Annotated in this window: 138 protein-coding genes, 1 tRNA gene, 6 pseudogenes and 2 riboswitches; of the genes and pseudogenes, 79 read left to right on the top strand and 66 right to left on the bottom strand. The window is 72.2% G+C overall.

What is annotated here, in order from left to right; all coding sequences use genetic code 11:
- From AB0D49_RS32800 to AB0D49_RS32790, 3 genes are all read left to right on the top strand, one after another.
- Window positions 1-139: Fe-Mn family superoxide dismutase (locus AB0D49_RS32800; protein ID WP_362764699.1), on the top strand; the 139-nt coding region annotated here is incomplete at its 5' end.
- A gap of 274 nt (window positions 140-413) precedes the next feature.
- A complete protein-coding gene (locus AB0D49_RS32795) occupies window positions 414-1973 on the top strand; it encodes a CoA transferase (protein WP_362764669.1) in 1560 nt (519 codons plus the stop codon).
- Between the two features lie 111 nt (window positions 1974-2084).
- On the top strand, window positions 2085-2300 hold the full coding sequence (locus tag AB0D49_RS32790; RefSeq protein ID WP_362764666.1) for a heavy-metal-associated domain-containing protein: 216 nt from the start codon (window positions 2085-2087) through the stop codon (window positions 2298-2300).
- A 75-nt stretch (window positions 2301-2375) separates the two neighbouring features.
- On the opposite strand, the gene AB0D49_RS32785 is transcribed toward AB0D49_RS32790, so the two are convergent.
- Both AB0D49_RS32785 and AB0D49_RS32780 read right to left on the bottom strand, forming a co-directional pair.
- A complete protein-coding gene (locus AB0D49_RS32785; RefSeq protein WP_362764696.1) occupies window positions 2376-4034 on the bottom strand; it encodes a discoidin domain-containing protein in 1659 nt (552 codons plus the stop codon).
- 210 nt (window positions 4035-4244) lie between these two features.
- Window positions 4245-5684, bottom strand: coding sequence for a short-chain fatty acyl-CoA regulator family protein (locus AB0D49_RS32780; RefSeq protein WP_362764663.1), 1440 nt, complete (start codon window positions 5682-5684; stop codon window positions 4245-4247).
- A gap of 484 nt (window positions 5685-6168) precedes the next feature.
- On the opposite strand from AB0D49_RS32780, the gene aceA reads away from it, so the two are divergent.
- From aceA to AB0D49_RS32755, 5 genes and pseudogenes are all read left to right on the top strand, one after another.
- The gene (gene aceA, locus AB0D49_RS32775; protein ID WP_362764661.1) at window positions 6169-7455 is read left to right on the top strand and encodes an isocitrate lyase; all 1287 of its coding nucleotides are present in this window, start codon (window positions 6169-6171) and stop codon (window positions 7453-7455) included.
- 193 nt (window positions 7456-7648) lie between these two features.
- Window positions 7649-9241, top strand: coding sequence for a malate synthase A (gene aceB / locus AB0D49_RS32770; RefSeq protein ID WP_362764658.1), 1593 nt, complete (start codon window positions 7649-7651; stop codon window positions 9239-9241).
- Complete coding sequence (locus AB0D49_RS32765; protein WP_362764656.1) at window positions 9238-10122, top strand: 3-hydroxybutyryl-CoA dehydrogenase; 885 nt, start codon at window positions 9238-9240, stop codon at window positions 10120-10122. Before aceB ends, AB0D49_RS32765 begins: the two co-directional genes overlap by 4 nt.
- A gap of 254 nt (window positions 10123-10376) precedes the next feature.
- Window positions 10377-11359: pseudogene (locus AB0D49_RS32760) on the top strand (short-chain fatty acyl-CoA regulator family protein).
- Window positions 11356-11934, top strand: a complete 579-nt coding sequence (locus AB0D49_RS32755; protein ID WP_362764653.1) for a histidine phosphatase family protein — start codon at window positions 11356-11358, stop codon at window positions 11932-11934. The pseudogene AB0D49_RS32760 and the gene AB0D49_RS32755 overlap by 4 nt, the downstream one beginning before the upstream one ends.
- Before the next feature lie 13 nt (window positions 11935-11947).
- Here the strand turns inward: AB0D49_RS32755 and AB0D49_RS32750 are convergent, their stop codons facing one another.
- From AB0D49_RS32750 to AB0D49_RS32725, 6 genes and pseudogenes are all read right to left on the bottom strand, one after another.
- Complete coding sequence (locus tag AB0D49_RS32750) at window positions 11948-12706, bottom strand: CbtA family protein (protein WP_362764693.1); 759 nt, start codon at window positions 12704-12706, stop codon at window positions 11948-11950.
- A 34-nt stretch (window positions 12707-12740) separates the two neighbouring features.
- Window positions 12741-12962: a CbtB-domain containing protein gene (locus tag AB0D49_RS32745; protein WP_362764650.1), complete on the bottom strand. Its 222-nt coding sequence runs from the start codon at window positions 12960-12962 to the stop codon at window positions 12741-12743.
- A gap of 59 nt (window positions 12963-13021) precedes the next feature.
- Window positions 13022-13096: riboswitch (cobalamin riboswitch) on the bottom strand.
- Window positions 13097-13215: 119 nt separating this feature from the next.
- Window positions 13216-13365, bottom strand: a pseudogene (locus AB0D49_RS32740) (3-hydroxyisobutyrate dehydrogenase); the annotation flags it as partial.
- Window positions 13366-13410: 45 nt separating this feature from the next.
- A pseudogene (locus tag AB0D49_RS32735) lies at window positions 13411-13503 on the bottom strand (NAD(P)-binding domain-containing protein); the annotation flags it as partial.
- Entirely contained in the window at window positions 13500-14564 is a 1065-nt protein-coding gene (locus tag AB0D49_RS32730) for an enoyl-CoA hydratase/isomerase family protein (protein ID WP_362764648.1), read from the bottom strand. The gene AB0D49_RS32730 and the pseudogene AB0D49_RS32735, both read right to left, overlap by 4 nt.
- Window positions 14561-14749 (bottom strand): annotated as a pseudogene (locus AB0D49_RS32725) (acyl-CoA dehydrogenase family protein); the annotation flags it as partial. The pseudogene AB0D49_RS32725 and the gene AB0D49_RS32730, both read right to left, overlap by 4 nt.
- Before the next feature lie 192 nt (window positions 14750-14941).
- A riboswitch (cobalamin riboswitch) is annotated at window positions 14942-15128 on the bottom strand.
- Between the two features lie 46 nt (window positions 15129-15174).
- On the opposite strand from AB0D49_RS32725, the gene AB0D49_RS32720 reads away from it, so the two are divergent.
- Window positions 15175-16092 carry a cobalamin-binding protein gene (locus AB0D49_RS32720; protein WP_362764645.1) on the top strand — a complete coding sequence of 306 codons (918 nt, stop codon included), beginning with the start codon at window positions 15175-15177 and terminating at the stop codon, window positions 16090-16092.
- 55 nt (window positions 16093-16147) lie between these two features.
- Here the strand turns inward: AB0D49_RS32720 and AB0D49_RS32715 are convergent, their stop codons facing one another.
- Window positions 16148-18670, bottom strand: a complete 2523-nt coding sequence (locus tag AB0D49_RS32715; protein ID WP_362764642.1) for a hypothetical protein — start codon at window positions 18668-18670, stop codon at window positions 16148-16150.
- Window positions 18671-19012: 342 nt separating this feature from the next.
- Here AB0D49_RS32715 and AB0D49_RS32710 point away from each other — a divergent pair, with 342 nt between their 5' ends.
- The 4 genes from AB0D49_RS32710 to fxsT all read left to right on the top strand — a co-directional run bounded on the left by AB0D49_RS32710 (window position 19013) and on the right by fxsT (window position 27146).
- The gene (locus AB0D49_RS32710) at window positions 19013-19936 is read left to right on the top strand and encodes a trypsin-like peptidase domain-containing protein (protein WP_362764639.1); all 924 of its coding nucleotides are present in this window, start codon (window positions 19013-19015) and stop codon (window positions 19934-19936) included.
- A complete protein-coding gene (locus tag AB0D49_RS32705) occupies window positions 19929-21452 on the top strand; it encodes a hypothetical protein (protein WP_362764636.1) in 1524 nt (507 codons plus the stop codon). The genes AB0D49_RS32710 and AB0D49_RS32705 overlap by 8 nt, the downstream gene beginning before the upstream one ends.
- 127 nt (window positions 21453-21579) lie before the next feature.
- On the top strand, window positions 21580-22725 hold the full coding sequence (locus AB0D49_RS32700) for a MoxR family ATPase (RefSeq protein ID WP_362764634.1): 1146 nt from the start codon (window positions 21580-21582) through the stop codon (window positions 22723-22725).
- Window positions 22722-27146, top strand: a complete 4425-nt coding sequence (fxsT, locus tag AB0D49_RS32695; RefSeq protein ID WP_362764631.1) for an FxSxx-COOH system tetratricopeptide repeat protein — start codon at window positions 22722-22724, stop codon at window positions 27144-27146. The genes AB0D49_RS32700 and fxsT overlap by 4 nt, the downstream gene beginning before the upstream one ends.
- Here the strand turns inward: fxsT and AB0D49_RS32690 are convergent, their stop codons facing one another.
- From AB0D49_RS32690 to AB0D49_RS32670, 5 genes are all read right to left on the bottom strand, one after another.
- Entirely contained in the window at window positions 27147-29084 is a 1938-nt protein-coding gene (locus AB0D49_RS32690) for an HEXXH motif domain-containing protein (RefSeq protein WP_362764628.1), read from the bottom strand.
- A gap of 3 nt (window positions 29085-29087) precedes the next feature.
- The gene (locus tag AB0D49_RS32685) at window positions 29088-29300 is read right to left on the bottom strand and encodes a hypothetical protein (RefSeq protein WP_362764626.1); all 213 of its coding nucleotides are present in this window, start codon (window positions 29298-29300) and stop codon (window positions 29088-29090) included.
- A gap of 156 nt (window positions 29301-29456) precedes the next feature.
- Window positions 29457-31379, bottom strand: a complete 1923-nt coding sequence (locus tag AB0D49_RS32680; RefSeq protein WP_362764623.1) for an alkyl sulfatase dimerization domain-containing protein — start codon at window positions 31377-31379, stop codon at window positions 29457-29459.
- Between the two features lie 103 nt (window positions 31380-31482).
- Entirely contained in the window at window positions 31483-31743 is a 261-nt protein-coding gene (locus AB0D49_RS32675) for a hypothetical protein (RefSeq protein ID WP_362764620.1), read from the bottom strand.
- A gap of 199 nt (window positions 31744-31942) precedes the next feature.
- Entirely contained in the window at window positions 31943-32161 is a 219-nt protein-coding gene (locus AB0D49_RS32670) for a hypothetical protein (RefSeq protein ID WP_362764618.1), read from the bottom strand.
- Between the two features lie 110 nt (window positions 32162-32271).
- Here AB0D49_RS32670 and AB0D49_RS32665 point away from each other — a divergent pair, with 110 nt between their 5' ends.
- The 10 genes from AB0D49_RS32665 to AB0D49_RS32620 all read left to right on the top strand — a co-directional run bounded on the left by AB0D49_RS32665 (window position 32272) and on the right by AB0D49_RS32620 (window position 41700).
- Window positions 32272-33111, top strand: coding sequence for a helix-turn-helix transcriptional regulator (locus tag AB0D49_RS32665; protein ID WP_362764615.1), 840 nt, complete (start codon window positions 32272-32274; stop codon window positions 33109-33111).
- Complete coding sequence (locus AB0D49_RS32660) at window positions 33108-33317, top strand: DUF397 domain-containing protein (protein WP_362764613.1); 210 nt, start codon at window positions 33108-33110, stop codon at window positions 33315-33317. The genes AB0D49_RS32665 and AB0D49_RS32660 overlap by 4 nt, the downstream gene beginning before the upstream one ends.
- Window positions 33318-33354: 37 nt before the next feature.
- Window positions 33355-33597 (top strand): hypothetical protein, encoded by a 243-nt coding sequence (locus AB0D49_RS32655; RefSeq protein WP_362764610.1) that lies wholly within the window; start codon window positions 33355-33357, stop codon window positions 33595-33597.
- Window positions 33569-34093, top strand: coding sequence for a DUF6879 family protein (locus AB0D49_RS32650; protein WP_362764607.1), 525 nt, complete (start codon window positions 33569-33571; stop codon window positions 34091-34093). The genes AB0D49_RS32655 and AB0D49_RS32650 overlap by 29 nt, the downstream gene beginning before the upstream one ends.
- A 12-nt stretch (window positions 34094-34105) precedes the next feature.
- A complete protein-coding gene (locus tag AB0D49_RS32645) occupies window positions 34106-34957 on the top strand; it encodes a helix-turn-helix transcriptional regulator (protein ID WP_362764604.1) in 852 nt (283 codons plus the stop codon).
- A gap of 81 nt (window positions 34958-35038) precedes the next feature.
- On the top strand, window positions 35039-35338 hold the full coding sequence (gene tgmA, locus AB0D49_RS32640; protein ID WP_362764601.1) for a putative ATP-grasp-modified RiPP: 300 nt from the start codon (window positions 35039-35041) through the stop codon (window positions 35336-35338).
- Window positions 35338-36309, top strand: coding sequence for an ATP-grasp ribosomal peptide maturase (tgmB, locus tag AB0D49_RS32635; protein WP_362764598.1), 972 nt, complete (start codon window positions 35338-35340; stop codon window positions 36307-36309). Before tgmA (AB0D49_RS32640) ends, tgmB (AB0D49_RS32635) begins: the two co-directional genes overlap by 1 nt.
- Entirely contained in the window at window positions 36306-37490 is a 1185-nt protein-coding gene (gene tgmC, locus AB0D49_RS32630; RefSeq protein WP_362764595.1) for an ATP-grasp peptide maturase system methyltransferase, read from the top strand. The genes tgmB (AB0D49_RS32635) and tgmC overlap by 4 nt, the downstream gene beginning before the upstream one ends.
- A 249-nt stretch (window positions 37491-37739) precedes the next feature.
- Window positions 37740-38429: a DUF4232 domain-containing protein gene (locus tag AB0D49_RS32625; RefSeq protein WP_362764592.1), complete on the top strand. Its 690-nt coding sequence runs from the start codon at window positions 37740-37742 to the stop codon at window positions 38427-38429.
- A gap of 190 nt (window positions 38430-38619) precedes the next feature.
- A complete protein-coding gene (locus AB0D49_RS32620) occupies window positions 38620-41700 on the top strand; it encodes a DUF11 domain-containing protein (RefSeq protein WP_362764589.1) in 3081 nt (1026 codons plus the stop codon).
- A gap of 27 nt (window positions 41701-41727) precedes the next feature.
- Here the strand turns inward: AB0D49_RS32620 and AB0D49_RS32615 are convergent, their stop codons facing one another.
- Window positions 41728-42486: a L,D-transpeptidase gene (locus AB0D49_RS32615; protein WP_362764586.1), complete on the bottom strand. Its 759-nt coding sequence runs from the start codon at window positions 42484-42486 to the stop codon at window positions 41728-41730.
- A 131-nt stretch (window positions 42487-42617) separates the two neighbouring features.
- Window positions 42618-43625, bottom strand: a complete 1008-nt coding sequence (locus AB0D49_RS32610) for a ferric reductase-like transmembrane domain-containing protein (protein WP_362764583.1) — start codon at window positions 43623-43625, stop codon at window positions 42618-42620.
- 258 nt (window positions 43626-43883) lie between these two features.
- Between AB0D49_RS32610 and AB0D49_RS32605 the strand changes: the two genes are divergently transcribed.
- From AB0D49_RS32605 to AB0D49_RS32595, 3 genes are all read left to right on the top strand, one after another.
- Window positions 43884-44459 (top strand): snapalysin family zinc-dependent metalloprotease, encoded by a 576-nt coding sequence (locus AB0D49_RS32605; protein WP_362764580.1) that lies wholly within the window; start codon window positions 43884-43886, stop codon window positions 44457-44459.
- A gap of 258 nt (window positions 44460-44717) precedes the next feature.
- A complete protein-coding gene (locus AB0D49_RS32600) occupies window positions 44718-46070 on the top strand; it encodes a hemolysin family protein (protein WP_362764577.1) in 1353 nt (450 codons plus the stop codon).
- Window positions 46067-47086: a hemolysin family protein gene (locus tag AB0D49_RS32595; RefSeq protein ID WP_362764574.1), complete on the top strand. Its 1020-nt coding sequence runs from the start codon at window positions 46067-46069 to the stop codon at window positions 47084-47086. Before AB0D49_RS32600 ends, AB0D49_RS32595 begins: the two co-directional genes overlap by 4 nt.
- 19 nt (window positions 47087-47105) lie before the next feature.
- Here AB0D49_RS32595 and AB0D49_RS32590 read toward each other — a convergent pair whose 3' ends face one another.
- From AB0D49_RS32590 to AB0D49_RS32575, 4 genes are all read right to left on the bottom strand, one after another.
- Window positions 47106-48317: a lanthionine synthetase LanC family protein gene (locus tag AB0D49_RS32590; protein WP_362764572.1), complete on the bottom strand. Its 1212-nt coding sequence runs from the start codon at window positions 48315-48317 to the stop codon at window positions 47106-47108.
- A 157-nt stretch (window positions 48318-48474) separates the two neighbouring features.
- Complete coding sequence (locus AB0D49_RS32585) at window positions 48475-48618, bottom strand: hypothetical protein (protein WP_362764569.1); 144 nt, start codon at window positions 48616-48618, stop codon at window positions 48475-48477.
- A gap of 73 nt (window positions 48619-48691) precedes the next feature.
- Window positions 48692-51415 carry a lantibiotic dehydratase gene (locus AB0D49_RS32580; protein ID WP_362764566.1) on the bottom strand — a complete coding sequence of 908 codons (2724 nt, stop codon included), beginning with the start codon at window positions 51413-51415 and terminating at the stop codon, window positions 48692-48694.
- Window positions 51405-52553 (bottom strand): thiopeptide-type bacteriocin biosynthesis protein, encoded by a 1149-nt coding sequence (locus tag AB0D49_RS32575; protein ID WP_362764564.1) that lies wholly within the window; start codon window positions 52551-52553, stop codon window positions 51405-51407. The genes AB0D49_RS32580 and AB0D49_RS32575 overlap by 11 nt, the downstream gene beginning before the upstream one ends.
- Before the next feature lie 562 nt (window positions 52554-53115).
- Between AB0D49_RS32575 and AB0D49_RS32570 the strand changes: the two genes are divergently transcribed.
- From AB0D49_RS32570 to AB0D49_RS32560, 3 genes are all read left to right on the top strand, one after another.
- On the top strand, window positions 53116-53904 hold the full coding sequence (locus AB0D49_RS32570) for a DUF1775 domain-containing protein (RefSeq protein ID WP_362764561.1): 789 nt from the start codon (window positions 53116-53118) through the stop codon (window positions 53902-53904).
- An 83-nt stretch (window positions 53905-53987) separates the two neighbouring features.
- Window positions 53988-55280, top strand: a complete 1293-nt coding sequence (locus AB0D49_RS32565; RefSeq protein ID WP_362764558.1) for a threonine/serine exporter family protein — start codon at window positions 53988-53990, stop codon at window positions 55278-55280.
- Window positions 55281-55291: 11 nt separating this feature from the next.
- Window positions 55292-56212, top strand: coding sequence for a phosphorothioated DNA-binding restriction endonuclease (locus AB0D49_RS32560; RefSeq protein WP_362764555.1), 921 nt, complete (start codon window positions 55292-55294; stop codon window positions 56210-56212).
- Between the two features lie 148 nt (window positions 56213-56360).
- Here the strand turns inward: AB0D49_RS32560 and AB0D49_RS32555 are convergent, their stop codons facing one another.
- From AB0D49_RS32555 to AB0D49_RS32545, 3 genes are all read right to left on the bottom strand, one after another.
- Window positions 56361-56993 (bottom strand): HNH endonuclease family protein, encoded by a 633-nt coding sequence (locus AB0D49_RS32555; protein WP_362764691.1) that lies wholly within the window; start codon window positions 56991-56993, stop codon window positions 56361-56363.
- 117 nt (window positions 56994-57110) lie between these two features.
- On the bottom strand, window positions 57111-58538 hold the full coding sequence (locus AB0D49_RS32550; RefSeq protein WP_362764553.1) for a deoxyribodipyrimidine photo-lyase: 1428 nt from the start codon (window positions 58536-58538) through the stop codon (window positions 57111-57113).
- A gap of 57 nt (window positions 58539-58595) precedes the next feature.
- Window positions 58596-59042, bottom strand: a complete 447-nt coding sequence (locus tag AB0D49_RS32545) for a hypothetical protein (protein ID WP_362764551.1) — start codon at window positions 59040-59042, stop codon at window positions 58596-58598.
- Between the two features lie 232 nt (window positions 59043-59274).
- On the opposite strand from AB0D49_RS32545, the gene AB0D49_RS32540 reads away from it, so the two are divergent.
- Window positions 59275-59778, top strand: a complete 504-nt coding sequence (locus AB0D49_RS32540) for a hypothetical protein (protein WP_362764688.1) — start codon at window positions 59275-59277, stop codon at window positions 59776-59778.
- A gap of 19 nt (window positions 59779-59797) precedes the next feature.
- On the opposite strand, the gene AB0D49_RS32535 is transcribed toward AB0D49_RS32540, so the two are convergent.
- Together AB0D49_RS32535 and AB0D49_RS32530 are read right to left on the bottom strand one after the other, a co-directional pair.
- Complete coding sequence (locus tag AB0D49_RS32535; RefSeq protein ID WP_362764549.1) at window positions 59798-61177, bottom strand: hypothetical protein; 1380 nt, start codon at window positions 61175-61177, stop codon at window positions 59798-59800.
- Window positions 61178-61326: 149 nt separating this feature from the next.
- Window positions 61327-62703 (bottom strand): aminotransferase class I/II-fold pyridoxal phosphate-dependent enzyme, encoded by a 1377-nt coding sequence (locus AB0D49_RS32530; protein WP_362764547.1) that lies wholly within the window; start codon window positions 62701-62703, stop codon window positions 61327-61329.
- A 220-nt stretch (window positions 62704-62923) separates the two neighbouring features.
- Between AB0D49_RS32530 and AB0D49_RS32525 the strand changes: the two genes are divergently transcribed.
- Window positions 62924-63418, top strand: a complete 495-nt coding sequence (locus AB0D49_RS32525) for a MarR family transcriptional regulator (protein WP_362764545.1) — start codon at window positions 62924-62926, stop codon at window positions 63416-63418.
- 77 nt (window positions 63419-63495) lie between these two features.
- Here the strand turns inward: AB0D49_RS32525 and AB0D49_RS32520 are convergent, their stop codons facing one another.
- Window positions 63496-64113, bottom strand: coding sequence for a TetR/AcrR family transcriptional regulator (locus AB0D49_RS32520; RefSeq protein ID WP_362764542.1), 618 nt, complete (start codon window positions 64111-64113; stop codon window positions 63496-63498).
- 178 nt (window positions 64114-64291) lie between these two features.
- On the opposite strand from AB0D49_RS32520, the gene AB0D49_RS32515 reads away from it, so the two are divergent.
- The 5 genes from AB0D49_RS32515 to AB0D49_RS32495 all read left to right on the top strand — a co-directional run bounded on the left by AB0D49_RS32515 (window position 64292) and on the right by AB0D49_RS32495 (window position 68483).
- A complete protein-coding gene (locus tag AB0D49_RS32515; RefSeq protein WP_362764540.1) occupies window positions 64292-65191 on the top strand; it encodes an NAD(P)-dependent oxidoreductase in 900 nt (299 codons plus the stop codon).
- Between the two features lie 130 nt (window positions 65192-65321).
- Entirely contained in the window at window positions 65322-65978 is a 657-nt protein-coding gene (locus AB0D49_RS32510) for a tellurite resistance TerB family protein (RefSeq protein WP_362764537.1), read from the top strand.
- A 38-nt stretch (window positions 65979-66016) separates the two neighbouring features.
- Window positions 66017-66565 carry a cupin domain-containing protein gene (locus AB0D49_RS32505; RefSeq protein WP_362764535.1) on the top strand — a complete coding sequence of 183 codons (549 nt, stop codon included), beginning with the start codon at window positions 66017-66019 and terminating at the stop codon, window positions 66563-66565.
- Window positions 66562-67401 carry an SDR family NAD(P)-dependent oxidoreductase gene (locus AB0D49_RS32500; RefSeq protein WP_362764533.1) on the top strand — a complete coding sequence of 280 codons (840 nt, stop codon included), beginning with the start codon at window positions 66562-66564 and terminating at the stop codon, window positions 67399-67401. The genes AB0D49_RS32505 and AB0D49_RS32500 overlap by 4 nt, the downstream gene beginning before the upstream one ends.
- 299 nt (window positions 67402-67700) lie before the next feature.
- Complete coding sequence (locus AB0D49_RS32495; RefSeq protein ID WP_362764530.1) at window positions 67701-68483, top strand: hypothetical protein; 783 nt, start codon at window positions 67701-67703, stop codon at window positions 68481-68483.
- Here AB0D49_RS32495 and AB0D49_RS32490 read toward each other — a convergent pair.
- Both AB0D49_RS32490 and AB0D49_RS32485 read right to left on the bottom strand, forming a co-directional pair.
- Window positions 68472-69371: a Dyp-type peroxidase gene (locus tag AB0D49_RS32490; protein ID WP_362764527.1), complete on the bottom strand. Its 900-nt coding sequence runs from the start codon at window positions 69369-69371 to the stop codon at window positions 68472-68474. The genes AB0D49_RS32495 and AB0D49_RS32490 overlap by 12 nt on opposite strands.
- Window positions 69372-69693: 322 nt before the next feature.
- On the bottom strand, window positions 69694-70764 hold the full coding sequence (locus tag AB0D49_RS32485; protein ID WP_362764685.1) for an aldo/keto reductase: 1071 nt from the start codon (window positions 70762-70764) through the stop codon (window positions 69694-69696).
- Window positions 70765-70925: 161 nt separating this feature from the next.
- On the opposite strand from AB0D49_RS32485, the gene AB0D49_RS32480 reads away from it, so the two are divergent.
- A complete protein-coding gene (locus AB0D49_RS32480; protein ID WP_362764524.1) occupies window positions 70926-71210 on the top strand; it encodes an antibiotic biosynthesis monooxygenase family protein in 285 nt (94 codons plus the stop codon).
- Between the two features lie 368 nt (window positions 71211-71578).
- On the opposite strand, the gene AB0D49_RS32475 is transcribed toward AB0D49_RS32480, so the two are convergent.
- Complete coding sequence (locus AB0D49_RS32475; protein ID WP_362764682.1) at window positions 71579-73876, bottom strand: LuxR C-terminal-related transcriptional regulator; 2298 nt, start codon at window positions 73874-73876, stop codon at window positions 71579-71581.
- Window positions 73877-74153: 277 nt separating this feature from the next.
- Here AB0D49_RS32475 and AB0D49_RS32470 point away from each other — a divergent pair, with 277 nt between their 5' ends.
- The gene (locus AB0D49_RS32470; RefSeq protein WP_362764522.1) at window positions 74154-75824 is read left to right on the top strand and encodes a glycoside hydrolase family 13 protein; all 1671 of its coding nucleotides are present in this window, start codon (window positions 74154-74156) and stop codon (window positions 75822-75824) included.
- A gap of 5 nt (window positions 75825-75829) precedes the next feature.
- On the opposite strand, the gene AB0D49_RS32465 is transcribed toward AB0D49_RS32470, so the two are convergent.
- Window positions 75830-76987 (bottom strand): helix-turn-helix domain-containing protein, encoded by a 1158-nt coding sequence (locus AB0D49_RS32465; protein WP_362764519.1) that lies wholly within the window; start codon window positions 76985-76987, stop codon window positions 75830-75832.
- A gap of 565 nt (window positions 76988-77552) precedes the next feature.
- Window positions 77553-78719: a serine hydrolase domain-containing protein gene (locus tag AB0D49_RS32460; RefSeq protein ID WP_362764517.1), complete on the bottom strand. Its 1167-nt coding sequence runs from the start codon at window positions 78717-78719 to the stop codon at window positions 77553-77555.
- 205 nt (window positions 78720-78924) lie between these two features.
- On the opposite strand from AB0D49_RS32460, the gene AB0D49_RS32455 reads away from it, so the two are divergent.
- Both AB0D49_RS32455 and AB0D49_RS32450 read left to right on the top strand, forming a co-directional pair.
- On the top strand, window positions 78925-79920 hold the full coding sequence (locus tag AB0D49_RS32455; RefSeq protein WP_362764514.1) for a nucleoside hydrolase: 996 nt from the start codon (window positions 78925-78927) through the stop codon (window positions 79918-79920).
- A 125-nt stretch (window positions 79921-80045) separates the two neighbouring features.
- Complete coding sequence (locus AB0D49_RS32450) at window positions 80046-80858, top strand: hypothetical protein (RefSeq protein WP_362764512.1); 813 nt, start codon at window positions 80046-80048, stop codon at window positions 80856-80858.
- Between the two features lie 25 nt (window positions 80859-80883).
- Here AB0D49_RS32450 and AB0D49_RS32445 read toward each other — a convergent pair whose 3' ends face one another.
- Window positions 80884-82233 carry a helix-turn-helix transcriptional regulator gene (locus AB0D49_RS32445; protein ID WP_362764509.1) on the bottom strand — a complete coding sequence of 450 codons (1350 nt, stop codon included), beginning with the start codon at window positions 82231-82233 and terminating at the stop codon, window positions 80884-80886.
- 236 nt (window positions 82234-82469) lie between these two features.
- Between AB0D49_RS32445 and AB0D49_RS32440 the strand changes: the two genes are divergently transcribed.
- The gene (locus AB0D49_RS32440; protein ID WP_362764506.1) at window positions 82470-82634 is read left to right on the top strand and encodes a hypothetical protein; all 165 of its coding nucleotides are present in this window, start codon (window positions 82470-82472) and stop codon (window positions 82632-82634) included.
- Window positions 82635-82814: 180 nt separating this feature from the next.
- Here the strand turns inward: AB0D49_RS32440 and AB0D49_RS32435 are convergent, their stop codons facing one another.
- Both AB0D49_RS32435 and AB0D49_RS32430 read right to left on the bottom strand, forming a co-directional pair.
- A complete protein-coding gene (locus tag AB0D49_RS32435; protein WP_362764504.1) occupies window positions 82815-83969 on the bottom strand; it encodes a hypothetical protein in 1155 nt (384 codons plus the stop codon).
- 62 nt (window positions 83970-84031) lie between these two features.
- Window positions 84032-85261 carry a PP2C family protein-serine/threonine phosphatase gene (locus tag AB0D49_RS32430; protein ID WP_362764501.1) on the bottom strand — a complete coding sequence of 410 codons (1230 nt, stop codon included), beginning with the start codon at window positions 85259-85261 and terminating at the stop codon, window positions 84032-84034.
- Window positions 85262-85466: 205 nt separating this feature from the next.
- On the opposite strand from AB0D49_RS32430, the gene AB0D49_RS32425 reads away from it, so the two are divergent.
- Complete coding sequence (locus AB0D49_RS32425; protein WP_362764498.1) at window positions 85467-85904, top strand: hypothetical protein; 438 nt, start codon at window positions 85467-85469, stop codon at window positions 85902-85904.
- Window positions 85905-85995: 91 nt separating this feature from the next.
- Here AB0D49_RS32425 and AB0D49_RS32420 read toward each other — a convergent pair whose 3' ends face one another.
- A complete protein-coding gene (locus AB0D49_RS32420; RefSeq protein WP_362764495.1) occupies window positions 85996-86922 on the bottom strand; it encodes a hypothetical protein in 927 nt (308 codons plus the stop codon).
- Between the two features lie 170 nt (window positions 86923-87092).
- Between AB0D49_RS32420 and AB0D49_RS32415 the strand changes: the two genes are divergently transcribed.
- A complete protein-coding gene (locus AB0D49_RS32415) occupies window positions 87093-88136 on the top strand; it encodes a hypothetical protein (protein ID WP_362764492.1) in 1044 nt (347 codons plus the stop codon).
- Window positions 88137-88216: 80 nt separating this feature from the next.
- Entirely contained in the window at window positions 88217-88789 is a 573-nt protein-coding gene (locus AB0D49_RS32410) for a dihydrofolate reductase family protein (protein ID WP_362764489.1), read from the top strand.
- 18 nt (window positions 88790-88807) lie between these two features.
- Here AB0D49_RS32410 and AB0D49_RS32405 read toward each other — a convergent pair whose 3' ends face one another.
- The 5 genes from AB0D49_RS32405 to AB0D49_RS32385 are packed head-to-tail and all read right to left on the bottom strand — an operon-like array spanning window position 88808 to window position 91789.
- A complete protein-coding gene (locus AB0D49_RS32405) occupies window positions 88808-89920 on the bottom strand; it encodes a methyltransferase domain-containing protein (RefSeq protein ID WP_362764486.1) in 1113 nt (370 codons plus the stop codon).
- Window positions 89917-90894 carry an ATP-grasp ribosomal peptide maturase gene (tgmB, locus tag AB0D49_RS32400; RefSeq protein ID WP_362764483.1) on the bottom strand — a complete coding sequence of 326 codons (978 nt, stop codon included), beginning with the start codon at window positions 90892-90894 and terminating at the stop codon, window positions 89917-89919. Before tgmB (AB0D49_RS32400) ends, AB0D49_RS32405 begins: the two co-directional genes overlap by 4 nt.
- A complete protein-coding gene (gene tgmA / locus AB0D49_RS32395; RefSeq protein ID WP_362764480.1) occupies window positions 90891-91118 on the bottom strand; it encodes a putative ATP-grasp-modified RiPP in 228 nt (75 codons plus the stop codon). The genes tgmB (AB0D49_RS32400) and tgmA (AB0D49_RS32395) overlap by 4 nt, the downstream gene beginning before the upstream one ends.
- Window positions 91119-91163: 45 nt before the next feature.
- The gene (locus AB0D49_RS32390; protein ID WP_362764477.1) at window positions 91164-91382 is read right to left on the bottom strand and encodes a hypothetical protein; all 219 of its coding nucleotides are present in this window, start codon (window positions 91380-91382) and stop codon (window positions 91164-91166) included.
- Window positions 91379-91789, bottom strand: coding sequence for an ATP-binding protein (locus AB0D49_RS32385; protein WP_362764474.1), 411 nt, complete (start codon window positions 91787-91789; stop codon window positions 91379-91381). The genes AB0D49_RS32390 and AB0D49_RS32385 overlap by 4 nt, the downstream gene beginning before the upstream one ends.
- Before the next feature lie 181 nt (window positions 91790-91970).
- Here AB0D49_RS32385 and AB0D49_RS32380 point away from each other — a divergent pair, with 181 nt between their 5' ends.
- The 4 genes from AB0D49_RS32380 (at window position 91971) to AB0D49_RS32365 (ending at window position 96540) form a co-directional block, all read left to right on the top strand.
- On the top strand, window positions 91971-93251 hold the full coding sequence (locus tag AB0D49_RS32380; protein WP_362764471.1) for an XRE family transcriptional regulator: 1281 nt from the start codon (window positions 91971-91973) through the stop codon (window positions 93249-93251).
- The gene (locus AB0D49_RS32375) at window positions 93248-93796 is read left to right on the top strand and encodes a GNAT family N-acetyltransferase (RefSeq protein ID WP_362764468.1); all 549 of its coding nucleotides are present in this window, start codon (window positions 93248-93250) and stop codon (window positions 93794-93796) included. Before AB0D49_RS32380 ends, AB0D49_RS32375 begins: the two co-directional genes overlap by 4 nt.
- A 17-nt stretch (window positions 93797-93813) precedes the next feature.
- Window positions 93814-94503, top strand: coding sequence for a DUF5753 domain-containing protein (locus AB0D49_RS32370; RefSeq protein ID WP_362764465.1), 690 nt, complete (start codon window positions 93814-93816; stop codon window positions 94501-94503).
- A gap of 93 nt (window positions 94504-94596) precedes the next feature.
- Window positions 94597-96540, top strand: coding sequence for an FUSC family protein (locus AB0D49_RS32365; protein WP_362764462.1), 1944 nt, complete (start codon window positions 94597-94599; stop codon window positions 96538-96540).
- Between the two features lie 102 nt (window positions 96541-96642).
- On the opposite strand, the gene snpA is transcribed toward AB0D49_RS32365, so the two are convergent.
- Window positions 96643-97359, bottom strand: a complete 717-nt coding sequence (gene snpA / locus AB0D49_RS32360) for a snapalysin (RefSeq protein ID WP_362764459.1) — start codon at window positions 97357-97359, stop codon at window positions 96643-96645.
- Window positions 97360-97590: 231 nt separating this feature from the next.
- Here snpA and AB0D49_RS32355 point away from each other — a divergent pair, with 231 nt between their 5' ends.
- Window positions 97591-98661 (top strand): LysR family transcriptional regulator, encoded by a 1071-nt coding sequence (locus tag AB0D49_RS32355; RefSeq protein ID WP_362764457.1) that lies wholly within the window; start codon window positions 97591-97593, stop codon window positions 98659-98661.
- Here the strand turns inward: AB0D49_RS32355 and AB0D49_RS32350 are convergent.
- Window positions 98628-100697 (bottom strand): PhoX family protein, encoded by a 2070-nt coding sequence (locus AB0D49_RS32350; protein ID WP_362764455.1) that lies wholly within the window; start codon window positions 100695-100697, stop codon window positions 98628-98630. The genes AB0D49_RS32355 and AB0D49_RS32350 overlap by 34 nt on opposite strands.
- An 861-nt stretch (window positions 100698-101558) precedes the next feature.
- Between AB0D49_RS32350 and AB0D49_RS32345 the strand changes: the two genes are divergently transcribed.
- From AB0D49_RS32345 to AB0D49_RS32325, 5 genes are all read left to right on the top strand, one after another.
- Window positions 101559-103199 (top strand): VWA domain-containing protein, encoded by a 1641-nt coding sequence (locus AB0D49_RS32345; protein WP_362764452.1) that lies wholly within the window; start codon window positions 101559-101561, stop codon window positions 103197-103199.
- 163 nt (window positions 103200-103362) lie between these two features.
- Complete coding sequence (gene metG / locus AB0D49_RS32340) at window positions 103363-105087, top strand: methionine--tRNA ligase (RefSeq protein WP_362764449.1); 1725 nt, start codon at window positions 103363-103365, stop codon at window positions 105085-105087.
- A 70-nt stretch (window positions 105088-105157) separates the two neighbouring features.
- Complete coding sequence (locus tag AB0D49_RS32335; RefSeq protein ID WP_362764446.1) at window positions 105158-105523, top strand: PH domain-containing protein; 366 nt, start codon at window positions 105158-105160, stop codon at window positions 105521-105523.
- Window positions 105524-105658: 135 nt separating this feature from the next.
- The gene (locus tag AB0D49_RS32330; protein WP_362764443.1) at window positions 105659-105877 is read left to right on the top strand and encodes a type II toxin-antitoxin system VapB family antitoxin; all 219 of its coding nucleotides are present in this window, start codon (window positions 105659-105661) and stop codon (window positions 105875-105877) included.
- Window positions 105874-106281 (top strand): PIN domain-containing protein, encoded by a 408-nt coding sequence (locus tag AB0D49_RS32325; RefSeq protein WP_362764440.1) that lies wholly within the window; start codon window positions 105874-105876, stop codon window positions 106279-106281. Before AB0D49_RS32330 ends, AB0D49_RS32325 begins: the two co-directional genes overlap by 4 nt.
- Before the next feature lie 69 nt (window positions 106282-106350).
- Here the strand turns inward: AB0D49_RS32325 and aspS are convergent, their stop codons facing one another.
- Window positions 106351-108114 carry an aspartate--tRNA ligase gene (gene aspS / locus AB0D49_RS32320; RefSeq protein ID WP_362764438.1) on the bottom strand — a complete coding sequence of 588 codons (1764 nt, stop codon included), beginning with the start codon at window positions 108112-108114 and terminating at the stop codon, window positions 106351-106353.
- A gap of 290 nt (window positions 108115-108404) precedes the next feature.
- Here aspS and AB0D49_RS32315 point away from each other — a divergent pair, with 290 nt between their 5' ends.
- The gene (locus AB0D49_RS32315; RefSeq protein ID WP_362764435.1) at window positions 108405-110702 is read left to right on the top strand and encodes a SpoIIE family protein phosphatase; all 2298 of its coding nucleotides are present in this window, start codon (window positions 108405-108407) and stop codon (window positions 110700-110702) included.
- 555 nt (window positions 110703-111257) lie between these two features.
- On the opposite strand, the gene AB0D49_RS32310 is transcribed toward AB0D49_RS32315, so the two are convergent.
- The 4 genes from AB0D49_RS32310 to AB0D49_RS32295 form a co-directional block, all read right to left on the bottom strand.
- Complete coding sequence (locus AB0D49_RS32310) at window positions 111258-112307, bottom strand: AI-2E family transporter (RefSeq protein ID WP_362764433.1); 1050 nt, start codon at window positions 112305-112307, stop codon at window positions 111258-111260.
- A gap of 127 nt (window positions 112308-112434) precedes the next feature.
- A complete protein-coding gene (locus AB0D49_RS32305; RefSeq protein ID WP_362764430.1) occupies window positions 112435-113412 on the bottom strand; it encodes a pirin family protein in 978 nt (325 codons plus the stop codon).
- Window positions 113413-113595: 183 nt separating this feature from the next.
- Window positions 113596-115542, bottom strand: a complete 1947-nt coding sequence (locus tag AB0D49_RS32300) for an Ig-like domain repeat protein (RefSeq protein WP_362764427.1) — start codon at window positions 115540-115542, stop codon at window positions 113596-113598.
- Between the two features lie 377 nt (window positions 115543-115919).
- The gene (locus tag AB0D49_RS32295) at window positions 115920-116393 is read right to left on the bottom strand and encodes an SseB family protein (RefSeq protein ID WP_355748030.1); all 474 of its coding nucleotides are present in this window, start codon (window positions 116391-116393) and stop codon (window positions 115920-115922) included.
- A 258-nt stretch (window positions 116394-116651) separates the two neighbouring features.
- Between AB0D49_RS32295 and AB0D49_RS32290 the strand changes: the two genes are divergently transcribed.
- Window positions 116652-118478 carry an acyl-CoA dehydrogenase gene (locus tag AB0D49_RS32290; protein WP_362764424.1) on the top strand — a complete coding sequence of 609 codons (1827 nt, stop codon included), beginning with the start codon at window positions 116652-116654 and terminating at the stop codon, window positions 118476-118478.
- A 330-nt stretch (window positions 118479-118808) separates the two neighbouring features.
- Window positions 118809-120107: a M18 family aminopeptidase gene (locus tag AB0D49_RS32285; protein ID WP_362764422.1), complete on the top strand. Its 1299-nt coding sequence runs from the start codon at window positions 118809-118811 to the stop codon at window positions 120105-120107.
- A gap of 126 nt (window positions 120108-120233) precedes the next feature.
- Here the strand turns inward: AB0D49_RS32285 and AB0D49_RS32280 are convergent, their stop codons facing one another.
- Window positions 120234-122141, bottom strand: a complete 1908-nt coding sequence (locus tag AB0D49_RS32280; protein WP_362764419.1) for an NHL domain-containing thioredoxin family protein — start codon at window positions 122139-122141, stop codon at window positions 120234-120236.
- 132 nt (window positions 122142-122273) lie between these two features.
- Here AB0D49_RS32280 and AB0D49_RS32275 point away from each other — a divergent pair, with 132 nt between their 5' ends.
- Complete coding sequence (locus AB0D49_RS32275; protein WP_362764417.1) at window positions 122274-122768, top strand: LURP-one-related family protein; 495 nt, start codon at window positions 122274-122276, stop codon at window positions 122766-122768.
- A gap of 109 nt (window positions 122769-122877) precedes the next feature.
- On the opposite strand, the gene AB0D49_RS32270 is transcribed toward AB0D49_RS32275, so the two are convergent.
- Window positions 122878-123789, bottom strand: a complete 912-nt coding sequence (locus AB0D49_RS32270; RefSeq protein WP_362764414.1) for a carbon-nitrogen family hydrolase — start codon at window positions 123787-123789, stop codon at window positions 122878-122880.
- A gap of 215 nt (window positions 123790-124004) precedes the next feature.
- On the opposite strand from AB0D49_RS32270, the gene AB0D49_RS32265 reads away from it, so the two are divergent.
- Window positions 124005-124829 carry a maleylpyruvate isomerase family mycothiol-dependent enzyme gene (locus tag AB0D49_RS32265; protein WP_362764411.1) on the top strand — a complete coding sequence of 275 codons (825 nt, stop codon included), beginning with the start codon at window positions 124005-124007 and terminating at the stop codon, window positions 124827-124829.
- A gap of 72 nt (window positions 124830-124901) precedes the next feature.
- On the opposite strand, the gene AB0D49_RS32260 is transcribed toward AB0D49_RS32265, so the two are convergent.
- Complete coding sequence (locus AB0D49_RS32260; RefSeq protein ID WP_362764679.1) at window positions 124902-126182, bottom strand: MFS transporter; 1281 nt, start codon at window positions 126180-126182, stop codon at window positions 124902-124904.
- Window positions 126183-126424: 242 nt separating this feature from the next.
- The gene (locus AB0D49_RS32255) at window positions 126425-127063 is read right to left on the bottom strand and encodes a GntR family transcriptional regulator (protein WP_362764676.1); all 639 of its coding nucleotides are present in this window, start codon (window positions 127061-127063) and stop codon (window positions 126425-126427) included.
- A gap of 267 nt (window positions 127064-127330) precedes the next feature.
- Here AB0D49_RS32255 and AB0D49_RS32250 point away from each other — a divergent pair, with 267 nt between their 5' ends.
- The 9 genes from AB0D49_RS32250 to AB0D49_RS32210 all read left to right on the top strand — a co-directional run bounded on the left by AB0D49_RS32250 (window position 127331) and on the right by AB0D49_RS32210 (window position 134937).
- Window positions 127331-128227 (top strand): D-alanyl-D-alanine carboxypeptidase, encoded by an 897-nt coding sequence (locus AB0D49_RS32250; RefSeq protein WP_362764408.1) that lies wholly within the window; start codon window positions 127331-127333, stop codon window positions 128225-128227.
- Between the two features lie 152 nt (window positions 128228-128379).
- A tRNA-Ser gene (locus AB0D49_RS32245) sits at window positions 128380-128451 on the top strand.
- An 11-nt stretch (window positions 128452-128462) separates the two neighbouring features.
- Entirely contained in the window at window positions 128463-130796 is a 2334-nt protein-coding gene (locus AB0D49_RS32240) for a hypothetical protein (protein ID WP_362764405.1), read from the top strand.
- Between the two features lie 65 nt (window positions 130797-130861).
- On the top strand, window positions 130862-131272 hold the full coding sequence (locus AB0D49_RS32235; protein WP_362764402.1) for a WXG100 family type VII secretion target: 411 nt from the start codon (window positions 130862-130864) through the stop codon (window positions 131270-131272).
- A gap of 21 nt (window positions 131273-131293) precedes the next feature.
- Window positions 131294-131605: a WXG100 family type VII secretion target gene (locus AB0D49_RS32230; protein WP_362764399.1), complete on the top strand. Its 312-nt coding sequence runs from the start codon at window positions 131294-131296 to the stop codon at window positions 131603-131605.
- Window positions 131605-133344, top strand: coding sequence for an RNase A-like domain-containing protein (locus AB0D49_RS32225; RefSeq protein WP_362764396.1), 1740 nt, complete (start codon window positions 131605-131607; stop codon window positions 133342-133344). Before AB0D49_RS32230 ends, AB0D49_RS32225 begins: the two co-directional genes overlap by 1 nt.
- 14 nt (window positions 133345-133358) lie before the next feature.
- Window positions 133359-133919, top strand: a complete 561-nt coding sequence (locus AB0D49_RS32220) for a hypothetical protein (protein ID WP_362764393.1) — start codon at window positions 133359-133361, stop codon at window positions 133917-133919.
- Between the two features lie 17 nt (window positions 133920-133936).
- Entirely contained in the window at window positions 133937-134236 is a 300-nt protein-coding gene (locus tag AB0D49_RS32215; RefSeq protein ID WP_362764390.1) for an RNase A-like domain-containing protein, read from the top strand.
- An 11-nt stretch (window positions 134237-134247) separates the two neighbouring features.
- On the top strand, window positions 134248-134937 hold the full coding sequence (locus AB0D49_RS32210) for a contact-dependent growth inhibition system immunity protein (RefSeq protein ID WP_362764387.1): 690 nt from the start codon (window positions 134248-134250) through the stop codon (window positions 134935-134937).
- A gap of 136 nt (window positions 134938-135073) precedes the next feature.
- Here AB0D49_RS32210 and AB0D49_RS32205 read toward each other — a convergent pair whose 3' ends face one another.
- Genes AB0D49_RS32205 through pdhA (AB0D49_RS32195) form a run of 3 tightly spaced genes read right to left on the bottom strand, consistent with a single transcriptional unit; the run spans window position 135074 to window position 138648 of the window.
- Entirely contained in the window at window positions 135074-136480 is a 1407-nt protein-coding gene (locus tag AB0D49_RS32205) for a dihydrolipoamide acetyltransferase family protein (RefSeq protein ID WP_362764385.1), read from the bottom strand.
- A gap of 10 nt (window positions 136481-136490) precedes the next feature.
- Window positions 136491-137471, bottom strand: a complete 981-nt coding sequence (locus tag AB0D49_RS32200) for an alpha-ketoacid dehydrogenase subunit beta (protein WP_362764382.1) — start codon at window positions 137469-137471, stop codon at window positions 136491-136493.
- A gap of 1 nt (window position 137472) precedes the next feature.
- A complete protein-coding gene (gene pdhA, locus AB0D49_RS32195) occupies window positions 137473-138648 on the bottom strand; it encodes a pyruvate dehydrogenase (acetyl-transferring) E1 component subunit alpha (protein WP_362764379.1) in 1176 nt (391 codons plus the stop codon).
- A gap of 353 nt (window positions 138649-139001) precedes the next feature.
- Between pdhA (AB0D49_RS32195) and AB0D49_RS32190 the strand changes: the two genes are divergently transcribed.
- Window positions 139002-139661 (top strand): response regulator transcription factor, encoded by a 660-nt coding sequence (locus tag AB0D49_RS32190; protein WP_362764376.1) that lies wholly within the window; start codon window positions 139002-139004, stop codon window positions 139659-139661.
- 280 nt (window positions 139662-139941) lie between these two features.
- Entirely contained in the window at window positions 139942-140427 is a 486-nt protein-coding gene (locus tag AB0D49_RS32185) for a pyridoxamine 5'-phosphate oxidase family protein (RefSeq protein WP_362764373.1), read from the top strand.
- A gap of 28 nt (window positions 140428-140455) precedes the next feature.
- Here AB0D49_RS32185 and AB0D49_RS32180 read toward each other — a convergent pair whose 3' ends face one another.
- Window positions 140456-142012 carry a protein kinase gene (locus AB0D49_RS32180; RefSeq protein ID WP_362764673.1) on the bottom strand — a complete coding sequence of 519 codons (1557 nt, stop codon included), beginning with the start codon at window positions 142010-142012 and terminating at the stop codon, window positions 140456-140458.
- A 390-nt stretch (window positions 142013-142402) separates the two neighbouring features.
- Between AB0D49_RS32180 and AB0D49_RS32175 the strand changes: the two genes are divergently transcribed.
- Complete coding sequence (locus AB0D49_RS32175) at window positions 142403-144085, top strand: protein kinase (RefSeq protein WP_362764370.1); 1683 nt, start codon at window positions 142403-142405, stop codon at window positions 144083-144085.
- A gap of 507 nt (window positions 144086-144592) precedes the next feature.
- Here the strand turns inward: AB0D49_RS32175 and AB0D49_RS32170 are convergent.
- Complete coding sequence (locus AB0D49_RS32170) at window positions 144593-145129, bottom strand: bacterial proteasome activator family protein (protein WP_362764367.1); 537 nt, start codon at window positions 145127-145129, stop codon at window positions 144593-144595.
- A gap of 125 nt (window positions 145130-145254) precedes the next feature.
- On the opposite strand from AB0D49_RS32170, the gene AB0D49_RS32165 reads away from it, so the two are divergent.
- Window positions 145255-145824, top strand: coding sequence for a hypothetical protein (locus tag AB0D49_RS32165; protein WP_362764364.1), 570 nt, complete (start codon window positions 145255-145257; stop codon window positions 145822-145824).
- Here AB0D49_RS32165 and AB0D49_RS32160 read toward each other — a convergent pair.
- The gene (locus AB0D49_RS32160; protein WP_362764362.1) at window positions 145805-146794 is read right to left on the bottom strand and encodes an NAD(P)H-quinone oxidoreductase; all 990 of its coding nucleotides are present in this window, start codon (window positions 146792-146794) and stop codon (window positions 145805-145807) included. The genes AB0D49_RS32165 and AB0D49_RS32160 overlap by 20 nt on opposite strands.
- Before the next feature lie 324 nt (window positions 146795-147118).
- Between AB0D49_RS32160 and AB0D49_RS32155 the strand changes: the two genes are divergently transcribed.
- Window positions 147119-148141 carry an ATP-binding cassette domain-containing protein gene (locus AB0D49_RS32155; RefSeq protein ID WP_362764360.1) on the top strand — a complete coding sequence of 341 codons (1023 nt, stop codon included), beginning with the start codon at window positions 147119-147121 and terminating at the stop codon, window positions 148139-148141.
- Window positions 148138-148986 carry an ABC transporter permease gene (locus AB0D49_RS32150; protein WP_362764357.1) on the top strand — a complete coding sequence of 283 codons (849 nt, stop codon included), beginning with the start codon at window positions 148138-148140 and terminating at the stop codon, window positions 148984-148986. Before AB0D49_RS32155 ends, AB0D49_RS32150 begins: the two co-directional genes overlap by 4 nt.
- Before the next feature lie 17 nt (window positions 148987-149003).
- Here the strand turns inward: AB0D49_RS32150 and AB0D49_RS32145 are convergent.
- Window positions 149004-149690: pseudogene (locus AB0D49_RS32145) on the bottom strand (NAD(P)-binding protein); the annotation flags it as partial.
- 170 nt (window positions 149691-149860) lie between these two features.
- Here AB0D49_RS32145 and AB0D49_RS32140 point away from each other — a divergent pair.
- Window positions 149861-150973 (top strand): potassium channel family protein, encoded by a 1113-nt coding sequence (locus AB0D49_RS32140; RefSeq protein ID WP_362764354.1) that lies wholly within the window; start codon window positions 149861-149863, stop codon window positions 150971-150973.
- Window positions 150974-151022: 49 nt separating this feature from the next.
- Here the strand turns inward: AB0D49_RS32140 and AB0D49_RS32135 are convergent, their stop codons facing one another.
- From AB0D49_RS32135 to pdhA (AB0D49_RS32115), 5 genes are all read right to left on the bottom strand, one after another.
- Complete coding sequence (locus tag AB0D49_RS32135; protein ID WP_362764351.1) at window positions 151023-152438, bottom strand: molybdopterin molybdotransferase MoeA; 1416 nt, start codon at window positions 152436-152438, stop codon at window positions 151023-151025.
- Entirely contained in the window at window positions 152435-153331 is an 897-nt protein-coding gene (locus AB0D49_RS32130; protein WP_362764348.1) for an NTP transferase domain-containing protein, read from the bottom strand. The genes AB0D49_RS32135 and AB0D49_RS32130 overlap by 4 nt, the downstream gene beginning before the upstream one ends.
- 72 nt (window positions 153332-153403) lie before the next feature.
- Window positions 153404-154882, bottom strand: a complete 1479-nt coding sequence (locus AB0D49_RS32125) for a dihydrolipoamide acetyltransferase family protein (protein WP_362764345.1) — start codon at window positions 154880-154882, stop codon at window positions 153404-153406.
- Window positions 154882-155889, bottom strand: a complete 1008-nt coding sequence (locus AB0D49_RS32120) for an alpha-ketoacid dehydrogenase subunit beta (protein ID WP_362764342.1) — start codon at window positions 155887-155889, stop codon at window positions 154882-154884. Before AB0D49_RS32120 ends, AB0D49_RS32125 begins: the two co-directional genes overlap by 1 nt.
- Complete coding sequence (pdhA, locus tag AB0D49_RS32115) at window positions 155886-157028, bottom strand: pyruvate dehydrogenase (acetyl-transferring) E1 component subunit alpha (RefSeq protein ID WP_362764671.1); 1143 nt, start codon at window positions 157026-157028, stop codon at window positions 155886-155888. The genes AB0D49_RS32120 and pdhA (AB0D49_RS32115) overlap by 4 nt, the downstream gene beginning before the upstream one ends.
- A gap of 216 nt (window positions 157029-157244) precedes the next feature.
- Here pdhA (AB0D49_RS32115) and AB0D49_RS32110 point away from each other — a divergent pair, with 216 nt between their 5' ends.
- Entirely contained in the window at window positions 157245-157790 is a 546-nt protein-coding gene (locus AB0D49_RS32110) for an Lrp/AsnC family transcriptional regulator (RefSeq protein ID WP_362764339.1), read from the top strand.
- Window positions 157791-158158: 368 nt separating this feature from the next.
- Here AB0D49_RS32110 and AB0D49_RS32105 read toward each other — a convergent pair whose 3' ends face one another.
- From AB0D49_RS32105 to AB0D49_RS32095, 3 genes are all read right to left on the bottom strand, one after another.
- On the bottom strand, window positions 158159-160924 hold the full coding sequence (locus AB0D49_RS32105) for a tetratricopeptide repeat protein (RefSeq protein WP_362764336.1): 2766 nt from the start codon (window positions 160922-160924) through the stop codon (window positions 158159-158161).
- A 194-nt stretch (window positions 160925-161118) separates the two neighbouring features.
- The gene (locus AB0D49_RS32100; RefSeq protein ID WP_362764333.1) at window positions 161119-161436 is read right to left on the bottom strand and encodes a hypothetical protein; all 318 of its coding nucleotides are present in this window, start codon (window positions 161434-161436) and stop codon (window positions 161119-161121) included.
- Window positions 161437-161551: 115 nt separating this feature from the next.
- The gene (locus tag AB0D49_RS32095; protein WP_362764330.1) at window positions 161552-162304 is read right to left on the bottom strand and encodes a GntR family transcriptional regulator; all 753 of its coding nucleotides are present in this window, start codon (window positions 162302-162304) and stop codon (window positions 161552-161554) included.
- Window positions 162305-162592: 288 nt separating this feature from the next.
- On the opposite strand from AB0D49_RS32095, the gene AB0D49_RS32090 reads away from it, so the two are divergent.
- From AB0D49_RS32090 to AB0D49_RS32080, 3 genes and pseudogenes are all read left to right on the top strand, one after another.
- Window positions 162593-163798: a helix-turn-helix transcriptional regulator gene (locus AB0D49_RS32090; protein ID WP_362764327.1), complete on the top strand. Its 1206-nt coding sequence runs from the start codon at window positions 162593-162595 to the stop codon at window positions 163796-163798.
- 601 nt (window positions 163799-164399) lie between these two features.
- Window positions 164400-164633 (top strand): hypothetical protein, encoded by a 234-nt coding sequence (locus AB0D49_RS32085; protein WP_362764324.1) that lies wholly within the window; start codon window positions 164400-164402, stop codon window positions 164631-164633.
- A gap of 53 nt (window positions 164634-164686) precedes the next feature.
- A pseudogene (locus AB0D49_RS32080) lies at window positions 164687-164931 on the top strand (hypothetical protein); the annotation flags it as partial.

The raw sequence follows: 164931 nt of genomic DNA, 5'->3' as shown, positions 1-164931 counted from the left end.
GCACGCCTTCTACCTCCAGTACAAGAACCAGAAGGTCGACTTCATCGACGCCATGTGGGCCGTCGTCAACTGGCAGGACGTCGCCAAGCGCTACGCCGCCGCCAAGGAGCGGGGCGACAGTCTGTTGCTCGCGCCCTGAGCAGCGGGGGAGGGCAGGCGGAAGGCGGCGGGCTGGGGCGCTGAGGTCGCTGAGGTCGCTGAGGTCGCTGAGTCGGTCATCTGCCCGCCCCCCTCGCCCCCCCCTCGCGCCCCGCCCCCGTCGCCCTCCTCGCCCCCTGCCTCACTCCTCTCCCCACCCTTCGGGAACTCCCGCCCCCTCCGTTCCGACTGCCTTGTCGTGGAGCTGATCGGGCGCGACCCGCCCGGGTTCCCGCGCGCAAGGCGCGTCGATGAGGGGAGATGAGGGGAGAGACATGGCGGCACCACCGGTCACACCGGACGTCTCACACTCGGCTGTCCAGCCGCTCGACGGGCTGTGTCTCGACGTCTCGGGACCGCCGGGGCCGGGGGACGGGATCGTCATCCGGCATCTGCGACTGCTCGGCGCGACGGATTCGACCGGAACGACGGGGGACTCCACCAGCCCCACGGGTCCTATCAGCTCCACGGACTCCACAGACTCCACGGGCTACCCGGGCTACCCGGGCTCCACCGCCAGCCAACCCGCCCTAAAAACCTTCCGCCTCTCTCCCCCCGGTCCCCACCCCCGCACAGCCACCGCCCGCACCAGTTGGGGAACCATCGGCGTCGACGAGGCCACCGTCCAGGCCGTCACCGGTGTGATGGCCGTCCACCGTCGCCGCGACGGTACCCCGCACGGGCTCGGCGCCGACTTCACCGCCGCCGCGACCGGTGTCCTGACCGTGCAGGCGCTGCTCGCCGGGTACCTCGCGCGGGTCCGTGGCGCACCGGCAACCGACGCCACCGTCACCGCTGAGCGGGCCGCCCTGCTCGCCATCTCCCCCTACCTCGCGGCAGCCGGGGCCGACACACCCGAGACGTCGTCGTCCACGCTCTCCCCCGGCGGGCTCCCGTTCGCCTCCGCTGACGAGGGCCTCTTCGAACCGGAGGGAACAGGCCCCCAAGACGACCTCCCGCCCTGGACACTGACCCCCCTCACGCCGCCGGACTCCGAGCCGCCCGCCACCTACGCCGCCTACGCCCGTCTCTCCGCCGCGCGGATGGGTGCCCCCGCCCCCCTCGCCGGGCTGACCGTCCTGGAAGCGGGCCACGGCGTCCAGGTGTCCCTCGCCGCTCACCTGCTGGGGCTGCTCGGCGCCGAGGTCGTACGGGTCGAGCCCCCGGGCGGTGACCCCCTCCGCGGCGCGCCCCCCACCTGTACCGGTGTCTCGGCGCGCTGGCTGGCGCTCAACCGGGGCAAGACGGCCGTCGAGATCGATGTCGGGTCCGCGCCGGACCGGAACCGGCTCCGGGCCATGGCCGCGGAAGCGGACGTCTTCCTCCACGACTGGGTCCCGGGCAGCGCCGCAGCGCTCGGCCTCGGCCACGCGGACCTGGCGGCGGTCAACTCCGCCCTCGTCCATGCCCGTACGCCCCACGCCCCGATGGCGCCCCCGCTCGACATCCTCGGCGGACTCCTCGGCGCCGAGGCCGTCCTCGCCGGGCTGCTGCTGCGGCACCGCACCGGCACCGGGGTCCGCGTGGCGCCCTCCCCCCGCGCCGCCGCCGACCTGATCGCCACCGCCACGCGGGCCCGTGCACCGTCCGGATTCCGGCAACCGCTGCGCACCGCCGACGGCTGGATCGCCCTGCCCGACGACGAGACGGGGGCCGCCCCACCGCCCGGTGACCTGGTCAACCTCCCTACCGAGACAGCCCTGTGGCAGTTGTACGAGCGGGGCCTGTCCGCCGTACCGGTCGTCACCGATCTCGCCGGGCTCCTCGCCACGCCCCACATCCGGCGCGACCCGCACGGCGCCCCGATCGTCCCCGCGCCCTGGGTCTTCGTCTGATCGCCTGCCGTCTGCCCGTACGCCGGACGGGTGAACGGGGGAACCCCGTGCCCCGCGACGGCGACTGCTGGGGGGACAGGTTGGGTTGATCGGTCGTGTTCAGGAGTTGTCATGGAGCAGAAGCGGTACGGCGTCACCGGGATGAGTTGCGAGCACTGTGCCGCGGGGATCAGGACGGGGGTCGGTGCGGTGCCGGGGGTGCGTGAGGTGGTCGTGGATGTGGCTGCCAGGACTGTCGTCGTCCAGGGGGCGGGGGTTGATGACGGGTTGGTGCGGGACGCCGTCGTCGCGGCCGGGTTCGGGGTGTCGGAGGACGTGGGGGTGTAGGGGCGGCAACACGACCACGATCACCCTCGCGCGCCCCACACCCCGTACCCCGTCCTCCGTCCTCCGTCCCCGTACTCACGGGCCGTACACGCTCAGGCCCGACAGTTGTGCCGCGGGCCAACCCGTGTTCGCGGTCACGTGGACGCGGATGTGGCGGGTGGTCGGCGGGGGCGTGAGGGTGATCGTGGTCGTGTTGCCGGTGGACGGGTCGAAGGTGCGGCCCGTGGCGGGGGACAGGGTGGTGAAGTCCGTGCCGTTGGTGGAGCCCAGGATCGTGAGGGTCTGGGTGCGGGTGGCCCAGGCCGTGGCGGGTGGGAGGGTGAGGACCAGGCGGGCCACGCTCCGGTCGACGCCCAGGTCCACCTGGATCCACTGCGGGAAGGCGTTGTTGACGCTCTCCCAGTAGGTGGCGGGGTCGCCGTCCACGGCGTTGGCGGCGGCGTAGTTCTGGGTCTGGCCGCTCGCGGTGACCGGGCGGCGCAGGGCGAGGTCGCCGGTGGGCTGGGGGCCGGAGGGGTAGGGGACCGTGGGGCGGATCGCCGTCAGGGCCAGTTGGCCCTTGAGCATCCGGCCGCCGTCCGCCGTGAGGCGGAGGTAGTAGTCGGAGGAGCAGGGCGTGCCGTCCTCGTCCAGGGCGCGGATGCCCGAACCGGCCGGGATCTGTGCCGCCGTCTCCGCGGTCTTGGCGATCTGGTTGCCCTCGTTGAACTCGTCGAACATGGAGATGTAGAAGCCCTGCACGCCCAGACCGACGAGGTTGTAGAACTGCCGCCACATCAGGTCCCCGTGGCGGCGGTGGCCGGACTGGAGGTCGCCGGGGATGACACAGGGCTGGTAGTCGACGCCCCGGGCGGCGCAGTCGGCGAGATCGGGGCCGTTGAGGTCGCGCAGGAAGCGGTCCGCCCCGGCGATGTCGGAGATCCGGCCGACCATCCAGGGGGAGATCATGTCGAAGGCGCGGTAGACGTCCTGGAAGCCGGGGCGGGAGTCCTCGACGCCGTTGCGCCAGTGGGTGGGGACGCCGCCGATGACATAGCAGCCCTGGGCCTTGAACCAGTCCACGACGTCCTTGCAGGGCGCGGGGGCGAAGGGGCGGCCCGGGTCGCTGAAGCCGAAGCCCCAGATGCAGACGACCGGTTTGCCGTTCTGCCGGGCGTAGGCGGCGGACGCGGTGTGCGCCCGCATCTTGGTCGTCCAGTCCTCCTTGATCTGGGACTGCATCGCGGTCCAGTCGGTGACGTCGTACATGATGTAGAACTTCCGGCCGTACGCCTCCGCCGACTGCCGGACCTTCTGGGTCATGCCGTCGCGGGTGGGGCCCTCGGCGCCGAAGGGGTTGAAGCGCTGGAGGGCGGCGGTGTCGCAGCCGTGGTCGCGCATCCAGCGGAAGTGGGTGTCGACGGTCTGCTGGTCCCAGGAGGAGAAGAGGGCGGCGGGCTGGCCGTTGCCGAGGTTGGCGTAGGCGGTGGGGTAGGTGCGGGTCAGTTCGCGCGGGTCGGGCCAGGAGACCAGGGTGGTGTTGGTGGGGGACGGGGGCTGGGAGGCGTTCTGGCTCCAGTGCCACCAGCTGTTGATGGGGGCGCCGTCGCCGATACAGGCGAACCAGCCCTGGTAGCCGACGGTGATCTTGCCGACCACATCGCCGGGGGGTGAGGCCGCGTGGGCGGCGGGGGCGGTCAGGAGGCCGGTGGCGGAGGCCGCGGCGGTCGTGCCGAGGACGGCGGCGGACTTGATGACGGATCGTCGGGAGATGCGTCCGGTACTTCCGGTACTTCCGGTGTTCACGATGCTCACGGGTTCCTCGCATGGGGGGAATCGAGGTGCGGGCGAGCATCAACATAGGAACGGGACCGTGCATGGACAAGGCCGTTGCGTGCAATTTTTCGACAGTCGGTCACAAGTTACTGACAGTGCCCGGCTGTTGAGACCGTCTCGCCCGGTACGTCACCGGTCCCCCGGACCCTCCCCCGCCACCGGGAACGGTACGAACGTGCTGCTGTGCTGGTCGATCAGCAGGGCGCGGCCCAGCGGCGGGACCGCGCGCTGGGAGCACGCGGGGCGTTCGCAGACCCGGCAGCCCATGCCGATCGGGGTGGCCGCCGAGGAGGTGGTGAGGTCGAGGCCGTCGGAGTAGACGACCCGGTGGGCATGGCGGATCTCGCAGCCCAGGCCGATGGCGTACGTCCGGCCGGGCTCGCCCCAGCCGCCGCCGTGGCGGGTGACGGCCCGCGCGGTCCACAGATACCGCTGGCCGTCGGGCATCTCGGCCAGTTGGACATGGATACGGCCGGGGGACGAGAACGCCTCGTACACGTTCCACAGGGGGCAGGTGCCGCCCGCGCGGGAGAAGTGGAAGGCCGTCGCCGACTGCCGTTTGGAGAGGTTGCCCGCCCGGTCCACCCGGACGAAGGAGAAGGGGACGCCCCGCAGCCGGGGGCGTTGCAGTGTGCTCAGCCGGTGGCAGACGGTCTCGTAGCCGAGGCCGTAGTGGTCGGTGAGCCGCTCGATGTCGTACCGCGCCTCCTCGGCGGCCGTGTGGAACGCGGTGTACGGCAGTACCAGCGCGGCGGCGTAGTAGCGGGCGACGCCGATCCGGGCCAGGGCGTGTGCGGGCGAACCCGGTGGGAAGTCCTCGGCGGCGATGTCGCCGAGGTGCTCGCCATGCTCCAGGAGGGCCAGTTGGGTCGCCATCCGGAAGGCGCGCTGGCCGGGGCGGAGCCGGGGGGAGAGGTGCAGGGTGCGCTGTCCGTCGTCGTAGTGGTGGAGCCGGTCGCCGGGGGTGGCGGCGAGCCGGACGCCGTGCGCGCCCGCGAGCCGGGCGGTGAGCGCGCCGGTGATCTCGCCGGGGCGGATGCCGATCTCCCCGGCCAGCCGCTCGGCCGCGAGGTCGGTGGAGTGCAGGTAGTTCTGGCGGCGGTAGAAGAAGTCCCGGATCTCCTCGTGCGGGGAGGCGGCGGGCGGGCGCGGGTGCGGGGAGTCGCCGTGCTGGGCGGGGAGGCCGTCCGCCGTACCGGACACCAGGTCCTCCGACAGCCGCTGGTTGCGGCGGCCGAGGTCCAGCAGGACCCGGGCCACGCCGGGCAGCCGGCCGGCGAGTTCGGCGAGATCGCCGGGGGAGACCCGGTCCTCGGCGATCTCCCCGGCCAGCGCCTCGCGCAGATCGGCGACCAGGCGGGTGGTGTCCCGCTCGGAGAAGAAGCCCGGGTCGACCCCGAACGCCTCGGTCAGCCGCAGCAGCACCGGCACGGTGAGCGGACGGGAGTCGTGCTCCATCTGGTTGAGATAGCTGGCGGAGATGCCGAGGGTCCGGGCCAGTTCGGCCTGGCTCATCCGGCGCTCCTCGCGCAGCCGTCGCAGCCGCGCGCCCACATAGGTCTTGCTCACGGCCCGCTCCTCTCGACCGCCGCCGAAAGCCCTTCGGCGACCGCTCGTCAGCCCTCCCCCGCTCGCCCGGAGGGGTACGCGCGGTCCGGTCAGCCTAAGGGACCGACCCGCCCCCGAACCCTTCGCAAGATTGGCAAATCACGGTCCGAAGATTCACAGAAGTTGGCAATCATCCCTGCTTGATGGCACTGAGTGCCAGTGCCACAGTCGTAGTGCGGCCCGCCCGACCCGGCAGGCACAACCCGGAACCGGGGCACGATTTCTGCCCTGACGTCGGAGATCCCGGCGGTGTTGAGCCTGCTACGGCAGCACTGCTCAGCTTCCCCCACCAGGTGACGGCGGGCCGCACCCCCACCTCCTACCCACCCCGCACGACACGCGGTGCCATCCCGTACTCCCCGCACTCCCGGCCTTGGCACTCGCAACAAGCTGACAAGCCAACAAGCCAACAAGCTGACAAGCCACAGAGGAGACAGTGACCGTCATGGCAGCAGACGCACGGACCGAGGCCGCCCAGGAACTCGCCCACCGCTGGGCGACCGACCCCCGCTGGCAGGGCATCGAGCGGACCTACACCGCCGAGGACGTCGTCCGGCTCTCCGGCAGTGTCCGCGAGGAGCACACCCTCGCCCGGCGCGGCGCCGAACGGCTGTGGCGCCAGCTCCACGAGCTGGACTATGTGCACGCCCTCGGCGCGCTCACCGGCGGACAGGCCGTCCAGCAGGTCAAGGCCGGGCTCCAGGCCATCTATCTGTCCGGCTGGCAGGTCGCCGCCGACGCCAACCTGGCCGGGCAGACCTATCCCGACCAGAGCCTCTACCCGGCCAACTCCGTGCCCCAGGTGGTCCGGCGGATCAACAACGCGCTGCTGCGCGCCGACCAGATCGCCACGGCGGAGGGCTCCGGGGACGGTACGGACTGGCTGGCGCCGATCGTCGCGGACGCCGAGGCCGGGTTCGGCGGACCGCTCAACGCGTTCGAGCTGACCCGGGCGATGATCGCGGCCGGTGCCGCCGGTATCCACTACGAGGACCAGCTCGCCTCCGAGAAGAAGTGCGGGCACCTCGGCGGCAAGGTCCTGGTGCCCACCGCGCAGCACATCCGCACCCTCAACGCGGCCCGCCTCGCCGCCGATCTCTCGGACGTCCCGACGCTGATCGTGGCCCGTACCGACGCGCTCGCCGCGAACCTGCTGACCAGCGACGTCGATGAGCGCGACGCCGAGTTCACCACCGGGGAGCGGACGGCCGAGGGCTTCTACCGGGTGCGCAACGGCATGGCGCCGGTGATCGCCCGCGGGCTCGCCTACGCGCCGTACGCCGATCTGATCTGGGTGGAGACCGGGACGCCGGATCTCGCGCAGGCCCGGGAGTTCGCCGAGGCGCTGCACGCCGAGTACCCGGGGAAGATGCTCGCCTACAACTGCTCGCCGTCCTTCAACTGGAAGGCGGCGCTGGACGACGACCAGATCGCCAAGTTCCAGCGGGAGCTGGGGGCGCTCGGGTACCGGTTCCAGTTCATCACGCTGGCCGGGTTCCACTCCCTCAACCATGGGATGTTCGACCTGGCCCGGGGGTACGCCGAGCACGGTATGACCGCCTATGTCGACCTCCAGGAGCGGGAGTTCGCCGCGCAGGCGCAGGGCTTCACCGCCGTACGGCACCAGCGGGAGGTCGGCACCGGCTACTTCGACCTCGTCTCGACCGCCGTCAACCCGGCCTCCTCGACCACGGCGCTGTCCGGGTCCACGGAGGAGGAGCAGTTCCACTAGGGGCGCGCCGCGGCGCGGATGACGGGGGAGGTACGGCGGTGCCGTGCGCCGGGTGCCGGTCGCCGGTCGCCGGGCACCCGGCGCGGGCCGCCGTAGCGCCCACCGCTCCGAGCCGCCCCACTCCCGCATCCCCTCGCATCCCCCGTATCGCCCGTATCCCCCCGTCTGCCCGCCCGTCGAAGGAGTCCATGTCATGGCGACCGTTCTCGCCCCGCACCACGTCCGTGTCCTCGCCGCACCCGGGCACCGGCACGACGAGATCCTCACCCCGGACGCGCTCGGCTTCGTCGGGCAGCTCGCCGCCGCCTTCGGCCGACGCCGTCAGGAGCTGCTCAAGGAGCGGCGCCGGCAGGCGCTGCGGCTGGCGTCCGGCTCCCCGCTGGGCTTCCCCCTGGTCACCTCCGCCGTCCGCGCCGACCCGGAGTGGCGGGTCGCCCCGCCCGCGCCCGGCCTCACCGACCGACGGGTGGAGATCACCGGTCCACCCGATCGCCGGATGACGGTGAACGCGCTGAACTCGGGCGCCCAGGTGTGGATGGCGGACTTCGAGGACGCCACCGCACCGCTGTGGGACAACATCGTCGGCGGACAGCTGAACCTGCTCGACGCGATCGAGCGGCGGATCGACTTCACCACCCCGGAGGGCCGTGAGTACCGGCTCGGGGAGCGGCTCGCCACCCTCGTCGTCCGACCCCGCGGCTGGCATCTGGACGAGGCGCACCTGGAGTACGACGGGCGGCCCGTGCCCGCCGCGCTGGTGGACTTCGGGCTGTACTTCTTCCACTGCGCCCGGCGACAGATCGACGCCGGACACGGCCCGTACTTCTATCTCCCCAAGCTGGAGAACCGGTACGAGGCCCGGCTGTGGAACGACGTGTTCCTGCTCGCCCAGGATCTGCTGGGCATCCCGCGCGGGACGGTCCGGGCGACCGTGCTGATCGAGACGATCACCGCCGCGTTCGAGATGGAGGAGATCCTCTACGAGCTGCGCGAGCACAGCTCCGGGCTGAACGCCGGACGCTGGGACTACCTCTTCAGCCTGATCAAGACCTTCGGCCACCGTACCGACTTCCTGCTGCCCGACCGGGCGAAGGTCACCATGACCGCGCCCTTCCTGCGCGCCTACACCGAACTGCTGGTCCGCACCTGTCACCGGCGCGGCGCGCACGCCATCGGGGGCATGGCGGCCCAGGTGCCCGGCCGGGGCCCGGCCGCGGACGCGGCGGCGTTCGCCACGGTCCGGCTGGACAAGGAGCGGGAGGCCGAGGACGGCTTCGACGGGTCGTGGGTGGCGCATCCGGCGCTGGTGCCGCTGTGCCGGGCGGTCTTCGACGGGGTCCTCGGCGACCGGCCCCACCAGCTGGACCGGACCCGGGAGGACGTGGCGGTGACACCCGCCGAGCTGCTGTCGGTACGGCGGATCAGCGGGCCGCCCAGCGCGGAGGGGGTGCGCACCAATGTGTCCGTCGCGCTGCGGTACTTCGCGGCGTGGCTGCGCGGCCGGGGCGCGGTCGCGGTGGACGGGCTGATGGAGGACGCGGCGACGGCGGAGATCGCCCGGGTGCAGATCTGGCAGTGGCTGCGGCACCGGGTGGTCGCGCGGGAGACGGTCGCGCGGGTGCTGGACGAGGAGTGCGCGGCGCTCGGCGCGGACCTTCCCTGGGCCCCGGTGGACGACATCCGCGCGCTGTTCGAACGGACCGCGATGGGCGGCGAGCTGCCGCTGTTCTTCACACCGGACGCGTACGACCGGCACCTGGTGCGGTGGACGGAGGCGGCGGCGTGAGCGGCGTAAGGCATACCGCCGACATTCAGCGCGTCGGCATCGTAGGCGGTGGCCAGATGGGCGCCGGGATCGCCGAGGTCTGCGCCCGCGCCGGACTCGACACCGTCGTGTGCGAGGTCGACGCGGTCGCCGCGCGGGCCGCCCGGAACCGGGTCGCGGGCTCGCTGGAGCGGGCCGTGGAGCGCGGGAAGCTGACGCGGGACGCGGCGGACACGGCGCTCGCCCGGCTGGTCTTCACCGGCACGCTGGACGATCTGGCGGACCGCCAGCTCGTGGTCGAGGCGGTGGTGGAGAACCCGGACGCCAAGACGGAGGTGTTCGCCGCGCTGGACAAGATCGTGGCGGACCCGGAGGCCGTGCTCGCCACCAACACCTCCTCGCTGCCGGTGATGCTGCTGGGCCGGGCGACCGGGCGCGCGGACCGGGTGGTGGGCCTGCACTTCTTCCAGCCGGTGCCGGTGCTGCCGCTGGTGGAGGTGGTGACCTCGCTGCACACCTCGGCGGCGACCGCCGAGCGGGTCGCGGACTTCGCCGTCCGGACCCTCGGCAAGCGGGTGATCCGCTCCCAGGACCGGGCGGGGTTCGTGGTGAACGCGCTGCTGATCCCCTATCTGCTGGCGGCCGTCCGGATGGCCGAGTCCGGGTTCGCGACCGCCGCCGACATCGACACCGGGATGGAGCTGGGCTGCGCCCATCCGATGGGGCCGCTGCGGCTGGCCGATCTGATCGGCCTGGACACCGTCGCCGCCATCGCGGAGTCGCTCTACGAGGAGTTCCGTGAGCCGCTGTACGCGCCGCCACCGCTGCTCCAGCGGATGGTGCAGGCGGGGCTGCTGGGCCGCAAGAGCGGACGTGGCTTCCACCGCTACGACGGGTCCTGAAGCAGCGGCGGACCACTGCCGAAGGCCCCGCCCACCGCCCCGAACCGGCGGCTTCCGCCGGTCACGCGGCTGAGGTGCCCTACCGGCGGGGTGGGCGTCGGCGACGGCGAGTCGAGCCTGCCCGCCTCCCACCCCCGGACCACCGCTCCAATCTGCGGAATCCGTACAGCGCGGGGCTGCGAATCTGCGAATCCTGCGAAATTCGGCGGATGTTAGATTCGCAATATCCACGCAGGATTCCCGGGAGGTGCGCCATGGCCCGGCCGCCCACCGAGCACCAGATCTGCGCCCAAGCCAAACTGCGCAGACTCCGCCGCGAACACGGCATGAACCAGGTCGACATGGCCCGCGCCCTGGTCGCGCCGCACCGCCGCTACCGCGACACCGCCGAACAGGCCACCGCCCTCGGCGCCCCCGACGCCCTGCTCCCGCCGGGCGAACCGCCCGACGAGGTCCGAGACTTCTTCTCCGCCCACCACAACCACTTCGAGCCGCTGGACACCGAGGCCGAGCGGACCGCCGACGCCCTCGGACCGCCCCCCGGCCGCGCCGCCGACCCGCTCGCCGCACGCCACGGGGTACGGGTCGTACGGGCCGCGCCCGCCCGCGCCGCCGACGCCCGCCGCTACGACCCCGACACCGGGCTGCTGTTCCTCGCGCCCTGGCTCAGCGACGGCCAGCGCGCCACCCAACTCGCCCTGCTGGCCCAACTCGCCGACGGGGCCGGTGAACTCACCTCCGCCGCCTCCCCGCCGCCGGCCCGGATCGGCCTGGCGCGCCGCTGATGCCGTACACCACCTTCCATGGCGCCGCCGAGGATGTGCGGTACGACATCGAGTTGCTGTCGGCGCGGCTCGGGGTCGGCTTCGAGACCGGCTGCCATCGGCTGAGCACGCTCCAGCGCACCGGCCGATGGGGCGTGCCGTTCTCGTTCCCGCGGGTGGACCGGGCCGGGAACATCTCCAAGTGGCAGTCCGCGACCGACTTCCACTTCTCCCGGCTCGGCGGCACCTGCCCGCTGTGGACGGTGTACGGGGCGTTCTCCGCGCCCGGCCGGATACTGACCCAGGTCGCCGAGATGCCCGACGGCAAGCGGTACTTCTGGATCGCCCGGACCATCACCCGGGGCGGCTTCGGGCATCACCCCGCGCGCCGAGTCCGCCGTCGCCCTCGGCTCGCCGTCGACCCCGACCGACGCACCCACGTCCCCTACCCGGTGGAGAGCCGCACCCCATGACCAGCCCCGTCCTGCGCCTCCGTCTGATCACCCCGGCGACCGGCCCGGCCCTGCGCGAGGCCCGGTTCTACGACGGCCGCTCCGGGCTGGACGACAGCGCGCGGACCCGGGCGGAGACCGGACCCCGCCCACCGGACGGTCCGGCCGTCCGCTCCCCCGGCGCCCGCTGCCGGGAGACGGTGACCGCGCTCGGCCTGTCCGGCGCCGGGGAGGAACCCGCGCTCGCCGGGCTCGACTCGGGCCGCTGGCGCGGGCTGACCCTCGCCGAGGTGACCGCCACCGAACCGGAGGCGGTGGCGCGCTGGCTGGCCGACCCGGGCGCGGCACCGCACGGCGGGGAGCCGGTGGAGCACCTGTGCCTGCGGATCGGGGCGTGGCTGGACACGCTCGCCGCGTCCGGCGCGCGCGAGCTGACGGCGGTGGTCGAACCCGATGTCGTACGGGCCGTGGTGGTACGGGCCCTGGGGGCGCCCGCGTCGGCGTTCTGGCGGGTGGACGCGCCCCCGCTGACCCTGACCGAACTCACCGGCCGCCCCCACCGCTGGAACCTCCGCACGGGACGTCCGCTGGGGTGAGGGCGGCCCGCGGTCAGGGCACGGCCGGAGCCTGAGCCGCCGCAGCGGCCGGGGCGCCACGGGGTCGCAGGGCCCGGTGTGCCAACTCCCCGAAGAGCAGGCCGAAGCCGGTCCACAGGGTGGCCTGGATGGCCAGCGCGGCGAGCCGGAACCGCCACAGCACGGTGGCCGGGAAGTCCCCCGGCACTTCGTCGACGGCGGGCAGGAAGCCGTACGCCAGGCCGACGGCCAGGGCGAACGCGGCGACGGCCGTCACCGTCGCGTACCAGGTGCCGAGCCTCGGGGCGAGGCGGCGGCCCAGCAGGGTCGCCCCGATCGCCAGAAGCACGCTGAGCAGGATCATCAGGACGTAGAGGGTGGTGCGGCGGCCGATGGTGTCGGGGTCGCCGACGGCGGGCGGGTTGGCCGGGTACTTCAGGAACGGCACCACGTACACCGCGAGCAGCGCGCAGCCGGACAGCAGCAGCGCGCTGGCGCGGGGCGTGAAGCGGCCGATCCGGCCGAGGGCGAAGCAGTAGGCGAGCGCGGCGATCCCGCCGAACGCCACGCCGTAGAGCAGGACTCCGGTGGCGAGACCGGCGGTGGACTGGAGGGAGCGGGAGACGATCTCGACCTCGTGGTCATGGGCGGGGGCGTGCGCCTCCTCGAAGCCGATGGCCCGGTCGACACCGGGTTCGCCGAGGAGGTAGGCGACGACGAGGGCGAGCAGACCGGCGCCGAGCCCGGCCAGCATCCCCCGCACGAGCAGCGCGCGTACGGTGACGGAGTTCATCGCGGAGTTCATCAGGGGCTGTCCGTCCCGTCCGTCAGTGGCAGGGGAAGCCGAGCAGATGACGGGCGTCGTGCACCCACTCGTGCACCTCCTCGCCGGACACCACGGCGGTGGCGCCCTGCTCGGCGCCGACGAAGTACAGCAGGATCAGCATCAGGACGCCGAAGAAGACCGCCCAGGGGGCGAGCGCTCCGATCGGCAGCCTGTCGGGGAGTTCGGGGGTGGTGACCGTCGGCTGGGCGGTGTGCTGCGCCATGGCAGACCTCCTGGGGAGTTCGCGTCCCGTCTCGGTGGTGCACAGGACGACGGCCGCGGGTCTGGCTCACCCCGGACCGCACGACGACCCGGGGCACACAGTGGCGCGACCGCGCCGGGCTTGCACCGGCTTCCGCGAGACCGCCGTCGATACCGCGTCGACGGTACTCGGGGACGGGAATCCGGCCAATGCCCCGGCCGACCACGGAATCTCACCTATACCGAACGTTTACCCACGGCGAACCGGCTGACGGTCACCTGCTACCGCTCCGGTCCCGGATCGCGCGGACGATCCCGGAGAAGTCCTCACCCACGCCCGTCTGTTCGGCATACATGGCATACAACTCGGCTGCTCTGAGATCGAGTTGGGTGTCGACACCGCCCGCATGGGCCGCCGGGGCGGACGCGGCGGCCTCCAGACCGGGACCCGGCGTCACGGCCAGGTCGTAGCCGCGCACCCGGTGTCCGGCGGTGGCGAGGCTGGCGGCCATCGGGGCGCCCATGTGCCCCGGCCCGACGAAGGCGACCGTACGGGCGCTCACCAGGCCGCCTCCTCGGTGCCGCCGGACGCGGCGAGGCCCAGTTCGCGGGCGCCGAGGGGCTGGAAGTGGCGGGCCACCTCGGTGTCCGTGACCTCGGCCAGGGTCGCCGGGGACCAGCGTGGGGCGCGGTCCTTGTCGACGACCTGGGCGCGGATGCCCTCGACCAGGTCGGGGGCGGTGAGCGCGGCGAGCGAGACGCGGTACTCCTGGTCGAGGACCTGCTCCAGGGAGCCGAGCCGCCGGGCGCGGCGCAGCGCGGCGAGGGTGACCTTGAGCGCGGTGGGCGACCTGGTGAGCAGGGTCTCGGCGGTCTCCTTGGCGGCGGGGTCGCCGTGCGCGAAGAGGCGTTCCACGATCTCCTCCACGTCGGGGGCGCTGTAGCAGGCGTCGATCCAGGCCCGGTGGGCGGCGAGTTCCCCGGCGGGCGGCGGCTGCGCATGGCGGGCGAGGGCGTCCCGGACGGGCAGGTCGCCGAGGTCGGCGAGGAGGGCGGGCAGGGTCGCGGCGGGGACGTAGTGGTCGGCGAGGCCGGTGAGCAGGGCGTCCCCGGCGCCGATCGCGGCGCCGGTCAGGGCGAGGTGGGTGCCGAGTTCGCCGGGGGCGAGCCCGAGGAGGTGGGTGCCGCCGACGTCGGGCACGAAGCCGATGCCGGTCTCGGGCATCGCGACCCGGGAGCGCTCGGTGACGATCCGGACGCTGCCGTGCCCGGAGAGCCCGACCCCGCCGCCCATGACGATGCCGTCCATGACGGCGACGTACGGCTTGGGATAGCGGGCGATCCGGGCGTTGAGGTGGTACTCGTCGTACCAGAACGCGGCCGTGGCGGTGCCGTCGCCGTCCCGGGCGTCGGCGTGGATGGCGCGGATGTCGCCCCCGGCGCACAGCCCGCGCTCCCCGGCGCCGGTGAGCACGACGGTCTCGACGGCGGGGTCGGCCGCCCAGTCGGTGAGGGCCCGGTCGATGTCCCGGACCATGGCGTGGCTGAGCGCGTTGAGCGCCTCGGGCCGGTCCAGGACGACATGGGCGGCCCGCCCCCGGACGTGGAACTGGACCCCGCTCATCCGAACGCCTCCGTCAGTCCGCGGGCCACGATGACTCGCATGATCTCGTCGGTTCCTTCCAGGATCTGCTGGACCCGCGGGTCGCGCACGATCTTCTCGATGCCGTACTCGCTGAGGTAGCCGTAACCGCCGTGCGGTGGGAGCGCCCGGTCGGCGACCGTGTACCCGGTGTCGGTGGCGAACCGCAGGTACGGGGCGATGGGCGCATGGGTCGTCTGCTCTCCTCGGATGGGATCAGCGGCGTTCCGGGTCGAGGGGTCCGGGAAGGGCTGGAGACCGTCAGAGAGCGGTGAGGCGATCACGGCCAGGACTGCGAAGTCACTGGTGGGGCGGGGTGCACACCGGTGCCATGCGTGTCTGCTCCATCCTCGTGGACCACACGGAACGAAACCCCCGGCCGGTATCCTGACTCCCGGATCAGCGCGCGCCGCCCACCTTCCCGACGACTCTGCCCTCTCGTCAGTGGCGTGTCGCCCGACGGTGGACTCCCCGGTCACAGTGGCGGGACCGGGCCGGAGTCACACCGGCTTCCCCGCACCGCGGGCCATGCCCCCGACTATATAGTTGGACGTCCTACTAAATCCAGCGAGCCGCCCCCTAGGCTCCCGCCATGCGCATCGCCTCCCTGCTCCCCGCGGCCACCGACATCGTCGCGGAACTGGGCCTGGCCTCCCGCCTGGTCGGCCGTACGCACGAATGCGACTGGCCGCCCCAGGAGGTGGCACAGGTCCCCGTGGTGACCGGCGCTGACCTGGACCAGGACCGCCTGTCCAGCCGGGAGATCTCCGACGCGGTCGGCGGCGCGGCACACTCCGGCTCCTCCCTCTACACCCTGGACACCGAGGCCCTGGCGGCGGCCCGCCCCGACGTGGTCCTGACCCAGGACCTGTGCGCGGTCTGCGCGGTCTCCTACGAACGGGTCGGCACGGCGGTCCGCGCCCTGAACGCCGACACCCGCGTCCTGAGCCTCGAACCCCGGACCCTGGACGACGTCCTGGACTGCCTGGTCACGGTCGGCGACCTGCTCGGCGTACGGGACCGCGCGGAGCGCCGCCGGGCGGACCTGACGGCCCGTCTGTCCCGGGTCCGCGCGGCGACCGCACGGGGCCCCCGTCCCCGGGTCGCCGCGATCGAATGGCTCGACCCCCTCTGGCCGGCCGGCCACTGGGTCCCGGACCAGATCACGGCGGCGGGCGGCACACCCCTGCTCGCCTCCCCCGGCGACCACACCACCCCGACCACCTGGGAGGCCCTCCGCGCCGCCGCCCCGGACGTCCTCCTGCTCCTCCCCTGCGGCTTCCCCCCCGACCGCACCCTGCGCGAGACCCACCTCCTCACCACCCTCCCCGGCTGGCAGGACCTCCCCGCGGTCCGCGAGAACCGCGTCTGGGTCCTGGACGGCCCGGCGTACTACAACCGCCCCGGCCCACGGGTGGTCCGGGGGGCGGAGGTACTGGCGTGGGTGCTGAGGGGGGTACGGGCGGGGGCTCCGGTGACGACGGCCGAGGCCCGCCTGCTGCCCGCCTGACGGCACCGTCGCGGGGGACCGGACACCCGGCCTCAGCCCCCCGGGCGGACCTCGGTCAGCGGACGTCCACGTAGTCGCCGGGCGCGGTCGCGGTCGCCGTGGTGGAGGAACCGGCGAAGGAGTAGCGCCAGTAGCCGTCCGTCGCCGCCTTCACCGTGGTCCTCAGCTTTCCGGAGCGGTCGGTGGTGACCGTCTTCACCGTGGTGTAGGCGGACGCCCCCTTCTTCCGGAACTGGAGCTTCACCTTCTGGCCGGCGTAGCCGGGATAGCCGCCGCGCATCTCCCAGTCCGCGTGTTCCAGCAAGCCGGTGACGGTCAGCGTCTTGCCCTTGGCCACCGGCTCGGGACCCGCGTTGGCGTTCAGCATGGCGTCCCGCAGCACGGACACGGACTTGGCGGAGTGCAGATCGGCATGGCTCCTGCCGTCGGCGGAGCGCGCCCAGACGGCCGCCTTCCAGGTGCCGGCGAAGGAGTTGCGGCCTAGCTGTCCGCGCGGATAGAGGTAGGCGAACGGAGTCGTGCACCTCGACGTGGTCGCGTTCACCTTGGTGCAGGTCGCCGCGAACGCGCCGTGCAGAACGGCGACGGGGCTGGCGTACGAACCCCGGTAGAGATACAGGTCCCCGCTCGCGATCCCCGACGGGTCGGTGGCCGTGAACGTGGCGTTGAAGCTCTGGAGATGCTCGTGGGACAGCCGCACCGGCTTGTTCGCGTTGACAGTGACGTTCGAGATACGGGTCGAGCCCACCACCTCGTCGCCGTCCGGTGCCGGACCGGCGAACGCCCGGGTGATCGTGCGGGTCAGACTGCCGCCCTGGTCGTCGGCGGCGGTCACCCGCAGCGTGACGAACGAGGCCCCGGCGGGGACATGGACCGTGGCCGAACCGTCTGCGGCGACCGGTGACTCGGTCCAGGTCCGGCCGTCGTCCGTCGAGTGGGCGAGTCCGGTGACCCTGGTGTTCGCCTCCGCCGGGTCCGTGTCGCGGGTGGTCGCGCTCGCCAGGACCCGCACCGGACCGGCCGCCGCGCGTCCGTACGCGTCCAGCCCCGGAACGCTCAGCCTGGTGTCGATCAGCGGCAGGTCCTGGCCCCTGGTCTGCGCCGAGCGGAACGTCCACCGGCTGTGCACGGACGGGGACAGCCGGGCGGACGGCACCCGGCGCTCGACGGTCTGGTCGAGGGTGTACGTCGTCAGCGACCAGGGCAGGACGGACGAATTGACATAGTCGTACGCGTCGAGACCGGCGGCCTCCGCGTAGGTGACACCGGCGGCCGAGGTGAGCTTGTACGCGTAGGAGGCGCGGCGCTCGATCCCGGGGTTGCCGGACGCGTCGTCGAAGGCACCCGACTCGTGCAGCGTGATCCGGTCGCTGGCCATCCGGTAGGAGCCGGGGTGGGCCGGGGTCGTCGGCTGGAACGGGGCCGTGCCCAGGGTCTCGCCCGCGCTGGTGCCGGCCGCCGGTCGGCGGTTGGGGAGACTGAGGGTCAGACCGTCCTTGCCGTAGCTCAGCGACCGCCTCTGGGTGCGGTTCGGGAGGGCGTACTCGGTGACCGAGCCGCCGGCGGACACCGGGGCTCCGAGGTACGCGCCGCCCTCGGGGAAGTCCGGGGAGTTGAGCAGCGAGGCCGTCGTCCGTATGCCCGGGGCGCCGATCTTCGTGACGGTCTTGGCGAGGGCCGCGGTACGGACCGTCTTCACGGGGGAGGCGGGGACGGTGTTGTCGAAGCTGTGGGTGAGGTCGTAGACGTACGGGCTCGGCACACTGTCCGAGGAACCCTTCTTGACGAGCACCTCGTGCACCCGCAGGGAGACGCCGCTCACCGAGAACGGGGTCGCGTACACCTTGCGGTCACCGGAGCCGACGGAGCCAGCCGTGTCGCCGCCCGGGACTCTGATCCACGCGGACATGCTCTCCCGGGTGGCGGTGGTGTCGTCGACACGGATCGCGGTCTCCTTGGCCGCGCGCTCGTCGAAGGTGACCGTCTTGCCGGCCGAACCGACCGAGAAGGCGCGGCTGAGCAGATAGTCGGGCCGCTCCCACGCGCTGTGCATCATGACCGCGAAGTAGTCGCCCGGCGGCAGCTTCACCGTGGCCGAGGGCCCGTCCGTGTGGTGGTCGACCCGGACCGCCGTCCAGGTGCGGCGGTCCCAGAGGTGGAGGGTCTTCCAGTCGACGGACGCGTTGGTGATGGTCAGCTTGACCGGGTACGTCGCCGCGTTGGCAGCGCGCGTGGCCGTGGTCCGGGAGTCGGCCGGAAGCCCCACGGTCGCGGTGCGGGCGGGCCCGGACTCGCCGGTCTGCCGAACAGTCACCGCGCCGTCCACGGCGGCGAACGAGTAGCGTCCCGCGGTCCCGGTTCCCGACGTCACCAGTACGTCCCGGCCGTCGATCAACTGGACGCGCCCCCCGCCCCCGAGGCTCGCGCTCTGGCCACCGCGCTGCACCACCTCGCCCACGGGCGGGACCGGCTCGGTGGCCGTCGCCGCCGGCGCCAGCAGCATGGAGGCGGTCAACGCCGCCCCGCACAGCCCCACCATGGCGTGTCTTCGCCCCCGGCCCACCCGCGACACGGACATGCGTACCCCCCTCGGCTCGACCCCTGGAATCCCGCCCGGCACCTGCCTGACAGGCGATGATCGACTTACTGTAAGGGGTGTTCGGGGAATCGGCCCGGGTCGGTTTCCGTATCGCCTCCGGCAGCGCCGATGGCCGGTAATCGCCGCATCGCCACCGGGTGCGCGGCACTGCGCGAGGCGGCCGTCCCCGCCCCCCACCCCCGCCCCCTCTCGCCCGTACCCAACCGACCCCCTTCGCCTTACCCTGTTGACATCCGCAGGGGGCGGACGAGGGGGACACGGGTGGGGTTGCGGGAGGTCGGTACCTCCGTAGCGGAGGGTCCGGGTGCCTGGCGGGTGCGGGTGCGTGATCAGCGGGGGACGGGGGTCGCCGGGGCGGCCGTGATGCTGACCGGGCGTACGGCGCTCACCTGCGCGCATGTGGTGGAGACCGCGCTGGGGCTCGGCCCGTCGTACAGCGGTGGGACGCCGGGCGGAGTGGTGCGGGTTGATTTTCCGGGGGTCGGGGCGGGGCAGGTGGTGGCGGCGCGGGTGGTCGACGGGGGGTGGCTGCGGTCGCCGCCCGTCGGGGATCTCGCCGTGCTGCGGCTGGAGGAGGCCCCGCCGGACGGTGTGCGGGCCGCGCCGCTCGCGCGGTGCGGGGACGGAACCGGGGCGCGGGTACGGGTGTTCGGGCATCCAGCGGGGGTACCCGAAGGCTTGTGGGCCAGGGGAGAAGTGGTGGGCGCCGGTGGCACCCACCCCGGCTGGCGGCAGATCGACGGCGTCGACCTGGCCGGTGCCGCGGTGGAGCGGGGGTTCAGCGGTGCGGGGGTGTTCGATGTCGGGCGCGAGGCGGTCGTGGGGGTGCTCGCCACCGTGCTGGTGCCGGGCGGGCGCGCGGGGCGGGTCTCCTGGATGATTCCGCTGGACGTGCTGGACGGGACCGCCTTCGAGGTCCGCGGGCCCGCGGAGGGGGCGCGGGTTCTCCCGCCGCGGGTGCTGTGGGGGCTCGTGGACCGGCTGCTCGCGATGGACTCGGTGCGCGAGGACGCCGGGGCGCAGTTGCTCGGGATGCTGCCGGTGGCCATCGCCGGGGGCGTCGGGCGGCGCGGGTCGGCGCGGATGCAGCTCTTTGAGATCGTGCGGCGGTGCGGGGACTTCGCGGACGGGCCGGGGACGCTCGTGGAGGCCGTGCAGTGGATGGAAGGGAGCACCACCGCGGTGGACGACTTCGTGGCCGAGGCGCGCAGGACCTGGCCGGATCGGCTGGGTGACGATGGCTGACACCGTTCCGCCGCCCGACCCGCACACCACGGACCAGCTCGCGGACGCCCTGATGCAGGTGCGGGTCCTGGACGACCTGGAGGTCCGCCGGCTCTGTGTGCTGGACGCCCTGGACCGGCTCCGGCTGCGGCTGTCCATACCGGAGTTCGACGACAAGAAGATCCACGTCGTGGCGATGGTGCGCGCCTTCGGCACCGTCCCGAACGGCTGGCGGCGGCTCACCGAGGCCGTCCAGCATCTGGCCGACCACGATCTGCCGTCCCGGCACGCCGCCGCCCTCGCCCACCCCGTGGTGCCACCCGTCGTCGACGGCTCCGCGCTGCACGAACTGGAGCGGGCGCTCGCCGGGCTCGACCGGACGTCCGTGCCGGAGCTGCCCGCCGTCTACCACGCCGCCGCCGGTGAGCACTTCGGGCCGCTGCCCCCGGCCGTGCACACCGCCTGGGACGCCTACCGGCTGCTCACCCACACCAACCGGCCGCTGGACGGACCGCCCCGCACCGTGCGGTTCGTCCAGGAGCTGGCCGCGGTGATCCCCGCCGACCGCGGTGATCCGCTGCGCGCCTGGCTCGGCCGCCAGGTCCGGGCCACCGCCCCGAGCAGCGACGCCGCCCAGGCGGACCTGCACGCCTCCCGCTCCCGCGCGGGCGGTTGGCGCAAGGAGCCCCGCCACCCCGCCCATCTGCTCATCCGGATCGTGCCGTCCACCGCCACCCCGGACCGGGTCGACATCAGCTGCTGGGTCAACAGCGGCCCCGCCTGGGAGCCCCGCCGCCGGGAGGAGCGCTCGGTGCCCGCCGCCGAGATGCGGCTCCATGTGGCGACCCTGCTCGACCGCGAGGAGGCCCGGCTGCGCACCCACCGCGGCGGACTCGTCCTGGAGTTCATCCTGCCCCTCGCCCTGCTCAACGAGCCCGTCGAGGACTGGCCCCGGCACAGCGCCTTCGGCCCGGAGAAGGTGTGGGACAACGACCTGGGCGGCCCCCCGATCGGCGTCGGCCACCCCGTCGTCGTACGGAGTCTGGAGCGTATCGAGGCACTCCAGTTGCACCGGGTGTGGAACGAGCGCTGGGACGTGCTCACCGACGGCGGTGCGCAGGCCCGTGTGCACCAGTGCGCCCCGGGTGACGGAGCCCGGCGGGACTGGCTGTACGCGCGGCTCAGCGACCGCCCGGACGTCGTCCTGATGACCCTGGGGTCGCCGCCCGACGACCAGCACGGCCGCACCGAACTGCTGATCGGGCTCCAGGCCGGTCTTCCGCTGCTGGTGTGGAGCCGTTCCCCGGCCCCGGCCGGTACCCCGCCGCCGTTGGCCGAAGACGTACTGGAGGGCGCTCCGGGGGACGTTCTGGAGCAGCTGACGCGCTTGCGCTCCGCTCCCGGTACGGGGGACCATAACGGCGGGGGTCCCCGCCCCCGACTGGCCGTGCTGTGGGACGACCCGAACCGCCTGCCGGAAGTTCCGGACCCGATTGTTCAGAGCGACAGAGACGCCGCGGTACCCACTAGGGTGTGACCGACCTGAGGACCCGTCACGGCCCCGCCGTGACCGGCCGGCACGAGATCGACCGACCTCTGGACCGCCACCGGCCCGGACCGGTCGCCCGGTGAGCCCCGTGCGGGTTCCGGGAGAGGGAGTGGCTATGAGCGGCGACGTCCCGCAGCAGCGACCGGGCGGGTCCGGCGACCCGTCCGCGGTGCCCGGCGAGGCCCACGCGTGGTGGATCTACCGGGGAACGGCCGGGGACCAGCCCACCGCCCCGCTCGCCGACCTGCTCCCGCCCCCGCCGCCCTGGCGCGATTTCGACGGCGCCCCCGTCGTCCCCGGCCCCGCCCCGCGCGACGACGGTGACATCCGCCGCCGTCTCGGCGCCCCCGGCGCGGACGCCCGCCCCGCCTCCTACGACGAGCGGGACATGGTCAACGCGGCCCTCTTCCTGCGCCGCCCGCTGATCGTCACCGGCCCGCCCGGCATCGGCAAGTCCAGCCTCGCCCACCGGGTCAGCCGGGAACTCGGCCTCGGCCGTGTCCTGCGCTGGACGATCACCAGCAGGTCCACCCTCAAGGAGGGCCTGTACGCCTACGACGCCATCGGCCGGGTCCAGGAGGCCGCCGCCCGTGACGCCGCGCTCCCCCCGGACGCCCGCTTATCGGCCGGGGCACCCGAAGCGGACGGTGTCCGCCCTGACGGCGACGGCGTCCATCACATCGGCGACTACCTCCAACTCGGTCCGCTCGGCACCGCGTTGATCCCCCGCGACACCCCCCGGGTGCTGCTGATCGACGAGTTCGACAAGGCCGACACCGACCTCGCCAACGATCTTCTCGGGGTCTTCGAGGACGGCGAGTTCCGGATTCCCGAACTCTCCCGGCTCCGCTCCCGGCTGCCGGACGTCACCGTGCACACCGACGACCCGGACGACACCTACGCCGTCCACCACGGCCGGGTCCGCTGTCACGCCTTCCCCTTCGTGATCATCACCAGCAACGGCGAACGCTCCCTGCCGCCCGCCTTCCTGCGCCGCTGTCTCTCCCTGACGATGGCCCCGCCCGACGAGGAACAGCTCGCGGCGATGCTGGCCGCCCAGTTCACCGCCGGGGAAGGCGCCGAGCGCGTCGAGATGATCCGCGACTTCCTCACCCGCGCCCTCGCGGGCGGCACCCTGGCCGCCGACCAGCTGATGAACGCGGAGTTCCTGCGCACCTCCCCCGGCGGCCCCGACGAAGCCTCGTGGAACCGGCTGCTGCGCTCCCTGTGGCGCAGACTCGACGAAGTGGGCTCTGCATGACCTCCTCGCCCTTCCACCAGGGCGGGGCGGGTGACGGCAGCGCGCCGGGCGGCGCCCCGCCCGGACCGACGCACGCCGACCCGGCCGGACTGACGCTGATCGACGCGGGCGAGGTGCTGTGGCTGGCCGCCCAGCTCGAACTCCGGGAGCGGGTGGTACGGGAGGAGCGGGAGGAGCGGGCGGAACGGCAGTGGGCTGAGGGGACGGACGGGGCTGAGGGGGGCCAGGGGCCGGGCGCGGGTGCCGGGTCCCCGGCCGGGGACCGGTCCGCCGGACCGCCGCCGCCGGAACCGCCCGACGCCGATCTCCCCGACGTCCCCGACCTCCCCGACCTCCCCGCGGAGTTACAGCCGTCCGCCGCGCTGCTCGAAGCCCTCGCCTTCCCGACCGTCCCCGTCCTCCCCGCCGACCCCGGGACGGCCCCGTACGCCGAGCATCTCGGGCCGGACGGTGTCGGCGGGCCCGCGCTGGCCCGGTCCCGGATGATCGAGCACGCCCTGCGCCCGCTGCGCCGCAGGCTGCGCTCGCGCACGGAACATGTGCTGGACGAGGAGGCCACCGCCGAGTCCCGGGCGGAGCACGGCGTGTGGACGCCCCGGCTGCGGGCGGCCCGCGAGCGCTGGCTGACCGTGACGCTGGTGGTGGACAGCGGTGAGTCCATGTCCCTGTGGGCGCGCACGGCCGTCCGGTTCGCGGCGGTCCTCACCGGCTCCGGGGCCTTCCGTGACGTACGGGTGTGCTCCTGGCCGGACGGTGGGGCCGTCGTACCGGACTCCTCCGGGCGGCACATGGTGCTGGTGCTGACCGACATGTACGCGCCGCGCTGGCGGGACGGCGCCGCGCACCGGGAGCTGGCGCGCTGGGCGGCGCTGGCGCCGGTCGCCGTGGTCAGTGTCCTGCCGGAGTATCTGTGGTCGCGGCTGCCCGCCGTGCCCCACCGGACGCGGCTGCGCAGCCCCGGCCCGGCCGCGCCGAACCGGCGGTGGCGGCACGAGCCGGACGACCTCGCCGTGCTGGGCGCCCCGCAGGACGCGCACCGCCCCGGGGCGCTGCCCGTGCCGGTGCTGGAGCTGACGCCGGAGGCGCTCGGCGGCTGGGCGCGGTTCGTGCGGCACGCCCGGCCCGCGGAGTACGTGGCGCGGACGCTGTCGGTGTCGGCGGACGCCCCGGTGTCCGTACCGCCGTCCCGGCCGTCGCGGGCGCCGGTGTCGGCGGCCGACCGGGTGCGGCGGCTGCGGGCGCAGCTCAGCCCGGTCGCCTATCACCTGGCCCAGCTGGGCGCGGCCATCCCGCTGAACCTCACCGTGCTGCAACTGCTCCAGCGGCGGCTGCTGCCCGAGGCCCGGCCCTGGCACCTGGCCGAGCTGCTGCTCAGCGGGACGCTGGGGCCCGCCGAGGCGGCGCCGGACGCGCCGGACGTCCCGGTCCCGGCGCGGGTCGATCTGGACTTCGCGGCGGGGGTGCGCCAGGCGCTGCTGGCCGAGGGGACCCGGCGGGAGACCGCGCTGGCGATGCGGGTGGCGTTCGACCACCTGGGCGCGGTGATCCCGGGCGCCACCGGGGGCGCGCTGCGCCAGGTGCGGGACCTGGTCGCCGATCCGAGTCACGCGGGGCGGCTGCCGCTGGAGGGGCTGCGGGCCTGGCTGGCTCCGGCGCTGCCCGCGCTGACCGCCCTCGACGGCCGGCACACCGCGGCGGCGATGACGCTGGAGGGGCGGTTGGTGACCGAGGGGCGGACCGGGACGGGTGACACCACCGGGGACGACTCCGGCGAGCGGGAACTCGCCCCCGAGCCTGTCACGCACAGCACCGTCGGTGATACACAGGGTAGTCAGGGTAGTGAGAACGGTCTTCCGGATGCGGACGATGGAGGGAACGAGTCCATGAGTGGCGTGCAGCCCGCCCCTTTGAGGTCCAGGGGTGAGACGGCTCAGAAACCGCCGCCCGTCTGGGGCAACGTACCTCCGCGCAACCGCGCCTTCACCGGGCGGGAACAGCTGCTGGAGGATCTGCACCAGCGCCTCCAGGAGGGCACCACCGCCGTGCTGCCCGAGGCCCTCCAGGGCATGGGCGGGGTCGGCAAGTCCCAGCTGGCGGTGGAGTACGTGTACCGCCATATGAACGAGTACCAGGTCGTCTGGTGGATTCCGGCGGAGCAGTCGCAGCAGATCCGGCAGATGCTGGTGGAGCTGGCCCGGCGGCTCGGTCTCGATGTCGGCAGCGGCGAGGCCAACACGGCGGTGCCCGCCGTCATCGAGGCGCTGCGGCTCGGGGAGCCGTTCAAGAACTGGCTGCTGGTGTTCGACAACGCCGAGAACCCGGAGACCGTACGGGAGTTCTTCCCCACCAACGGGCCCGGACGGATCCTGGTGACCTCGCGCAACGCGCAGTGGACGACCGCCGCCCGACCGCTGGAGGTGGACGTCTTCGCCCGCGAGGAGAGCCGCCAGCTGCTCCAGATGCGCGCGCCGAGCCTGGACGACGCCACCGCCGACCAGCTCGCCGAGACCCTCGGCGACCTCCCCCTCGGGATCGAACAGGCCGCCGTGTGGCTCGCCGAGACCGGGATGCCCGCGGACGAATATCTGCGGCTGTTCGAGCAGCAGGCCGCCGAGCTGATGCTGAGCGACCCGCCGCCGGACTACCCGCTGTCGGTCGCCGCCGCCTGGAACGTCTCCCTGGAACGGCTGGACAAGCGGCACCGGGCCGCACTGCAACTCCTCCAGGTCTGCGCCTTCTTCGCCCCCGAGCCGATCTCCCGGCGGCTGCTGACCAACGTCCGGGACGCCCCGGTCCCGCCCGAGCTGGCCGCCGCCCTCGGCGACCCCATCCAGCTGGGCCGGGCCATCCGCGAGATCAACCGCTACGCCCTGGCCAGGATCAACCACAGCACCAACACCATCCAGCTGCACCGCCTGGTGCAGCGCGTGCTGATCAACCAGATGCCGGACGCGGTCAAGGACCGGATGCGCACCGGCGCCCACCGGCTGCTCGCCAAGGGCGACCCCGGCGCCCCCGCCGACCCGGGCCAGTGGCAGCAGTACGGCGAACTGCTGCCCCATGTGATCAGCAGCGACGCGGTGCGCTCCACCGACCCGTGGGTGCGGCAACTGGTCCTCAACGAGATCCAGTACATGTTCACCTGGGGCGACCACGAGGGCTCGCGCGACCTGGCGAAGGAGGCGTACGAGACCTGGCGGGCCACCGACGGGGAGAGCGCCGAGCCGGTGCTGATGGCGGCCAAGCTGTACAGCGACGCGCTGCGCATCCTGGGCCACTACCGGGTCTCCTACGAGCTGGACCTGCGCACCCGGGAGCTGATGGCGCAGACGCTGGGTCCCGAGCACGAGACGACGCTGGAGATCACCGGGATGCTCGCCTGGGACCTCAGGCTGCGCGGCGACTTCGGCCCGGCGTTCGAGCTGGACCGGGAGACCTTCGAGACCAGCCGCCGGCTGTTCGGCCCCAACGACCTGGCCACGCTGATCGTCGCGCACCGGGTGGCGCTGAGCCTGCGGCTGACCGGCGACTTCCGGCAGGCGCTGGAGCTGGACCAGGACACCCACCGCCGCAAGGTCGAGGAGCTGGGCGAGAACGCGCTGTCCACACTGGGCACCCTCGCGGGCGTCGCCACCGACCGCCTCGAGGGCGGCGAGTACATCGAGGCGCGCGACCAGCAGCAGGAGGTGGTCAGCCGGTACGAGTACAACTACGGCCCCACCAACCCGGCCACCATCGCCGGTTACCGCGGGCTGGCCGTGGCGGAGCGGCGGGCGGGCGGCCATGAACTGGCCCTGGAGCTGTCCACCAAGGCCCTGACGATGTCCCGGCAACGCTACGGCGACCACTACCCCCACACCCTGGCCACCCTGCTGGCGCACGCCGTCGACGTCCGCCACAGCGGCGATCTGGCCCGCGCGCTGGAACTGAGCGACCAGGGCTGCCGGGGGTACGCGCGGCTGTTCGGCGCCGACCATCCGCACACCCTGGGCGCCCAGGTCAACCACGCGGTCTGCCTGCGGCTGCTGGGCCGCGCCGAGGACGCCCGGCGGCTGAACGAGGAACTGCTCGCGGCCCTCGGCGACAAACTGGGCACGGACCATCCGAACACGCTGGCCTGTGCCACCAACCTGGCGGCGGACCTGTACGAGCTGGGCGAGGTGCGGGCGTCCGTGGAGCTGAGCACCCGGACGCTGGACCAGAGCCGGACCAGCATCGGCGAGGACCACCCGGCGAGTCTGGCGGCGGCCGTCAATCTGGGGCTCGGCCTGCGGCTGCTGGGCCGCGCCGACGAGGCCGACGCGCTGCGGGCGGACACCCTGGCCCGCTACGAACGGGTCCTGGGCGCCGATCACCCGGCGACGGTCGCGGCGGCGGACGACCGCCCGGCGAACTGCGACATCGACCCGATGCCGCTGTAGTCAGTCCTCCGTCTCCCCCGCCTCCCCCGCCTCGCCCGCCGGGAGGCGGGCGACCCAGTCCGCCGTGGCCACCGGGTCGGGCGGCGGACCGGAGGACGCGGCGACGAGCCGCCGCTGCACGGCCCGTACCAGCTCGGGCCGTTCCAGCAGAGCGCGGGCCGCCGCACCGCGCTCCCCGGACGCGCGCAGGGCGAGCCCGAGCCCGGCCCAGGCGGAGTGCGCGCCGGGACGGGCCGCGAGCAGCGCGGAGTAGGCGGCGACCGCCCGCTCCGGATCCCCGCTCAGCAGCTCCGTGTCGGCCGCGGCGACGGCCTCGGGACGTACGGGCGTGCCGTCGCCGCCGCGTGACCGGGCGGCGAGGGCGCCCGGTTCGGCCAGCAGCACCCGGCGCAGTTCGCTGCGCGCGACGGGGAAGCCGAAGCGCGGGTCGGGGCGCAGCCGGACGGCCACCGGGGGCAGTACGGCCGGGTCGGTGCCGTCGCGCCGGGCGTCGGCGAGCAGCCGCACCTGGCCGGGGTCGGGCCGCAGATGCCGGGCCCGCCAGACGGCCCGCAGGTCGGCGCTCTCGGCGTGGGCCAGGGCCGCTGCCCGCTCCGGCACCGGCTCGGCGGCCCAGGCGCGGGTCTGCTCGGCCATCCGCCGGACGAACCGGCGGCCGAGGTCGGTGAGCCCTCGGGTGGCGAGCATGGTCCGCAGCACCTCGTCGACGGCTCCCCGCCACACCGCGAACTCGAAGTGCGCGAGAGCGGCGGACGGCCCGTCGAGCGCCCGGCGTTCGACCCGCCAGAAGTCGGCGACGCCCGCGAAGGCGTAGGTGCCGTGCAGGACCCCGGAGAGGGGGCGGGGGTCGCTGCGCCAGGGCGTGTAGAGGGGCGGGCCGTCGTCGGCGCAGAGCGGGAGCTGATGCAGGAGCCCGTTGAGGACGGAGTGCCGGGCCTCGTGGACCAGGGTGGCGGTGAGTTCCCCGGCGTCCGGGGGCAGCGAGAGCAGGGCGCTGCCCACGGCCTCGTTGTAGGAGGCGCTGGCGGTACGGAAGCGGGGCATCGGCGGCAGCGGTACGAGCACCCGCAGGGCGTGGCCGACGAGTTGGGCGGCGTGGGGGTGGCGGGCCCGCAGGATCGCGCCGGACTCGGCCAGCCGGGCGTGCCAGCGCTCGGTCTCGGGGCCGGTGAGGGCGGGGGCGGGGGCGGGTCCGTCGCGGAAGTCGCCGTAGGGGTCGCCGTCCTCCAGGGTGAGGGGCGGGTCCTGGGGGGCGGGGCTCCAGGTGACGCGGTGGGCCGGGTGCCAGTGGCCGTCCCGGTGGCGGAGGTTGGCGGGGAGGTGGAGTGTGCGGTCGCCGAGGAGGAGATGGCTGGTGCCGTCGCCGCCGGGCCGCCGTACCCGCAGCACGGCGAGGGTGTCGGTGGTGTCCGGGATGTGGAGGCGACCGAGGGTGGGCAGGGAGACCGTGGCGCCGTAGAGGGGGAGGGAGAGGGTCGCCTCGGTGCCGGAGCGCAGGGCCGCGGCGGCGGCGAGACAGTGCAGATAGCCCAGTTCGATGGGGGCGTCCGGTCCGGTGCGGGTGCGCAGCCGCTCCAGGGTGCGGACCGCCCAGGTGCCGGTGCCGGGGTGTTCCAGCAGTTCGGCGATCACGTCCGGGCGGGTCCGCTCGACCCGCAGGAGCAGGTCCATGGCGGTGTCGGGGCGCAGCGGGTGGGGGGCGGCGGGGGGCTGGACGGCGGTGGGGGGCTGGACGGCGGTGGGGGGCTGGACGGCGGTGGGGGGCTGGAGGGCGTCGACCACCGCGCGGAGCATCAGCATCCGGCGTCCGCGTTCGACGTTCCAGAAGCGGCGGGCGGTGGCCGGGGTGAGCTGTCCGACGGCGAGTTGGTCGAGGTCGGACGCCGGTGTGCGGTATCTGCGGAAGACGGACCCGACACCGGGGGTCGGCTCGGTCATCCGCTAGACGGGCCCGCCGTCGCCGCCGCAGTCGACGGCCAGATACGGACTGTTGTTGCTGCCGCTGTCGTTCTGGATGGCGGGACTCTCCCCGAGCCGCGTCACGAGCGCCTGTACCGCCGCCACGAACACCGGGTCATGGAGGGTCATCACCTCGTGGAGCCCACATCGGCTGAGATCGACGAGGTCGGTCTCGAACTCCGTAGCAGAAGTCATCACGTCCCGCTGCCCCCATTTCGGTGTCGAGGCGGGTGCATCGCGTCCACTGGCCCGCTCTCAATACTGACCCTTCGCCTGCCGCACCGAAAGGGCACTCGGTGGCCACTTCGGCGTGAACCAGCCCGTGGGCGAGGGGAGTCGGGCCGAAGGGGGTCAGGGGGTGACGATGGCGAAGTCCGGGTCGGGGGCGTCGAGGTGACCGAGCAGGGTGGCGATCACACCGGGGTCGCCGGTGACCTGGACGCCGGGCCGGGAGGGCAGGTCGGCGGGGGCGACGGCCCCGGTCAGTACGGCGCGCAGCTCGGCCTCGGTGAGGGTGAACTCGGCGTCGGGGGTGCCGGTGGGGGCGGCGTCGGCGGGGTGGGCGACATGGACGAGGACACCGTTGCGCAGCCGGAGAGTGAGGGTGTCGCCGTCCGGATCGGCGTCGGTGAGATGCCAGCGGATGGTGAGGTCGGCGTCCTGGCTGCCGGGTCCGTCGACCCTGATGGCGAGCGAGTCGAAGAGCTGGCCGAGGGTGAGCGCGTCGAGCACATCGGTGGAGATGGTGGTGGGGGTGCCGACGGGGCCGTTGCGCAGTTCGTAGGCGCCCATGAGGTAGAAGTTGCGCCAGGGCCCGTTCTCGCTGCCGTAGCCGAGTTGTTCGAGGGCGTCGGCCTGGAGCTGACGGGCCTCGGTGTTGGTCGGGTCGGCGAAGACGAGGTGGTTGACCATCTGGGCGACCCAGCGGAAGTCGCCGTCGGCGTAGGAGCGGCGGGCGTGGGTGAGGACGGCTTCCGGCCCGCCCATGACATCGACGTAGCGGCGGGAGGCTTCGACGGGTGGGTGTTCCCACAGATGGGCCGGGTTCCCGTCGAACCAGCCCAGGTAGTACTGGTAGACGGCCTTGGTGTTGTGGCTGACGGAGCCGTAGTAGCCATGGGTGTGCCAGGCCCGTTCGAGGGCGCGGGGAAGCTGGACGCGCTCGGCGATCTCCAGCGGGGTCAGCCCCTGGTTGAGCAGCCGCAGCGTCTGGTCGTGCAGATAGGCGTAAAGGTCCCGCTGTTCGGAGAGATAGGTGACGACCCGCTCCTGCCCCCAGGTGGGCCAGTGGTGGGAGGCGAAGGCCACGTCGGTGGAGTCGCCGAAGAGGGAGACGGCCTCGGTGAGGTAGTGGGCCCAGACGCGGGGGTTGCGGACCTGGGCGCCGCGCAGGGTGAGCAGATTGTGCTGGTTGTGGGTGGCGTTCTCGGCCATGCACAGGGCGCGGTGGTCGGGGAAGTGGAGATTCAGTTCGGCGGGCGCCTCGGTGCCGGGGGTGAGCTGGAAGACCATGCGGATGCCGTCGATGGTCTCGGTCTGCCCGGTGTGGGTGATGTCCAGGGTCGGCGGGATCAGTCCGACGGTGCCGGTGGACAGGGTCTGCCCGAGCCCGGCGCCGATCCGGCCGCGTTCGCCGGTGGGGAGGGCGGCGCCGTACATATAGGCGGCGCGGCGGGTCATGGCCGTACCGGCGTAGACGTTCTCGCTGACGGCGTGACGGAGGAATCCGCGCGGGGCGAGGACGGGCACCCCGGCGGCGATGTCGTCCTCACTGACGACCCCGCGCACTCCCCCGAAATGATCGGCATGGCTGTGCGTGTAGAGCACGCCGGTGACAGGGCGGCTGTCCCCCCGGTGCGCGCGGTACAGGGCGAGTCCGGCGGCGGCGGTCTCGGCGCTGAGCAGCGGATCGATGACGAAGATGCCGCGCTCGCCCTCGACGATCGTCATGTTGGACAGATCGAACCCGCGGATCTGATAGATCCCGTCGGTCACCTCGAACAACCCATGGTCGGACACGAGCCGGCTCTGCCGCCAGAGACTGGGGTTGGCGGTGTCGGGACAGTCCCCGGCGAGAAACCCGTACGCGTCGAGGTCCCACACGGTCCGCCCGTCGGCGTCCCGCACGAGCGGCTCGTCGGCGGTCCCGAGAAAGCCCCGCCGTACGTCGTCCAGATCCCGTACGTCGTCGAAGGGGAACCGTCGCCGGGTCTCCGCGTTGGCCTGGGCGACGGAGGGCTCGGCGGGCCGGGGCGAGGCGGTGTCGTCGGGCATGGGCGGCTCTCCCTGCGGGTTCCGGGGCGGGTGGTTTCAGGGTGACCGGGGATGGGTCGGGGGTCGATCGGGTGGGGGCCGAACGGGTGAGGCGGGGGTCATGTCAGGGGGTGGGCACGTCGTAGACGACGCCGAGGGCGGCGAGGGCGTGGGCGTAGTGGCGTTCGCGTTGAGGCGGAGGCAGGTGGAGGACCCGTTCATCGCTGAAGATCGCCCGCACTTCCCGCGCGGAGGGCCCGTTCCAGCGGGCCGGGGGCGCGGGATCGGGGAGCGGGTGTACGGCGGCGAGGTACTCGGCGCTGTGACGGCCGGGGCGGCGGGGTGTGACGAGGGCGGCGAGGAGAGCCGCGAGGAGTCGGCGCACGGCGTTGTTCAGCTCCCTGGTCGTGGGCTCCGGTGGGCGCGGTTCTCGTGCAGCGAGCGGAGGGTGGCGGCGCGGTGGACTCCGTCCATGTCGCCACGTTCGGCCCTGGCGTGGAGGCGTTCCCGCAGGAGGCGGCACCAGGGGCACAGGGCGGGGTCGGGGGGCCCGGGTCGGGGGGCGGTGAGGGGGCTGGGACGGGTCATGCCCGTGCCTTGTTCCGGTCGGCGAGGGCGGGTGAGAGCTGTTCGGCGACGGTGGCGGCGCGGACGTGTTCGTGCGGTGGGTCCCATTCGACGCCGCCGTGGGGTGGGCGGAGGAAGTAGCGGCTGGGAGTGACGTCGGTGACCTGCCCGAGCTTGCCCCTGACGGTGTCGTAGGCGAGGGAGCCGAGGGGGAGGTGGGGGGTGGGGGTGGTCATGGGGGATCGATGTTCCTCTCTGTAGCGGTTTCGCTACCGGGAGAGACCAGGTTGGCCTACAGTCGGAACCGGTTCAACGTGGCGTAGCGGCAATATGAGTTGGGGTTCGCATGGTCAATCGCAAAGAGCTGGACCCGGAGAGCAGCCTGCAAGCGGCGTTCGGGGCGCGAGTCCGCAGCGTCCGCGAGTCACGGGGCTGGAGACAGGAGGACCTCGCGGCGGCGATGGGAGTGACCAGCGGGCATATCTCAGGCGTGGAAACCGCTCGCAAGATGCCGTCTTTACGCTTCGCGAAAGCTGCGGATGTGGCCTTCGGCCTGACCGGGACCGAGGCCACGTTTGAGCGGCAGTGGCGGGAGATGAGTTACGGGAGCTTGGTGGAGGGTTTCCCCGAGTACCTTGGGTTCGAGCGGCGCGCTGAAGAAGTTCGTCTCTTCGAGGTCGGCCTGATTCCAGGACCACTCCAGACGCGGGAATACGCGACCGCCATCGAGGCGGGGCATGTTCGACGAGGCTCCCTCACAGTCGAGCAGGCCGCCGAACGAGTCGGCTTTCTCATAGAGAGGCAGAACGGATTTGCCCGGGATCTGCCTCCTCTGGTCTTCGTCGTGTTGGACGAGAGCTGTATCCGGCGCACGATCGGCGGACCCGACGTCATGGACGGCCAGTTGGCGCATCTTCTGGACTTCGCAGATCAGCCGAACACGTCCTTGCAGATCGCGCCTTACACCATGGGGGAACAACGCCCCTTCAACAGGATGGTGAACCTGCTGACCCTGGCAGACAGGAGCGTGATCGCGTATCTCGAATCCCAGACGCAGGGATACCTGGAGCGCGAACTCACGTCTGTTCGACCGCTGGTGAGGTCCTACCATCAACTACAGACAGGGGCACTGTCACAGGCGGAGTCTGTGACCATGATCAATCAGGTACGAAAGGGCACCTCGTGACGACCGAACCACCCACCTGGATCAAGTCCTCCTACAGCGGCAGCGGCGGGTCATGTGTCGAATGGGCCCCCACCCACGCGTCCATGACTGGCACAGTCCCCGTCAGAGACTCCAAGAACCCGAACGGGCCCATACTCAACCTGCCCACCGACGCGTTCACCGCGTTCGTGACGGGCATCAAGGATGGGACGCTCAATCCCCTCTGAAACACGCGAGTCAACCCATAGGAAGGCTGGCAAAGCCATGGCGTTACGGTTCATCGCCAAGGACCCGAACACCAACGGGACGCAGTGCCCCACAGTCTGGGTGGACGACACAGCGCACGAGATCGTCGTCCAGGGCTGGCAGGCCGGGGACACTCTCCTGGCCCAGTGCCGGGAGACAGGCCCCATCCCGGAGTCGGAAGGGGTCGTACGGCTGCCCATCAGCATGGTGGCCGCGCTCAGGGAGGCATGTGATGTCGCAGACCGACTCGGCGTTCACTGATCTGCTCGCCAACACCCACCACTCGGCCGTCCACCTGGAGATGCGCGACTCCTACGGCATCGGGGAGGAGGCGGCCGAGTTCGAGCGGTGGCGGTCAGGATGGCGGCCCGACCCCGACCCCGCCACCTGGTGGAACGACTTCCACACCTGGGTCCGTGACGCCACCGCCCGGGGCGTGGTGTTCCGCCGGGCCCGGATCGTGTCGGAGCCGGTGAGCGAGTACATCCGCTACGAACACGCCTGCACCTTCCAGAACGTGGCGGCCGGGGAACTCGTCCGATGGCTCCCACGGCGCCACGCGTCGGACATCGCCCTCCCGGGCAACGACTACTGGCTCTTCGACGGCCGCCTGATCCTGTGGAACCACTTCACCGGCGACGGCGGTTCGGCCGGACCGGAGCTGGACGAACGTCCCGACGTGGCGAAGCTGTGCACCACCGCGTTCGACGCGGTGTGGGAGCGGGCCACACCACACGGGGACTACCAGATCCGATAGATCGATCAGCGCGTGCCCGCGTCCCCGTCCTCCAGCGCCCAGGCCGCCCGAAAGGCGGTTGCCGACCGGCTCCGTGAGATCCGGAGGGACGCGGGCCTGACCGGTCACGCCTTGGCCGAGCGAGCCGGCTGGCACAAGTCCAAGGTGTCGCGGCTCGAGAACGCCGTGACCGCACCCTCGGACGACGACATACGCCGGTGGTGCGCCGCGTGCCGGGCGGAGGAGCAGACGGCCGACCTGATCGCGGCATCCCGCTCGGCCGACAGCATGTACGTGGAATGGCGGCGCCTCCAGCGCACGGGCCTGCGCAGACTCCAGGAGTCCTACGGGGCCCTCTACGAGCGCACACGAGTGTTCCGGACCTACTGCGCCAACGTCGTCCCCGGCGTCCTCCAAACGCACGAGTACGCCACGGCCCTCCTGCGGTCCATCAGCCAGTTTCATGAGACACCGGACGACGTGGCGGACGCCGTGACCGCCCGGTTGGCCCGCTCGGAGCGCGTCGTACGCACGGGAGACCACCGGTTCGTACTGCTGCTGGAGGAGTCAGTGCTCCGGCACCGCGTGGGCGACGCACGGACGATGGCGGTCCAACTCGGCCATCTGCTGTCCGCCATGACGTTTCCGTCGGTCTCCCTGGGCGTGATCCCTTTCACCGCCGAGCGCCGGATGTGGATGATCGAGACCTTCACGGTCTACGACGACCGACAGGCGGAGGCGGAGTTGCTGACCGCCCGGGTGAACGTGACCTCGCCCACCGAAGTGCACCAGTATCTGAAAGCCTTCAGGGAGTTCTCCCACCTGGCGGTCTACGGTGCCGAGGCGCGAGCCCTGATCACCTCCGCCATCCACGCTCTGGAGTGATCCGTACGCCCCAGCGGAACCCCGTGGAACTTCGTGGAACTTCGTTGGATCGGCCCCCTCACCCTCTCTACCGTGCTGGTCATGGCAACTACGGAGCGAACCGCGACAGCGGCAGCCGGTGGCAATGCGCCAAAGGCATTACCGCCACACATCCCCTGGGGCATCAGCCGGATGCGGCCTTACCCCCGTATCCACCAGCCGGGCTACACCACCGCCGAACTCGACCACGTCACCCAGACCACCGTCTTCCGGGACAGCCGGGGCGATGTCGTGGAGATGGGCAAGCACGGAACCAGCAAGGGCACCGAGACCCAGCCTCAGTCCACCAACCTGGACAGCCGCAACGACACCGACCATGACCAGGACAGCGAGCAGGACTGATGCGTCACGCCGGACCGGTCGCGGTGATCACCGAAGTGGACGACATGACCGCCGACATGGTGATCACCGCACTGAACGAGCGCGGCGTCCCCGTCATACGGTTCGACCCCTCGGACATCGGTGACCGCCTCTCACTGTCCGCCCGGTTCGGCAGGGAGCCGGGGGCGGGGGCCGCTCCCACCGGACATCTCCGTACGCCCTCCAGAGACACCACCTTGGCGGGCGTACGGTCCTTGTACTGGCGACGCCCGACCTGGCCCCACTTCGAGCACCTGGATCCACCCGATGCCCGGTACGCCGTGGCCCAGGTCCGTCATGGGCTCGGCGGCACTTTGTACGCCCTGCCGAACGTTCGCTACGTGAATCACCCGCTGCGCAACCACACAGCCGAACACAAGCCCCTGCAACTTGCCGTCGCCGAACGCCTCGGCCTCACCGTGCCGCCCACTCTGATCTCCAACGACCCGGACGACGTGCGCGCGTTCATCAGGGAACACGGGCAGGTGATCCACAAGGCGCTGCGCTGGACCCCGTACCGACGTGGCGACGGCGTCGGACTGACCACCTGGACGGAACCGGTCACCGCCGACGAGGTGGACGAGTCCGTCACCGTGGTCCCGCACCTGTTCCAGGCCCGCGTGGACAAGGTCGCCGATCTGCGCGTGATCGTCGTCGGACCGACCGTGTTCGCCGTCCGTATCGACTCGGACCTGCTGGACTGGCGAGCTGATTACAGCGCCCTGGCCTACACGCCCGTGAGCCTGCCTTCCGGAGTGGAAAAGGCGCTGATCGCCCATCTGAACCACTTCGGCCTCGCCTCCGGCAGCTTCGATCTGGCCGTCACCCGTGATGGTGACCTCCACTGGTTGGAACTCAACCCCAACGGTCAATGGGGTTGGCTCGAAGACGAGACCGGACTGCCGATCGCCGCCGCCTTCGCCGACCTCCTGGCCCAAGGAGCCCCCACATGACCCCTCCCGACCCCGCCGCCCTCCGCCACGCCCTGGCCGATCGTCTCCAAGAGCGCGGCATCCTCAAGACCCCCGCCTGGCGGAAAGCCGTCGAATCCGTCCCCCGTGAGCTGTTTCTCCCCACCTTCTTCACCGACCGCCCCGGACCCGACGGCGTCACCCGGTACACCCCCGCCGACGCGGGCGAACGGCTCGCGCTCAGCTACCAGGACGAGACCTGGGTGACCCAGCTCGACGGCCACCTCACCGCAGACACCGCCGACGGGCCGACGACCGGCTTCCCCACCTCCTCGTCCACCATGCCCTCCACCGTCGTCGGAATGCTCGAATCCCTCGACGTCGAGGACGGGATGAACGTCCTGGAGATCGGCACCGGCACCGGCTACTCCACCGCTCTGCTGTGCCACCGCCTCGGCGAGGACAACGTCACCAGTGTGGAAGTGGACCCCGCCGTCGCGGTACGTGCCGACGCCGCCCTGGAGCGGGCCGGGTACTCGACCTGGACCGTCACCGGTGACGGACTCCTCGGCCATCCCCGCCGCGCGCCCTACGACCGCACCATCGCGACCTGCGCCCTCCGCCGCATCCCGTACACCTGGGTCCGGCAGACCAGGCCCGGCGGGATCGTTCTCGCCACCGTGGGGCCCAGCGCCTGGTCCTACGGCACCGGGCTCGCCAAGCTCACCGTCACCGGCGACGGCACCGCCGAGGGCCGGATCATCGGCCGGGCCTCCTTCATGCCCGCGCGCGCGGAGGCCGTCCTCCCGCTCTCGGGAGACCTCTCCGCCCGTGCCGCCTACGCCGACAGCGAGCGGCCGACCGCCCTCTCCCCCGACCTTCTGAACGACTGGATGCCCGCGTTCCTGGCCCAGCTCGCCGCCCCCGGTGCGCAGCTCCTGCGTGTCCTCGGCGGTGACAGTCAGGAGACGGTCCATCTCTTCGACACCGGACGGGAGTCGTTCGCCTCCCTCACCGCCGACGGGAGCACATGGCACGTCCGGCAAGGGGGCCCCACCGCGATCTGGGACGCCGTCGAGAACACCGTCATGGCCTGGCAGGACGCCGGTGAGCCCGACATCACCGCCGTGCACATGAAGGTCACCCGCCACGCGCACACCTACTGGATCGATGGTCGAGCCGGTCTGCGCTGGACGCATCCGCTCCCACCGCTCGGTGGCTGAGGAGCGACAGGTGCTGTACCCGGGCCGGATCGACCTCTCCTCCACAAACCCACAGGTCAAACCCCGGTCATCCGGTCGCCGTACCCACCCCGCCAACCCCCCGTGATCATGTCACCGCCCTGTGACAGCCCCGTCCGGGAACGGCGTCGGGTGGAGCCCTGCCCGGTTCAGCCCCCTCATAGTGATCGAACAAGCGTCGCGGAACCGACCGGTCCGCAGCTCAACCGCTCGACACTCAAGGGGAATTCCATGTTCGGCAACCGTTCTCGCAAGACCCTTCTCGCCTCCGCCGTCCTCGTCGGCAGCGCGCTGCTGATGACCGCCTGCCAGGGCACCGACAGCGGTACCGACGCCGCGCCCGCCGGGAACGCCGCCGCCGTCAAGGGCGGGTCCGGGGTCGACAACGGGAACGGGGAGCGCGTACCCGTCGACTCCCCCGACCAGGGGGAGGGCAATGGCGAGGACGCGCCTGGGTCCGGGGTCGACAACGGCAGTGGCGAGCGCGTGCCCGTCGACTCGCCCGACGACCAGGGGACCGTAGGGCAGGTCTGCGGGGCCAATGACATCGACTGGAGCACCCGCTCCGAGACCCAGGCCGGCGGCTATGAGCTGATCATCGCCAAGGCCAAGCCCGGCATCACCTGCTACCTCCCCGCCGACCTCCCGACCGTGTCCTTCGGGTCCGGCGGCACCATGGCCGGGCCCGCCGAGCAGTCCGCCGGGCCGGAGATCGAGCTGACCGGGGACGTCACCGCCTACGCCGGGCTCAACCCGAAGACCACCAACGACGACCACGGCACCGAATGGGACTCCCTCATCGTCAGTGTCGGCCAGGACGACCCGGAGCCCGTCTCCCTCCCCGTCGAGCCGCTCCTCGTCGACCAGCCCGTCGTCACCAGCTGGCACACCGACCCCGCCGACGCCGTCCCCTTCAGCTGAGCGGTCGGCGGCTCTGGGCCGGCCGGGTGAAGAAGAACCCCGCCCGCTGTGTCCCTCCTATATGACTTTCATCAGGTCGTTTCACTGTCCGTGACAACTGCCCTCCACCGACGACGGGCCAGGTGCCCAGGACCGCTGTCCCGTCCGACCGCGCCGACTCGCCCGTACCACGCGAGGAGACCGCAACCGCATGGACAGAAGAACCTGGCTGATGGCGATGGCCACCGCCACCGCCCTCGTCACCTCGACCGCCGCCCCGGCGCTGGCGCTCCCGTCGCCGACCGGTCATCGTGGACCGGTCGCCACCGCCCCCCAGGCCCGCGCCCCGTTCGGCTGTGCCGGTGACATCCTGCTGGCCGCCGGGGACACCGCGACCCAGCTCTACGAGGGGGAGACCGGACCCGGCGAGATCAGCTTCTCGGCGCTCGGCTCCGCGACCGAGCGCTACAACGGCATGGGGGTCAATCCGGACGACGAGTACCTCTACGCGATCGACCGCACCGACCGGAACCTGCTCCGCGTGGACGACACCGGCGCGGTCACCGACCTGGGCTCGGTCGGACTGCCCGCCCCGCTGAACTCCAACACCTACGCGTCGGGCGCCTTCGACGACGCCGGGAACTACTTCGTCGCGGGCGGCTACGACAACCGGCTCTACCGGGTCGACATCGCCGCCAAGACCTCGACCCTGATCACCCTCAGTGAGACCTTCAACGGGGTCATCGACTTCGCCTACAGCGGCGGCTACCTCTGGGGCGCCAACCGCAGCGGCTCCATCGTCCGGATCGACCCGGCCACCGGCACCGTCACCGCGTACCCGGACACCATCACCGTCGGCGACTACGGCGGCACCTTCACCTACGGCAACGGTGACCTCGGCTTCTTCTCCAACTCCGGCACCATCCGCCGGATCAGCCTCACCAATCCCGCGAACCCGACGTTCAGCGAACTCTCCTCCCAGACGGCCCCGGCGATGTCCGCCGCCGTGGACGCCAGCTCCTGCTTCCAGATGCCGGTGGACCTGGCCGTCGCCAAGACCGGTCCGGCCGAGGTGTCGGCGGGCGGGACCGTCTCGTACAGCATCAAGGTCACCAACAACGGGCCCAACGCCTCCTCCGGCTGGACCCTCACCGACACCGTCCCGGCCGGACTGACCAACGCGGCCACCACGACCGACGGGTGCGCCATCGCCGCCGGGAAACTCTCCTGCACGGGCGGCGCCCTCGCGGTCGACGCGAGTACGACGATCGCCCTGACCGGCAAGGCCGCGGCGGACGTCACCTCGATCGTGAACACCGCGACCGTGTTCGGCAACGACCCGGACCCCGACCCCGACAACAACGACTCCACGGTCACCACGACCGTCAAACCGTCCGTCGATCTCGCGGTGGTCAAGACCGGGCCGCCGGAGATCACGGCGGGCGGGGCCGTCTCGTACAGCATCAAGGTCACCAACAACGGGCCCTCCGACTCCACCGGCTGGACCCTCACCGACGCCATTCCGGCGGAGCTGCGGGACGCGGCCACCAGCACACCCGGGTGTTCCGTCACCGGCGGGAACCTGACCTGCACGGGCGGCGCCCTGCCCGCCGGGGCCAGCACCACCCTCACCCTCACCGGCATCGCCGCCTCCGACGCCGGCCGGATCACCAACACGGCGAAGGTGACCGGCAAGGAGCCCGACCCCGACCCGGACAACAACGAGTCCACCACCACGACCGCCACCGAGCGGCGCGTCGACCTCGCCGTGACGAAGACCGGTCCCGCGACGGTCGCGGCCGGCGGGGACATCACCTACACCCTCAAGGTCACCAACAACGGGCCCTCGGACGCGACCGGCTGGGGGCTCAACGACCCCGTGCCCGCCGGGCTCCAGAACGCCGCCACCAGCACACCTGAGTGCTCGATCACCGGTGGTGAACTGACCTGCATCAGCGGGCCGCTGGCCGTCGGGGCGAGCAAGACCATCACCCTCACCGGGACCGCCGCGCCGAACGCCACCAGCATCGCCAACACGGCGGTCGTCGAGGGCAACGACCCCGATCCCGACCCGGGCAACAACGAGGCGAAGACCACGACGGACATCACCTCCTCCGTCGACCTCGCCGTCACCAAGACCGGGCCCGCCACCGTCACCGCGGGCGGGGAGATCACCTACACCCTCAAGGTCACCAACAACGGGCCGTCCGACTCCACCGGCTGGACCCTGAGCGACCCGCTGCCGTCCGGTCTGCGGGCCGCGCGGACCACCACCGCCGGGTGCGCGGTCGCCGCCGGGACCCTGTCCTGCACGGGCGGCGCGCTCGCCGTCGGGGACAGTACGACCATCACCCTGACCAGCACCGCCGCACCGGACGCCCGCACCATCGACAACGCGGTCACGGTCGACGGCAACGAACCCGACCCCGACCCGGGCAACAACGAGGACGAGATCACGACCGACGTCACCCCGTCCGTCGATCTCGCCGTCACCAAGACCGGGCCCGCCACCGTCACCGCGGGCGGGGAGATCACGTACAGCCTCAAGGTCACCGACAACGGGCCGTCCGACTCCACCGGCTGGACCCTCACCGACCCCATCCCGGCCGGGCTCCAGAACGCGGCCACCAGCACGCCCGGGTGTTCCGTCACCGGCGGGAACCTGACCTGCACGGGTGGCGCGCTCGCCGTCGGGGACAGCGAGACCGTCACCCTCACCGGGACCGCCGCGACCAACGCCACCAGCATCACCAACACGGCGAAGGTGACCGGCAAGGACCCCGACCCCGAGCCCGGCAACAACGAGGACGAGACCACCACCACCGTCTCCGGGAAGCCCGGACTGACGATCGCCAAGAAGCAGGAAGGGCCCGCCAAGGTCAAGGCCGGAGCCGACGTCCGCTACACCATCACCGTCACCAACACCGGCACAACCGCCTACACCGAGGCCGACCCCGCGTCCTTCACCGACGACCTCACCCCGCTCCTCGACGACGGGCGCTACGCCGGTGACGCCAAGGCCACCCGGGGCACGGTCACCTACGACGCCCCCGAACTGACCTGGACCGGCGCCCTCCAGCCCGGCCAGAGCGCCATCATCACCTTCACCCTGAAGACCAACTACCGGACGTTCGGAGACCTCAAGCTCGACAACACCGTCGTCTCCGACACCCCCGGCACCAACTGCCCCGCCCGCACCACCGACCCCCGCGCCACCGACCCCCGCTGCACCACCCACGGCAAGGTCATCCCCAAGGACAAGGGCAAGGACTACGGCAACGGCAGGAAGTAGCAGGCATCGGGCGGGCGGCTGGCCGGTTCAGTCGCCCGTCCTCGCTCCCCAGACGTACACCGCGTCACCCAGCCGCAGCTTGCTCCACAGCGCCTTCGCGTCGTCGTAGCGCAGATTCACACAGCCGTGCGAGCCGGGGTCCTCGAAGATCGCGCGGTAGCTGGCGTGCAGGGCCTGGCCGCCGCTGAAGAACTGGGCGAACGGCATCGGCCCGTCGAACTGGGTCGACCAGAACTCCTTCTCCCGCATATAGATCTCGAACCAGCCGGTACGCGTCCCGTACCCGGGCATCCCGGTCCGCGCCGGAACCGGTTTGACGACGACCTTCCCGGCGTCCTCGACCCACAGGATCTGCCGGTTCTTGTCGACGCACACCACGATCCCGTCCCCGTCGGGGCAGCCCTTGATCCGGTCCCCCTCCGCGAGCGCCCGCTCCCACACCACGGCCCGGTAGGTGGCGAGACCCGCGAGGCCGTCCGCCGGATCGAACTCCAGCCGCTGCTGGAACCGGGCGATGGCCGCGCAGTCGGCGGCCGACTGACGGCCGTCCACCGGCAGCTTGAGATGCGCCTCCACCTCGCGCTGATAGGCACCGGTCGTGGTGGTGCAGGCCGTGTCCCGCGCCGACGGTATGGACTCCTCGCCGCCCTCCGAGTCGGCCGTCGCCGCCGGTACGGCGAGTACACCGCCGAGGAGCGCGGTGAGGAGGGTGACACAGGCGAACCGGCGCCACCCACGGGGCTCCGTCGTGACCGTCGTGACCGTCGTGTGCAGGGCGTCTCTCATGTCCATCCATCTCCTGCTTCCGCGCGCATGGGGGGGGTCGATGCCAGCCTCACCCGCGCGGCGCCCTGGCAAGCCGCCACGCCGGACACGCCACCCGTCCGGCCCTCCGGCATCACCCGCCCGCGCCGCCCCTACTCCGTCTCATGGGCGTGCGGGGACGTCGACACGGGTGCGGTGGGCCGCTCCCGGCCGCCGTCCCTTCCGGTGACGACGACGGCGACCAGGCCGATCACCACCGCCGCCGCGACGAGACGGCCGGTCGCGCGCAGGGTCCAGGCGGGCAGCCCGATCCCCGTCCGCAGCCGTTCCGAGCGGCGGGCCGGACGCAGGAGGCGGAGCAACAGGAGGGCGGCGATGGGGAGTTGGAGGAGCCAGAGGGTGGTGCGGGGCCAGGAGCCGTACCAGACGTTGGTGCCGTACAGGAGGGTGTGCCAGACGCTGAGGACATAGACGACGATCACGAAGCGGTGCAGTCGGCGCCAGGTGGTCGCGCCGATGCGGTGGCGGACGTAGAAGAGCAGGCCGAGGGGGATCGCCAGATACAGGGCGCCCTGGCCGATCGGGATGGCGGTGCGGCCGGTCCCCGAGTCGTACCAGCCGGGTACGAAGGAGTCCGCGAAGCCGGTCCACAGGCGGGCGGCCCAGCCGAGTTTCTCCTCGTAGCGGACCAGTTCGGCCGCGAACATCAGGGCGTGCGCCGCCATCAGGGCCATGGTGGTGAGGCTGGTCGTGCGGTGCCAGCGCTCCAGGGTCTGGTGGGAGACGGGGAGGCGGCCGGTGCCGGGGCCGGACAGGAGCAGACCGAACATCACCGTGCCCCACGCCCACAGCAGCCCCGACCAGCCGAACGCCTGACTGAGCAGATACATCCAGTACTCGCCCGGATCGCTCATGAACGGCATCACCGCGACCGTGTCCGACGTACCGGACTCCATCCGCGCCCAGAAGAACACGAACACCGCCGCCGTCACCACCAGCGCGGCGAACGCGTCCGGGATCGCCGCCCACAGATCCGACCGCAAGGTCACCCGGCGTTCGGGGGCGGGGCGTTCGGACGCGGGCTGTCCGGACCCGGGCTCTTCGGACGCCGGGGTACCGACCGTCGTACCGGACTCCCGCTGCGGTATCTCTGGCTCCATGCTGACGTCTCCTGCTCGGCGAACGAGGGGCGTGCCTCAGGAGTCGGACGGGAGGGGGGAGAAGTTCCCGTCGGTTGCGGGGATTTCCGGGTCCACACCCGGGACGCGATCGGGGCGTTGGTGGAGGCGGCCAAGGGGCAGTTGTGAGGGGTCCCGGGCGCCTCTATCATCCAACCCGAACGGTTCGAGTGTCATGGACACGCCGCACGATCAAGGTCACCCATCCCCCCACAGGTACACAGAGTGAGGAACCGGATCATGCTTCGACGTACGTTCACCGGCATCGCCGTCGGCGCGGTGCTCGCGGTCCCCGCGGTCGCGTTCAGCGCCGCGCCCGTCGCCGCCGCCCCGGCTGTCGCCGCCGCGGTCACGCTCACCTACGACGACAGCACCGCCGCGGAGTTCAAGCCGCAGGTCACCCAGGCCGTCGGCATCTGGAACACCTCCGTCAGCAATGTCCGGCTGGTCAAGGCCACCGCGGGCCAGCGGGTCAACATACGGATCACCGCGGACAACGACTGGCCCAGGGCGAACCTCGGCCCGGTCCGCCCCACCGGCACGGTCAACGTCTGGATCGGCCGCCAAGCCGTCACCCAGGGCTACAACGTCGTCCGGATCGTCGCCCATGAGCTGGGCCACAGCCTCGGGCTGCCGGACGTCAAGCCCGGCCCCTGCTCCTCCCTGATGTCCGGTTCGACGGGCGGCGTGAGCTGCAACAGCCTCACCCCGAACGCCAGTGAGGCGGCCCGCGTCCAGCAGAACTACGCGTCGGCCCTCGCCACGGCCGGCGTACGGCCGTCCGGGTCGGGGGTCGTCCTGCGGGACGCCGCCTGACCGACCCGACCACCGCCTCACCCCGCGTCCCCGTCCGGCGACGGGCGGGGACGGCTTCCGTGGGGAATCGGGCCGAGTGCCGGTGTCCCGCGCGGCCAGGGAACTCGACAGTGGCCAGAATCGTTTGCAGGATTCCCCAGCAAACCGAGGAGTGGCCGCCTTGTCCGGCAGACCGACGGACCCCCCGGGGCACAGTCCCCGACCATCCCGCCATCGATGGAGGAGCTACCCGTACGGCACCCGGCGGGGTGGTGTTCGATGAGTGCCGTCGAAGCGTGGCTGGGCCTGCTGGCCGTACTGGTGCTGACCGCCGGTACGGGCTACTTCGTGGCCCAGGAATTCGCCTATGTCTCCGCCGACCGGCTGGCCCTCGCCCGGGAGGCCGAGCGCGGCGACCGCCGGGCCGAGCGGGCGCTGACGGTACTGGGCCGGCTGTCGTTCATGCTGTCCGGCGCGCAGCTCGGCATCACGGTGACCGGGCTGGTCGTCGGCTTCATCGCCGAACCGTCCGTGTCCGCCCTGCTGAACCCGGTACTGACCGGGATCGGCGTGCCCGAGGGCGCGGTCGGCGGGATCTCCGTCGTGCTGGCCTTCGTCGGCGCGACCGTCGTCCAGATGGTGCTGGGCGAGCTGGCGCCGAAGAACCTCGCCATCGCCGTACCCGACCGGCTGGCGAAGTCCCTCGCCGGGTCCACGCTCGCGTATCTGAAGGTGGTCGGCCCGGTGATCCGGATCTTCGACGGGGCCGCCAACCGGCTGCTGCGGCGGATCGGCATCGAGCCGGTGGAGGAGCTGCACCACGGGGCGACCCTGGAGGAGCTGGGCCATCTGATCGGCGAGTCCCATGAGCGGGGCGAGCTGCCCGAGGACACCGCCGCGCTGCTGGACCACGCCCTGGAGTTCTCGGAGCGGACGCTGGACGAGGTGATGGTGCCGCGCGCGGACGCCGTCTTCGTCCGGGAGGAGGCCAGCGCGGCCGAGGCGATCAGCCTGATCGGCCGCCACGGGCACTCCAACTACCCGGTCCTCGGCGACCACCCCGACGACGTGGCCGGAGTGCTCGGGGTACGGGAGCTGATGGCGCTGCCCGCCGCCCGGCTGACCGGCACCACCGCCCGCGCCCTGGCCCGGCGTCCGCTGCTGCTGCCGGACACGCTGGCGCTGCCGGACGCGGTGGCCCGGATGCGGGAGCTGGACGACGAGTTCGCGGTCGTCCTGGACGAGCACGGCGGAGTAGCCGGGATCGTCACCTACGAGGACATCGCCGAGGAGCTGATCGGCGACATCGCCGACGAGTCCGACACCGTCACCGAACCCGCCGTCGCCGACTCCACCGGCGGCTGGCTGGTCGACGCCCGGCGCCGCCTGGACGAGATCGCCGAGGCCACCGGCGTGGAGCTGCCCGAGGAGGACGACTACGACACCGTCGCCGGACTGATCGTGGACCGGCTGGGCCGCTTCCCGGCGATCGGCGACCGCCTCACCGTGGATCTGCCCGGTGGGGACCGCGCGCGGATCGAGGTCCGCACCCTGGACCGGCACGTCCCGGCCAGGGTCCGCATCGAGACCGTCCCGCAACCGCCCGACACCGCCCCGAAGGACGCGTCATGAGCTTCCCGATGGCCCTCTTCGTGACCGTGCTGCTCCTGATCGGCAGCGGCTTCTTCGTGGCGGCCGAGTTCGCGCTGGTCGCGGCCCGCCGCCACCGGATCGAGAAGGCGGTCGCGCAAGGACAGCGCGGCGCCAGGGCCGCCCTCGCCGGGATGCGCGAGCTGTCGCTGATGCTGGCGGGCGCCCAGCTCGGCATCACCGTGTGCACCCTGGGCCTGGGCTCGGTGTCCAAGCCCGCGATCTCCCACGAGCTGGACCCGCTGCTGCACCGCCTCGGCCTGCCCAGCGCGCTCAGCTACGCCGTCGCCTTCGCCGTAGCGATGATCGTCGTGGTGTTCCTGCACATGGTGGTCGGCGAGATGGCCCCCAAGTCCTGGGCCATCGCCCACCCCGAGCGCTCCGCGATGCTGCTGTCCCCGCCGTTCCGGGCCGTGGTCCGGCTGGTCCGCCCGCTGATCCGGGTCCTCAACCGGATCAGCAACGCCCTGGTACGGCTGTGCCGGGTCACCCCGCGCGACGAACTGACCTCGGTCCACAACCGCGAACAGCTCACCCACCTGGTCACCGAGTCCGAACGGCTCGGCCTGATCAGCGGCACCGACTCGGACCTGCTCACCCGAACGCTCACCGAACCGGACACCCCGGTCAGCGCCCTGAGCATCCCCGCCGACCGGATCACCTCGGTCGGCGCCGACGCCGGTATCGACACCGTCCTGCGGGTCGCCGCCGACACCGACCGCACCCGGCTGCTGGTCCGCGACGGCACCGCCGTCCTCGGCTCGGTGCACGCCCGGGACGCCCTGGTCGCCCGCGCCCAGGGCCGCACGGCCGACGCCCGCGCGCTGGCCCGCCCGGTCCCCGTCCTCACCGGGACCACCACGGTCGCCGACGCCATCGAACTCCTGCGCACCCGCCGCGCCTCCCTGGGCGTCGTCCAGGACCCCACGGGCCGCCTCACGGGCCTGATCACCCTGGACGACCTGCTGGCGCGGTACTTGCAGCCGCAGGGGGTGTGAGGCCCACGCGTCAGAGAGATCAGCGCAGGCCCAGGCAGTGGGTCCAGGTCCGCCAGGGGGACGGGGAGGTGTCCGTCGCCGTGAGGAGGGCGCAGAGGACGCCGGGGGCGCCGCCCAGCAGGCCCATGTCCTGGGCGGCCAGGGCGGGGAGTTCGGAGAGGTGGGCGGTCAGGTAGGTGAGGAGGCGGGTGCGCAGGGACGGTGCCGACGGGTGGTGGGCGTGGCGGTCGAAGGCGTCCGCGACGGCGAGGACACCGGCCGCGCCGTGGCAGCAGGCCAGGCGGTCGGTGGCGGGGCCGCCGTAGAGGTGGAACGTCTCGTCGTAGTGGTCGCACAGGGTGGTGAAGGCGCCGCTCGCCCAGTCGGCGGTCGCCCGGTCGCCGGTGGCGTCCGCCGCGTCCCACAGGGCCCAGCAGACGCCGGGGGCGCCGTAGCACCACGCCTGGCGGGGGCGGGCGCCCGGGGTCGGGGGGCCGTCGAGGCCCGCGCCGTCCCAGCTCTGGATGGTCCGGGCGTCCGGGAAGGACTGGGCGGTCAGCCAACCGGTGAGATGGCGGATCGCGTGGGTGAGGGCGGGGGCGGGGGCGGGCGTGCGGCGGGCTGCCGCGGTGAGGGCGGTCAGCAGACCGGCCACTCCATGGCCCATGCCGGTGTTCACCCGGCCCTCCAGCCAGTCCAGTTCCGGGAAGCGGTCGTCCCGGGCCGCCCGCAGGCGACGCAGGTCCGGGTCGGAGCAGAGCAGGGCCAGGTGGTCCACCAGGGCGGCGGGGGGAGGGGCCGGGGACAGCAGCAGGGCGTGCAGGGTGCCCGCCGGGCCGACGATGAAGTCGTAGTCCGTGATGGTGACGTCGGTGGTGCGCAGGGGGCCCGGGGTCGACAGATGGGTGTGCAGGCGGTCGGCGACCCGGTCGAGGGCGGGGTGCAGCCGGGCGCCGAAGCGCAGGCCCGCGAGAGTGCCGGCGAGACCGCCGCTGAAGAGGCCGGGGTGGCCCGTGCCGCGTCCGGCCGTCCGCGCCCAGGAGGCGACCGCGGCGGCGGCGACGGCGGTGGTCGCCGGGTCGTCGGGGTCGGTGGCGGCGAGCAGCGCGGCGAGCGCCGGGACGCCCATGTCCGTGGTGTCCGGCGGTGGTGTGCCGGTGGTGTCCGGGTGCTCCCTGGCCCGGGTCCAGTCCCGTAGGACGGTGACGGCCAGGGCGGTGACATCGAGGGTCTCGGTCACGGATGGGGGCATCTGCCGGGGCTCTCCGGTGAGTTCGCGGGAGGTGTGGGGCGGGTGCGCCAGCGGCTGAAGTCGGTGGCGCACCCGCGGCTCAGCGGCTCAGTGAGTCCGTCAGTCAGTGAGTTCGTGGCTCATTGAGTGCGTGAGTCAGTGAGTTCGTGAGTCCGGGTCAGCAGACGCCGATGATGCTACAGACCACGATGGTGCAGATGCCGATCGTGTTCGGGGCGGCCTCGGCCAGCTCCGTGTCGGTGATCCGGGTCTCCAGGTCGGTGATGAGGTTGTCGAGGTCGTTGATGTCGATGGAAGGCATCGTGTTCTCCGTTCGGTTCGTGCAGGGTTTCTTGTGATGCCGACCCCGGGGGGATTCCGGGGGCGCTTGTGGGTCAGCCGCGCAGTGCGGCGGCTGCGGCGTCGACGAGGGCGTCGGCGGCGTCGGGGCGGCGGGGGGACCTGAGGAGCAGTTGGGCGGCGGTCGCGGGGGCACCGGGATGGGCGGTGTCCCGCAGCAGATGACCGTCGGGCGCCGGGAGCGCCTCCTCGACCAGCAGCGCGGCCCGGCCGTACTGGGCGCGCAGCCGGTCGAGGGTGCGCAGCGCGGGCAGCGCGGCGAAGTCCATCGGGGTCTGGGAGGCCGGCGGGCCCTCGGGAGGGTCCTGCGGGCGGACGAAGCCATGGCGGGGCAGACCGGTGCGGGCGCGCAGCGCGGCCAGGTAGATCATCTTGTCCCGGTCGTCGGCCTCGACGGGCCAGAGCCGCGCGTCCGGCACCCGGTACGTCGCCGGAGCCACCACGACCCGTCCGCCGCCCACCGTCAGCCGGGGCACCCGGGCCGCCCCGGGGAACGCCGCCGCCAGTCCGTCCAGCCGCAGCACACCGGCGGTACCGGGGTGACGGGCCGCCAGCAGCACCCGCAGCAGTTCGTCGTACGGCGGGACCGGCGTCCGGGTGGCGTGGTGCAGGGGCACGATCCGTTCCCCGTCCGCCTCGGCCACCACCCGGTCGCCCGCCCGGCGCAGCGTGATCCGGTCCAGCGGCAGATGCCGGGCACCGGTGGGCGCGGTGGAGCCGTGGTACGGCGCCGGGTCCGGGTCACCGGTCCACCAGGAGGTGAGCCGGGGACGGCGTACGGCGTTGGCGGCGCGCTCGGCCAGCGGCGGGACGAGGACCTCCACGAACCGGACCCCCGCCGCCCGTTCCACCGCGCCGAGGAAGGCGCGGTAGCGGGCGATGTTGTCGTAGCCGCCGGGGGTGAGGGCGTCCAAGGTGTCGGCGAACCGGGCGTCCAGGACCCCGGCCGGGGCCGCCGACTCCAGTACGGCGACGGGACCCTGACCGCCCGGCAGCGGACGGACCAGGCAGTCCAGCGGCCAGGGCGGCAGCGACTCCTGCGCCTTGGGGGCGCCGAGGCGGTCCAGCAGTGCGTCGTCGAGGTCGACGGACCCGGCGTCCAGCCGCCCGGCCAGATGGGCGAGGAGCTGCGCGTATCCGGAGTCCGGGGTACGGGCGGCGGGCCAGCCCGCGTAGAGGGAGGCGAGGCCGACCGCGGGGGCGGCCGTCTCCGGCCGGTCCGCGTCCGGCTCGTCCAAGGCCGTGAGGAACGCGCTGAGCGGCTGAGGCTCGGTGGTCAGGCCGGGCAGCGGGGCCCGGGGTCCGTCCGCCGGGTCCCTGCCGTCCGCCCGGCGCAGGGCGTCGATCCGGGCGACCGTGCGCAGCGCGTGGTGGACGGTGTCGGCCGCCTCGGCGGGGACGGTCAGCGGACGGCGGCCGGGGCCCTCCGCGCGCCGGTAGGAGTCGAGGAACCAGTCGGCGGGGACGGCCGCCGACCCGCCGGGCCAGGGGGTCGGGTGGGGCAGGCGGGGGCCGGGGGCGGTCCAGCCGCTGTGCGTCCGGCCGGGCGGGGCGCAGCTCTCCAGCACGCCCAGCCGGTGCAGATGGGCGAGGAAGTCGCGCAGCGCCCGTCTCGCGGTCGCGGCGCGTTCCCCGGTGGCCCCGCCGAGCAGTTCCGTCTCGATCTCACCGACGGGTCTCGGCCCGGCGGCGAGCCGCGCAAACAGCGCGTCCAGGGGGCGGGTACGGGCCAGCCTGACCCGGCGCAGAGTGCCCGGACGGTCCGGGTCCAGGACCCCGACGGTCAGGTGGGCGCCACCGTCCGGCGCGGTGGTGGCGAAGTGCAGGGGGGCCGGGACGATCAGGGTCGCGGGGTCGGCGGTGGCGAGGTCGAGGGCACGGAGCCGGGTGCGCAGGGTGTGGACGTTGGGGGAGACCTCGGCGGCGAGGTCGGTGAGACGGGCGTCCGGGGGGAGGAGCGGGCTCGGGCTTGAGGCGTCCGGTGTCTGTCCGTCGTCCACGCCGTACGGTACGGCCGCGAGCTGGCCCACCCAGTCCCGTGGGGTCGTCTTCGCCGCCGCCCTGGCCAGCGCCCGCCACAGGAACGTGCAGTTCTTGCGCAGTCGCGGACTCGACCAGTGCTCGCCCCGGGCCAGCCGGCGCTCGGCGGTCCGGGTGAGTTCGGGGGCGGTGGTGTCCAGGAAGACCCGCAGGACCGGCCGGGTGCGGACCGCCTCCCAGCACAGCGCGCCGACCCGCTCCCACTCCTCGGCGGTGGCGGCGCCCAGCGCCTCGTACTCCCCGGCCAGCGCCCGGTCGGCGGCGGCCAGTTCGCCCGCCTGGCGGCGGACCGGGACCGGGACCTCGGCGAGCGTGCCGAGCAGGTGTTCGTCGGCGGGGGCGGGCACGGCACCGGAGTGCAGTCTGCGGCGCAGGGCGAGGACCGCGCCGCGCTGCGGGGTGCCGGGGGCGAGATGCGGGACGACGGTGGTACCGAGGACGTCCGCGAGCGTCCGCGCCCGGTCGGCGAGGTCGTGCCGGGCCTGCTGGTGGGCGGCGGCGCGGGCGAAGAGGGCGGGGTTGCCCGCGGCGGTCCAGACGGCGGCGGGGAGCCCGGCGACACGGAGGAGGGCGGTGCCGGGGCCGGTGCCGGGGCTTGTCCCGGTGTCGGTGCCGGTGACTGTCCCAGTGGCGGGGCTTGCCCCGGTGCCGGTGCCTGTCCCGGTGTTGGTGCCGGTGCCCGTGCCCGTGCGGGCGTCGACGGTGTGGCTATCCGTCATGGCCGGTCACCCCCACGACTCTGCGGTCGGTGCGGAAGGGCGTCCCGGGCGGTTCGGGGGCGGCCGGGGTGCCGTCGTCGGCCAGGGCCTCGGTCAGCAGCCGCTGGAGCGCGGCGGAGAAGCGGGCGCGGTTCCAGTGGAAGACCACGCAGTACGCGGCGGCCCGGCGCGGTCCGACCCCGCCCCGGGCGCTGTCGCCGGGGGCGTCGAAGTAGCCCTCGCGCCAGGCGAGCGCGGCACGGTGGACGGCGGTGCGGTGGGCGTCCGGGGTCGTCGGGCCGGTCGCCGTACCGGTCTCACCAGTCGTACCGGTCCCACCGGTCCCACCCGTCGTGCCGGTCCCACCCGTCGTACCGGTCTCACCCGGGGAGGGCGGGTGCGGTGACGGGGCCGCCGTCGGGAACCGGCGCCACTCGCGCTGGATGCCCTCGAACGCCCGCTCCACCCCGCGCTCCCGCGCCGCCTCACCGCCCAGCGCGCGGCCCGCCTCCTGGCGCAGTGTCTGCCAGACGCCACGGTGTTCCCAGCCGACGATGCCGAGCCCGTCGACGAGTGCCCGCAGCAGGGCCAGCGAATGGCGCCAGTCGGCCGGGGCGGTCAGCGGGCGGGCCGCGTGATGGTCGAGCCAGGCCAGGGAATCGGCGGTGAAGAGGGCGTGCACCCAGGGCAGGGCGTCGGGACCGCCGAAGAGATACGACTCGGGTTCGTAGACCGCGCGCCGGGGCGTGCCGAAGATTTCGGGGTGCTCCGACATACGCCGGTTCACGCGCCGGTGGAGTTCATCCGATTCACCGGCGGACGGCGCCTGGAAACGTACCCGCATTCCCGGCGGCTTGTGCATGAAGAAGAAATTGACGGCGGCTCCGGAGCCGAGCAGTTCCCGCGCGATCCCGGCGAGCCTGGCATAGATGGCCGGGAACGCGTCGGCGCTCGGCGGCGCGACATCGAGCTGTACCCAGCCGGCTCCGGCGTGCTCCGCGCGGAGGGCGGCGAGACCGGCGGCGACAAATCTGTGCCGGGTTTCGCGCAGGTCACCGGGGTCAGCGGGGGACGGGACCGGACAGCGTCCGTCCGTGTCCGCCCCGTACGCCCGCACCTCGTGCAGACAGTCGGCGAGGAATTGGTCCAGTGGAATCATCCGGTGGCTCACCCCCGTTCCCGTTCTCTGAATTCCGGCCGGTCGGATTCGGTCCGGTCCGGTCCGGATTCGCTCCGTTCCGTTCCGTACCGTACCGTCTGACCACGAGTTTCCCCGGTATTCGACGGCCCCAAAAGCGCGACTTCCAGTCATCCGGCCCGCGAATCCGGGGCGTTATTCATTCCCCAAGACCTCTGAATTATCTTCATATTTGCACCCGGTCGGCCGTAAAAAGAAAGACACGTCGGCGATAGGAAGAAGTCCGGAACGGAAGCGGTGCGGCTCCCCCGGTGCACACCGGAGGAAGGGGACCCCACCGCGCACCCCTCCCTCTCCCGGCCCCGCCCGCCCCCGCCGCACCTCCCGCCACACCCGCCCCGGTCCCCCCGCGCCCTCCCCCGCCCCCGGCGACGCGATATCGCCCCCGCCCTCCGCGCCCCCTCCGGCCAGGTGACGCAGGTCACTTGGATCGCCGGGAACTGGGGACCCGTACGGTCCGACTCCTGGGACGTCAGATCCGACCGGAGCCTCCCGCCCCGGGAACCGAAGACCGGAGCCCGCTGTGTCCCGTCCCCCCGGCACGACCTCCCCGGCGACCCGCACTCCCGCCCCTCCCGCCGCTCCCGGGGCGACCGCCCGCCGCCGGCTGGCCACGATCGGCGCGCTGGTGGTGGCGGCGGTGGCCGTCGCCACGGGACCGGCGTCCGCGCACACCGAGGTCCAGGCGCAGAACGCGCGCGCCCTCGCCGAGAACGTCACCCTCGACTTCCACGCGGCGTCCGAGTCGGACGCGTCCGGCATCACCAAGCTGGAGGTGATCCTCCCCGAGGGCCTCACCCCCGCCGACATCCGCTTCGACGAGGGCCCGAAGGGCTGGACGTACGCCACCACCAGCCGCGGTTACACCGTGTCGGGCCCGGAGCTGGCGGTGGGCGCGGACGCCGAGTTCTCGGTGACGGTCCGACAGCTCCCGGACGCCGAGCAACTGGTCTTCAAGACGCTCCAGTCGTACGCCGACGGCCAGATCGACCGCTGGATCGAGCTGGAGGACACCGGCGAGGACGGCGACGGCCACGGCCACCCGGCGCCCACCCTGAAGCTGGCCCCGGCCGCACCGGGCGCGACCCCCATCGCCCCGACCCCGAGCCCGACCCCGACCCCGACGGAGGCACCGGCCGCGTCGCCGTCACCGTCGACGTCCGCCTCGACCGAACAGACGGCGGCCGACGCCACGGCCGACGACGGTGACGGCGGGCTGTCGACCGGCGCGGTCGCCGGGATCGCGGCGGCGGTCCTGGTCGTGCTGGGCGCGGGCGCCTGGTGGCTGCGCCGCCGGGGGTCCGGCGCCTAGGGAGTGTCTGACGGTCACGAGATGCCGAGCGCGCACCCTCCGGGCAGGCTGGAAGCCCTGGGCGGCGGAGCGAGGAGGCGGGCGTGGCGCAGCGTACGGCCGCGGAGCTGGACGACCTCACGCCGTTCCTGGCCCGGCTGACGGCGGTGCTGCTGCGCTCGTCCGGGGAGGGCGCGCAGCTCATCGCCGAGTCGGTGGCGGACGGGGCGCGGGCCTACGGGGGCACGGCCACGCTGGTGATGGTGCCGGAGGCGGCGGTGCTGGCGGTGACCGCGGCGGACGGCACCGGCCGGACCGTCACCGTGCACGGCTTCCCCGAGGTGTTCCGGCTGGACCAGATGGCCGCGCTGAAGCCGCTGCTGGCGGAGGTGGTGGCGGGCCGCAAGGACCTCGCGGCGGCGTCCGCCGAACTCACCGCGATCGACACCGCCCCACCGCCGTACCCCTGGTGGCTGAAGTGTGCCGGGATCATCCTGTTCGCGCTGGGCTTCGCGCCGCTGATGCAGCCCACCTGGTACGAGATCGCCACGACGGCGGTGCTGGGGGCGCTGGCGGCGGTGCTGGCGGTGACGGCGGACCGGCTGCCGAAGCTGGCGCGGATCCTGCCCGTCGTGGTGTCGACGGCGGTCGCGTTCGTCACCATCGAGCTGTTCGCTGACTCCCCGTCCCGTGGCGGCCCGGTGCTGCTGATGCTCCCGGCGCTCTTCTATTTCGTCCCCGGCGACTATCTGAGCGCGGCGACCGCGGAACTCTCGGCGGGGCTCGTCACGACCGGCGCGATCCGTCTGGTGTACGCGGTCTTCCTGCTGGTGCAGCTCTATCTGGGCGTACTGCTGGGCGTCATGATCACGGGTACGTCCACCCGGGCGCTGTTCGACATCGCGGCGCGGGAGGATCTGCCGCGCTGGGCGCTGTTCCTGTCCTGGATCGTCTTCACACTGGGCACGGTCCTCGCCTTCGCCATCCCGCTGCGCTTCTTCTGGCCGCTGCTGCTGCTCGTGTACGTCACGGTGGGCGTGCAGTCCGGGGTCACCAAGCTGATCGGCGAAGTGGGCGGCACGTTCGTGGCGGCGGTGGTGCTGTCGGCGGCGGCGACCCTGATCGCCCGTCCGCCGCACCGCCCGCCCCGGCTGATCCTGCTGCTCCCCGGCTTCTTCACGCTCACCGTGGGCTCCCTCGGTATGCGCGGCCTGACCACCCTGGCGGGCGGCCATGTCATCAAGGGCTTCGCCGACCTCCTGAAACTGGTGACGATCGTGACGGCCATCGCGGTGGGGATGGTGGTGGGCGGTGTGCTGGCCGGAGGCGAGCGCAAGTCCCCGCGACCGGACGCCGACGACCACCTACCGGAAGCCGGCGGCCTGCCCCGGACGTAGCATCGTCGGCCATGGACTGGCTGAAGCGGGCGGCGGGACTGCGGCAGTGGACCCGGGGCGGGGCGCGGGCCCCGCACAAGCCGCTGCTGTTGCTGTACGCGCTCGCGCGGTTCCAGGAGGACCCCGGGGGCGGGCTGCGCTACAGCGCGGTGGAGGACGATCTGCGGCGGCTGCTCGCCGAGTACGGCCCACCGCACCGCACGACCCCCGCCTATCCGTTCCATCACCTCGTCGGCGACGGGCTGTGGGAGGTACAGACCGACCTGGGCGGGGTCAGCCCCGGCACCGGGGTGCGCGCGCTGCGGGAGTCGGGAGCCACCGGACGGCTCGTACCGGAGTTGCGCCAGGAGCTGCGCCGGGAGCCGGGGCGCCTCGGTGAGCTGGTGCGGTTGCTCCTGGACGCCCACTTCCCGCCCTCGCTGCACGAGGAACTCTCCGACGCCGTGGGCCTGATGCCGACGTCGGTGCCGATGCCGACGCCGGTGGAACTGGACGGGCAGCGGGCCCGGTACGGATACGGGTACGGGCGCCGACAGCGCCGCGACCCCCGCATCCGGGAACGGGTGCTGGCGGCGTACGACCACCGGTGCGCGTTCTGCGGTTTCGACGGCAGCCTCGGGACGCGCCCCGTGGGGCTGGAGGCCGCGCATGTGCGGTGGTGGGCGTTCGAGGGGCCCGACGCCCTCGACAACGCGCTGTGCCTGTGCGCGCTGCACCACAAGCTCTTCGACAAGGGCGTACTCGGCATGGAACGCGCCGAGGGCGGCCACCAGGTGCTGGTCTCGCCCTTGTTCGACGGGTCCGGCGAGACCGCGCGGCTGCTGGTGCGCGACCTCGCCGGACGGCCCCTGACCGGCCCCCGGCCCGGTGTCCCGTCGGTGGCCGACGGCCACCGGGACTGGCATCGGGGACAGGTCTTCCGCGCGGCCTAGAAGGTCTGTCTAGAAGGTCTGTCCAGAAGGTCCGTCCAGAAGGTCCGTCCAGAAGGTCCGTCCAGAAGGTCCGTCCAGAAGGTCCGTCCAGAAGGTCCGTCCAGAAGGTCCGTCCAGAAGGTCTGTCCAGAAGGTCTGTCCAGAAGGTCTATGCCGCCGGGTCGTACGTGACCATCGTCGTCAGACAGCCCTCCGCGAGCTGGGAGAGCGCCTCGTACTCGATGGGGTCGACGGTCAGGGCCCAGCGGAGCTTCGTGCCGACCCACTCCGCGGTGTAGCGGCACCTCGCCTCGGTGGCCGGGGGGAGCCACTGCGCCGGGTCCTGGTCGGCCTTGCTGCGGTTCGACGCGGCGGAGACGGCCACCAGGGACGCGTCCGCGCCCAGGTCGTTGGCGTACGCCTCGCGGCGCTGGGCGGTCCACTGGGAGGCGCCCGAGTCCCATGCCTCGGCGAGCGGGACCATGTGGTCGATGTCCAGCGCGGAGTGCGAGACGACCCACTTCGAGTCGTAGTACGACCACCAGCGCCCGCCGGAGAGCTTGCAGCCCGTGGCGACCTCCGGGGCGTCGACGGCCTCGGCGATCAGCACCTCCGCGCGGGTGTTGCAGCCGTCGGTCGGGTTCGCGCCCGCGTTCCAGTGCTTGAACTTGGTGCGTTCGTAGCCGTCGCGCGACTCGGCCGCCGACGGCAGGACGTGCACCGCCGCCGCGAGAGTGAGGGTGTGCGGTTCGGCGCCCGCGCCCGCGGCCGACGCGGCGGGGGCGGAGGTGAGGAGCAGCAGGGTGGTCAGCAGGAGCGCGGCGCGCTTCGAAGGGGTGATCACGCGTCGCAGGATTGACGGCGATCACCTCGTCCGGGTGACACGGCTCGAACGAATGCGCCAGGTGGGCGTGTGAGTTCACCGTCCCGGCGGCGGGGAGCCGCGCCGCTGCTCCAGGGCCCGGCCGCGCCGGAAGCGGGCCGCGCCCTCGTCGAGCGCCACGATCGGGGCCGGGTAGTCCAGGGCGGCCCGGGACGGGTCGTCGGCAGGGAGGTCGGGGAGGCGGTGGATCGCCGCCGCGTCCAGTTCCCTCAGCTCGGGCAGCCAGCGCCGCGCATAGGTGCCGTCCCGGTCGAAGCGGCGGCCCTGGACGCGGGGGTTGAGGACCCGGTTGGGGCGGGTGTCGGTGCCCGTTCCGGCCGCCCACTGCCAGTTGAGCTGGTTGTTGGCGAGATCGCCGTCCACCAGCAGGCCGAGGAAGTGCCGGGCGCCGATCCGCCAGTCCGCGTACAGCGTCTTGGTGAGGAAACTCGCCGTCAGCAGCCGGGCCCGGCCCGGCATCCAGCCCTCGTGGCGCAGTTGCCGCATCGCCGCGTCCACCACCGGGTAGCCCGTACGGCCCGTGCGCCATGCCTCGATCTCCGCGCGGGAGTGGTGCCAGGGGTCGTGGCGGGGGCGGTAGTAGTGGGCGGCGGCGTCCGGGCGGGCGGCCAGCACCTGGTGGTGGAAGTCCCGCCAGGCGAGCTGGCGGACGAACGCGTCGGCCCCGTCCCCCGCCCCGGCCGCCCGGACCGCGTGCAGCAGCTCGGTGGGCGACAGACAGCCGAAGTGCAGGTACGGGGAGAGGCGGGACGTGGTCTCCGCGCTCAGGTCGCCGTCCTCGTACGCGGCGAGCGGTCCCGCGAGCCAGGCCCGCAGCCTGCGCCGGGCCTGGGTCTCGCCGCCCTCGGGCAGTGCCGGGGAGAGGTCCCCGCGCGCGGCGAGGGTCCGGGCCAGGGCCGCCCGGGTGGGCACCCGCGCGGGGCCGTCCGCCGCGTCGGGGACCGTCAGTCGCCGGGGCGCGGGCAGCACCTCGCGCACCGCGAAGGACCGCCACCTGCGGAAGTACGGGGTGAACACGGCGTAGTGGTCCTTGCCGGACGGGGTCAGCGCGCCCGGCGGCACCGGGTTCAGCGACGCCTCGTGGACCCGCAGGGCGACCCCGGCCGCCGCGAGTTCCCGGCGCAGCCGGTCCTCACGGGCGACCGCGTAGCCGCTCACCCCGGCCGCGAGGTGGACCGTGGCCGCGCCGGTCCGCACCGCCACCCGGCAGGTCTCGGCCACCACCTCGCCCTCCCGCACCACCAGCCGCCCGCCCCGCTCACGCAGCCCCGCGTCCAGCGCGGCCAGGCTGTCGGCGAGGAAGGCGACCCGGTTGGCGACGGCGAACCCGGTGGCGCGTACGCCGCTGTCCACCACGAACAGCGGCACCACCTGGTCCGCCTCCCGGACCGCGGCCCACAGCACCGGGTTGTCGTGCACCCGCAGATCCGAGGTGAACAGGGCGACGGCGACGGAGTCGGGCACGGTTGTGGGAATCCCCTCGGTGGGCACAGGGCGCCACGGAGATCCGTCAGACACCCCCTAAGCGCGGGCCGTCGGGGCGTGCGGGTCGTACATGGCCAGCGCCCAGATCACGAACACGTCGATCGCCATCATGAACACCGCCCACAGCGGCTGGTACGGCAGGAACAGGAACTGGGCGACCAGGCTCAGCGAGGCGAGCGCGATACCCACGATCCGCGCCCAGGCGGCACCGGTCAGGATGCCCCAGCCCGCGATCACCGAGACCACCCCGAGGACCAGCAGAATCCAGCCCCAGCCGGTCAGGTTGATCTTGTAGACATAGTCGCCGACCCGGGTGTACACATCGTCCGCGGCGATCGCCGAGATGCCCTGGAAGATCGCCAGCAGGCCGTTGAGCAGCATCAGCACACCGGCGAAGGTGACTCCGCCGGTGGCCCAGGGGCTGTTGGGCGCGTGCGGCGCGTGTCCCCCGGCGGGGGCTCCGGAGTGGGGCTGTGCGGTCATGGTGACACTCCGTTCCTCTGTGTTCCGGCTCTTCGACCGTGCGTCCGAACGGGTGGTCCGGCCACCTGCGGTGCGCCGTTCGGGTGACGGTGGGCGGTGCCCGCACATGCCGGTGACGTCCCGCGGCACATCACTGTGGGGACAGCACCGGCCGGGGGTGAGCAGGGAGAGGCGCACAGTGACACGACGGTGGGCACACACAGGTCATGGGGTACGGCGGGCGGCGCTCGCCCTGCTGGCGGCGGTCGTCGCGGCGGGCGGCGCGGCCGGCTGCTCCAACGGCTCCTCCCCGTCCGAGGTGGCCAGCAAGGCGGCGTCGGCGGCCTCGTCGGTGGGCTCCAGGGCGACCGGCGCGGCGAGCAGCGCCGCCTCGGCGGTGGAGTCGCTGGCGTCCGGGGCGGCCAGCGCGGTGGCGTCGGCCAGCGCCTCCGCCAAGAGCAAGCTGGACGAGATCAAGGGCGGGGTGAACGCCACCGGCGATGTCTCGCTCGCCGCCCCGGCGACGGCGAGCGACGGCCGTACGACGGTCGTCGTGACCGCCCGCAACACCACCGACGCCACCAAGTCCTTCGCCGTCGAGGTGAACTTCAGGGACCCCGGCGGCACGCTCCTCGACGTGGCCGTCGTGACCCTCTCCGACGTGGCGGCCGGGAAGTCCGGCACCGGAACCGCCCGCTCCACCCATGATCTGACGGGGACGGTGAAGACGGAGGTGGCACGGGCGGTGCGCTACTGAGCGGCCCTACTGGGTGGCCTTACTGGGCGGCCTTACTGGGTGGCTGCCCGGCGTCAGTGGGACCTGGGTCAGTGGGACCTGGGTCAGTGGGACCTGGGTCAGTGGTACGGATGTCATCGGCACCCGGCTCCGCCGCCAGGAACTCCACCACCGCCAGTACGAACACGAAGCACAGCGCGATCCCGACGACCACCCACCCGGTCGGATACGACCACACCAGGTACACCACCAGCGCCACCACCACCAGCGCCCAGGTGATCCAGGTGCGGTAGCGCCGGACGAACGGGCCCACCGGCCCGGTCCGCAGCCCGACCCCGTCCGCGACCCCCCGCACCGCGCCGATGCCGTCCCGCCACAGCCGCCGTACCGTCCCGGCGTGGCGGCCGGGGCCGGTGAGCCAGGCGGCCAGCGCGATGACGACACCGAGCACGACCACCACCCGGACCATGGTGTGCAGGAAGGTGGTGAGCGTGTCGTAGACCGCGCCCGCGGCGGACTGGGACACATCGGCCGGGAGGCGGTCGAGATAGATGACCCGGAAGACATCGAGCCCGATCCCGAGCACCAGCGCCGCCACGGCCGCGCCGAGACAGGCCGCGACCAGCGCCCGGCGGCGCCGCACCGCGAGCAGCACCCCGGCCGCGATCAGCAGCACGGCCAGCACGGGCAGCCAGTTCCCGAAGATCTGGAGCAGCCGGGTGTACGTCTTCACCTTGCCGACCTCGTCCGACTTCACCAGCGTGATGTCGGTGTGGACCTCGGGGATGCGCCCGGCGACCGTCAGCCCCGCGGCCACCAGCCGCTGTTTCACCTGGTCGACGACCGGGCCGAGATCGAGCGTGACGGTGTTGTCGGTGAGCTGGACCGCGCCGCCGCCCGAGCCGGTCAGCGCCTTGTCGAGGGCGGCGTGGGCACGGCGGTTGGCGTCCGTCCACAGGGTCTGGAAGGTGCTGGACGCGGCGACCTCGTGCGCCTTGTCGTACACGAAGCTGCGCAGGGCGCTTTCGAGGGAGTTCCCCAGCTTGCCGAGGGCCTTCTCGAGGCGCGGCCGGTCGGTGCGGGGGACGCCGGAGAGCAGGGTCGACAGGTCGATGTGGGACATCAGGGCGTTGGTGACCCGGTTGGCCACCGCGTCCTGCACGGCCGGGTCCGAGGCCAGCGGCGCCACCGTCGCGACATACCGGTCGGTGTCCCCGACCTCGTCGGCGGCCCACGAGGCGACGATGGCGAGCGGCGCCAGCAGACAGCCGACGACGATCAGTACGGCGGCCAGGAAGGACCGGCCGCGGTGCCGGGGCGGCCGGTCCGTGCCCTCCAGCGCGGCGACGCGGGCGCGCAGCTCGGACAGCTCACCGCCATCGCCGGGGGAGGGAGTGGGACCGTTGCCGTCGTCCGCCATACGTACCTCCCGGTGCCTCCGGATGCCTCCGGTGTCGCCGGTCCGGTGGTTCCGCCCGGTAGTGCCACGGTCGCCCGGGGGCGGGAGCGGCACGAGCGGGTGGGGGCCGTGCGGGTGAGGGGTCCGGCGCGCGGGGGCGTGGACCCCGGTCAGGGGGTGGTGGCCGCCGCCGTCAGCTCCAGCACCCGCGCGTGCAACTGCCCCACCGCGCCCTCCGACTCCGGCTTCATCAGGACGCTGCGCAGGATGCGGGCGCCGTCCGCGTCGGCGGTGACCTTGGGGTGGCGGGCGGCGAACTGCTCGCGGTCGGCCCGGAAGGTGGAGAGGAAGACCGGGTCGGGGCTGGTCATGCCGTCGGCCATGATCCGGGCGGAGGCCGCGTCGATGCCGGACAGGGCGGGCGGGTCGAGGACGGGGAAGTACGTCACGATGTCCAGCTGCGGCGGCTGGTACAGCTCCAGCGCGCCGGACTCCTCGATCAGCGCGGCCCAGTCCAGCGCGGCCCGCCGCCCGGCGGCCAGCACCTGTCCGAGCCCGTCCCGGGTGGGCGGCAGCAACTGGAAGGTGAACCACAGCGCGGCGGCGGAGGCACCGGCCCGCGAGCACTCCAGGCTGATCTCCCCGAGGTGGAGTTCGTCGGAGGTGAAGTACGTGTACGGCGAGTCGTGCAGATAGAAGCGGCCCACCTCGGGATCGCGGAAGAGGACAGCGCCGCAGCCGTAGGGCTGGAGCCCGTGCTTGTGCGGGTCGACGACGATGGAGTCGGCCTGGGCCAGGGCCCGCCAGGGCTCGGGTGCGAGGGTCTCGCGCTCGTCACCGGTCCCGGCGAGCAGGGTGAAGAACCCGCCGTAGGCCGCGTCGACATGGACCCGGACGCCGTACCGCGCGGCGAGCGGGAGCACCTCGTGGACCGGGTCTATGGCGCCGAGCCCGGTCGTGCCGGTGGTGACGACGACGGTCCCGACCTCGCCGGTGCGCAGGATGTCTTCGAGGGCGTCGAGGTCGAGCCGCCCGAGGCCGTCGGTGCGCACGGGGTGGCTCTTCACGCCGAGGACATGGCACATACGGCCGTGGGTGTAGTGCGCGTCGGCGCTGTGGGCGACGCCCCGGCCGGGGTGGAGTTCACGGGCGACGAACAGCGCTTCGAGGTTGGCGATGGTGCCGCTGGTGGTGAGATGGCCGAGGTGGGTGTCGTAGCCGAACATCGTGGCCAGCGCGGCGACCGCCTCGCGTTCCATGGCGGCGGTGGCGGGACCGCCGTCCAGGGCGTGGTTGTTGGGGTTGATCAGCATCGCGGTCAGATAGCCGAGGACGGCGGCGGGGTGCGGGGGCTTGAGCATCTGGCCCGCGTAGTGGGGGTGGAAGAAGGGGTAGTTGTCGGTGAGCCGCCCGGTGAACTCCTCGAACACGGCCGCGAGCCGGTCCTCGTCCACGGCGAGGGAGGGGTGGGGGTGGTAGGGGGCGAAGGTGTCGGCCCAGTTCTGGACGGCGGAGGTGGCCCGGCCGAGCCAGTGCGCAAGTTCCACGGTGGCTAGCTCCTTCTTGTCCTGCGGTCTGTCGTGCGGTGCGTGCCTTTATCGGTGCCTCTGTCGATGCGTCCACCGAAGGTGCCACTCTAGAATTTCCCTGACTGCTCAGCAATTGCTTGCTCAGGAATTAACCACTCAGCTACTGAATGCTCAGAGGCTGACCGATCAGATGCTGAGGGGGAAGCGGTCGGGCGGACAGCCAGTAGGCTCGATCACGATGAACGCCACGCCCCTTCCCGACCCCCCGTCCGCCGCGGCGGCGTCCGACGCCGCCAACAGCCGGCTGGTCCGCGACTTCGGTCTGCTGATCAAGTCCGCGACCCGGCTGGAACAGCGGATCGACGCGGCCCTGCGCCGGGAGTGCGGGATCAGCCACACCATGCTGGAGGTCCTGATCCGGCTCTGCCGTGAGCCCGGCGAGGAGGTCTCCCAGCGCCAACTGGCCGACGACCTGACCCTCACCAGCAGCGGCACGACCCGGCTGATCGACCGCATGGAGGAGGCGGGCCTGGTCCGCCGGGTCCCGTCCCCGGGCGATCGCCGGGTCGCCCTGGTGGAGCCCACGGCCGAGGGCCGTACGGCGTTCCTGCATGGCGCGACGGTCCACGCGGAGGTGGTGGAACGCTATTTCGTCCGCCCCCTGTCCCCCACCGAGTACACCCGGATGACCAGCGCGTTGACGGTGATCGCCCGCGCTCTGTGGGAGGACTGAGGGGACCGAGGGAGCCGAGGGGCGGCGGCCGAACAGCCCGGCCCGGGTCGGATCGGATCGGGCTGTCGGAACCGCGTCTACCGGGCCTCCCCCACCGCCCCGTCCAGCAGCGGGCCCAGTTCCGTCGCGGCGATGGTCAGCGGGCGGGTCGTGCGTTCCGCGCGGGCCATCAGGATCGCCCCCTCCAGCGTGCAGATCATCAGCGTGGCGAGGGCGGTGGCCCGGGGCGCGGGGACGCCCATGCCGGTGAGGGCCTCCGCGACCGGCGCGGTCCAGACGGCGAAGGCGTCGGCGGCGGCCCGCCGGGTCGCCTCGCTGGACTCGGCGCGGTCGACGACCGCCGCGGCGACCGGGCAGCCGCCCGCGAAACCGAACGTCTCGTACTCGTCCGTCCACTGCCGCGCCATCTCGGCGAAGAGCCCGCCGGGGGTCGGTTCGGGCAGGGCGTCCAGGAAGCGGGCGACGCGGCCGGCCGCGTACCGGCCCGCCCAGGCCACCGCCTCGGCGACCAACTGCTCCTTGCCGCCCGGGAAGTAGTGCTGGAGCGAGCCGCGCGGCGCCTCCGCGCGGGCGGCGACCTCCCGCATCCCGGCGGCGGCGACGCCCTCCCGGCGCATGAGCTGGGCGGCGCTGAAGACCATCCGCTCCCGGGGACCGTAACGGGCGGCCCCCCGCGGACGCTCCGTAGCTGTCATCGCACTACCTCCCGAGCCCGCCCTGGCCGCCCACTCATACTCACCGACCACTCTATGACGCCGGTCATAGTCAGCGGCTACTATGACGGCGGTCATAGCCCAAAACGAGCCGGACCGAACCGCCCCCCGACCCCACTCCACCCCACTCCACTCCACTCCACCCAGAAGGCGGTGCACGATGCCTGCCACCCCCGAATCCCCGACCACCGTGGGGTTCATCGGGCTCGGCGTCATGGGACAGCCCATGGCGCTCAACCTGGCCCGCGCCAAAACCCCCCTGGTCGTCTGGAACCGCACCTCCGCCCGCTGCGAGCCGCTCCGCGCGGCCGGGGCCGAGGTCGCCGGGTCGGCCGCGGAGGTGTTCGCCCGTGCCGCGGTGGTGATCCTGATGCTGGCCGACGAGACGGCGATGGACTCCGTGCTCGGCCGCGGCGGACCGGAGTTCGCGGAGCGGGTCGCCGGGCGGACGGTCGTGCACATGGGGACGACCGCGCCCGCCTACTCGGCGGCCCTGCACGACGCCGTACGGGCGTCCGGCGGCCGGTACGTCGAGGCGCCCGTGTCCGGGTCGCGGGTCCCGGCGGAACAGGGGCAGTTGGTGGCGATGCTGGCCGGGGCCGCGGCGGACGTGGCACGGGTACGGCCGCTGCTGGCACCGGTGTGCCGGGAGGCGTTCGCGTGCGGGGCCGTGCCGGCCGCGCTGCTGATGAAGCTGGCGGTGAATCTGTTTCTGATCACGCAGGTCACCGGCCTGACCGAGGCGTTCCACTTCGCCGCCCGGCACGGGCTCGACCAGCGGCTGCTGACCGACGTCCTGGACGCCGGACCGATGGCCAGCGCGGTGTCCCGGACGAAGGCGACGAAGCTGGTGGAGCGTGACTTCGCGGTGCAGGCGGGCGCGGTCGACGTCCTCAAGAACAACCGGCTGATCGCCGAGGCGGCCCGTGGCGCGGCCATCGCCTCACCCCTGCTCGACGTGTGCCACACGCTGTTCGGCGAGACGGTGGCCCTGGGCCACGGACACGAGGACATGGTGGCGGTGGTCCGGGCGCTGGAGGCCCGCAGCGGCGCCGCGTAGCCCGGGTGTACGCGGCTGATCGGGGCGCGCCGGGGGCGGGAGGTGAGGGAACTCCCGTGGGCGGGCAGACGTTGCCACGACGACGACACAAATGTGCTGACGATAGACGGCAGAGGCCGAGGTGGCTGGCATGGCGATGTGGGACCGGATCAAGGACCAGGCGAAGGGCCTTCAGCAGCAGGCGCAGGGGCGGGGCTCCGGCGGACATGGCGGGCAGAGTGGGCAGGGCGGACAGGGCGGGTACGGCGGGCAGGGCGGGTACGGCGGGCAGGGCGGGTACGGCGGGCAGGGCGGGTACGGCGGACAGCCGGGGCACGGCGGCAGTGGCAGCGGCAGCAGAGGCGCTTCCAAGGCGCAGCTCGTCAGCGCGCTCAAGTCGCAGCTGACCTCGCTGAAGGCGGAGCTGAAGAGCGGCGCCTACCGGGACGCCAGCATGGCGATGTGCGCGCTGGTCGCGGCGGCCGACGGACATGTGGACCCGACCGAGCGGCAGCATGTGGAGCAGCTGATCCTGACCAACGACGTGCTGTCCAACTTCCCGCCGGAGCAGCTCCGCCAGCGGTTCAACAAGCATGTCGACGCGCTGTCGTTCGACTTCCCGCAGGGCAAGAACCAGGTGCTCCAGGTGATCGCCCAGGCCGCCAAGAAGCCCACCGAGGCGCGGGCCGTCATCCAGACCGGCATCGTGGTCGCGGGCGCCGACGGCTATGTCGCCCCGGCGGAGGAGCAGGTGCTGCGCGAGGCGTGCGGGGTGCTGGGCCTGGCCCCGCAGGAGTTCGGGCTCTGACGGGGCCCGGCGCCGACGGACCGCCCTCGGCCGAGGAGGTGGCCGCCCGCCATGGGCTGCGCCCCCTGCCCGTGGAGGGCGGACTGTTCCGGCAGACCTGGGCGGGCCCGGCCGGACCGGACGGACGTCCGGCGGGCACCGCCATCGTCGTCCTGCTCACCGGAGCGACGGCGGAGCACCCCCGCGGGGACTTCTCCGCCCTGCACCGGCTCCCCACCGACGAGGTCTGGCACTTCTACGAGGGCGACCCCCTGACCCTCCTGACGCTGCTGCCCGACGGCACGGACCGGCTCGTCCGGCTGGGCGGCCCGGGGGGCGAGGTGCAGACCGTGGTCCCGGCCGGCGCCTGGATGGGCGCCCGCGTCGGCGACGGCGGCCAGTGGTCGCTGTTCGGTACGACGATGGCGCCGGGCTTCCTCCCCGAGGACTACGACGGGGCCGACGCCGCCACCGTGGAGCGGCTCTGCGCCCGCCATCCGCACCACGCCCCGCTGATCCGTGCCCTGCACCGCCCCGAAGCCCCCAGCCGGATGCCCGACGACCACGACCCGGACGACCCGGACGCACCCCAGGAGACCGAGCCGTGAGCGACCGCCGCCGTGACCCCGCCCTGCCCGATCTGCGCGGCCGGGTCGTCCTGGTCACCGGCGCCAGCGGCGGCGTCGGCGGCGGTATCGCCCGGCAGTTCGCGCGCGCCGGGGCCGATGTCGTCGTCCACTACCACCGGGGCCGGGACCGGGCGGACTCCCTGGTCGCGGAGATCAACGACACCGAAGGCCACGGCGGAGCCCACGACGGCGGCCACGCCGAAGGCCATGGCGGCGGCCGGGCGCTGGCCCTCGGCGCGGACCTCACCCGCGACGAGGAGTGCGGACGGCTGGTCGAGGAGAGTGCCGCCTGGCGCGGCGGCCGACTGGACGCGCTGGTCAACAACGCGGGAATCCAGCCCGTCGCCCCGCTCGACTCCCTGACCGCCACCGACTGGCGGGGCATGTACGACGCCCATGTCACCAGCGCGTTCCTGTGCACCCAGGCCGCCGCCCGGGTGATGCGGCAGCGGGGCGAGGGCGGCGCGGTGGTCCATGTCGCCTCTATCGAGGCGCACCGGCCCGCCGCCGGTCACGCCCACTACAACGCGGCCAAGGCCGCGCTGGTGATGTTCGCCCGCTCCGCCGCGCTGGAGTACGGGCCGGACGGCATCCGGGTCAACACCGTCTCGCCCGGCCTCATCGACCGCCCCGGCCTGGCCGACGACTGGCCCGAGGGAGTGGGCCGCTGGACCGGCGCCGCGCCCCTGGTCCGGCTCGGCCGCCCCGAGGACATCGGCAACGCCTGTGTGTTCCTCTGCTCCGACGCGGCGAGCTGGATCAGCGGCACGGATCTGGTCGTGGACGGCGGAGTGAGCGCCCGACCCACCTGGTGACCGGGCGCCCCACCCGGTGACCCGGCCCGCCCCATGACCGGGCGCCACCCCACACCCCCGTAGCTACGGACCGTGCTCCCTACCCGGCAGTACCCGCCCCCCGACCCCACGCACCGTCCCCGCCCGCTCGCCCACCGCACACATCGCGGTCGCGTACGGCGAATCTGCGCAGGAGCGTCACACAGGCTGCACACAGGGCCTCTGAAGCGTCGTTAGCGTTGCTGGCCGCTCGATCCCACGTGCGAACGTGATCAGGCCGCGGCCCCGGCCGCCGGCACGTCAACTCAGGAAGCCCGCAGATGGACTACTGCTCCTCGTGCCGACGGCATCTCAACGGCGCCCTGGTGTGCCCCGGTTGCGGCGCCTACGCGCCCGACATCGCCCCAGAGCCCGTACCCGTACCCATACCCGCGCCCGCGCCCCCGCGCAGTGCGGTACTCGCCCCCGAGCCCGCCCCCATGGACCACGGCGAACCGGCCACCTCCGCCATCACCCCCGTCACCCCGCCCCTCGCCCAGGGCCGGGCGGCCCGTCGGCGGCAGCTCGCGCGGCTGAGGAAGAGCCAGCGCAGGGCCGTGCTCGCCACCGCCGTCGCCCTGGTCGGCGGCGGACTGACGCTGTCCACCATGGACCGCGGCGGCTCCGGCGACCGCGCCCAGGCGGCGACCGCCCCCGAGACCACCACCGGCATGGGCGGCGCCGACCGCGAGGTGACCGAGCCGACCGTCACGGACCCGGCGCCGGACACCCGGAGCGCCGACACCCCCCGCTCCTCCCGCGCCACACCCCCACGCACCGCGGAACCCGCGCCCCTGGAAGCGACCCCCACCACCGCCACGCCCCCGTCCCAGCGGACCGCCGCCGCCGCGCGGGACCCGCGTCCGCAGACCCAGCAGGCGGCGCCCCCGTCGGCGATCACCACCCCGCCACCGACCACCGCACCCGCCCCGGACCCGGACCCGACCACGCCCCAGCCGACACCCCCGGCGTCCACCCCGGCACCCGCCCAGCCGCCCGCCGCCGAGACCCCGGCCGACCGTGACAACGAACTCTGCCTCCTGGTCATCTGCCTAGGCGGCTGACGCCTCCCGCAGAAAGCGGGCCGACGGGGCGAAGAACGCCGTGCCCGTCACCGCCCGCGAGAAGTCGAGGATCGGATCGGGCCCGGCCGCCCCGTCCGTGCCCAGGAACATCCGGCGCAGCATGGTCGCGGGCACCTCGGGGTCGCGGGCGTACACCACGAAGTACGTGCCGAACTCGCCGTGTCCGGGCCGCCCGAACGGCATCGCCGCGCGCAGCACCCGCAGTTCGGAGCCGTCGGGGCCGGTGAGGGTGTTGAGGTCGACATGGGAGCCGGGCGCGTCGGTCAGCTCCAGATTGGTCTGCTTGGTCCGCCCGACGACCCGTTCCTGCTCCTCCGTGCCGAGCTTGCCCCAGGCGTCCATGTCGTGCAGGTACTTCTGGACGACGACGTAGGAGCCGCCCGCGAAGACGGGGTCCTCCTCGCCGACGAGGGCGGTGTCGGCGGCGAGGTCGCCGACCGGGTTCTCGGTGCCGTCCACGAAGCCCAGCAGATTGCGGGAGTCGTAGTACGTGAAGGTCTGCACCTCGTCCTGGACACGGGCCGCGTCACCGAGGCGGCGGACCAGTTCGGCGGCGAGCGCGAAGCAGAGATCGGGGCGTTCGGCGCGGAGGTGGAGGAGGAGATCGCCGGGGGTGGCGGGGGCGCGGTGGCGGGGTCCGGCCAGTTCCCGGAAGGGCCGTAGCGCGGCCGGGCGGGGACTGCCGTACAGCGGCTCCCAGGCGGTGGCGCCGATCCCGGCGACGCAGGTCAGCCGCCCTTCGGGGTGCCCGAATCCGAAGGACCGGGTGAGTCCTTCGATCTCCCCCAGCACCTCCCGGGCGACGGTCGCGCCGCCCGGTTCGAGGGTCAGCACCAGGAAGACGGCGGTGGCGGACGGCGGGCTCACCACCGGCTGGGGCGCGGGCGACGGCGAAAGCCGTGCTGCGGCGGAGGGCGACGGCGATTGCCGTGGCGCCGCTGAAGGCGACGGCGATCGCCGTATTCGGGCGGAAGGCGACTCGGACGACGACGACATGTATCCCCTCTCGGTCCGGGGTCACCCTGCCCGCCGCCCCTTACGTCCACACCTGTCGCCCTTCTGTCGGGCTCCTGTCGGACCCCTGGTCGGGCGTCGTCCGGCTGCCGTGCCCGGCGCCCCGCTCAGCCGCCTGCCACCACGTCCGCGGTACCCCGCTCAACCCCCGGCCACCACCCCCGCGGCACCCCGCTCAACCCCCGGCCGCCACCCCCGCGGCGGCCCGCTCGGCCACGCCCCGCCGCCTGCGCCGGGCGTCGGTGAGCGAGGCGGGCTCCCACACCCCGTCGGCCCGGTAGAGGTCCGTGCCGGGCGGGACGATCGCGTCGAGGCGGTCCAGGGTCGTGTCGTCCAGCACCAGGTCGGCGCCCTTGAGCAGCGCGTCGAGCTGTCCGGCCGTGCGGGGGCCGACGATGACGGAGGTGACGGCGGGGTGCGCGAGCGGGAAGGCGACGGCCAGTTCGGGCAGGGTCCGCCCGAGTCCCTCGGCCACCGCGACCAGTTCCTCCACGACCTCCAGCTTCCGCGCGTTCACCGGCAGCGCGGGGTCGAAGCGGCCGGGGTTCAGCGCGGCCCGCCCGGTGCCGAGGTCGATCGCACCCCCCTTGCGGTACTTCCCGGTCAGGAACCCGGAGGCCAGCGGGCTCCAGGTCAGGACCCCCATCCCGTACCGCTCGCAGGTCGGCAGCACGGACCGCTCCACCCCACGCGCCAGCAGCGAGTACGGCGGCTGCTCGGTCCGGAACCGTGCCAGCCCCCGGCGCTCGGCGACATGGTGCGCCTCGGCGACCGCCTCCGGCGGGAAGCTGGAGCACCCGAACGCCCGGATCTTCCCGGCCCGCTGGAGATCGCCGAGCACCCCGAGCGTCTCCTCGACATCGGTCGTCTCGTCGGGCCGGTGCACCTGGTACAGGTCGATCCACTCGGTGCCGAGCCGGGTCAGGCTCTCCTCCACGGCCCGGGTGATCCAGCGCCGCGAGTTGCCGCCCCGGTTGCGGCCCTCGCCCATCGGGAAGTGCACCTTGGTGGCCAGCACGACATCGTCCCGGCGGCCCCCGCGCAGCGCCTTGCCGACGATGGTCTCCGACTCGCCCGCGGAGTACATGTCCGCGGTGTCCACGAAGTTGATTCCATGGTCCAGGGCCGTGTGGATGATCCGTACACAGTCGTCATGGTCCTTGTTCCCGACGGCCCCGAACATCATCGTGCCCAGACAGTACGCACTGACCTCGATCCCGGTACGCCCCAGCGGGCGGTAGCGCATGTTCATGGGCGGGACGGTAGGTGCTGGAGTGCGCTCTAGGGCAACCCCCACGCCCCCCGGCCCACGGCAGCGGAATGAGGGACGACCGATGAGTCCGGGCCGCCACCGAGGTCACCAGGTCACTTCTTCCCTGATGCCCGCACCGAGAAAGGACCTCCCCGATGATCGTCATCGCCGGAATGCTGTCCGTGGACCCCGCCGACCGTGACGCCTATGTGGCCGGCTGCGTGGAGGTCGTCGCGCAGGCCCGGTCCGCGCCCGGCTGCCTCGACTTCGCCCTGTCCGCCGACCCGCTCGCACCGGACCGCGTCAACGTCTATGAGCGCTGGGAGTCCGAGGAGGACCTCGCCCGCTTCCGGGGTGCGGGCCCGGAGCCGGAGCAGACGGCACGGATTCGCGGCGCGGAGGTACGGCGGTACGACATCGCACGGGAGGGTCCGGCGTAGCCGACGGGCTGCCGCGCGGACCGGGGCGGCCGACGCGCTGCCGCGAGGATCGAGGCGGCCGACGGACGACTGCCTCGCGGAACGGGGCGGCCCGAGACCGGACATGAGAGCGGGGCTGCCCCGCCGACCAGGGGCAGCCCCGCTGTGCGCCGCCAGGGGGAGGTGTGATGCGGGGGCTTGCCATGACAGCCGTGGGGGTTGACCAACTGCCCGCGCCCCGCACGCCCGTCCCCCGGGCGGCTCACACCAGCCTGCCGTGCCGGGAGCGGCGGGACGGCCGGGAGCGGGGAAGATCGGTACACGTACCGCCCGTGCGGCGCATACGTACGTACCTGGAGGCCGGGGCACCCTAGGGGGGATGCCCGGCGCTAGGGTCCGGTCGGGGCCGGGATCTCCGTGCGGGACGTGATGCCGAGCTTGGCCAGGATGTGTTCCACATGGGCGTCCACCGTGCGCTTGGAGATGACCAGGCGTTCGGCGATCTCCCGGTTGGACAGGCCCTGGGCGACCAGCGCGGCGACCTCGCGCTCCCGGCGGGTGAGCGAGTCGGCGGAGCGCGGCGGCTGACGGGCGCCGGGCACCGGGACGGGCTGCGGCGGGACGGGGACATCGATGTCCGCGCGGACCGCCTCCAGCACCTCCTGACCGGACATCCGCGCCCCCGCCTCCCTCCACCGTTCGTGGTCGGCGGCGCCGAGCGCCGCGCGGACCGCCTTGTCCACCGCCTCCTGCTCCTCCAGCAGCCTCGGCAGCAGCGCCACCGGGTCGCCGCCGAGCCGCCGGGCGTGCTGGGCGTAGCCGAGCAGCCAGCAGGCGCGCACCGGGCGGCCCCGTTCGGCGGCGCACCAGGCAAGGCCGAGACAGGCCAGCGCGGCGACCAGCACCTCGCCGATCTCGCCCGCCGCCTCCAGACCGTCCCGGAAGCAGACCTCCGCCTCCTCGTGGTCGCCGCTGAGCCACAGGATCAGGCCCTGGGTGCTCTGGGTGGAGGCGTAGAGCTGGCGTTCGCCGACCCCGGCGAGGTAGGCGAGCCCGGTACGGCACAGCTCCAGCGCTCCGGCGGTGTCACCGAGCACCGCGCGCAGCAGGGCGCCCTCGTAGTGGACGACGCCGATGGCGAGGCCGTCGCCGGACTCGACGATCCGCAGCCGGTTGCGCTCCAGTTCGGCGAGACCGCCCTCGATGTCCGCGCTGAGCGCGGTCATCGCGCCGAGGTAGGCGGCGGCGGAGCGCTCGACGCGGTCCTCGCCGATCCGGACGGACAGTTCATGGGCGAGCGGGAAACGGGCCAGCGCGGTGTCCAGATCGGCGGTCCAGACGGCGAAGATGCCGGTCATCTGAAGGCCCCAGGCGCGTTCGGGGCAGTCTTCGGGGACGCGGGCCAGGCCCTTGTCGATCCAGTGGCGGCCCTCGGAGAGCGTCCCGGCCGCCCGCCAGTACGCGCCGAGCCGGGTCGCCAGCCACAGGGCGTCCTTGGCGCGGCCGTCGTCGCCCGCGCAGGCCCACTCCAGGGCGGCCCGGATGTCGGTGATCTCCTCCCGCACCGCGCGGTGCAGCGCCACCTGCGCCGGGCTGAGGAACTCGTCCCAGAAGCGGGCGACGAGCCGTTCGTAGTAGGCGAAGTGGCGCTGCCGTACGCCCGATCCGGCGTCCGGGACGCGCTCCAGGCGGCCCGCCCCGTACTCGCGGATGGTGTCCAGGAGCCGGTAGCGTCCGCCGTCCTCGCCGATGCGCTGCACCACCGACTTGTCGACCAGCCCGATCAGCGCCTCCACGACCTGCTCCGGGCCCAGTTCGGGGTCCGCGCAGACCCGTTCGGCGGCGGAGAGTTCGAAGGACCCGGCGAAGACCGAGAGCCGGGCCCAGAGCAGCCGTTCCTCCGGGGTGCACAGGTCGTGCGACCAGTCGATGGCGGTCCGCAGGGTCTGGTGGCGGGTGAGCCGGGTGCGGCGGCCCCCGGTGAGCACCTCGAAGCGGCGGTCGAGGCGGGCGATCAGCTCGGCCAGCGGCACCGCGCGCAGCCGTACGGCGGCCAGTTCCAGGGCCAGCGGGATGCCGTCGAGGCGGTCGACCAGGGCGAGGGTGCGCTCCCGGTCGGCGCCGGTCCCGGCGAACCCGGCGGTGACGGCCGCCGCGCGCTGCACGAACAGGTCGGCCGCGTCCTCCCGGGCCAGCGGGGCGAGCGGGACGCAGTGCTCGCCGGGGACGTCCAGCGGCTGGCGGCTGGTGGCCAGCACGCTCAGCCCGCCGGCCTCGCGCAGCAGGATGTCGGTGAGCATCGCGCAGGCGTCCACCAGATGCTCACAGGTGTCCAGCACGAGCAGCAGCCGACGGCCCCGCAGATGCTCCACCACCGCGTCCAGCGGAGTCATGCCGGGCTGTTCGGGCAGCTCCAGCACCCCGGCGAGGGTGGCCGGGATCAGCTCCGGGTCGCGCAGCGCGGACAGTTCCACCAGCCGTACCCCGTCCGGGTAGCGGGGCGCGGCGGCCCCGGCGGCGCGCAGCGCGGTGCGGCTCTTGCCGACGCCTCCCGGACCGACCAGCGTCACCAGCCGCGACTGCTCCAACGCGGCTCTGATGAGGGCGAGTTCGGCACCCCGCCCGACAAAACTCGTCAGCTCCACCGGCAGCTGTCCACCACGCCGCTGCCCGAACCCGAACCCCATGCGACCCCCGATGCAGTCCATGCAGACCATCACAGCGTAGGCATACGGATGCCGAGCGTGAATGGCGCGAGGAGTGCCGGGGTGGGTGAACCGGGTGGGGGCATGGGGCGAAAGGGGGAGACGGCCACCGGCTCCACCCGGAGCGGACGGTCCGGGTCCCCCGTAAGGGGTCATCCACCGGACGCCCGCCCCCTCGTACTCGGACAGGGAGGCGGCTCCCCGTCCCCTTAGGGGCGGCCGGTTTCACCGCCGGGACGGACTGGACAGACTTCTCGGCGTGACCGTACGCCCCGGCTCCGCCGTACCCGACCTCTCGCCGCGCGATCCCGACTGGTGGCGGCAGGCCGTCGTCTACCAGATCTATCCGCGCAGCTTCGCCGACGCCGACGGGGACGGGCTGGGCGATCTGCGCGGGATCACGGACCGGCTCGGCCATCTCGCGGCGCTCGGCGCGGACGCGCTCTGGCTGAGCCCCTTCTACCCGTCGGAGCTGGCCGACGGCGGCTACGACGTCATCGACTACCGGGCGGTCGACCCGCGCCTCGGCACGCTGGACGACTTCGACGCGCTGACCGCCGAAGCGCACCGGCTCGGTCTGAAGGTGATCGTGGACGTGGTGCCGAACCACACCTCGCACCGGCACATCTGGTTCCAGGAGGCGCTGGCGGCCGGGCCCGGCTCGGCGGCCCGCGCGCGGTACGTGTTCCGGGACGGGCGGGGCGCGGACGGGGAGCTGCCGCCCACCGACTGGCGTTCGGTGTTCGGCGGCAGCGCGTGGCGCCGGGTCCCGGACGGCCAGTGGTACCTGCATCTCTTCACCCCCGAACAGCCCGACCTGAACTGGGACCACGACGACATCCGGGAGGACTTCCGCACCACCCTGCGGTTCTGGTCGGACCGGGGCGTGGACGGCTTCCGGGTGGATGTGGCACACGCCCTGGCCAAGGATCTACGGGACCCGCTGCGCGACCTGGGCGCGCCGGAACTGAGCGGCGAGGACGCGCTGACCGCACTGCCGCCGGGTACGCACCCGTTCTACGACCGGGACGAGGTGCACGCGATCTACCGCGACTGGCGGCGCGTCCTGGACTCCTACCGGCCGCCCCGGATGGCGGTCGCCGAGGCATGGGTACCGAACGACCGCCGGGTGCGCTACGCCCGCCCCGACGAACTGGGCCAAGCCTTCAACTTCGAGTATCTCCAGGCCCCGTGGAACGCGACGGCACTGCGCCGGGTGATCACGGAGTCCCTGTCCGCCGCCCGAGCCGCCGGAGCCTCGGCGACCTGGGTCCTCTCCAACCACGACGTCATCCGGCACGCCTCCCGCCTGATGCTCCCGCCGGGCACCGGCACCGACGCCTGGCTGCTCTCCGGCGGCCAGGAACCCCCGGTCGACCCGGCGGCCGGACTGCGCCGGGCGCGCGCCGCCACGCTCCTGATGCTGGCACTGCCCGGCTCGGCCTACCTCTACCAGGGCGAGGAACTGGGCCTCCCCGAGGTCGCCGACCTACCGCCGGACGCCCTCCAGGACCCGTTGTGGGAACAGACCGCCCACACCCAGAAGGGCCGCGACGGCTGCCGGGTCCCACTGCCGTGGACGGCGGACGGACCGTCGTACGGCTTCGGCACGGGCGGCGCGTGGCTGCCGCAGCCGCCGTCCTTCGCGTCGTACGCGGTCGCCGCGCAGGACGGGGTGGCGGGCTCGACGCTGGAGCTGTACCGCACGGCCCTGCGACTGCGCCGCAAGCTCACGGAGGGCGAGAACCTGACCTGGTCGGCGGACGCCACCCCCGACGTCCTGTCCTTCACCCGCTCGAACCGCTGGCGCTGCGTCACCAACCTGTCGGGGAGCCCCGTACCGCTTCCGCCCGGCGAGGTCCTCCTGACAAGCGGACCGCTGGGGGAGGGGCGCCTGCTGGACCCCGACACCACGGTCTGGCTGGGGTAGGGCTTTCAGATGCCGTAAGGGTCTTCCCCTATCGTGGATTCGATGTGCTCCAAGGCGTCCCGCAGCCCGCTGGGAGCCCTGCTGAGCGCTTTCCCCCGGCATGTCGTCCTGTTCAGAAATCCCAGCGCGCGAGCCGACGACATTTCTCCGACGACCGGAATCAGAGCCCTTGCGAGTTCTTCGGCATCGCCCCACGCCTCCACTTCCACATAGCAGGCCAGGAGCTGGACCCCGGAGATGTACCGGTACCCCGCCTGGGCGCCTTCCTCCTGACGCACAGCCCTCTGGAGAAAGGGGATGCCTTTCCCCGCCTGCCCGGATCTCCGCAGGGCACAGCCCTGATGCCCGTCGATCTCCTCAGAGGTGAACCACCAGGCCCAGGCGGGATCGTCCTCCCGGCCACTGTCCTGGATGAGCGAACGAGCACGCGCGAAGTACCGTGCGGCTTCCGTCTCCCGCGCCGAAGCCGACAGTCCCCGGGCTTCCCGCACGCGGAAGATCGCCTCGGTCCGAGGCGAAAGCCCCCCCTGCTCGATGACCGCTCGCGCGATGGCCACCTCTTCGCGCGGACGCCCCACGTGTCCGGCCTGCATGGCGATGTTCTGCATGATCAGAAGCTCGATGGACCGATCACCCGAGAGCCGCGCCAGGAACAACGCCTCCTGATTGAAGCGCCGCGCCGCCGACTGCTCCTCGGCATCGAAAAGGGCCCATCCCGCGACTTCGGCCAACTCGGCGGCAGCCGCCTGGACATCCCGCTCGCTCCGCCGGTCGTAAGCCGCCTCCCCCAGCCGCCGGTGGACCTTCTTGAACGACCGCGCGGCCACCTCCGCGATGGGCACCCCGTTCATCGCGTTGTCCAGCGCGACAAGATGCCGAGACATCTCCCGGATGGCGAAGGCGAGATCCTCACCTCTTTCCTCACGGGAAAGGGCAGGCTCAGGGGCGACGGCGATATCAGGGGCCAGTATCAGTTCCAGCCCTTCGGGCTCGACTCCCAAGAGTCTGGCCATCTTCGGCCGCTGATGCGGCTGGGGATCAGCCTCACCGCGCTCCCACCGCTGCACGGTACTGCGATCCACACACAAGGCTTCGGCGAAGCCCTCCTGGGTGTATCCGCACATCTTCCGGCGCTGCGCCAACCGCTTCCGCTTGCCTGCCATGTCCGGGCTCCGTCCGGCGGCTTTCGTCTGCCCTGGTGAGGCTACCCGGTGAAGCCAAAACGCAGCCTTGATGAGGCAGTTGTGCCGTGGTGTCCGTCGCCCCTCTCCGGTTGGCTTGCGGGACACGACAAGGACCCCCGCGACGCGGCGAACGTCCGGGGGCTGGCCATCAGCCTCTGAGGAGCTGACGACGGTGAGCAGTATCCCCGCCTTCTTACGACGGGTACTGGACGTACTGGCCCCAGGCACCGGCCGACGCCGCGCAGGCACCTGCCCCGCCTGCCGGAAATCCGTACGGCCCTCATCCCCCGTGGCCCGCGCCCACGCGTACACCCCCTGGCCGTCCCCGGAGCACACCCGGTGAACGCCGGTACGCCCCCCGAGCCGGGGCACTCCCGCCTCACCATCGAGACCTACCGCGTCCGCCCGGACGGCGAGCGCATCCCCCGCACCCCGCTCCGCACCTACCGCCCCGGACCCGGGCCCATCGTGATCGACTCACTCCGCTGGCCCCCGTGCCGCTGCCCGCGCTGCCGGAGCGGCGACAGGGCGAGTACCCGCCCCCCTACCGCCCCCGTACCGACACCCCATACAGATGATCCGGCGTCACCACCCCCGTCACCGCGCGTGCCACCAGGGACGACGGTTCCTGGCCCTGGTATGTGATGTCGGTGTTGAGGAGGATCACCAGCGTCGCCTGCTCGGAGGGGAGATAGACCGTCACCGTCTCGTAGCCCGGGAGGGAGCCGTTGTGGCCGATCCAGCCGCCGCTGTCGAAGATGCCGAGGCCGTAGCCGGTGCCGGGGACGCCGGTCGGGAGGAAGGTGAGGCGTTCGGACTGGGTGTGGGCGTCCAGGAGTTCGCCGGTGGCCACGGTTTTCGCCCAGCGGCGCAGGTCCTGAAGGTTGGAGATCATCGCCCCGGCCGCCCATGCCCAGGTGGGGTCCCAGTGGGTGGAGTTGGTGATCTGGCCGTCGAGGGTCTGGTCGGTGTAGCCCTGGGCGTGCGGGTCGGGGATCGCCGCGTCGGTCGGGAACACGGTGTGCCGCAGGCCCGCCGGGTTCAGGACCCGTTGCTGGATGACCTCGTCCAGCGGCCGGCCCGTCAGTTTCTCGATGACCAGGCCGAGGAGGATGAGATTGCTGTTGGAGTACTGGAAGCGCTCGCCCGGCGGGAAGACGTTCGGATGCCGGTAGCCGTACGCCAGCAGTTCCTGCGGGGTGAAGCGGCGGTCCGGGTCGCTCAGGAGGTCGTGGTCGAAACCGGCGTCGGAGGTGTAGGGGAACAGTCCGCTGCGCATCTCCGCGAGCTGCCGCAGCGTGATGTGCCCGCCGTCCGGCACGCCGGGCACATAGCGGGCGACGGGGTCGTCCAGCCCGGCCCTTCCCTCCTGCACCAGCTGGAGCAGCGCGGTGACCGTGAAGGTCTTGGTCTCGCTGCCGATCCGTACGTACAGGTCGTCGGTCATCGGCTGCCGCGTGGACGTGTCCGCCACGCCCGTGGACCGTACGTACTCGCCCTTGCCCGGCATCCACAGTCCGACCACCAGCCCCGGGATCTTCGCCTCCCGCTGTACCTGGGCGATGGCCTGGTCCAGCCGGGCGGTGAGATCGTCCCCGAGCCCCGACGCGGCGGCGGGCGGCGGCGCCGTCACCGGCACGACCAGCGCGGCGAGCAGCGCGGCGACGGAGAGCAGTCGGCGAGAGGGCGCGTATCGCGGGCGGAAGCGCATACCTGGGTACCTCTTCCGGATCGGGGGACCCGGCCGACACACCGTCGTCCCCAGTTACGCCGGACTTTCCAAGGATCGCCCGGGGGTGGGTGGGGCGCATGTCGGAAAGGATGTTCTCGTTCTCAGCAGTCCCCCGGCAGTCCCCCGGCAGTCCCCCAGTAGTCCTCCAGTAGTCCCCCGCAGTCCCCGTCCGAGGAGCGTGTGTGTGACCGGTCAACCCATTCCGGTGATCATCGACTGCGACACCGGTGTCGACGACGCCCTCGCCCTGCTCTTCGCGGTGCGCCACCCGGGGATCGAGTTGCGGGCGGTGACCTGTGTCGCCGGGAACACCGATGTCGACGGTGTCGTCCGCAACACCCTGACCGTGCTGGAGCAGGCCGGGGCCCCCGACATCCCGGTGGCGCGCGGCGCGGCCCGGCCGCTGATCGAGGAGCCCCGCTCGGCCCGCCATGTGCACGGCGAGGACGGAATGGGGGACCTGGGGCTGCCCGCGCCCACCCGGACCCCCTCCGAGTTGGACGCCGTCGCCCTGCTGCGGCGCGAGATCCTCGGCTCCCCCCGTCCCGTCACACTCGTCCCCACCGCCCCGCTCACCAACATCGCGCTGCTGCTGCGCACCCACCCCGAGGTCACCGCCCATATCGAGCGGATCGTCTGGATGGGCGGAGCCGTGGCCGCCGGGAACGCCACCCCCGTCGCCGAGTTCAACGTCTGGCACGACCCGGAGGCCGCCGCCGTCCTGCTCACCTCCGGCGTGCCGATCACCATGTACGGGCTGGATGTGTTCAATCGGGTCCAGGTCCCGGGCGAGGACGTACGGCGGCTGCGCGGATCCGGCGAGCCGGGCGCGCGGCTCGCCGGTGAACTCCTCGCCCACCGCCCCTCCGCCCCCGACCCCGCGCCCGACCCCGACCCAGACGGCGACGACCCGGCGGGCGGCCTCGGCGACGCGGGCGCGGTCTGCGCGGTCGCCGACCCCGGCGGGCTCACCACCCGGCGCCTCCCCGTCGAGGTCTCCCTCGCCCCCGGCCCGACCCGCGGCCAGACCATCGTCGATCTGCGCCCCCGGCACGGCGAGTCCGAGATCCACGACGGCGCCCGCCCGCAGCCGCTGGTGGACGTCGCTCTGGACGTGGATGTGCGGCGGTACGTGGATCTCTACCTGAGCGCGGTCGAGGGGCGGCCCGGCAGCCGGTAGCCCCGCGCCTCACCCGGACGGACCGGCGCGCTGGTGGGCGGGCGGGGGTGGTGGTGCCGTGGAGACCTGACCCGGGCCGGTACGGCGGTCCGGGCGCGTCCCGCACGCTCCCTGGAGGCACCCCGATGGCACTCCCGACGCTCAGCGCCCCGGCCGTCCGCGTGCTCGTCCTGGCCGCCGCGTTCGGCACGACCCTGCTGATGGTGGCGAGCGGCTGCGCGTACCAGGAGACGGCGCCGCCCCGCCCGTATCTGACCGAGAAACCGGCGGCGAAGGCGTCCCCGTCGCCCAAGCCGTCCGAGGGCGGCAGGCGCCCGGACGACGGCGGGGTGCGCGCGCTGAGCGACGCGCAGGCGCAGGCCGCGCTGATCACGGAGGCCGACCTCGGCGAGCCGTGGATGCCGACCGAGGGCGCGGCGACCTGGCGGGACGGCTTCCTGAAGGCGGCGCCCCGCGAACCGGAGTGCCGCCGCCTGATGGACGCCCTGTACGCCGACGACCTGCTCGGCGCCCCGGCGCGGGCCACGGTCGGCCTGGACGACGGCTACGCCGACGGACAGCTTCGCTACCAGGTCACCAGCGGCGCGCCCGCCGACCTCGACCGGTCGCTGGCGTGGCTGCGGAGCCTGCCGCAGATCTGCGCCAAGTTCGTGGCGGGCGGCGCGGGCGGGGCGCGGCACACGGTGACGGTGGAGGACGTACCGCTGCCGGAGACCGGGGACACCCGGCAGGGTCTGCGGGTGACGGTGACCCGGGACCTGGACGACGGCCCGGTCACCCTCACCCTGGACGTGGCCGCCGTACGCGTCGGCGACGACGCCCTGACGGTCACCAACGGCGGCCTCGGCGAGATCCTGACCGACACGACCACGGCCGCGGTGGAACTGGGCGCGGAGCGGCTGGCGGAGGTACGCCGACAGGGCCGGGTGCAGGTGTGAGACGTGCGGTGTGCGACCTGAGGTCTCACATCGGTGGCTGTGCCGGTGCCGGTCCCAGCGTCGTCGTCCCCGGCGCCGTACGGTGGCCCAGTCCCGTGCGGTACGCGTCCAGCGCCGCCTCCACCCGCCCGGTGCGGCGCAGCAGATCGCCCAGCAGCCGGCACAGGTCGGCCAGGTCGCCGACCGCGCCCGCCCGTTCCAGCAGGCTGAGCGCGCGGACGTAGTGCTCCTCGGCCGCCTCCGTGTCGCGGGCGTCCTCGGCGATGATGCCGAGCAGCCGGTGGGCCGCCGCCGCGTGCACCGCGCCGCGCTCGGGCGAGAGGTCCCCGAGCACCTCCCGCAGCAGCTCCGCCGCCTCCGCGGACTTGCCGCGCCGGTGCAGCACATCCGCCAGCTCCACCGCCGCCTGGCTGCGGTACAGCGCGGCCCGGGTCGCCGACAGCATGGTGAGCGCCTCACGCAACTCGCCCTCGGCCCGCTCCAGTTCCCCGTTCTGCGCGCACACATAGCCGCGCATCCAGTGGCAGTTGGCGAGTTCCGTACGGATCTGGAGCTGGCGGTACATCTCCGCCGCCTTGGCGAGGGAGGCGTCCGCCTCGGCGATCCGGCCCTCGGCGAGCAGTGTGCGGGCCACCTGCCGGTGCATCCGGGCGACCAGCGCCGGGTCCCCGGCCTGTGGGGCGACGGACAGCGCGAACTCCGCCGCCTTCGCCGCCCGCGCGTGGGCGCCCATGTCCATGTACGGGCCGATGACGCTGGCGTAGAGCAGCAGCAGCGCGTCCGGGTCGTGCAGCCCGCCGCGGTTCAGCTCGTCGAGGGTGGACTCCAGCAGATAGACGGCGTAGCGCAGCTCACCGGCCAGGTAGTGGGATATCGCCCGGCCGCGCAGCGCGGGGACGCGGGCGGTCAGCGGCTGGCCGTCCTCGCCGAGCACCTGCTCGGCCCGCTCGAAGAAGCGCCGCGCGGCCCCTATGTCCCCGGTGTCGAGACCGCACTCGCCGAGCCCGAGCAGCGCGGTGGCCTGTTCGGCGGCGAGGGCGTGGGCGGTGGCCTCGGTGAGCAGCGCGGTGTACTGCTCGGCGGCCTCCTCGGCGGCGCCGGTGGCCAGGGTGCGCTGGGCCTCGGTGAGCCGTAGCCGCAGATCGGTGGCGAGATGGGCGGGGCGGCCGGTGGCCAGCTCCTCGAAGCCGACGCCGAGCCGGTCGGCGAGATGGCGCAGCGCCTCGTCGGAGGGGCGGACCCGGCCGGCCTCCAGGGTCGAGATGTAGGCGGGGGTGTACGCCGGTTCGGCCAGTTGACGCTGGGTCAGCCCGCGCTCATGGCGCAGTCGCTGCACCCTGCGCCCGATGATCTCGGGCTCGTCCCGGTTCGCCATGCGTTTAATCATGCCAGTAAGTCCACTTACCGATAGGCGACTTGGGCGCCCCGGGGAACACGAGTACCACCTCCGCCACCCCGTCCGCCCGTATCCGCGTCCCCACCTCCCGCGAACCATCGGTGAAATGACGTAACCCGCCCGTCGCCCCTTCCGGTCGACCGCCCCGAAGCTCTACGTTAGGAGCTGGATTAAGGGCGCTTAACACGCCACTGTCACCCCCCTGCGAGGTTGCCGTGCCCGGACGTACCACCGCCCGCAACGGACGCCCTCCCGCCCGCTACGCCAGGGCCGTGGCCGCCGCCCTGATCGCCGCGACGGCCCTGATCGCGGCGGCGAACGCGGGCCCGGCGAAGGCCACGCCGGAGGAGGATCTGGTGACGCGATCAGTACGGCCGTGACAGGGCGGCGGAGGCGCCGGGCGAGAACCTGGTGACCAGATCGGTACGGCCGTGACAGGACGGCGGAGGCGGCGGGCGCGATCCGGGTGACGGGATCGGTACGGCCGTGACAGGGCGACGGAGAGGCCGGGCGCGACCCGGGTGACGGGACCGGTACGGCCGTACGACGTCACCTCACGGTCAGGCGCCCTGCATCTGCGCCAGCTGCCTGCGCACATGGTCCAGGGCGCCCGCCCGGCGCCCCGGCACCCGGCCGCGCAACTCCGCGAGCGCGGCGCCGAGTTCCCGGGCCCGTGCCGGGTCCCGGACACAGCCCCACTGGTGGTGGGCCCGGTCCACGGCCGCCTCGACGGCGGGCGCGTCCACCGCCTCGCCCGCGCCCAGCCGGGCCGCCGCCACATCCAGCCAGGTCCGGCAGCTACGCACCGGGTCCCCGGCCATCATCGCCAGATCGGCCCGTACCTCCGCCCAGTGCAGCGCCTCGCCCGACCCGGCCCCGTGCGCCCCTACGGCGGCCCGCTCGCACCGGGCGGCCAGCGCGTCGGCGTCCTGGTGCCGCCCGGCGCGTACCGCGTCCGCGACCACCGAGTGCGGATCACCGGGCAGGTCGGCCGCCGCCGGGCGGGGACCACCACCGCCCGCGTCCACCGGACGCGGCAGAGCGCCCCCCGCCCCCGCCGGCACGCCGCCCCCCGTACTGATCACGATCATCCCCGGCGCGCGCCCGCCCCCGCCGCCGTCCTCCTCGCCCATCCTGGCGAGGGCCTGCTCGTGGAGGTGGGCCAGCGGCGGCCGGTGCCCGCTGCGCAGAATCGTGGCGACGGCCCTCATGTACGACGGCTGCGCGACCGTACGGCGGCCGGGCGGCGGCGCGATCCGGCCGTAGACGGCGTGGCCGGAGCCGCAGTCGGGGGGCTGTCCGTCGAGCAGCCGCCAGCAGTCGGGGTCGGCGTGGAGATCGAGCACGAGGGCGGTGCTGCCGGGGGTGCGCAGCCGCAACTCCTCCCGGAACCAGTGCCAGGGGAACGCGGTGTAGCGCACGGTGGCCGGTGTGGTGCGGGCCAGCGCAAGATGGGGCAGCCGCTGGCGCCGGTCGAGCTGGAGCTGTCCGGCGACGAACACGGTGAGCGGTTCCGGCGCCGCGGCGGCGGCCCGCAGCCGGGTCAGCACGGCCTGCGGCTCCAACGGGTCCGCCAGCTCCACGACATGGGCGGAGTCCGCCCCCGCCAGCACCCCCGGCGCCACGGCGGACAGCACCGGCAGCACCTCGGCCGCCGCGACCAGCCGCCCGCGCCCCACCGGAGACCCGGCGATCAGCAGCACGGTTCCACCCATGTGGCCCCTCCTCGACGTTCACGTCCACCCAGCAAGGTAACGCGCTTGCGTTCCGCGAACGTTCAAGTCCCGCTTCCGAGCACCCTTCCGTCCCGGTCGAGCACCTTCCCGTCGAGCAGCCTCCGTACGGCGAAGACGGTGGTGTCGTCCGCGAGCCTCCCCCCGCAGTGCCGCAGCACCCCTTCCCGTACGGCCGCCACCAGGCGCTCCGGCGCCACGCAGCGGACGTCCACGCGGACCGCCTCGGCGACGGCGGACTCCAGGGGGAAGAAGGCGCCGTCGGCGTCCCGGGCCTCGGTGACCCCGTCCGTGGTGAGCAGGACGGTCTCGCCCCGGCCGAGGACGACATGGTGGGGAGCGGGCCGCCCGGCGCCAGGACGGCGTTCGAGGTCGGCGAGCCCGAGCGGGAGGGAGTCGCCCGGTGCCAGGGCGCGGACCCCGCCGGGGCCGACCACGAGCGGCGGTTCATGACCGAAGTTGATCAGCCGGAGGGCGCCCGGGTCGTCGTCCGGGAACTCCAGCAGGAGGGCGGTGGCGAACCGGTCCTCGTCGTCCCGCCCCAGCTCCCGCACCCGGCGCCGGTGCCGGGTCATACGGATGCCGAGCCGTTCACCGACGGTGGCGAGATCCGGCTCGTGGTAGCCCGCCTCACGGAAGGTGCCCAGCAGCGCGGCGGCGGCCTCGACCGCGCCCAGCCCCTTGCCCTGCACATCCCCGAGCAGGACGCGGGTGCCGTGCAGGCCGGGCTGGATGTCGTAGAAGTCGCCGCCGACCCGGACCTCGGTGTCGGCCGCGAGATACACCTCGGCGTGTTCCAGCCCGCCCCAACCGGACGGCAGCGGGCGCAGCACGGTACGGCGGACCGTCTCGGTGACGTCCCGCATCCGCAGCACATGTTCCTCACCGCGCACCCGGACCGCGCAGGCCAGGGTCGCCAGGACCCCGCCGATGGCGATCAGGGTGAAGTCGGAGAGCCGGGGGGTGAAGCGATCGGGCCAGAGCGCCTCGACGAAGAGGTAGGCGGCCAGCACCAGCCCGGTGAAGGCGGCGGTCGTCCCCACACTGCACAGCGCGGCGGCGATCCCGGGCACCAGCACCACCCAGGAGATGATCCGGAACTCGGTGCCGGTCCAGTAGTCGATCGTCACGATGGCGATGAGCAGCAGCAGCGGCGGCACCCAGGTGACACTGCGGCCACGGATACGCAGCGTGCGGTACTGGTGCCACAGCCCGCTCCGCCCCGTCCACGGCAGCCGGTCCAGCGAGCGCCGACCGGTTCCGTCGTTGCTCACGGGTCTCAGCGCCCGGTCGCCCCCGGACCTCATAGGGCCAGCGAAGCACGCCCGGCGCTCCCGCGCATCCGGCCGGAGGTCCTTCACCCGACCGCTACCGTCCCGACCGCTACCGTCCCGACCGTGCCGGGACGGCCCGCGGACTTGCCAGGCGGTGCGCGCAGGTGTGCTCTGGAAGGCGGGGGCGAGAGAGAGGAGTGCGCTCATGGCTCATGCCGCACCCGCGCCCGGCGCGTCCCCGGGCTCCCGGCTGCCCGATGTGTTCAGCGCCCGTGCCCACGGCATCGCCCGGTGGGCGGTGCCCGCCGGAACCGGACTGGTCTACGGCTACTGGGTCGCCGCCAACAATCGCTCCGGCGGACCCATCACCGGCTGGAACGTCCTGCTCGGCCTTGTCGCGGCGATCGTCTTCGCGGCCCTGTGCTACGCCCTGCTCGTCGCGGCCCCGCGGATGCGGCGCGAGGTGCACGCCCTGCTGTGGGCGGCGTTCGGCGGCTGCGCGTTCGGCTTCCTGTACAGCGAGGGCGGGGCGGCGATCCTGCGCTCGGTGTTCATGTCACTGGCGGTGGCGGCGGTGGTGTTCGTCGTCCTCTTCTACCGCTACTACACACATGAGGACGCGGAGGGCCATCGGCTGAGCTGAGAGGGCCATCGGCTGGGCTGGGGAGAAGGGTCCGGTCGGCATCCGACACGACACCGACAGGGCCCCTGTCCCATTCCCCTACGCCCTCCCCTCAGTGCCCACCGATCCAACTGCCGTCGGCCCAGCCGCCGGTGGCCCATGCCTCGTCCCGACTCCAGAGCCGGTCACCGGGGTCACTGTCCTGACGGTCACCGCCGTCGTGGGTTTCGCGCCCGTCCTCCTCGGTGTCCCGACCGTTCTCGGTGTCCCGACCGTCGTGGCTGCCGCCACCGTCGTCCTCACTCCAGAAGTCCCCTTCGGACTCGTGCTCGTGCTCGCGCTCGGACTCGGACTCCCAGGAACCCCACGAGTCGGAGGACTCGGACGACTCCCACTCCTCCCCGGAGTCGGACCTCTCGCGCGAGAACTCCTCGGACGAGAACTCCTCGGACGAGTCCCGGGACGACTCCTCCCGGAAGGAATCCCAGGAGAACTCCTCGGACCCCTCCCACGACTCATCCCGCGACGACTCACGCGACTCATCCCGCGCCTCGTCCCGCCCGTCGCGGGAACCGCCGTCATCCGACCGCCGCCCCCAATACGGCTCGTCCCAGTTGCTCCACGCCCCGTTCTTCCACTCGGGACAGGGATCGTCACAGGTCGGCACGCCCGCGCGCCCGACGTCGACGAAGGCCGAGTTGGCCCACGCCTGGGCGCCTTCGAGCCAGTACCAGTAGGAATGCCCGTCGATCCGCTGCCCGCGGACCGCGCACTCGACGCGTTCCCGGCTGCCCCGCGCCGCCCAGTCGACGACGGGGGAACGGGTGGTGGGCGCCTGCCGCAGATTGAGTTCGCCACGGGAGACGATGGTCCCCCGGATCGTTCCCTTGTCCCTGCCGCTGCCGCCGCCGCGGTCACCGTCGGTGAAGGTCGGCGGGGTCGCCGCGCTCGCCGTGGCACCGCTCGCCAGGGCGGCGAGGGCGGTACCGGTGAGCAGGGTGGCCGCGGTCAGAATCCGCAGGGCCGGAGTGGGTCGCATGATCGGCCTCCTTCTCCCCGGGAACAGACAACACCGGCGCGGGCCGGCTCTCCACCGGAACGGCTCGGTCCCGGGGGGCCGCGCCGGGCGGTGGTCCGTTCGGTGAACAGGCTTCGCCCGTACGGCCGACAGCGCTCGCGGCGCCCGGCGGCACCCCGTTGCCTGGAGACATGCCCCCGCGACAGCAGTTCGGCCGTTCGAGTGCCGGGCGCCTGCGCGGCACCGTGTCGGCGGTGCTGCTGATCCTGGCGTGCGCGCTGGTGCCGCTCGGGGCGCTGGCGGGCTGGGTGACGTACGGTCTGGCCGACGGTGACCGCTATGTCCGTACGGTGGCGCCGCTCGCGGCGGACCCGGCGGTGGAGGACGTGGTGGCCGACACGCTGGGTACGGGGCTGGCGCGGCGGGCCGGGGTGGGCGAGATGGCGCCGTTCCTGCGGGACGCGGTGCGGTCGTTCACCCGGACGGACGCGTTCCAGGTGGGCTGGGACGAGGCGAACCGGGCCACGCACGACGCGGTGCTGGACGCGGTGCGCCGGGGTGAGCGGGGCCCGGTGACGGTGGATCTGGCGCCGGTGGCGGACGCGGTGGAACGACAACTGGCCGAGGACAACGCGTTGGTGGGCCGTCCGCGGCTGCCGGTGGGACATGCCGAGGTGGCGGTGCTTCCGGCGGCGGATCTGGGCCCGTTGCGAAAGGGACTTCATGTGATGCAGGTCGCCGCGGTCTGGCTGCCCCTGACGGCGGTGGCGCTCGCCGTCGCCGCCATCGCCCTGGCGGCCCGCCGCAGACGGGCGCTCACCGCGATGGCGCTGGGGGTGGCGGCGGGGGGTGCGCTGCTGGGCGTGGCGGTGGCCCTGGGCCGCCACCTGACACTGGCGGACCTGCCCGCGGACATGCCGGAACCGGCGGCGGGGGCGGTGTACGACGCCCTGACGTCCACCTTGCGCACGGTGTCGTGGCTGCTGCTGGCGCTGGGGGCGACGGTGGCGCTGGCATGTCGCCTGGGCCGACCGCTGCGACGGGGGACGGAGCGGACAGAGGCGGTGACGCCGGTGACGCCGGTGGAGGCGAGGGAGGCAGGGAAGGCGGGGGAGGCGGTGACGGCCAGGGGCCCGGAGACTCCACATCCCCCTCCCCCTCCCCCGCTACTCCCACCACACCCCCCTTCCACACCCCCCACCTCCCCCTCAAACCGAAAACTCCCACTGTCTTGACAAATAAATTTGTCGGTACGATCCTGGAGGGGACGCGAACGAGCCACACCACCTTCTGACGTACTTGCGAGGAGCCCGCCATGCGCACCCTGATCAGCACCGCCTTCATCTCCCTGGACGGCGTGGTGGAGGCTCCGGGCGGCGAGCCCGGCTACCGCAACGCAGGCTGGACCTACAAGGACATCGAGTTCCTGCCGGAGGCGTTCGAGATCAAGGGCCGTGAGCAGCAGGAGGCGACGGCACTCCTGATGGGCCGGGTCAGCTACGAGGCGTTCAGCCCGGTGTGGCCGGACATGGAGGAGTTCGGCGACTACAAGCTGATGCCGAAGTACGTGGTCTCCACGACCCTCAAGGACACCGACCTGGTCCAGAACTGGGGCGAGACGACGATCCTGCGCTCACTGGACGAGATCGCCGCGCTGAAGGAGACGGAGGGCGGCCCGATCATCGTCCACGGCAGCGCGTCCCTGAACCAGGCCCTGTCGGACGCGAACCTGATCGACCGCTACCACCTGCTGGTGTTCCCGCTGCTGCTGGGCGCGGGCAAGCGGATGTTCAGCACGACGGACAGGGACACGCAGCGGCTGCGGCTGGTGGAGCAGGAGACGTACGGGAACGGGCTCCAGAAGCAGGTGTTCGACGTCGTCCGCTAGTGGAGGCGTGAGGCGCCGTCAGCGTTCCGCCGCGCCGACGACCGGCAGCGGGCGACTCGGGGCATCGAGCCAGACGCGCTGGCCCCCGGCACCCACGGTCACACCGAACCGCTCCCGGCCCGGCCGGTCATGGTCCACATACAGCCGATACGCGGCCTCCACGACGTCCCACAGCGGGCGTGGACCAGCCTGTCGTGCCCTGCCGTCCTGGGCTCGTGCCCACGCCCCGTCGGGACCCCACAGCTCCACGGCCGTCACCGGCCCGTCCGCGTCCCCTCGCTCGAAGGCGAAGCCGGTGTCGGGCGCGACAAGGGAGAGGACGAACCGGAACGCCTCGTCCTCGGCGACCGCCGTCAGATCCAGGCCGGTGATGCGCCCACTGGTCGCCTCCGGTCTGCCCGGGTGGGCCGGGACACCGGTGCTACCGGCCGCGCGTACGGCCATGAAGTAGGAACGCTCGGGCAGGAACCGCCCCTCGGCGCGTCCGTCGTCGGCGACGACCAGACGGACGGTGCCCCAGCCGAGCGGGGACACGATGAGTCCGGCGGGCCGGACCTGCGCCAGCCACGCGGACGGGATCGTGCTGAACCCGCAGGTGGCGATGAGCCGGTCGTACGGGGCCCGGTCCGGGTGTCCCGACCGGCCGTCCCCGGTGTGGACGAGCGGAGTGTGTCCGCAGCGCCGCAACCGCTCCTCGGCCGTCCGCGCGAGCCCGGGATCGACCTCCACCGTCACGACCTGGTGACTGCCGACCCGTTGTGCCAGCAGGGCCGCGTTGTATCCGGTGCCGGTGGCGATCTCCAGGACGCGGTGCCCGTCGGCGATGTCGAGTGCCTGGAGCATGCGGAGCATCAGCCCCGGTGCCGTCGAGGACGACGTGGCCACGCCGTCCGTGAGCTGTGTGGCCAGCGCCTCGTCCGAGTACACCGACTCCAGCCAGTCCGGGTCGCCGGACGTGACGTGCCGCAACCCCTGGGGAGTCAGGGTCCAGAACTCCGGTACGAAGGCATGACGCGGCACGGCTTCGAACACCTTCCGCCATACCGGATCGGACAGTCGGCCGTCTGCCTCAAGCTCGTCGGCCAGTGCCGCCCGCAGTACGGCGGCGCGCTCCTGTGGGTGTGTGGTCATGGTCGTCCCTCAGCAAGTAGATCGGCGATACGGGCGGCGATGGGGAGGCCGGTGCGGTTCTGAATCCAGGACCACTCTCCGGACGGGTTGCACTCGAACATCACCCAGTGACCGGCCGGGGTGACGGCGAAGTCGAACGCGCCGAAGGCGAGCCGGAAGTGCTCCAGCCAGCCCAGCACGCCCGCGCGGACGTCGTCCGGGACTCGGCAGACGTCGTAGGAGAGGGCGTCGTAGTCGCTGCGCCAGTCCACGCGGGCGGCGTCGCTGCCCGCGTGGATCTCGGCGGCGAACATGTCCCCGCCCACGACGGTCAGCCGCACCTCGTGCGACTTGGGCACCCACTCCTGGAACAGGTGGGCGGTCAGGCGCACGGAGTCGTCGAGCGTGTCGGGGTCGACCACATGCGTGGGCACCCCGGTACGGCGACCGTCCGGATATTCCAGTGGGCCGCCCATCAGCGGTTTGCAGATCACCCGGCCGTCCGTCTCGCGGCAGAACGTCCGGGCCGCCTGCGGGTCGGTGGTGATCAGGGAGCGCGGGGTACGGAGGCCGTGTGCGGCGGCGACCGGCAGTTGCCCCGGCTTGTGGGAGGCGATCCCGTCGACGTCGGGCCGGTTGACCCAGGTCACCGGGAGTGCGTAGAGCGTGCCGAGCAGACCGGCCAGCGCCTGTTCCCTGGCCCAGGTGAGATGAGGCTCCCGAAGCTGCGCCGATACGACGGGCAGGCGGGGCCGCCGGTAGTAGACGGCCCTCACCTCCTCCAGCCGCACAGAGCGCGATGCGTCGGTGAGGACCCCCGCCCACGGGCCTGCGGCGTGTTCGGCGGACAGGGAGACGGTCTCGGGGAAGTCCCCCATGTCGAGCCGCATCACCGGCACCCGCCGGGACGTCAGCTCGGCGACCACCAGGTCCGCCGCCGGGTCCAGTTCCTTGGTGACGACCAGCACCGGGCCGCCGGATCGATCGTGTGTCACCGCATCAGATACGGGTCGCTGGTGTCGTCGTTCTTGCTGTCCCAGTTCGTGTTGGTGCAGCTCCCGGCCAGCTCGGTGGAACGGCTCCACAGGGCGCCGGTGCCGTCGGTCAGGACATTGAGCTGGCGGTCAGGGTCGTAGGTGAACGAGTCGGCCTTCAGGGTCACGGTGTAGGGGGCGCGTTCGGCGCGGGCGCCGAACGGGACGGGCGGTGTTGCGGACATGTGTGCCTCCTGGTGGTGATGTGGTGCGGACTGTGCCAGGACGGTTCAGGGGGCGCCCGGCGCGAAGGGCGCTGCGCGGTGCGGGGCGCATTGCGGGGCGCAGACCCACAGCAGGAACGGACGGCCACGGTGCCGCACTTCGCCCCACACCCTGCCGTCCATCCCCAGACGGCGGGAGCAGCGGGCGCAGTCCATGGCCATCTGCTGCCGTGGGCTGAGCCGGTCCAGACGGGGCAGAACGCTCGCCGCCCGGACGGTCGTCATCCCTGGTCCGCGCGTAGCTCGGCCCAGACCCGTTTCCCCCCGTGGACGGGCTCCCACCCCCAGGTGTGGGCGAGGGCTGCGACGAGGAGGAGCCCACGGCCGCGTTCGTCGTCGGCAGCCGGTGAGCCGGTGGCCGGCCGGGTGCGTGAGGTGTCGGTCACGACGAGGCGCACGGACCGTTCGCCGGTCCGCGTGATCGACGTGGCCACGTACGCGGAGTCGGTGTGTTCCACCGCGTTCGCGACGAGTTCGGTGACGATCTGCCGGGCGGCGTCCGCCAGTCGCGACAGGCCCCAGGTCTCCAGTGCGAGGGCTATGTCCCGCCGTGCCTGAGCGGCGGCCTCCGGCGTCGCCGGATAGCGCTCCTGGTAGCGCTGGGGTCCAACCTGTGCGGTGGTCATCGCCATCGTCGCGTCCTCGGCATCGGTGCTCGCGGTAGACGTCCCGCCCGCTGGGGCGGCCGACAACCAGGTAACCCCCCTTCCCACCAGCACGCTTAGGACGTTCGCGGGTACGGCCCGAGGAACGCCCTAGGACGATCGCGGTCCACCACCTGACGGCTGGCGATCACACGGCTACGTTGAGTGCATGAACATCGAGCGCAACACCGCGCTGGAAGCGTGGATGACCGAACACGGCCATAGCTCCAACAGCCTCGCCGAGGCGGTGAACGCGGCCCAGGAGCGATTAACCGGACGGCCCGGCGGACTCGACGGCTCATCGGTACGGGCGTGGAAGGCGGGCCGGGTCCGCTGGCCGAAGTCGGGAGCGCGCAGGGCACTTGAGGAGGTCACGGGCCTGTCGGCGACCGCCTTGGGGTTTGTGCCGCGCGGCCGGAAGTCTTCCGCCCCGGTCCCATCGCAGGAGGACCTGGAGATGAATCGCCGCGCGCTCGTCGGTGGCATCGCCGCCGCTGCGGTGGCAGCCGCAGCTCCCGGCACGGTGGCGCCCCGCCGTATCGGAATGAGTGATGTCGAGCGGCTGCAAGGCCGATTCACCGAGATCGTCGCAAGCGACCACCGCCACGGCGGCCAACTCGGCATCGAACAGCGTGCCGCCGCTCTGGCGGACGAGGCACTGAACCTTCAGAACGCCGGAAGCGCAGCGCAACGGGTGCGCAGCAACATTTATGCGGCGGCAGCCGCGTTCCGCTCCTCGGCAATGTGGGCGGCGATCGACGGCCGCCGGTACGAGGTCGCGCTGAAGCACATGCGTGAGGCCCAGTCCCTCGCGGAGATGTCCGGAGACCAAGCGATCAAGTTCCGTATCTGGAGCCACGCCGGGACGATGTACCGGCACATGGGCCGCCCGGCCGACGCACTCGCCGCGAACGACGTGGCGCGCAGTCTGCACATCACTCGCCGGGACCCGATGTTCGCGTCCCTCGGCCTGGCCCGGCAAGCGGCTATCGCGGGTACAGCACAGGACCGCACCGCCACCCGCCGTGCTCTCGAACAAGCGCAGGAAGCCATGATCCGAGCCGACTCCGCCGACTTCCGGCCGGTATGGATGCTGGCCTTCTACGACCAGGCCGAGTTGGATTCGTTGTCGCTGTCGGCGTACTTGTCGCTTGGCGACTATCCCACCGCCGAGTTCCACGCTCACCGCTGTCTGGTCGCTCTTCGACCGCACATGGTCCGGTCCCGTGCGATCACCACAACGCGTCTCGCCCACGCGCAGCTCGCCCAGGGTGATGCCGACGCGTCCCTGGCGACCGCCATGGAGGTGCAGACCGACGCCGCTACCCAACACGCCCGGGTGTCCCGCATGCTGCAAGAGTTCGGCGCTGCGTTGCGGGCGAAGGCGCCGGGCAGCCCTCTCGTACAGGACTGGAACGAGCACGTCGCCGCTTGGAGGACCACCGTATGACCCCGGCACCTACCGTCGAACTACGAACGTTCACCACACTCGAACACATGCGGGGCGATCTGATCGACGTCTACGCCGAAGTACGCGCGCCCTTGCTCCATCTTCCGAACTACGCCGTGACCGCATTCGGCGAGCGTTTGGACCGCCATGGAGGCGAACCGGGGTTCACCGCCGTCCTGGCGTACGCGGACGGACTCCCGGTCGGCTACGCCTACGGCAACACCATCAGGCACGGAGACCGGTACTGGCAGCGCACATCACCACAACCAGCGGACAAGTACACGAAGCGCCCAGCGATAGCGATGAAGGAGATCGGCGTACGCCCAGCATGGCGTGGCAGCGGAACGGCCAGACGCATCCATGACGCCCTGCTCGCCACGCGCGACGAACCGTACGTGACGCTGATGGTCAACCCTGCGGCAGGCGAGGGCAAGGTACACGCGCTGTACCGCTCCTGGGGCTACGCGGACATCGGCCAGAGCCAGCCGTCACCGGCATCGCCGGTACTCATGGTGATGGCTCGCGACACTCACACTGCTATCTGAGCCAAGGGACCACAGCCATGCCCGCATTAGAACCGGGGCCCGTACTCGCCACAGCCTGCCTCGCCGAGCACGAGCCGGAAGACCCCACCGCCCCTCCCTCAACCAGCGAGACCAACCTCGTTGACTGGCATCTCCTGGAACACACAGGGCTCCGCAAGGCTCAGGAAGACCGCCTGCCCCTCTTCGAGCGCACCCGCTCGTTCCGCTCGTACTCGCCAGGGCTCATCCCCGGGCTCCTCCAGACGCACGCATACACCGAGGACGTGCTGCGTGCCGTGCAGCGCAGGAGAGTCGCGGTGGACGACGTGGCCGACGCCGTGGCCGCCCGTATGGAGCGGCAGCACGTACTCCACCAGGGCGGGCGCCAGTTCGCCTTCCTGGTCGAGGAGCCCGTTCTCCGGAACGCCCTGGGCGGGCGGGACGCCCAGCTCGAACAACTCGACCGTCTGCTCTCGATCGAATCACTGCCCCACATCACCCTGGGCGTGCTCCCAGTACGCCTGAGCCGGGCCCGTATGCCGGTGGAAGGGTTCTGGATCTTCGACGACGCTCAGGTCAACGTCGAGCTGGTCTCCGGGTATCTCACACTCACCCAGCCCGGCGATGTCACGGCGTACGCCGCTTCGTTCGCCGACCTCACCGAGTCCGCCGTCCACGGCGCCGAGGCTCAAGCGCTGATCGGAGCGGCCATGAACGCACTCGGGTGACGTGCGGGCCGGGCCCTGGACCCGGCCGCCAGACCCGACCACCGCCCCCACCCGCGAAGCCGAACCCCCCAGCCCCCCGACCATAATGTCCCCATGCCCCGCGACTTCCCCGGCGGCCTCGCCCCGCCCGACTGGCTGGTGCGGAATCTCACGCCGCAGCAGGCGCCCGTCAATCGGCCCGCCGTCGCCCGTGCCGCCGTGGCCATGACGCTGCCGCTGGCCGTCGGGCTCGCCGTGGGCGAACCGGCGTACGGGGCGCTCGCCTCGATGGGCGCGCTGTCCGGTGTCATCGGCGACACCGCCGACGCGTACCGTATGCGGATTCTGCACATCGCCGTCCCGCAGCTGTTCGGCGCCCTCGGCGTCACCCTCGGCTCGCTGGTCTACGGACAGGGCTGGCTCGCCGTCGTCGCCGTCACCCTCGTCGCGCTCGTCTCCGGGATGATCTCCACCATCGGCGCCGTCGCCTCCGTCTCCGGACTGCTCCTGCTGCTCAACGCCGTCATCGGCGCCGGGCTCCCGATGCCCGGCCCCTGGTGGGCCGCGCCGCTGCTGATGACCGGCGGCGGACTGCTCGTGCTGCTGCTCGCCCTGATCGCCTGGCCGCTGCGATCCGGCGTCCCCGAGCGCGCCGCCGTCGCCGACACCTACCGCAAGGTCGCGGCCCTGCTCGCCGACAGCGCCTCCGACGGCTACGAGGACGCCCGGCACGCCGCCACCCAGGCCCTCAACCAGGCGTACGACCTGGTCCTCGGCCACCCCACCCGGCACCATGGCCGCAGCGCCGAGCTGACCCGGCTGGTCGCCCAGCTCAACGCGGTCACCCCGGTCATCGAGGCCGCCCCCGCCGCCCATCTCTCCGGTGTCCCGCTGCCGCCCGAGGTCCCGTCCGCCGCCCGGCATCTCGCCGACGCCGTCGAGACCGGCTACCGGGGGCCGATAGGGCTGATCCTGCCCGAGCCGAGGAGCGAGAGCGCCCGTGCCGTCGACCACGCGCTGCGGCACGCCACCGCCGTCGTCGTCACCGGTGGCCCGGACGACACCCCCGACGACCTCACCGCCGGAGCCGACAGGCCCGACAGGCTCCGCGTCCGGGCCGCCCGCGCCGCCCGCAACCTCGTCCTGTCCGCCGGTTCCTGGCGCTACGGGCTGCGCCTCGCCCTGTGCATCGGCATCGCGCAGACCCTGGTCTCCCTCGTCCCCGTCCCCCGCTCCTACTGGGTCGCCCTGACCATCACCTTCGTCCTCAAGCCGGACTTCGGCTCGGTCTTCTCCCGCGCCCTGCTGCGCGCCCTCGGCACGGTCGCCGGACTGGTCGTCGCCGCAGCCGTGCTCTCCCAGGTGCCGCGCGGCTGGTGGGACGTACCGGTGATGCTGCTGCTCGCCCCGCTCATCCCCGCCCTCACTCCCCGGGGCTACGGGTATCAGACCGCCGCCATCACCCCGGTGATCCTGCTGCTGTCCGACACCCTCAACCGCGAGGGCACCGCCCTGCTGCTGCCCCGTCTGCTGGACTCCCTGATGGGCTGCGCCATCGCGCTGATCGCCGGATATCTGCTCTGGCCGGAGAGCTGGCACACCCGGGTCGGCGACCGGCTCGCGGACGCCGTCGCCGACACCGCCGGCTATGTCGAGGCCGCCTTCGGCGCCGGGGTCGAACCGGCCGCCCGCGCCCGGATGCGCCGCCGACTCTACCGCGACCTGTCCGTCGTCCGTACGGAGTTCCAGCGGGCGCTGACCGAACCGCCGCCCACCGGACGGCACGCCGCCGCCTGGTGGCCGCTGGTCGTCGCCGTGGAGCGGATCGTGGACGCCACCACCGCCGCCCGGGTCCGGGTCAAGCACGGGGCGGACCCGCCCGCCCCCGCCGAGGTCGCCCAGGTGGCGCTGCAACTGCGCGAACTGGCCGAGGGGCTGCGGGAGGTGGAGGTGCTCTTCCCGGTCCGGACCGAGCTGGCGGGACCGGCCGACAGTGTGCTGGCGCCGCTGCGGCAGGAGGTCGCCACGGCCCGCGCCATCACCTCACCAGGACGGTGACGGGGCTCGGCGGATGAACCGGGTACGGCCCGCCCCGTGCAGGGGGCGGGCCGTACCGGGTGGGGGGTTGCCGGAAGAGACGTCGAGGCGGCGGCGGTCCGACTAGCGGCTCTTCTCCAGCACCTTGTCCATGGCGGCGGCCAGACCGTTGACCCACAGCCGCTCCACCCGGGCTCGCTCAGTGGCGTTGGGGATGGCGTTGGTGCAGGACGTGCCGGGTCCGCCGCCCGACATCAGCTCGCTGCACGGACCCGAGTAGTTGTCGGGCAGACCGAGGACGTGGCCCGTCTCGTGGGCGGTCACCCGGGTCGAGTTGTACTGCTGGTTCTGGCGGTAGTCGAGGAATATGTACCCTCTGCCGTGCCCGTCGGTGGAGGCGAACGAGCCGCGCGGGTCGTTGCCCTCCCGGTAGGTGAAGTTCGCGGGCGAGCCCTGCCGCAGCTGGACGTTGGCGACCGAGCTGTTCCAGATCTGGGTGGAGCGGGCGATCTGGGAGGCGAAGGTGGGGGCGCGCGAGGCGTCGTAGGTGACCGTGACCGCGGCGGCTGACGTGGGGTTCGCGGCCCGCTGCTCGGCCACCGACTTCAGCACGGCCTCGAAGAACGCCCGGCTGGCCGCCGCGTCGGCGGACTCGGCGGACTCGGCGGACTTGGAGATGAAGTGCGCGGGCGCGGCGCTCCGGGTGTCGAGCGGGGCGGGGGCCGCGGCGGCGGGGACCGTCATCCCGAACGCGGCCGTGGCGAGCCCGAGGGTGAGGGCCGCCGCCGCCCGCACGGTCGAGGCGGCGCGGGCGGAGGAGAAGGGGGAAGACTGACGCATCGAAGACTCCTTGGTGGGGGTGAGTCGTTCAAGACGAGAGTCTCGGTGCCTGTGCGGTCGCTGTGATGATGTCAGCAGGTGATAGCTCCGCCCTATCAGCTCCGGGCCACCTACCCCCCACCAGGTCCACCGACCATCCCTGTCACCTTCCCCCACGATCCCGATTAACGGCCGTTGCAGGGGGTTTGTACGTCTGGTGAAACCCTGGCTTCCGCCTTAGCCTCCAAGGGCATGGAGCTTGAGGTGAGACACCTCCGCGCACTGTGCGCCATAGCCGACACGGGCAGTCTGCACCGGGCCGCCCGCCAGCTGGGCGTGGCCCAGCCGTCGCTGAGCACCCAACTGCGCCGGATCGAGCAGGAGCTGGGCGGTGCTCTGTTCCTGCGGACCCGGTCCGGCTGCCGCCCCACCCCGCTCGGCCGGCTCGTCCTGAGCCGCGCCCGCCCGCTGGTGGCCGAGATGCGCTCCCTGGTCGCCGAGGCACGGGCCGCCACCGCGGGCGGTCCCGAGCTGCGGATCGGCTCGACCGCCAGCAAGGCGCTGAGCGGCTGGCTGCGCCGGCTGCGCGGCCAGGGCCAGGACCCCACCCTCCAGATGAACGTCTCGCCGAACGTCCTGCTGCGGATGGTCGCCGACGGCCAGCTGGACATCGCGTTCGTGCACGAGGTGGAGGGCTGCCCGCTGCGCCTCCCGCCGGAGCTGCGGCTGCGCGTGCTGCTGGAGCGCGAACCACAGTTCGTGTCGCTGCCCGCGGACCATCCGGCCGCCGCGAAACCCGTGGTGGAACCGGGTGAGCTGGCCGGTGACCGCTGGATGATCGACTCGTCGGTGGACGGCGAGTGGGACGCCGTCCAGCGGATGTTCCGGGCCGCCGGGGTGAGCCCGCTGGTCCAGCACGGCGACTACCACACGGCGGGCGCGCTGGTCGCCACCGGCGAGGTGGTCACGGTCTGCCAGCCGACCGCGAGCAGCCCCGACATGGCCGTACGACGGCTGCACGGCGACCCGATCGGCGTCCGGCTGCTGATCGCGGCCCGTACGGAGACGGACCTCGACGGCGTCTTCCCCGCACTGGCGGAGGCGTACTGGGAGGTCGCCCGGCAGGCACCGGCGTACCGGGAGTGGCTGGAACACGTCGGCGCGCGCGACGGCGTACGGGAGGCCGCACACGGGGGCGGCGGCCATGAAGGTGTGCCGCCCCCGTATGTCCCGGCCCTCCCGGGGCCACCGGGGCTACCGGGGCCCGCTGACGGAGCGCTGCGGCTGGCTCAGACGCCGATGTCCTTGCCGTCGGTGCGGTAGACCGCGACCACGGCGGGACGGTTGAGCTTGCCGGGTCCGTCGGGCCAGGCGCTCAGCGGGTGCTCCGCGGAGGCCCCGTCCAGCTCGCCCGGGTGCTGTACGGCGACCAGGACCCGCCGCTCCTGGATGATCGGACCGCAGGTCTCGGCGCCCTTGGGCACGGTGAGGAACTGCTTCAGCTCGCCCTTGCGGTCACCGCGGGTGGCGACGCCGAAGAGGCCGTCGTGCGAGCCGAGCTGGGCGCCGTCCGTGGAGATCCACAGGTTGCCGTGGTCGTCGAAGGCCACGTTGTCCGGGCAGGAGATCGGCGACACCTTGTCCTTGGGATACCCGGCGAAGTAGGTCGCGGGGTCCTTGGGGTCACCGGCGACCAGGAACAGCGTCCAGGCGAAGGTGGTGGAGTCGGCACGGTTCCAGCGCTCGGTCAGCTCCAGGATGTGCCCGTGCTTGTTGGCGTTGCGCGGGTTGGCCTCGTCCGCCTTGGCGTTGGTGCCCATGCCGCGGTTGGAGTTGTTGGTGAGCGCGATGTAGACCTTGCCCGAGTGCGGGTTGGGCTCGACGTCCTCGGGGCGGTCCATCTTGGTGGCGCCGACCTTGTCACCGGCGAGCCGGGTGAAGACGAACACCTCGTCGGCGGTCATGCCCTCGACGTGCGACACCGCGCCCTTGCCGGTGGCGGTGGCCAGCGGAATCCACTGACCCGAGCCGTCGAACTCACCGTCGCTCGGCAGCTTCCCCGAGCCGTCGATCTCGATCGCCGGGGAGTCACCGGTCAGCTTGGCGACGTAGAGCGTGCCCTCGTCCAGCAGCGACAGGTTGTGCTCGCGCACCGACCGCGACGAACCCTTCTTCATCCGCTTGCTGCCGACGAACTTGTAGAAGTAGTCGAAGCGCTCGTCGTCACCGGAGTAGACGACGGGACGGCCGTCGTCCGTCAGCCGCACGGTCGCGCCCTCGTGCTTGAAGCGGCCGAGCGCGGTGTGCTTGCGCGGGGTGGAGTCCGGGTCGGTCGGGTCCAGCTCCACCACATAGCCGAAGCGGTGCGGCTCGTTGGGCTCCTGGGCGACGTCGAAGCGCTTGTCGAAACGCTCCCACTTGCGCTCGCTGGCCGCGGTGCCGAGGCCGTAGCGCTTGTCGGTGGGGCGGGTGGCGTTGGCGAAGTACTGGTTGAAGTTCTCCTCGCCGTGCAGCGTGGTGCCCCAGGGGGTGACTCCGCCGGCGCAGTTGTTGAGGGTGCCGTAGACCTTGGTGCCGGTCGGGTCGGCGGAGGTGCGCAGCAGCGGGGAGCCGGCCGCGGGGCCGGTCACCTTGAACTCGGTGGAGACGGTGACCCGGCGGTTCAGCCAGTGCCGGGGGACGACGGTGAGCTTGCCGCTCTTGCGGTCCTCCTCGACGACGACAGCGCTGAGGCCGTGCGCCGCCCAGGCGATCTCGACCTGCTCACGGGTCGGGTTGGCGGAGTCGTAGCCGCGGAACATGAGGACCTCGTCGGTGTACTCATGGTTGGCGACCAGGATCTGCCGCCCGCGCTCGCCCGGCACCGGGAGCAGCGCGAGGAAGTCGTTGTTGTAGCCGAACTGCCCGGCCTGCGCCTTGGCGGTCTGCTTGTCCGGGTCGAAGGCGGGCGCACCGCGCAGGATGGGCTCGCCCCAGCGGATCACGACGTTCTGCCGGTAGCCGTCCGGGACGGTGACCGCGTCGTTGGTGTTGGGCGCGACGGGCGTGAAGCGCAGCCCCTTGGCGGCCTTGTCCCGACCCCAGCCCCAGCCGTCGGCGGGCGCGGCCTGGGCCTCCGGCGCGGCGGCACCTGAGAGCGCGGTCCCGGCGGCGGCAGCGGCGGTGACGACCGCGGCGGCCCGCACGACGGTACGGCGGCTCAGCGCGGTGGCGATGACATCGCCGACGTACGGGTTGGCGGTGGTGTTGGGCACCTCGTGGAAACAGGCGTCCCCGCAGCGGAAGCGGCACGTGAGTGCGGCGCGACCACCGGGGTGCGAGTCGTTGGAGGTTCTGATGATGGGCAACTGCATACGCACGTGGTTCTCCCCTTGCTTCCCCTTTTATCCAGCGTGACGGACGGTAGGAGCACGTTTGTGCGGGAGCGGAGCCGACACATGAACGGCAAGTGAACTAAAGGTATCTGGGAGAGAGTTGACGCTAGGCGCGTAGATCAGCCACATATATGGCCGACACGGCGATGCCCACCTCACCGGGCCGGGCCTCTCGCCCCACCCGATCCCTCCCCAAGATCACCTCACCGGGCCGCTAACCTTACGTGTCCGTCCTGGCCAGGGATCTACGGGCATCAACTCACGCGAAGGGTTGCGCACATGGGCATTCTCACTCTCCTGCGGAACGCATTCGGCCGCTCACGCAGAGCGCGGTCCGCCGAGGCGGGGACGCCTCCGGCTGGGGGGACGGGGACGCCTGTGGGGGCGGCGGCGAGCAGGGGCACGGCTGCGGCGGGGGACGCGGGTACGGCTGCGGAGGCCACGCCCCCGACCGCGACCCCCTCCTCTTCGCCGTCGTCTTCGCCGTCGTCTTCGCCGTCCTCTTCGTCTTCGGCGCAGACTCCGACGATTCCGTCCCCGTCCCCGGAGCCGGACCTGACCACGATCCAGGTACCGGAACCGCGGTCGTCGACACCGGAGGAGCATGACCTGGTATCGGCGGCGTTCGACAATGTGACGGTGCCGCGGGCTGCGGAGCCGGGTGAGGGGGCGGCTGAGGTACCGGGTGACGTGCCGGGTGGGGGATCGGCTGAGGCGCCGGGCGGGGGATCGGCTGAGGTACCGGGTGACGTGCTGGGTGGGGCATCGGCTGAGACGCCGGGTGGGGCATTGGCTGAGGTCCCGACTGACGTGCCTGGTGAGGGGGCGGCTGAGGCGCCGACTGACGTGCCGGTTGAGGCATCGGCTGAGACGCCCGGCGAGGTGAAGGCGCCTGGGGAGACCCCGGGGGCCGAGACGCCCGGGGAGGAGTCACCAGGGGAGGCTTCGGACGAGGGCGCGGGAGAGCCCCTGGAGGCCGGGACGCCCGGGGACGAGAGCCCGGCGGAGAGCCTGGACGAGGCTTCGGACCAGCTCGCGGCAGAGGCGCCCGGGGAGGCTTCGGACGAGGCCCAGGGGGAGGGGGTTCCCGAGGAGCCCACGTCGGAGACGGTCGCGGCGGCGGAAGCCGTGGAGACGGCTTCGGAGGAGGCTGCCGCCTCGGAGGAGACGGCTCAGGAGGCCGCCGCTGCGGAGGACAGCGCCTCGGAGACCACTGCGGAGGAGGGCGACTCGGACGTGGCTCCGGCGGAGGCCACCGCCGCAGAGACGGCTCCGGACACGGCCCCGGACACCCCCGCAGCCGCAGAGGAAGCCACCGCCCCCGAGACCGCAGCCGCCCCGGAAGAGACGGCTCCAGAGGAGATCGCCGCTCCGGAGGAAGGCGGCTCGGAGACGACGGCCCCGTCACCCGAGGCCACCTCGGACACCGCTCCGGCGGAAGCCACAGCCACGGAAACGGCTCAGGACGCCGCTCAGGACACCGCTCCGGAGACGCCCGCAGCCCCGGAAGAGCACTCCACGGAGACGGCATCGGCAGAGGCCGAGGCGGTCGACGCCGGGGACACGACGGAGGCCGAGGAGTCGACGACGGTCACGACGGCCGAGACCGAGCCGGAGACGCCCGAGGCACCCGAGCCCACTCCGGCCCCGGAGGCACCCCGGCCGGAGGCGGAGGCCCCCACGGAGCCCGAGCCGGAACCGGCACCGGCACCGGAATCCCCCACCCCCACCCCCGCCCCCGAGGCCGCCGACGGCGAAGGCGCCCCACAGGGGCCACCCGCACCCGACGACGAGACCCGCACGGGCGGTGCGGGTGGGCACACATCCGGCGAGGGCGAAGCCGAGCCGAGCCACATCCCCCCCACCCTCCGCACCGCCTACACCGCGGCCACCGCGGTCACCACACCCACCCCCACCATCCCCACCAGGACCTACCTCGTACTGGACCGCTCCGCGAGCATGCGTCCGTACTACAAGGACGGCTCAGCCCAGGCCCTCGCCGACCAGACCCTCGCCCTGGCCGCCCGCCTGGACCCGACAACCCCCGACCCCACCGTCCACGTCGTCTTCTTCTCCACCGAGCTGGACGGCACCACGGACCTCACCCTCACCGACCACCACACCAAGATCGACGACACCCACGCCGCCCTGGGCCGCATGGGCCGCACCAGCTACCACGCGGCCGTGGAGCAGATCCTCACCCACTACGACAGCTCCGGCACGACCTCCCCCGCCCTGGTCGTCTTCCAGACGGACGGCGCCCCCGACGCCAAGACCCCCGCGACCCAGGCGCTCACCGCCGCAGCGAAGTCCCACCCCCAGATCCACTTCTCCTTCATCGCCTTCGGCGACCCGGAGAACAAGGCGTTCGACTACCTCCGCAAGCTGAAGACCCCGAACACCTCGCACTTCCTGGCCGGTGAGACCCCCCTGGAGCTGACGGACACAGAGCTGTACGAGGGCATCCTCAAGAACTGGCGCCCGTAACCCCCACAACGGAAACCACCCGGCACCACCCCGCACCCACCCCGCACCACCCGGCCGCCCCTTCTCACCCCCCCAAAACGAGAAGCGGGCGGCCCACCCATGTCGGCTACGATTTCAAGGCTGATTCGCACATAGGACAACGACCCACCCAGGAGCAGCCGCGATGGCTCGACACCTCATCACCAGCGCCCTTCCCTACATCAACGGGATCAAGCACCTGGGCAACATGGTGGGGTCCATGCTCCCGGCCGACGTCTACGCTCGCTACCTCCGCCAGCGCGGCCACGACGTCCTGTACATCTGCGCCACCGACGAACACGGCACGCCCGCCGAACTCGCCGCCAAGGAGCAGGGCCTCCCCGTGGCCGAGTTCTGCGCCCAGGCCCATGACGCCCAGAAGGCGGTGTACGACGGCTTCGGCCTCGCCTTCGACTACTTCGGCCGCAGCTCCTCCCCCCAGAACCGGGAGATCACCCAGCACTTCGCCCGCCGCCTCAACGAGAACGGCTTCATCGAAGAGCGCGCGATCCGCCAGGTCTACTCCCCCACCGACGGCCGCTTCCTCCCGGACCGCTATGTCGTCGGCACCTGCCCGCACTGCGGCTACGACAAGGCGCGCGGCGACCAGTGCGAGAACTGCACCCGCGTCCTGGACCCGACGGACCTGATCGACCCCCGCTCGGCGATCTCCGGCTCGACGGACCTGGAGGTCAGGGAGACCAAGCACCTCTTCCTCCTCCAGTCGAAGCTCCAGCACGAGGTCGAGGAGTGGGTGGCGGCGCACGAGAACGACTGGCCGCAGCTCGCCTCCTCCATCGCCCGCAAGTGGCTGACCGAGGGGCTGCACGACCGCGCGATCACCCGTGACCTGGACTGGGGCGTCCCCGTCCCGGCGGACACCTGGCCGGAGCTGGCGGCCGAGGGCAAGGTCTTCTACGTCTGGTTCGACGCCCCGATCGAATACATCGGCGCGACGAAGGAATGGTCGGACCGCGACCCGGAGAACCGCGACTGGAAGTCCTGGTGGTACGAGTCCGACGCCACCGTCCGTTACACGGAATTCATGGCGAAGGACAATGTCCCGTTCCACACGGTGATGTTCCCGGCGACGGAACTCGGCGTCCGCGAGCCGTGGAAGAAGGTCGATTACGTCAAGGCGTTCAACTGGCTGACGTACTACGGCGGAAAGTTCTCGACGTCCCAGAAGCGCGGTGTCTTCACGGACCAGGCGCTGGACATCCTCCCCGCCGACTACTGGCGCTATTTCCTGATCGCCAACGCCCCCGAGTCGGACGACTCGTCCTTCACCTGGGAGCACTTCACGGCGACGGTGAACAAGGACCTCGCGGACACCTTGGGCAATTTCGTGAACCGGGTCCTGTCCTTCTCCAAGAAGCGCTTCGGCGAGGCGGTCCCGGAGGGCGGCGAGCCGGGCGAGGCGGAGCGCAAGCTGGGCGAGGAGATCGCCCGTCTCCTCGCCGACTACGAGACGCAGCTCGAAGCGCTCCAGTTCCGCAAGGCGGCGGCGGCGCTGCGCGCGCTGTGGTCGGCGGGCAACTCCTATCTGGAGGAGAAGGCCCCGTGGCTGGAGATCAAGACATCTCCGGAAGCCGCGGCGCTGACCCTGCGCACGGCGATGAACCTGATCCATCTCTACGCGGTGGTCTCGGAGCCGATCATTCCGTCGGCGTCGGCGGAAATGCGCGCGGCTTTCGCCCTCCCCGAGGACAAGGCCACGTGGATCACCCCGGCCGAGGCGAAGTCCTTGTCCGCCCTCACTCCGGGCATCCCGTTCACGGTCCCCCCGGTGCTGTTCGCCAAGCTCACGGACGACGACCTGGAAACGTACAAGGAGCGTTTCGGCGGCGAGCCCGCCGAGAACTCCTGACAACCAGTGGCCAAACCCCCCACCGTCACGGTATACATTCCGGACGATCATCAAGTGGGGGGATACCACCATGGCGCTTTTCGGCAACGCGCATGCCATCGACCCGGCCCAGGCGGCTCAGGACTACACCCGTCTGCTGGGCCAGGGCGAGCAGGTGCACGCCGCGTACCAGCTGGTCCGTGACACCATCCTGTTCACCGACCGCCGACTGATCATGGTCGACAAGCAGGGCATCACGGGCAAGAAGGTCGAGTACCACTCGATCCCGTACCGCAGCATCACGCACTTCGCGGTGGAGACGGCCGGCACGTTCGACCTCGACGCGGAACTCAAGATCTGGCTCTCGGGCTCCCCGGCCCCCCTCCAGAAGACGTTCACCAAGGGCGTGGACATCTACGAGGTCCAGGCCATCCTGACCCAGTTCGTAGCCCGCTGACGGACCAGTCCGCACCCCTGAGAAGCCCCGCCCCGGCACCGCCCGGAGGCGGGGCTTTTCACTGCCCGGACCCTCCCCCTTCCCGTTGATATACTCGCTGGAACGATATATATCCGGCGTCCGCGGGAGGGCCATATGTCCAAGACCCTGGTCGACATCGATGACGACATGCTGGCCTTCGCGCAGCAGCAGCTCGGCACCAAGACCAAGCGCGACACCATCAACCGCGCGTTGACGATAGCGGCGGCGATCAGCGCGGACGACCGGGCACGCGCCCTGCGATGGCTCCAGGAGAACGCCGACGCCTACCTCGACTTCGACGTTCTCGAAGAGCGGGAGCGGTCCGGGCTGTGACCTACCTGGCCGACACCTCCGCCGTCTGGCGGTTGCTGCGCCGTCAGATCGGCGACCCCTGGCCGGACCGGGTGGCACGCGGACTGGTCGCCGTGTGTCCACCGGTCGAGGCGGAGCTGATGCCCGGTCTCCGGGCGGACCGCGACCACGAACCGTTCTTCACGATGCTCGGCCAGACCTTCGGCTGGGTCCCGGCGCTGGAAGACCCCTGGCCCAAGATCATCGGGGTGCAACGCGAACTCGTCCGGATCGGACATCACCGGGGACCGTCCCCCCTGGACATCCTCATCGCCCTCACCGCCGAGCATCACGGCCTGACCCTCGTGCACGTCGACGACGACTTCACGGCCCTGGCCAAGGTCAGGCCATCCCTCTCCTTGATCCGAGCCCACCCCACCGTCTAGTCCGGTCCCACCGACAGCAAGGGCCGACCACCGGAATCCGGTCGTCGGCCCTTCTCGTGTCCTGGAGGACTACTTCGGCTGTGGCTTCCGTACCGAGAGGTGGAGTTCCCTCAGGCGGGTCTCGTCCAGTTCCGTGGGGGCGCCCATCAGGAGGTCCTGGGCGTTGCCGTTGAGCGGGAACGCGATCGTCTCGCGGATGTTGGGCTCGTCGGCGAGGAGCATGACGATGCGGTCGACGCCGGGGGCGATACCGCCGTGCGGCGGGGCGCCGAAGCGGAACGCGCGGAGCATCCCGGCGAACTTCTCCTCCACCGTGTCCCGGTCGTAGCCCGCGATCTCGAACGCCTTCAGCATGATCTCCGGCTCGTGGTTCCGGATCGCGCCGGAGGAGAGTTCGACGCCGTTGCAGACGATGTCGTACTGCCAGCCGAGGATGTCCAGCGGGTCCTGGGTCTCCAGGGCCTCCAGGCCGCCCTGCGGCATGGAGAACGGGTTGTGGGAGAAGTCGATCGCGCCGGTCTCCTCGTCCTTCTCGTACATCGGGAAGTCGACGATCCAGCAGAAGCGGAAGACGTTCTCGGTGAAGTGGCCCGCGCGCTTGGCGGCCTCCACACGCACCGCGCCCATGATCTTCGCGACCTCGTCGACCTCGCCCGCGCCGAAGAAGACCGCGTGTCCGGCCGCCAGGCCGAGGCGCTCGGTGAGGATCTTGACATCGTCCTCGGTGAGGAACTTGGCGATCGGGCCGGACAGCGAACCGTCCTCGGCGACCCGCACCCACGCCAGTCCCTTCGCGCCCTGCGCGATGGCGTACTCGCCGAGCTGGTCGAAGAACTTGCGGGGCTGGTCCTGGACGGCGGGGACGGGCAGCGCCCGTACATGCTTGCCCGCGAACGCCTTGAACTCCGAGCCCGCGAAGACATCGGTGATGTCCACCAGCTCCAGCTCGGCCCGCAGGTCAGGCTTGTCGGAGCCGTACTTCAGCATCGCCTCACGGAACGGGATGCGGGGGAAGGGGGAGGTGACGTGCCGGCCGCCGCCGAACTCTTCGAAGAGTTCGGTCATCAGGCGCTCGATGGGCTGGAAGACGTCCTCCTGCTCGACGAAGCTCATCTCCACGTCGAGCTGGTAGAACTCGCCCGGCGAGCGGTCCGCGCGGGCGTCCTCGTCCCGGAAGCAGGGCGCGATCTGGAAGTACCGGTCGAAGCCGGAGATCATCAGCAGCTGCTTGAACTGCTGCGGCGCCTGCGGCAGGGCGTAGAACTTGCCCGGGTTCAGGCGGGAGGGGACCACGAAGTCTCGGGCGCCCTCGGGGGAGGTCGCCGAGAGGATCGGCGTGGCCATCTCGTTGAAGCCCAGCGCCGTCATCTTGTGCCGGATCGCCGAGATGACCGCCGTACGCAGCATGATGTTGCGGTGCATCCGCTCGCGGCGCAGGTCGAGGAAGCGGTACTCCAGGCGCCGCTCCTCGTTCACGCCGTCCTCGGCGTTGATGGTGAAGGGGAGGGGCTGGGCCGCGCCGAGCAGCTCGACCTCGCCCACCTCGACCTCGATCTCACCGGTCGGCAGGTCCGCGTTCACGTTCTCCGCGCCGCGCGAGACGACCCGGCCGTCGATCCGGACCGTGGACTCCTTGGAGACCGTGTCCAGCGCCTCGTACGCGGCCGTCCCGGGGCGGGCCACCAACTGGGTGATCCCGTAGTGGTCGCGCAGATCGATGAAGAGGATGCCGCCCAGGTCGCGCCGATTGTGCAGCCAGCCACTGAGTCGGACGTCGGTGCCGACGTCAGAGGAGCGCAGCTCGCCGCAGGTGTGGGACCTGTACCGATGCATCGTCGTTCATCCAGCCTTCGCTGATCGGGTGTATTCGGACGCGGTGTGCGGGGTGTGTGGCTGTGGCCGTGAGGGGTTGTTTCACGTGAAACGTCACACAACGAAACGTCACACAACGACCCCCAGGGTACCGGCCGACCGCACCGCCCTTCCCCTGCATTACCGGGGCGCAGCCCCCACCCCGCGCCCCCGTCCCCTGCCGCTCCCCTCCCGCTCCCCTCCCGCTCCGGGACAACACAGACGTACGGCATCAGTGGCACTGTTCGATCACCTTTTCTTACAGTGGGGCAATGCGCACTGGTGAGCCCCTGCCGGCAGTGGGGCAGGTCCTCGCCGCCCTCGCCACCGGGCTCTGGCACTGGGACACCTCGATCGGGCAGGTCACGGTGGATGCCGAGGCCGCCCGTCTGCTCGGGCTGCCTCCGGAATCGACCGTCCTCAGCGAGGCCCAGGTCAGAGCCCGGCTGCACCCCGTGGACTGGAACGAGATCACCGGTGTGGTGCAGCTCGCGGTCGCCGAGAACACCCTCGCCGAGGTCCGTATCCGGGTCATGGACGAACGCGGCCGGATCATCCGTGTCGTCCGCAGCCGCTCCAAGCCGTCCTTCGACCCGGAGAAACGGGCGTACGAGCTGATCGGGACGCTCCAGGAGGTCACCGAGCCCACCCCGGGCACCCCGGCCGGACGGCGGGCCGTCACCGGCGACTGGCGGCGCTCGCGGGAGGCGTTCCTGCTGGACGCGGGCCGCGCGCTGGCCGAGGCCCGGTCCACCGCCGAGGTGCTGCGGGTCGCCGCCGGACTCTCCATGCCGGGGTTCACCCCCGACGGTCTCGCGGTGTTCGGCGTGGAGGGCGACCGGCTGACCATCGTCGGCCACCACGGGCAGCAGCCCGGTGACGAGGACCCCTTCTCGCACATGTCGCTGGCCACCGACTACCCGGCCGCCGAGGTCTGCCGCACCGGCCGCGCGGTCTATCTCTCCTCGCCCGACCAGTACAAGTCCCGCTACCCGGTCACCTGGCCCCTCGCGGCCGGTTTCGGACGGCAGTCCTGGGCGTTTCTGCCGCTCACCGTCGCCGGGCGCACGATGGGCGCCTGGATGGCCGCCTTCTCCTACCCGGTCGCCTTCAACCCCGACGAGCGGTCCGTGCTGACGACCGTGGCCCGGATGCTGGCCCAGGCGCTGACCCGGGCCGGGGTCGCCGAGTCCGAGCGGGAGCTGACCGACGGGCTCCAGCGCTCCATGCTGCCCACCCTCGGCCCGAAGATCCCCGGCATGACCGTCGCCGCCCGCTATGTCCCCACCGGCGGCGGCCTCCAGATCGGCGGCGACTGGTACGACGTGATCCCACTGCCCGGCGAGGGCGAACGGTTCGCCCTGGTCATCGGGGACGTCCAGGGCCATGACGTACGGGCCGCCGGGCTCATGGGCCAGCTCCGTACCGCGCTGCGCGCCTACGCCTCCGAGGGCCACCGCCCGGACGCGGTGCTCTCCCGCGCCTCCCGCTTCCTCAACGGCATCGGCGGACACCACGACGACTCGGGCGACCCGCGCTTCGCGACCTGTCTGTATGTCGAGGCCGACCCGGCGACCGGCGTCCTGGACATCGCCCGCGCCGGGCACCCGGACCCGGCGATCCGGATGGCGGACGGGACCGTGCTGCGGCGGGCCACCTCCGGCGGGCTGCCGCTGGGCATCGACCCGGACGCCGACTACCCCACCACCACCTTCGCGCTCCAGCCCGGCGAGACGCTCGCGCTGTGCACGGACGGGCTGATCGAGACCGGCGGCCACGACCTGGACACCGGCTGGCAGCGGCTGCGGACGATCCTGGAGGAGCACACCGGCGATCTGGAGGCCCTCGCCGACGCCCTGGTGCAGGCCGTCCACGGGCCGTCCTCGCACCACACCACCGGCCCGCTGGCCGACCGCCGCGAGGACGACATCGCCGTCCTGCTGCTGCACCGGCAGGGCGTCACAGCCGGCCTGGGCGGCGGTCCGGCCGCCGTGCACGTCCCGACCCGGCGCACCATGCTGACGGTCGCGCAGGCCGAGCCGGAGCGGATCGCGGTGGCCCGGCAGCAACTGCGGGAGCTGCTGCACGACTGGTCCTCCGCCGACCAGGTCGACTCCACCGTGCTGCTGGTCTCGGAGATGCTCACCAACGTCCTGGTGCACACCGACACCGACGCGCTGCTCGTCGCCGAGATCAGCGGGGAGCCCGGTGCGCGGCGGCTGCGGGTGGAGGTCACGGACGCGGGCGAGGACCTCCCGCACAAGCGCCGCCCCGGCGAGCTGGCCTCCTCCGGACGGGGTCTGGTCCTGATCGAGCTACTGGCGCACGCCTGGGGCGTCGATCCACGAGGCGAGGGCAAGAGCATCTGGTTCGAGCTACGCGAGGCGGAGGGCGAGGCGGAGGGCGAGACACCGGCAACCTCCGGCGCCGACCTCCACCACGATCTCCGTGACGGCCTCAGCACCGACCTCCGCGACGATCTTCTCCGGCTGGCGATCGACGACTTCCCGGACGACGAGAACGACGAGAGCGACGAGGACGACGAGGACGATGAGGACGAGAGCGCGTAGCCGCTTGGCGGTCCCGGCGGTCCCGGCGGTCCCGGCGGTCCCGGAGGTCCCGTCCGCCCCGCAGGGTTCTGGCAGTCCCGGCCGTCCTGGAAGGTCCCGGCCGCCCCAGCCGCCCCGGCCGCCCCGGAGAGTCCCGCCCGCCCCGCAGGATTCCGGCAGTCCCGGCCGTCCCGGAAGGTCCCCGCCGTCCCGGAAGGTCCCGGCCGTCCGGGCGGGTCCTGGCCGTCCCGGCGGGACCCAGTCGCCCCGGCGGGACCCGGTCGCCCCGGCGGGTCCCGGTCGTTCCGGCGCACGCGGGGGACCGGCGGCGCCCGGTCCGCCCCCGCTTCGCCCGTTCCGGGCGTTTGACCGATCACGGACAGCCCCCAGCCACTCACCCTCCGTATCGTCATAGTCGCAGCCCGTGAAACGGTGGTCGGATGCTTCCGCGGACCACACGGAGGTGTACCGGATGCCCCGCCTCCGAACCGGAGAGGCCCCGGGCGCTCCGGCCGCCGTACGCCCCTCACGGGAACCGCCCCGGTCCAGGTTCCTGCCCTCCTGGACCGGGGCGCCCTACGGTCCGCCGGTGCCGGTGCCGGGGGCGTAGTGGTCGCGCAGTTCGCTGATCACCCCGAAGGCCGCCGCGGTGAGCGGGACGGCGAGCAGCATCCCGAGGATTCCGGCGACGGACGCGCCCGCGGTGATGGCGAGCATCACGACCGCCGGATGCATCTGCACGGTCCGGCTCTGGATCGCCGGCTGGAGCACATGCCCCTCGAACACCTGGACCGCGAGCACCACCCCGAGCGCCCACAGCGCGATCACGAACCCCCGGTCGGCGAGGGCGACCAGCACCGCGACCGCACCGGAGAGGAAGGCGCCGAGGTAGGGGATGTACGCGCCGACGAAGACCAGCGCGCCCAGCCCCATCGCCCCGGGCACCCGCAGCACGAGCAGACCGATGGTGATGCACACGGCGTCGATGAAGGCGATGACGGTGGTGCCGCGCATAAAGCCCTCGACGGCCCGGAAGGCGCGCCGCGCCATGGCCTCGATGGTGTCGGCGGCGCCCGGCGGCGACAGTGAGCGCAGCGTCCCGGCGGCCCGGTCGGAGTCGCGCAGGAAGAAGAAGACCAGCAGCAGCGCCAGCACGGCCAGCGCGATGGTCTCGCCGACCACGCTGACCCCGCTGATCACCCCGGAGGCGGCGGTGCCGCCGAACTTGCTCAGCAGCTCGCGGGAGTTGGTCGCGAGATCGTTGAGCGAGGTCCCGGCGGCCCCGAAGTGCTGGGCGAGGGAGTTCGCGGCGTTCTTGAGGGAGTCGATGATCTGGTCGCCGGAGTTGATCAGCGCGGCGACGACGATATAGACGGCGCCACCGACGACGGCGACCACGGCGACACAGGTGAGGGCGGCGGCCAGCGACCGGTTGACCCGGGCCTTGACCAGCCGCCGGTGGAAGGGGCCCAGCAGCGCCGTCCCGAGCAGGGCGAGCAGCACCGGCACCACCGCCGTCCGCAGCACCGAGCACAGCCGGATGCCGACCCAGGCCACGCCCACCGCCAGCAGGATGACGACACACCAGGCGGCGACACGGCGTACGGGCTCGGGTAGCAGGCGCACCTGACCAGCGGAACACGTGGCGGGCGGGCTGTCCTGTCCGGTCAGCCCGCCCGGGTGAGCGCCAAGGGCCCTTGACGGGACGTCAGCCCTGGCAGCCGCGCCCCGCCGCCCCGCCGCGTCCCGGGCTTCAGCCCTGGGGGCCTTCCTCCGTCATGCCGTGCACCGCCGGGATCGTGCCGAGGCGGCCCTTCTGGAAGTCGTCGAACGCCTGCTGGAGTTCCTCGCGGGTGTTCATGACGAAGGGTCCGTAGTGCGCCATGGGCTCCCGGATGGGCTGGCCGCCCAGCAGCACGACCTCCAGGTCGGGGGTGTGGGAGTCCTGCCGCTCGTCCGCGCGGACGGTCAGCGAGGAGCCCGCGCCGAAGACCGCGGTCTGGCCCAGCTTGACCGGCCGCCGCTCGGCGCCGACCGTGCCGCGTCCGGCGAGGACGTAGGCGAGGCCGTTGAAGTCCTCGCGCCAGGGCAGGGTCAGCTCGGCGCCCGGCGCCAGCGTGGCGTGGATCATGGTGATCGGGGTGTGGGTGATGCCGGGGCCCGCGTGTCCGTCCAGCTCTCCGGCGATGACCCGGAGCAGCGCGCCGCCGTCGGGGGTGGTGAGCAGCTGGACCTGGCCGCCGCGGATGTCCTGGTAGCGGGGCGCCATCATCTTGTCCTTGGCGGGGAGGTTCACCCACAGCTGGAGGCCGTGGAAGAGCCCGCCCGAGACGACGAGGTGCTCCGGCGGGGCCTCGATGTGCAGCAGCCCGGAGCCCGCCGTCATCCACTGGGTGTCACCGTTGGTGATCGTGCCGCCACCGCCGTTGGAGTCCTGGTGGTCGAAGATCCCGTCGATGATGTAGGTCACGGTCTCGAAGCCGCGGTGCGGATGCCAGGGGGTGCCCTTGGGCTCGCCCGGCGCGTACTCCACCTCACCCATCTGGTCCATCATGATGAACGGGTCGAGATGGCGGTAGTTGATCCCCGCGAAGGCCCGGCGCACCGGGAAGCCCTCCCCCTCGAAACCGCCGGGCGCGGTCGTGACGGCCAGTACGGGGCGGGCCACGGCGTCGGTGGAAGCGGTCACTCTGGGCAGCGTCAGCGGGTTCTCGACGGTCACAGCGGGCATGGTCGGTACCTCCTTGTGTACGCTCACTTTAGTTGACTGTTGAACTTTCTGCCACCCGTAACGGCGAAGGCCCGGAGGGCATTCCCTCCGGGCCTTCGCTTCAGTGACATGCGGCTCGCTGATGTCCGGTTCAGTACCGTCCGGCGCGGAGCCGTCCGGCGACCCTCAGGGCCGCCGCCCTGGTCAGTTGGTGAAGTACAGGTACCGCCACGAGCTGTACGTGGTGGAGTTCACGCTGTCACCGGACGAGCCGTTGACGTATACCGACCGCGCCCGTGCGCGGATGCCCGCCTCGCCGGGCGCGCCCAGCCGGACCGCCGACTTCCCGTTCGTACCGAGCGGGAAGTACTCGGAGCCCGCGTCGTACCACCGGCCCTGGTAGTAGACCTCGAGGTCGAGCCGCTGCTCACGGCCCGGGTAGTAGGTCATGGAGGTGGTCAGCAGCGGGTCGGTGTTCTTGCGGAACCAGTAGTACGAGGTCGAGCCGATCTTGCCGGTCTTGTAGTGCTTGGTGACCGCCATGGAGACCTTGACCCGCGCGTACGCCGTCGACTTCACGCTCTTCGGCTTGTAGCGCGCGTCGCCCGCGAACTCCGCCGTGACGGCCGTGTCCCGGGTCATGTCCACATAGACGCTGAGGTCGCCGCGCGAGTTGACCTTGCCGGTCTTGATCAGGCGCTTGCCCTTGTCGGCGCCGAACGGGTCGGCGTAGATCTTCACCGTGCGGTTCTTGTACGTCTTGCCCAGGTGCGCGGTGAACTTGACGTCGGTGCCGTAGTTGTACAGCTTGCCGTTGTTGTTCAGGGTCAGCGTGGTCGCCGAGCGGGAGACCTCCACGCTGTCCGACCCGGTGGCGGGCAGATGCGAGCCGCTCCCCGCGTACGACACCTTGTACGTCACCTTGCCGCCGGCGGGCGGGGTGTCGGCGAAGGAGAAGCTGCCGTCGGCCTTGGTGGAGACGGACGGGAGCGTCTTGCCGCGCGGGCTGTCCAGGTCGGTGCGGGTGACCGTCAGCTTGGTCCCGGCCGGGAGCGCGACCGTCGCCGTGATCTTCCCGGTGACGGTGAGCTTCTTGGCGCGGGGCGCCGTCGTGGGAGCGTTCACCGAGAGGGTCGGGACGCTGTCGTCCGGGCGGGTCAGCGCCTTGAGACCCCAGCCCGAGCCCGCGCGCACCAGGGCGAAGACCCGCGAGTTGTCCGGCGCCCAGATGAGCCCGGCGGCGGGCTGGCTGCCGGTGCTGAAGGTACGGACGGGGGTCGTCGCCGTCGGGCGGTAGATGGCCACCTTGTTGCCGGTGGACTGAGCGATCAGACCGCCGCGCGCGATGTCGGCGGACTCTCCGGCCGGGAGGCGGCCGGCCTCGGTGAAGGTGCCGTCCGCCCAGGCGTCCCGCAGGGTGCCGTTGACCAGCACCTGGTTGTTGCCCGCGACCAGGTCGATGTCACCGATGCCGCTGTTGAGGCTGTAGGGGCTGTCGTGCCAGGCGACGAGTTTGGCGGTGCCGTCGGCCACGTCCAGGACGGCCATCGAGCCCGTGCTGTCGCCGGTCTCGCCGACCGCGAGCAGCCCCGGGCGCAGCGGGTCGGTGTCCAGCAGCGCCTGGCCCCACAGACCGCTGCCGGTGCCCTCGGTGGGCAGCTGGGCGAGGGCGATCGGTTCGCCGCCGCTCGCCGGGTCCTGCGTCGGGTCGAGCGAGCCGATGTCCCCGTCCCACTGGTCGCCGTACGAGAACCAGACCTTGCCGCCCGCGAACTCCAGGGACCGCGGGCCGGTGGTGACGCCGGTGTTGTACGACATCCGGACGCCCAGCGTGGTCGGGTCCAGGTCGTAGACACGGTGCGTGGAGGGCACCGCCGCGTAGAGCGTCAGACCGTCGGCGGACAGCGTCAGCGAGGACACCGCGCCGATGGCGCTGGAGACGCTCCGCTCGACGCCCGCGTAGTCGGAGCTGACGATCCGGTTGCGCGCCGGGTCGGCGATGAAGACCCGCTGGAGGGTCTGGTGGACGGCCATCGCACCGGGCGTGGACAGGGAGACCGGCGCCGCTGCCGCCGGGGCGGCGGTGACGACGGTCAGACCGACGGAGCCGAAGAGAACCGCGAGCGTCGTCGCCGCGGCGGTGGTACGCACACGCACGTGTTGGACCCCCCACAAGAGACCCGGTCGACACCGGGAAGAGAGCGCCGCGCGGCACCCGGCGCGACCGCGCGAAGGCACGGTGGCCGCTCGGGGCGCGGCTGTCCCGGCAGCATAAGCCATAACTGTGAGGATGATGTGAGAATTTCCGGCCCGAGTGCGCGAGTTGGGACGCAGGGGGCGATGGGGGCGCCGGGGGGTGGTGGGGTGCGGGTGATCAGCGGGTCGTCGACGGGCGGCCGGCAGGTGGGGCGGTCAGCCGGCGGCTGCGGGGCGCGGGCGGACGGCAGGTGGGACGGTCGCCCGGCGGCTGCGGAGCGCGGGCGGGCGGCAAGTGGGACGGTCGCCCGGCGGCTGTGGGGCGCGGGTGGTCAGCCGTACATGCGGCGCATCGCGAAGTCCACCATCTGCTCGACCGCCTTCGCGTCGAAGACCATCCGGTGCTCGCCCTCCATGTCCAGGACGAAGCCGTAGCCGGTCGGCAGCAGATCGATCACCTCGGAGCCGGTGATCACGAAGTACTTGGACTCCTTGCCCGCGTACCGGCGCAGCTCCTTCAGCGAGGAGAACATCGGGATGACCGGCTGCTGGGTGTTGTGCAGGGCGAGGAAGCCGGGGTTGTCGCCGCGCGGGCAGTAGACCTTCGAGGTGGCGAAGACCTGCTGGAAGTCCTCGGCCGGCATCTGCCCGGTGGTGAACGCCCGTACCGCGTCGGCGAGCGAGGGCGGGGACGGCTCCGGATACAGCGGCGGCTGCTGTCCGTATCCGCCCACGCCGCCGGGCATCTGCTGCGGCTGGGCGTACTGCGCACCACCGTTGTCCATCGGCTGCCCGTATCCGTACATGCGCGCAAGCGTACCGAGACGGCGGCGGTGGGGGCGCCGGGGAGATTTGTCTAGCGAGCGCTAGACAATGCTGGTACTGTTTTATCTATCGGGCGCTACAGATATGGAGGAGTGTGGGGTATGTAGAGCCTTCTCACACTTGGCCGAGTAGGGGTTGCTTCTTATTACCGGCGGGTAGCATCATTGTGGTCAGCACGGGATATGTGAACGCGCCGCGAGGATTCAGTGCCTCGCCGATCTCTCTACGGAGCCGTCGCCATGGGGCACTACAAGTCGAATCTCCGCGACATCGAGTTCAACCTCTTCGAAGTACTCGGACGCGACAAGCTGTACGGCACCGGCCCGTTCGAGGAGATGGACTCCGACACCGCCAGGAGCGTGCTGTCGGAGCTGACCCGGCTCGCCGAGCACGAGCTGGCCGAGTCCTTCGCCGACGCCGACCGCAACCCGCCGGTCTTCGACCCGGAGACCAGCACCGCCCCGGTGCCGGACTCCTTCAGGAAGAGCTACCGGGCGTTCATGGACTCCGAGTACTGGCGTCTGGGCCTGCCCGAGGAGATCGGCGGCACCACCGCCCCGCCCTCCCTGATCTGGTCGTACGCGGAGCTGGTCCTCGGCGCCAACCCGGCGATCTGGATGTACTCCTCGGGCCCGGCGTTCGCCCGCATCCTCTTCGAGGAGGGCACGGAGGAGCAGCGCAAGCTCGCCTCGATCGCCGTCGAGCGCACCTGGGGCTCCACGATGGTGCTCACCGAGCCGGACGCCGGTTCGGACGTGGGCGCCGGGCGTACCAAGGCGGTCCAGCAGGAGGACGGCTCCTGGCACATCGAGGGCGTGAAGCGCTTCATCACCTCCGGTGAGCACGACATGGAGGAGAACATCCTCCACTACGTGCTGGCCCGCCCCGAGGGCGCCGGACCCGGCACCAAGGGCCTGTCCCTCTTCCTCGTCCCGAAGTTCCTCTTCGACTTCGAGACCGGCGAGCTGGGCGAGCGCAACGGGGTGTACGCCACCAATGTCGAGCACAAGATGGGCCTGAAGGCGTCCAACACCTGCGAGATGACCTTCGGCGACCGGCACCCGGCCAAGGGCTGGCTGATCGGCGACAAGCACGACGGCATCCGTCAGATGTTCCGGATCATCGAGTTCGCCCGCATGATGGTCGGCACCAAGGCGATCTCCACCCTCTCCACCGGCTACCTCAACGCCCTGGAGTACGCCAAGGAGCGCGTCCAGGGCCCCGACCTGGCGAACTTCATGGACAAGTCCGCCCCCAAGGTCACCATCACCCACCACCCCGACGTCCGCCGCTCCCTGATGACACAGAAGGCGTACGCGGAGGGTATGCGCGCGCTGGTGCTGCACACCGCGTCGGTGCAGGACGCCATCGCGGTCAAGGAGGCGTCCGGCGAGGACACCTCCACCGAGCACGCGCTGAACGATCTGCTGCTCCCGATCGTGAAGGGCTACGGCTCGGAGAAGGGCTATGAGCAGCTCGCCCAGTCGCTCCAGACCTTCGGCGGCTCCGGGTTCCTCCAGGAGTACCCGATCGAGCAGTACATCCGGGACGCCAAGATCGACACCCTGTACGAGGGCACCACGGCGATCCAGGGCCAGGACTTCTTCTTCCGGAAGATCGTCCGCAACCAGGGCGCCGCGCTGAACTCGATGGCGGAGGAGATCAAGAAGTTCCTCGCGCTGGGCACCGGCGGCGAGGAGCTGGCCGGGGCGCGCGAGCACCTGGCGAAGGCGGCCGTCGAGCTGGAGGCGATCGTCGGTCTGATGCTGACCGACCTCGCGGCCACCGAGCAGGACGTCAAGAACATCTACAAGGTCGGGCTGAACACCACCCGGCTGCTGCTGGCCTCCGGCGATGTCATCGTCGGCTATCTGCTGCTGCGCGGCGCGGCGGTCGCCGCCGAGAAGCTGCCGACGGCCACGGCGAAGGACGTCCCCTTCTACACCGGCAAGATCGCGGCGGCGAAGTTTTTCGCGGCGAATGTGCTCCCGGGCGTCACCCTGGCCCGCAAGGTCTCCGAGACGGTGGACCTGGATCTGATGGAGCTGGACGAGGCCGCGTTCTGAGCGACGGGGCGGCCCGGCCGGACTGACACGGCGGTTCCCCCGGACCGCCGCGGCTGCTCAGCCAGTCCGGCACGGCGGCTCGACGAGGGCCGGGCGGGCGGGGTTCACACCTCGCCCGCCCGGCCCTCCGGTCGCCTCCGCCCCCCGTCCCCTCCGGTCGCCTCCGCCCCCGTCCCCTCCGGTCGCCCTCCCGTCCCCCCGTCCCCTCCGGTCGCCCTCCCGTCCCCTCCCGTCCCCTCTCCTCCACAGCCGTCCGCTCCCTCCGCCGTCCCCACCAGGGCCCGCTCCCACCACGGGAAGCGGGCCCTGGTACGTCGTTAAGGTGAACCCATGAGCGAACCCACCCGCCTCGACCGCGGCCACACCGAAGACCTGATGTCGTTCCTGGCGGCCGGGCCGTCGCCGTACCACGCCGTGGCGCAGGTCGCCGAGCGGCTGGAGAAGGCCGGGTTCCGGCAGGCCGTGGAGACCGACGCCTGGGACGCGGGCAGCGGCGGGCGGTATGTGCTGCGCGGGGGCGCGATCGTGGCGTGGTACGTACCGGAGGGGGCGGCGCCGCACACCCCGTTCCGGATCGTGGGGGCGCACACCGACTCACCGAATCTGCGGGTCAAGCCGCTGCCGGACACCGGGGGGCACGGCTGGCGGCAGATCGCCGTGGAGATCTACGGCGGTCCGCTGATGAACTCCTGGCTGGACCGGGACCTCGGGATCGCGGGCCGCCTCACGCTGCGGGACGGCACGCACCGGCTGGTCGATGTCCACCGGCCGCTGCTGCGGGTGCCGCAACTGGCGATCCATCTGGACCGCTCGGTCTCCTCGGAGGGCCTCAAGCTGGACAAGCAGCGCCATCTCCAGCCGGTGTGGGGACTGGGCGACGACGTACGCGACGGCGATCTGATCGCCTTCCTGGAGCAGGAGGCGGAACTCCCGGCGGGCTCGGTCGCCGGATGGGACCTGATGACCCACCCCGTGGAGCCCCCGGCGCTGCTCGGCCGGGACGCGGAACTGGTCGTCGGCCCCCGGATGGACAACCTGCTCTCGGTGCACTCGGCGACGGTGGCGCTGGCCGCGGTCGCCACCAGCGGCGAGGACCTGCCGTACATCCCGGTGGTCGCCGCCTTCGACCACGAGGAGAACGGCTCGCAGTCCGACACCGGCGCCGACGGGCCGCTGCTGGGCAGTGTGCTGGAGCGGTCGGTGTTCGCCCGGGGCGGTAGCTGGGAGGACCGCGCCCGTGCCCTCGCCGGGACGATCTGTCTGTCGTCCGACACCGGGCACGCCGTCCACCCCAACTACGCCGAGCGGCACGACCCGACCCACCACCCGAGGGTCAACGGCGGGCCGATCCTCAAGGTGAACGTCAACAACCGCTATGCGACGGACGGCGCGGGCCGGGCGGTGTTCGCCGCGGCGTGCGAGCGGGCGGGCGTCCCCTTCCAGTCCTTCGTCTCCCACAACTCCATGCCCTGCGGCACCACGATCGGCCCGATCACCGCCGCCCGGCACGGCATCAGCACGGTGGACATCGGGGTGGCGATCCTGTCGATGCACAGCGCGCGGGAGATGTGCGGGGTGGACGATCCGGCGATGCTGGGCAACGCGCTGATCGCGTTCCTGCGGGGCTGACGCCTTCGCGACGGTGGTTCCGGGGCCGGGGAGGCGGGCGAAGCGGGCGAGGCGGGCGAGGCGGGCTCCCCCGTACGTACCCCACCCGGCGCCCGGCACCCGGCGCCCGGTCCCGCGGAGCCGATCTCAGCTCCCCCCGGCCTCCGTGTCGCCCGCGCCGCCCATGCCCTCTGTGTCACCTGTGTCGCCCGTGTCGTCCAGCCCCGCCAGCACCAGCGGCAGCCGCGCCGCGCCGCCCTCCACCAGCAGGACCGGGACGCCCCAGTCCTGCTGGTGGACATGGCAGGCGGGGTAAGGGTTCGCGGGGTCGTCGTCGCAGGACGCGGCCATCGCGGAGACATGCAGGACCCCCTCCGGCACGGCCGGGTCCAGCTCCAGGTCCCGGGTCAGCGCGGTGTCGGCGCCCTCGCCCTTGAGCAGCAGTCCGGGCGGGGTCGAGGAGACCAGCAGCCGGGTCGAGGGGCCGTAGCGGGTGTCGAGCTTCTGACCGGGCGGCGCCTGGAAGATCACATCCAGCCGGAGCGCGCCCGGCGCCACATCCGTCGCGGCGCGCGCGGTGCGGTGGGCGACGGACTCCACGCGGACCGCCTCCTCCGGCAGCCGCAGCCGGGTCAGCCGGTGCCGCGCTGACTCGACGACCACGATGTCCGTGCCGTCCAGCACCGCGTCGCTGGGCTCGCGCAGATCGGTCGCCAGGGTGGTGACCTCGCCGGTCGCGGGGTCGTAACGGCGCAGCGCGTGGTTGTAGGTGTCGGCGACGGCGACCGAGCCGTCCGGCAGCGCGGTGACGCCCAGCGGATGCTGGAACAGCGCCTGCCCGGCGGGGCCGTCCCGGTGGCCGAAGTCGAACAGACCGGTGCCGACGGCGGTGTGCACGGAGCCGTCCGGGTCCACCCAGCGCAGGGCGCTGGTCTCGGCGTCGGCGAGCCACAGCCGGTCCTCGGTCGCCGCGAGGCCCGACGGCTGGGCGAACCACGCCTCGGCGCCCGGCCCGTCGTGCAGCCCCTCGTTGGTGGTCCCGGCGGTGACCGTGACCGTCGCGTCGGCCGGGTCGTACGCCCACAGCTGGTGGACGCCCGCCATCGCGATCCACACCCGGTCCCGCCACCAGGCCACGTCCCACGGCGAGGACAGGCTGACCTCGCGCGCCGGGCCCGCGGCCGGATCGCCCTGCATCCACTGGCGGCCGGTCCCGGCGAGGGTGGTGACCTCGCCGGTCGCGGGGTCGAAGCGGCGCAGCGCGTGATTGACGGTGTCGGCGACGACGACCGTCCCGTCGGGCAGCGGCGCCAGACCCTGCGGCTCCTGGAAGCGGGCGTGGTCGGCGGGGCCGTCGGCGAGCCCGCGCGTGCCGTCGCCGATCCGGCGCAGCACGCTCTCGCCGTCCGCCGCCAGCTCCACCAGCTGATGCCGGGTCGTGTCGCTGACCAGGAACGTCCCGCCGGGCAGCGGCAGCGCCTTGCCGGGGAAGCGCAGCACGGTCGGCTCCGGTTCCGGGGCGACGTACGGGCCGTCCCCGCGCCGCAGGGTGCCCTTGGCCGTGTGCTCGGCCTCCAGCTCCGCGACCAGCCGCTCGATGGCGTGCACATGCCCCTCACCGGCGTGCTGGGCGACGACGTACCCCTCCGGGTCGATCACCACCAGCGTCGGCCAGGCCCGCACCGCGTACTGCTTCCAGGTGGTCAGCCGGGGGTCGTCCAGCACCGGATGCGCCACGCCGTACCGCTCCACGGCGTCCACCACGGCCGCGTGCTCGGCCTCGTGCACGAACTTCGGCGAGTGCACCCCGATCACCACGACCGTGTCCGGATGCTTCTCCTCCAGCTCCCGCAACTCGTCCAGGACATGCAGACAGTTGATGCAGCAGAAGGTCCAGAAATCCAGGATGACGATCCGTCCGCGCAGGTCGGCGAGGGTGTACGCGGTGCCGCCGGTGTTCAGCCAGCCGCCCTCGCCGACCAGCTCGGGCGCGCGGACCCGGGCCCGGCGGCGGGGAGCGGGGGCGGACGGGGAGGCGGCAGCGGCGTCGTTCATGTGTCCAGCTTGCCATCCGGGTGTGAACGCCGGTCACGGCCGTACGACAGGCAGGTCAAGCCGCGCGGACAGGTGTCAGCCCGTCGGCCTATCGCGGGCGTTTCGGACCGGTGGCGGGGGAACCCGTCACGCATGAGATTCCTCGTACGCGAACGGCTGCTCGGTATCGGCGACGACTACTGGATCGAGGACGACCGGGGTCAGAAGGCGTTCCTGGTCGACGGGAAGGCGATGCGGCTGCGGGACACGTTCGAGCTGAAGGACCCGCAGGGGCGGGTGCTGATCGACATCCGGCAGAAGATGCTCGCGCTGCGGGACACCATGGTCATCGAGCGTGACGGCCAGCCGCTCGCCCGCATCCGCCGCAAACGCCTCTCCCTGCTGCGCAACCACTACCGGGTCGCCCTGACCGACGGTACGGAACTCGACGTCAGCGGCAAGATCCTGGACCGCGAGTTCGCCATCGAGTACGACGGTGAGCTGCTCGCCGTCATCTCCCGCCGCTATCTGCGGGTCCGGGAGACGTACGGGGTGGACGTGGTCCGCGAGGACGCCGACCCGGCGCTGCTGATCGCGGTGACGGTGTGTGTCATCCAGCTGGCGGACAGGGAGCGGGGCGGGGACTGAGGGGACGGGATTCAAGGGGTGTGGATTTAGGGGGCGGGGAATCGAGGGGACGGGGGCTTTGGAGCGGGTCGGCGGCTCCGCCCCCGCGTCGAGACCGGGCGGCGGAGACTCACCGCCCCGGCGCCGCCACCCCCAGCACCCGGTCCTTCAGCGCCGGGAACTGCTCCCGGGTCCGGGCGACCGCCGCCGGGTCGAACTCCACCCGGAGCACCTCTTCTCCACCCCCGGCCTCCGCGAGGACGTCCCCCCAGGGGCCGACCACGATCGAGTGACCGGCCTGGGGAACTCCCGCGTGCGTACCAGCCGTTCCACACGCGAGGACGAACGCCTGGTTCTCCACCGCCCGCGCCTGGGCCAGCAGCGTCCAGTGTCCCCGCCGCCGCTCCGGCCAGCCCGCCGGAATCACCAGGGTCTCGGCCCCGGCGTCCACCAGCCCACGGAACAGCTCAGGGAAACGGAGGTCATAACAGGTGGCCACCCCGATCACGGTCTCCGGCAGCCGTACGGTCACCAGCTCCCGCCCGGCCCCCATCAGCACGGCCTCGCCCTTGTCGAACCCGAAGCGATGGATCTTGCGGTAGGCCGCGGCCAGCTCACCGGAGGGGGAGAAGACGAGCGAGGTGTTGTAGAGCGTGCCCCCGTCGTCCCGGGCAGCGTCCCCGCCGTCCCGGGCTGCGACCCCGCCGTCCCCGCCATCGTCCCCGCCATCGCCCTCGGCATCGCCCCCGGCGTCCCCGGAGGTGCCGCCCGGCGCGGGATCCCACTCGGGGATCGACCCCGCGTGCAGCCACACCCCGGCGTCCGCCGCCGCCTCGGCCATCGCCTGGTACGTGGGTCCGGTCAGCGGCTCGGCCGCCCGGCCGAACTCCTCGAAGGCGAACGCCCCGGTGGTCCACAGCTCGGGCAGCACCACCAGGTCCGCGGCCCCCGCCTCCGCTCTGACCAGCGCGGAAACCCGCTCCCTACGCGAATCGACCGATTCGCCCTCGTCTATAGCCATCTGGAGGAGAGAGGCGCGCACACTACCACCGTCCTGGCATTCGAGCCGTCCACTCGGGCCTACGATCGTCACACGAAAGCACTGCCGGGCTGCCTCCCAGCAGCGTAACTTGGGGGTCCTCCCCGGTTCGAGCCCAGCAACGGACCGAGGGAGACCGAGACGCCGCCGACAGCCACCTCCCACTGGCAATGCCGCCACCACCTGCCCGTGACACGACCGCCGAGGGGTCCCGTTCCGTGAGTCTGCATCCCACCCTCCAGCCCTACGCCGACGCCTGGACCCACTCCATCGAAGCGATAACCGAGCTGGTGCAGCCGCTCGTGGAGGCCGACTGGAACCGTCGCACCCCCTGCCCCGGCTGGTCCGTCCGGGACATCGTGTCCCACGTCATCGGTCTGAACAACGAGATGCTGGGTGACCCGCGGCCGATCCACACCCTGCCGCGCGACCTGTTCCATGTCACCAACGACCACCAGCGGTACATGGAGATGCAGGTCGACGTCCGGCGCCACCACACCTCCCCGGAGATGACCGCCGAACTGGAGTACACGGTCATCCGCCGCAACCGCCAGCTGCGCAACGAGTCGCGCGACCCGGGCACCAAGGTGCGTGGACCGCTCGGCGCGGAGCTGACCCTTGAGGAGTCGATGCGCGGCCACGCCTTCGACATGTGGGTGCACGAGCAGGATCTGCGGGCCACGCTCGGCGCCCCCGGCAATCTCGACTCGCCCGGCGCCCATGTCGCCCGGGATGTGCTGCTGGCCGCGCTGCCGGAGATCGTCGCCGGGAAGGCGGACGCGCCGCGCAGCTCGGCGATCGTCATCGATGTGAACGGGCCGATCGAGTTCCTGCGCACCATCCGGGTCGACATCCAGGGCCGGGGCACGCTGGAGACCGCGCCCGCGCTGGGCCCGGCCGCGACCCTCGCGCTCGACTGGGAGACCTATGTGCTGCTGGCCTGCGGCCGGGTCTCGGCGGAGGCGGTCGCGGACCGGCTGAAGCTGGAGGGCGACCCGAAGCTGACGGCGGCGATCCTGCGCCACTTCACGGTCACGCCGTAGGGGACGGGTCACGCCGCAGGGCGGGTCACGCCGTAGGGCGGCCCAGGACGGTCAGGGGCGGGTCCCCGCACCTCACACAGGCACGTGCACCGACGACACCCGGCTCGCCACCAGCCGCTCCCGCTCCCTGCGCGCCACCCGCCGCCGTAGCCGCAGCATCTGGCTCACGCCCAGCGCCTGGAGCACGAACACGGCGGAGAACGCGATGCCGTAGTTCCCGCCGGAGGCGTCGAGCAGCACTCCGACCGCGAACAGCGTCGTCATGGAGGCGACGAAGCCGCCCATGTTCGTGATCCCGGAGGCGGTGCCCTGGCGCTCGGGCGGATTCGCCGGGCGGGCGAAGTCGAAGCCGATCATCGACGCCGGTCCGCACGCGCCGAGCACCGCGCACAGCACGATCAGCAGCCACAGCGGGGCCTGTGTGCCGGGCCAGACCAGGGTGACCGCCCACATCACGGCCGTCGCACCGACCGTGCCGAGGGCGAGCGGCAGCCGGGCGCCGTGGTGCCGGGCGACGATCTGGCCGTAGACCAGTCCGACGGCCATGTTGGAGAGCACCACCAGGGTCAGCAGCGCGCCCGCCGAGCCCCGGGTCAGCCCCTGCGCCTCGACCAGGAACGGCAGTCCCCACAGCAGCAGGAAGATCATGGCGGGGAACTGCGAGGTGAAGTGCACCCACAGCCCCAGCCGGGTGCCGGGCTCCCGCCAGGACGCGGCGATCTGGCGGCGGACGTACGCGGCGCCCAGATGCGGGGCGGGCTCGGGCTCGTGCCCCTCGGGGTGGTCCTTGAGGAAGAGCAGCAGCAGGACGAGGACGACGACCCCGGCGACCGCGCTCCCGGCGAACGCGGCGGTCCAGCCGATGCCGTGCAGCAGCGGGGCGAGGGCGAGGGTGGAGACCAGGTTGCCCGCCATGCCGACCAGTCCGGCGAGCTGCGCTATCAGGGGCCCGCGGCGGGCGGGGAACCAGCGGCTGCCGAGCCGCAGCACACTGATGAAGGTCATGGCGTCACCGCAGCCGAGCAGGGCGCGGGAGGCGAGGGCCGTGCCGTAGGAGGGGGAGAACGCGAAGCCGAGCTGTCCGGCGGTGAACAGGACGGCGCCGATGGTCAGCACCTTCTTGGTGCCGAGCCGGTCGACCAGCAGGCCGACGGGTATCTGCATCCCGGCGTAGACCAGGAGCTGGAGTATGGAGAACGTCGACAGGGCGGACGCGTTCACCTCGAACCGCTCGGCGGCGTCGAGCCCGGCCACACCCAGCGACGTACGGAAGATGACGGCGACGAAGTAGACGGCGACGCCCGTGCACCACACGGCGAGCGCGCGCCGGCCGCCCGGCGGGTCACCGGGCAGGAATCCCCCACCGGAGGGTGGACCGGAGGACGACGACCCGGACCCGGAGGGTGGCCCGGAGGACGACGACCCGGACCCGGAGGGTGGCCCGGAGGACGACGACCCCGACCCGGAGCCGGATCCTCTCCCCGAACCGCCACCGGCGCTGGAACCGCTCCCCGAACCGCCACCGGAGCCGCAACCGCTCCCGGAACCGCCGCCGGAGCCGGACCCCGCCCCCGGACTCGACCCGGACCCGTCGCTCACCGCACCTCACCCCGCGCCAGGTGGGAGAACCACCCCACGTGCCGGTGCACCACCGCGACGGCCGCCTCGGCGTCGCCGGAGCGCAGCGCGTCCAGGATCTCGGCGTGCTCGGTGAGGGTCTTGGCGATCCGGTCGGGGTGGGAGTACATGACGGCGACGCCCATCCGCAGCTGCCGGTCGCGGAGTTGGTCGTAGAGCCGGGACAGGATCTCGTTCCCGCCGCTGCGCACGATCTCGGCGTGGAAGCAGCGGTCCGTGACGGCGGCGGCGGTGAGGTCCCCGGCCTCCGCCTGCGCCCGCTGCCGGTCGAGGAGTTCGGAGAGGCGCTCGATCAGTCCGGGCGGGGCGGGCACGGCCTTGCGGGCGGCGTGCTCCTCGACCAGCAGCCGGGTCTCCACCACGTCCGCGATCTCCTGCGCGGAGACCGGCAGGACCAGGGCGCCCTTCTTCGGGTAGAGCTTGATGAGCCCCTCGGCCTCCAGCCGGAGCAGCGCCTCGCGCACCGGGGTGCGGGACACCCCTACGGCCTCGGCGAGTTCGCCCTCGGTGAGCAGCGCGCCGCCCTCGTAGCGCCGCTCCAGGACGCCCTGTTTCACATGGGCGTACACGCGGTCGGCGGCGGGCGGCTGTTTCATCCGCTGCGGCGGGGACTGCTCCTCGGACATGGCGACGGACGACAGGGGGGACGACAGGGCGGGCGACATGCCGACAGGATAGATACAACACGTACGCATCAGGGAGCCCCGTCCAGGATGCGGACCCCTGAGGGAGTCTCAGGAAATCTTCATTCCGGGTGCAACCATCCTCCACTCCCAGGAGTCACACACGTGCGGCCCTTTTTCTTCCCCTCTCCATTCCGGGTCGCATAACAGGGGAATTCGACTTTCATCGGGGTATTTCTCTTGAAAACCGGCATTCAGGGCACCAGGATTCGCAGAGCCGCCGCGGTCGCCGTGACCACTGGCGCGATGCTCGCGGCCGGAGCCTTCTCCGCGGCCCCCGCGCAGGCCGTCACCAAGCCCACCATCGCGGCCCTCGGCGGCTACGTGATGAACAACGCCACCGGCAAGACGCTCTACACCAAGGCCGGCGACACCAGGCGCGCCACCGGCTCCACGACGAAGATCATGACCGCCAAGGTGGTCCTGTCGCAGCCGAACCTCAACCTGGACGCCAAGGTCACGGTCCAGAAGACGTACAGCGACTACATCGTCGCCAACAACGCCTCCTCCGCCCGGCTGATCGTGGGCGACAAGGTCACCGTCCGCCAGCTGCTCTACGGGCTGATGCTGCCGTCCGGCTGCGACGCGGCGTACGCGCTCGCCGACAAGTTCGGCAGCGGCTCGACGCGGGCGGCCCGGGTGAAGTCGTTCATCGGCAAGATGAACACCACGGCCCGGCAGCTCGGCATGACCAACACCAAGTTCGACTCGTTCGACGGCATCAGCAACGGCTCGAACTACTCCACGCCGCGCGACCTGACCAAGCTGGCCAGCAACGCGATGAAGAGCAGCACGTTCCGCGCGCTCGTCAAGACCAAGTCCACCAAGCAGAAGGTGACCACGAAGAGCGGCGGCTACCGCTACTACACGTGGACCAACACCAACAATCTGCTGAGCAACTACAGCGGCGCGATCGGGGTCAAGACCGGCTCCGGCACCCAGGCCAAGTACTGCCTGGTCTTCGCCGCGACCCGCAACGGCAAGACCGTCATCGGCACGGTCCTGACCTCCACGTCCTCCGCGCAGCGCGAGACGGACGCGAAGAAGCTGATGAACTACGGCTTCGCGGTGCTCTGACGGCCGTCGACGACCGGCCGCGAAGGCACCCGGGGACCTGTCGCCACGACGGCGACAGGTCCCCGTTCTAAATGGGTTGGTCGCCCCCTGGTTCGACCTCTAGCGTCAGCAGCACCGGACATCGGCACCGGACACCGGATGCCGGACACCGACGACGTGTAGCTCAGCAGCAGAGCACCGGGCTTGAGACCCGGGGGACGCGGGGGCGGAACCCGCCACGTCGGCTATGGACGCTATGGACGAGGACGCTGAGCAGCAGCAGCACATGACACCGGTCACGGTGGACCCCGGCTACGGCTACGGCCAGTTGGCCAGGGCGCTGGAGACCGCCCGCGCCCATCCCGACGCCGACACCCGGCACCGCGCGGAACGCAAGGGCCGCGCCTGGCGGTCGGTGCTGGCCGGAATGGCCGACGGCTCCCTGCTCATCGGCTCGCGCACCCCGGTCGCCGGACTGCCCGCCTGGGTCACCCCGGAGGTGGTCCGGGGCGGCTTCGCCACCGGCGCCCCGGTCGCGGGCGGCCCGCTCCAGCCGTACGAGACCCGGGCCGCGCGGCGGGCCGGGACACGGGCGGAGCGCGGCGCGCTGTTCGCGTACTTCCTGACCGAGCCCGGTCTCACGGAACTCGGCGCGCTGCTGGACAGCGGGCGCTACGAGGTCGCCGTGCCGGAGGAGGCGGCGCTGCTGACGGTGGCGTGGCTGGCGCGCGCCGGGCGGACGGACGCGGCGCTGGACCTGGTGGCGGAGCTGGCCCCGTTCGCGAACCGGCTGCGGTTCACCCCGCGCCCGGCGGACGTCCCGGCGCCGGACGCCGGGTCCGTGCACCGGTCGACGGTCCAGGAGGCGGCGCGGGCGCTCGACGGGCGCCCGGTGAACACGGCGGTGGAGACCCAGCGCGAGGCGCTCACCGTGTGGGCGCCGTTCGCGGACGACCTGCTCACGCACTGGCTGGAGACCACCCGGGACGGCGAGGTGCTGGCGCGGCAGCCCGACGCGGACTGGCGGCGCCGGGGCACGCTGCTGCTGGCCCGCTACCGCGAGCTGGCGGCCCGGCACACCTACTGCGCCAAGCACCGCAGACGCGGCGAGAACCTGTGGATCCTGCGTACGGCACTGGAGAAGGCGGCGGACGGACGCCGGGTGCCGCCGCGGGAACGGGGGCTGCTGCGGGCCGCCGTACCGGCGATGGTGCGGCGCCGGGGGCTGCCGGGTTCGGCGGAGCACAGCGCCCTGCGCCGGGAGCAGGCGGCCCAGGCGGCGCTGCCCGCCCACCGGGACCTGGCCCGGCTCCTCGTGCGCCGGCTGTCCGCGCTGCCCGGGGAGTCGGGCGTCCAGGACCCGGCGGCGCTGCTCACCCCGGTGACGGACACCGAGGGCGCGGCGACCGGGCTGCCGCCCGGGGCCGCGATCCCGGCGCGGCTGCGCCGCCCGGTGGAGTCGGCGCTGAGCGCGCCGCTCGCGACGCTGGTGGAACGGGGTCTTGTGCCGTCGGCGGAGGTGCTGGCGGAGCTGGTCCCGCAGGTCGTCGCGGCGACCACCGCGCTGGCGTACCCCGACCCGGCGCTGCGCACCCTGTCCACCGCCACCTACCGCGCCTTCCGCAACCGCCGCTCCCTGCTGCTGCTCCACCTGGCACGCCAGGTGCGGGTGGAGGAACTGCCCTGGGTACGCGCGGTGGCCGACGCGCGGAGCGCCGAGGCGGTCCCGGACATCCCGGCGGCGGCCCTGCGCGACCTCGCCACGCTGGCCGTCACCGCGTTCCCGGGCACGGTGCTGCCCAACCCGCTGGTCCGTGAGCTGTCCGTGCTCGCCCGCGCGGCCGATCTCGGGGCGCCGCTGGTGGAGGAGCTGGCGGCGGACATCTTCATGGGCGCGTTCAGCCCGAAGTTCATGGTGGCGGCCCGGGTGGCGGCGGAACAGCTCACCGGGTCCCTCTACGAGCGGTACTACGCGATCGACTACCGGGCCCTGCGCAACGCGGCGATCAAGGAGGCGGCGGGCGCACGGACCGGGCACGGCCGGGAGACGTCCGCCGCGTTCGCGGACCTGTGCCGGACGCGGGCCGAGGCGGCGGCCTGGGGCAGCCTGGGCGCCCCGGCGGGCGCCGAGCGACCGCGCAAGCGCCGGGCCACCTCGGTGGCGGCCAACGGAAAGATCATCGAGCAGGCGCAGATCCTCACCACGCACAACCTGGCCGTCCTCACCGCCCGCGCGGGCGTCGCCCCGCCCGGCGGCTGGCCGGATCTCGCCCACCGCGCCTTCGAGGTCGTCCACCGGCTGGCGTCCCGGGTCCCCACCGCCGTCCGCCCCCTCCCCACGATCAAGGACACCGCGTACGCCTGGCGCCAGTTGATCTACTACCTCTCCCTCTCCACCCCGGCCGAACAGACCACGGCCCTGCACCACATGCGGCGCACGGCCCCCCGCGCCCTGGCCCCCGCCCTCACCGGCCTCCGCCAGACCCTGGCGGGCGGCACCCCGGACGAGGGCGAGGGCCGCAGCCTGCTGGGCTGGAGCACGGACGGACATTGGCTGGCAGGGGGGTCGTCCGTGAACTCCCGTTCATAGGATGGTTGCACCGGCAAGGTGATCACGGGCCGGACGGGACGGACGGCACGGGGGGAGACGGCGGCATGAACGGCGACGGGACGGCATCGGGGCAGGGACGGTCCCCGGATCTGGCGGTGTCAAGCGAGGATCTGACGAGACTCGCCCATGACCTGGACGCCATGCAGAGCCATCTGGACCGTCAGGTACGGCGGATGGACACGCTGGTCGACCGGGTCGAGGCGGGCTGGCAGGGCCCGGCGGCGACCGCGTACCGCGCGTTCCACCGGGCCGCCGCCGAGGACGCCGTACGCATCCGTGAAGTGATGCGGCAGTTGGAGGAGGCGGTCCGGCTGAGCCGGGACGGGTTCAGCGCGGACGAGTGGGAGGTGGTCCGGCGGATGCGGGCGATCCAGGTGGACATCGGCGGCGAGGTGGACAAGCTGTCGACGCCGCACACGGAACCGGCTCCCCGCAGCAACCTCGACTCGTTCTGACGACCCTGGGGGACCCGACCCATGCCGACCGCGCCCGGCGACGACCACATATCCGTCTCCTTCGCCACCCTCCAGGACCTCACCGCCGAACTGGAGGACATCCTCCGACAGCTCAACACCCAGCTGGGGGACCTGTACGACCGTGCCGTCCCGGTCGTCCTGTCCTGGCAGGGCGAGGCCCGCGACATCTTCGTCGACAAACTCGACGACTGGGACCGCTCCGCCGCTGACCTCCAGGCAGCCCAACGCCGCCTCCACGAGTACGTCACCAACGGCCACGCCAACTACACCGCGGCGAACCAGGCGGTCCTGCGCGGCTGGGGGGCGACCTGATGACGACGGCGTCCCCGACGCCGGGCGGGAACATCGATGTGACGCCCTCTCAATTGCACCAGGTGGCCGGTGGTTTCGCCGCTCAGCAGAAGCCTTTCGACAGCGCCGCCAAGGACCTGCTCACGGAATTGCAGCGCTTTCCGGACGCCGGTGGCTACGGCACGGCGGCACAGGACTTCGCCCGCGCGTACGTCGAGATCGGCACTCTCTTTCTTGAGGTCTGGGCCAAGTCGGTGGAGGCCATCGGCGGTGCGGCCGTCGGTTTCGCCACCACCGCCAACACCTATGCGCGGGCCGAAGCCGCCACCGACGCTTCCGGAAAGACACAGCCCTCCGTCCAGCCACCGCCCCAGGTCATCGAGAAGGCCCCGTCCTACGGCCCGGTGCCCGATCTGCGCTGGGGTGACGACGACGGCGGGGACGGTTTCATCCGTACCCTGCTGGAATTCGTCCCCGATGTGCTGTGGCAGGTCATCCGGCCGCTGTTGGAGCACGCCTTCCGCTGGGGGAAGGTCGCCGAGGTCTACCCGTTCCCGCACCAGCACCATCTGAACTCCCTCTCCCAGGCATGGGCGGACACGACCCTGTCGCTCTCCATGACGGAGAGCGGGCTGACGGGTCTGATGAACGGCATCACCCAGCAGAGCGACAGCGAGTGGTACAACGCCATGCGGCAGTTCTGCAGCTCGTTGTGGGGCACCACGGCATGGGCGAAACAGGACCCCGGCGCCACCTACCAGTGGCGGCACGACAGCGCCTCCAGCCCGACCGCCACCCACCCCGTCATGACGGTCCTCTTCGACAGCGCGAAGAAGATCAGCGATCTCCTGCGGGATTTCGCCGAAGCGGCGGTGGACCTGAACGGGAAGGTCTGGGACATCTATGTGGAAGCCGTGCGAGACGCCGTGGGGCAGATCGATCTCAGCGACGGGATCGGCCTGGACGATGTCAAGGAAGGGGCCAAGGCCGCCGGCAAGTTCCTCTCAGGACTCTTCTCCGCCGGGGCCGAGGTGGGCGCGTCGATCACCCTCAATCTCGACACGGCCGCGCTGAACGCGGTCGTCGAGGCGTACAACACGCGAGTCAACGCGCTCACCCCGCAATTCCGCGCCCTGAAGCCCCCCTTGGAAGAGGCCAGACTGAGCGCCCCCACCTTCCACGCGGAGGAGGCCCGAGCGGCGGCGTTCGGCGCTCGGGCACTGAACGAATTCAGGACCGAGCACCAGTGGACCAACCCCGAGGACACGACCAACGGCGTCTACCGGGTCAATCTCGCGAACAGCGAATGGATGCTGGACAGCCACACCCTGGACAAGCACGTCGGGAAGACCCCCGAACAACTGGCCCAGCGGCTGCGCGACCAGTCCGATCCACCGACCGCCGCCTGGCCGCACAACAAACCCAAGATCGCGGGGGCGTCCAGTTTCACGGACCTGGAAAGCGCCCAGCGGCTCACGCAGTACAACATCGATCAGCATTCCGCCGAGATCAGGGCATGGCTGGACGGCCCACCGCCGACCGGCGACGTCATACCGTTGACCGGCCCCGGTCCCCAAGGCGAGATCACCGGCACGAGTGTCACCAAGCAGCCTTACGACCCACAGAACCCGAACACCGGATACAAGCAAGGCGGAATGAACGCGATACCCATCGACACGACGAACATCAATACCCGGCTGAAGTACGATTCCCGCCTTGACCCGCCCTTTGTCGTGCTGACCTCCATGCCGGCGCTCTGACTCCAGGAGCAGAAATGCAGAACGTGACCCAGGTCGCCTGGGAGTCGGCAGCCCTGCGGCTCCTGGAGGATGTGTACGCCTATGCGGCCACCGGCCCGAGGACACAGCCCGACTGGCAGAGCGACGTTCTCGCCCTGCTGAACCGGGAAACCGAGGACCCTCGCGGCTGGCGCGTCCTCGACCAGGACACGGACGAACGGCGGACATCGGGCCGGACGTCCTTTCCCTTCCGCCCTCTCTCACGTGACACGGTGGCCGAACACCTCTGGGAGATCACCCCGGAGAGCGCGGCCCGGCTGCTGGAGATCATGGCCTGCGACTGGGCATGGGCACCGCTGCCGTCCGAGGAGGAAGCGGCCCAAAGACGCGCGGACGCGCACCTTCTGCTGGACCGCTACGGCGACAAGGCCAGCTTCCACACCAACGTCAGCGCGGCGAGGCGGTCGCCCTCCCTCGACCTCACCACCCACCGCGTCCCCGGTTGGTGGCCTTTCAGCGAATACACCGGCGACTTCGGAGTCGTCGTCGTCTCACCGGAAGAGGTCGGTCTCTTCTGGGCCTTCGACCCCAGCTGACGGAGCCCGATCCCCCTATGCGCACCCGCACCTCCACCTACCCCGACCACGCCACCGCCCAGTGGGCCACCCAGCAGGTCGTCACCGTCAATGAGCAGGTGATCCATCGCTGGCTGGCGCAGGGCACGCGGGCGCGGCTGGCCATCGAGGCGTCCTGGCCCTCGCGCCCCGAACCGGTCGGCCGGGTGCTGCTCCAGGCGATGATGCTCGCCGGGCGGGAGCCGCTCGACGTACGCGCGGCCCGGGTCGTCCTGAAGCGGGACGCGGACCGGCCGCACGGGTTCGTCGTCCTGTCCACCTTCCCCATCTACCTGTAGAGAGCCGACCCGTGCCGCTGAGCCCCCTCGAACACGACCGTCGCTATGGCGAGCTGGACCAGGTCATGCGCGCGTACGCCGGGTGCCCGGCGGACGACACACCGGAGCGGCCCGGCCGCGCGCTGACCGCCTATCTGCGGCACACCTGGCACACCCGCCCCTGGGCCCTCGCCCTGGCCGAACGCCAGCTCCGGGAGTACGCGGAGCATCCCCCGGGCCGACTCCGGCTACGGCTCGGCGAGTTCTACGCGATCCCGGACGTGGGACTCCCCGAGGCCGACCTCCAGCGCTGGCTGTACTGTCTCGCCGACCACATCCGGCACAGCGTCGAGACCGGCGAGGTCCCGCCCCCGGCCGTCCCCGACACCCATGGGGAGTGGCACGCCCGCTTCCCGGAACTCGGCCAGTTCCTCGGCGGCTGGTTCTCCCAGGACCTGCCCGACGAGTTCGGCGACGACCCCGACCTGGCCGTCGCCGACTACCGGGAGTCCACCGACCCCCAGCTGGTCGCCCGGCTCATCGGCGAGCTGCGGGAACTGCTCGCCCTCGATCTGCCCGACCCCGAATGCGCCCTCGCCCTCGCCGAACTGGGCATGGAGGTCGACCCTCCGGCCCCTCTGACCCCGGGCGCCTGGCTCCACCTGGTCGCCGGGAAACTGGAGGACGCGTCGACGCGGGGGCCGGGACAGCCGACGGAGTGAGGGAGGGCGAGGGGGCGGGGGCGGGGCTCCCTCGTCGGCGGGTGAGTCGGCGTCCGCGCGCATCGCCGGGCACGTGAATCGCCAGGCCGGCGAATCGCCGGGTCGGCGAAGCCCCCTCCCCCTCACCCCCCTCCGCTCACGCCCAGGTCATCAACCGCTTCGGCTGCTCCAGTACCGCCGCCGTGTCCGCCAGGACCTTGGAGCCCAGTTCGCCGTCGACCAGGCGGTGGTCGAAGCTCAGGGCCAGGGTGGTGACCTGGCGGGGCTTGACCTTGCCCTTGTGGACCCACGGCTGGAGCTTGATCGCGCCGACCGCGAGGATCGCGGACTCACCGGGGTTCAGGATGGGCGTACCGGTGTCGATGCCGAAGACGCCGACATTGGTGATGGTGACCGTGCCGCCCTGCATCGCCGCCGGGGATGTCTTGCCCTCGCGGGCCGTGGCGACCAGTTCGGCGAGGGACTCCGCGAGTTGCGGCAGGGTCTTGGCGTGGGCGTCCTTGATGTTGGGGACGAGCAGCCCGCGCGGGGTGGCCGCGGCGATGCCGAGGTTCACATAGTGCTTGACCACGATCTCCTGGTTCGCCTCGTCCCAGGACGCGTTGATCTCGGGGTTGCGTCTGATCGCCACCAGCAGGGCCTTGGAGATCAGCAGCAGCGGGTTCACCCGCAGGCCCGCGAAGTCCTTGTCCTGCTTGAGGTCCTCCACCAGCCGCATCGTGCGCGTCACGTCGACCGTCACGAACTCCGTGACGTGCGGGGCGGTGAACGCGGAGTCCACCATCGCCGCAGCGGTCGCCTTGCGCACGCCCCGGACGGGGACCCGGGTCTCCAGCGCCGACGGCACCGGTGACGGGGCAGGGGCTTGGGGCTCGGTCTGCGGAGCGGGCACCGCGGTCGGCGCGGTCGCCGCCGCGTGGACGTCCTCGCGGGTGATGATCCCGTCCGGGCCAGACGGGACCACCGCCGTCAGATCGACCCCCAGATCCTTCGCCAGCTTGCGGACCGGCGGCTTCGCCAAGGGGCGCTCGGCAGGCGACGCGGACGGCTCGGGCGGCGCGGGCGTGCCGTGCCCGTTCAGCTCGGTCTGGATCGCCGCCACCGCCTCAGGGACGGCCGACGGCTGCTTGCGCGGGCGGCGCCGGGTGGAGGACGCCGCCACGCCGTAGCCGACCAGGACCGCCTGGCGCTCCTGCGGCTGCTCGGGCTCGGCGGCGGGGGCGGGAGCCGGCTCGGCGGCCGGGGCGGGAGCCGGGACGGCGGCCGGTGTCCCGGGCGCCGCCTCCCCCACCTGGACCGCGATGATCGGCGTGCCCACATCCACCGTGGTGCCCTCGGGGAAGTGCAGGCCGGTGACCACACCGTCGTAGGGGATCGGGAGTTCCACGGCCGCCTTGGCGGTCTCGACCTCGCAGACCACCTGGCCGTCCGTCACCGTGTCCCCGGGCTGGACGTACCACTTGAGGATCTCGGCCTCGGTGAGTCCCTCGCCCACGTCGGGCATCTTGAACTCGCGTACGGACCCTTCGGTCATCGTCGTCACGACCCTCTCCTCAGTACGCCAAGGCGCGGTCGACGGCGTCGAGCACCCGGTCGAGACCCGGAAGGTACTCCTCCTCCAGGCGGGCCGGCGGGTAGGGGGCGTGATAGCCGCCCACGCGCAGCACCGGCGCCTCCAGGTGGTAGAAGCAGCGTTCCGTGATCCGGGCGGCGATCTCCGCGCCGGAGCCGAAGAACACCGGCGCCTCATGGACCACGACCAGTCGGCGGGTCCGCTCGACCGACTCCTGCACGGAGTCGAAGTCCAGCGGGGAGATCGAGCGCAGGTCCAGGACCTCCAGGGACTTGCCCTCCTCGGCCGCCGCGTCCGCCACCTCATGGCAGAGCTTGACCATGGGGCCGTACGCGGCGAGCGTCAGATCCTTGCCCGGACGGACCACCCGCGCCTTGTGCAGCGGGCCCGGGATGGCGTCCGTGTTGACCTCGGCCTTGTCCCAGTAGCGCCGCTTCGGCTCGAAGAAGATCACCGGGTCGTCGCTCTGGATGGCCTGCTGGAGCATCCAGTACGCGTCGGAGGCGTTCGAAGGGGAGACCACCTTCAGGCCCGCCACATGCGCGAACAGGGACTCCGGGGACTCCGAGTGGTGCTCCACCGCGCCGATGCCGCCGCCGTAGGGGATACGGATGACGATGGGCAGCTTGATCTTGCCCAGCGCCCGCGCGTGCATCTTGGCGAGCTGGGTGACGATCTGGTCGTACGCCGGGAAGACGAACCCGTCGAACTGGATCTCCACCACCGGGCGGTAGCCGCGCAGGGCGAGCCCGATGGCCGTACCGACGATGCCGGACTCGGCGAGCGGGGTGTCGATGACCCGGCTCTCCCCGAAGTCCTTCTGGAGGCCGTCGGTGACGCGGAAGACACCGCCCAGCTTGCCGACGTCCTCACCCATGATCAGGACCTTGGGGTCCGTCTCCAGCGCGTGCCGCAGCGACGCGTTGATCGCTCTGGCCACCGCCAGCTTCTCGACCGCCATCTCAGACCCCCTCCACATCGCTGAACGACGCCTGGTACGCGGCGAACTGGGCGCGCTCCTCGTCGACCAGCGCGTGTCCGTCCGCGTACACGTTCTCGAAGATGGCGAAGTGGTCCGGGTCGGGCATGGTCCGGATCACTTCGCGTACTCGTCTGCCCAACGCCTCGCTCTCCGCCTCCAGTTCCGCGAAGAATCCCTCGTCCGCGTGGTTTGCGGCCTCGAGATGGCGGCGAAGGCGCAGGATCGGGTCCTTCGCCTCCCAGGCGGCCCGCTCGTCGTCGTGCCGGTAGCGGGACGGGTCGTCGTTGGTGGTGTGCGCGCCCATCCGGTACGTGTACGCCTCGACCAGCGTCGGCCCCTCGCCCTCACGGGCCCGCTGGAGCGCCCACTGGGTGACCGCGAGCGTGGCCAGGACGTCGTTGCCGTCGACCCGGACACCGGGGAAGCCGTAGCCCTGGGCGCGCTGGTAGAGCGGGACGCGGGTCTGGCGCTCGGTCGGCTCGGAGATCGCCCACTGGTTGTTCTGGCAGAAGAACACCACCGGCGCGTTGTAGACCGAGGCGAAGGTGAAGGACTCGGCGACATCGCCCTGGCTGGAGGCGCCGTCGCCGAAGTAGGCGATCACGGCGGAGTCGGCGCCGTCCTTGGCGACGCCCATGGCGTAGCCGGTGGCGTGCAGCGCCTGGGAGCCGATGACGATGGTGTAGAGGTGGAAGTTGTTGCTGTTCGGGTCCCAGCCGCCGTTGTTGACGCCGCGGAACATGCCGAGCAGGTTGGTCGGGTCGACCCCGCGGCACCAGGCGACGCCGTGCTCGCGGTAGGTCGGGAAGACGTAGTCGTCGTCGCGCAGGGCCCGCCCGGAGCCGATCTGGGCGGCCTCCTGGCCGAGCAGCGAGGCCCACAGGCCCAGCTCGCCCTGGCGCTGGAGGGTGGTGGCCTCGGCGTCGAAGCGGCGGGTGAGCACCATGTCGCGGTACAGCCCGCGCAGGGTCTCGGGGGTGAGGTCGGCGACGTACGGGTCGTACGTGGCGTTCTTGACGCGCTTGCCCTCGGGGGTCAGCAGCTGCACCAGTTCCGGCTCGGTCCCCGGTGACGTCCGGGTCGATCGCTTACCGGCCGTGCTCTTGGTACCGGCGCTGCGTCGCGGCTTGCGCGCGGCAGTGCTCTCCACGGTCACGTGTGCTCCTCCGTCGTCCGGCATACCCGGGTTCGCCGGGTGCTGGGGTCTCCCGGGCTCCGTTTAGAGCCAGGGAGAGCGGTCCACCCGTTCTCCTTCCGGTGCACGGGGTGGTGTGCGGCCGGTCGGGAAACAGGCGTGAGGTGCCCCGGCGAGCACCCCGCGACCTTCACGTTACCCAGTGCTCCACATTTCTGTGAAACCCCGCCTGACCTGGGATTTTGCTTGGATTTCCAAGTAAATCCGGAAAGCCGGGAACAACTCCTGGTCACAGCGTCGCAGGGGGCCGGAACAACGGCACGTTATCTCGCGCACCCCGGGCGCGGGAAGGGCCTGTATGTGACACTGTCCGCGTGCAGAAAGACGGAAAAATCAGGGTTTTTCTCCTCGATGACCATGAAGTGGTCCGGCGTGGCGTGCATGAGCTGCTCACCGTGGAGGAGGACATCGAGGTGGTCGGCGAGGCCGGTACCGCCGCCGAGGCCCTGGTCCGGATTCCGGCCACCCGGCCCGACGTGGCGGTGCTCGACGTACGGCTCCCGGACGGCAGCGGCGTCGAGGTCTGCCGGGAGATCCGCTCCGCGGACGGCTCGATCCGCTGTCTGATGCTCACCTCGTACGCCGACGACGAGGCCCTCTTCGACGCCATCATGGCGGGCGCCTCCGGCTATGTCCTCAAGGCCATCCGGGGCAATGAGCTGCTCACCGCCGTCCGGGACGTGGCCGCCGGCCGCTCGCTGCTCGACCCGGTCGCCACCGCGCGGGTCCTGGAGCGGCTGCGCGACGGAGGCGGCGCCAAGGGCGACGACCGGCTCGCCCGGCTCACCGACCAGGAGCGCCGCATCCTCGATCTGATCGGCGAGGGCCTCACCAACCGGCAGATCGGCGAGGAACTCCACCTCGCCGAGAAGACGATCAAGAACTACGTCTCCAGCCTGCTCTCCAAGCTGGGCATGCAGCGCCGCTCCCAGGCGGCGGCGTATGTGGCGCGCACACAGGCCGAGAGACGCTGAGCACGACCCGATCGACCCGATCGACACGCCCGGACCTCGACCCGATCGACCCGATCGACACTCCCGGACCCTGACCCGATCGACACGATCGGTACTCCCGGACCCCGACCCGATCGACACGCCCGGACCCGCCCGCCGGACCCACCGGGCCGCCCGCCCAGTAGCCCGCCCGGCAGCCCACCCGCCCCGTGCCGATACGTCCGCCTCGGGACTTACGTCCCTGCCCACTCGGGGCCGCCGCCCCTATGAGGGGCCCCCGCGGTCGCGCACAGTGGTGATCATGCCCACCGACGACACGCCGGCCGCCGATCTGTCCCTGGCCACCGACCTCCTCGGCCGTATCGACTACGGCCGGGTCGCGGCCAGTATGCGCGCGCTGCCCTTTCTCATGCCCGCGCGGCACATCGTGAGCGACGGCCGGGTGCTGCTGCGGATGCACGCGCGGCACGGCTATCCGCAGGCGTGCGAGGGACAGATCGTCGCCTATGGCGCGGACAGTCTGGGGCCGGACGGTCTGGGGCCGGACCACTCCACCGACACGGCTCCCACCAGGCCCGACACGCCCGGGGGGCAGTGGTCCGTGCAGATCGTGGGCACATGTGAGGCGGCCCGGCCGACCCCGGCGGAGCTGGACCGTATGGGCCCCGCCCCGCTGGCCGTGGACGGCGAGCCGTACGCGCCCGTCTATCTCCGGGTGACCCCGCAGTTCGCGACGGTCCACTCGATGGACGGCGGGCTGCGCGAGCGGTTCGGGCAACTGGGCTGACCCGCGGCTGCTGACCCCGGCAGCCCCGCTAGCCGAACTCGCCCGACGGTGTGTTCGTCGGCAGCTGCGGCTCGTCCGTCGTCGTGTCCGTCGGCTCCGGCTCGCCCGTGTCCGTCGCCGTCGGCGTGTCCGTGGGCTCCGTGTCCGTCGGCTGGGTGTCCGTCGGCTCCTCGGTCGGCTCCTGCGACGGCGTGAACGACGGGCGCTGCGACGGGGTGTACTCCCAGTCGCCGTTGCCGTTGTTGTTCTCCTGGGTGTCCTGCTCGGTCGGCTCCTGGGTCGCCTCGTCGCTCGGCGACTGGCTGGCCGGGCTCTCCTCGCTGGTCTGCGAGGTGGTCGGCGACCCCGAGGGGTCCCCGCCGCCGCCCGCGGTGTTGTCGTTGTTCAGCGCCAGGGCGACCCCCGCGATGATCGCGACCACTCCGAGCACCGCGAGTATCCACAGCTTGCCCGAGCCGCGTCCGCGGTTGCCGTGTCCCTCGAAGCCGCCGTCGTCCCGGCCGTTGCCGTAGGACTGGATGATCGGCTGCGGGATCTGCGAGGTGCCGTCATGGGGGTGCGGCAGCACCGCCGTACCGGCCGTGCCCATCGGCGGGGTGTGGCGGCCGTCGTGGGTGTCCACCGGGCCGGTGTTCCAGGTGCCGGTGTGGCCGCCCTGGTCGTACAGCATCTGGAGGCCGTACTGGATCAGGCCGCGCATCTCCTCGGCGGTCTGGAAGCGGTCGTCGGGCTCCTTGGCGAGGGCGCGCATGGCGAGGCCGTCCAGCTCCGGCGGGGACGCGTCGGAGACCTCGGAGGGCGGTGTCGGGATGTCCTGGACGTGCTGGTAGACCACCGACAGCGGGGTCTCGCCGACGAACGGCGGGCGCAGCGCGAGCAGTTCGTAGAGCAGACAGCCGGTCGCGTACAGGTCGGAGCGGTGGTCGACGGCCTTGCCGAGCGCCTGCTCGGGGGAGAGGTACTGGGGCGTGCCCATGACCATGCCGGTCTGGGTCATCGTGGTGGACGCGCCGTGCAGGGCGCGGGCGATGCCGAAGTCCATCACCTTCACCGCACCGGTGTCGGTGATGATCACGTTGGCGGGCTTGATGTCCCGGTGCACGATGCCGTGCTGGTGGGAGTAGGCGAGCGCCTCCAGGACACCGGAGACGATGATCAGCGCCTGCTCGGGGCCCGGCGCCTCGGCGTTGAGCAGCAGATCACGGATCGTGCGCCCCTCGACCAGCTCCATCACGATGTACGGCACGCTCTGGCCGCCCATCATGTCCTCGCCGGAGTCGTACACGGCGACGATGGCGTGGTGGTTGAGCCCGGCGACGGACTGCGCCTCGCGTGTGAAGCGGGCCTTGGACACCGGGTCCTCGGCGAGATCGGAGCGCAGCAGCTTCACGGCGACCGTGCGCCCGAGGCGTACGTCCTCGGCCGCGAACACCTCGGCCATACCGCCCCGGCCGAGTCTGCCGGTCAGCCGGTACCGGCCGTCGCCTACCAGCCCGCCGTTACCCCACAGGTCCGGCGCGTCTGACATACCGCCGCCAGCCGCCTCGGGGTCGGACGGGCCCTGAGCGCGCTGCTGTGCCATCAGTCCTCGCCGTCGTTTCTGCCCGCGGTGCGCGCGGTGTTGTTACGGTCTCCGTCGGCCACGCTACAGCCTCCGCGCAAGCCAGAGGTGCCGGACAGGTGGCCCGAACCGGCCCGTGGGGACCCGGAGAAGGGGTCCGCGCGGTGCCGCCGCCACCCTTGGCGGGACCGGTCATGAAACCCCGCGCCCGTAACCTGGTGCAAATCCTGTGCGCCCGCGGTCAGCGTGCTGTAACGCTTCCGCGACGCTTCTTTCGCGTACGGTCACGGAACGGGCACCGCGCTTGACGTGTCGGTGCCCTGGGGCAGACTTGGCCGGGATCAACACATTCGATCACCGGTGAGGCACGGGGGCGCAGCCGCTGTCGCCTGTGCCGATGGGGGACGCGGAACAATGAGCCAGCAGGACGGCGCACAGGACCGGTACGCGGGGCGGGCGCTCGCCGGCGGGCGCTATCAACTGCGCGATCTGCTCGGCCAGGGCGGTATGGCCTCGGTCCATCTCGCCTACGACGCGGTGCTCGACCGACAGGTGGCGATCAAGACACTGCACACGGATCTCGGCCGTGAACAGGCGTTCAGGGAGCGCTTCCGGCGCGAGGCCCAGGCGGTGGCGAAGCTCACGCACACCAATATCGTCTCGGTCTTCGACACCGGCGAGGACGACGTCGACGGGATGACGACGCCGTACATCGTCATGGAGTACGTCGAGGGCCGTCCGCTCGGCTCGGTGTTCGAGGAGGATGTACGGCGGTTCGGCGCGATGTCCGCGGACCACGCGCTGAAGGTGACCGCGGATGTGCTGGCGGCGCTGGAGATCAGCCATGAGATGGGGCTGGTGCACCGGGACATCAAGCCGGGCAATGTCATGATCACCAAGCGCGGTGTGGTCAAGGTGATGGACTTCGGCATCGCGCGGGCCATGCAGTCCGGGGTGACGTCGATGACCCAGACCGGGATGGTCGTCGGGACCCCGCAGTACCTCTCCCCCGAGCAGGCGCTCGGGCGCGGGGTGGACGCGCGCTCCGATCTCTACTCGGTCGGCATCATGCTGTTCCAGCTGGTCACCGGGCGGCTGCCGTTCGACGCGGACTCGCCGCTGGCCATCGCGTACGCGCATGTGCAGGAGGAGCCGGTGCTCGCCTCCTCGGTGAACCGCGCGCTGCCCCCGGCCGTGGACGCGCTGATCACCCGGGCGCTGAAGAAGAACCCGAACGAGCGTTTCCCCACCGCCGAGTCCATGCGGGACGAGTGTCTGCGGGTCGCCGCGTCCTTCCAGGCCGCGCCGCCCAGCATCGTGCCGGGCAGCGGACCGCAGAGCGGGGCGGGGGTCGGGTCGGCGGTGTTCCCGCCGGTCGGGCAGAGCGGCGTGCCGGGACCGCAGGGCGCGGTGCAGACGCCGTACCAGCCGGTTCACCAGCCGCATCCGTCCCCTCAGCAGCAGCATCAGCCGCATCAGTCGCTTCCGTCGCAGCAGCAGGCGTACGGGGCGCCGTCCGCCGCGTACGGGTATCCGCAGCAGGGGGGCTATCAGACGCCCGCCGTGGGATATCCGGGGCAGCCGGGGGCTCCGTCCGCGCCGACGCCGCCCTATGTCACCGGGCCGCAGCAGCCCGGGGGCGGGGGGCGCGGGAACCGGCCGGTGATCATCGGGTCGGTGCTGGTGGCGCTGCTGGCGGTCGGCGGACTGATCGCGGTGCTGGTGACACGGGGTGGCGGGAACGACGAGGGGACGGGCGGCGATGCGGGGGCCTCGGCGTCCGCGTCGGCGTCGGAGCAGCCGGGGTACCGGGGTCCGGACACGGCCAAGACCATCGAGACCACCGAGTGCACCGAGCCGGAAGAGGCGTACAACGACCCGGACAAGATCCAGATGCCGGACTTCCGCTACAAGTACATCGACTCGGTGAAGGAGTGCCTCCAGGCCGCGGGCTGGGGGCAGCAGCTCGAAAGCGTCGACGAGAACACCTACGGCGAGGGCGCGGTCATGAAGCAGTTCCCGGCGCCGGGGACGGATCTGGACCCGGAGGACATGCCGGAGATCCAGCTGAGCGTGTCCACGGGGAATCCGGCCTGAGCGGGGTCCGTGCCGGGGCGCGGGGCGGTGCCCTGCGCGGGGCGTGAGGCGCGGGGTCTGAGGAGCGGGGCGTGCCTGTGCCGGGGCGCCGGGCGCGAGACGCGGGACGTGAAGCGCGGGGTCTGAGACGTGGGACGTGTAGCACGCGCGGCAGGAAGCGCAGGGTCTGAGACGCGGGGCGTGCCCGTGCCGGGGCGCCGGGCGCGAGACGCGGGACGTGAAGCACGGGGGCTGAGACGCGGGGCGTGCCCGTGCCGGGGCGCCGGGCGCGAGACGCGGGACGTGCAGCACGGGGGCTGAGACGCGGGGCGTGCCCGTGCCGGGGCGCCGGGCGCGAGACGCGGGGTCTGCGGCACAGGGCATGGGCGCGGAGCGTGACGCACAGGGCATGGGCGCGGAGCGTGACGCACAGGGCATGGGCGCGGAGCGTGACGCGCGGGGCATGAGGAAGGCCCGGCGGTGGCGCCGGGCCTCGGGGGTGGACTCGGGGTAAAGGGGCGGGGTGGGCTAGAGGTACGGGCCGCCCGTACGGGGGTCCTCGCCGGGGCCCTCGGGGGCCATGCCCGGCGGCAGCGCCCGGCGCATCTGCTCCAGCTGGGCCCGCGCGGCCATCTGCTGGGCGAACAGCGTGGTCTGAATCCCGTGGAAGAGACCCTCGAGCCAGCCGACCAGCTGTGCCTGGGCGATCCGCAGTTCCGCGTCCGAGGGTGTGCCCTCGTCCGTGAAGGGCAGGGAGAGCCGCTCCAGTTCCTCGACCAGCTCCGGCGCCAGGCCGTCCTCCAGCTCCTTCACCGAGCTGGCGTGGATCTCCTTGAGCCGGACGCGGCTGGCCTCGTCCAGGGGAGCCGCCCGCACCTCCTCCAGGAGCTGCTTGATCATGCTGCCGATGCGCATGACCTTCGCCGGCTGCTCGACCTGCTCGGTGACCGGGATCTCGCGGACGTCGTCGTCATCTCCGCCGCCACCGAGAGCCATGCCGTCCTGGCCCACGACCAGAATGCGCTGGTTGTTCTCCGGCGACCTTTCGTTCCTCGGCATCTCCATGCCGTCATTCTCTCGCACCCGTCCACCTCATCACCGCGCCGCCCCCCGTGCGGGCGGTTCCGCCGCTTCGCCCGCCCGGACGCCCGGGAAATGCCGGGTCACGGGTGGGATGTGACGCTTGTCCTGTGACGCGTCCCTCGCCGCCGTCCAGGCCAGCGGTCGGGTCCCGGGTGCGGGCGGGGCTCGGGGCGGCGGCGGTGTGCGCGACGGCGGTGTGCGCGACGGCGCTGGCCGGTGTGACGGGGGCGGGAGCGGGGTCCGGGGTGGGGGCGCGGGTGGCGTACGCCGCCGTCGGCTCGTATCCGGGGGCCGACCGCGCCCCGGTCTCCCGGGCGGTGCCGTCCGACCCGGAGAGCCGGGCGGGGAGTGTGCCGGGGGAGGGACGGCGGCGGCCGGGGAGGACCGAGGCGACGGCGACGGCGGCGGAGGGGGACCCGGGGAGGATCGACGAGACCGCCGCCGAGGGGGACCAGGGGGCGGGAGACCCCCTTTTCCCTCGGCACACGCCGTACTCGTCGTCGGACCCGGCGCCGTACTCGTCGGCCTCGTCGCGGGTTCCCGAGGGGGCCGATGTCGCCGGCAGTGGGCGGCGGGCCGGGCCCGCGCCGCGCATCCTGCCGCTGGGCGGCGGTCTGATGCTGATCGGGCTCGGGCTCGGCTTCGCCTTCCTGGGGCTCAGGCTGCGCCGGGAGTGACCAGCAGGACCTTGCCGACGTGGGTGCTCTCCTCGACCAGCCGGTGCGCGGCCGGGGCGTCGCTCATGGGCAGCTCCCGGTCGATCACGGGCTGGACCCGGCCGCCTTCGACGAGCGGCCAGACATGTTCGCGTACGGCGGTCACGATCGCCGCCTTCTCGGCGGGCGGACGGGCCCGCAGGGAGGCCGCGCTGATCGTGGCGCGCTTGGCGAGCAGCGCGGCGATGTTCAGCTCGGCCTTGACACCGCCCTGGAGGCCGATGATCGCGAGCCGGCCGTTGAGGGCGAGGGTCTGGATGTTGCGGTCGAGATATTTCGCGCCCATGTTGTCGAGGATGACGTCGGCGCCCGCCCCGTCGGTGGCCTTGCCGACCTCCGCCACGAAGTCCTGCTCGCGGTAGTTGACAAGGATGTCGGCGCCGAGTCCGGCGCAGCGGTCCAGTTTCTCCTGGGTACCCGCGGTGACGGCGACCCGGGCGCCGACGGCCTTGGCGAGCTGGATCGCCATGGTGCCGATGCCGCTGGAGCCGCCGTGCACGAGCAGCGTCTCGCCGGGCCGCAGCTGGGCGCCCTGGAAGACATTGGACCAGACCGTGCAGGCCACCTCGGGGAGGGCGGCGGCGTGCACCAGGGAGACGCCCGCCGGGACCGGCAGCAGCTGGCCGGCCGGGACGGCGACCTTCCCGGCGTAGCCGCCGCCCGCGAGCAGCGCGCACACCTCGTCGCCGACGGCCCAGCCGGAGACACCGGGGCCGAGTGCGGAGATCCGGCCGGAACACTCCAGGCCGGGGTGGGGGGAGGCACCGGGCGGAGGGTTGTAGAAGCCCTGGCGCTGGAGGATGTCGGCACGGTTGACGGCGCTGGCGACGACGTCCACCAGCACCTCGCCCTCGCCGGGCACCGGATCGGAGACCTCGCCCCATACGAGCGCCTCGGGCCCACCGGGTTCGGAAATCGTGATCGCATGCATGGCCCGACGCTACCGCCCGGCCTCCGCCCCGGGACCAGGGGTGCGACCTCCGCACGGGCCTGATCCGGCGGTCCACCGGCGCCCGCTCCCCGGGGCCAGGGACGCCACGGACGCCCCCGCGACCAGGGCTGCGACGGTCCTCCGGCCCAGGTCCCCACTGGTCCCCGCGACCTACGCCCCGCGTCCGTCCCTCCGCCCTTCCCTCCGACTTTGGTCCGGTCCCGGCAGAAAACACTGTGCGAAACCGATGAGTCCAAGCCACGGTAAAGGTCTGCCCATGCACCACCCATGTCCGTGAAAGGACCTCCGGAAGGACAACCCACCATGAGCCAGCCGACCTCCGGGCTCGCCATCGAGACCGCCGGCCTGGTGAAGAAGTTCGGCGAGACCAGGGCCGTCGACGGCGTCGACCTCACGGTGCCCACCGGCACGGTCTACGGCGTCCTCGGCCCGAACGGCGCCGGCAAGACCACCACCGTGAAGATGCTCGCGACCCTGCTGCGCCCGGACGGCGGTGAGGCCCACATCTTCGGCCACGACGTCGTACGGGAGGCCGACGCCGTCCGTGCGCGGGTGAGCCTCACCGGGCAGTACGCCTCCGTGGACGAGGACCTCACCGGCACCGAGAACCTGGTGCTGCTGGGGCGGCTCCTCGGACATGGCAAGAAGGCCGCGCAGGCGCGCGCCGCCCAGCTCCTGGAGGCGTTCGGGCTCACCGAGGCGGCCGGGAAGCAGGTCAAGCACTACTCCGGCGGAATGCGGCGCCGTATCGACATCGCCGCCTCCATCCTGAACACCCCGGATCTGCTCTTCCTGGACGAGCCGACCACCGGACTCGATCCGCGCAGCCGCAACCAGGTGTGGGACATCGTCCGCGCGGTCGTCGCGCACGGCACCACCGTGCTGCTGACCACGCAGTATCTGGACGAGGCCGACCAGCTGGCGTCCCGGATCGCGGTGATCGACCGCGGGAAGGTGATCGCGGAGGGCACCAAGGGCGAGCTGAAGGCGTCCGTGGGCGCCGGTTCGGTGCATGTGCGGCTGCGGGACGCCGTACAGCGGGCCGAGGCGGAGCGGGTGCTGCGCGCCGCGCTGGACGCTGAGGTGCAGCTCGAACCCGATCCGGTGGCGCTGACCGCGCGGGTCGGCGACGCGGGCAACGGCCAGGGGGCCGCCGAGCGGGCCTCCCGGGCGCTCGCGGAGCTGGCCCGCAACGGCATCACCGTCGACAACTTCTCCCTCGGCCAGCCCAGCCTGGACGAGGTGTTCCTCGCCCTGACCGGGCACGACACACAGACCGACGGCGCCTCGCGGGCCGCGAAGACGGAAGGCGGGGTGGCGGTATGAGTACCGCGACGACCACGGACACCAAGGATCTCGCGCCGGTCAGCGCCGACTCGCTGGCGCATCTGCTGGTCGCCAAGGAGCGGCCGGCCCGGCCCAGCGCCTGGTCGGCGTCGCTGACCTTCGGCTGGCGGGCGATGCTGAAGATCAAGCACGTACCCGAGCAGCTCTTCGACGTCACCGCGTTCCCGATCATGCTGGTGCTGATGTACACGTACCTGTTCGGCGGGGCGCTGGCCAGCTCGCCCCGGGAGTACATCCAGTTCCTGCTGCCCGGCATCCTGGTGATGTCGGTGGTGATGATCACGATGTACACGGGTGTCGCGGTCAACACGGACATCGAGAAGGGCGTCTTCGACCGGTTCCGCTCGCTGCCGATCTGGCGGCCGTCGGTGATGGTCGGCTATCTGCTGGGGGACGCCCTGCGGTATGTGATGGCCTCGGTGGTGATGCTGACCGTGGGCATGATCATCGGGTTCCGGCCGGACGGCGGTTTCGTCGGGGTGGTCGCCGGGATAGCCCTGCTGATCGTCTTCTCGTTCGCGTTCTCCTGGATCTGGACCATGTTCGGGCTGATGCTGCGCAGCGAGAAGTCCGTGATGGGCGTCAGCATGATGGTGATCTTCCCGCTGACCTTCCTGTCCAATGTGTTCGTCGATCCGAGCACCATGCCGGGCTGGCTCCAGGCGTTCGTCAACAACAGCCCGGTGACCCATCTGGCGTCGGCGGTGCGCGGGCTGATGGCGGGCGAGTGGCCGGGCGCCGATGTCGCCTGGTCGCTGGGCTGGGCCGCCCTGCTGGTGCTGGTCTTCGGGCCGGTCACCATGCGGCTCTACAACCGCAAGTAGCCCCCCGGCTCACCGGTCTACGGGCGTCGTTCGGGCCCCCGGGTCATCCACCCGGGGGTCTCGTCCGTGGTCGCCTCGATACGGACGATGGTGATCACCCGGTCGGTCAGCTCCAGCGTGCCGACCGCCTCGTCGTCGTAGGCCAGCACCCGGTGGCCGCGGACGACGTTCACCACCAGGTCCTCGATCTCGCGCGGGCGGCGGCCGGTCTCCGCCCGGGTCACCGGGCGTTCCACGATGTCCAGGCCGCTGCCCTGGCGGATCAGGTCCTCCATGACCAGCCCGGCGGCCGGGCTGAGCACGGACAGTCCGAGCAGCCGTCCCGCCGCGCCCGCGCTGGTGATCACCTCGTCGGCGCCGGAGTGCTTCAGCAGCGGGGCGTTCTCCTCCTCACGCACCGAGGCGACGATCTTCGCCTGGGCGTTCAACTGCCGGGCGGTGAGAGTGACGAGGACGGCCGTGTCGTCCTGCTGGGGCGCCACGATGATCTTCCCGGCGCGCTGCACCTCCGCCTTGAGCAGCACCGCGCTGCGGGTGGCGTCCCCGGCGACCCCCTCGTACCCCTCCGCCTCGGCCGCCGCGATGGCCTTGGAGCTGGGGTCGATCACCACCACCTGGTCCTTGCTCACCCCGGCGGCGCACACCGCGCGGATCGCCGACCGCCCCTTGGTGCCGAAGCCGACGACAACCACGTGATCCCGCACGACACGCCTCCGAATACTCGGTGTCCGGCCGCTGCCCGGCCCGGTGCCTACGAACCTACTGTCCGGCCCGTCACCGTCGCGCGCCGCCGCCCGAGGCGTGAGGTAGCGTCCAGCACCATGGTGCCGAGCGCAACGATCACGGCCACGATCACCGTCCCGGGGGGCATCCGATGAGCGCGGACGAGCGACCGAGCGCCCCGCGGACCCGGCTCGCGATCTTCCGCACCCTGTGGAGCCGCTCCCGGGTCGAGGCCCGTGACGACGCCGAGGCCGGCCGGTCCATCATGATGCCGACGCTGGGCACCAGCCCGCCGCTCCAGCAGGTGCTGCGGCGGCTCGCCCTGGCGCTGCTGGTCCTCGGGGTGACGGTCCTGATCGTCTACGCGGACGCCGACGGCTACACCGACAACTCGGACGGCACGGTCGACCTCCTGGACGCCGCGTACTACGCCACCGTCACCCTCTCCACCACCGGCTACGGCGACATCACCCCGGTCAGCGACGCGGCCCGGCTCACCAATATCTTCGTGATCACCCCGCTGCGGGTGATGTTCCTGATCATCCTGGTCGGCACCACCCTGGAGGTGCTCGCCGAGCGCACCCGCCAGCAGGTCCGCATCCACCGCTGGCGCTCGCGCACCCGGGACCATGTCGTCGTCATCGGCTACGGCACCAAGGGGCGGCACGCGGTGCAGACCCTCACCGGGCAGGGGATCGCCCGGGAGCAGATCGTCGTGGTGGACGCCCAGCCCAAGGCGACCGGCGCCGCCGCGGACGACGGGCTGGTCTCCGTCACCGGGGACGCCACCCGCACCGACACCCTGCGCAAGGCCGAGGTGCAGACGGCGGCGCAGGTGATCGTCGCCCCGCAGCGCGACGAGACGGCCACGCTGATCACGCTGACCGCCCGCCAGCTCAACAAGCGCGCCACGATCGTGGTCGCCGTGCGCGAGGACGAGAACGTGCCGCTGCTCCAGCAGAGCGGCGCCGACACGGTGGTCACCAGCTCCAGCTCCGCCGGACGGCTGCTCGGGGTGTCGATGATCAGCCCGTCGGTGGCCCGGCTGCTGGAGGATCTGATGACCCTCGGCAGCGGTCTGGATCTGATCGAACGGGCCGTACGGGAGGACGAGATCGGCCGTCCCCCGCGCGAGTGCGCCGACCTGGTGGTGGCCGCGGTGCGCGGCAAGCAGGTGCTCGACTACACGGATCAGCGGCTGTCGGCGCTACGGCCCGGGGACCGGGTGATCACGGTGAGCAGGCCGGTACCGGTGGAGGAGTAGGGCGGACGGGCGCCCATGGGGTGGGCGCCGGCTGCGGGCGGGCGATGTTTCACGTGAAACAGGCCGCGATGCCCGCGCTGGCCCACGGCAGATCCAGCAGCTCCGTCTCCTGTCCGGCCGCCGTGCCGCCCGGCGGGACGACGGCCAGCGCGTCGGCCGCCGCGATCCCACGCAGCATCGCCGGACCGTTGTAGTGCAGCGGTACGGCCGTGTCCCCGCGCAGCACCACCGGCACCAGCCGGGTGTCGCGCGGATGCCCCTGTACGGCGTCCCGGAGCGGCAGGATGTACGGCTGCGGCGCCGGACGCGCCGCCAGGGTGCGCAGCAGTGGTTCGGCGAGGGTGAGCAGCCCGGAGACGGCGGCGAGCGGGTTGCCGGGCAGGCCGACCAGATGGCGCCCGGGGGCGAGTCGGGCGAGCAGCATGGGGTGGCCGGGGCGGACCTGCACACCGTCGACCAGGAGTTCGGCGCCGACCCGGTCCAGGGTGGGGTGGACGAAGTCGACGGGGCCCGCGGCGGTGCCGCCGGTGGTGACGAGGAGATCGGCGTCGCTGGTGGCGACGGCCTTGTGCAGGGCGTCGGCGTCGTCGCCGAGCCGTCGTACGGCGGTGATCTCGGCGCCGAGGGCGCGCAGCCAGGGCGGTAGCAGGGGGCCGAGCGCGTCCCGGATCAGCCCGTCGTGCGGGAGGCCCTCGGTGAGGAGTTCGTCGCCGAGGATCAGCACCTCGGCGCGGGGGCGGGGGACGGCGGTGAGGGTGTCGTATCCGGCGGCGGCGGCGAGACCGAGGACGGCCGGGGTGATGAGGGTGCCGGGGGGCAGGAGCTGGTCGCCGGTCCGGCACTCCTGGCCGCGGGGGCGGATGTCCTGGCCGTGGCCGACCTCGCGGGCGGGGTGCAGGCGGGAGTTGTCGTCGAGGCGGCCGTGTTCGCTGCGGATGACGGCGGTGGTGTCGGGCGGGACGCGACCGCCGGTGGCGATCCGGACGGCCTCGCCGTCGGCGAGGGGGGCGGCGGGGGCGTGTCCGGCGAGGACGCCGTCCGCACGGACCGTCCAGGGGCCGGGTCCGGCGACCGCCCAGCCGTCCATGGCGGAGGTGTCGAACGGAGGGAGGTCCGTGAGGGCGTCGAGCGGGGCGGCGAGGGTGAGACCGAGGGCGGCGTCCAGGGGGACGGGGGTGGGGGTGCGGCGGGGGGCGCCGGAGCGGGGGCCGGGGCGGGCGGCTCGGGCGGCGATGTCGCGGGCCTCGGGCCAGGGGGTCGCCCGGGGGTGCGGGGGGTGCGGCGGGGCGGCGGGAGTGGGGACGGAGGGAGCCAGGGTGGGTGGGGGGCTCTGCGGGTGGGGGGTGGTGCTCGCGTGTCTCACCAGGGCGAGGATCTCGTCCACGTCGAAGTCGTCAGTGTCCTGGGTGCGGTTGCCGCCGGGGTGGTCGCGGTGCTCGCCGCCGGGGCCGGCGGGGGCGGTCATCCGGTGCCTCCGGTGCCCGTGGCGGTGTCGGTGGCGGCGTTCTCCTCGGCCCAGCGCAGGGCGAGGGCGGTCGCCTTGCGGGAGGCTTCGGCGACGGCTTCGGGGCCGCCTCCGGCCTGCGCGGCGGCGTATCCGACGAGGAAGGTGGTCAGCGGGGCGGCGGGCCGGGCCACGCCGTGGGCGGCGTCGCGCGCCACGTCGAGCAGGGCGCGGAAGTCGACGTCCAGGTCGATGCCGAGTTCGTCCTTGACTGCGGTGATCCATTCTTCCAACACGTGCCCATGCTCCCTGATGCGTGCTCTGGCGGTGGCGATGTCGTCCCAGGTGTCGCAGTCGAAGGACGCGACCGGGTCGGCGATGCGGGTGAGGTCGAGCGCGGCGGTGAGTCGGCGCAGGGGCAGTCCGGTGAGGCTGCCGTCGTGCGCGGCGGAGAGGTCCGCGAGGGCGTGGCGCAGCGGGGCGGCCCGGTAGGCGGCGACGAGGGGCTGGTCCCGGCCGCCGGGGTCGGTGAGCAGCGCCGCGTCCGCGGGGGACTCCCGCAGGGCGGTCAGCAGCCGCCGTACGGTCCGCTCCTGGAGGAAGGGGAGATCGGCGGAGAGGACGAGCAGCAGATCGGCGCGGGTGTGCCGGACCCCGGCGGCGAGCGCGGCGAGCGGGCCGCCGCCGGGCGGGTCCTCGCGGGTGAAGGAGACCGGGCGGGCGGTGGGCCGGGGTTCGGCGACGACGACGGTGGCGCGGGCGTCGGCGCAGGCGGTGAGGACCCGGTCGAGCAGGGCCCGGCCGCCGACGCGCACGGCCGGTTTGTCGACGCCGCCGAGGCGCCGGGCGGCACCACCGGCGAGTACGACGGCGTCGTATACATCGGCGCCGCCGGAACGCTCCGCTGAGGTCACCTTCCGAGTATGGGGGCCGGGGTGATCACAGGGAATGTCGGCGACGGGGCGTCCTGTCGCCGCCGACCAAGGTCACAGGGTGCGCAGGAGTATCGCGGGCTGTTCGACGCAGTCGGCGACATAGCGGAGGAAGCCGCCCGCGGTGGCGCCGTCGCAGACGCGGTGGTCGAAGGTGAGGGAGAGCTGGACGACCTGGCGGACGGCGAGTTCACCGTCGTGGACCCAGGGTTTGGGGACGATACGGCCGACGCCGAGCATGGCGGCCTCGGGGTGGTTGAGGATCGGGGTGGAGCCGTCGACGCCGAAGACGCCGTAGTTGTTGAGGGTGAAGGTGCCGCCGGTGAGGTCGGCCGGGGTCAGCGTGCCGCCTCGGGCCGTCTCGGTGAGCCGGGTGAACTCGGCGGTCAGCCCCTCGGCGTCACGGGTCTGCGCGTCCCGGACGACGGGGACCACGAGCCCCCGGTCGGTCTGCGCGGCGAACCCGAGATGGACCCGGTCGAGCCGGACGATCTCGCGGGCGGTCATGTCGACGGTGGAGTTCAGCTCGGGGAAACGGGCCAGGGCGGAGACGCAGATCCGGGCCAGCAGGGCGAGTACGGAGATCTTGGGGCCGGACGCGGCGTTCATCGCCGTACGCGCCCGCATCAGCTCGGTCGCGTCCGCGTCGACCCAGCAGGTGGCGTCCGGGATCTCACGCCTGCTGCGGGACAGCTTGTCGGCGACGGCACCGCGGACGCCCTTGAGGGGGACGCGGAAGGTGTCGGCGACGGGGGCGGGGGCGGGCACGGCGATCGAGGGCTGGGGGGTACGGGCGCGGACCTCGGCGGCGCGGACCGCGTACTCCACGTCGGCGCGCAGGATCAGTCCGTCGGGGCCCGAGCCGGTCAGTTCGCGCAGGTCCAGGTCGTGTTCCCGGGCGAGGCGGCGGACCAGCGGGGAGATCACCGGGATGGGTCCCTCGGCGAGCGCGGCCGGTTCGGCGGGGAGCGGCTCGGGGGCGGGGCGGGCGGCGAGGGGGGTGTGCGGCTGGGGGCGGACGCGGCGGCGGCGGGCGGGGGCGTCGGTGGTGCCGTAGCCCACGAGGACGTTGCCGGAGCCGCCTTCGGTACGGGTGCCGGTGTGGTTGCCGGTGCCGGTGTGGTTGCCGGTGCCGGTGTGGTTGCCGGTGCCGGTGTGGTTGCCGGTGCCGGTGTGGTTGCCGGTGCCGGTGCGGGAAGGGGCGTCCGGCGTCGGGGCGGGCGCGTCGGTGGCCCGGGGCTGAGACCCTGCTCCCGCCGCTCCCTCCGGTCCCCCGGCGGAGCCGTCCGCTCCGACCGCCACCGTCAGCAGGGGCGCGCCCACCGGCAGCTCGGTGCCCTCCTCGCCGAAGCGGGCCGTGACCACACCGCCGTAGGGGCAGGGCACCTCGACCATCGCCTTGGCCGTCTCGACCTCGACCACCGGCTGGTCGATGGCGACGACCTCGCCGACCTCGACCAGCCAGCGCACGATCTCCGCCTCGGTGAGCCCCTCGCCGAGGTCGGGGAGCTTGAACTCCAGCACCTGTGCCATCAGCTCTCGGCCTCCCATTGCAGACGCGCCACGGCGTCCAGGATGCGGTCGACGCCGGGCAGGTGGTGCCGCTCCAGCATCGGCGGGGGATAGGGGATGTCGAATCCGGCGACCCTCAGCACCGGCGCCTCCAGGTGGTGGAAGCAGCGCTCGGTGACCCGGGCCGCGATCTCTCCGCCCGGTCCGCCGAACCCGCCCGACTCATGGACCACGACCGCCCGTCCGGTCCGCCGCACCGAGGCGCAGACCGTCTCGTCGTCGAACGGCACCAGGGAGCGCAGATCGACCACTTCGAGGTCCCACCCCTCCTCCCGGGCGGCCTCGGCGGCTTCGAGGCACACGGGGAGCGACGGGCCGTACGTGATGAGCGTGGCGCTCCGGCCGGAGCGCCGCACCACCGCGCGGCCAATCGGTTCAACGGTTCGCGGCTCCCGCGGGTTCCAGGAGTCCTTCGACCAGTACAGCCGCTTGGGCTCCAGGAAGACCACCGGGTCGTCGGAGGCGATGGCGGCGCGCAGCAGCCCGTAGGCGTCGGCGACGGTGGCGGGGGTGACGACATGGAGGCCGGGGGTGGCCATGTAGTACGCCTCGGAGGAATCGCTGTGGTGCTCGACACCGCCGATGCCGCCGCCGTAGGGGACGCGGATGGTGAGGGGGAGGGCCTGGGCGCCGCGGGTGCGGTTGCGCATCTTGGCGACATGGCTGAGGAGCTGCTCGAACGCCGGGTAGGCGAACGCGTCGAACTGCATCTCCACGACCGGGCGCAGTCCGTACATGGCCATGCCGACGGCGGTGCCGAGGATGCCGGCCTCGGCGAGCGGAGTATCGGTGACCCGGTCGTCGCCGAACTCCTTGGCGAGCCCGTCGGTGATACGGAAGACCCCGCCGAGCGTGCCGACGTCCTCGCCCAGGACATGGACGGCCGGGTCGGCGGCCAGGGAGTCGCGCAGGGCGCGGGTGAGGGCCTGCGCCATGGTGGCCGGTTTGACCGCCGCGGCGGTGGTCATCGCTGTCCTTCTTCCTGCTCCTGGGCGGCGGCGAGTTCGGCGCGCAGCAGGGCCTCCTGCTCGCGCAGTTGCGGGGTGGGCTCGGCGTACACATGGGCGAACAGGTCCATGGGGTCGAGCACGGCGTCGGCGTTCATCCGGGCGCGGAGGTCGGTGGCGAGGGCCTCGGCGGCGTCCCGCGCGGTGGCCTTCCCGGCGTCGTCGAGGAGCCCGCGCGCGTCCAGCTCCCGCTCCAGCAGCAGCACCGGGTCGTGGTCGCGCCAGGCGTCGATCTCGGCGTCGCCCCGGTAGCGGGTGGCGTCGTCGGCGTTGGTGTGCGCCTCCATGCGGTACGTGATCGCCTCCACCAGGGTGGGTCCACCGCCCTCGCGGGCGCGGCGTACGGCGTCGGTGAGCACCTCGTGGACGGCGGCGGCGTCGTTGCCGTCGACCAGGCGGCCCGGCATTCCGTAGCCGACGGCCTTGTGGGCGAGGGAGGGGGCGGCGGTCTGCTTGTCGAGGGGGACGGAGATCGCGAAGCCGTTGTTCTGGACCAGGAAGACGACCGGGGCCTGCCATACGGCGGCGAAGTTCAGCGCCTCGTGGAAGTCGCCCTCGCTGGTGCCGCCGTCGCCGACCATGGCGAGGGCCACCACGTCGTCGCCCTTGAGGCGGGCGGCGTGGGCGAGCCCGACCGCGTGCGGGAGCTGGGTGGCGAGGGGGGTGGAGAGGGGGGCGACGCGGTGGGTGCGGGGGTCGTAGCCGGTGTGCCAGTCGCCGCGGAGCAGGGTGAGGGCGTCGACGGGGTCGACTCCGCGGGCGATCACGGCGAGGGTGTCGCGGTAGCTCGGAAAGAGCCAGTCGCGCTCCTCCAGGACCAGCGCGGCGGCGATCTCGCACGCCTCCTGTCCGGTGCTGGACGGGTAGACGGCGAGGCGGCCCTGCTTGGTGAGGGCGGTGGCCTGCGCGTTGTAGCGGCGGCCCCGGACGGTCTCCGCGTAGAGCCGCCGCAGCAGCGCGGGGTCGGCCTCGGCGGCCCTGGGGGTGCCGAGGACGCGGTAGGGCTCGGGGTCGGGCAGCAGGGGGGCGGGGTCCGTGCGGGGCTGCCAGGCGGGCGGCGGTGCGGGCCGGTAGGCACCCCGCTGCTCCATGACCGTCATATGCGGCACCTCCTCATGGATGGGACTCACGGATAGGACTCACGGATGGGACTCACACACGTGGCTGACGGAGACGCGTCGACCGCGCCCCATCTCTCCCTACCGATTGTTCGGTAGTCGGCACATTTTGGCTACGGACGGCCGCAGGCTGTGGACAAACGGTTCTCCACAGCCTGAGATGGACGCATTACGTCCACCTGACGGAGGCGGGGGCAGATGTCAGCTGAACAAATGGCCGAAAGCCCGGAACCGGGCGATCTCCCCGGCGACCTGCCGGTGCCCCCCGCGCCCCCACCGGACGCCGAGATTCCGCCACCGCGCCCGTTGGACGCGATCGACCAGGACATCCTGCGGATGCTCCAGGCGGACGGCCGCGCGTCGATACGGTCGGTGGCGGAGCGGGTGCATGTGTCCCGGGCGAACGCGTACGCGCGGATCAACCGCCTGGTGGAGGACGGGGTGATCCGGGGCTTCGGCGCGCGGGTCGACCATGAGCGGGCCGGACAGGGCACGTCGGCGTACATCACGCTGAAGATCGTCCAGAACTCGTGGCGCACGGTACGGGAGCAGTTGCGCGAGTTGCCGGGCGCGGCGCACATGTCCCTGGTGGGCGGCGACTTCGACGTCCTGCTGCTGGTGCATGTGGCGGACAACAGGGCGCTGAGAGAGCTGGTCTTCACCCGCCTGCACGCGTTGCCGGAGGTCCTGAGCACGAGGACGCTGCTGGTCTTCGAGGAGGAGAACCTGGAGCCTCCGGCGTGAGCGGGGGATTCGGCGGGGCGTGACTCGGGCGGCGGCCCAGGTGCCCGTGGGCGGCGGAGAAGGACGGCTCAGCGGCGGACGGTGGAGGGGGCTGCGGAGAGACGTGGCTCTGGCTCTGTTCGCGAGACGAGAACGACAGCGGGTGCTCACGGCTTCGGGAGGCGTCTGAGCGGGTCCCGAAGCGGACTGTCTGCGCCTTCGTGGCGTCAGCCGGAAGCCGGTTTGGGCTTTCGAGTTTCGACGGTGAGGGGAACTCCCTTGTCGTCCCTGACGGGGGGTTCTCCGTTTGTCGCCAATGGAGATCACGGGCTTGTAGCACGGCCTGATGTCGCCGCCAGGTTCGAGCTTGGGACGTGGTTCGCGCCTGGTTAACGTCGAGAGCGCTGCCACGGGAATCGCAGCCGCTGAGTACGCGCTATCGCTGCCTGTGCTGCCGCGAGGTTGTTGCGGCTGGTGAGGGTGTCGGGATGGTCCGGGCCCAGAACGCGTTCGCAGTCGGTGAGGTTCTGCCGGTGGAGGTCCGCGGCCTCCTGATGACGCCCGAGGCCGGACAGTGCGTGGGCGAGGTTGTTGCGGCTGGTGAGGGTGTTGGGATGGTCCGGGCCCAGGACGCGTTCGCAGTCGGTGAGGTTTTGCTGGAGGAGGTCGGCGGCCTCCTGAAAGCGCCCGAGACCGGACAGGGCGCTGGCGAGGTTGTTGCGACTGTTCAGGGTGTCAGGGTGGTCCGGGCCCAGGACGCGTTCGCGGTTGGCGAGGTTTTGCTGGAGGAGGTCGGCGGCCTCCTGATGACGCCCGAGCTCGCTCAGGGTGCTGGCGAGGTTGTTGCGGCTGGTGAGGGTGTTGGGATGGTCCGGGCCCTGGATGCGTTCGCGGTTGGCGAGGTTTTGCTGGAGGAGGTCGGCAGCCTCCTGACAACGCCCAAGACCCTCCAGGGCGCCAGCGAGGTTGTTGCGGCTGTTGAGGGTGTCGGGATGGTCCGAGCCCAGGACGCGTTCGCAGTCGGTGAGGTTCTGCTGTAGGAGGTCGGCAGCCTCCTGATAACGCCCGAGAGCGTCCAGGGCGCCAGCGAAGTTGTTGCGGCTGTTGACGGTGTCGGGATGGTCCGAGCCCAGGACGCGTTCGCGGTCGGTGAGGTTCTGCTGGTGGAGGTCGGCAGCCTCCTGATAACGCCCGAGACCGTGCAGGGCGCTGGCGAAGTTGTTGCGGCTGTTGAGGGTGTCGGGATGGTCCGAGCCCAGGACGCGTTCGCGGTCGGTGAGGTTCTGCTGGTGGAGGTCGGCAGCCTCCTGACAACGCCCAAGACCCTCCAGGGCGCCAGCGAGGTTGTTGCGGCTGTTGAGGGTGTCGGGATGGTCCGAGCCCAGGACGCGTTCGCAGTCGGTGAGGTTCTGCTGTAGGAGGTCGGCAGCCTCCTGATAACGCCCGAGAGCGTCCAGGGCGCCAGCGAAGTTGTTGCGGCTGTTGACGGTGTCGGGATGGTCCGAGCCCAGGTGGTGGGCTTCGGCGTCGAGGACGCACTGGCGCAGAAGGTGGTCTTCGGATGCGGCTCCCGCGTCCCCGAGGCTGTCGGCGAGGTCGTCGAGCAGGTCGCGGGTGGTGGTGAAGTCGGCGTGACGTGTGTGGTGGAGGAGGGGTGGGAGGTGTGGGGCGAGGAGGCGTGCGGTGGGCCAGCCGGCGCGGCCCGCGCTGATGGTGTCGCGGACGGTCTGGGTGAGATGGGTGTCGAGGGCGGTGTGGCAGGTGGTGCGGTCGGTGCCGGGTGGGGCGGTGAGGGCGATGACGTCGTGGACCAGGGGGTGCAGTGCGATCTGGCCGACCGTGAGCGCTTGCCCGCCGCCGCTGTCGGCCGGTGGCGTGGTGGGGGTGCTGATGAGGCCGTACTGGTGGAGGGCGGCGAGGGAGGCGTCGAGTTCGGCGGCTGTGGCTCCCTGCTGGGTGGCGTCGGCGAGGAGGGCGGGGGTGAGGAAGGCACGGGGGACGGGTGCGGGGGCGAGGAGGGCCAAGAGGAACAGGGCGGGGCGGGCGAGGGTGTAGCCGTTGTTGTGGAGTTGGGTGAGGGAGATGTCGAAGGTGTGCCGCACCACCGTGCGGGCGACCTCCGGGTCGGCCGCCTGCGGGTGCTCGGCACCGACGAGGTCACCGAACTCGGTGACCAGGGCGTGCTGGTAGGCGGTGAAGGTGCGGTAGCGGCTGGTGGGGTTGGCGAGGTGACGGCCCGCGGTGTCCAGGGCGAGGGGGTGACCGCCGAGCCGTTCCCCGAGCGCTGCGGCCTCCGCTGCGGAGCCGGCGGAGGGCGCGGCGTCACGCAGGACCGTGCCGGAATCGGTGGCGGACAGGGATTCGAGGGGAACGAGGCGGGCGCTTGGTCCCCAGGTGCCGGGCGCGGTGTCGCGGGTGGTGACCAGGAGGAGTCCGCCGCCGCCGGGGCGTACCCATCCGCGGTAGGAGCCCGGTGGCTCGCTGCCGGGGCCGAGGTTGCGGGGGGTGTCGACGTTGTCGATCACGATCACCCAGCCCGGTACCGCCGCAAGGTGTTCCCACACCACGTCGACGAGCGCGGCCCGGCCGTTCTGGGCATCGTGGAGTCGGGTCTCGGGGAGTCCCAGGGCCTGTGCGATGCGGGTGAGGTCGTGGGCGAGGCGGGCGGCGTCGTCCTGCCACCGCACCCAGAACACCGCCCGCCCTTGCGCCTCTGCCTGCCGGGCGGCCTGGGCGGCGAGGGTGGTCTTGCCCAGCCCGCCGGTCCCGCAGACCACGACGAGCCCCCCGTCCCGGCCCGCTACCAGGCTCCGAAGGTCGGCGAGTTCGCTGTCACGGCCGCGGACAGGGGCCTGGACAGCGGGAGCACGGTAGGAGGCGTGAGCGGCAGCCACCCGCACCCAGCGCCCACCCGCCCCACCGCCCGCAACCGCAGGCGCGGCCGGGGCAGGAGAGCGCAGGGCGACCAGCGACACGGCGAGACCGAGCAGACCGGCAGTTCCACCGATCACGCTGGCGAGCTGATCCGCCGTCTCCAGCCCGACCCGGGCGACCGCCCACGCGATCCCGCCCGCGAACACGCCCCCCGCCAGCGCCCCCAGCAGTCGGCCGGGCACCCATCGCCACAGGCCCCGCCCCACATGCCCATCTGCCACGCCAGCAACCCCCGTACCCGTTCGCCCGTCCCGGTACGACGAGGATGCCCACCACCACAAGTCCAAGGGCAGAGCCAGAGATTTCGGAACCCAGCCGTGACAGCACCCGCCGCCTCGGCGGACAAGCCGCCCCGCGAAATCGAACGGTCGCTGACCGCGATCTGCTGTCGCTTCTCGGTGACCAGAGACGCGGCTCAGGAACTGACGGCGATGGCGAGCCCGAAGAGCACGGCGAAGAGGACGGGCAGCAGCGCGCACCCGAGCCCGGCACCGGCCGCCGCGCGGCGCGCGCTCCGCAGCGACGCCCGGCGCGGCAGTCCCCAGGACACCAGCAGCATCAGCGCCCCGCCGTAGATCCACACCCCGAGCGGGCTGCCGCCCCCGTCCCGCACGAAGAGCGCGTACTCCGCGACCAGCAGCGGCCCTGCGACAACGGACGCCACGAGCGGGGCACGCCACCAGGTGGGGTGACCGGCGGGAGGGTCGAGGGGGCGGAGGTCTTGGTGCGTCATGGACCCATTCCAGCTCCGGAGTGGAGCGGGCGCATGGGGCGGCGTACTCAGATGGGCCCGGAACGGGTACTCAACCCGTCGGATCGCCCTTCGCCCGCCGCCGGAGGGGTCGGCTTCATCCTGATGAGGCGTCCGGGGCTGCCTCAACGCTGTACTCGTAGCCGATGGCCAACCGGTAGGGCAGGCACCATTCGCCGTACTCGATCACGCCTTTGTCGTCCCAAAGCCGGTGAGCGCCCGCGAGGATGGGGGAGCCGACTCGCAGCCCAAGGAAGTTCGCTTCGCGCGGATCGGCGTCCCGGCCGTGGATGTCGTCACGTCCCGCCACCACTCGCCTGCCGGTGGCCTGCTGGATCTTCAGCAACAGCCCTGGAGAGGACGCCCGCGACGTGGACAGTAGTTCAGGAACCGCGGCGGCGAAATGAGCCGGGTGCCAGGTGACGAAAAGTCCGGTGCGCTGCTGGCCCTTGCCGCTGTGCCACTGGCGATGAACGACCTGAGCACCATCGTCCAGATCGAAGATCTCGGCTACGTACTGGGGCGGTTTGATCAACTCCGCGGTCGTGACGATCATGGTCTCCCCCTCGGCGAGCACGGAGCCGGTGCGGAGGACGCGAGTGATCCGGTCGTAGCCGGAAGGGGCCACTTCGGGGGCGTCGGCCACGAACGTTCCGCGTCGAGACGTCGTGATGTAGCCCTCGACCTGGAGTTGGTCAAGGGAGCGACCGAGGGTGGCGACGGATACGCCCTCGCTCTTGGCGAGTTCCCGCACAGGCGGGAGCTTTTCACCTTCCCTGAGCGCGCCGTCGAGGATGCGGCGACGAATGCGCTCCGCGACCTGCATGTAGGGGTGACTGACGTCCGACATGGCGTCTCCCGGGATGGTGTCCTAGGGCATGAGTGTCTGTACCAGGACATAGGCAATCCGTTCTGCCCAGTCAAACGTGCGCGTCAGGCGCGTCGCCGTGAACGGGCGTACGGGGCTCAGCGCAACGGCCCTCCAGACAGGAGCATTTGGCGGTTCGCCCGCCGACAGCGCTCCTGTGTCTGTTGAACAACGACGGCCCCCATCCAACGAATGAGGGCCGTTCGCCGTACTCCCCGAAGACTCGGAGAGTAGCGTTCTGATTACCAGGCCAGAACACGAGGATTCAGCATGTCATACCCCACTGACAGGCCCACAGAGAGTGTGGGTTCGCGCATCCGCGCGTTGCGGCTCATCCGTGACTATTCGCTATCCGAACTGGGTCGAATGGCGCACGTGTCCAAGAGTCAGCTATCCCGAGTCGAGAACGGCGAACAACCGGCAAGCCCTTCCGTGCTGGCTGCGGTCGCACGCGCGCTGTCCGTGGACATCTCGGTACTTCACGGTCAGCCGTACATCAAGATTCTTCAGCAAGAACAACTTGACGCGATGGTGTCCCCGATCGGTAGTGCCCTGGAAGCATGGGACATTGAGCTTGACGACGATCCAGAGCCACGCTCATTCGGCACCCTGCAAGCAGAAGTCGATCGAGTGGTGGGTCTGCGCATTGGAGCGGATTTCTCGGAAACAGCGAAGATCCTTCCTGGACTGATCACGGAGGTTGCTTCCGCAGTCCGCAGACAGGACAGCCCGGGGTACCAGCGGGAAAGGCTGTACGCACTTCAAGCGGAGCTTGCGCGGACGGCGGCCAGCGTCTCCTACCGTCTCGGCTACGCGGATCTCGCCCGGCTGGCCGTAGCGCGCATGGGTGCTGCGGCGCGAGAGTCCGGGGACCCTTGTCTGGTCGCCATCGAACGGTTCGAGCGGGCGGCGATCACCCATGGTTCCGCTGGTCGCGCAGACCGGAGTGTGGCCCTGATACGCCAAGCCCTTCGAGAGCTTGACGACGACGGAAGTCAGGCTGTGCGAGCTGTGCGTGGCATTCTCGTGCTGCGGGCAGCCACCTACGCGCGCCGGACGAGAGACACCAGTGCGGCCGATAGCTGGATCGAGCAGGCCAACGAGATTGCGGAGACTACGGGGGATGTGGACCTTTACGCCCTTTCCTTCGGGCCGCGCTGGGTTCGGATGAGCCAGGTCTCGGATCTGAACGACACCGACGACCATGACGAAGCCTTGCGCCGGGCAAGAGAGTTGCGGCTGCCGGACGACTACCCGCCGAACCGTAGAGCGCATTTCTGGATCAACCGCGCGCGTGCGGAAGCGTGGACCGCGCGCCATGATGACGCGTTGGATTCTTTGGTGAACGCGCGTGAGGCCGCCCCGCAGATGACCAGGTTCCACCCGGAAGTGCACGAGACGGTAGGGACCCTGCTGCGTGCCCGAACACGAGCGCCCGAGTCGCTGCGTGAGTTCGCGGCCTGGAGCGGCGTCTAGCACAGCCCACACACTCAGGTCAACGCTCTGCCGTTCCCAACTTAGGGACGGCAGAGCGTTGTTTCGTCGGCACTCTGGGTCACACGCAAGACCCCCGCGACGGGCGAACGTCCGGGGGCGTGGCCAACCTGAGAGTGCAGGTCAACATGCTGAAGCCTATCCGCCCGTTCGTGGGCTGGGTGCTGGGTGTCTTACTGCCCGGGGAGGGGAAGCGTCGGGCGGGTGCCGGTCCGGCCGCTGAGACTCCCGTGCGGTGTTGTGTGGTGTTCCGCCCGGGTGCTCGGTACCGGCGCCGGGTGGCTCTGGTTCTCGCTGCTGACTTCGGTGTCGACCTTGACCGGCATGTGGTCGGTGCGGACCGGGTGACGGCATGAGCGCCCCGTCCAAGCGCGCGGTCGCGCGGCGTGCCGTTCTGCTTTTCGGGTGGCTGTTACGGCTGTTGCTGCCCCCTACCGGGCGCCGTCGCGCCGACCGACCGGTTGCTGCCGGTCGGCACCGCGCGGGGGTGTCGGGTCCCGCCCCGTCATCGGCGAGCGTTGTCCTGCCGCTGAGGGAGCGTGCGTGGTCGCCCGGGGAGGCGTGCCCCGAGGGGGACGAGATCGTGTTCGACGCCGGTACGGCGGTCCTGGTGCGGCCGTACTACCCGGCCGGTGAGGACGACCGTGCCCGGGAGCGGGAACGGGTCCGTGACTGGCAGGAGAGCGAGCGGGAGCGGTGGCGTCGGCGAGCGCTGGCGTTCACGCTGCGGCGGGCTGCTGAAGACTCGGTGCGTGCCGTGTGCGCGGACGCGTCCACCCCGCAGACGATGCCAGGGGGTGGCCGGTGGTCTCGCTGACCAAAGGGGGCCGGTCCGTGCCCCCGCCCCGGATGTGCGGCACGGAAACCGTGATGCCCGTCGACCTGATCGCCATCATGTTCGTGTCGGTCAAGGACACCGCCCCGGACACCGTTGCCCGCTCACTGCGCTGCTGTCTCCAGGAGCACTCCGGAGGCCGTCACCACGACCTGGTGTGGGAACTGAACGATCCCAGCGACGGCGAGGTGTGGGCCCAGTGGGCGGACGACTGCCCGCCCGACACGTTCCGGACCGTACCCGACTGCAACACCCCCTCCACGCCCACGGCTGACGACGA

It is taken from the genome of Streptomyces sp. NPDC048290, assembly GCF_040652095.1.
Lineage (GTDB): Bacteria > Actinomycetota > Actinomycetes > Streptomycetales > Streptomycetaceae > Streptomyces.
The sequence above is the reverse complement of the archived record's forward strand: the minus strand, read 5'-3'. Positions and strand labels throughout refer to the sequence as shown.

Bases quoted from the DNA above. Each gene is read 5' to 3' on its own strand.
- AB0D49_RS32700 (WP_362764634.1), top strand. From the start codon at position 21,580: ATGAGCGGCGACGTCCCGCAGCAGCGACCGGGCGGGTCCGGCGACCCG.
- tgmB (WP_362764598.1), top strand. From the start codon at position 35,338: ATGCGTCACGCCGGACCGGTCGCGGTGATCACCGAAGTGGACGACATG.
- AB0D49_RS32285 (WP_362764422.1), top strand. From the start codon at position 118,809: ATGAGCGAACCCACCCGCCTCGACCGCGGCCACACCGAAGACCTGATG.
- AB0D49_RS32615 (WP_362764586.1), bottom strand. From the start codon at position 42,486: ATGAGAGACGCCCTGCACACGACGGTCACGACGGTCACGACGGAGCCC.
- AB0D49_RS32370 (WP_362764465.1), top strand. From the start codon at position 93,814: ATGCCCGCATTAGAACCGGGGCCCGTACTCGCCACAGCCTGCCTCGCC.
- AB0D49_RS32305 (WP_362764430.1), bottom strand. From the start codon at position 113,412: ATGCCCGCTGTGACCGTCGAGAACCCGCTGACGCTGCCCAGAGTGACC.
- aceB (WP_362764658.1), top strand. From the start codon at position 7,649: ATGGCGACCGTTCTCGCCCCGCACCACGTCCGTGTCCTCGCCGCACCC.
- AB0D49_RS32095 (WP_362764330.1), bottom strand. From the start codon at position 162,304: ATGTCGGACGTCAGTCACCCCTACATGCAGGTCGCGGAGCGCATTCGT.
- AB0D49_RS32445 (WP_362764509.1), bottom strand. From the start codon at position 82,233: ATGGCGAACCGGGACGAGCCCGAGATCATCGGGCGCAGGGTGCAGCGA.
- AB0D49_RS32435 (WP_362764504.1), bottom strand. From the start codon at position 83,969: ATGGGTGGAACCGTGCTGCTGATCGCCGGGTCTCCGGTGGGGCGCGGG.
- AB0D49_RS32720 (WP_362764645.1), top strand. From the start codon at position 15,175: ATGCGCATCGCCTCCCTGCTCCCCGCGGCCACCGACATCGTCGCGGAA.
- AB0D49_RS32705 (WP_362764636.1), top strand. From the start codon at position 19,929: ATGGCTGACACCGTTCCGCCGCCCGACCCGCACACCACGGACCAGCTC.
- AB0D49_RS32185 (WP_362764373.1), top strand. From the start codon at position 139,942: ATGCCCACCGACGACACGCCGGCCGCCGATCTGTCCCTGGCCACCGAC.
- AB0D49_RS32215 (WP_362764390.1), top strand. From the start codon at position 133,937: ATGCGCACCCGCACCTCCACCTACCCCGACCACGCCACCGCCCAGTGG.
- tgmA (WP_362764480.1), bottom strand. From the start codon at position 91,118: ATGTCCGCAACACCGCCCGTCCCGTTCGGCGCCCGCGCCGAACGCGCC.
- AB0D49_RS32730 (WP_362764648.1), bottom strand. From the start codon at position 14,564: ATGAGCGGGGTCCAGTTCCACGTCCGGGGGCGGGCCGCCCATGTCGTC.
- AB0D49_RS32450 (WP_362764512.1), top strand. From the start codon at position 80,046: ATGGCACTCCCGACGCTCAGCGCCCCGGCCGTCCGCGTGCTCGTCCTG.
- AB0D49_RS32110 (WP_362764339.1), top strand. From the start codon at position 157,245: ATGTCAGCTGAACAAATGGCCGAAAGCCCGGAACCGGGCGATCTCCCC.
- AB0D49_RS32315 (WP_362764435.1), top strand. From the start codon at position 108,405: ATGCGCACTGGTGAGCCCCTGCCGGCAGTGGGGCAGGTCCTCGCCGCC.
- AB0D49_RS32140 (WP_362764354.1), top strand. From the start codon at position 149,861: ATGAGCGCGGACGAGCGACCGAGCGCCCCGCGGACCCGGCTCGCGATC.
- AB0D49_RS32580 (WP_362764566.1), bottom strand. From the start codon at position 51,415: ATGACGGATAGCCACACCGTCGACGCCCGCACGGGCACGGGCACCGGC.
- AB0D49_RS32220 (WP_362764393.1), top strand. From the start codon at position 133,359: ATGCAGAACGTGACCCAGGTCGCCTGGGAGTCGGCAGCCCTGCGGCTC.
- AB0D49_RS32480 (WP_362764524.1), top strand. From the start codon at position 70,926: ATGATCGTCATCGCCGGAATGCTGTCCGTGGACCCCGCCGACCGTGAC.
- tgmA (WP_362764601.1), top strand. From the start codon at position 35,039: ATGGCAACTACGGAGCGAACCGCGACAGCGGCAGCCGGTGGCAATGCG.
- AB0D49_RS32125 (WP_362764345.1), bottom strand. From the start codon at position 154,882: ATGGCACAGGTGCTGGAGTTCAAGCTCCCCGACCTCGGCGAGGGGCTC.
- fxsT (WP_362764631.1), top strand. From the start codon at position 22,722: ATGACCTCCTCGCCCTTCCACCAGGGCGGGGCGGGTGACGGCAGCGCG.
- AB0D49_RS32625 (WP_362764592.1), top strand. From the start codon at position 37,740: ATGTTCGGCAACCGTTCTCGCAAGACCCTTCTCGCCTCCGCCGTCCTC.
- AB0D49_RS32525 (WP_362764545.1), top strand. From the start codon at position 62,924: ATGAACGCCACGCCCCTTCCCGACCCCCCGTCCGCCGCGGCGGCGTCC.
- AB0D49_RS32680 (WP_362764623.1), bottom strand. From the start codon at position 31,379: ATGCCCGACGACACCGCCTCGCCCCGGCCCGCCGAGCCCTCCGTCGCC.
- AB0D49_RS32155 (WP_362764360.1), top strand. From the start codon at position 147,119: ATGAGCCAGCCGACCTCCGGGCTCGCCATCGAGACCGCCGGCCTGGTG.
- AB0D49_RS32595 (WP_362764574.1), top strand. From the start codon at position 46,067: ATGAGCTTCCCGATGGCCCTCTTCGTGACCGTGCTGCTCCTGATCGGC.
- AB0D49_RS32390 (WP_362764477.1), bottom strand. From the start codon at position 91,382: ATGACGACCGTCCGGGCGGCGAGCGTTCTGCCCCGTCTGGACCGGCTC.
- AB0D49_RS32415 (WP_362764492.1), top strand. From the start codon at position 87,093: ATGCCCCCGCGACAGCAGTTCGGCCGTTCGAGTGCCGGGCGCCTGCGC.
- AB0D49_RS32100 (WP_362764333.1), bottom strand. From the start codon at position 161,436: ATGACGCACCAAGACCTCCGCCCCCTCGACCCTCCCGCCGGTCACCCC.
- AB0D49_RS32750 (WP_362764693.1), bottom strand. From the start codon at position 12,706: ATGAACTCCGTCACCGTACGCGCGCTGCTCGTGCGGGGGATGCTGGCC.
- AB0D49_RS32745 (WP_362764650.1), bottom strand. From the start codon at position 12,962: ATGGCGCAGCACACCGCCCAGCCGACGGTCACCACCCCCGAACTCCCC.
- AB0D49_RS32355 (WP_362764457.1), top strand. From the start codon at position 97,591: ATGGAGCTTGAGGTGAGACACCTCCGCGCACTGTGCGCCATAGCCGAC.
- AB0D49_RS32375 (WP_362764468.1), top strand. From the start codon at position 93,248: ATGACCCCGGCACCTACCGTCGAACTACGAACGTTCACCACACTCGAA.
- AB0D49_RS32590 (WP_362764572.1), bottom strand. From the start codon at position 48,317: ATGCCCCCATCCGTGACCGAGACCCTCGATGTCACCGCCCTGGCCGTC.
- AB0D49_RS32150 (WP_362764357.1), top strand. From the start codon at position 148,138: ATGAGTACCGCGACGACCACGGACACCAAGGATCTCGCGCCGGTCAGC.
- AB0D49_RS32575 (WP_362764564.1), bottom strand. From the start codon at position 52,553: ATGATTCCACTGGACCAATTCCTCGCCGACTGTCTGCACGAGGTGCGG.
- AB0D49_RS32120 (WP_362764342.1), bottom strand. From the start codon at position 155,889: ATGACCACCGCCGCGGCGGTCAAACCGGCCACCATGGCGCAGGCCCTC.
- AB0D49_RS32275 (WP_362764417.1), top strand. From the start codon at position 122,274: ATGAGATTCCTCGTACGCGAACGGCTGCTCGGTATCGGCGACGACTAC.
- pdhA (WP_362764671.1), bottom strand. From the start codon at position 157,028: ATGACGGTCATGGAGCAGCGGGGTGCCTACCGGCCCGCACCGCCGCCC.
- AB0D49_RS32535 (WP_362764549.1), bottom strand. From the start codon at position 61,177: ATGGCGGACGACGGCAACGGTCCCACTCCCTCCCCCGGCGATGGCGGT.
- AB0D49_RS32225 (WP_362764396.1), top strand. From the start codon at position 131,605: ATGACGACGGCGTCCCCGACGCCGGGCGGGAACATCGATGTGACGCCC.
- AB0D49_RS32240 (WP_362764405.1), top strand. From the start codon at position 128,463: ATGGACGAGGACGCTGAGCAGCAGCAGCACATGACACCGGTCACGGTG.
- AB0D49_RS32755 (WP_362764653.1), top strand. From the start codon at position 11,356: ATGACCAGCCCCGTCCTGCGCCTCCGTCTGATCACCCCGGCGACCGGC.
- AB0D49_RS32475 (WP_362764682.1), bottom strand. From the start codon at position 73,876: ATGGGGTTCGGGTTCGGGCAGCGGCGTGGTGGACAGCTGCCGGTGGAG.
- AB0D49_RS32515 (WP_362764540.1), top strand. From the start codon at position 64,292: ATGCCTGCCACCCCCGAATCCCCGACCACCGTGGGGTTCATCGGGCTC.
- AB0D49_RS32790 (WP_362764666.1), top strand. From the start codon at position 2,085: ATGGAGCAGAAGCGGTACGGCGTCACCGGGATGAGTTGCGAGCACTGT.
- AB0D49_RS32160 (WP_362764362.1), bottom strand. From the start codon at position 146,794: ATGCATGCGATCACGATTTCCGAACCCGGTGGGCCCGAGGCGCTCGTA.
- AB0D49_RS32600 (WP_362764577.1), top strand. From the start codon at position 44,718: ATGAGTGCCGTCGAAGCGTGGCTGGGCCTGCTGGCCGTACTGGTGCTG.
- metG (WP_362764449.1), top strand. From the start codon at position 103,363: ATGGCTCGACACCTCATCACCAGCGCCCTTCCCTACATCAACGGGATC.
- AB0D49_RS32170 (WP_362764367.1), bottom strand. From the start codon at position 145,129: ATGGAGATGCCGAGGAACGAAAGGTCGCCGGAGAACAACCAGCGCATT.
- AB0D49_RS32290 (WP_362764424.1), top strand. From the start codon at position 116,652: ATGGGGCACTACAAGTCGAATCTCCGCGACATCGAGTTCAACCTCTTC.
- AB0D49_RS32685 (WP_362764626.1), bottom strand. From the start codon at position 29,300: ATGACTTCTGCTACGGAGTTCGAGACCGACCTCGTCGATCTCAGCCGA.
- AB0D49_RS32420 (WP_362764495.1), bottom strand. From the start codon at position 86,922: ATGCGACCCACTCCGGCCCTGCGGATTCTGACCGCGGCCACCCTGCTC.
- AB0D49_RS32585 (WP_362764569.1), bottom strand. From the start codon at position 48,618: ATGCCTTCCATCGACATCAACGACCTCGACAACCTCATCACCGACCTG.
- AB0D49_RS32405 (WP_362764486.1), bottom strand. From the start codon at position 89,920: ATGACCACACACCCACAGGAGCGCGCCGCCGTACTGCGGGCGGCACTG.
- AB0D49_RS32690 (WP_362764628.1), bottom strand. From the start codon at position 29,084: ATGACCGAGCCGACCCCCGGTGTCGGGTCCGTCTTCCGCAGATACCGC.
- AB0D49_RS32510 (WP_362764537.1), top strand. From the start codon at position 65,322: ATGGCGATGTGGGACCGGATCAAGGACCAGGCGAAGGGCCTTCAGCAG.
- AB0D49_RS32610 (WP_362764583.1), bottom strand. From the start codon at position 43,625: ATGGAGCCAGAGATACCGCAGCGGGAGTCCGGTACGACGGTCGGTACC.
- AB0D49_RS32380 (WP_362764471.1), top strand. From the start codon at position 91,971: ATGAACATCGAGCGCAACACCGCGCTGGAAGCGTGGATGACCGAACAC.
- AB0D49_RS32175 (WP_362764370.1), top strand. From the start codon at position 142,403: ATGAGCCAGCAGGACGGCGCACAGGACCGGTACGCGGGGCGGGCGCTC.
- AB0D49_RS32200 (WP_362764382.1), bottom strand. From the start codon at position 137,471: ATGGCGGTCGAGAAGCTGGCGGTGGCCAGAGCGATCAACGCGTCGCTG.
- AB0D49_RS32715 (WP_362764642.1), bottom strand. From the start codon at position 18,670: ATGTCCGTGTCGCGGGTGGGCCGGGGGCGAAGACACGCCATGGTGGGG.
- aceA (WP_362764661.1), top strand. From the start codon at position 6,169: ATGGCAGCAGACGCACGGACCGAGGCCGCCCAGGAACTCGCCCACCGC.
- AB0D49_RS32670 (WP_362764618.1), bottom strand. From the start codon at position 32,161: ATGACCACCCCCACCCCCCACCTCCCCCTCGGCTCCCTCGCCTACGAC.
- AB0D49_RS32495 (WP_362764530.1), top strand. From the start codon at position 67,701: ATGGACTACTGCTCCTCGTGCCGACGGCATCTCAACGGCGCCCTGGTG.
- AB0D49_RS32330 (WP_362764443.1), top strand. From the start codon at position 105,659: ATGTCCAAGACCCTGGTCGACATCGATGACGACATGCTGGCCTTCGCG.
- AB0D49_RS32255 (WP_362764676.1), bottom strand. From the start codon at position 127,063: ATGAAACAGCCGCCCGCCGCCGACCGCGTGTACGCCCATGTGAAACAG.
- AB0D49_RS32520 (WP_362764542.1), bottom strand. From the start codon at position 64,113: ATGACAGCTACGGAGCGTCCGCGGGGGGCCGCCCGTTACGGTCCCCGG.
- AB0D49_RS32560 (WP_362764555.1), top strand. From the start codon at position 55,292: ATGGACTGGCTGAAGCGGGCGGCGGGACTGCGGCAGTGGACCCGGGGC.
- AB0D49_RS32295 (WP_355748030.1), bottom strand. From the start codon at position 116,393: ATGTACGGATACGGGCAGCCGATGGACAACGGTGGTGCGCAGTACGCC.
- AB0D49_RS32605 (WP_362764580.1), top strand. From the start codon at position 43,884: ATGCTTCGACGTACGTTCACCGGCATCGCCGTCGGCGCGGTGCTCGCG.
- AB0D49_RS32485 (WP_362764685.1), bottom strand. From the start codon at position 70,764: ATGCGCTACCGCCCGCTGGGGCGTACCGGGATCGAGGTCAGTGCGTAC.
- AB0D49_RS32365 (WP_362764462.1), top strand. From the start codon at position 94,597: ATGCCCCGCGACTTCCCCGGCGGCCTCGCCCCGCCCGACTGGCTGGTG.
- AB0D49_RS32650 (WP_362764607.1), top strand. From the start codon at position 33,569: ATGTCGCAGACCGACTCGGCGTTCACTGATCTGCTCGCCAACACCCAC.
- AB0D49_RS32090 (WP_362764327.1), top strand. From the start codon at position 162,593: ATGTCATACCCCACTGACAGGCCCACAGAGAGTGTGGGTTCGCGCATC.
- AB0D49_RS32795 (WP_362764669.1), top strand. From the start codon at position 414: ATGGCGGCACCACCGGTCACACCGGACGTCTCACACTCGGCTGTCCAG.
- AB0D49_RS32410 (WP_362764489.1), top strand. From the start codon at position 88,217: ATGCGCACCCTGATCAGCACCGCCTTCATCTCCCTGGACGGCGTGGTG.
- AB0D49_RS32460 (WP_362764517.1), bottom strand. From the start codon at position 78,719: ATGCGCTTCCGCCCGCGATACGCGCCCTCTCGCCGACTGCTCTCCGTC.
- aspS (WP_362764438.1), bottom strand. From the start codon at position 108,114: ATGCATCGGTACAGGTCCCACACCTGCGGCGAGCTGCGCTCCTCTGAC.
- tgmC (WP_362764595.1), top strand. From the start codon at position 36,306: ATGACCCCTCCCGACCCCGCCGCCCTCCGCCACGCCCTGGCCGATCGT.
- AB0D49_RS32280 (WP_362764419.1), bottom strand. From the start codon at position 122,141: ATGAACGACGCCGCTGCCGCCTCCCCGTCCGCCCCCGCTCCCCGCCGC.
- AB0D49_RS32385 (WP_362764474.1), bottom strand. From the start codon at position 91,789: ATGGCGATGACCACCGCACAGGTTGGACCCCAGCGCTACCAGGAGCGC.
- AB0D49_RS32230 (WP_362764399.1), top strand. From the start codon at position 131,294: ATGCCGACCGCGCCCGGCGACGACCACATATCCGTCTCCTTCGCCACC.
- AB0D49_RS32465 (WP_362764519.1), bottom strand. From the start codon at position 76,987: ATGGCAGGCAAGCGGAAGCGGTTGGCGCAGCGCCGGAAGATGTGCGGA.
- AB0D49_RS32235 (WP_362764402.1), top strand. From the start codon at position 130,862: ATGAACGGCGACGGGACGGCATCGGGGCAGGGACGGTCCCCGGATCTG.
- AB0D49_RS32335 (WP_362764446.1), top strand. From the start codon at position 105,158: ATGGCGCTTTTCGGCAACGCGCATGCCATCGACCCGGCCCAGGCGGCT.
- AB0D49_RS32135 (WP_362764351.1), bottom strand. From the start codon at position 152,438: ATGACCGCCCCCGCCGGCCCCGGCGGCGAGCACCGCGACCACCCCGGC.
- AB0D49_RS32655 (WP_362764610.1), top strand. From the start codon at position 33,355: ATGGCGTTACGGTTCATCGCCAAGGACCCGAACACCAACGGGACGCAG.
- AB0D49_RS32620 (WP_362764589.1), top strand. From the start codon at position 38,620: ATGGACAGAAGAACCTGGCTGATGGCGATGGCCACCGCCACCGCCCTC.
- snpA (WP_362764459.1), bottom strand. From the start codon at position 97,359: ATGCGTCAGTCTTCCCCCTTCTCCTCCGCCCGCGCCGCCTCGACCGTG.
- AB0D49_RS32545 (WP_362764551.1), bottom strand. From the start codon at position 59,042: ATGACCGCACAGCCCCACTCCGGAGCCCCCGCCGGGGGACACGCGCCG.
- AB0D49_RS32665 (WP_362764615.1), top strand. From the start codon at position 32,272: ATGGTCAATCGCAAAGAGCTGGACCCGGAGAGCAGCCTGCAAGCGGCG.
- AB0D49_RS32425 (WP_362764498.1), top strand. From the start codon at position 85,467: ATGGCTCATGCCGCACCCGCGCCCGGCGCGTCCCCGGGCTCCCGGCTG.